This is a genomic window from Microbacterium protaetiae, assembly GCF_004135285.1.
Lineage (GTDB): Bacteria > Actinomycetota > Actinomycetes > Actinomycetales > Microbacteriaceae > Microbacterium > Microbacterium protaetiae.
This window is the reverse complement of the sequence record NZ_CP035494.1, coordinates 3083251-3312628: the sequence shown is the minus strand read 5'-3', so window position 1 is coordinate 3312628 and position 229378 is coordinate 3083251. Positions and strand designations below refer to the sequence as shown.

The following is a 229378-nucleotide window of genomic DNA, read 5'->3' as shown; positions in this document are numbered from 1 at the left end:
TCGATGCACCGTGTACGGGCCTGGGAGCCCTGCGTCGTCGGCCCGAGGCGCGCTGGCGCAAATCGCCGTCCGATGTGCCGGAGCTGACCGCGCTCCAGGTCGAACTTCTCACTGCGGCGCTGGGCGCGCTGCGACCGGCTGGCATCGTCGCCTACGTCACCTGTTCGCCACATCTGGCCGAGACCACCGGCGTGCTCGCCGAGATCGAGCGCACCCACGGTGAGCGCATCGAGCAGTTGGATGCTCGGGCGGTGCTGCAGGGGCTCAGCCGTGCACCACTGGATCTGCCGGCCCCCGGCGACGGATCAGGGCGCGCGCAACTGTGGCCGCACCGGCACGGCACCGACGCGATGTTCATCAGCCTGCTGCGCCGACGCAACTGATCGGGCCGACATAATGGGGGGCGTGGCCTTCGACGCGCGTATCAACCCCAGCATCCTCGCCGCCGACTTCGTGAACATGCAGGCAGAGCTCGCCCGCATCGCGGCGGCCGACTTCGTGCATGTCGATGTCATGGACAACCACTTCGTGCCCAACCTCACGTTCGGGCCGCAGATGGTCGAGCGCATCCAGGCGACCAGCCCCGTGCCGCTGGACGTGCATCTGATGATCGACGACCCTGACCGGTGGGCACCCGGGTACGCCGAACTGGGGGCGGCGTCGGTCACCTTCCACCTTGAGGCCGCTGCCGAACCGGTGGCGCTGGCGCGCCGGCTGCGCGCGATCGGGGCACGCGCCGGCGTCGCGGTCAAGCCCGCCACTGCCGTCGAGGGGCTCTTCGACATGCTCGACGACTTCGACCAAATCCTCATCATGACGGTCGAGCCCGGGTTCGGCGGCCAGTCGTTCATGCCCGAGACCATGCCCAAGCTGCGGCGGTTGCGCGACGAGGCCCAGCGCCGCGGCGCGCAGGTGTGGCTGCAGGTCGACGGTGGAATCGCACCGTCGACCATTGCCCAGGCGGCCGAGGCGGGTGCCGACACCTTCGTCGCCGGCTCTGCGGTGTTCGGGGCCGACGACCCGGAACAGGCTATCCGCGCGCTGCGATCGACGGTGGCCTCACACCACCACTGACGGTCACGCGGTCCGCGGCGGGCGCGCGGACCGGTACCCTGGCATGGTGAAGACGTTCGACTCCCTGTTCGCGGAACTGACCGCGAAGGCGACCGCCCGACCCACGGGCTCCGGCACCGTCGCAGAGCTCGACGCCGGAGTGCATGCCATCGGAAAGAAGATCGTCGAAGAAGCGGCCGAGGTCTGGATGGCCGCCGAGTACGAGACGACGGATGCCGCAGCCGAAGAGATCTCGCAGCTGCTCTACCACCTTCAGGTGATGATGATCGCCAAGGGGCTGACGCTTGAGGACGTGTACCGACATCTGTGATGTCACCTCACACCCTTACACCTCCCTGACCGAAAGACCCCCATGCTGCGAATAGCTGTTCCCAACAAGGGCTCGCTGGCGGACACGGCCGCCGAGATGCTCGCCGAGGCTGGCTACGCCGGTCGCCGCGACAGCAAGGAACTGCACCTGATCGACCCCGAGAACGAGGTCGAGTTCTTCTATCTGCGTCCGAAAGACATCGCCACCTACGTGGGCTCGGGAGCGCTGCACGTCGGCATCACCGGGCGCGACCTGCTGCGCGATGCGCGGATGCCCGGCGCGCGCGAGATTGCGGCGCTCGGCTTTGCGCACTCGACGTTCCGCTTCGCCGCGCCCCCCGGTCGGTTCGCCGACGTCGCCGATCTCGACGGTGTTCGTGTGGCGACCTCGTATCCGGGGCTGGTCGATGCGTTCCTCGACGAACGCGATATCGCCGTCGATCTCGTTCCGCTGGACGGGGCGGTGGAGTCGGCCGTCGAACTCGGCGTGGCCGACGCGATCGCCGACGTGGTCGAGACCGGCACCACGCTTCGGCAGGCGGGTCTCGAGGTGTTCGGTCCCGAGATCCTGACTTCCGAGGCGGTTCTCGTGGCCGGCCCGAACGATGTCGACGGTACCGAGACGCTGCTGCGTCGCCTGCGGGGCGTCATGGTCGCCCGGCGCTACGTGCTCATCGATTATGACCTGCCCGCGAACCTGGTCGACCAGGCCGTCGCGCTGGCGCCGGGCATCGAGTCGCCGACGATCTCGCCCCTGCGCGATCCGGAATGGGTGGCCGTGCGCGTGATGAGCCCGCGTCGCAGCGTCAACCGCGTGATGGATGCGCTGTACGGACTCGGGGCACGCGCGATCCTGGTGACCCCGATCCACGCCGCGAGGCTGTGATGACCCTGGCCACGCGGGTCATCCCGTGTCTCGACGTTGCCGCCGGCCGGGTCGTCAAGGGCGTCAACTTCCGGAATCTGCGCGACATGGGCGACCCTGTCGAACTGGCCCGGCTGTACTTCGACCAGGGCGCCGACGAACTCACCTTCCTCGACGTGACGGCCACCGTCGACGAACGCGCCACGACCTACGAGGTCGTACGGCGCACGGCCGAGCAGGTCTTCATCCCGCTGACGGTCGGCGGAGGGGTGCGCTCGGCCGACGACGTCGCGCGCCTGCTGTCGGTGGGGGCCGACAAGGTGGGGGTCAACTCCGCAGCGATCGCCCGCCCGGCCCTGATCGATGAGATCGCCGACCGGTTCGGCGCGCAGGTGCTGGTGCTCTCGTTGGATGTGAAGCGGTCGGATGCCGCGCCCTCAGGATTCGTCGTGACCACGCACGGTGGCCGGGTGGCCACAGAGCTCGACGCACTCGCGTGGGCGCGTGAGACCATCGACCGCGGCGCCGGTGAGCTGCTTGTCAACTCGATCGATGCCGACGGTACCAAGAAGGGATTCGACCTCGAGCTGATCGGCCTCATGCGTGAGTTGTCTTCGGTGCCGGTGATAGCCTCCGGCGGGGCCGGGGTCGCCGCCGACTTTCCGCCCGCTGTGCACGCGGGCGCCGATGCTCTGCTGGCGGCATCCGTCTTCCATTCCCGGCAGCTGTCGATCGCCGATGTCAAGGCGGCGCTTGAGGCCGATGGCATCCCGACCCGCAGAACGGGGGAGAGCGCATGACCGACACCATCGAGGACCGCATCGCCCGCGTGGCGTTCAACGAGCAGGGTCTGGTGCCCGCGATCATCCAGGAGTGGGACACCCGCGAGGTGCTCATGCTCGGATGGATGGACGCCGAGGCGCTGCGACGCACCCTCAGCGAAGGCCGGGTCACGTTCTGGTCTCGCTCGCGCCAAGAGTACTGGCGTAAGGGCGACACATCGGGCCACATTCAGCTTGTGCGCGGGGCGCGGCTGGACTGCGACGGCGACACCGTGCTGGTCTCGGTGCAGCAGATCGGGGCGGCGTGCCATACCGGTGACCGCACCTGTTTCGACGCCGACGACCTCGACCCGGCCGTCGGCGGCCGCCCATGATGGCGCGCGCTCGAACGATCGCCGTCGTCGTGATCATGCTGTGCGGCGCCGGGGGCGTGCTCTCTTCGACCCAGACCTGGCTGCACGTGAGCCTGACCGGTGCCGCGTCCGACGCCCTGACGGTCACCGGGGCCGCGGCCGTGCCGGTCTTGGCGCCGCTGAGCCTCGCCGTGCTGGCCCTGGGACTGGCGCTGTCGATCGTCGGGCGTGTGCTGCGCTACATCTTCGGAGCCATCGCCGTGGCCGCCGCCGTCATCCTCGGCATCGTCACGGTCAGAGTCGCCTTCGGGCTTCCCATCTCGGCAGTGGCACGCACTGTCACAGACGCGACCGGCATCACCGGCGACGAACCCGTGTCGCACCTGGTCTCGGGCATCACCGCCACGGCGTGGCCGATGATCACGGTGATCTTGTGGGTGGTGCTGCTGGCGGTGGGTGTGTTCGTCATCGCCACTGCGCACCGCTGGTCGACCAGCGGCCGCAAGTACCGCACCGACAACGCCGCGCACGCACCCGCAGCCGGCACTCTCGACGCCGTCGACTCGTGGGACGACCTGTCACGGGGCGCGGATCCCACTGCCGGCGAAGACCGCCGCTAGACTTGACACCGCGCGGATCGCCGCCGCGCCCGCTGACGAAGGAGACCCATGAGCAACCCCATCGCCGATCCCGGCCACGGACACTCGCCGGCCGCCTGGACGGCCGTGATCATCATGCTGGTCGGGATCGCGGTCGGAACCACGGCGTTCTTCCTCAACGTGCCGTGGCTCGTGTGGTCCTGTGTCGTGGTGGTCGTGATCGGACTGATCGTCGGCTTCGTGCTCGCCAAGGTCGGGTACGGCGTCAACGGTCCCAAGTACACCGCCAAAGAGCATTGAGTATGCTCGCCGACCTCACGGCCGGCGCCGTTGAGGATGCCCGCGCGCGCGAAGCGCAGCACCCGCTGGCTGAGATCGAGCGACGAGCGGCCGACCAGTCACCCGCGCGCGATGGGTTGCGTGCGCTCGCTCCGGCGGGGCAGGTCAAGGTGATCGCCGAGGTCAAACGTGCCAGCCCCTCGCGGGGCGACCTGGCAGCCATCCCCGATCCAGCGCTGCAGGCACGCTCGTACGAGCAGGGTGGCGCGAGCACCATCTCGGTGCTCACCGAGGGCCGACGCTTCAAAGGAAGCCTGGCCGATCTCGAGGCGGTGAAGGCGGCGGTGTCGCTGCCGGTGCTGCGCAAGGACTTCATCGCCACCCCGTACCAGGTGTTCGAGGCGCGCGCGGCGGGCGCCGACATCGTTCTGCTGATCGTGGCAGCGCTCGACCAGGCGAGGTTGCGCACCCTGCATGACCTGGTTCGACAGCTGGGCATGACGCCCTTGGTCGAGGCCCACAGCGCCGACGAAGTGGCCCGGGCGGTCGAGATCGGAGCCCGGCTGATCGGTGTCAATGCCCGGGATCTGACGACCTTCGAGCTGGATCGCGACCTGTTCGGCCGGCTGGCCGGCGGCATCCCGGCCGGTGTCATCAAGGTGGCCGAATCGGCCGTGAAGACGCCCGACGATGTCGCCCACTACCGCGCCGCCGGGGCGGATGTGGTGCTGATCGGCGAGGCGCTGGTCACCGGCGATCCGGTGGCGACGCTGCGCTCTTTCCTGACCGAGACGGAGGTGGGCGCATGAGTCTGCGCGATGCACACGGACCCTTCTTCGGCGACTTCGGCGGGCGCTATATGCCCGAGTCGCTCATCGCTGCGATCGACGAGCTGACGGCGGTGTACGAAGCCGCGATCGTCGATCCGGGGTTCCAGGCCGAGTACCACCGGCTGCTCCAGTCGTACGCCGGCCGCCCCTCGCCGGTCACCGAGGTGGCGCGGTTCGCCGAGCACGCCGGCGGAGCGCGGATCTTCCTCAAGCGCGAAGACCTGAACCACACCGGCTCGCACAAGATCAACAACGTCATCGGGCAAGCACTGCTGACCCAGCGGCTGGGAAAGACCAGAGTCATCGCCGAGACCGGCGCCGGGCAGCACGGCGTGGCCACCGCGACAGCTGCCGCCCTGTTCGGGTTCGACTGCACGATCTACATGGGTGAGGTCGACACGCAGCGCCAGGCCTTGAACGTCGCACGCATGCGATTGTTGGGCGCCGAGGTGGTGCCGGTCGCCAACGGCTCGCGCACCCTCAAAGACGCCATCAACGAGGCCTACCGCGACTGGGTGGCAAGCGTCGAGACGACCAACTACATCTTTGGCACAGCCGCAGGCCCGCACCCGTTCCCGGCCATGGTCCGTGATTTCCAGAAGATCATCGGCGATGAGGCGCGCGCTCAGCTGCTCGATGAGGTGGGGCGGTTGCCCGACGCCGTCATCGCATGTGTGGGCGGCGGCTCGAACGCCATCGGGATGTTCGACGCCTTCCTGGATGACGCTGACGTGAAGCTCTACGGCGTGGAGGCAGCCGGTGCCGGCGTCGACACCGATGAGCATGCGGCATCCATCGAGCGGGGCCGTCCGGGCATCCTGCACGGGGCGAAGACCTTCGTGCTGCAGGACGATGATGGTCAGACCATCGAGTCACACTCGATCTCGGCCGGCCTGGACTACCCGGGCGTCGGCCCCGAGCACGCCTGGCTGTCTGAGATCGGCCGCGCCCAGTACATTCCGGCAACCGACGACGAGGCCATGCACGCGCTGCGCCTGCTGAGCGAGACCGAAGGCATCATCCCGGCCATCGAGTCGGCGCACGCGCTGGCCGGCGCTCTGCGGATCGGGCGCGAGCTGGGACCCGACGGCCTGATAGCGGTGAGTCTGTCGGGTCGCGGCGACAAAGACATGGACACCGCGGCCCGGTACTTCGGGCTCTACGACGAAGAGGGCAGCGCATGAGCTCGCCGCTTGCCGATGCCATCGATGCTGCCCGTGCCACCCGACGGGGCGCCTTCATCGGCTACCTGCCGCTGGGCTATCCCGATCTGCGCACGAGCATCGAGGCGGCCGTGACCCTCGCGCAGAGCGGCGCCGACATCATCGAACTCGGCCCACCGTACTCCGACCCGGTGATGGACGGCCCGGTCATCCAAGAGGCCACTCAGGCGGCTCTGGCAGCAGGCTTCACGCTGCGCGATCTCTTTCCGGCGGTGCGTGAGATAAGTGAGCGCGGCGGGGTTCCGGTCGCGGTGATGACGTATTGGAACCCGGTCGTGCAGTACGGCATCGACAGGTTCGCCGACGACCTGCTCGCGGCGGGGGGAGCGGGGCTGATCACCCCCGACATCACCCCGGATGCAGCCGGCGAGTGGATCGCGGCCAGCGAGCGAACCGGTCTGGACCGTGTGTTCCTGGCCGCTCCCACCTCCACCGACGAGCGGCTTGATCTCATCGTCGGCAACACGACCGGATTCGTGTACACGGTCTCGACGATGGGGATCACCGGCGAGCGGGCGGAGCTGGATGCTGCGGCCCGGTCGCTGGTCGCGCGGTTGCGCGAGCACGGCGCGGCGCGCAGCTGCGTCGGCATCGGGATCTCGACGCCCGAGCAGATCGCCCAGACCCTCGACTACGCCGACGGTGCGATCGTCGGCACAGCGCTCGTACGCGCCCTGCGTGACGGGGGACTGGACGGGCTGGCACAGACCGCGCGTGCCCTGGCCGCGGGCACCGCGCACGGGGCACGTGCCGCAAACGCTTAGACTCGTACCCATGACGTTTGCCCCCGCCAGCGCGATCAACGGCGTGCTCGCCAGCATCCCGAGCCCCTCTGTCAGCTACTTCGACATCGGGCCGCTGCGCATCCACTTCTACGCGCTGTGCATCATCGCGGGCATCATCGTGGCCACCCTGATGACGAACCACCGCCTCAGCAAGCGCGGCGCCGAACCCTGGGTGGTCATCGACATCGCCCTGATCGCGGTGCCGCTGGCCATCATCTGCGCACGCATCTACCACGTGCTCACGCACTTCTCGTTCTACTTCGGAGCGGGCCGCAACCCCTGGTCGGCGCTGTTCATCTGGGAGGGCGGCATCGCCATCTACGGCGCCCTCATCGGTGGCGCGATCGGCGCCTGGCTCGGCTGCCGGTGGACGGGAATCCGCTTCTGGTCGTTCGCCGATGCGCTGGCTCCGGGCCTGATCGTCGCGCAGGCGATGGGCCGCCTGGGCAACTACTTCAATCACGAGCTCTTCGGCCTCCCCACCTCACTGCCGTGGGGTCTGGAAATCGAAGCGACCAACCCGGCGTTCCCGGCAGGGTTGGCCCCCGGAACCCTGTTCCACCCGACGTTTCTCTACGAGATGATCTGGAACCTGCTCGGCGCGGCCGTGCTGCTGTGGGCCGGACACCGACTGCGTCTGCAGTGGGGCCGTCTGTTCGGTCTGTACTTGATCTGGTACAGCGCCGGTCGCATCGTGTGGGAGTCGATCCGGATCGACCCCAGTGACGTCTTCCTCGGCCTGCGTACGAACGTGTGGGCGGCCATCATCGGCGTCATCCTCGGTCTTGTCATCATGATCGCGCAGAAGAAGCGTCACCTCGGGCTCGAACCCTCGCCATATCGTCCCGGCCGCGAATGGAGCGGTCCGGGGGCTGTACAATCGGGAGTCACCCCCGAATTCGTCGACGTGAGTGATCCTGTCGATGATCTCGATCCCGCGGCTGCCGTCACGAGCGAAGCAGTCGCAGGCAGCGCCCGAGACTGACACCTCAGCCCGGGCAGCCAGCACCGCTTCCAGTCCCTGGGCCGACGTCGTCCCATCCCGAGTTCAGTGAGGACGGCAGCTCAATGACAGCGACCCCTCGTGCGTCCCGGTCCACCGGTTCGTTCCCGCCCCGGCAGGGCCTGTACAACCCCGCTTTCGAGAAGGATGCCTGTGGCCTGGCCATGGTCGCCACCCTGCGCGGCAAGCCCGGTCACGACATCATCGAGTTGGCCCTGACGGCATTGCGCAACCTCGAGCATCGAGGTGCCATCGGCTCCGACGCCGGAACCGGCGACGGCGCGGGCATCCTCACTCAGATGCCCGACGCATTCCTGCGCGCGGTCACCGACTTCGCGCTCCCACCGGTGGGCGAATACGCCGCCGGCATGGTCTTCCTGCCCACCGACGACGCCGAGCGTCAGGCGCAGAAGGACGGCATCGAGCAGCTCGCGCAGAGCGAGAACCTCGTCGTGCTCGGCTGGCGCTCGGTGCCCACCGACGACGCGCACCTGGGCAAGCTCGCCTACGACGCGCGCCCGGTGTTCGAGCAGCTGTTCCTGTCCCGCCCCGCCATCGGCGGTGCGCCGGCGATGTCCGGGCTCGAACTCGACCGTCGGGTCTATCGTCTGCGCAAGCGCGCCCAGCATGAACTGGGCGCGTATTTTGTTTCCCTGTCGGCGCGCACGCTCGGCTACAAGGGGATGGTCACGACCCTGCAGCTCGAGCCGTTCTATCCCGATCTGCAGGACGAACGCTTCGCGTCCGAGCTGGCGGTCGTGCACTCGCGCTATTCGACCAACACCTTCCCGTCCTGGCCGCTCGCGCAGCCGCTGCGCATGCTCGCGCACAACGGCGAGATCAACACCGTCGGCGGCAACCGCAACTGGATGCGCGCCCGGCAGTCGCAACTGGCCTCCGACCTCGTCGGCGACATCACGCCGCTGCTGCCGATCTGCACGCCGGGTGCCAGCGACTCGGCATCGTTCGACGAGGTGCTCGAGCTGCTGACGCTCACCGGACGCAGCCTGCCGCACGCGATGCTGATGATGGTTCCCGAAGCGTACGAGGGACGCACCGATCTGGCCCCCGATCTGCGGGCGTTCTACGAGTACCACGCTCTGCAGATGGAGCCGTGGGACGGCCCCGCGGCGATGATCTTCACCGACGGAACGCTGGTGGGTGCCACTCTCGACCGCAACGGTCTGCGTCCCGGCCGTTGGACGCAGACCACCGACGGGCTCGTCGTGATCGGCAGCGAGACGGGCGTGTTGGAGTTCGAACCGGAGCGCATCGCGCGCCGTGGCCGTCTGCAGCCGGGTCGCATGTTCCTTGTCGACACCGCGCAGCACCGCATCGTCGACGATGAGGAAATCAAGGCGGACCTGGCCGCGCTGCACCCGTGGGACCTCTGGCTGCGCCAGAAGCTCGCTCTGAGCGAGTTGCCCGAGCGCGAGCACGTCGTGCACCCGATCGCCTCGATCACCCGTCGACAGCGCACCTTCGGCTACACCGAGGAAGAAGTGCGGATTCTGCTGACCCCGATGGGGCAGAACGCTGCCGAGCCGATCGGCGCGATGGGCACCGACACGCCGGTGGCCGTGCTCAGCGAGCGACCGCGACTGCTGTTCGACTACTTCACCCAGCAGTTCGCCCAGGTGACCAACCCGCCCCTGGACTCGATTCGCGAGGCGGTGGTCACGAGCCTGCGCACCGGCATCGGGCCCGAACGGAACCTGTTGGAGTGGGGACCGGACCACGCTCGCCAAATCACCATCGACTTTCCGGTCATCGACAACGATGAACTGGCGAAGATCCAGAACATCGAGCGCACCATGCCGGGGCGCCGCGCGGTCACGATCCGCGGCTTGTACCACTTCGACGCCGGCCCCGGCACAATGCGCAAGCGCCTCGCCGAGATCTGTGCTGAAGCGGATGCCGCCATTGCAGATGGCGCGGAGTTCCTGATCCTCTCCGACCGTGACTCCGACAAAGACCTCGTGCCGATCCCGTCGCTGCTGCTGGTCTCGACAGTGCATCACCACCTGATCCGGCAGCAGGATCGCATGAAGGTCGCGCTGGTCGTTGAGGCCGGCGACGTGCGCGAGGTGCACCACGTGGCGACCTTGCTCGGGTACGGCGCCTCAGCGGTGAACCCGTACTTGGCGATGGAGACGGTCGAATATCTGGTCCGCTCCGGCGAGATCACCGGGCTCACCCCCGAGAAGGCCGTCGCCAACGTGATCTATGCGCTGGGCAAGGGCGTGCTGAAGATCATGTCGAAGATGGGCATCTCCACGGTCTCGTCGTACACCGGCGCACAGGTGTTCGAGGCGGTCGGACTCGGCCGAGAGCTCATCGATGACTTCTTCACCGGAACCGAATCGAAGATCGGCGGGATCTGTCTCGAGGACATCGAGGCTGAGAACCAGGTGCGGCACGACTTCGCGTACCCGAAAGACGACGCCGCGCGCGCCCACGAACGCCTGTGGACCGGCGGTGAGTACGAGTGGCGCCGCGACGGCCCCCCGCACTTGTTCAACCCCGAGACGATCTTCCGGCTGCAGCATTCGACCCGCACTCGCCGTTTCGACATCTTCCGCGAGTACACCAAGCTGGTCGACGACCAGTCGGCCGAGCTGAAGACGCTGCGCGGCATGTTCCGGCTGCGCACCGGCCAGCGTCCTGCCGTGCCGCTGGAAGAGGTCGAGCCGGTCTCGGCGATCGTCAAGCGGTTCTCCACCGGTGCGATGAGTTACGGATCGATCTCTCGCGAAGCGCACGAGACGCTCGCCATCGCCATGAACTCGATCGGCGGCAAGTCGAACACCGGTGAGGGCGGCGAAGACGTCGACCGGCTGCTCGACCCTCGGCGGCGCAGCGCCATCAAGCAGGTCGCATCCGGACGCTTCGGCGTCACGAGTCTCTACCTGACCTCGGCCGATGACATCCAGATAAAGCTTGCCCAGGGCGCCAAGCCCGGCGAGGGCGGGCAACTGCCGCCGGCGAAGGTGTACCCGTGGATCGCGCGGACGCGTCACGCGACCGCCGGCGTGGGGCTGATTTCGCCGCCGCCGCACCATGACATCTACTCGATCGAAGACCTCAAGCAGCTCATCTTCGATCTCAAGCGTGCGAACCCGCGCGCCCGCGTCCAGGTGAAACTGGTCAGCCAGTCGGGAATCGGCGCCGTGGCCGCCGGAACAGCCAAGGCGCTGGCCGATGTCATCCTGGTCTCCGGACACGATGGCGGCACCGGTGCGAGCCCGTTGAACTCCCTCAAGCACGCGGGCACGCCGTGGGAACTCGGGCTGGCCGAGACCCAGCAGACCCTGATGCTCAACGGAATGCGCGATCGGGTCGTGGTGCAGGCCGATGGACAGCTCAAGACCGGCCGCGATGTGATCATCGCGGCACTCCTGGGCGCTGAGGAGTTCGGGTTTGCGACCACCGCGCTGGTGGTGGCCGGTTGCATCATGATGCGCAAGTGTCATCTCGACACGTGTCCGGTCGGTGTGGCCACCCAGAACCCGCTGTTGCGCGACCGGTTCACCGGGCAGGCAGAGCACGTCGTGAACTTCATGGAGTTCATCGCAGAAGAGGTGCGCGAGCATCTGGCCGCTCTGGGTTTCCGCTCCATCGACGAGGCCGTGGGCCACGCCGAACTCATCGACATCGACGACGCGGTGCGGCACTTCAAGACCGAGGGACTGGACCTCAGCCCGATCCTGCACGGGGCCACCTTCGCGCCCGACGAGCCGCGCCGGCACCTGCGTGACCAGGAGCACCACATCGACGAGCACTTCGATGTGGCCGTCATCGAGCAGGCCAAGGACGTCATCGCCGGCGGCGGTCACATCAGCCTGGATCTGCCGGTGCGCAACACCGATCGTGCCATCGGCACCATGCTGGGCCACCACGTCACCAAGGCGCATGGCGAACACGGTCTGACGACCGACTCGATCGAGCTGAATCTCACCGGCTCCGCGGGACAGTCCTTCGGTGCTTTCCTTCCCGCCGGCATCACCCTGCGGCTGGAGGGCGACTCGAACGACTACGTCGGAAAGGGCCTGTCGGGCGGTCAGATAGTGATCAGACCTCCGCGTGCCGCCCGCTTCGAGGCATCCGAGAATGTCATCGCCGGCAACGTGATCGGCTACGGCGCCACCAGCGGCAGCATGTTCCTGCGGGGCGTGGTGGGGGAGCGGTTCTTCGTGCGCAACTCCGGCGCGACAGCGGTCGTCGAAGGTGTCGGCGACCATGCACTGGAGTACATGACGGGTGGTCTTGCCGTCATCATCGGGCGCACCGGCCGCAACCTGGGTGCCGGGATGTCGGGGGGCACGGCCTACGTCCGTCGCCTCGAGGAATCGAACGTGAACGCCGAGGCCCTGGCCAGCGGCGAGCTTCAGCTCACACCGCTGGGCAGTGCCGACGCGGCCATCGTCCGCGATCTGCTGGAGCGCCACGTGGCAGAGACCGGATCGACCCATGCCGCTGCGATCCTCGACGACTTCGACGCCGAGATCGCGGCCTTCGTCCGCGTGCTGCCGCGCGATTACGCCGCGGTTCTGCAGACCCGACAGAACGCACTCGACGAGGGGCTGGACCCCGACGGCGATGTCGTCTGGAACAGGATTCTGGAGGTGACCCATGGCTGACCCGAAGGGCTTCCTCAAGGTGACCGAGCGGGAACTTCCGCCGCGTCGCCCGGTCCCGGTGCGCATCATGGACTGGAAAGAGGTCTACGAACCCACCGACCTGACCATGGTGCAACGGCAGGCGAGTCGTTGCATGGACTGCGGTGTGCCGTTCTGCCATCGGGGCTGCCCGCTGGGCAACCTGATTCCGGAGTGGAACGACCTCACCCGCCGTGATGACATGCACGAGGCGAGCGAGCGTCTGCACGCGACCAACAACTTCCCCGAGCTGACCGGACGGCTGTGCCCCGCGCCGTGCGAGAGCGCATGTGTGCTGGGAATCAACCAGCCGCCCGTGACCATCAAGCGCATCGAGCAGACGATCGCCGACGAGGCGTTCGCGCGGGGCTGGGTCGAGCCCGAGCCTCCCGCGCGCCTCACCGGCAAGACCGTCGCCGTGGTCGGCTCCGGACCGGCGGGGCTCGCCGCCGCTCAGCAGCTCACCCGCGCCGGACACACCGTGGCCGTCTTCGAGCGAGACGACCGCATCGGCGGGCTGCTGCGGTACGGCATCCCCGACTTCAAGCTCGAGAAGGCGGTCGTCGATGCGCGCCTTGCCCAGCTCGAGGCGGAGGGGACGAAGTTCCGTCCGGGCGTGGAGATCGGCCGCGACATCACGTGGGACCAGCTGCGGGCCCGCTACGACGCCGTGGTGATCGCGACCGGTGCGACTGTGCCGCGCGATCTTCCGATCCCCGGTCGCGATGCCACCGGCATCCACTACGCCATGGATTATCTGGTGCAGGCCAACCATGTCGCCGCCGGCGATGTGGTCGGTGACCAGATCAGCGCCGACGGCAAGCACGTCGTCGTGATCGGCGGCGGCGACACCGGTTCGGACTGCATCGGCACCGCGCACCGGCAGGGCGCGCTGAGCGTGACCAACCTCGCGATCGGCCGACAGCCGTCGGCGGATCGTCCCGAGCACCAGCCCTGGCCGATGTTCCCGACCGTGTTCGAAGTGCAGTCCTCACATGAAGAGGGTGGGGATCGCTCATACCTCGCCTCGACAGTCGAGTTCCTCTCTGACGAGAACGGGGCCGTCACCGCGCTGCGCGTCGCCGAGACCGAGTACGTGGACGGCGGGCGCGTGCCCAAGGCCGGCACCGAGCGCGAGATCCCCGCCGATCTCGTGCTCATCGCCATGGGCTTTCGCGGCCCGGAGCGCGAGGCCATCGACGCGCAGCTCGACCTCCCCTTCACCAGGCTCGGCAGCCTCAAGCGCACCCCGCGGTTCGAGACCGACCTTCCCGGTGTCTTCGTGGCCGGGGATGCCGGCCGTGGCCAGTCGCTGATCGTCTGGGCGATCGCCGAAGGCCGGGCGGCTGCCGCAGCCGCCGACCGATACCTCGTGGGCGAGACCGCGCTGCCGACCCCGGTCGCCGCGAACGATGTCGCGATCGGCGTACAGCCCGCGTAGGCTGGGCGCAACCCCTTTCCCTGCGAAAAATTCGCAAAAGATAACAGAAACCCGGAGTACTCCTCGGTATGAGACGCGCGAAGATCGTCGCCACCCTGGGCCCCGCCACATCGTCGTATGAGATGGTTCGTGCCATCATCGACGCCGGTGTGGACGTCGCCCGCTTCAACCTCAGTCATGGTGACTACACCGTGCACGACAACAACTTCGCCAACGTGCGCAAGGCGGCCGAAGACGCCCAGCGTCCCGTCGCGGTGCTTGTTGACCTGCAGGGCCCGAAGATCCGGCTGGGCAAGTTCGCCGACGGCCCGCACGACCTCGCCGAGGGCGACACTTTCAAGATCACGGTCGACGACGTCCCGGGCACCAAGGAGCTCGTCTCCACGACCTTCAAGGGACTGCCGCAAGACGTCAAGCCCGGTGACTTCCTGCTGATCGACGATGGCAAGGTCCGGGTGCAGGTCGTCGAGACCGACGGAACCGTGGTGACCACGAAGGTCATCGTCGGGGGCCCGGTCTCCAATAACAAGGGCATCAACCTGCCCGGTGTGGCCGTCAACGTTCCTGCGCTCAGCGACAAGGACGAAGCCGACCTGCGCTGGGGCCTGCGCACCGGCGCCGACATCATCGCTCTGTCGTTCGTGCGCGACGCGGCCGACGTCGAGCGCGTGCACGAGATCATGGCCGAAGAGGGCCGCCGTGTTCCCGTGATCGCCAAGATCGAGAAGCCGCAGGCGGTCGATCACCTCGAAGAGATCATCGACGCGTTCGACGGCATCATGGTCGCTCGCGGCGACCTCGGCGTCGAGCTGCCCCTCGAGGCCGTGCCGATCGTGCAGAAGCGCGCGGTCGAGCTGTGCCGGCGCATGGCCAAGCCGGTGATCGTGGCCACGCAGATGCTCGAGACGATGATCAACAACCCGGTGCCCACCCGCGCCGAGACCAGCGACGTCGCCAACGCGGTGCTCGACGGTGCCGATGCTGTCATGCTCTCGGGCGAGACCAGCGTGGGGGACTACCCCGTGATCGTGGTGCAGACCATGGCGCGCATCATCGCCTCCACCGAAGACCACGGCCTGGAACGCATCCTGCCGCTGGGCACCACGCCCCGCACACAGGGCGGCGCCATCACGGCCGCCGCACTCGAGGTCGCCGAGTTCGTCGAGGCGAAGTACCTGTGCATCTTCACCGAGTCGGGCGATACGGCTCGGCGCATGTCACGGCTGCGGCCCCGCATCCCGATGCTGGCCTTCACGCCCGACCCGGCGATTCGCCGTCGCATGGCCATCACCTGGGGCATCCAGTCGTCCCTCGTGGAGCACGTTCCCCACACCGACCGTATGTTCATCCAGGTCGACGAGTACCTGCTCGGCAACAAGCTGTGCGAGGTGGGTGACAAGGTCGTCGTGATCTCCGGATCCCCTCCCGGAATCATCGGCTCGACCAACGACATCCGCATCCACAAGGTGGGCGACGCCGTGCACGGCAACGCACCCATCTACCGCGACCACCAGGCGTAGTCGCACGGAATGCGAACGAGCGGGATGCCTCACCACGAGGCATCCCGCTCGCGTCGTCCCTAGGCTGGGCGCGTGAGCGCACAGAAGCATCCGCCGGCGGGGCGCCGCGTGCATTGGCTTGAGCTGCTTTTCGACTTGGCGATGGTCGCCTACATCGGCCAGATCGCGCACACCATGCACGGCGACCCCACCCTGGTCGACGGCGTCGTGTTCGCGGTGCTACTGGCCGCTGCATGGTGGGCGTGGATCAACGCGAGCGTGACGATGAACCTCTTCGGCGCGCGGGTCACCCCCGTCATCTGGATATCGGTGATCATCGCCCTGATGGCGATCGGCTTCATGGCCGCCGCCGTTCCCGAAGCCCTCACCGCGCGCAACGCCGCGTTCGCGCTCGGCAACGCTGTGATCCGCGTGGTGTGGATGCTGCCCTGGCTGATGAAGCGGCGATCGATCGGCGTGGTCTGGTGGCGCCCATGGCTGTACTGTCTGGTGCCGGCCGCGCTGTGGACGGCGTCGATCTGGGCTGGCGGCGCCTGGCGCTACTTGCTGTGGGCGCTCGCCCTGGTGATCGAGATCACCCTGCTGACACGGTTGGGCAGTGGCGCTTCCTGGCTGCGGCGCACCCTCGATGTCGACCATCTCGTCGAGCGGGTCAGCCTGCTCGTGGTCATCGTGTTCGGCGAATCGGTGCTCTCGATCATCACCGAGCTTGACGAGCACTGGGCACCGGCGACCTGGCTCGCAGCGCTGCTCGGATTCGTTGCCGTCGCCATCTTGGCATGGGTGTTCTTCAGCTTTGCCACAGGCGCGGTTGAACTCGGATTGCATCGGCTGCAAGGACGGGGAAGCGTCGAGGGTCTGCGTGACACGGTGATGTATCTGCCGTTCCTGCTGATCGCAGGTGTGGTGCTGTTCGCTTCCGGAGTCGGCACGGCTGTCGCGGATGCCGCGGGCAGACTGCCGTTCGCAGCGGCGGTGTGCCTCGCTGGCGGTGTCAGCCTGTATTTCCTCTCCAGCACCGCCGAGTCGCTGCGCTACGGCGCGCCCTGGCGTGACGTCGTGATGTGGGGGCCTGCCGGCATCGTCGTGCCATGGCTGCTGGTACCCGCCGCCGCGGCGTGGAATGCCACAGGAGTGCTCGCCGCGGCAGTAGGGGTGGTCGCCGTGCTGGGAGCGCTGAACGCGGTCAACGCCCGTCGTGTCTCCCGCGCAGGCGCGGCTGTCGCGTGAGGGCGCGCGGCTGTTGCGTGAGGGCGCGCGGCTGTTGCGTGAGGGCGTGCGGCTGTAGCGTGAGGGCGCGCGGCTGTTGCGTGAGGGCGTGCGGCTCGAGAGCCAGGGCTCGGGTCCGACTGGGTCTCTTCGGCGCCTCGCTTCCCATTCGCCGTCCCGAATAGCCGCTTCCCCAGATCGAAGCGACAACATCGGACGGCGTTATCGGGCGCCTCCCATTCGCCGTCCCGAACAGCCGCTTCACCAGACCGAAGCGACAACATCGGACGGCGTTGCCCGACGCCCCGCGGTCGCCGTCCCGAATGGTCGCTTCACCGCATCGAAGCGACCACATCGGCCGGCGCTATCGGAGGCCCCGCGGTCGCCGTCCCGAACAGCCGCTTCCCCAGATCGAAGCGACCACATCGGACGGCGTTATCGGGCGCCTCCCATTCGCCGTCCCGAGCAGCCGCTTCCCCAGATCGAAGCGACCACATCGGACGGCGCTATCGGGCGCCCCCGCGGTCGCCGCCCCGAACAGCCGCGTCACCAGATCGAAGCGACCACATCGGACGGCGTTGCTCGGACGCCTCCCGTTCGCCGTCCCGAGTAGCCGCTTCCCCAGGTCGAAGCGACCACATCGGCCGGCGCTATCGGGCGCCGCCGCGGTCGCCGCCCCGAATGGCCGCTTCACCAGACCGAAGCGACCACATCGGACGGCGTTCAGCAAAGACGTCACCCAACGCGGGAACGGGTGGGATGGCTCGCGATCCAGCGCTTTCGAGGGAGCGGAGAGTTTCAAAATATGTGCCGATGGTGGGAGTCGAACCCACACGCCCTTGCGGGCAACCGAGTTTGAGTCGGTCGCGTCTGCCATTCCGCCACATCGGCGCACACGTGCACGTTGCACGCCGAACTACGACGATACCGTAGGATCTTAGGGTGACTGAGCAGGAACAGAACTCCGGGTCCGCATCCGCACCGCGTCGCGTCGTGGTGGCAGAGGATGAATCGCTGATCCGTCTGGACATCGTTGAAATCCTGCGTGACAACGGCTTCGACGTCGTCGGTGAGGCCGGCGACGGCGAGACGGCGGTGCAGCTGGCAACCGAGCTGCGCCCCGATCTGGTGATCATGGACGTGAAGATGCCGCAGCTTGACGGCATCTCGGCCGCCGAGAAGCTGAGCAAGGGCAACATCGCCCCGGTTGTGCTGCTGACGGCGTTCAGCCAAAAGGAGCTCGTCGAGCGCGCGAGTGAGGCCGGTGCGTTGGCGTATGTCGTCAAGCCGTTCACTCCGAACGACCTGCTGCCCGCGATCGAGATCGCCCTGGCCCGTCACGAGCAGATCATCACGCTCGAGGCCGAGGTCGCCGACATGGTCGAGCGCTTCGAGACCCGCAAGCTCGTCGATCGCGCAAAGGGTCTGCTCAACGAGAAGATGGGCCTTTCCGAGCCCGAGGCGTTCCGTTGGATTCAGAAGGCGTCGATGGATCGCCGACTGACGATGCAGGATGTCGCCAAGGCGATCATCGAGCAGCTGGCGCCGAAGAAGAAGTAGCGCTTCTCTCTACGCGAGGTCGAACTCAGTTATCCACAGATCGCCTTGGGCCTCTCGCATCGCCCCGTGCGCGAGTATGGTCGTGGCATGCCGATGACCTCCGCCGCCATGGAGCACAAGATAAGTCAGCTCGACAACGACGTGCAGGCCATCTACGACCTGCTCACCTCGGTCGACGGCAGATTGAACCGTCAAGACAACCGGTTCAAGGAGATCAGTGCACAGCTGAGTGCGCACGACGTCCGGTTTCAGGAGATCTCGACCCGTCTCGACTCGATGGACACGCGGCTCGACTCGATGGACACCCGTCTCGACTCGATGGACACCCGTCTCGACTCGATGGACACCCGTCTCGATTCCATGGACACCCGTCTCGATTCCATGGACACCGGTCTCGCCTCTGTGGACACCAAACTCGACCGCGTGCTCGACGCGCTGTCGAACGGCTGAGGGCGATCAGCGCCGCGGCAGGTCCTTGACCATGTTGGTGATGCGCACGGTGGAGCACCGCCGCCCCTGATCATCGCTGAGCACTATCTCGTGCACCATGACAGTGCGACCCAGGTGAATGGGCGTGCACACGCCGGTGATGAGTCCAGACGTCGCCGACCGTGTGTGGGTCGCGTTGATGTCGACTCCGACGGCGAGACGGCCTGGACCGGCATGCCAGTTCGCATGCATCGAGCCGAGCGACTCACCCAGCACGACGTACGCGCCGCCGTGGAACAGCCCCACAGGTTGCGTGTTCCCCTCCACCGGCATGGTGGCCACGCATTTCTCTGCCGTGAACTCCCGCCACTGAAAACCCATCTTCTCGGCCAGAGCACCCAACCCGCGCGACTTCGCCCACACCAGCGGGTCGACCGAGCGGTCATCCCACGTCGCTGCGGGCACGGCGGGCGGGTCGACGGACATGGTTCTCCTCTGACGACGTGGGCGGACGTCTGCACCCCTGACTAGGCTTGCAGGGTGACGGACTCCGCAAAGCCTACCCTCCTGATCGTCGACGGCCATTCGCTCGCATATCGCGCGTTCTACGCTCTGCCCATCGAGAACTTCTCGACGAAAGACGGGCAGCACACCAACGGCATCTACGGGTTCCTGTCCATGCTAATCAACCTGATCAAGGCAGAAAAGCCGACGCACATGGCTGTGGCGTTCGACACCTCGCGGGTATCGTTTCGCACTCGGGAATATGCCGAGTACAAGGCCACCCGCTCCGAGACTCCGGCCGAGTTCCGCGGTCAAATCCCGCTGCTGCAGGAGTGTCTGGCAGCAATGAGCATCCCGGTTCTGACCGCCGAAGACGTCGAGGCCGACGACATCCTGGCCACCCTGGCCACGCAGGGCGCTGCCGAGGGCTACAACGTGCTCGTCTGCTCGGGAGATCGCGACAGCATCCAGCTGGTGACCGACGACGTGACGCTGCTCTACCCGAGCGTGCAGGGCGTCTCCCAGCTCAAGCGCTACGACCCGACCACCGTCCGCGAACGCTACGGCGTGCCGCCCGAGCAGTACCCCGACGTCGCCGCCCTGGTCGGCGAGACCAGCGACAACCTGCCCGGAGTGCCCAAGGTGGGCGAGAAGACGGCGGTCAAGTGGCTGAACCAGTTCGGCTCTCTCGATGCGGTTCTCGACGGCGCCGATCAGATCAAGGGGGTTGTCGGCGGAAACCTCCGCGAGCACCTCGACGACGTGCGCCGCAACCGGCGGTTGAACCGGCTCGTGCGCGATGTGCCCCTTCCGCTGACCCCCGCCGAGCTCGTGGTCAAGCCCATCGACACGCAGGCTGTGCGTGACATCTTCTCTCGTCTCGAGTTCCGCACCCTCACCAGCCGGCTGTATGAGGCCACCGGCACCGTCGAAGATGAGGCCGATCTGCCCGTCGCCGCGACAGCTCCCGAGCCCGCTCAGCTTTCGGCCGGCGACGTTGCAGCCTGGCTCAGTGCGGCCGAGGGTGACATCGGCGTCACGGTGACCACCGAGGGAGGTCTTCCGCATCGAGTGGGGTTGGCGACGGCGGATGCCGCAGCCGAGACCTCGTGGTCACCCGAGGTTGCGGCATCCCTCACCCCATGGCTTGCCTCCGACGCCCCGAAGGTGCTCAGCGACGCCAAACCTCAGCTGAAGGCCCTGCGCCGGGCCGGCGCCGATCTGGGCGGAATCACTTTCGACGTGATGATCGCCGGCTGGCTGGCGCGACCGAGCTTTCCCGACAAGACGCTCGGGAATCTCGTTGAACGCTACCTCGATGAGAAGCTGCCCGAGGCCGACCCGAGTCAGCTGGTCCCCGAGCATGAGGGCGCCACGCCGGGGCAGTTGTCTTGGTACACGCTGCGCGTCGCCGCCGCTCAGCGCGCGTCGCTGCCCCCACGGGTCACCGATGTGCTCACCGACATCGAGATGCCGACACTGGTCGCCCTGGCCGACATGGAGCTCGCCGGTGTGGCCGTCTCGCACGACAAGCTCAGTTCGTTCTCGAGCGAACTCGGCGCGCGCGCCGACGGCATCGCGCAAGGAGCATATGCGGCCATCGGCCGAGAGGTGAACCTCGGTTCGCCAAAGCAGCTGCAAGAGGTGCTCTTCGACGAGTTGGGGCTGCCGAAAACACGCAAGACCAAGACCGGATACTCCACGGATGCCGGCGCCTTGGTGGCCCTGCAAGAGACCAGCCCGCATCCGTTCCTCGACCTGCTGTTGCAGCACCGCGAGGCCACGAAACTGCGCCAGATCATCGAATCGCTCGACGTCGCGATCGGGGCCGATCATCGTGTCCACACCACCTATCTGCAGACCGGCAGCCAGACCGGACGTCTTTCGAGCACCGACCCGAACCTGCAGAACATCCCGATCCGCACCGATGAGAGCCATCGCATCCGGGCAGCGTTCGAGGTCGGCGAGGGCTACGAGACGCTGCTGACCGCCGACTATTCGCAGATCGAGATGCGCATCATGGCCCACCTGTCCGAAGATCCGGGGCTGATCGAGGCGTTCCGCAGTGGTGAAGACCTGCATCGATACGTCGGCGCGCGCGTCTTCGGTGTCGAGCCGGCCGAGGTCACCCCCTTCATGCGCACGAAGGTCAAGGCGATGTCCTACGGCTTGGTGTATGGGCTGAGCGCATTCGGGCTGTCCAAGCAGCTGCGCATCGAGCAGTCCGAGGCCAAGCAGCTGATGACCGAGTACTTCGCCCGCTTCGGAGCTGTGCGAGATTATCTGCGCGCATCGGTCGAGAAGGCGCGGATCGACGGGTATACCGAGACTATTTTCGGTCGCAGGCGGCCCTTTCCCGATCTGTCCAGCCCCAACCGGGTGCTGCGTGAGAACGCCGAGCGCGCGGCGCTGAACGCCCCCATCCAGGGGAGCGCCGCCGACATCATGAAAATCGCCCTGCTGCGCATCCATCGCCGGCTGCGCGACGAGCATCTCTCATCGCGCGTGCTGCTGCAGATCCACGACGAACTCGTCGTCGAAGTCGCGCCGGGGGAGTGGGATGCCGCTGAGCGCATCGTGCGCGAGGGAATGGGGGATGCCGCGGAATTGACGGTTCCGCTCGATGTGCAGATCGGGCGCGGGCCGAACTGGGACGAAGCAGGGCACTGACCATCGCAGCTCAAACAGCACAGAGGGCCCTTACCCGGGCCGCACAGGGAGGATGACACCAATGACGGAATCCGAACGCACCCCGACGCCGGTCGACAAGATCGCCGAGGCCTGGGTCGATGACGTCGCCGAGCTGTTCCCGACGATAGCGACCTACATCGGGCGCGACGAGTACAACGACCGTTACGGTGACCTGTCGCCCGCGGGCGCCGACGCGGCGGCCGCCCGCGCGCGGGCGCGTCTCGACGAGTTGCGTGCTGCGACGCCCGTCGATGCCATTGACGAGGTCACCAAGCTCGATCTTGCCGGCCAGCTCGAGCTCGAGCTGGAGACCTACGAGGCGGGCGCGCACCTGCGCGATCTGAATGTCATAGCCTCGCCCGCGCAAGATGTGCGCAGTGCCTTTGATCTGATGCCGACCGCGACCTCCGATGACTGGGAGGTCATTGCGAAGCGTCTTGCTGCGCTGCCCGGTGCGCTCGACGGCTACATTCAGACGCTGCGCGCGGGCATCGCATCGGGCGTCGTGCCGGCCCGCCGGCAAGTGACCGAGGTCATCACGCAGATCGCCCGCTACAGTGCCGATGACGGTTTCTTCGCCACCTTCGTCGGAGAATCATCACCCGCCGAGGGTCAGCTGCCGGCATCCCTCGCCGGTCACCTGTCAGACGCGGCCGACGGTGCGCGCACCGCCTATGACAAGCTCGCCGAGTTTCTGCGCAGCGAGCTTGCACCTGTTGCGTCAGAGCACGACGGCGTCGGACGCGAGCTGTACAGCCTTTTCTCGCGGCAGTTCCTCGGCGCCACGATCGACCTCGACGAGACCTACGAATGGGGTCTGGAAGAACTCGACCGCATGATCGCCGAGCAGCAGGCCGTCGCGAACGAGATCAAGCCCGGCGCCTCGGTGGAAGAGGCGATAGCGTTCCTCGAGGCCGATCCCGCACGCCGACTGCACGGCACGGCAGCGCTGCAGGAGTGGATGCAGTCCACCGCCGATCGCGCGATCGCCGACTTGGGGGCGACCCACTTCGACATTCCGGAGCCGGTGCGTCGCATCGAGTGCATGATCGCTCCCACCCAGGAAGGCGGCATCTACTACACCGGCCCGACCGACGATTTCTCCCGGCCCGGCCGCATGTGGTGGTCGGTGCCCGAGGGCGTCGAAGACTTCGACACCTGGCGTGAGCTGACCACCGTCTACCACGAGGGCGTGCCCGGGCATCACCTGCAGATCGCGCAGGCGGTGTACAACCGCGGCGAGCTCAACGCGTGGCGCCGTCTGCTGGCCGGCACGTCGGGCCACGCCGAAGGCTGGGCACTGTACGCGGAGCGGCTCATGGAGCAGCTCGGCTATCTCGACGACCCGGCGGACCGACTCGGGATGCTGGACGGCCAGCGCATGCGCGCGGCGCGCGTTGTGCTCGACATCGGTGTGCACCTGGGAAAGCCGCGTCCGGCCGGGTGGGCGCACCTGGGCGACGGCGGCGAGAAGTGGGACGCCGACTTCGCGCTCGAGTTCATGCGTCACAACGTCAACATGTCCGACGCCTTCGTTCAGTTCGAGGTCAACCGGTACCTCGGCTGGCCCGGGCAGGCTCCGTCGTACAAGGTGGGTCAGCGCATCTGGGAACAGCTACGTGATGACTACAAGGCTGCACAGGGCGACACTTTCGACATCAAGCAGTTCCACAAGCGCGCCCTCGACTTGGGCGGTGTGGGTCTGGACACCTTGCGGATGGCGTTGCTTCCCACCGGCGGTCGCTGAGCAGACGAACCGTCCCCGCAGCCGTTCAGGAGCCGGTCGTGCCGAGAAGTCGTGCGATGTCGTCGTCCGTGGTCTGGGTGAAGTCGTCGTAGGAGGCGCCCACCGCCCAGAGCTGGTCGACGGGGTGGGCGCAGATGTATTGGTCGACAGCCGCAGTCTCGTCCGGATGCCAGTCTGCGGGCGCAACGGGAACGGCGAGGATGACGGTGGCCGGCTTGCTCACTCGTATGCCTCGCGCAGCGGCGCGGGCAGTCGCGCCTGTGGCGATACCGTCGTCGATGAGCAGCACCGAACGTCCCTGCAGCGCGGGAGTAGCAGCCGGGATCAGCGCCTGGCGGCGGGCGAGAACGGCTCGCTCGCGTTTCTCGATCTGGGCCAGTTCTGCGTTGTCGACGCCCGCGCGTCGCAGAATCCTCTCGTCGACGATCCGTACGCCTTCGGCGATAGCTCCGAGCGCGACCTCTTCATGGCCCGGCATGCCGAGCTTGCGCACCGCCACCGCGGTCAGGGGCAGCTCCAACTCCGCCGCCACTGCCGCCGCGACGATCACACCGCCTCGAGCGATTCCCACGACCACGGCATCGGTGTCGCGCCAGCCGTCCAGATGGACTGCCAGATCGCGACCCGCGTCGGCGCGGTCGGCGAACAGTGCCATAGGCTCACCCTACGTCGGTCAAACGCAAGGCATACCAGGACGGGCGGTTGCATCCGCTCGGCCAGTACGTCGAGGCCGAAGATGCCGAGCAAACGGTGGCCCATCAACTGCCCGTCGACACCTGATCGAGTGCTCGGTGCCAGCGACATCCCCTCTCTGAGCCGGGTCACGCCTGCCGGCGCACACGCCTCCGCCACGCCCGCACACCTGACACGGAGAGCACCACGGCGGCGAGTACGAGACCGAAGAGTCCGGGAACCGTGTCCGGCGGCACGTCATCCCAGTTCGTTCGCACGATGATGAGGACGATCGCCACGATCGTGAATCCGCCGACGATGATTGTGATGGCGGGACCGCCGATGTAGCGGCTGGGCACCCACCAGCACGAGATCAGCATGATCAGCGCGCCGATCGGTGTCAGGATGCCGGCCCAGGGCGCGGCGAGGTCGACGTCCATGATGAACGCGTCACCGGTCCGGGAGGGGAACGTCAGCGCGGCACCGCCGATGGTGATGATCAGGCCCACAATGATCCCCACGATCTGCAGTTTGCTGGGCGCACGATCGACCGTCTTCGCCGGCCGTTTCGACGTCGCGGCTTGCCGCCGGGGTCGTGGGTTGCGGTGGCGGGATCTGTCTCTTCTCCGCGCCACGCTCTTAGTCGCCTCTGCCGATCTGCCGCAGCTCTTCAGGGGTGAAGATCAGCCCAGACCCGACGTACGTGCCGACGGGGAGCCCGATCTTGTCCTGGTAGCGGCTCAGCGTGAGGATCACGAGCTCGTCGGAACCTTCAGGGTCGGGTGCGGTCACTTCGACGCTGTAGGCGCTGTAGTCGCCGGGGGAGTCTGCGACCGCGCGCACCGAGCCGCCGACCACATCTCCAAGCGATTCATACCCTGCATCGTCGACGGTGACGGACACCAGCACGCCGTGGTCGCCGGGTGTGCCAGTGTTGTACGAGCCGATGTCCGCAGCGTCGACCCCGGGAAGGCCCTCGATCGCCGCAATGACCGAATCGCGATCCATCTTGGGAGCAGATGTTTCTGTAGACGGCGACGTGCACGCTGTCAGAAGCAGAGCGGAGGCCAGGGCGAGTGCAACGCTCGCGGCCACCAGATGTCGGTGCACTGTACGTATCATCGGTGCACTGTACGTGTCATCGGTGCACATCCTCGATCTGCGGCGCGGAGCCGGTCGTCACCGACGTCGACGGTGCGACGGCGACGTTGGAGCGTCGGGAGCGAGGGTTGGTCATCCCTCGAGCATATGCGAGACATCCGAGCTTGCACGGCGCCCCCGGCACCGCGCCACCCGAGTGTCATAGTCCGCTCTCGCTGTGCGCGCACGCCCGGCTCCACGCCAGCGGATCCCTGCTCGTCCTCAGTCGCACTCTCCCGAAATGCCCTCGCTAGGCTGAGCAGGTGTCAGACGTGCGTTTCGTAGCCATTGGGGACTCATTCACCGAAGGAGTGGGCGACGAACTGCCCGACGGCCTCGTGCGCGGCTGGGCCGACCTCGTCGCGCAGGGCTGGGCGAACGCGGTGGGCAAGCCCGTCGAATACGCCAATCTTGCGATCCGCGGCAAGCTCATCGAACCCATCGTCGAGCAGCAGCTCGAACCCGCGCTGGCGCTGCATCCCACACATCTTTCGTTCAACGGCGGTGGTAACGACATGCTCCGCCCTCGCACGTCGATCGAGCATGTCGCCGACCTCTTCATGCACGTCCTGCGGCGATGCGACGAAGAGGGTGTGAAGCTCATCGCACTCTCGGGCGCGAACCCTTCTGCCCAGCTTCCCCTACGCCGGCTCATCCAACGTCGCGGAGACGTGCTGTCTGCCGCGGTGGCCGAGCGTCTCGCGGATCGCCCCGACGTGATCACCGCGTGGAACTGGCCCGATCGCGAGTTGAGCACTCCGGGCTATTGGTCAGCAGATCGGCTGCACATGAACCCACGAGGTCATCATCGTGTTGCCGCTCGGGTGCTCACGTCTGTGGGGCAGAAGCCTCCGACTGACTGGTGGTCGCTGCCAGAGCTCGAGGACGCCGGACTCCGGGGCGCCGCCTACTACCGCGCGCATGTACTGCCGTGGGTACAGCGCCGGCTGAAGGGCACCTCGTCGGGCGACGGCCGCGCTGCCAAATACGCCGACTGGGTCGAGGTCACTCCGCAGCGGGTGTGACGCGCGCGTACTGCGAACCAGACGGGGTGCGCTCGACGAGGTCGTGGTCGACGAGGTAGCGCCGCAGAACTGCGACGTCAGCCGTGAACTGCGCGAGCCGCTCGTTGAGCGCCCGCTCGTCGAGCACCTCGCCAGGTTGCAGCGTGTGCTCCACGATCCAGACGAGCAGCGCACGCCGCTCGGACATGCGCATGGGGTAGCGATCGATGCGGCCGTCGGAATCGAGGAAGCGCTCCGGCCCCGTCGGGCGAGGAGGGGTGTTCTCGGCGAGCATCGCCGTCAACGCGGCATCCGAGAACGTCGCCTGGCCGGTCTCGTCGACCTCGACCAGCCCCAGCTCGGCCAGGCGCCGCAACGCGCGCGTCCGTCGAGCGTCGGTCAGCTGTACACCCGCGCTCAACTCGCCGAGCGCAGCACGCAGATCTGGATTCAGCAGCGCCGCCACAACGCCGCGCCACTTCTCACTCATCGAGATCAGGCTACCGGCTTGGTCGCCTCGAGGATGCCGGTGGCCATCCACGGACCGCTCCACCACATCCGCCATCCCGCGGCGCGCTTGGCGACATCGGCCGCCCCGTGTGCGCGCAGGCGCCGCTCGTACTCGCGGACCTTGGAGATGTCGGCGATGACCAGTCGACCGCCCGGCGCGAGCACCCTCCAGGCCTCGTCGATGGCCTGACCACGACCGGCGGAGCGTGAAATGTTGTGGATCGACAGGCTCGCCGTCACGAGGTCGAACGCATCGTCGGGCGCCGGGAGCGCCGTCATGTCGGCGGTCAGGAAGACGATCCTGTCGTCGACCCCGTTGCGAGCGGCATTGGATGCTGCGGCGTCGGGTCCGTTGCCAGACTGATCGATCGACCGCCAGAGGTCGACGCCCGTGATCTGCGCGTCGGGAAACCGCTGCGCCGTCATGATCGCCACGGCCCCGCGACCACACCCCATGTCGAGGACGTGTTGCGCGGACGGCACCTTGTTGAGCACTTCCCGCCAGACTGCGAACTTTCCGCGCAGGCTCGCGTGCCAGAACAGTCCCGCGGATACGAGCACAAGGAGCCCGATCACTCCGACGACGATGCCCGTCGGCGCGGCATCCCACAGCCACACAGCGCACCCCGCGAGCACCAGGTAGACGACGCCGATGCCGGCGATCAGCCAGGGAACCCAGGGAGCGTCGATGCCATAGTCGCCGAGCGGCCGCGCGCGGTACATGGCGCCAGACTATCCCCGCCGGCCGCTCGCGCGGCGCGGCTCGTCCATGCCCAGCAGAATGCGGGTGCGCTTGCGCTCGTACACGATGAAGAACGCACCGAGCAGCCACAACGGCACCTGCGTGAGGAACGCGATGCGGAAGGCGTCGAGGCTGTAGGTCGCCGGTGTCCCCGCACCCTGTAGGTCCAGGGCCACGCCGATGAGGAAGATCGCGACGAGCCCTGCGACGAAGCCGCCGGTGTTGGTGATGCCGGTCGCGGTACTGAGCCGGTGGCTGGGGTTGTGGGTACGCGCGTGGTCGAACGCGATCATGGATGCCGGCCCACCGGTGCCCATCGCGACGGCGAGCACAAGCAGCAGCCACAACGGAGCAGGGCCGGGCCATGCGATCACCGCAAGCCACGCGATCATCTGAAAAGCGACGGTGGGCAGCACGAGCGCACGCGAGCGGTGATTGGGCAGGCGCCCCGACAGTGCACCCATGAGCGGTCCGAGCACCATCCCCACCACGATGTAGACCGTCGTGATAGCTGCGGCCTCGGCGGTCGTGCGCCCCTCACCGGCGGTGAGGAAGGGAATGCCCCACAGCATGATGAACGCCGTGCCGGCGAACGGTGTGGTGAAATGCGACCAGAACGCCAGCCGGGTGCCGGGATGAGCCAACGCCGCGCGCACACCGACCCGGGTGTCGGCGGCAGAGGTCACCACCCTAATCGCACCGGTGTCGGTGTTGACCGTGACGTCGGATGACACCGTGGGCGGATGGTTGCGCACGATGAGCTGCAGCAGGATGGCGAACAGCACGCACAGCCCGGCGATCGACGCGAAGGTGATCTCCCACGAGGTGGCGTGCAAGAGGGACGCCAGCGGAGCGATCGACAGAAGCTGTCCGGTCAGGCCCACGATGCCGGTCAACTGCACCATGAGCGAACCACGCTGCGCGGGGAACCAGGTGGCGACCACGCGCAACACGCTGGGGAAGACCGCTGCGTCGCCGGCGCCGATGATCATCCGCGCGCCGATGGCGATGCCGACGTTGGGTGAGAAGGCCATCACCAACTGGCCGACGGCCATCAGCGCCATGCCGAGCACGATGATCGGGCGTGTGCCCCAGCGATCGAGCAGAAGTCCGATCGGCAGTTGCATCGCACCATAGACCGCAAGCTGCACCACCGCGAACATCGACAGGGTCGAGGCATCCGCGTGAAACCGGTGCGCCGCGTCGACGCCCACCGCTCCCAGCGACGTGCGGTTCATGACCGAGAGAACATAGGCGGCCACGGCAACGCCCCAGATGATCCACGCCCGCCACATCGGGGCGGGGTGCAGGGGAGTGGTCACAGACATTCCGATCGAACGAGCGAGCTTTTCCAGAGTAGCCGTCGGCCGGCACAATTCCTCTCAGTGGTGAATGAGCACTTTCAGCACTATCAGCACGGCACCGAACGCGCCGCTGATAGCAGCCCCCAGAAGACGTACCCAGAACGAGGATGTCCGAGCAGCGGCCATGAGCCAGCCATCGACGATCAGCAGCACAGCGGTGATGATCAGAGCCAGCCACACCGCGGCATCCGGTGTGATGACCCCTGAGGCACCGACGACGAGCACCGCCAGCGGGGGAACCGCTACCACGAGCAGGCCGATCGAGTGACGCACCGCTCCACCCAGCGCTGTCGGAATCGAGGAGCCCTTGCCACCGGCCATGCGGGAGAGTGTTCCGGCATACACGTGGGCGGCGAAGAAGACGAGCACTGTGACGAGGACCGTGACCATGGTCTCCCACGCCTCATCTGCCCGTTCCGATCCGATGAGCACCATTCCCGCAACGAGGATGAGGCCATAGACGGCCTCTTCTGAGACGAGGAGGCCGCCCAGGCGGGTCTGTGGGCGCACCACGTTATCGGGCATGTCCCCAGCATGGCACCCGTGGGTTCTGCCGACGGGGTGCCGTCAGCGACTGTCGCGAATATCGCGGGCGAAGTTCGCCACGTTCTCGCGCAGCGCGACAATCCGTCGCTCGCGTGCTGCCTCGCGGTCGTATCCCGGATACGCCAGCGGCGGGAGTTTGCGCACGTTGCGCGGGCATTCGAAGTGCGCGCACACAAGCGTGCCGACGGTGTCGCCGTTGCGACCGGCGCGCCCACTGCGCTTGGCGCTGAAGAAGACCACGTCGTTGGGGAGCGTGACGTCTTCGCACCATGAGCATTGCGGGCGGGTGCGCGATCGCTGGTCTGATTCGCGCATCAGGATGCCGACGGGCTGGCCATCCACCGGCACGACGATGTATCCCTGCAGCGCGAATTTGGCGTCGCGCCAGCCGAGAAAGTCGATCGTGGCCCAGTCGGTCTCGTCGAAGTCGTGGGGGAGGGTCAGTGAATTCCGTTCACGCTGCGAAGCGTTCACGAAGGACGCGCGGAGGTCCTTCTCGGTGAGGGCGTGCATGATGACGTGCTTTCTGTCGTAGATCTGTTCGAGGGATACACCGGACAGCGCTCGCCCGACGAACCGGGAGAGCGCTGTGGGGCGCGGTCATCTCGTGCCGGCGCTGGGCGCGCCGACGACCTCCCGACGTCCCAAGGGACGGTGAACGAAAAGATGCACGTGGGGGAGTCTACGCGCCAGGCATTCCGTGCCGCGCAGAGCTGTGCTGCGGGTCGTCGACTCTGCGGATGCCATTCGTCCGGTCATCGTTCGCAGCGACAGGAGAGTATCGCGACGTGAGCCGTCACGCTTCGTCCGCTGCCGGGCTCGGCGTGATCGCCGCGGCGGCTTCGGCAGCAGCCAGGAGGATGCACGTAGCAACACCATCCATGGCGGCGCGCACCTCGTCCAGCGGCGGCATCGACGGTGCGAGACGGATGTTCCGGTCCTGCGGATCGCGGTGGTAGGGGAACGTGGATCCCGCCGGCGTCAGCGCGATTCCGGCATCCTTCGCCAGCTGCACCACACGCGACGCGGTGCCCGGCACCACGTCGACGGAGACGAAATATCCACCGAGCGGCTCGGTCCAGCTCGCTACGCCCGCCTCTGAAAGCCGCCGCGTGAGGATCTCGCCGACCGCGGAGAACTTCGGCGCGAGGATCTCACGGTGGCGCCGCATGTGTGCGCGCACCCCATCGGCATTGCGAAAGAACATCGCATGCCGCAACTGGTTGACCTTGTCGGGACCGATCGAGCGGATGCCGAGGTGCGCCTGGTACCAGTCGATATTGGCGGGGGATGCTGCGAAGAAGGCGACTCCCGCTCCGGCGAAGGTGATCTTCGAGGTCGAGGCGTAGAGGAACACACGGTCGGGGTTGCCGGCGTCGGAGGCCAGGGCGACGGCGTTGACCGACGGGGTCTCGACGTCGGTGAGGTGGTGCACGACGTATGCGTTGTCCCAGAAGATGCGGAAGTCGGGCGCGGCCGTGGGCATCGACACGAGTCGTCGGGCGACGGTTTCGGAGACGACTGCGCCATCGGGATTGGCATACGTCGGAACCACCCACAACCCCCTGATGCTCGCGTCCTCGGCGACGAGAGCCGCCACGGCCTCGGCATCCGGCCCGTCCGGCGTCATCGGCACGGTGACCATTCGGATGCCGAGTTCCTCGCAGATCGCGAAGTGGCGGTCGTATCCGGGAACGGGGCAGAGGAACGTCACCTGCTCTTCGCGCGACCACGGACGGTCGGAGCCGGGCACGCCGAACAGCAGAGCCTGCACGATCGTGTCGTACATCAGCGTGAGTGAGGCGTTGCCCTGCGCCAACAGCTGTCCGACGGGCACATCCAGCAGCTCGGCGAAGATGCGCCGCAGCTCGAGCAGACCCGACAATCCGCCGTAGTTGCGGGTATCGGTGCCGTCTTCGGCCGTGTGCTGGCCCTCGCCGGGCAGCGCCAGCAGCGGCTCAGAGAGATCAAGCTGCTCGGCGGACGGCTTGCCGCGCGTCAGATCGAGCGTCAGCCCGCGGGCCTTGAGATCGTCATACTCGCGGCGGAGGTCGTCGAGGCGTGCGGCGAGGGCGAAATCGGTGCTCACATCGGCGACCTCATGGTGGCCGCGGTCTTCTTCAGTCACCCTGCAAGTCTAGAGACAACCGCGCAGGAATGTAGATCACTGTAGATCATCGTGTCATCATAGGACCATGAAGAGTGTGTCTGTGCGGGAACTGCGCCAGAACCCCGCGGGAATGCTGCGCGATGTCGAGGCGGGGGAGACCTACGCGATCACGTCGCGGAATCGGCAGATCGCGCGCATTGAGCCCATCGTCGCTTCCACTCAGGTGATCCCTGCGAAGCGCGAGGGGAGGCCACAACTGGCCGAGCGGTCACCGCACACCGTGCGGACCGCCGCGTCCGTGGATGAGCTGCTCGATGACCTGAAAGGCGATTGGTGACCACTTTCTACGTGGACACCTCCGTTCTCGGGCGGGTCCTGCTGCGCCACTCTCCGCCGGCTCTGTCGTGGTTTGAGGATGCCGCGGAGCAGGGCGCACTCGTCTCCTCGCGCTTGCTGAGAACCGAGATGACCCGACTGGTTCGCCGCGAAGGTTTGCGGATGCGCGACCGGGACGAGATCTTGGACTACGTCGCGACCATCCCGCTGGATCATCCCGTTTTGATGGAGGCTGAGGCTATCGTTCCGCACGTACGGACTCTGGATGCGATCCATCTGGCATCCGCGTTGCGCGCAGGAATCGAGGACCTGGTCGTGGCGACGCACGACGCGAGGATGCTCGACGTCGCCGAGATCATGGGCTTCCGCGTCGTCGATCCCTGCGTCGCACCATGAAGCCGGGGGTTGAGTCCTTTTACCGCTACTCCCGTCGTCGCTTTCTCGCCAGTCAAATCCTCGGGCCCTGAACTCCGCCACTCATTCCTCCGGCGGTAGGTACCTCAGAACGTTCGTTTCTCGACGCCGAAATCCTGCCGACTCGTAGAGTCTCAAAGCCGACTCACGCGACGGCCGAGAGGTGAGTTCCAGCGTGCGAAGATGCCGACGGGTTGATTCGTCAGTGATTGCATCAAGGAGTAAGCGAGCGATGCCTCGCCCGCGCGCACTGCGGTTGACAACGACATCTTCCACGATCCCGCGCCAGCCGGTCACCAGCGGGAAGGTCACAAGAGTCGCCATTCCGACGATGTGTCCCGCGTTCCGCGCGACGAAGAGATCTACGCCTGACGCGGCGATCAACGCGTGCACGCGGTCGGGGTCGAAGGATGCGGTAGATGACAGCTGGGAAAGTAGAACACTCACCTGTCGAAGATCGTCGTCCGTCAGTGTCTCAACGATCGCGATGTCGATGTCCTCGGTCATGTTCGCGAGCCTATGCCAGGTCGGGGGCCAGGCTGGAGCCTCCGATTGGATACCGGCTTATCGCTTTGAAGACGGACTATTCGCTCTTAGTCGCCAGCCGTGGTGGCTGCTCAAGACAGAGGTCCTGCAGGATCGACGACACCAGGTCCTCTGTCGAGATGTCGCTACCGATGCGTGTCTCGTCGTGCCAGGGGAGTGGTTGCCACCCGTCGTACCAGTCGCGAATCTTGTCCGCACCGAACTCCTTCGACAGTGGCCGTCCTGCGTGGCGTCGGATCGTCTCGTCGAGTCCGATGTCGAACTGGTAGATCCGGGTCTGTCCGCGGTGGTCGTTATGCAGACGCTCGAACAGCGCCGAGTAGTCGCGGAGGTTGAAGATTCCGTCCAAGATGACGTCGTATCCGAGGTTCAGAGCGTCGCGCGCAGCGCTGACGATCAGGATGCTTGCGTCGCGGGATCGTTGTGGCCTGTCATCGTTGCTCAAGATCTCGCGGCGGAAGTAGTCCTGATGGATGAGGGCAACCTTCGGGCCGAGTTTTGCGCGTAGCGCCAACGCCGTCGTCGTCTTTCCCGAGGCGGAATCTCCTCGAAGGATCACAAGATGAGTGGACTCGCTGCCGACGGAAGTCACACCTACATCCTGTCAGCCAGCAGATCATGCCAATCGTGATCTTACGACTGGTGGCCCGTGAACGTCGGGGAGGGTTGTTGGCAGATCACGCTGATCAGTCCCACGTGATGGGTAATCCCGTTACCCGTTTCTTCACTATTCGGGGCAGTTGCGCCGCCTTCGGCGGCTCCGCCGAATACCTACCACACGCGTTTCGGCGCGTTTCGGTTTCGGCAGGGGGTTTCGGCCGGTCGCGCTTCGGCGTGTCGCGCACCTGGTCGTCGACGTCGAAAGGGCTGCGGGAAACGATCGATTCCGGCGTGCCCCCAGCCGTCGTGGAAGATCTCAGGATGCGCTAAAGCCACGGCTCCCACAGGCGGTTGATCTATTGTCGTTCCATGTCGGAACATGAGACGCGAAGCGAAGGCTTGAACGTCGGGAGGATCTCGGCGCCGAGCGATCCCATCGCATACCCTCATCGACCATCCACCTTTGAAGGCGGCCACGACACGTCCTGTGCGATAGCAGCGACCGCACACTGGTCGGAGCCTGAACCTGCCACTCGAACGGAGCGTATCTTCGCGATTGCGACGACGATGACGGTCGCCCTGCTCACACTGTGCGCGATCGGGCATCTCTTCCTTCTCGGCAGCGGTTTAGTCCCCTTCAATGCGGGCGAGTGGGGATTTCCGGACTATAGCTATCTGATGTTGATGGGGTTGATGTCGGTCGCGCTGATCGCGCGTTCGGCGCTGTCCGAGGACGCACTGAGACCGCGCACGATCATCGTCCTATCCAGCACGATCGGAGGCATCGGAACGCTCTTGGCATTAGCCAAGGGCTGGCTGATGCTCTTCGGTGCCGCCTTCGCCGAGGAGGACTGGGTCACCTATTCCGTCTTAGGCGCCACCGCCGTCAGCATCCTCCCCTTCGCACTCCCGCTCGCGGCCGGAATCATCCTGCTACGCAACGACTTCGAACCTAGGCAATGGCGTGTGCGCGCCGTCGCGCTAGCCATCACCGTCGCCGCGACAGTGATGCTCATCGCCGCTTTGGTGCCCCGCTGGGTCGGATTTGCCTAGTTGCTCACTCCGGCAATTCGCGATAGGGCGTCTGTTTTCATCTGCGGGGCTATCAGATCGAGGTTGCTGCGAACGTTTGCGGTCGGCATAACGGCGTCGGCGCCCGATCGCGCCAGAAACGATCGTTTTCGGCTGGCCGATCACACGTCTTTGAATGGAAACTGCCGACCGATGGACAATCTCCGGAGCTGCGGACATGAACTAGGTAAAGACTGTCCTGCAACGAAGAGAGCTCATGATGAATGACACGGACTTCGAGCGCGTGCTCCGCGAGTCATCCCCGCAGGTGGGGACTTCAACGAATCTCGCTCCACACCAGGATCGGATTCTGCGCGAGGCACGTGTTCGCCACGGTCGGCGGCTGCGGGTGTGGGCAGCAAGTCTGGGTGTGTCAGCACTCCTGGTCGGCGGTGGTTCTGCGGCGATGGCCGGTGCTGGAATGGAGACCCCCTGGGGGTGGGTCGCGGACAATGTCTTCTCTTTCTCCAACGGCGCGGACATGTGCTTCGCCGGTATGCAGGTGCATTTTGAGGGCGTTAGCGCAGACTCCGACATCGTTCTGGACGCCCGAGACTTCGTGAGTTCACTCGACCTAGAATCGCTCGACACTAGCCTGGCCGAGGCCGAGTTGCGAGATGGAAACGGCGCCGCCCTCGACGAAGATGGGAACCCGTCACCGGTCACGATGAGCGAGGCGATGATCAAGCAACAGGCTCTCTCGCAGACGGTCTCGAGAATGATGTGGGAATACCTTGAGGCGAAGGGATACCCCACCGACCCGAGCCCGGTCAGCTTCTACACGCGTTCCGCGGGTTGCAACGAATGACGGCCAGGGATGACCGGGCCAGCTCGTTCGACGACGCGGTTACCACTAACCGGGATGCGTTGTTGGCGTACTTTCAACGGCGGTTGTCGAACCCGGCTGACGCCGCCGAAGCGTTTGGTGAACTGCTTCTTACGGCTTGGAGGGCACGACGACGGATGCCGGAGGGTGAGACCGAAACGCGCATGTGGCTCTACGGAATCGCCCGTAACGTGCTTCGGAACGCACACCGCACACTCGCGCGTCGCTCAGCTGCCGTGGAAAAGCTCAAAGAAGACTTCACCGCCGCCGCTTACGAAGTAGAACCGCCCCATGGAGAAGTATGGGAAGCCATCGCGACACTGCCAGCCGAAGATGCAGAGCTGTTGCGCCTCGTCTACTGGGACGGGCTGAACTCGCACGAAGCGGCACAGATTGTTGGCATCAACGCCTCAACCGCTCGCTCGCGCCTGTCGAAGGCGAGAGCCACGATCCGCACGGTCCTCGAGCAAGCCAACGCACCGGCAGGAGAACGCCATGTATGAACCGCGACCCGACGACGTCATACTCCCTCCCACACAACCGATCGACCTTTCCTGGCTCATCGCGCACAACGCTGAGTCCGTCGAGGACAAGTGATCGCCGCCGACTGAGTGCCACTACGAAGTACGTTCGAGGGATGAGGACACGGCCAGGCGTGACACGCAGAACCGAAGAGGAGCCGATGAGCTTCTCGCGCTCTGAGTTTCTTAAAGGTGCTCTCGCCGCGTGGCTATGGTTCCTTGTGATCCACCAGGCGCTCTTGCTCGTGCCCACGGGTGGCTACGGATTCGTCGCGTTGTACCTCACTCTTCCGTGGTCATTCGGCGCGCTCGTGATCGGTTCGCCGCTAGCGTTCTCACTCGGTCAGGCGTTGCGGCGTCAACGCCGATCATGGGTGCACATCGTCGCGTTCGCATTCTTCGGGCTCATCATCGGCGTACTCACCACAGCTCTCGCTACGTGGCTGTCAGGTGAAAGCACGCAGTATGGGTGGTTTCTGTTCGCCTCGCTAACAGCGGTCTCCGCCTGCCCTGCCGTTGTACTCGGCTGGTGGCACGCCGCACGGCACGCCCGCAAATCGGATTCCGAGAAGGCGACGAAAGCCGCAGACATCGACGCGGAATACGAAGATTCGCTCTGAGGTAGTTCGACGTCGACTCTCTGCTGCGCAGCAATTACGACAGGCGTTTGTGACGCCGACCTCTTGTCCGCGCCGTAAACGATCGTTACCGGCGGGCTGGTGCAGCGAGACTGCTGAGCCGGCCGCAAACGCCAGCCAAGCGAGCCGGACGAGACGAACCTGCGGACACCGCCCCGCAAGCCCGTACCCTGGAGCACATGCCAATCTCGCCCTACCTCACGTCGCTGCGCGAGCGTGTCGGTAACGACTTACTTCTTCTCCCCGCGGTGTCGGCGGTGATCCGCAATGACGTCGGGGAGGTCCTTCTCGCACGATCGCACGGTAACGATGAGTGGGCTCTCATCGGAGGAGGCTTGGAGCCCGGCGAAGAGCCAGCCTCTGCAATCCTCCGAGAGATCCGCGAAGAGCTGGGCGTCGAGGCGCGAGTCTTGCGAATCGTCGGGGCGTACGGAGGCGAAAGCATGTTCATCACCTACCCGAACGGAGATCGCTGTGCGTATGTCACGACCGCGTACGCATGTCGGCTCGTGTCTGAGGCGTTCACTATTGAAGAGGATGAGCTGCGTGAAGTCGCCTGGTTCACGCCCGAAGATCTATCACAACTCGAGACACAGCCATACGTGGCCCGGATTCTGGCGGACGCAGGCATGGCGATCTGAGCCCTGCCGAAATCGATCGTTTCCGGCGCGGCGGGGACCACGCTGGAAGATGGAGACATGTCAGTTGATCGTTCCTACATTCGCGTCAAGGCCATGCTGGTTATCCCTAACGCCGATGGCTCTCGTCATCTCGTTAGCGTCAACGCCCCGACCGTTGAGAATCCGGCTGGATATCACCGGCTGGTCGGAGGGAGTGTCGAGCTAGGACGTGTTGCTAATCAGGTGACCGCTGCGTATGCGTCTGCCATCGCTCTGGGATGATGGGCTGATGATGTCTTCGCGAGGGGAACCCACCGTGCCTGCTCTGTGTATTCGGCCGTCAACCGGGGCTGCGGAGTACCCGGCGCTCGTTGAGATCTGGCGCAGCGCGGTGGATGCGACGCACGACTTCCTCGCGGATGCTCATCGCGACGAGATCGAAAGCCGCCTGCAGTCTGACTACTTCCCGGCCGTGACCCTCTCGGTCGCAGAGCTTGATGGTGAGCCGGTGGGATTCTCCGGTGTTCTCGACAGTAATCTGGAGATGCTGTTCGTTGACGCGACGCGACGCGGAGCTGGAATCGGCACGGCGCTTCTCAACCATGCAATCACGGAGCGCGGCGTCGCCAAGGTGGATGTCAACGAACAGAATGTGTCGGCTGCAGACTTCTACGCTCACCGAGGATTCGAGGTCGTTGGTCGCAGCGAGACGGACGAGGCTGGTCGGCCGTACCCGTTGCTCCACATGAAGCTCAACGAGCCGTCCTGACCCGCGTATCCGCCACCCCGTAAGAGGCTCTCCTGGCCGAACTACAGCCATTGGAGCGTCGCAGCGAGGCACACTCCCGCGTGATAGTTGCGAGCCGTCTTGTCTGAGCGCATCGCGATCCCGCGCCACTGCTTGAGCTTGTTGAAGCACCGCTCGACGACGTTGCGGACTCGGTACCGGGCCCGCTGGTCCTGACCGAAGTCGATCGGTCGTCCTCGGCGCTTGCGACGGTGGGCGATCTGGTCGTCACGCTCGGGGATCGTCGCAGCGATCCCGCGCTCTCGCAGCCAGGCTCGGTTCGCCTTCGACGGGTAGCCCTTGTCCGCGAGCACCCTGTCCGGCCTTGACCGTGGCCTGCCTCTCGCGCCCTGGACGCGGATCTCACTCAACGTCGCGATCAGCATGCTGGTGTCCCCTGCCTGCCCGGGCGTGAGGATAAACGCGAGGGCGCGGCCCTTCCCGTCGCAGACCAGGTGGTTCTTCGTCGTCAACCCGCCACGGGAGCGGCCGATCGCGTGATCAGACGGTTCCTTCCCGAACTTCTTGTAGTTCGACAGAGCCCCCTGTGGCGCGCGGAAGAGTCGCGCCGTGCTGATGCACGCGCACGATCGTGGAGTCGATGGAGGCGACCCAGTCCAAGTCCCCAGCCTGCTGCGCGAGGGACTGCACCTGCTCCAGCAGTCGCGCCCAGACGCCCTGCTCGGCCCACCGGTTGAAGTTCTTGTAGATCGTGTTCCAGTTCCCGAACCGCTCCGGCATGTCCCGCCACGGAGCACCCGTCCGGAACCGCCACGCCGTCGCCTCCACCACCGTGCGACGATCCACCGGTGGCCGGCCCGTCGACTTCACCTTCGGGAACAACGGGCCGATCGCAGCCCAGGCCTCATCCGAGATCACATCACGCGACACGCGTTCAAGACTCGCCGAACAGCCGGTCAGAAGGGTTTAGCAACACGCCCTAGGCGAGACGCATCGGGAGGCGATAGTCCGCGAAGTGAACGAGGAGCTTGGAGCGCGCATTGTTGGTCTCAAGCACCTCGGCATGGTCGAGAACATCTTTCGCTTCAACGGCGAGGTCGGCCACGAAATCGTCGCTTTGTACTCCGGCACGCTCGATCCGGTGCCTGCCGAAGAGGGAGGGACGCTCACCGAGTCAGACGGTTCAGTAGTGCCTGTGGTGTGGCGCCCATTCGACGACGCGGGCCTCACGGTGCCTCTATATCCCGCCGGGGCCAACGATTGGGTTCGCTCTTCGCTCGACACCTAGGGGGCGCACCCGCACGACCCAAGGTGTTGCGGTCTGCGTTATCGGCGGCCGAGCGTCGCTATCTGCTCAAGCTGCCGCAAACGATCGTTATCGGCAAGGACTTACGCAGAGAATTTAACGAAGACGGAGGGCTGTTACGTTCCTAACTGAAGTCACTTGGTGGTCGCAGGGGACTTCCAGCCCGGACGGAGGCCGCTTCGGCGCTTCACGATGAAGCGCACCGTTTCCGGGCGAGTGTCGAGCCAGACGCTGATCAAATCGCGCGCCTGACTGGGTACTTCTTGCAACGTCAGCGCCTGCGAGACCGTGTCGAGTTCTGGAACCCTGATGTGCCACCATCGTCCGTCCGGGTGGACGGTGACAAGGTACGGACGGGCTCGATTCGCGCGTGGCATAAGAGAGACACTTTACGCCAGCTCACGATAGGCGCGTTGCTGCTCCGCGCGGTGTGGGGGTCTTGAGGTCGACATAGTCTGACATGGGGGCGCCAGCATGCGCTGCGTATCGGGCGATGACGGGCTTGCTATAGCCGAGCAGATCGATCAGCGTTCGGGCGTCGACATCGTGCGCGAGGTCCCGCAGCGTCGCGTTTCGGGCGCGTTGCGCATCTATCCCGAGCACCTTGAGCCTTTCGGTGAGCGTTCCGGGATGCAGATGATGCCCGGCGCGGGTGCCGGGGAATAGCCACGGTGTGCCGGTATTGACGGTCTGCGGATTGCCTGGCGAGTCGAGGTGTCCACAGAACAAGTCGACGACGGCCTCCGGGACAGCGGTGGGCCGAACGCCAAGTTGCAGAGTCATTCCGTCGACACCGAACACAGCATGCTCCCGGCGAAGCATGACGATCTTGTTGAGCGGTTGTGCCCACAGCAGCAAGATAAGGCCCGCGATGCGAGTGGAGAGGGTGACTTGATGCCATTCGAGACAGTTCCGAACCAGCTCAATGCGTTCGCTCTGTCTCAGCATGGGCTCAGATCGTGCGGTACGAAAGGGTGCGTCGATCCGATCCGCCTTGCGGTGCCGGCCTTCGTCTCGATTGATCCATCGAGCGAAGTTGCGTATGTGTTTTCGGGTGCTCGTCCCACTCGCAAGATACTCATCGACATGGTGCTGGCGGAGGTCCTCGGTGCCGATATGGTGTTCGGCACGTAGCCAGAGAAGAAACTTGCCGGCTTCGGTGATCTCCTGCTTCGCAGCATGCGTGACTGTTTCGAGGTTCGCTCTTTCCTCGACAGCACGGTCGCGGACGCGTCTGAGATGGTGCCAAGTGGCGAAGCGTTCGATGCGATCACGTGTCCCATCGTCGGGGAGCGTTGCGAGGCGTGCCTTGATCCACTGCTCGAAGCGGTGCAATCGTTCATCCGTGCCACGCTCGGGGAGCATGTGATGGTGCACGAGGAGGGCACGTAGGTGCTCGACTGCGTGCCCGGGCTCCAGGCCGTCGAACGCTTCTTGAGTGAGTGGGAGTTCCCGGGTGCCGATCGCGGCGAGCAGTGCGTGCGCTCGTTTTCCGCGCATGTACGAGTAAATGCTCTCGGGTCGCGCAACATCAGCAAGCAGGTCGACGAGGCGGCGCAGACGCAAATCGGCGCCGGGGGAGACCAGGTCGTTGAGGTCCGTGCGGACGACGCATCGGATGCACACCCCGCCGCGAAATCGCTCGGCCTCCCGGCCGCATGCGTCGCATTCGAGGTTGGTTTCGATCCCGGCGCAGGTGCGACAGATCGCCCATGCCATCTCGTCGCGCCCGGGGAGCATGCGGTCTTCCTCGCCGCATCCGCGGCAGGTGCCGTACGTGTGGGTAGCGTCGGTGAAGCAGATCCCACAGATGTTCCCTTCGGGCCACCGCACACGGATCTTCGCCACGTCGGTGCGTTTGCAGCGCGCGCAGGTGAGAGTGCCGATTGAACGTGGACGGCCACGACGCGCGGGTGGGACCAGTCCACGCAGCGAGGGTGGGCGTGTGGTTCCGTTTCCTCCGGTTGCAGGCCGGCCCGGCTGTGATTCAGTCATCGTCTTCGTCGATGATGCGAGCGCGCACGGGGCGGTAGTCGCGCAGATCTGCGACGCCGCTGTCGCCGGATGCTTTGCGATGCCGAACGGTCTTCACATCAGTGGCGGTGAATGTGATCAGGTCGTTCATCTCCACATCGAGGGCGTCGCACAGCGCAACGAGCATCTTGAGCGAGATCCGTTCGGGCTCACCAGATACGATCCGCCAGATCCCATTGGGGGTCAGCGTGATGCCGCGTTCGTGCAGCAGGGGAGCGAGTTCCTTGGCTGTGAAGATGCGGCGGCGAGCCATGATCTCCCGCACGCGCCACGTGTAAGTCAGTTCACGTCGGCTCATGGAGTCCTCCTGTTATCGGGGCGCGGTGCGCGAGCCGCGTCGAGCGTGTTTGAGTGAGCGCGTTCCAGCGCGCGCCGTTGATAGTCGGGGGAGGGGAGCGTGTAAATCGAAGTCGTCGCTGCATGCTCATGCCCGAGCTGAAGCTGCACGAAGGTGACATCGAAGCCCTCACCGGTAATGAGCTGGGTTGCGTAGGTGCGGCGAAACGAGTGCAGGTCGAGCCCTGGCGGGAAACCGAGTTCGTCGACCAGCCCGCGAAGCTTATCCAGCAGGTGCGACTCGCCCACGAGCCCGCCTGTGCTGGTGGGGAACAAGTCGTTGACCGGTTCGCCGTAGCGGGGGAGGCCGAACTCAATCCAGTCCTCGATCACGTCTGCAGCCCATTGCCACACAGTGAGTACCGAGCGGACTTTCTTCGCGGAGCCGCGGTGCGGCTTTCCCCACCGAACCCGGGCGACCCCGAAGTCGCCCATATAGGGGGCGCGGCCATTGCGAGAGAAGTCGACAGTCTGGAGGTGACGCATCTCGTTCGTGCGCAGTCCCCAGCCGTATGCCGTCTTGAATGCCACAGAATCGCGCCAGGCGGCCAACGCGCCACGGCGACCCGAATCGAGGATACGGTGCACCTCCAAATCGGCGAGGTCAAACAACTCCTGCAACTCACGTTGGGTAAATGCGCGCTTCTCGGGGCGAGCCGTATTCGTCTGAGAATGGGTGACTCGGTTGAGCTCCGTAACGACCTGAACGAACACCTGGCCAAACATCTTCGCCGCCTGGTCATTCCAGTCGTAGCGTGGGTCGCACACGTAATCGCAGAACAGTTTGATCGCGCTCTGATAAGAGCGCACGGTGGCGTGAGATAGGTTGCGCACCGCACGGGCGTGCGAGAAGAATTCGTCAGAGTCTCCCATCGTCCATTGCCATGGATAGTGCCCGGTGAAGTCAATGAACGCCATCACGAGCTTTCGGCGGGTGCGAATCGTCGCGGGGGAGAAGTCCTTCGAACGCTGCTGCTTCTCCCACCCCGTCAACACTGCTGTGATGAACGCTTCAGGATCAGGGGTACGGGCACCGAACGGCGCAAAAAGCACGTTGTCGTCGTCCGTCATACGCGCTCCCAGCCCGATACGTCGACGCGGAGTGTTCGCTTCCCACCGCGCGCCAGCTCATTGCAAGGTTCGCACACAGATTGCGAGTAACGCAATCACATTTATGAAATCCCTGGTCAGACGCGATCGCACATGCCGCCGCCGTGCGACTCGCACCACCCAAGCACTAATCGGCTCACCAGATTGACCGTCCGTTAACTCCAGGTCACATCTGATTTTCCTACCAACGGGAGAGTGTTACCCGCTTCTTCACGATTGCGAGAACCGCACATAGAGTGGTTTCGTACTGACATAATGCGCATTATCGGACACCCCCTGTTTGCGGTCCGTCGCTCCATCGCAGAGCGGATGTCTGTCTGACCGAAGCCGTCGCCCTTGTAGAGCAGCGCAGTATCGAGCTCGTGGGCCAACGCGTATGAGAAGCAATCACCCATGTTGAGGCGGGCCGCATGATGTCCCTTACTGAATCGTTGCCAGGCTGCGATCGCGCCCCGCGTCATGACAGCGTCCACGGGCATCCACGAGACATCAAGATCGTCCAGCAGCGATGCAAGTCTTGCGAGGCCTTGGGCACCGTGCTTCGCCTCGACCACCACTGACAATTCGAACCGGGTCACTTCGGAGAGCAGCAGGTTGCCGGCATGAAGATTCAGCGCGTCGGCGAAGACGTCGGCGTCGTTCTCACCGAGGATGACGGCCGCAATCGCTGACGTATCCGCGACCACCGGCGTTTCGCTCACGTCGGAAGGCCCGAATCGTCATAGCTGAGAATCTCTTCCGATGTCCTCTCATCGAGAACCGGCTGGCGCCGCGCATCTTCGATGATCTGCTGCATCCGCGCTCGTCGTGCCGGCGAAGACGGCGCTGCCGATCCGCACCCGTATATACAACGGTCACGCCCCGACGGCGACGTACGCCGCGAGGTGCTCACCGGTCAGCGTCGACCGATCAGCGACAAGGTCTGCCGGCGTCCCCTCGAAGACAATGCGACCGCCATCATGGCCGGCACCCGGTCCGAGGTCGATGATCCAGTCGGCATGGGCCATCACCGCCTGGTGATGTTCGATCACGATGACGCTCTTGCCCGAATCGACGAGGCGATCGAGCAGACCGAGGAGGTTCTCGACATCGGCCAGGTGCAGGCCGCTGGTCGGCTCGTCGAGCACGTAAATCGCTCCCCCGTCGGCCATCTGGGTGGCGAGTTTGATGCGCTGTCGCTCTCCGCCCGACAGGGTCGACAGCGGCTGGCCGAGCGTCAGGTACCCCAGCCCGACATCCGCGAGTCGGTCGAGGATCTTCGCCACGGCGGGGATCGTCGCCTCTCCCCCGGCGAAGAACGCTCGCGCCTCGACCACCGGCATCCCGAGCACCTCCGTGATGTCTTTGCCGGCGAGCGTGTACTCCAGCACAGCGGGCTGAAAGCGTTTGCCGCCGCAGTCTTCGCAGGGGGTCTCCACGGTGTCCATAAAGCCGAGCTGTGTGATGATCACACCCGAGCCCTTGCATGTGGGGCAGGCACCCTCAGAGTTCGCGCTGAACAGCGCCGGTTTGACGCCGTTGGCTTTCGCGAACGCCTTGCGAATCGGCTCGAGCATGCCCGTGTAGGTCGCCGGGTTGCTGCGGCGCGATCCCTTGATCGCCCCCTGATCGACAGCGACGACGCCGTCGCGCCCCACGACCGACCCCTGGATCAGCGAACTCTTGCCCGAACCGGCCACCCCCGTCACGACGGCGAGCACGCCGAGCGGAATGTCGACGTCGACATCCTGCAGATTGTGGCTGGTCGCACCTCGCACCTGAAGGGCGCCGGATGCCGCGCGCACGGTGTCTTTCACACGCGCACGGTCATCAAGGTGGCGGCCGGTGAGCGTGTCGCTGACCCGCAGGTCATCGTCGGTGCCCTCGAAGCAGATCTCGCCGCCCGCCGTGCCCGCGCCAGGGCCCAGGTCGACGACCCGATCGGCGATGGCGATCATCTCGGGTTTGTGCTCGACGACGAGCACGGTGTTGCCCTTGTCACGCAGACGCAGCAGCAGTTCGTTCATGCGCTGGATGTCGTGCGGGTGCAGACCGATTGTGGGTTCGTCGAAGACATAGGTGACATCGGTCAGCGATGAGCCGAGATGGCGCAGCATCTTGATCCGCTGCGCCTCTCCCCCGCTCAGTGTGCCCGACGGACGGTCAAGGCTCAGATACCCGAGCCCCAGTGTGACGAACGCATCGAGGTTCGCACTCAACCCGGCCAGCAGCGGGCCCGCCTCGGCACGGTGCAGCTCGCGCAGCCACTGAGCCAGATCGGTCACCTGCATGGCGCAGGCATCCGCGATGCTGATGCCGTCGATCTTCGACGAGCGCGCCCCTGCGGTCAGCCGGGTCCCGCCACACTCCGGGCACACCGCGAACGTCGCCACCCGCTCGACGAATCGCCGAATGTGCGGCTGCAGGGCGTCGAGATCCTTCGAGAGAATCGACTTCGTGATCTTGGGGATCAGTCCCTCGTAGGTCACGTTGATGTTCTGGATCTTGACCTTCGTCGGCTCGCTGTACAGGAATGCGTGGCGTTGCTTCTCGGTGAACGTGGAGATGGGCGTATCTGCCGGATAGAAGCCCGATTCGGCGAATCCGCGCACCATCCAACCGTCCGCCGTGTATCCGGGAACCAGGATGGCGCCCTCCTGCAGCGATCGTGATTCGTCGATCACCTGGGAGAGATCGATGTCGGAAACCTGACCGCGTCCCTCACACCGGGGGCACATCCCGCCCAGATACACCTCGTTGCGGACGATCTTCTTCTCGCCCTTCGCCGAGGTCATGATGCCGCTGGCCTTCTGCGTCGGGATGTTGAATGAGAAGGCGGTCGGACCGCCGATATACGGCTCACCCAGCTTCGAGAAGAGGATGCGGAGCATGGCGTTGGCGTCGGTGACAGTACCCACCGTCGACCGCGGGTTCGAGCCGAGTCGCTCCTGGTCGACGACGATCGCCGTGGTCAGCCCCTCCAGCACGTCGACGTCTGGTCGGGCCAGCGCCGGCATGAATCCTTGCACGAACGCGCTGTACGTCTCGTTGATCATCCGCTGCGATTCTGCGGCGATCGTGCCGAAAACGAGAGAGCTCTTGCCCGACCCGGACACGCCCGTGAAGGCGGTGAGGCGGCGCTTGGGAATGTCGAGGTCGATGTTCTTCAGGTTGTGCTCGCGGGCGCCCCGTACCCGGATGACATCGTGTGCGTCGGCGGCATGCATGGGCCATAGGTTACGGCAGCGTGTCGAGAGTGGGCCACCGCCCGACGGGTCTAATGTGGGCAACGAAGGGCCTCACAGGTAAATCTCAGAAAGGCACTCCCCCATGTCCACAGATACCTCGCCGGCCGCCAGGTCAGCGGTCAACGGCATCCGCACTTTTCTCGGGCTCTCGGGCCTTGTCGCACTGATCGTCGGCATTCTGATCCTGGTCTGGCCGGGAAAGACGGCGGTGGTCGTCACGGCGATCATCGCCATCTACGCGATCGTCGGCGGGCTCGTCTACCTCGGCCTCGGGATCTTCTCCAAGACGATGGGAGTCTGGGCGCGCGTCGGTCACATCGTGCTCGGCCTCATCTACGTCATCGCGGGCATCATCGCATTCACGAACCTCGCACACACCGCTGTCTGGCTCGCAGTGTTCCTGGGCATCCTGGTCGGCATCATGTGGATCGTCGAGGGTGTCGTGGCGCTGACGACCGTCGGCGCTGCCCGCTCGAAGGGGCTCACCGTCATCTTCGCCATCCTCAGCATCATCGCGGGCATCGTGCTGCTCTTCTCGCCGCTGTGGGGCGCGCTCGTGCTGTGGTGGCTGCTGGGCATCTCCCTTGTCGTGCTCGGCATCATCCAGATCGTCCGCGCGTTCACATTCCGCGCGACCTCGATCTGAGCTCCTCACGACGAAGGGCCCCGGGAGCGTTCCCGGGGCCCTTCGCTCTGCCGCTCACTCGGCGTGGAACGAACTGATGTCACCGACCAGGCGGATGTTGTCGGCGGGAACCGGGTCGATGACCGCCTGCGCCACCTCCGCGGCGAACTCCGCCACGTTGTACAGCTTGCCGGCGTCTTCACGGCGCGACGCTATGGCACCGGGGTTGGCGCGCTCGAGCAGCGTCGCCGTGATGGTTCCCTCGATCATGTCGCCCGAGACCACCACGAAATCGATGCCCCGCTCAGCAAGTGCCGGGATTCGCTCGCGCAGCGCGTCCTCTCCCGCACGCTTCGACAACGCCACAGCCTCGTACTCGGGCATCGTCGCCGTCGTGCGGATGAAGTGCGCCTGGTGGCTCGTCACGAACACGACTCGCGAACCGGCCGACATGAGCGGAACCGCCGCCTCGAGCACACGCACCTGCGCGTCGCGGTTCAGCTGCAGTGCATAGTCTTCGGCCATGCCCGACTCCATGCCACCCGAGGCATTGAGAACCAGCACGTCGAGCGAACCGAATGCCTCCCGCACCTGGGCGAACATGCCCTCGACCGAGGTCTGGTCGGTCAGATCGGCCGCAACGGTGAGCACCTCGACGCCCAGCTCGCGCAACTGCGCGGCCAGCCGCTCGGCACGCGGTGCCTTGTTGCGATAGTTGATGACGACGTTCGCACCGGCCTCGGCGAGGTATCGCACGGTGTCGGCACCGATGCCGCGCGATGAGCCGGTCACCAGAGCGGTCTTTCCCTTGAGCGCGTCGGGCGGAAGAATCTGGGTCACGAGAACTCCTGGGGTATGAGGGATGCCGCGGCCGTGCAAATCACGCGACGACAGGGCCATTCGACCTTACCAATGCCACCATCGCGGCTCCGGCCCATGCTAGGTTCGGAGCACGAAGGGGAGGCTGCGTGGACATCATCACCGGGATCGAGCAGTTCGCGTGGATCATCTGGATCGCGCTGATCGCGATCTTTCTCGTCATCGAGATGCTGTCCCTCGACTTCACGTTCCTCATGCTCGGCATCGGCGGCCTCGCCGGCCTCATCGCCGACCTGTTCGGCGCTCCCCTTTGGCTTCAGCTCGTCATCGCGGCGCTCGTTGCTCTTCTGCTGATCTTCGTGCTTCGACCGCCTCTGCTGCATCGACTGCGGCGCGGTGAAGACCCCACCCCGTCGAACGTGGCTGCGCTCATCGGCATGCCGGCCGTGGTCCTGTCGACCGTGACTCGACTGGGCGGGCTCGTCAAGCTCGACAACGGCGAGACCTGGACCGCCCGTCCTGTCGATGATGAGGCATCGTTCGCACCCGACCTGCACGTGCGGGTCGCCCGCATCGAGGGCGCGACCGCGTTCATCCGTTCCGACCCTGAGACCTCTGAGGAGGGCCCGGCATGACGCCCGATCAGTACATTCCGACGGTGATCGGCTGGATCGTCGCGATCGCGATCATCATCTTCGTCTTGGTGGCGATAGTCCGTGCGATCCGCATCATTCCGCAGGCCACCGCCGGCGTGGTCGAACGGCTCGGGCGCTATCACAAGACCTTGCTCCCGGGACTGAACCTTCTGGTTCCCTTCATCGACCGGTTGCGGCCCCTGATCGACCTGCGTGAGCAGGTGGTCTCGTTCCCGCCGCAGCCGGTGATCACCGAAGACAACCTCGTCGTCTCGATCGACACCGTCGTCTACTTCCAGGTCACCGATGCGCGCGCCGCCACATACGAGATCGCCAATTACCTCGGTGCGGTCGAGCAGCTGACCACCACCACGTTGCGCAACGTGGTCGGCGGTCTGAATCTCGAGCAGGCCCTCACCAGTCGCGATGAGATCAACAGCAAGCTGCGGGTCGTGCTCGACGAAGCCACCGGTAAATGGGGCATCCGGGTCTCCCGCGTCGAGCTCAAGGCCATCGACCCGCCCCTGTCGATCCAGGACTCGATGGAGAAGCAGATGCGCGCCGAGCGTGACCGCCGCGCGGTCATCCTGACTGCCGAGGGCTCGAAACAGTCGCAGATCCTCGAGGCCGAGGGCCGCCGACAGGCGCAGATCCTTGAGGCGGAGGGCGACAAGCAGGCGCAGGTGCTGCGCGCCGAAGGTGAGGCGCAGGCCATCCAGAAGGTCTTCGACTCCATCCACGAGGGAAATCCCGACGACAAGCTGCTGGCGTATCAGTATCTGCTGACGCTGCCGAAGATCGCCGACAGCGCCTCGAGCAAGCTGTGGATCATCCCGAGCGAGTTCACCGACGCGCTGAAGGGCCTCACCGGGGCCTTCGGCGGAAAGGTCGCCGATGCGGCCGCGGCCGCACGCAGCGCGCAGAGCGCTGCGCACGAGACGCCGCTCACTCCCCCGACCCCGTGACCCATCCCTGGTTCGCCGCCGGAACGACGCCGCGCATCCTCGCGCACCGAGGACTCGTGACGCCGGAATCGGCGGCCGACGGGATGGTGGAGAACTCGTTCGCCGCCGTGGCGGCCGCGCACGCCGCCGGTGCCGTGTATGTGGAATCGGACTGCCATCTCACCGCCGACGGCACGGTGGTCCTCTTCCACGACAGCGATCTGTCACGGGTGACCGGCGACCCGCGTCCGCTCTCGGCGGTCACCGAGAGTGAGCTCGAAGATCTCATGGGCGACCGCGGCGGGCTCATCACGCTCGCCCAGGCGCTCGACGCGTTTCCCACGCTGCGCTTCAACATCGATGTGAAGGCGGATGCCGCAGCCCGGCCGGCCGGCGAGATCATCGGCCCCTACGCCGATCGGGTGCTGCTCACGAGCTTCTCAGACGCGCGTCGTCGGACTGCGCTGTCGGCATCGGCACGCAGCGGCGGAGTGCCGGCGACCTCGCCCGGGCGCGGCACCATGATCAGGGCGCTCGCGGCGGTGGCGGCGGGAGCCGCACCGCTGGTGCGCCGAGTCTTCTCAGGGGTGGATGCTCTGCAGATCCCCGAGCGTCAGGGGGCGGTGCCGGTGCTCACCCGCCGCCTCGTCGAAGCCGCACACCGCAACGGCGTCGAGGTGCACGTGTGGACGGTCAACGACCCCGTCGACATGCGCCGTCTTCTCGATCTGGGAGTCGACGGCCTGGTGACCGACCGTGCCGATGTGGGGCTCGACATTGCTGGTCGCTGACGCGCTGAGCATCGCCTGTGAAAGCCTGCGCAACCGCCTGCGTTCGGATGATGCGCACAGGTCGCCACGTTATACCTGAGTAGCGACGAGAGGACCACACAATGGCAGACCGCAGCTTGCGCGGCATCCGACTCGGCGCCCAGAGCTTACAGAGCGAAGAGGGCGTCGTGTTCCATGAACGCGTACAGAAGACCTATGTTTGCACGGCGTGCGAGCGCGAGACGACGCTGACGTTCGCGGCCGATGCCGAATTCCCCGACACGTGGGAGTGCCGCACCTGTGGCGAAGAGGCCGTGTTGCGCGTGGGCGAGAGCACGGTCACCGTGGACCACAGCGCCGACAAGGTCGCGCGCACCCACTGGGACATGCTGCTGGAGCGCCGCACCATTCCCGAACTCGAAGAACTTCTCGAAGAGCGCCTCGCATTCGTGCGCGCCCGTCGCGGCGGCGACACCTCCAAGCTCAGCGCCTGATCACTTTTCTGTGCGGATGCCGGTCCCCTCGGGGCCGGCATTCGCCGTTCTCCGGCCGGCCCGCAGCCGAGGCAGGCACCCGACGAGGGCGAGGGCGAGCGGGCTTCCCCAGCCGAGCAGAAGAGCCAGTGCCGGTCCGATGAGCGTGGCCGGCGTCAGCCCCGTGCGCAGGGGGACGTCTTCGAGCATGGCACCGGCGGTGTCCACATCCAGCCCTGCGATCTCCGATCCGTCGGGGGCGATCATCTGGCTGGTACCGACGGTGGAGATGTTCACCACCGAGCGTCCGGTCTCGATCGCGCGCATGCGCGCGAACGCGAGTTGCTGAAGATTCTCGTCGGTTCCCCGGAAGTCGGCGTTATTGGTCTGGAACATGAAAACCTCGGCGCCTCCGCGTGCGCCATCGGTGATGACGTCGTCATAGATCACGTCGAAGCAGATCGCCAGTCCTACCTTCACGTGACCCAGATCGAAGATGGGCGCGGCCGTCCCAGGCGTGTACTCGCGCTGGATGAGATCGATGAGGTCGGGCGCGAAGAAGTGATACAGCCAGCGGTCGGGGACGTATTCGCCGAAGGGCACGGGATGCCGCTTGTCATACGTCTGGACCGGGTTGTCGGCACCCGCCTTCCACAGCAGTGACGAGTTGAAGTAGTCGTCGCCGCGCCCCGTGACCGCGGCGACGATCAGCGGCGCGTCGAACCGTTCACTCAGACCGTCGAGAACGGCCGCCGTGGCGGCATCCTGTGTCGGATCGGTGTCCATGCCGCCCTCAGGCCACAGCAGCACGTCGAGGTGTTCGCCGAACAGCGGCGCCGTGGCGTCGAGCTGCGTCTGCAGAACATCATTCGGACCGCGGTGGTCGAAATAGCCGGTCGGGCCGTTGCCCTGTACCGCACCCACCCGCAACGTTCCGGCGTCGGCGGTCGGGAACTGCGGTATCAACACCACCACCAGCGCGACGAGGGCAGACGGCAGGAGCAGTCGCAGATCGCGAAGCCGCCGCACCCGCACGTATTCGACGACCGCCGCGCACACGAACACGATCAAGAACGTCAGGCCGTTGATCCCGACCCACGATGCTGCCGGCGCCAACGGGGAGTTCACCTGCGTGACACCGAGCCGCCCCCACGGGAACCCGCCGTACGGGAAAGTCCCCAGGATCAACTCACGCGTGGTCCACAGGCCCGCCACGAGCCCCGGCAGAAGCGTGACGCGTGCCCACCGCGCCGGCAGCAGCCGCGGCATCCATCGATAGGCGAGGCTGATCGGCACCGCGGCAGCGGCGGTGAGCACGGCCTCGAACAACGAGAGTGCCAGCCACGGCACCGGACCCAGGTATCGACTGGTGAACGACACGTTGATGAGGAAGAACGCGGCGCCGAAGACGAAGCCCACCAGCACCGCTCCCCAGAGCCGGCGGCCGATCAGGGTGAGCAGCGTGAGCGGAACCGCGGCGAAGACCACGGGCCACCAGCTCAGTGCGGGGAACGCGGTCGTCAGCAGCGCTCCGGCGACCGCCGCAAGGAATGTCGCGACGCCGAGCGGCAGCACAGGGCGCGGCAAGGCGCGACGATCGGGCACCCTTCCAGGGTAGGTCACCTCTCAGACCGACGAGTACGCGACGATCCCCCGTCGCACGGCGTCGAGCGCCGTGCGGGCAACAGCGGCCACGCGGCGATCTGCGACAAGAGTGAGCTGGTCAAGCAGATCGATCGTCTGCTTCGCCCATCGCACAAAGTCGCCGGCCGCCATGTCGGCATCTGAAAGCACCCGGTCCAGCGCCGCACCGCGGGCCCAGGCATGCATCGCCTGCGCAAGCCCCGTGGCGACCTCTGCGGTTCCCGTGAGGTGATGGTCGTGCTCGACCTCGTCGAGCTCTGCCCAGAGCCGCTGCGTGGCCGTCAACGCGGTACGGAACGTTCCCCGCGGCAGGGCGTGTTCGCCTGCGGTGGCCTCATCGCGGCGCGGCTCGTAGACCAGGCAACAGACCAGCGCGGCCATGCCCGCGGCATCCAGTTCCCGCCAGATTCCGGTGCGCAGCGCTTCGGCGACAAGAAGATCGCGCTCGCCATAGATCCGACGCATCGTGTGACCTGCCTCGGTCAGGCTTGTGGCCCCCTCGTCATCGACGGCGACGTAGTCGAGCGTGGCGAGAACGTCGACGACGCGATCGAACTGGCGTGCAATGCTGCCGGTGCGGGTCGTGATCTGTCGCCGGATCTTGTCGGTCGCGCGCTTGAGCTTCCAGTACCGCTCGGCCCAGCGCGCGTGACTCTCGCGGTCGGGACAGGAGTGGCAGGGATGCCGCTGCATCCGCCGCCGCAGGGCCTGAATCTCGTGCTGGCGCTGCTGGCGCGCCGCATGGGAGGCCGAGCCGTCTTTGCGGTTCTGCCGTTCCAGGTCGCTCAGCTCGCGTCGAATGCCGGAGTACGCGACGAAGTCGCCCCGGTCGCAGGTCATCGCCGTGGCATAGCCGGCCAGGGATTCCTCGTGCTCGCGCACCTGGCGGGCAAGCCCGACCACGGCGCGGTCGGCCTGGAACTGGGCGAACGAACTCTCCAGGATTTCGCGCGCGCGCTGTCGCCCGAACTGGTCGATGAGGTTGACCGCCATGTTGTAGGTGGGGCGAAAGCTGGAGTTGAGCGGATAGGTGCGGCGCGAGGCAAGCGAGGCGACCGACTGCGGATCCATCGCCTCGGTCCATTGGATGACGGCGTGGCCCTCGACATCGATGCCACGGCGCCCGGCACGCCCGGTCAGCTGCGTGTACTCCCCCGACGTGATGGCCACCCGCGCCTCGCCGTTGAACTTCTCCAGCTTCTCCAACACCACGGTGCGCGCCGGCATGTTGATGCCGAGCGCCAGCGTCTCGGTGGCGAAGACGACCTTGACCAGTTTGCGCTGGAAGAGATCCTCGACGACCTCTTTGAACACCGGCAACAGGCCGGCGTGGTGTGCGGCGACCCCGCGTTCGAGGTTGTCTTTCCACTCCCAGAACCCGAGCACGCCCAGGTCTTCGTCGGCGAGCGTGCGGGTGCGCTCGTCGACGATCCGACGAATCTCATCGCGCTCCTCGTGCGAGGTGAGGCGAACCCCCGCGCGACGCACCTGCGTCACCGCGGCTTCGCAGCCGACCCGGCTGAAGATGAAGAAGATCGCCGGCAGCAATCTGTCGCGGTCGAGCAGTCGCACGACATCGGGCCGGTCCATGCGTTCGATCCGGCGCACGTTGGCGCTGCGCACCGGGCGGCGCGAGCCGCGCGACGGTCGCCGGTGGGCGGCTTCGTATCCTCCCGCGCTGCGGAACTGCTGCGCGCGCCGGTTGCTCTCGAAACTCGCGCCCTTGAACGAGCGGATGCGCATGAGCTCTTGGTTCACTCGCGCCGTCGCCGCGCCGGCTCGGTCATCGAACAGCGGCAGCAGGTCGCCGCGCACCAACACGTGCTGCTCGAGCGGCACGGGGCGGGTCTCAGAGACGATCACCTCGGTGTCGCCTCGAACAGTGTCGAGCCAATCGCCGAACTCCTCGGCGTTGGAGACCGTCGCCGACAGGCACACCAGCTTGACCGTGCGCGGCAGGTGGATGATCACCTCTTCCCATACCGGTCCGCGGAACCGATCGGCGAGGTAGTGCACCTCGTCCATTACGACGAAGCGCAGGCCGCGCAGCGCACCCGAGTCGGCGTACAGCATGTTGCGCAGCACCTCGGTGGTCATCACGACGATGCGCGCATCGCCGTTGATGCTCACATCGCCGGTGAGCAGACCGACCTCGTCGGGTCCGTACACGTCGACGAGCTCACGGAACTTCTGGTTCGACAGCGCCTTGATCGGCGTCGTGTAGAACGCCTTCTCGCCCGGCTCACGCATCGCCAGGTGCACGGCGAACTCGCCGACGAGCGTCTTTCCCGCCCCGGTCGGCGCGGCAACGAGCACCCCGCTCCCCTCTTCGAGGGCGTGGCAGGCGGCGACCTGGAACGCGTCGAGCTCGAATCGCTGGCCGTCGGCGAAGTGGGAGGTGAGGGGATGCCGCCGGTCGGCGCGTGCGCGTGCGAAGCGCTCTGCGGGGCCGGGTTCGCTCACGCGGCCGGCCCCACGGGAGCCCGCTTCGCCTTGCGACGGTCGAAAACAAGCGACAGCAGCGCGGCGGCGAAGTACAGCACGCACAGAATGCCCGCCAGCAGAAGCATGGAGGTGACGTCGGCTGCCGGGGTGGCCGCAGCCGCGAACACGACGATCACGATGATGGCGACCCGCCACCCTCTCAAGATCGTGCGTCCCGACATCACACCTGCGAGATTCAGAGCGACCAGGAAGACGGGGGTGATGAACGACACGCCCACGACCAAGAGGAGCTTGAAGACGAAGTCGTAGTACGTCGAGTAGTCGTAGAAGCGTGCGACGCCCTCATTGTTCGGAACGAACATCGCCATGATCTCGACCATGTGCGGCATGATCAGCCAGCCGACATAGAGGCCACCGGCGAACAAGGGAATCGCCGCGGCCATGAAGCCGATCGTGTAGCGGATCTCTTTGCGGGTCAGTCCCGGCATGACGAACGCCCACAGCTGCCACAGCCAGACCGGAGCCGAAATGATCAGGCCGATCGAGAACGCTATGCGCATGCGCATGTCGAACCCGCTGGTCACGGTGTTGAAATTGAGCGCCGTGTAGGTGTCGCCGTTCGCAGCGGCGATCCGTGCGATCGGCTGCGAAAGCAGGTCGATGACCGGACCGCTGATGATGAATGCGATGACCATGCCGACGATGAGCCCGGCGGCGGCGATGAACAGTCGCTTGCGAAGTTCGCGCAGATGCTGCGCGAACGACATCCGCTTGTCACGGGGCGGGGTCGCGGGGTCCTCCAGCTGCGACGAACCGGTCTGCGTCACGTCCGGCTACGGCTTGGTATCACCCGGAGAGTGCGATGCGGGAGCGTCGGCCGGGGCATCCGCCTTCGGCTCGCTCGCAGACGTCGACGTGCTGTCGTCGTCCTTCATCGCCTTCATCTCGCCCTTGAACACGCGAGCCGACTGTCCGAGACTCTTCGCCAGCGCCGGCAGCTTCGCAGCGCCGAACAGCAGCAGGATCACCGCGAGGATGATCAGCAGGTGCGGCCACCCGAATGCGCCCATGGTTTCTCCTTGTCGTGCGCCGTCGAACCAGTCTAACCCGCCCGCACCCGCGCGTCGCCGGGGACGCGCCCGGTCAGCTCGCCTCGGTGTACTGCTCGAGGCCTGCCCGAGCCCACTCGGCAGCGGCCCGGCGCGCCGCTTCCGGCGCGACGATCTCAACATCTCCGCCCCGGCCGGTGGCAAGCCGCTTGAGGCTGTGCACGTCTGCCACGCGCAGCGTCGCATCGGCCTGATCGCCGGCCGTCGTGACCTCCTGCGCACGATCGAGGTACCCCCGTATCAGCGGTGCCACCGCCGACGGAAAGCGGATGTGGGCCACCATGTCGCCGCCGCCGATGTCGAACAATGCCGGCGTCTGCTCCTCGCCGTGTGTGATGGCGATGTCGGTGAGCCTCAGGTCAGAGACCCGGTCGAGATGAAAGGTTCGCATGGCCTCGCGCAGGTGACACCAGCCGCGCAGATACCACTGGCCATCGGCGATGTGCACCTTCACCGGGTCGACGGTGCGCGTCGTGACCGCGGCATCCGGAGCCTTATAGGAGAACGAGACGGCGACTCCGCGTCGCAGCGCATCGTCGACCGTCTCACGCACATCGTCGACCGGCTCGGGCGCAACGATGACGTCGGCGGGCACCGAAGACGCGCCCCGAGCCAGCTTGGCCAACAGGCCCGCGATCACGCCGCTCTTCTCCACACCCGGCAGGGAACGCGCGAGCTGCAGCCCGGCCAGCAGGGCGGCGGCCTCACGAGCGGTCAGTCGCGGCGCGTGCTCAAGACCCACCGCGTTTGTCAGCGAGATGCGGTCCTGTTCATCGAGAAGGTCCCAGTCGATGTCGAACAGATCGTTGGCCATCTGCCAGTAGCCCCCATCACCGGGGCGGCCGATGACCGTCAGCTTCTCGACCATCTCGCGCATCTGCGCTGGTGACACGTCGAAATCGGCGGCGGCCTCCTGCACCGACACCTCGCCCTTGTTCATCAGGTAGGGCACGAGTTGCAGCATGAGGGCGGCGCGCTCCGTGGCCAACGCAGGCCGCGACGACGGGCTCATCGATCGGCTCCGTTCACATCGAGCGCGGCTCGCAGGCGCCGCAGCACTTGTTCTCGGAGGGCTGCCGGCTCGACCACACGTACCTCAGGTCCGTATGAGGCCAGCTCGTCGGCGAAGATGTGCACGTCGACAAAGGGGACGCGAATGCCCTGCACCTCAGGCGTTCCCCGGCGATGCAACCGCAGCGCCGCCTCGGTTCCCGGATGCACCTCCAGCAGTGCGCTCTGCCGCCGGGCAAGCTCCTCCAGTCCGCCCAGTGCTTTGCCACCGGCACCCTGACGTTGGCCAGGATCGAATCGCTCCCGCGTGATCTTGACGTCGCCGACAATCCGCGACAGCAGGAATGTGCGCTCTGCCGCGGCATCCACGTCGATACCGTAGACGTGCCAGCGCCCCTCGTACTCGACAAGCGCAAGCGGCCGCAGCCGACGGGTGCGCGGGTGCTCCTCCCCCGGTTTCAGATAGGGAAAAGTCACCACGCGAGACTGCTCGATGGCGCGCTGCAAGGGGGCGAACGACGCCTCGTGCAGACTGATGCGCGGCGCGTAGCCGATGATCGGCTCATCGACGTTGATGCCCAGCGAGCGGATCTTCCGCAGACCGCTGCGCGCGTGCGCCGACAGCGACTCCTGCCCCCACACACTTCCGGCCAGATTGAGGACCGCGATCTCGGCCGGCGTGAAGGTGATCTCGTCGGGGAGCGCGTATTCGGCTGTGGGAACCCGGTAGCGCGCCTGGCGCAGGTCGTCGGGCTCGAGCCGATCGCCGATGGTCTCGATCGGAACACCGAGACCCCGCAGGTTCTCTTTGTCACGCTCGAACATCTTCTCGAGGGCGTCTTTGGACGCGCCGGTTTCCAGTTGCTCTCGATATCCCGACACCGAGCCGAGGATCGTGTCTTTCGTCAGCCCCTGGTCGGTCGCCATCAGTGCGACCACGAGGTTGAGCAGGCGCTCCTCGGGCGCGTTGCGCTCGGTGGAGCTCACGGAGACGTCATCGGCGGGCACCCACCCATCCTAGGGGCGGACAGCCGCCGACGACGGCGGTGCGGCCTACTGCGTGGTGGTCGCGGCATCGGGACCGACGCCGAGGATGTCGATGACGGCGATCTGCGTGTCGGTGGCACCAGACACGCCGTCGGCGGGCGGAATCACGGCCAGCACCTGGGAGCCCACCCTCTGCCCTTCGACCGCTTTCTGGAAGCCCTTGGACTTCGTCGAGAGCGTGACGAACTCGGCCTGCGAGTCCCAGGTCGTTTCAACGACAGACTTGTCCGTCCAGTTGACGATCGTGTAGTGAAGCAGCACCGGATGATCGGCGCTCACCTTTGCGCCGTCGCCGCGCTTGAGTACCTGAGCCTTGAACGTCTTGGGCGCCACACTGTCGGGCACGATGACGCCGGGCCGCCCGTCGGGTGCCCGCACCACCGCCGGCATTCCGAAGCCGTCGTTGTAGACGGGTGAGCCGTCTGCGGCGGCCAGGAACACCTTGCGCACGTCAAGCACCGCCACCAGCGAGTCGCCGGCGCTCATGCCGAGGCTCGACAGCGACGCCTCAGGTACGCCACCGGGAGCGATGGCGACGGCAACACGTGTGCCCGCGGTCGCACAGTGCAGAGCATCGTCGAAACCGGGGAAGGACTGCACCCACTGCGACACCGGATACACCCGGCTTTCGTCGCCGTCGTACGGAGTGGTCACCAGAGTCTTGCCCGTGCTGGCGCTGACCAGAGCGACGTCGAGCACGATCATCTGAGCGTCGCTGGTGATCGGGACCTCGCCATCCCCACGGATCACGTCACTGAACTGCGTCGTCGTGGCATGCAGCGGCGTGTTCACCTCGACCTTCGGCGCCGACGTGGCAGAGCCGGTGACCGAGATGAGATCCATGGTCGACGAGCCGGTGTCGGTGGTCCGGGAGCAGGATGCAGCGGGACCGTCACCCGACGCGCACCCGACGAGGGCGACGGCTGTCAGGCTCAGAAGGGCGAGGGCAGCGGGGATCTTGCGCACCGGAACAGTCTAGGCGCTCTCGCCGGACGTGCCGTTCGCCTCGCGCCGCGCATCGGCCGCTTGCCGGGCGCCATCGGCTGCTCGCTGGGCATCACGCAGACGCTTGCGCAGGTTCTTGTCAGTGATCTGCCGGTCGCCGACCGCACCCGGCGTCCACACTTCGACATCGTCGTCACCGTACGCCGTCTTGCGTACCGTACGTCTGCGCACATCCGGGGGCACCGCGCCGGGAGCGAGGCGACGGGCAGTGAGCAGAAAACCGGTATGGGCCACCATGCGGTGGTCCGGACGCACCGCCAGTCCATCGACATGCCATCCGCGGATCATCGTCTCGCTCGACTCGGGCTCGGTGTACAGGCCGGTGCCGCGGATGAACTCCGCCACACGGCTGAGCTGGGTCACCGTGGCGACGTAGCACAGCACGACTCCCCCGGGCACCAGCGCGTCGGCGACGGCGTCGATGCACTCCCACGGCGCGAGCATGTCGAGCACGACACGATCGACCGAACCAGGCCGGAATGTGTCGGGGAGCGCCTGTGTGAGGTCACCGAGCACGATCTGCCAATTCGCCGGAGGGGCGCCGAGATAGGTCGCGGCGTTTGCTCGCGCGACCTCGGCGAACTCTTCGCGGCGCTCGAAAGACACCAGGCGTCCCTGCGGCCCGATGGCGCGCAGCAGCCACAGCGACAGCGCACCCGAGCCGACTCCGGCCTCGACCACGACCGCTCCGGGGAAGATGTCTGCCTGCGCGACGATCTGCGCGGCATCCTTCGGATAGACGATCGCGGCTCCGCGTGGCATCGACATCACGAAGTCGCGCAGCAGCGGCCGCAGCGCAAGATATTCGGTGTCGGAACTGTTGCGCACCACCGACCCGTCGGGAAGCCCGACCAGGGCGTCGTGTCGAAGCACACCGCGGTGGGTGTGCAGTTCGCCGCCCTCGCGCAGTGTGATCGTGTGCAGCTTGCCCTTCGGGCCGGTGAGCTGCACGCGGTCTCCGAACCCGAACGGGCCACTGGGTCGGGGGGTGGCGGTCATGCGGCTCCCTCGGGACGGTGCGCGGTGTAGAGGTCTGCGATGTCGGTTGTCGTTCGGTCCTGAAGCGTCGGCCACAGCGCGTGGGCTCCGGTGCCGGTGAGCGAGACCATCAATGGCACCCCCAGCGACACCGCTCCCGAAGCGACCGCGGAGCGCAGGCCATTCGGCGAGTCCTCGATCGCGACGGTCGAGCGCGCGTCGACGCCCAGTGCCGCACAGGCCTGCAGGTACGGGTCGGGGTAGGGCTTGGGGCGGGTCACGTCGTCGCCGGCGACCACGACGTCGAACGCATCGAAGTCGATGAGGTCGACGACCGTCTCGGCCATCCGGCGCATCGACATGGTCACCAGAGCCGTCTTGACCCCGGCATCCTTCAGTCCGTGCAGCAACTCCCTGGCCCCCGGACGGAAGGGCACGCCCTCACGCGCCAGTGAGCCGAGCACCTCGTCGGTGAGATGGGCGACGATGGCGCCGACCCCGAGGCGCACTCCCTGGGCCTGCAGAATGCGTGCGGCGTCTTCCAGACCGAGCCCCACCATCTGCAGTGCCTGTTCGTGCGACCACGTGCCGCCGAACGATTCCACCAGCGGCGTCTCGGCCGCCATCCAGTACGGCTCGGTGTCGACGAGGGTCCCGTCCATGTCCCACAGGACGGCGGTGGGAAGGCGAGGGGTCATCGTCCCATGCTACCGAGGCGCCTATCCTGGAAGGAGCGCAGCAGGAGGGGGACCGAGTGGACGGATTGGGCCGACGCGTACTCGTCGTCGCCTTCGACGGCTGGAACGATGCCGGCGAGGCGGCGACTTCGGCCACGGCGCTGCTGAAAGAGACCGGTGCGTACGAGCCGGTGTTCACAGTGGACCCTGAGCTGTACTTCGACTATCAGTACACGCGCCCAGAGATGCGAGCAGATCCCGATGGGGGCCGCACGCTGCACTGGCCCGATGCCACGGTGTATCGGCCGGCGGGCCGCCCGCGCGGCACTCAGCTGTGGCTGCTCACGGGCGTCGAGCCGGCCCGCGCATGGCAGGCGTTCGCGGGCGAACTCGTCGACGTCATGCTGCGCGAAGACATCACCGGACTCGTCGCGCTCGGCTCGATGATGTCTGATGTGCCGCACACCCGTCCCATCTCGGTGTTCGCCGGCAGTGACAACGAACAGCTGCGCCAGACCCTCGACCTGGAGAAGCCCACCTACGAGGGTCCCGTGGGCATTCTCAGCTCACTCGCCATGGCGGCAGAGGATGCCGGAATCCCGACCATCGGCTTGTGGGCGAGCGTGCCGCACTACGTCGCCGGGCACACCCCGTCGCCGAAGGCGACGCTGGCCCTGCTGGAGAAGCTTGAAGAGATCACCGGGACATCGGTGCCGCACGGAGACCTGGCCGGGCAGGCGGTGACCTGGGAGGCGACCATCGATGCCGCCGCGGCCCAGGACGACGAGATGAGCGACTACATCCACCAGCTCGAGGCCGCCCGCGACACCTGGGACTCCCCGGAGGCATCCGGAGACGCCATCGCGCGCGAGTTCGAGCGCTACCTGCGCCGCGGTGGAGACGGCAAGCCGGGCCGCGACGACCCGCGCCGCTGAGACTCGTTCAGAGCTGGATGATTCAGGGTTGGATCACACCCGTGCTCAGCAACACGATGAGAGTCGCCCCGATCGCAACGCGGTAGACCACGAACGGCAAGAAGCTGTGCTTGGAGATCCACTTCATGAAGAAGGCGATCACAGCCAGACCCACGATGAACGCGACGAGGGTTGCTGCGGCGGTCTCGCCTATGCCGAAGACCTCGTGGGCGGGCTCTTTCACGGTCTTGTACAACTCGTAAAGCCCGCTGCCGAACACCGCGGGAATGGCGAGCAGGAATGCATAGCGGGCCGCGGCAGCGCGCGTGTACCCGAGCAGCAGTCCGGCCGTGATGGTGCCGCCCGATCGTGACACGCCGGGGATCAGGGCCAGCGACTGGGCGAGCCCGTAGATGATGCCGTGTCCAACCGTCAGATCGGCCAGCGTGCGGCGCTGCGTGGCCAGCATGTCGGCGATGCCGAGAATGACGCCGAACACGATGAGCGTCGCGGCGACGATCCACAGTGATCGGAGAGTGGTCTCGATGGCGTCTTGAAAGAGAAGACCGAGCACGACGATGGGGATCGTGCCCACGATGATCAACCAGCCCATCTTCGCGTCAGGATCGTTGCGCGGCAGCTTGCCGAACAGCGAGCGGAACCAGTGGCCGATGATGCGCACGATGTCACGCCAGAAGAACACCACCACGGCCGACTCAGTGCCGATCTGGGTGATCGCGGTGAAAGCGGCGCCGGGATCACCCGCATCGGGCAGGAACGCCCCGACGATGCGCAGATGCGCGCTGGATGAGATCGGCAGGAATTCCGTGAGTCCTTGGACGAAGCCCAAGAAGATCGCCTCGATCAGGTGCATGGGCGCCTTTCGCTAAAACGGGGTGACGGGGCAGGCGGGTTCTCAGCAGGTGCGCAGCAGATCGGCCAGCACGGCACGACCGAAGTCGAGCGCGTTCAGCGGCACGCGCTCGTCGACGCCGTGGAACATGCCGGTGAAGTCGAATCCGTCGGGCAGCCGCAGCGGCGCGAAGCCGTATCCGGCGATCCCCAAACGCGACAGCGCTTTATTGTCAGTGCCCCCGCCCATCAGATACGGGATGATCGGCGCCTGGGGGTCATGACAGTGCAGTGCCGCCACCATCGCGTCGACCAGGGGGCCTTCGTACGGCGTCTCCAACCCGATGTCACGGGTCACGAGCTCGATCTCGATGTCGTCGCCGACGATGCGGCGGATGTCGGCGAGCACATCGTCTTCGGTGCCGGGAAGCACCCGCACGTCGATGGTGGCCGTGGCGTTGTCGGGGATCACGTTGTGCTTGTAGCCGGCGGTTGCGCCGGTGGGGTTCGACGTGGTTCGCAGCGTCGATCGCAGGAAGCCCGCCGCAGGGCCGGTCAGGTCGGCGAGGGCGTCGGGATCTTCCGTCGACGCACCCGACAGTGCAGCCAGCTGTTGGACCAGGGCGCGCGTGGTCTGTGTCAGGCGGATCGGCCACTGGGTGCGCCCGAGGGCGGCCACGGCCTCGGCAAGACGCGTCACGGCGTTGTCGGGATGGAATCCGCTGCCGTGGCCGGCGCGACCCCGTGCACGCAGCCGCAGCCAGAGAAGCCCCTTCTCCCCCACCTGCAGGAGATAGGCGCGCTTTCCGGCGACGGAGATCGAGTACCCGCCGACTTCACTGATGGCTTCACTGGCACCCGCGAACCACTCCGGGCGATCGCGCACGACGAGCGCGGAACCGCGTACCCCGCCGTCCTCCTCGTCGGCGAAGAAGGTCAACACGATGTCTCGCGCCGGCTGCTGTCCTGCCCGAAGGACGTCGGCGAGAGCGGTGAGCATCATCGCGTCCATGTTCTTCATGTCCACCGCACCGCGACCCCACAGCAAGCCGTCTCGGACCTCGCCGGCGAACGGGTCGATGCTCCAGTCGTCGGCGATGGCGGGGACGACGTCGAGGTGCCCGTGCAGCACGAGAGCGGGGCGGTCACGATCGACTCCCGGAATGCGCACCATCAGGTTCGTGCGCCGCTCGATCGGCTCGTAGAACTCAGGCTCCAGACCGAGTGTCTCGAGGTACGCGCCGACGTACTCGGCCGCTTCGCGCTCGCCGACCGCACGCCCGCCACCGTGATTGGTCGTGTCGATGCGGATGAGGTCCCGTGCGATGCGGGCGACTTCATTCAACTGCGGCGCATCGGAGGTCTCGGGCATGACGACCAGGCTACCGGGTAGGACGCGGGTGGCGGCGCGCCCGGGGGCCCGCAGGGTTCGATCGGCGACACAGAACGTGATAATGTCGTTCCTCGGTTGCGAAACCGAAATCCACCTGCGCGGGTGGCGGAATAGGTAGACGCGCTAGCTTGAGGTGCTAGTGCCCGTATTAGGGCGTGGGGGTTCAAGTCCCCCCTCGCGCACAGAGTGAAAAGGGTCCCGACAGGGGCCCTTTTCTCGTGTATGAGGGCATCCCCTGCGGCTACGACGTCACGAGGTACTCGTCGATCGACCGCAGCGACTGCGCCCGGGACGCGCCTCATCCCAGACCGCCCAGCTTCCGACGTCGCCCCACACGCGTCGTATGGCGTCGAACCGTTCCTGCGTCACACCCACCGTTTCTCCTCATCGTCGGTGACGCCACGGTATCGCGCGCGATAGGTTCAAGGCGTGGCATCCCGCACTCGTACCAAGCCCGCACCAGCGTGGCGCAGCCTGTCGTCGATACCGGTGCGTGCCCTCGCACCTTGGCCGCACGATTGCGGCACGGCAAGCGGTCGCATCCCTCTGGTCGATCCCGCTCCCGCACTGCCGGGATCGGGGATGCTGCGCCCCAAGGCGTTCTCGGGTGAGGTCGTGCCCTTCCGGGTGACGGCATTCCGTGAGGGGCACGACAGCATCGGCGTGCAGCTGCGGCTCTTCTCACCTTCCGGTGACCCGTCATTGCATCGGCTGCACCCCCTACTGGACGGTTTCGACCACTGGCTCACCGAGGTGGCACTGACCGCGGAAGGCGACTGGACGTTTCGTTTCGAGGCGTACGCCGACGACTTTGCGACCTGGCGACACGCCGCCGAGGTCAAGATCGAGGCGGACGTGGATGTCGCAGTCATGGCCCTGCAGGGAGCCGAACTGTGCGCGCGTGCCGCCGCCGAGCCCGACCGGCCAGCACGTCAGCGCACGGCGCTGCGCAGTTGGTCCACCGCGCTGCGCACCGCAACCGACGATGCGCAGGCCGCGCTGCGCATCGTGCACGACGATGAGCTCGCGTCGGTCTTTCGAGAACGCCCTCTGATGTCGCTGGCCACGGCGGGAGAAGAGCTGGCGTTGCGGGTCGAGCGCGAGCGTGCCGGTGTCGGCGCGTGGTACGAGTTCTTCCCGCGTTCCGAGGGCGCACGTCGCAGCGCCGACGGCTCGGTGCGCAGCGGCACGTTCCGTACCGCCTCTCGAAGGTTGCCGGCGGTGGCCGACATGGGGTTTCAGGTCGTCTATCTGCCGCCCATCCACCCGATCGGCCTGACCAACCGGAAGGGGCCGAACAACACTCTCACAGCCTCGCCCGGCGACCCGGGATCGCCGTGGGCCATCGGCGGTGCGGCCGGCGGTCACGACGCCATCCACCCCGACCTCGGCTCACCGGCCGACTTTCGCGCCTTCGTGAAGACCGCACGCCAGAACGGGCTGGAGATCGCCCTCGACCTCGCGCTGCAGGCTTCGCCCGACCATCCGTGGGTCACCGCCCATCCCGAGTGGTTCACGACACTCCCCGACGGCAGCATCGCCTTCGCTGAGAACCCGCCGAAGAAGTACCAGGACATCTACCCGATCAACTTCGACAATGATCCCGAGGGCCTGTGCGCCGAGGTGCTGCGCATCGTGCGCCACTGGATAGCACAGGGCGTGCGCATCTTCCGCGTCGACAATCCGCACACCAAGCCGCTGTGGTTCTGGGAGTGGCTCATCCGCACCGTCACCGTCGACGATCCCGACGTCGTCTTCCTCGCCGAGGCCTTCACGCGTCCCGCTCCCCTGCAAGCGCTCGCGCGCGCCGGGTTCCAGCAGAGCTACTCCTATTTCACCTGGCGCAACACGAAAGCCGAGCTCGAGGAGTTCTTCACGTCGATCGCGCACGAGACCGCCGATTTCCTGCGACCGAACCTGTTCGTGAACACTCCCGACATCCTCACCGAGTATCTGCAATTCGGTGGGCGCGCCGCTTACCGCATCCGCGCCGCGCTGGCGGCAACGGCCGCGCCGCTGTATGGCGTCTATGCCGGCTACGAGTTGTATGAGAATGTCGCACGATCCGGGTCGGAAGAGAACATCGACAACGAGAAGTACGAGTACAAGTTCCGCGATTGGGCCGCCGCTGAGGCATCCGGCGACTCGCTGGCCCCGTATCTGCGCAGACTGAACGAGATCCGCGCCGCCCATCCCGCCCTGCGGCAGCTGCGCAATCTCACCGTGCAGCACAGCGACGACGACGCCGTGCTCGTGTACGTCAAACACCTTCCGGCGGCGCTTTCTTCGTCGGGGGCGTCCGACACCATCGTCGTGGTCGCCAACGTCGACCCGCATTCCGTGCGACAGACCACGATCCACCTCGACACCTCGCTGTTCGGCGTTCCGCCGGGCGACGAATACCCTGTGCAAGATCTGATCACCGGCGCCGAGTGGACCTGGGCCGACCACAACTATGTGCGGCTGGACGCATTCACAGAGCCGGTGCACATCGTGCACGTGAAGGGACGGTCATGATCTCCGACGAGGTGCTCGACCGGGTCGCGCACGGCGCGTACCACGCGCCGCACGATGTGCTCGGTCTGCATGAGGAACGGGATGCCGCGGACCGGACGTTCTGGGCGGTGCGGGCGCGGCGTCCTCTGGCCGAGACCGTGACCGCCGTCTTCACCGACGGTGATCGGGTGCCCCTCACGCACGTGCGTTCCGGCGTGTGGGAAGGGCGCCGCGACGGGCGACCGGGGCCCTATGTCCTGCAGACCACGTACCCCGACGGGCCGGGCTTCGCCTCTGACGACCCTTACCGCCACCTGCCCACGCTCGGCGAGCTCGACCTGCACCTGATCGGCGAAGGCCGGCACGAACGGCTCTGGGATGTTCTGGGCGCCCACGTGCGAGAACACGGGGGAACGGACGGCACCTCGTTCGCGGTGTGGGCCCCCGACGCCCAGGCGGTGCGCGTGGTCGGTGACTTCAATTCGTGGGACGGGGCAGGGCACGCCATGCGCTCACTGGGTTCCAGTGGGGTGTGGGAGCTGTTCATCCCCGACATCGGCGTGGGGACCGTGTACAAGTACGAGATCCTCACGCCCGAGAGCAGATGGATTCTCAAGGCCGATCCGATGGCACGCCGGGCCGAGACTCCCCCGGCGACCGGCTCAGTGGTCACCGCATCGGCGTACCGCTGGAACGATGACGACTGGATGGCCGCCCGCGCGAGCGCCCCACCGGTTTCGCGGCCGATGTCGGCCTACGAGCTCCATGTCGGGTCGTGGCGGCCGGGTCTCGGATACCGCGATCTCGTCGACCCGCTCATCGCACATGTGCGCGAGCTGGGATTCACACACGTCGAGTTCCTTCCGCTGTCCGAGCACCCCTTCGGCGGGTCCTGGGGGTACCAGGTCAGCGGTTATTACGCCCCGACCAGTCGCTTCGGCTCCCCCGACGACCTGCGGTACCTCATCGACCGGCTGCACCAGGCCGGTATCGGCGTGATCATGGACTGGGTGCCCGGGCACTTTCCGAAAGACGACTTCGCCCTGGGGCGCTTCGACGGGCGGCCGCTCTACGAGCACCCCGACCCTCGCCGCGGCGAACACAAGGACTGGGGCACCTTCATCTTCGACTACGGTCGCAACGAGGTGCGCAACTTCCTCGTGGCCAACGCCCTGTACTGGCTCGATGAGTTCCACGTCGATGGTCTGCGGGTGGATGCGGTCGCCTCGATGCTCTACCTCGACTACTCGCGCAACGACGGCGAGTGGGAGCCCAATATCCACGGCGGGCGCGAGAACCTGGAAGCCATCCGGTTTCTGCAGGAGACGAACGCCACCGCGTACCGGCTGCATCCGGGCATCGCGATGATCGCCGAGGAGTCGACCAGCTATCCGGGCGTGACCGCGCCGACCTCTGCGGGGGGACTCGGCTTCGGCTTCAAATGGAACATGGGCTGGATGAACGACTCACTCGTCTACATCGAGCGCGATCCGCTGTACCGCTCACACCACGCCGGCGACCTTTCGTTCTCGTTCGTGTACGCGTTCAGCGAGAACTTCATCCTGCCCATCAGCCACGACGAAGTAGTGCACGGCAAAGGAAGCCTGTTGGCGAAGATGCCCGGCGATCACTGGCAGAAGCTCGCGAACATGCGGGCGTTCCTGGCGTACATGTGGGCGCACCCCGGAAAGCAGCTGCTGTTCATGGGGCAGGAATTCGGCCAGCTCTCCGAGTGGTCCGAAGACCGCAGCCTGGACTGGTGGCTGCTGGATCAGCCCAGTCATCGGCAGCTGCAGCAATTCGTCGCAGCACTGAATGCCCGCTACCTCGAGCACCCCCCGCTGTGGGCGCGGGATCACGATGCTGCGGCCTTCACCCGACTGGGCGCCCCCGTGTGGGATCCGAATGTCCTGGCGTTCTCGCGCGAAGACGGCGACGGCGGGATGCTGGTGGCGGTGTGCAACTTCGCCGGTACGGTGCTCGACGGCGTGGAACTCGACTTTCCGCGCCCCGGTCTGTGGCATGAGGTGCTGAACTCAGACGCCTCCGCCTACGGCGGCTCCGGCGTGGGCAACCTCGGCGCAGTCACGGCCGATGCGAACGGGCGTGCCCGCCTCGTGCTGCCCCCGCTCGGGGTGCTCTGGCTGGTCCCCGACTAGCCGCGGCGCCTCAGAACAACAACGACGTCAGCCGACGGCGGGCCGTACCCACGCGGGGGTCGGCGTCTCCGACGAGCTCGAACAGATCGAGCAGGCGCTCGCGCACGGGTGTGCGGGCATCTGAGGGCAGCTGTGCGAAGAGGTCGAGGAGTCGCGCGAACGCGTCGTCGACGTGTCCACCGGCGATGTCGAGATCGGCGACAGCGAACTGCGCCTCGACGTCGATCGGGTTCGCGGCCGCCGCTTGGCGCACGGCGGTCGCATCGATGGAGCGCACACGCTGCAGCAGACGCACCTGCGCAAGTCCCGCCTTCGCCTCGGCATCTGCGGGGTTCTCTGCCAGCGCCTGCTCATACGCGGTCACCGCGCGCGCGTAATCGCCCGCCTCGATGGCGTCGAAGGCTTCGGCGTGCAGCGGCGGCACTGCGGGCTCTGCGGGCGTCTCGGCGGCAGCATCCTCCCCCATCGGCACCGTACCGGTGATGCCGTTCTGCGCCGCCACCTGCAGCAGCTGTGCGAGCACCTCCCGCACCTGCTCTTCGGGAACAGCGCCGGTGAACAGCGGCATCGCCTGCCCGGCAAGAACCGCGACCACCATCGGAATCGACTGCGCGCGAAAGGCCTGCGCGAGCTGCGGGTTGGCGTCGACGTCGACCTTGGCGAGCACGACACGGCCGCCGAGTTCGGTGACCACCTTCTCGAGGATCGGGCTGAGCTGCTTGCACGGTCCACACCATTCGGCCCAGAGGTCGAAGACCACGGGCACGGTTCGCGACAGCTCCGCAGCCTGCGGGAAGGTCGCGTCGGTGACATCGATGATGACACCCGGGGCGGATGCCGGCGCGGCGCCGTCTGCGGGGGCCACCGCAGGTGCCGCGCTCGTTGCCGGCCGGTTGCGCAACGACGACAGATCGACGGCACCACGCAGCACGGTGCCCGGATCGGACTGGCTCACTTGCTGACCACCTTCACTCCGAGGATGTTGGATGAATAACCGAGCAGGCGGATCTGCGCGTCGGTGGATCCGACGCCCGGCACGTAGAAGAAGAGTTGATCACTGTAGGTCGTGGTGAAACCCGTCTGCGACTCTTTGACTCCGGTGAGTGCTTCTGCCCGCGGGTTGTTGTCGAGCTTGATGACCGCATCGTCGTTTGTGGGCTTGGCCGTCTCGGTCTCGTGCACCGACACCGCGACGATGGCACCGCTTTCCAGCGTCGCCAGCGCCAGAGGCGGCTCAGAGCCGGCCGCGGCGGCGAACTTCAGGCTGCCGGTCTTCTTCTTGGCGGTCTTGTTGAACTCGGCCAGCTGTTCTTTGCGCTTGGTCGCGACGCCCTTCAAGAACGGATCTTCGTCGGTGTCGAACTGTGCCGCCGACGCACTCTTGTCGCCCTTGTCGATCACGTCGGCGTACGCGGCGGCGATGTCGGCGGGCGGCATGACCAGAAATGAAGAGTCCGGCTGCACGGCGGTGGCACCGAGATAGGCAGGGGCCACGTCGGGCAGCGACGATGCCTCGAGCCGACCGGTGTACGTGAGCTTGTAGGGCGACCACGGATCGGCCTGCGAGATCATCATCAGCGTCGATTCGACGGTGTCGTCGTCTTTCTTCTCGTCAGCGACCATCAGCACCGTGCGCGGCCAGCCCTCATATGCCTGCGGCAGGACGACCTTCAGACCGCTCGCCGGAAGGGCGCTCAGCGCGGCCTCTTTCGAGATCTCCTTGCGCAGGGTGTAGTTGGTCTTGCGCTCGGCCAGGGGCGCCCCGGCAAGGCGGGTCGCCGCCAGTTTCGCATCCTTCTTCTCGTCGGCCTGAGCGACCGTCTTCGAGATACGGGCGAGAATCCGGTCGGCTTGCGACGTGGTGACGGCGGGTGGCTGCGTGTCGCCGGTGTCGACGACGGTCTCGGTCGGCGTCGGTGTCGGCGACCCTCCGAACTGCGGCCACGCGTCGGCGGTGCAGCCGCTGAAGGCCAATGTGCCCACCAGAACGACGGGGATCGCCACGAAGGCGCGACGTCGTCGTCGCGCGGGGGCCTTGGCGGGCTCCCCCGCGCTGATCACGCCCTTGTCTGCCTGCTCGACCGACAAGTCTGCGGTCTGGTCTTCGGTCTGAGCATCGGGCAGCGGCGGCAGGGCCTTTCGGCGGGGCCCGCGCGACCTGCGCATCCTGCGGATTCCGAGGATGTACAGGAAGACGCCCACGAGCATGAGGATGCTGCCGCCGACGATGAGCGGCCCCGCCCAGGGGGTCGACCGGTGCACCGGCCAGGTCACTGACAGGTCGGCCGGAGCCGGGTCGGTTCCGTTCGTGGCGACCAGCACGCTCATCGTGTCGGGCAGCTGGAGCGGTTCGATGAGGATGTCGTCCTGCTGAAACTCGTCGAGCCACAGATCGGCACCCGCTGGGTCACGGTGCTGCGGGTCGTCGCCCTCGGCGGCATCTGCGGGACCGACGAGCTCGGTCTGCACCTGCGAGTCCTTGTCCAGCGTGACGGCGTTGTACTCGGTGTCACTGAGCCAGGCCTTCAGATCGGCGGTGCGTCCATAAGCGGCGAAGACCGTGCCGTCGGCGGCAGCGCGCAGCGTCTGCGCGCCCGGCAACCGGTTGAGCACGGCGCCGTCGATCAGGGTGTACGACGCGGAGCCGGCCGACTCGATCGCGGTGGTCTCGATCTTCGGCCCCTGGAAAAGGGTCCGTTGGGCCACCCCACTCGCGATCATCACAGCGGCGAGCACGAAGGCGGCCACAGCCCACACGAAACGCACGAATAGATCCTCCCCGGCCCGACGACACGCAGAGCCGATGACTCGACGTTCCAGACTAGCGAACGAGACCTGTGTGCGTCCCGGGAGGGTCGCTGGCGGGATGCCGCGGCCGGGGAAAGTATCCTGGCAGACACCGCATCCGAGAGGAGCACCGTGAAGATCCAGAATCCCTTCCGCGTGGCGTTCATCGCCACGCTCGGCGTCGGTCTCGGACTCTTGCTGATCGGCAGCATCCAGACCCTCTCCACGATTCTGCTGTACATCGGCACGGCGCTGTTCCTCGCCCTCGGCTTGGAGCCTGTCGTCGCTTTCCTCGTGCGGAGGCGGCTCCCCCGCTGGGCGGCGGTTCTGCTCACGATTCTGGCCGTGCTGGCGCTGTTCGCCGGGGTCGTGCTTCTGGTGGTGCCGACCATCGTCGACCAGATCTCACAGCTGGTGGCCACCATCACCCAGCTCGTTCAGGATCCGAACACCCTGGGGAATTTCACCACCTGGGTGGAGAACACTTTTCCGGGCCTCCGCGTCGACGATGTCTTCGAAACCGTGCAGGACTGGGTACTGAAGAACCTGGGGGCGATCAGCGGATCGATCGGGCAGGGCGTGCTCAAGGTGGGCATCGCCTTTCTGACCGGGCTGACCGGCGCCTTCATCGTGCTGATCCTGACGATCTACTTCACAGCATCCATCCCATCCCTCAAATCAGCCGTCTACCAACTGGTTCCGGCGTCTCGCCGGCCACGGTTCATCGACCTGTCTGAGCAGATCGGTGACTCCGTCGGGCACTACGTGATGGGGCAGGTCACTCTCGGCGTGATCAACGGAATCCTCAGTTCGATCTTCCTCGCCATCATCCACGCGCCGTTCCCGGCGGTGCTGGCGGTGGTCGCCTTCTTCTTCTCGCTGATTCCTCTGGTGGGCACGCTGACCGGTTCGGTGGTCATCGTTCTGACCTGTCTGATCCCCGGCATCGGGTCTCCGACGACGGCACTGATCGCCGCCATCTACTACCTCATCTACATGCAGCTCGAGGCTTATGTCGTCTCGCCGCGCATCATGAGCCGCGCGGTCGCGGTGCCCGGTGCCGTGGTCGTCGTGGCGGCGCTGGCCGGTGGATCGCTGCTCGGTCTGCTCGGCGCTCTCATCGCGATCCCGGTGGCCGCCAGCATCCTCATCATCTACCGGCAGGTGGTCATCCCCCGGCAGAACGCGAGATGACGTTCAGCGCTCGAGGGCGCCGTCCCACTGAATCGGAAGGGGCAGCGCCGACGGGTTGACGGCGGCGACGATCTCAGAGAGCACCCGACGCGTCTGGTTCTCGCCGACCCAGAGGTGACGACCGCCATCGACGGCGATCACCTTCACGTGCGGCACCGGCGCGAACCGCTGCGCGGCTTCAGCCGGCCGCAGGTAGTCGTCCAGCTCGGGCACCACCGCCACGATCGGGCGCGCGTCACCCGCCCATGCCGCCAATTCGGCGTCACTGGTGCGGTGCAATGGCGGCGAGAGCAGGATGAGCCCGTCCACCGGCAGCTCGCGACCATGCTTGAGCGCCACTTCGGTGCCGAACGACCACCCCACCAACCAGGGGTGCGGCAGACCCCGCTCGCTCACGAAATCGAGCGCTGCGGCCACGTCGTGTCGTTCGGCATCTCCCTCGCCGAACGCACCCTCGCTCGTGCCCCGCGGCGAGGTCGTGCCCCGCGTGTTGAAGCGCAGCACGGCGAGATCGGCCAGCGCCGGCAGCCGTCCCGCGGCCTTGCGCAGAATGTGCGAGTCCATGAATCCGCCCGCCGTGGGCAGCGGATGCAGCGTCACGAGGGTTGCCACCGGCTCGCGCTCGAGCGGCTGGGCGAGCTCGCCGACGAGAGTGAGCCCATCGGAGGTGTACAACTGAATGTCCTCACGCCGTGCGGGCAGAAGGACGGAGCCGCGAATCTCCACTCAGAACACCTTCCAGCAGTGCGTGTGCCAGTGTCGGCGCGCCGCCAGGTCGGCCGCGTCGCCGAGCACTCCGTCGGCCCGCCACACCACAACGTGTGCGGCACCCGGCTCGATGCTGCCGCCGCAGCCGGGACACGAATACGTCTTCACCGAACGTGAGGGCGCGACAGGCTGTACAGTCCACTCCGACCCGCGCCGCACCTCGGTGCGCGCGAAACCGGACAAGAACCGCTCGAACGAGTCGTCGTGACGTGGATCGGGGCGGCGTCGTGAAGACCGCGGCATCCGCTCAATACCAGCCGGTGGACTGCGAATGGCTCCATGCGCCGCAGGGAGTGCCATATCGCGACGAGACGTAGCCCAGACCCCAGGTGATCTGCGTGGCGGGATTCGTCGCCCAGTCTGCGCCCGCAGAGGCCATCTTGCTGCCGGGGAGAGCCTGCGGAATGCCGTAGGCGCCGCTCGGGTTCGAGGCGTTCACCCGCCAGCCGGATTCGCGCTTCCAGAGCGCGACGAGGCACGCGAACTGGCTGTCGTCCCACCCTCGCGCGGTGACCATGTCGTAGGCGATCGCCTGGGCGGTGCCCGGGTCGGGGGCGACGAAGGGGGCGCTGAACGACGCAGCCTTGACGGTGACCTGCCGCGTCGGGGTCGGCTTGGGCTTCGGCTTGACCGCGGCGGCGTAACTGTCCCGCTCGAGCGAGGCTGCCTCGGTCGTGGTCTCTGACGCGACCTCGACCGACTGGGCATCGCCCATCGCACTCGCGTACAGCGTGACGGGGGCCACATCGGCCGCATTCGCCGCGGGTGCCAGCGCCGCGCCCAACGGGCTCAGGCATGCCACGGCAAGACCCAGCACCGCAAACCCCGCCAGGCTCCCCTTGACGAACCCGCCCGCTCTCACGCGTCGTCGCGGGTGGCGTGGGGCCCGCGTCCCCACCGCCGTGTGCTTCAGATCGCGTCGGAGCAGTGCACGGGATGTGAGTGCGGGGGATGTCTCGGGGGTCATCTCGGAGCCGGAAGTCACAGTGCGCTCGAGTCTACAGACCGATCCGCCGAAATGCCACGGCGACATTCCGCCATGCTCAGCCCACCGCAAGCATGACATCGACGACGGCATCGAGGAGGGCATCGACCTGCTCTTCGCGATAGCCGCGGCGCTGCATCCGGAATGCCACGGTGCGTACCTGCTCGACGGTGACGGTGCGACCCTCGGAGAGGTAGGCCGCGATCTTGTCGGCGACAAGATCGACTTCGTCGATGCGATACCCGTACCCGAGACCGCGCGCCCGCGCGAAGCGTCGCCGCTTCTCGCGGGTGAGACGGTCGAGGATCTCCTGCGCCTGTGCACGCGTCTGGTCGATCCAGGCCCCGGCGCCGGCGGTCGACACGGCGCGCTCCCGCTCACGTACGGCGAAGGCGTCTTCCACCCGCGACAGCGCGGCATCCACGGCGTCGGGCTGATAGCCGTGTCGGACGAGGGGGAAGGCGACAGACCGCACGTCGACGGCGCGAACCGTCACGGCGGATTGCGTCTCGAACGCAGCGCGCGCCTTTTCCAGGAACGCGTCGACCTTCGCGGGGTCGTATCCCTTCGCACGGCCGGTCGCGCGCGGGAACGACGCTTTCGCGCTCGCACGGGCATCGGCGGATGATGTCGTCATTGTGTCACCAGGGGGGTCAGCAAGTAATACAGTGCCAGGGCAGCCCCGGCGGACGGAAGGATCGAGTCGAGTCGGTCGAGCACGCCACCGTGGCCGGGCAGCCACGAACTCATGTCTTTGATGCCCAGATCGCGCTTGATCATCGACTCGCCCAGGTCGCCCAGCGTCGCCGTCACCAGAATGACCAGCCCGATGACGATTCCGGTCGCCCAGGGCAGTTCGAGCAGGAACCAGGCGAGCAGGATGCCGGCGACCACGGCACCCACGACGGCACCGGCAAAACCCTCCCAGGTCTTCTTGGGGCTGATGCGCGGTGCCATCGGATGCTTGCCGAAGCTCAGCCCCGACGCGTAAGCGGCCGTGTCGGCCACGACGGCGATGACGATGAAGGAGAGCACCCACCATTCACCGCGCTCTTGGCGCAGCAGCACGATGGCCAGGCTCGCGGTGAACGAGACGTACAGCGGCACGAGCGACCCGGCCAGCAGATCGTCGCCGAGCTCACGGCGGGTGCGAGTTGCGGGTGAGACCAGATGTCCGACCAGTCGCCAGACGATCACGAGCGCGACCGCGGCGCACACCACGATCCAGTGCTGCCACGGGGCCAGGAGCCACGCCGATGCCAGCATCGCGACAAGTCCCACCAGCTGTGGGATCAGGTCGACACGGCGCCCGCCGCCCTGCAGGGCGCGGGCGATCTCGAACACGCCCGTCCCGCCGGCAGCCAGGACGAAGATCAAGAAGACCGGCTTCCAGATGATCAGCGACAACAGAAACGCGGCCCCCAGGACGAGGCCGATGAGAATGGCCCCGAGCAGGTCGCGGCCGGTGCGCTGTTTGATGCGCTCGTTGGCCTGGTCGAAGTCGGCCCGGGCGCGCTCACGGCGCGCTCGGCGGCGACCCGCGCCGTCGGGCGGCTGTGAGGACGCGTCGGTCATGCGAAACCTCAGACTTCGAGCAGTTCAGCCTCTTTGCGCTTGAGAGCCTCGTCGATGGCGTCCACATGCGCACGGGTGATGGCGTCGAGCTCTTTCTCGGCACGAGACAGCTCGTCTTCGCCGACATCGCTCTTCAGCGCGTCGAGGTCGTCTTTCGCCTTACGACGGATGCCACGCACGTGCACCTTCGCATCCTCACCCTTGGAGCGCACGAGCTTCACGTACTCCTTGCGGCGCTCTTCGGTCAGCTCGGGCATGGTGATCCGCACGATGTTGCCGTCGTTGGTGGGATTGACCCCGAGGTTCGGGATGTCGCGGATGGCCTGTTCGATGGCCTTCAGCGCCGACTTGTCGTAGGGGGTGACGATAAGGGAGCGCGCCTCGGGGGCGTTCAGCGACGCGAGCTGCGCCAGCGGGGTGGGTGTGCCGTAGTAGTCGACCAGCACCTTCTGGAACAACTGCGGGTTGGCGCGCCCGGTCCGCACGCTGGCGAAGTCGTCCTTCGCCGTCTCGACGGCCTTGTCCATCCGGGTTCCGGTATCGGTCAACACGTCCGCGATCACGGTCTCTCCATTCGGTCAGGCGTTCCCGCCCAGTCTAGTCGTGGCGCGCCGCGCAACCGCGGCGCAACGGTCATGCTGTGACCAGCGTGCCGATCTGATCGCCCAGCAGCGCCCTGGTGACGTTGCCGGTCGGTTCCATGCCGAACACACGCATGTCCATGCGGTTGTCCATGCACAGGCTGAAAGCAGTCGAGTCAACCACCTTCAGTCCCTTCTGCAGGGCCTCCAGGTACGTGATGCGGTCGATTCGCGTGGCTGAGGCATCCCGCTTCGGATCGGCGGTGTACACACCGTCGACGCCGTTCTTGGCGACCAACACTTCATCGGCGCGGATCTCCAGCGCCCGCTGCGCGGCCACGGTATCGGTGGAGAAGTACGGCAGACCGGCGCCGGCGCCGAAGATCACGACGCGGCCCTTCTGCATGTGGCGCTCGGCGCGCAGCGGAATGTAGGGCTCGGCGACCTGGGTCATCTGGATGGCCGACTGGACGCGGGTAGCCGCACCCGCCTGCTCGAGAAAGTCCTGCAGGGCCAGAGCGTTCATGACTGTCCCGAGCATGCCCATGTAGTCCGCGCGCCCGCGGTCCATGCCCCGCTGGCTGAGTTCGGCGCCGCGGAAGAAGTTTCCTCCGCCGACGACGATGGCGATCTCGACACTGTCGACTGTAGCGGCGATCTCGCGCGCGATCTGGCTGACGACGTCGGGATTCACGCCGAGCGAACCGCCACCGAACGCCTCCCCCGAAAGCTTCAACAGAACGCGGCGGCGCGTGGTGGCCTCATTGATCACGGGTGTTCCTTTCGTCGCGATCACACTGTAGCGAACGGGCATGGCAAGGGCCCGCATCGGTGTGCGATGCGGGCCCTTGTGGCGTCTTACGCGCCGACCTTGAACCGAGCGAAGTCGGTGACGGTGATGCCGGCGTCCTTCGCGACCTGCGCGACCGAGAGCTTGTTGTCCTTCGCGTAGTCCTGCTCGAGCAGGGCGACCTGCTTGAAGAACGCGTTCACGCGGCCCTCGACGATCTTGGGCAGCGCGGCCTCGGGCTTGCCCTCGTTGCGGGAGATCTCGGTGACGATCTCGCGCTCCTTGGCGACCTCGGCCTCGGGAACGTCCTCGCGCGCGAGGTAGCTCGGGTTGGCGAACGAGATGTGCTGGGCGATGCTGCGCGCGGTCGCGGCGTCGTCACCGGTGTAGGCGACCACCACGCCGATCTGCGGGGGCAGGTCCTTGCTGGTCTTGTGCAGGTAGACCTCGAACGCATCGCCCGAGACGGTGCGCACGCGGCGCAGCACGATCTTCTCACCGATGACCGCAGCCTCGTCAGAGATTAGCTGCTCGACGGTCTGGCCGCCGGCGGGGGCGGCCAGGGCTGCCTCGACCGAGTCGGCGGCGACAGCGGCCGCAGCATCGGCGACCTTGTCGGCCAGGGTGATGAACTTGTCGTTCTTCGCGACGAAGTCGGTCTCGCAGGCCAGCTCGACGAGGGTGACCTTGCCCTCGCCCTCGCGGGCGACGACCAGGCCCTCGCTCGTGGAGCGATCGGCGCGTTTGGCGTTGCCCTTCGCGCCCTTCAGGCGCAGGATCTCAACGGCCTTCTCACGGTCGCCGTCGGCCTCTTCGAGTGCCTTCTTCGTGTCGACCATGCCCGTGCCCAGCTGCTCGCGCAGCGCCTTGATGTCGGCGATGGTGAAGTTTGCCATGGGTGGCGGCTCCTTGCTTGGTGAGTTCTTGTGGATGCCTCGGCCGGCCCGTCGCTGACGGACCGGCCGAGGCGCAAAATGACTACTCGGCCGCAGCGACCGGGGTCTCGCCCTCGGCGGCCTTCTCCTCGGCAGCTTCGGGTGCGGCCTCAGCCTCGACCTCGGGCTCGGCGGCCTCTGGTGCAGTCTCAACCTCGGCGGCAACCTCAGCCTCGGGCTCGGCGGCAGCGGCGTCGGAGGCGACCTCGGCGTCGGCGACCTTCTCGGTCTGCGCAGACGACTGTTCCGGCGTGCCCTGCTCGAGCAGCTCGCGCTCCCACTCGGCCAGCGGCTCGGCCGGCTCGGTGGTGTCGGCGGGCTGGTGACGCTGGATGAGGCCCTCAGCAGCGGCGTCGGCGATGATGCGGGTGAGCAGCGACACCGAGCGGATGGCGTCGTCGTTGCCCGGGATCGGGTACTGGATCTCGTCGGGGTCGGCGTTGGTGTCGAGAATGCCGATCACCGGAATGCCGAGCTTGCGGGCCTCGTCGATGGCGAGGTGCTCGCGCTTGGCGTCGACGACCCACAGTGCCGACGGGGTCTTCTGCAGGTTTCTGATGCCGCCCAGCGACTTGTGCAGCTTGTCGAGCTCGCGCTTCTTCAGCAGCAGCTCCTTCTTGGTGAAGCCGCTCTCTGAGGGGTTCTCGTAGTCGAGCTCCTCAAGCTCCTTCATGCGCTGCAGTCGCTTGCTGACGGTGCTGAAGTTGGTCAGCAGCCCACCGAGCCAACGCTGGTTGACGAAGGGCTGGCCCACGCGGGTCGCCTGCTCGGCGAGCACTTCCTGCGCCTGCTTCTTCGTGCCGACGAAGAGGATGGTGCCGCCGTGCGCGACGGTCTCCTTGACGAATTCGTACGCCCGGTCGATGTAGGCCAGCGACTGCTGCAGGTCGATGATGTGGATGCCGCTGCGCTCGGTGAGGATGAATCGCTTCACCTTCGGGTTCCACCGACGGGTCTGGTGTCCGAAGTGGACACCGGCGTCGAGCAGCTGGCGGATGGTGACGACGGCCACGGCCGTTCTCCTGTTCTCGGCGCTGTGCGCGCCGCTTTCGGTTTCTCACAGTCGGGCGGATGCCCGATGATCCTGGTGCCCGGCACACGTCCCGCCCCGTTGTTTCGGGGACCGATGGGAGTGGATGCCGCCCGCGATGGCTCGAAGGCTCTGGGCACGCGTAGTCACCCCGCGATGCGGGATGCACGTCCAGTGTACCAGGACGCGACTCCTCCCCAGGTGTCGCCGGCGCACCGGTTCGGGACAGTTGTCCACAGGCGCCCCCGTCCCGCCACGTCAGGATGCGATGACGAGAAGGATGAACGACATGTCAACTCGCGCAGCGCAGTTCCCGGTCGCACTTCGCCGGATCACGATCGTCGCCTCGGCGGTGATCCTGCTCGCTCTCGCTGTGGTGCTGGGCGGGGCCCCGGCCGCGGCCCACGCCCATGCCGCCGACACGGCACTCCCGCAGCTCGTCCGAAGCGCCTGGGAATGGCCCCTGCAGGGGTTCCGCATCGCCGCGCCCTACCGTGCCCCGGCGCACGAATACGGGCCTGGGCATCGTGGTATCGATCTCGAGCCGACCGGTGCGGGCGAGGTGCACGCACCGCGTGCGGGCGTCATCGCGTTCGCAGGGCGCATCGCCGACCGCGGCATCCTCACCATCGATCACCAGGACGGATACGTCACGACCCTCGAGCCCATCGATTCTGCGTTCACCGCCGGTGATCGCGTGGAGCAGGGTGAGGTCATAGGCACGATCGCGCACGGTGGTCATGCGGCGCCCGGCACCGTGCACTTCGGTGTGCGGCTGAACGGCGAATACATCAATCCGATGCTGTTGTTCGGCGATGTGCCGCGGGCGGTGCTTCTGCCCTGTTGCAGTTAGCGCACTCCCCCGGCGGGGTCTTCGCTCCGACAGGTAGCGGCCGCGGTCAGCGCTCGGCGCGAGGATGCGCCAGCTTGTAGGTGGCAAGCAGACGCTCACTGGAGACATGCGTATAGATCTGGGTGGTTCCCAGACTCGCGTGGCCGAGCATCTCCTGAACCGTGCGCAGGTCGGCTCCGCCGTCGAGAAGGTGGGTGGCGGCGGAATGTCGCAGGGCGTGGGGGCCCACCGACTCGCTGCCCATGGCGGGGCCCAGGGTGCGCGAGACGAGGCGGTGCACGGTACGGGGGCCGAGCGGCCCTCCGCGGGCGCCGAGGAACAGAAAGGCACCGGGCTGCGCGCCCCGCGCCGCCAGGGCGGGCCGGCCGCGCACCAGATATGCGTCGAGAGCCTGTGCAGCAGGCAGCCCATAGGGCACCACGCGTTCTTTGGCTCCCTTCCCCAGCACGCGCACGGTGCGGCGCTCGGGCTCGAGGTCATCGATGGCCAACCCGCACAGCTCAGAGACCCGCAACGCCGCGGCGTAGAGCAGCTCGAGGATCGCGTGGTCGCGCAGCGCGATGGCATCTCCCGATGCTGCCGCCGCAGCAGTGTCGTCGAGGACATGTGACAGCGCGTCGGCGGCGGCGACCTTGGGAAGGCTTCGCCCCTTCTTCGGAGCGACCAGGCGCAGGCTCGGGTCGAGCGGAACGATGCCGGCTTCGCAGGCCCAGGCGAAGAAACCCCGCGTCGAGGCTGTACGTCGCGACAGCGTCGCGCGCGAATTTCCTCGCTGCGTCGCAGCCCACAGCCACTCGCGCAGGTGCTCAAGTTCCACCTCGCCCATCTGCGGATCGCCGAGGGTCTCAGCCAGGTCGGACAAATCTGAGCGATACGCGCGGACTGTGGCGGGCGAGAGCCGCCGCACATCCGCCACGTGGCGGACGTACGCATCGACGGCGGCGGAGACTCTCACCCTCCCAGAATGCCGGTCACCGTTCACCACGCGACGCGACGCGCCGCCAGCTTGCTCCCCGGGACTCCGCCCCGCCCTCCAGCGCGAGAAGGCCCAACTGCGACCGCACATCGGCCGGCGCCATCCCGCTGCGGCGGGCGACATCATCGACGGCGCGCCACGACCGACTGCTCAGCGCGTCGACGACGCGTGTGCGATCATCGGTGCGGTCGTCAAACGAAGCGGTGGTGAGCTGCGTGGTCATTCCCAGCAACTCGCACACCTCGTCTGCGGTGGTCACGCAACGGGAATCGAACTCGCGCAGAATCCGATGACATCCCGCGGAGGAGCCGCTGGTGACCGAGCCCGGGACCGCCCCGAGCGGGCGGCCGAGATCGGCCGCGTGCGAGGCCGTGTTGAGCGACCCGCTCCGAATGCCGGCTTCGACCACGATCGTGGCCCCGCCGAGGGCAGCGATGAGCCGGTTTCGCTGAAGAAAGCGCCATTTGGAGGGAACCGTGCCACACGGCACCTCGCTGACCACGCATCCTGCCGCGGCGATGCGCCGCAGCAGATCGGTGTGTCCGGCGGGGTAGGGGCGGTCCAGCCCACCGGCGACGAGCGCGACCGTCAGCCCGCCGGCGGCGAGGGCACCGCGATGCGCCGCGCCATCTATGCCGTATGCCGCTCCCGAAACCACGGCGATGCCGCGTCCCGCCAACTCGGCCGCGAACTCCGCGGCGATGTGCTCTCCATACCCCGTGGCCGCCCGCGCCCCGACGATGGCGACGGCGGGGTCGAGCCGGGACAGGTGAGATGGATCACCCCGCACCCATAGGCAGAGCGGAGCGTGCGGACCCAAGTCGTACAGTGCCGCGGGCCAGCCCTCGTCGTCGGGTGTCATCAGCCGCACGCCGAGAGTGGCCGCCTGCCGGATCGCGAACGCTATCGCGTCGGCATCCAGCCTCGGCCGCCACCGTGAGACCGCCTCGCGCAGCTGTGCTGTCGTCAGCCCCGCCGCATCCGCCGCCGCAGACCCGCGCACTCCGCTGAGTAGTTCGCGCAGGGCGACGTCGGGCCCCAGCGCACCGACGAACGCACCCGCGATGCCGTCACCCGGCTCGACCAGACAGCTCCACACCGCGGCGGCGTACGCCCGCGACAGCAGATCGGGATCGCCTGCGTGCGACGGTGTCAGAGGTGCCGCGGTGCGGATGGCGTCGTCGGACCATCGATAAGCGGTCATGAACGGATTCCCTTCTTCAGAAACAGCGCACGGCCGATGTCATCGGCGTTGAGCCGGTCGCGCGCAGTCAGGTCGCACAGGGTCCAGGCGACCCGAAGGATGCGGTCGTATCCCCGCAAGGTCAGCGATCCGCGGTTGAGCGCGGCATCCAGCGCGCGCCGGATGATGGGCGGCGGCGCCAGTGGGCCCTGCCGCAGCCACTCGCCCGAGGCCTGGGAGTTCACCTGCCACGGGGTGTCGCGCAGCCGGAAGGCAGCCCGCTCGCGGGCGGCAGCAACCCGCTCCTTTGCCACGGCGGTCGTCATGCCCACCGCGTTCCGGGTGCGCTCGGCGACCAGCACCCGCGCCAGCTGCAACTCGATGTCGATCCGGTCCAGCAGCGGGCCGGACAACCGGGCCATGTACCGGCGGATGGCCGCCGGCGGGCAGGTGCACGACGCACCACGCACGCCGTAGTTGCCGCACGGACACGGGTTCGTGGCCAGCACGAGTTGGAAGCGCGCCGGAAACGACGCGGTGAAGCCCGCACGGTGAATCTCTATCCGCCCGGTCTCCAGCGGCTGCCGCAGCGCGTCGAGCACACCCGACGAATGTTCTCCGGCTTCATCGAGGAAAAGCACACCCTCGCTCGCACGTGCTATCGCACCCGGCCGCACGCTGCGCGACCCGCCCCCGACGAGCGCGGCGATGCTCGCGCTGTGGTGGGGCGCCTCGAACGGCGGCGTGCGCTCGAGAGTCGTCACGGCAGCGCCGGACAGGGAGCGGATGGATGCCGCGATCAGCGCGGCTTCATCGTCGAGTTCGGGCAGGATCCCGGGCAGACGGCGTGCCAGCATGGTCTTGCCGGCCCCGGGCGGCCCCACCATGAGAACGTGATGCCCTCCGGCGGCGGCGACCACCAGCGCCTCCACCGCTTCGTCTTGTCCGATCACATCGGCCAGATCTGCCGGCGGGGGCGCGGTCGACACCTCGTCGGCTGCGCGCACGGGTTCGACTTCGGGCGTTGCGCAGACATCGGCTCCGTGCAACCGCGCCACCTCGGCGAGGGTCACCGCCCCGATCACTTCCACCCCACCCACCAGCGCCGCCTCCGCACGATTCGCCCACGGCACCACCACGCGCGCGACGCCCGCACGCGCGGCCGCGCGGACGGCGGGCAGCACACCCGGCACCGGGCGCAGCCGGCCGTCGAGTCCCAGTTCACCGATGTGTGCCGTGCGCTCAATGGCTGCGGCATCCATCCATCCGTCGGTGGCCAGCGCTGCTACGGCGATGGCCAGGTCGAACCCCGACCCCTGCTTGGGCAGGCTTGCGGGCGAGAGGTTCACGGTGAGCCGTCGCCTCGGCAAGGGCAGACCGCTGTTCTCGCTGGCGTTGCGCACCCGCTGCACCGCTTCGCCGAGGGCTTTGTCGGCCAGGCCGATGATACGGAATTCGGGAATCTGGTTGCTCTGGTCTGCCTCGACTTCGACGAGCGTGCCTTCGAGCCCCGAGAGGGCGACGGCCCACGTGCGCGTCACACCCATGGCACGTCTTCCATGTGCTCAAGCCGAGCCGTCGCCGGATCGGAACCGGTGATGCCGATGACGTCGAGGCGGCAGCGACGACCACGCGCGTCGGCGGGGTGTGCTGCGCACCACATATGTGCGAGGCCCCAGATGCGTGCACGTTTGCGCGCGTCGACCGCTGCCAGAGGATCACCGAACAGGTCGGTGCGGCGGGTCTTGACCTCGACGAAGACGAGATTCCCGCCCGTACATGCGACGACATCGACCTCACCGCTGGGCGCGCGCCAATTGCGATCGAGAATGTCGAAGCCCCGCGCCGTCAGATAGGCGACGGCTCGCTTCTCTCCCGCGCGCCCGAGTTCGTCTTTCGCTGCCATAAAGGCATGCTCCCGCGATCCCCCTTCGCTGCGAGGGCCGCCCGGGTCATCTGTGGATCAGGCCACGAAAGACGGCGAAATCGCCGTCTTGGGGAGGAAACGGTGATTCAGGAATCCAGCGAAAGCTCTTCGGGCAGGTGCAGGTCTCGGCGTTGAAGTTCCTCGACGTTGACGTCTTTGAAAGTGAGCACGCGCACCGACTTCACGAACCGGTCGGCGCGGTAGATGTCCCAGACCCAGACGTCGTTCATCGTGATCTCGAAATAGAAGTCGTGCTCGGTGTCGCGGCGCACGACGTTGACCTCGTTGGCCAGGTAGAACCGGCGCTCGGTCTCGATGACATAGGCGAACTGCGACACGACATCCCGGTACTCCTTGTACAGGGCAAGTTCGAGCTCGCGGTCGTAGTCGTCGAAGTCGTCATCCATGATGTCTCCATCCTAGGCATGGCGGCCGGTCACGCCGCCACCCGTCAGAAGAGGGTCGGGGCATCCGCGATCGCCCACGATGACCGGTGATACGGGCTCAGCCCTCTCTCGCGGATCGCCGCTCGATGCGTGGGGCTCGCGTATCCCTTGTTGTGCATCCACTCGTAGGCTGGGTGCTCGTCGTGCAGCACCACCATGTGCGCGTCGCGGGCGACCTTCGCGATGACGGATGCCGCAGCCGCGCTCGCACAGTCGCGGTCGGCCTTCACCTGCACCCGCACATCAAGCCCGGCACCGGCGACGGGGGCGATGTAGTCGTAGTTGCCGTCCAACAGCACTATCGCCTCATCGACGGCGACCCCATCGTCGCGTAGCGCCGCGATCGCCCGGGCAGCAGCGGTGCCCAGCGCGCGCATGATGCCGTGCGCGTCGATCTCGGCGGCGCTTGCCCAGCCCACGGCGTGGGCGCTCACCCAGCTCGACGCCCGAGCGGCGACATCCGCCCGCCGCGGTTCTGGGACGAGCTTGGAATCGCGAAGTCCGACCGGGATGCGGCGACGTGCCACCGGTGCGTCGATGGCGACGGCGCCCACCGCCACCGGACCGGCGAGGGCGCCACGGCCCACTTCGTCGCACGCGATGAGCACGGTGCGCTCGCGCAGCAGCCGCCGCTCGAGAGTGAGGCGGGGTTCGACGACGGTCACGGCGAGGCCCCGGCCGCCGTCGGAGTCGGAACACCGGCGAAAACGGCATGGTGGGTGTCGATCAACCCGAACCGGTCGAACGGCCAGGTGATCACGAACGCGCGTCCGACGACGTTGTCGATCGGAACGAAACCCCTGCCCGGCTGTTCCTGGTTGTACCGCGAATCGCGGGATCTGTCGCGATTGTCGCCGAGCACCCACAGCGAGTCGGCGGGCACCGTCACATCGAACGGAACCACCTCGGGCTCGCTTTCCCCGGCCGCCAGCTTCAGGTACGAGGTCTCGTCGACGGGCTGGCCGTTGACGGTGATCTGACCGATGGCGTTGCAGCAGGCCACGTGATCGCCGGGCAGACCGATCACACGCTTGATGAGATGGTCGTCGCTGTCGGGCGCCGACAGCCCGACCAGGGAGAGCACCCAGTCGAAAGCCTCGACGATCCACGGCCGCGGGGCGCTGGCCGCCTCGGGCGTGAGCCACCCGCCCGGGTCGCGGAACACCACGACGTCGCCGCGCTGGTAGCCCGAGAAGCGCGGAGTGATCTCGTCGACGAGGATCCGGTCATTTATCTGCAGCGTGTTCTCCATCGATCCGGAAGGGATGTAGAACGAGCGGATCAGAAACGTCTTGACGAGAAACGAGACGAGAAGCGCGACGATGATGATCACCACGACGTCACGGAGGAAGGTCAGCGCTCCGCGACGCTTCGAGGTGCGTCCGTCGGTCTCGGCTGTCGCGGAGTTCTCAGTCATTCGCACCCTTCGACGATCGCACACTACAGCGTCGCACATTCTCCCAGGAACAGACGACGACGCCCCGAGGCGGGAAGCCTCGGGGCGTCGTGCGCAACGTGTCAGTTGTCGCGCTTCTCCTTGATCTTGGCCTTCTTGCCACGGAGGTTGCGCAGGTAGTAGAGCTTCGCCCGGCGGACATCGCCGCGGGTGACGACCTCGATGCGGTCGAGCACCGGGGAGTGCACCGGGAAGGTGCGCTCGACGCCCACCTGGAAGCTGATCTTGCGGACGGTGAAGGTCTCGCGCACGCCGTCGCCGGAGCGGCCGATGACCACACCCTGGAAGACCTGGATACGGCTGCGGTTGCCCTCGGTGATGTTCACGTGCACCTTGACGGTGTCACCGGCGTGGAAATCAGGGATGTCGGAGCGGAGCGATGCCGCATCGACGGCGTCGAGGATCTGCATGATCGTGTCTCTCTGCGACCGCCACAGGTCGGTCGCGAAGTGGAAGGGATACGTGAGTCGGTGCACGCTGCGCAGTCAGGACGACGCGCGGACTCCCCTGAGGCAGAGTCGGTGCGCGGGCACAAGGCTCCATTCTGCCATGGATGCGGCATCCCGACCAAAACGGGTCAGTGCACGTTGCGTCCATCGCCGGGGCGTCCGACCTCGTTCACCACGATGACCTCGGCATGCTGGCGCGCCCGATCGCGCACATCGGCATCGGTGGGAGCGTCGGTCGGGAGGTCGGCCGGACCGGTTCCCGCCCACCCACGTCGAATCGACCCGCGCGCCTCGCCCCACAGCTGCCGAAGCGACGACCAGAAGATGACGAGGAAAGCCACGACCGCGGCGAGCAGAATCGCGAGGAACACCGGCTCGATGAAGCACCCGAATGCGATCACCAGGCCATGCCAGACAGTGACACCCAAGACATCCCACCACGAGACGGCCCGTTCGGCGCGCACGGTCGGACGGGCGCGGATCAGAAGAGTGATGATCAGCTCACCGACCAGCACGGCGGGAGCTGCGATCAGAAGCACGCCGAGGAACGTCCACCCGCCGGCGTTGAAGATCGCCCAACCGATCAGCATCCAGGCAGGGAGCACGATCGCCGCCGGGTAGAGCCACCGGAAGAAGCCGCGTCGCAACCACATGCGGCGATGCTACTCGCGTCGGCCGAGCGCGACCTGTGCACGCGTCCAGCGCGCGAGCCGTCGCATCCACGACAATGGATGGTGACGAGAGGAAGACGATGATCGAACTGCGCACACCGGCCGAGATCGAGCAGATGCGACCGGCGGGTCGCTTCGTGGCGGAGGTTCTGGCGACGCTGCGAGATGAGACGAAGGTCGGCACGAACCTGCTGCAGATCGATGAACGCGCGCACGCGATGATCCACAAGGCCGGTGCCCAGTCGTGCTACATCGACTACGCGCCCTCGTTCGGCTCGGGGCCGTTCGGCAAGGTCATCTGCACGTCGGTCAACGATGCGGTTCTGCATGGGATGCCGCGGGACTACGTGCTGCGCGACGGAGACCTCGTCTCGCTCGACCTCGCCGTCGCCGTCGACGGGTGGGTCGCCGACTCTGCCGTTTCGTTCGTGGTGGGAACGCCGCGAGCGCAGGATCTCGCCCTCATCGACACGACCGAGCGGGCGTTGGATGCCGCCATCGGCGCCGCCACCGTCGGCAATCGCATCGGCGACATCTCAGCGGCCATCGCCGCAGTCGCGCACGGCGACGGATACTCCATCAACACCGACTTCGGCGGCCACGGCGTCGGCCGGATCATGCATGGCGACCCGCACATTCCCAACGATGGTCGCCCCGGCCGCGGCTACCCTCTGCGCGATGGGCTGGTCATCGCGATCGAGCCGTGGTTCTTGGCCACGACCGACGAGCTGATCACCGACCCCGACGACGGCTGGACGCTGCGCAGCGCCGACGGATCTCGTGGCGCGCACTCCGAGCACACCGTGGCGATCACCGCCGACGGGCCGATAGTGCTCACCGACCGCTCCTTCCTCGGCGTCGCCTGAGTGCGCCCACCCGCTACGACGCGGGTGTTGACTGGGGAGATGGCGAAGAAGTGGATCGCGCCGCGGGCAGGCGGCATCGACGTTCTGGAATTCATCGACGACGAGGTCGCCGCACCGCGTGCGGGTGAAGTGACCATACAGGTGCGGGCGGCGGGAATGAATCCCGCCGACTACAAGCATCTCGCACGGGAGCAATCGGGGTTTCCCCTGGGTATCGGCTACGAGGTGGCCGGAGTTCTCACGCGTCTCGGGCCCGACACGCACATCGCCTCGGGTGGGGGCGCCACAGGTGATGAGGTGCTCGCCTTTCGAGTCGCCGGCGGTTATGCCTCGGAGGTGACGGTTCCTGCCAGCGATGTATTCGCCAAGCCCGCCAATCTGTCCTTCCCGCAGGCGGCCAACCTCTTGCTGGCGGGAACGACCGCGGCCGAAATGCTGGAGCTGACCCGAGTGGGCGACGGCGACGTGGTCCTGCTGCACGGGGCATCGGGTGCCGTCGGAGTCAGCGCCGTGCAGCAGGCGCTCTGGCGCGGCGCCCGAGTCATCGGCACGGCGTCTGCGGCGAACCTCGACCGCGTGCGCTCCTTCGGCGCGGAAGCGGTCGCGTATGGTCCGGGGCTCGAAGCGCGCGTGCGCGAACTCGCACCCGACGGCGTCGACGCCGTGCTGGATGCCGTCGGCACCGACGAAGCCGTGGACGTGTCCGTCGCGCTGCTGCGCGTGGCCACACGAGCAGTGACCATCGTGAAGGGACCGAAGACGGATGCCGCGGGTTTCACCGCGATCGGCGGTGCGATGCCGGCGAGCAAGGCATTCCGCGACAATGCGCGCGCTGGCCTCATCGCCCGCGCCGCCGCCGGTGATTTGGCGGTGCCCGTCGCGCTCACCTTTGAGCTGAGCGAGGCGAAGCAGGCGTTGCGGCTGCTGGCCGAGGGGCATCCCGGGGGCAAGCTCGCACTCATTCCGTGACCGGGTGCGTGCGATTCAGACCGGCAGCGCGTCGTACACGTAAACCACGGTGCGCTGGCGCAGATCGAGGGTCATCCGACCGGCCGTGGCCGGATGTTCGTCGAGTATCGCGTTGATCTCGCCGGTCATTCTGGCGTGTGTTGGCTCGTCGGCCGCGAGGAAGGTGCTGACGGTGTGCCAGCGCCGAATGTAGTCCGCGCGAGCGAGGCGCTCGATCCACTCGATGCGCTCGACCCGGCGAAGCCGGAAGCCCGGCACGTCGTCCTCGTCCTGAGTCGTCTCGTGCTCCGCGGTCTCATCCTCCACGGGGCGCGGGTGCGCGACAGCTGCGCACGCGAGATCCCAGGCACAATCCGGGTGCGAACCGTTCCAGACGAGTCCCAGGGTTCCGTCGCGACGCAACACGCGCCGGATCTCTGTGACTGCGGCATCCCTGTCGAACCAGTGGAAGGCCTGAGCGACCACCACCGTGTCGACACTGGCATCGGGCAAGGGAATCGACTCAGCCGTGCCATCCCGCGCGTCCACCGCAGGAAGCTTGTCGCGCAAGACAGCAAGCATCTGCGCTGACGGATCGACAGCGAAGACATGGTCGGCACGGTTGTGCACAAGCTCAGTGAGCTTTCCGGTGCCTGCCCCCAGGTCGAGGATGGCGCGCACATGATCCGGCACGAGCACGTCAACCGCTGCCGGCGGAAACGACGGCCGATACCGGTCGTATGCCGCTCCCGTCTGCTCGAAGCTGCGGGCCAGACGACGCGTCTCGCTCATCGTCTCAGCGTACGCGTCGGCGTCGTCAACGCCCGCCCTCATACCGAGCCGGCTCGTCGGCATTCCGCGCCAATTCGACACGTCGCCTGTGGTCGTCATCGAGCTCGTCCAGTTCGGTCGGGGCATACCAGCCCACCTCGGTGAGCTCGCCATCGACAGGATGCGGCTCACCAGAGACCCACTCGCACCGGAAAGTGAGTGTGAGGTAGTCGACGGCGTCGCCGTTCGCGTATGTCACGCGGTCCATCTGGTGCACCCAGGCGAGTCTGGTTGCGCGTGCGACAATGCCTGCTTCTTCGCGCACCTCCCGCACCGCGGCATCGGCCGGCTCCTCACCCGGCTCGACGATCCCCGACACCGGTTGACGTTCGCCGTTGTCAGCGCGTCGCCCCAAAAGCACCCGGTCGCCACGGAACACGACCGCCGTGACGCCCACGAGGGGTAACGGCGCGTGACCGATGTGCTTGCGCAGATCGAGGACGAATTCGGGAGTGGGCATATCCCGACGATACCGGCGTCCGGACCCGCGGCCCGCTCTACGGCTCGAGCAGGTCGGGCCGGCGCTCACGCGTGCGCGCAAGCTGCTGCTCATGCCGCCAGGCGTCGACGGCGCCATGGTTGCCGCTCAGCAGCACCGGCGGCACCTCACGGTCTCGCCACAGCGCGGGCTTCGTATAACTGGGGTACTCGAGCAGTCCGTCTTCGTGCGACTCCTCGATCAGACTGTCGGGATTGCCCACCACACCGGGGATGAGCCGTCCGGCAGCCTCCACCATCGCCATGACCGCCACTTCTCCCCCGTTGAGCACATAATCGCCGAGGCTGACCAGGCGCACGTCGCCGAGCGTGGCCGCATAGTCGAAGACACGCTCGTCGATGCCCTCGTAGCGCCCGCATCCGAACACCAGATGATCCCGTCCGCTGAACTCGCGCGCGGTGGCCTGCGCGAACACCTCGCCGGCCGGCGAGGGAAAGACGATGGTCGGCCGAGTCGCGGCATCTCGCACTATCGCATCCAGCGCCGCACCCCACGGCTCCGGCTTCATCACCATGCCCGCTCCCCCGCCGTACGGAGTGTCGTCGACGGTGCGATGCCGATCATGCGTCCAGTCGCGCAGGTCGTGCACCCGAATGTCCAGCAGTCCACTGCTGCGCGCCTTGCCCAACAGCGACACCTCGAGAACATCGAAGAATTCAGGAAAGATCGTCACGATGTCGATACGCACGCAACGAGCCTAGCCAGCCGGCGATCTCACACCGCGCAGCTGCCCCCTGTGACGCGGTCGTAGCGTCGAGGTAATCAGCGCCGCGACGACGTCACGAACTCGAAACACGCACCACACACCCTCGAAAACCCGCGTTCGTATCGTGAAGGCCATGAACCCGGACGATGCACTCCCCCGCCTGGTCGTCGTCGGTGCCGGAATGGTCGCGCACCGCCTGGTCGAGAGCATCGTCACCCGCGAGCCCGGCAGCTGGCAGATCACCGTTCTCGGTGACGAAGACGTCGCCGCCTACGATCGCGTGGGACTCACCGTCTGTCTGACAGGCACCGAGCCCGCCGAGATCGCCCTCGATCCCAGCGTCTTCGCCGCCGAGGGCGTCACGCTGCGCACCGGCGTACGCGCCACGCAGATCGACCGCACGGCCCGCACCGTGCACTGCGACGACGGGTCCACGCACCCGTACGACCGGTTGGTTCTCGCGACCGGCTCTTCCGCCACGCGCCCGCCCGTCGACGGCGCCGACCATGCTGCGTGTTTCGTCTACCGCACGCTCGACGACGTTCTCACTCTGCGCTCGTTCGTACAGCGGCGCACGGCCGAGCTGGATCGCCCGATGACCGGCGTCGTGATCGGCGGCGGTCTGCTCGGACTCGAAGCGGCCGGTGCCCTGCAGACGCTCGATGTCGCGGCGACCGTCGTGCAGTCGTCCGACCGGCTGATGTCCGCCCAGCTTGATCGCCCCGCGGGCGACGCGCTGAGACGCCTCATTCAGGAACGCGGGATGTCGGTGGTCACCGAAGCACGCAGCACCGCCGTCGTCACCGACCGGACGGGCATGATCTGCGGGGTCGCGTTCGGTGACGGCACGACGCTGGCAGCCGATGTCGTCGTGTTCACCGTCGGGGTGCGACCGCGTGACGAACTCGCCCGCGACGCCGACCTGGCCATCGATGAGCGCGGCGGGGTGGTCATCGACGCTCAGTGCGCGACCAGCGACCCGGCGATCCTCGCCATCGGCGAAGTCGCCAGCTTCGAGGGCCAGTGCATCGGGCTGGTCGCGCCCGGCTACGCGATGGCAGAGGTCGCCGCCACGCACCTGCTCGGCAGCGCGGCATCCTTCCCCGGCTACGACCAGTCCACCAAGCTCAAGCTCGCGGGCGTTGACGTGGCGACCTTCGGCGACGCGTTCGGCACCACCGCGGGCGCCCTCGACGTGGTCTATTCCGACCCGATTGCGGGCCTCTACAAAAAGCTCGTGCTCTCCGACGACGCACAGACCCTGCTCGGCGGCATGCTCGTCGGAGACGCGACCGCCTATGGAACGCTGCGTCCCCTCGTCGGCCGCCCGCTCGGCGGCGACCCGGTCGCCTATCTCATGCCCGCAGACACGGTCGCTGCGGCGCCGTCCGGCGACCTTCCCGACGATGCGCTGGTGTGCTCGTGCAACGGCATCACGGCCGGGCGCATCCGCCTGGCGGTTTCCGAAGAAGGCTGCACCGATGTCGCCGGCGTGAAAGCGTGCACACGGGCCGGTGCCACGTGCGGATCGTGCATCCCGATGGTCACGAAGATCGTCGGCGCCGAGCTGGCAAAGACCGGCCACGCCCTGCGCAGCGGGCTGTGCGAGCACTTCGAGATGACCCGTCCGCAGCTTTTCGACGCGATCCGGGTCACCGGTCTCGACACCTTCAGCGCCATCGTCGAGCGCTTCGGCACGGGACGCGGGTGCGATATCTGCAAGCCGGTCATCGCCAGCATCCTCGCCTCGCTCCTGCACTCCCACGTGCTCGACGGCGAGAACGCCGCCCTCCAAGACACCAACGACCACGTCATGGCGAATCTGCAGAAGGACGGCTCGTATTCGGTGGTCCCGCGAATTCCCGGCGGTGAGATCACGCCCGACGGTCTGCTCGCGATCGGTGAGGTCGCCCGCGACTTCGGCCTGTACACGAAGATCACCGGCGGCCAGCGCATCGACATGTTCGGTGCCCGGCTCGAGCAGCTTCCGGAGATCTGGGGGCGACTGGTGGATGCCGGTTTCGAGTCGGGCCACGCATACGGCAAGTCGATGCGCACGGTGAAGTCGTGCGTGGGCTCGACATGGTGCCGGTACGGCGTGCAGGACTCCGTCGGCATGGCCGTGCGGCTGGAGCTGCGCTACCGCGGCCTGCGCTCGCCGCACAAGCTGAAGTTGGGCGTCTCGGGCTGCGCTCGGGAATGTGCCGAAGCGCGCGGCAAGGACGTGGGTGTCATCGCCACCGAGGCCGGCTGGAATCTGTACGTGGGCGGCAACGGCGGCTTCACGCCCCGGCACGCGACACTGCTGGCCGAAGACCTCGACGACGAGATGCTCGTCACCGCTATCGACCGCTTCGTGATGTACTACATCCGCACCGCCGATCGCCTCCAGCGCACCGCGGCGTGGCTGGAAGACCTCGATGGAGGCATCGACGCGCTGCGGGCCGTGATCTTCAACGACAGCCTCGGAATCTGCGCCGACCTCGACGCCGCGATGGCCACCCACGTCGACGCGTACGAGGACGAGTGGAAGGCCACTCTCGACGACCCCGACAAGCTGCGCCGGTTCGCCTCATTCGTGAACGCCCCCACCCTTCCCGACCCCGCGCTGGCCTACACGATCGAGCGCGGTCAGCCCCGGCCCGCCACCGCCGACGAACGCGATAACGGACGCGTCCTCATCGCCGGCACCACCTTGGAGGTACGCTCATGACCCTGCTCGCTCCCCCCGCCGCCACCACCCACGCCGCACAATGGACCCCGGTCTGCGCGATCGACGACCTGGAGTCCGAGCGCGGGCGCGCCGCCCTCGTCGGCGACACCCAGATCGCGCTGTTCCTGCTGTACTCAGGTCGCATTCACGCGGTGTCGAACCGTGACCCTTACAGCGGCGCGCACGTGATCGCGCGGGGCATCGTCGGCAGTCGAGACGGCGCTCCCACGGTGGCCTCCCCGATGTACAAGCAGGTCTTCGACCTGCGCACCGGCCGGTGTCTCGACGCCCTGGGCAAAGAGGAGAAGTCGCTGACAACCTGGCCGGTGGCGGTGCGCGGCGGTGAGGTGCTGGTGCGCTGGGGGTCGACGCTGTGACCACCCTTCTGGGTCTCTCGCTCGCGGGGCGGACCGTGCTGTTCGTCGGCGGCGGCGCCCTCGCCGCTCGGCGCCTGCACCGGTTCCTCGCCGAAGACGCCGTCGTACGGATCATCGCACCGGTGCTGCATCCCGACGTGGCCGAACTTGCCGCACAGCACGACCTCGATTGCACACGGCGAGCTGTGCGTGCCGGCGACCTCGATGATGTGTGGCTCGTCCACACCGCCACCGGCGACCCGCGCGTGGACTCATGGGTCGCCGGTGTGTGCGAGCAGCGGCGCATCCTGTGCGTGAACGCGTCCGACGGCTCGCACGGCACGGTGCGCCTGGCCGCAGAGACCCGCGCGGGCGATTCTGTCGTGGGGGTCGTCTCAGACTCAGGGGTGGATCCTGGGCGCTCGGTGCACGTGCGCGACCAGATCGCCGATGCACTGCGCGCGGGTCGGATGTCGATGCGCCGGCACCGGCCGACGGGTGCCGGCAGAGTGAGTCTGGTGGGCGGCGGGCCCGGGGCCGCCGACCTCATGACGGTTCGCGGACGGATGCTGCTGGCCGAGGCCGATGTCGTCATCGCCGATCGCCTCGGCCCGACCGAGGTGCTCGACGAACTTCCCGCCGACGTCGAGATCGTCGACGTCGGCAAACGCCCCGGCCACCATCCTGTGCCGCAGCAGGCCATCAACGCGCTTCTCGTCGAGCACGCTCGCGCGGGGCGACATGTCGTGCGGCTGAAAGGCGGCGACCCGTTCGTCTTCGGTCGCGGCGGCGAAGAGGTGGCCGCCTGCCTCGCGGCCGGCGTCGCCGTCGATGTCGTGCCGGGAGTCTCCAGTGCCCTCGCTGTTCCCCAGGCCGCCGGCATCCCGGTGACCCATCGCGGTGTGGCCGCAGCCGTGCACATCGTCAATGGCCAGGCGGATCTGTCCGAGACGACGCTCGCTGCCCTCGCCGATGCACGCACCACGACAGTGATCCTCATGGGCGTCGCTGCCCTTCCACGCCTGATCGACGCCGCGGTGCGTGCCGGGGTTCCGATGGACCGCCCTGTCGCGATCGTCGAGCGCGGACACACCGCTCACCAGCGCATAACCCGCAGCACGGTGGGCGAAGTGGTGGCCGACGCGCGCGCGGTCGACGTGCACAACCCGGCGGTGATAGTGGTGGGAGAGGTGACACAGGCCGGCCTGCTGCTGGCCGCCGACGTCGCCGCGGTCGCGGCATGACGGCGCGCGCGAATCTGTCGGCGGCCCTCGCCGGCTGCACGATCGTCATCACCGCTGACCGCCGCAGCACCGAGTTGACCGCAGCGCTCGAACGACACGGCGCGCGCGTGCAGCACGCGCCGGCGTTGACGATCGTGCCGCACGCCGATGACACCGCCCTAGCGCTGCGCACACGAGAACTGCTCGACGCACCGCCAGATGTCGTCGTGGTCACCACGGGCGTGGGATTCCGCGGGTGGATGGAGGCCGCCGACGAGGAGGGGCTCGGCGACGATGTGCACCGCGCTCTCGCCGGCGCTCGGTTTCTCGCACGTGGTCCGAAGGCGCGCGGCGCCATTCAGCAGGCAGGGTTCGACACGGCATGGGTCGCCGAGACCGAGACGGCCGCCGAGCTCGGCGCATATCTGGTGGCCGAGGGGCTGACCGGTCGAAGAATCGCTGTACAGCACCACGGAGCGGGTGCTGACGGTCTCGACGAGTTGTGCACCGCGCATGGTGCAGAAGTGGTGAGTCTGACCGTCTACCGGTGGGGGCCGCCGCCCGACCCCGACGCGGTCCGGCGGTCGGTGCACGACGCCGCCGACGGCGGCGCAGATGCCGTTCTGTTCACGTCGGCACCCGGTGCCGCGGAATGGCTCGCCTGCGCCGTGCGGGAAGGACTGCGCGCACCGATCGCCGCACGGTCGGCATCGCGCCGGCTGCTCCTGGCGGCTGTGGGCCCGGTCACTGCCGCTCCATTGCAGGCTGCGGGCCTGACCACGACCGTCGCCGATCGTGGCCGTCTGGGAGCGCTGGTGCGCACCGTCATCGGCCACTTCGGCACGGGCGGAGCCCACGCCGTCGAGACGCCGGCCGGTCGCCTGCAGCTGCGCAGCACGGGCGCCGTCGTCGACGGGTCGTTCCTTCCGTTGTCACGCACGTGCGCTGCGGTGCTCGAGCTGCTCTTCGACGCTGACGGCGCCGTCGTCTCGCGTCGCGCTCTGCAGCGCGCGCTGCCACGCTCGGCAGAGAGCACGCACGCCGTCGACATGGCCGTGGCCCGACTGCGCGAGGCGCTCGGGGTACAGGGGCTCATTCGCACGGTGATCAAACGCGGCTATCGTCTCGAGGTGCGCGAGGGCGCGCTCACATCATGACCCCCGTGCTCATCGGCTGCTCACACGGCACGGCGTCGGCGCAGGACCGTGCGGCGATCCGCGCTCTGCTCGACCAGGCGCGCGTGCTGCTGCCCCACGTCGAGGTGCGCGAGGGGTTCGTCGACAGACAGAAGCCCTCGCTCGACCACGTGATCGCCGACGTTGCGCCCGGTGTTCCCGTGGTCGTCGCTCCGCTCCTGCTCTCAACCGACCATCACACGAAGATCGACATCGAAGATGCGGTGCGCCGCCGCCCCACCGCGATCTCGACTCCCGCGCTCGGTCCGCACGACCTTCTGGCTCTGGTGCTCGAATCGCGGCTCGACGAGCTCGGGCTGCGCGACGACGACGGCGTCGTGCTCGCCGCGGCGGACTCTCGCGATCCGGCCACGGCGCGCGCCGTGTCTTCGATGGCGGAGCGCCTGAGCATCTGCATCCGCCGCCCGGTCGGGGTCGGCTTCGCCACCGGCCGCGCCCCGCGGCTGGCAGAGGCCGTCTCCACGGCGCGCATGGCACGTGCCGGCCGCGTGGTGGCCGCCAGCTATGTCCTGGCGCCCGGGCATTTCGCCGATCTGGTGAGGGATGCCGGAGCCGATGCCGTCACACAGCCGCTGGCCCCCGACCCGCGTGTGGCCGCGATCATCGCCGAACGCTTTCACGACGCCGTCGCGACCCTGGCCGCGTGATCTCACGCGACCGTCCCGATCGTCGTGAGCGAGGATTGACGTCGGGGCAATAGGCCGGGTCAGTGGCGGGAAACACGCGTCTCATAGCGTCGGATCATCGACGAAGGGACGCCCTCATGACGACCGAACCCGTACTGACCTCGCTTCCGACAGCCGAACCCGGCGCAGCATCCACGCGTCCAAGACCTCACCGCGGCAGCCGCTGGATCCAGGATTGGCGGCCCGAGAACGCCGACTTCTGGCACACCACGGGCCGCGCGGTAGCGCGCCGCAACCTCTTCTGGTCGATCTTCGCCGAGTTCCTCGGCTTCGTCGTGTGGCAGCTGTGGAGCATCGTGGTGGTGATGCTGCCGGCCGCAGGGTTCACCCTGACCACGGCGCAGTCGTTCTGGCTCATCTCACTGCCGAGCCTGGTGGGGGCCACGCTGCGCTTTCCGTACACGTTCATGGTCGCGCGCTTCGGTGGCCGAAACTGGACGATCGTCTCGGCCAGTCTGCTGCTGGTGCCCACGGTGCTGCTGAGCGTTGTCGTCGCCCACCCCGAGACGCCCTTCGGCGTGCTGCTGGCCGTCGCCGGCCTCGCCGGACTCGGCGGTGGGAACTTCGCGAGTTCGATGGCCAACATCACCTACTTCTTCCCGCACCGAGAGAAGGGTTGGGCGCTCGGACTCAACGCAGCAGGCGGCAACATCGGTACAGCTGTCGCGCAGCTCCTGGTGCCAGTCGTCGTGTCGCTGACCGCTGCGACCGCAGTGGGGATCTCCATCGCAGGGTGGATATGGATCCCCCTCATCCTCGTCGCCGTCTGGGGCGCATGGCGGCACATGGACAATCTGTCGACCGCGACCTCCGACCTCCCCGCGTCGCTGGCGGCGCTGCGTGAGCCGCACCTCTGGCTGCTCGCCCTGCTGTACATCGGCACGTTCGGCTCGTTCATCGGATTCGCGGGGGTGTTCCCCAAACTCATCGCCGACGAGTTCCCCGCGTTCTCGTCGTTCCGCATCGGCCAGGCTGCGCTCTCGCTCGCCTTCTTGGGGGCCCTGGTGGGTTCGCTCGCCCGCCCGTACGGCGGGCGTCTCGCCGACCGGTTCGGCGGAGCGCGCATCACACTGATCGCGTTCGGCGTGATGGCGCTCGGCGCCCTCGCGCTCATCCTCGTGGCGCCCGCCGGCGGCTTCTGGGCTTTCCTGTGCTGTTTTCTGTTGCTGTTCGCAGCCACGGGGATCGGCAACGGATCGACTTATCGCATGATCCCCAGTGTCTTCGCCGCGCGCGTCCGTGTGCGCGGAACGGATCCTGTGCGGGATGCCGCGGCAGCACGCACCTCATCGGCTGCGCTGGGCATCATCTCGGCCATCGGCGCGTACGGCGGATTCGTGATCCCACAGCTGCTGAGCGCATCGAAGTCGGCCACCGGAGACTACACGAGCGCGTTCTGGGGTTTCGTCGCGGTGTACGCGCTGCTGATGGTGATCACCGCCATGGCCTATGCGGTTCCGCGCGCCGCGCTGGGTCGCCAGCGCATCTGATCAGCGGATCAGCCGGCGTCGTCGGTGGATGCTGCGGGCCCATCGCCCTCGTCAGCATCCGTCGGCAACTCCTCGAACAGGCCTGCGGGCGGCGTCACGACGACGCGGCCGGCGGCGACATCCACTTCGGGAACTATCGCCTTCACGAACGGCACCAGCACTTCACGCTCGTCGTGCAGCACGGCGAGCAGGTCTTGGGCGGGCAGGTGGTCGACCCGCACCACACGCCCGACGATGTCACCGCCGCGCACGACCTGAAGACCGACGAGCTGGTGGTCGTACCAGGCGTCATCCTCAACCTGTTCGGCCGCATCGGCCTCGACCCACAGGATGGCCTTGACCAGCTCTTCGGCCGCCGTGCGGTCTTCCACGCCGTCAAGGAAGACGACAGGGTGCGAGTTCATCCAGCGGAACTCGCGAATGGTGACCGACTTGCCGTGCCAGGGCGACGACTCGGGCACCTGAAGGGTGAACACGGCTCCCGGAACGAAGCGCCCGTCGGGGTCGTCGGTGTACAACTCGAGCTTGAGGGCTCCCTTGAGCCCGTGCGCCTTGAGCAGACGTGCGACGCGCAGCTGGGTTCCGGCCGGCTTCGGCGACCGCTTCTTGCCCGCAGGCTTGTCGACAGAGCGAGCTGCAACGGGTTCTGTGTCAGAGCCCATCTCAGTCGTCCGCGACGTCGACGCGCACGCGGCGTCCGTCGGCCAGCGCGGTGATGAGCGTGCGCAGGGCCTTGGCCGTGCGGCCGCCGCGCCCGATGACGCGTCCCCGATCGTCGGGGTGAACATGCACTTCGAGCACGTCGCCTCGCACAGAGGTGGACTCGTCGATGCGCACGTCGTCAGGGTGATCCACGATCCCCTTGACGACGTGCTCGAGCGCGGCTGCCAGCACGGTGACTACTCGGCGTCGGCCGCAGGGGCCTCGTCGGCGGCGGTCTCGGCGGCCGGAGTCTTCTTCTCGGCCTTGGGCTTGACGACCGACTTCTTCGAGGAGTCCACCTCGAACGCGGGCTTGGCTTCCTTGACCTTGACGGTCGAGACGGCGTTCTTGTCGCCCTTGAACTTGCCCCAGTCACCGGTCAGCTTGAGGATGGCCCGCACCTGCTCGGTCGGCTGCGCGCCGACGCCGAGCCAGTACTGCGCACGCTCAGAGTCGACCTCGATGAACGAGGGCTCCTCGGTCGGGTGGTACTTGCCGATCTCTTCGATCACACGACCGTCGCGCTTGGTGCGCGAGTCGGCGACGACGATGCGGTAGTACGGGGCACGGATCTTGCCGAGCCGCTTGAGACGGATCTTGACAGCCACGATTCTCCTGAATGTGTGTGGAAATGATGAACCAGTCGCCTGGAGCGTGGGGTGCACACCCGGCGGAAGCTCGAAGGTGGAGGCACACGCCGGATAGAGGGTCGGGCGTTGCTCCGACGGTCAATTCTGCCAGATGTCGACGGATGCCGCGAACCGGCCGACCGGCGCGCGCGTGGCAGACTGTGCGAATGGGGGTGCACTTCGCGTCATCCGACCGTTCCACCGTCGGACTCGAGTGGGAGATCATGCTCGCCGACCGCGAATCCGGCGACCTCGTCCCACGCGCCCCCGAGATCCTGCCGCTGCTGCACGACCGCAGCGCTGACGCGCGCTTCACCGTCACGGGCGAACTCCTCACCAACACCGTCGAGGTCACCAGCGGCGTCAGCGGCACCGTCGCCGAGGCCGCGCATGACGTCGCCGACGCCATCGCGGCGCTGCGCGCGATCACCGACCCTCTCGATGTCGAGCTGCTCTGCGCCGGCAGCCATCCGTTTGCGCAGTGGTACGACCAACAGGTCAGCGACAAGACCAGGTACCACACGCTGATCGAGCGCACGCAGTGGTGGGGCCGCAACATGATGATCTGGGGCATCCATGTGCACATCGGCGTCGAAGACGCCGACAAGGTGTTCCCACTCATCGGAGCGCTCTCGGTCTACCTCCCGCACCTGCAGGCGCTTTCGGCGTCCAGCCCGTTCTGGGCCGGTGAGCGAACCGGCTACGCCTCGAATCGGTCACTCGTGTTCCAACAGTTGCCTACCGCCGGGCTTCCCTGGCCACTGCGCGACTGGGCACAGTTCGAGTCGTACCTCCACGACATGGTCGACACCGGCGTCATGGCCGACGCCAGCGAAGTGCGGTGGGACATCCGCCCCGCTCCTCGGTGGGGCACGATCGAAGTGCGGGCATGCGACGGCATGTCGACGCTGCCCGAACTCGCCGCGGTCGCCGCGCTCGTGCAGGTGCTCGTCGAGCATTTCTCACGAGAACTCGACGCCGGGCGGCCTCTCCCCCGCTTGCAGCCGTGGTTCCTACGAGAGAACAAGTGGCGCGCGGCGCGGTACGGGCTCGACGCGCGCATCATCGTCGATCGTGCCGGCACCCAGCGCCCGGTCGCCGGTCATGTCGCCGAACTCGTCGACCAGCTCGCTCCGGTCGCCGAGGAACTGGGGTGTGTCCGCGAGCTTGCCGGCGTGCGATCACTCATCGACAACGGCAACAGCTCGACCCGACAGGTGCGCGTCGCCGATGCCGCCGATGGTGATCTGCGCACCGTCGTCCAGCACCTCATCCACGAGTTCCGCACCGGGCCCACCCTGCGCGAGCATCTCGCACGCCTCGACGGCTGACGCGGTCTCAGCCGTTGCCGAGCATCTTCTGCAGCTCGGCGATATCGGTTTCGGTGGGCACCTTCTTGCCGCTCAGGCCGAACCCCGATCCCGTCGACGGGGCGGTCTGCGCGCCCAGCCCGGCGTTCTCGGCTGCGCGCTTGGCCGGGTTCCCGGAACGCGAGCCCTTCTTCTTCTTCTGCTGCTTTCCGCGCTTGCTCGAGGCCCCCGGCTTGCCCATCGCGCCCATGCCGGGAATGTTCGGCACGCCACCGCGTGCGACGGTCTTCATCATCTTGGCGGCCTGCTCGAAACGCTGCACCAGCTGGTTCACGTCGGTGACGGTCATGCCGGCACCGCGGGCGATGCGCAGCCGCCGCGAGCCGTTCAGCAGCTTCGTGTTGCGACGCTCGGCCGGCGTCATCGAGCGGATGATCGCCTCGGTGCGGTCGACCTCACGCTCGTCGAAGTCGTCGAGCTGCTGCTTCATCTGGCCCATGCCCGGGAGCATCCCGAGCATCTTCTTCATCGAGCCCATCTTGCGCATCTGCTGCATCTGCTCGAGGAAGTCCTCGAGCGTGAACTGCTCGGTCGCCAGCTTCTCGGCGACCTTGCGCGCCTCTTCTTCGTCGAACGCTTCCTGTGCCTGTTCGATCAGCGTCAGGATGTCGCCGAGATCCAGGATGCGGCTGGCCATGCGGTCGGGGTGGAAGGGCTCGAGATCATCGAGCCCTTCGCCGGTGGACGCGAAGATGATGGGGCGACCGGTGACCGAGGCCACCGACAGGGCGGCACCGCCGCGCGCGTCGCCGTCGAGCTTGGAGAGGACGACACCGGTGAAGTCCACGCCCTCTTGGAAGGCCTTGGCCGTGTTGACCGCGTCCTGTCCGATCATCGCGTCGATGACGAACAGCACCTCGTCGGGCTGGGTGGCCGCACGGATGTCGGCGGCCTGCTTCATCAACTCGGCATCCACACCCAAGCGGCCCGCGGTGTCGATGATCACGATGTCGTGGAGGGCACGCCGGGCGTGCTCGACGCCGTCGCGGGCCACCCGCACCGGGTCGCCCACGCCGTTGCCCGGTTCGGGCGCATAGATCGCGGCACCGGCCTGCTCGGCGACCACCTGCAGCTGGTTCACGGCATTCGGGCGCTGCAGGTCGGCGGCGATCAGCAGCGGCGTGTGCCCGTCCTTCTCCAGCTGTTTGGCGAGCTTTCCCGCGAAGGTCGTCTTACCCGACCCCTGGAGCCCAGCGAGCATGATGATCGTCGGCGGGTTCTTCGCGAACTGCAGCCGACGCTGCTCGCCACCGAGAATCGCGATGAGTTCTTCGTTGACGATCTGCACGACCTGCTGCGCCGGGTTCAGCGCACGATTGACCTCGTCAGAAAGGGCACGCTCGCGGACCTTCGCCGTGAAGTCCTTGACGACCGTGAGAGCGACGTCGGCATCGAGCAGCGCACGCCGGATCTCGCGGACGGTGCCGTCGACATCAGCGGGCGTGAGCTTGCCCTTGGTGCGCAGATTGCGAAAGGTCTCGGTGAGCCGATCGGAGAGGGTGCCGAATGTAGCCATGATCCCCCGATTCTACGGGAGCAGATCCGGCACCAGTGCGAGAGCCCGCTCAAGCGTCGGCTGCAGGGGCGCGCGTCCGGCGCCATCATGCGCCCAGGCGCGCACGGCCGCCCAGACGGCACCGGCGAAGGCCGCCCCCATGACCGCGGCGCGCAGCGACTCGAGGCCGGCCTGTTCCAAGCGATGGGCGGCGGCATCGGCGATCCGCGCGCGGCGCACCGCGGCCTCGCGGTCCAGTTCGTCTGCGATGCCCATCGCCTCGGCGTTCACGAGCGCCAGTGCCAGTGCGTCGGGAGCGAAGTCGCCGGCGATCTGTGCCAGGGCGGGACGCACCTCGTCACCGGCCGAGAGCCGCCGCAGCGCGGCATCCATTCGTTCATCGAACACCGCCCACAGAATGTCGCTCTTCGACCCGAAGTAGTTGAAGAAGCTCGAGCGGCTCACCCCGGCACGTCGGGTGATGTCGACGATCGCGGTCGCGGCGAAGCCCTGTTCGAGGAACAACTCGCAGGCGGCCTCGGCCAATGTCGCGCGCGACGATACCTTCGGCCGGCCGGGGCGCGAGACAGCAGGATCGGACACGCCCCCAGAGTACGGGTTCCCGACGCGGCGGGCGTATTGTTGGACCGCATCCAATATCACCCACGAGGAGATTCCGTGCTGGAGATCCACAATGCCGGGCTGGGTCCCGACTACGTCCCTTACCGCGACGGATGGACGCTGCAGCGCAGCATCCACGCCGACGTCGTCGCCGGCACCCGCGCCGACACCCTGATCGTGCTGGAGCACGAGGCGGTGTACACGGCGGGCAAACGCACTGAGCCGCAGGAACGCCCCCAGGACGGCACCGAGGTCATCGACGTCGACCGCGGAGGCAAGATCACCTGGCATGGCCCCGGCCAGCTGGTGGGCTACCCGATCGTGCAGCTCGTGGAGCCCATCGATGTCGTCGCGCATGTGCGGCGCATCGAACGTCTGCTCATCGCGGCGCTGGCCGAGCACGGCGTCGAGGGTTACCAGGTGCCCGGCCGCAGCGGCGTGTGGGTGCGCCGGCCGCTCTCCGAAGACAAGATCGCCGCGATCGGAGTGCGTGTCGAAAAGGGCGTGACAATGCACGGCTTCGCTGTCAACTGCGACAATTCGCTCTCCGGGTTCCGCAACATCATCCCGTGCGGCATCACGGATGCCGGGGTCACGACGGTCAGCGAGGTGGTGGGGCGGGATGTCTCCCCCGCCGACATCCTCGAGACGGTGACACGCATCTTCCAGACCGAATTCGCGGCGGTGCCGGCATGACCGCCGCCCCGGATGGGCGCCGCCTGCTGCGCCTGGAGATCCGCAACGCCGAGACGCCGATCGAGCGCAAGCCGGAATGGATCCGCACCAAGGCCAAGATGGGCCCGCAGTACACCGAGCTGCAACACCTGGTGCGCGATGAGGGCCTGCACACCGTGTGTCAGGAGGCGGGGTGCCCCAACATCTACGAGTGCTGGGAAGACCGCGAGGCGACGTTCCTGATCGGCGGGTCGCAGTGCACCCGGCGATGCGATTTCTGCCAGATCGACACCGGCAAGCCCGCCGCGTATGACACCGATGAGCCCCGCCGGGTCGCGGAGAGCGTGCAGCGGATGGGGCTGCGCTATGCGACCGTGACCAGTGTCGCCCGCGACGACCTGCCCGACACCGGTGCGTGGCTGAACGCCGAGACGGTCCGGCAGATCCACGAGAAGAACCCCGGTACCGGGGTCGAGCTGCTGGCCAACGAGCACAACGGCGACCCCGCACTGCTGGGCCAGATCTTCGACGCCCGCCCCGAGGTGTTCGCTCACAATCTTGAGACCGTGCCGCGTATCTTCAAGCGCATCCGCCCGGCCTTCCGCTACGAACGCTCGCTCAATGTGCTCACGCAGGCCCGCGATGCGGGTCTCATCACCAAATCGAACCTGATCCTGGGAATGGGCGAGGAGGACCACGAAGTGGTTCAGGCGCTGCACGACTTGCACGATGCGGGATGCGACATCATCACCATCACGCAGTATCTGCGCCCCTCCCCGCGGCACCTGCCGGTCGCGCGCTGGGTCAAGCCCGACCAGTTCATCGCGTTCAAAGAAGAGGCCGAGCGCATCGGCTTCCTCGGTGTGCTGGCAGGGCCCCTGGTGCGCTCGTCGTATCGTGCCGGACGTCTGTGGGCGCAGTCGATGATCTCGAAGCGGCGCGAGATCCCGGCGCATCTGCAGCACATCGCCGCCGACGTGCATCCCGAGCTCGGATTCGCCCAGGCGGTCTGAGTCAGTCGGCGCTGGTCACCGACTGCACATCGCCGTCGGTGTTCAGATTCACCAGCAGCACGTCGTCGGTCGCATCCGGATCCAGCGCGTATTCGAGCACCGCGAAGGGGTCGGTGCCGCCATGCTCGTCGGCCAAGATCGTCATGCTCATCAGCCGTAGCGAGCGGATGATGTCGACGTGCGTGTCGCCGGAGATGTCCACCAGCAGGTCTTCGAGATCATCGCCCAGCTCCTCTTGCTGCTGCAGGATGTACTCGATCACCTCGCTGGTACGGTCGTCGAGCTCGGAGAGCATGGCACTGCGTGCCGAGCGATCGACCGACTCCAGTGACGTGATCATCGCGGCCGCGACATCCAGTGCCGCCGGCGCGACGTCGTCTTCATCGGGGGCCGTCAGATCCACCGACACCGCTTGGTCGCCCAGCTCGATCGTCTCAGACCAGAAGATCGAACCGTCCGGGCCGGATTCGAGAAGTCCGAAGTAGTCGTGTTCGATCGCCATGTCCTTATGAAACCAGCCTCTCGCCTCTTGCGGTAGCCCGTGGGGTCATTCCACGAGGGATGCCGCGAACACGTGCGGCGTGAAGCCGGTCAGGTCGCCGATCCCCTCGCCCTGCCCGAGGAGCTTCACGGGAATGCCGGTGCGCTCTTGTACCGCCAGCACGAAACCGCCCTTGGCAGAGCCGTCGAGCTTGGTCAGCACGAGCCCGGTGACACCGGCGTGCTCCAGGAAGGCCTCTGCCTGCATCACCCCGTTCTGCCCGGTCGTGGCATCCAGCACCAACAGCACTTCACTGATGGGGGCCTGCTTCTCGATGACCCGGCGGATCTTGGTCAGCTCATCCATCAGACCGCCCTTGGTGTGCAGCCTGCCGGCGGTGTCGACGATCACGATCTCGGTGCCGCTGCGTTTCGCGTACTCGATCGTCTGGAACGCCACGGATGCCGGGTCCTGGCCCTCCTGCTGGGGCCGCACGATGGCTGCGCCGGCTCGTTCGGCCCACGTCGCGAGCTGATCGACCGCGGCGGCACGGAAAGTGTCGGCCGCGCCGACCACAACCGATCGGTTGTAACGCTGCAGGAACTTCGCGAACTTGCCGATCGTCGTCGTCTTGCCGACGCCGTTCACGCCGACCACCAGCACCACTGCGGGCCGCTCGGTCAGCTTCAGCGTCGTGTCGAATTTCGCAAAATGCTCCTCGAGCGTCTCTTTGAGCATCCGCTGCAGATCCTGCGGATCGGTGGTGTGGAACCGCTCGACCTTCTCGCGCAGCTCGTCGACGATGCGCTCGGTGATGTCGGGGCCGAAGTCTGCCGTCAGCAACGCCGTTTCGAGGTCTTCCCACGTCGTCTCGTCGATCGTCGGCCTGACGAACATGCCGCGCAGCGCGCGCCCCAGTGACCACTTCTCCGCCATGACTCCAGCCTACGGGGGTCGCTCCCCTGTTCCTCGCGCGCTCAGGTGGCACGCCGGCGGGGCGCCGCGCCCGCGCCGTCCCGAAGCGTCGCTTCCGCACCCGCGAACCGACCAAACCGGACGGCATCCCCCGGGCGCGCCCCACACGCCGTCCCAACGTGTCGCTTCAGCGCGGCGAAGCGACAAAACCGGACGGGGCCCGAGCGCGCGCCACGACGCCGTCCCAAATTGCCGCTTCCACACGCAGGAACCGACCAAACCGGACGGCAACACCCGGGCGCGCGCCACAACGCCGTCCCGACGTGTCGCTCGAGCGCGGCGAAGCGACAAAACCGGACGGGACCCGACCGCGCGCCACAACGCCGTCCCAAATTGCCGCCTCCAGACGCAGGAACCAACCAACCCGGACGGCAACCCCCGGGCGCGCGCCACGACGCCGTCCCAAATTGCCGCTTCCACACGCAGGAACCGGCCAAACCGGACGGCAACCCCTCCGCCGCACCGCGGCGCCGTCCCGACGTGTCGCTTGAGCGCGGCGAAGCGCCAAACCCGGACGGGGCCGACCGCGGCGCTGGTAGCGTCTGCGTCCATGAGACACGTGTACGTTCACGGCAGCGGGCGCACCGGGGCGCAGGCCTGGCCGACGATCGATCCCTCGTCGGGAACTTTTGTCGCGTTCGACAAGGATGCCGCTGTCCCCGAGCGGGTGGCGGTTCTGGAGGCCGAGCATGCGGGCTCTCCCCTCACCGTCTTCGCCCATTCGCTCGGCGGTGTCCCTGCCGCTCTCGCCGCGCACCGCGGCGTCCTCGATGTGCGTGCGCTGGTGCTCGTCGAGCCGGCGCTGTACGACGTCGCCCGCGGCCATTCGGCGATCGAGCGGCACATCGCGATCGTCACCGAGGCTCGGGCGCAGGCCGCCGCGGGCGACCTTCGCGCCTTCTGGGCGCTCATGCGCCCGCTCATGTTCGGCGGTCCGCTCGAGGTCGATCGCTGGTCCGACGAGCGCGCCGCGGCCGAGCATTGGGCGCGCGTGACGGTGCCGTGGGGTCACGGCGTGCGCCCGGGGATGCTGCGCGGCATCCCGACTCTCGTCGTCACGGGCGGGTGGAATGCCGAATACGAGGCCATCGCCTCGGTGCTCGTCGACAACGGCGGGAGCCACCAGGTCGTGGCCGGCGCGCAGCATCGGCCGCAGGACCTGCCGGGATTCGGGTCTGTCGTCGCCGCGTTCCTTCGCACAGTGGCCGAAGATCTGCGCTGCTAGCGCCGTTCTTATCGATCCGCGTCCACGTCGAGCGGAACACGCGGGTCTGGTGGTCGCAGATTCACGCGCACCACGCGACAGTCACGAGGTCGCGCCCACTCCGCGCGCGTCTCCGGCGCGCGCGACGCCGTACCCGTTCACACCCGGACGGGCTCGGAGGACCGTTCGTCGCGCGTCTTGCGGTCGCCCACGCGCTGCCCGACAACGGCCGAGACCCCGTCCTGGCGCATCGAGACGCCGTACAGCGCGTCGGCGATCTCCATCGTGCGCTTCTGGTGCGTGATAACGATGAGCTGGCTCGAGGCCCGCAGCTGTTCGAACACGCCGAGAAGCCGGCCCAGGTTCGCGTCATCGAGCGCCGCCTCAACCTCATCGAGAATGTAGAAGGGGCTCGGCCGCGCCTTGAAGATCGCCGTCAGCAGCGCCACCGCGGCCAGTGACCGTTCCCCGCCCGAGAGGAGTGAGAGCCGTTCGATCTTCTTTCCGACCGGCCGTACCGCGACCTCGATGCCGGCCGAGAGCGGCTCGTCGGGGTTCGTCAGCGAGATGCTGCCGGTTCCGCCCGGGAACAGAATCGGGAACACTTCGGTGAACGCCTGCTTCGTGTCGTCGAAGGCTGCCTGGAAGATCGATTGCATGCGCTCGTCGAGCTCGTCGATGATCGTCAGCAGATCCTTGCGGGTCTGGGTGAGATCGGCGAGCTGCTCGGTGAGGAACTTGTGCCGCTGCTCGAGGGCATCGAACTCTTCGAGGGCGAGGGGGTTCACCCGCCCCAACTGGGCGAGCTTGCGTTCGGCGTCCTGCAAGCGCTTCGCTTGGGCGCGTCGATCGAACGGCGACGCCTCGCCGTCTTCGGATTCAGCAGGAACGTCCTGATCCGGACCATATTCCGAAATGAGAATATCTTCCTCGAGCCCAAGTTCTGACTGCACGCGCTCGAGAAGACTGGTCACATGCAGTCGCTTCTCGTGGATCTGCAGCTCGAGTCCATGTACGTTCTCGGTCAGTCCCGCGAGGCGCTCGCGCACCGACGTCTCATCTGCGCGCAGCTGCGTCAATTCGGCCGTCAGCGCGGTGCGCGCAGACTCGGCGGTGGCCAGCTCGACGCGTGCCTGGCTCACCGAGCGGTCGACCGAGTCGAGCAGGGGCGGCAGCCGGTCGGCGACCCCGGCCGCCACATCGCGCTGCGCACGCCGCAGAACCGCACGGCGTGCGGCCTCGGCCGCGGCGGTCTTCTCCCGTTCCCGCTGGTGTTCCAGGCTCGTCGCCCGCGCCTCTTCGGCACGGATGCGCTCCTTGAGGGTCTCGACCTCAAGGCGCGCGCGCATCTCGGTGTCACGCGCCGTCTCCAGCTCGGCGAGCATTCCTTCCCGCGACGAGGCGTCGAGAATCGGCCGGGGCGCTTCCAGCGCCGCGTCGAGCTGTTCCTGGGCCGAGCGCGCAGAGTCCTTCGCCTGGACGACGGATGCCTCTGCCTGACGCAGACTCGCTTCGAGTCGTTCACACTCGGCCACCGCGGCCTCGTGGCGAACGGTGGCGCGGTTCGCTTTCTCGGCGTGGGCGGCCAGTTCGGCGTCGTGCTGCCGCAGCGCCTGCAGTGCGGCCTTCGCCTGGCGGCGCGCGTCGTCCAGTGCCGCCTGCTGCTCGGACAGCGCCTCGCGCAGAGAGTCCACGACGACGGCCACCTCGGCGAGCCGCTCCGCGGCGGCATCCCTTTCGGCGGCAAGCTCCAGGCGAGAGCGCCCCTGACCCGACCCGGCACGCAGCCGGAACGGCGTGACGAGCTCACCCGCCCGCGTCACGACCGTGATGGTCTGCGGCGCGGCCGACACCGCGGCGCGGGCCGCGTCGATGTCTTCGGCGAGGTACACGCCGGCAAGAAGCCCGCGCACACCGCCCGGTGCTGTCACGGCATCGACAGCCGCCGTCAGCCCGGCGGGGGCATCCTCATGCGAACCTGAAGTCGCGACCTCAGCGATGGCGATGTCGACCACGCCGAGATCCGAGTCACGGATGCTGCGTGCCACCGCCACGGCACTGTCGGCGTCGTCCACCAGCACGCCTTCGGCGAGCGGTCCGAGCACGGCCGCGAGAGCTGCCTCCCATCCGGGTGTGACCTGCACGGCGTCGGAGACCAGCCCCCGGACGCCCGCGTCACCCCGCGCGATGATCTCCGACGCGCCGCCGCGCACATCGAGGGCCCGGGACAGCGCCTTCGTCTGCGCCGTCAGCGACTCCTTCTCGCGTTCAGCGGCGTGCAGGCGCTCACGCAGCCCGCCCACTTCGGTCTCTGCCTCGGTGGCCTCCCGCTGGGTGCGCTCATACGCGCTCGCGTGCTCGGCCGACGCGGCATCGGTGACTTCTTCGGGGTCGATCTCATCGAGCGCCTGCTGCGCCTGCGCGCGTCGCGACCGGGCAGCATCCAAGGCCGTCTGCTGCCGCGCCACGGCCTGCTCGACGGCCGCGAGGGCGGATGCCGCGGCCTCTGCCGTTCCCCGCAGCGCCGTGATCTTCATATCGTGCTCCGAGACCAGCGCGCTCTGCGCGGCGATGTCGGCGTCGAGGGCATCGAGCTCGCCGCGCGCTCGCACCACCTCGCGGGCAGCCGCAGCGGCGGCATCCTGCGCCGAACCAAGACCTGCCACGATCTCGTCGATGCCCGCGCGCACCTCGTCGATGGATGCCTGGCTCACCGTCTGCGTGGGTGCCAGCGCCTCGTCGTCGTCGGCCAGCAACGAGAGCCGCTGGCCGGCCAGCGAGTACAGACCGCGCAGCCGCTCCTGCACCTGCTCGAGCGCGAACACGACGGCGCGCGCGCGATCCACGGCCTCAGAGCGTTGGTCGGCCTCGAGCTGCTCGACACGAGCCCGCAGCATCTCGGCACGATCCTGCAGAACCATCCGCTCCGCGTGCCGCTCCTGCTCGCTGGCCGCGGCCGCGGCCAGCTCCGTGCGCAACCCGACGAGCTCGTCGGCGAACAGTCGGGCCTTGGCATCGCGCACCACGGCGGCGATGGTCGCCGCCTCACGGGCGATCTCTGCCTGGCGCCCGAGCGGTTTGAGTTGGCGGCGCAGCTCGCCGGCCAGGTCGTTCAGGCGCGTGAGATTCGCCTCCATCGCCTGCAGCTTGCGCACGGTCTTCTCTTTGCGCCGCCGGTGCTTGAGGATGCCGGCGGCCTCTTCGATGAAACCACGCCGCTCTTCGGGGCTCGCCTGCAGAACGGTGTCGAGGCGTCCTTGGCCGACGATCACATGCATCTCGCGGCCGAGCCCCGAGTCGCTGAGCAGCTCTTGCACATCGAGCAGACGGCAGCTCTGCCCGTTGATCGCGTATTCGCTCGCGCCGTTGCGGAACAACGTGCGGCTGATTGTGACCTCGGCGTAGTCGATCGGAAGCGCGCCGTCACCGTTGTCGATGGTCAACTGCACCTCGGCGCGACCCAGCGGCCCGCGAGTCGAGGTGCCTGCAAAGATGACATCTTCCATCTTGCCGCCGCGCAGGGTCTTCGCGCCCTGCTCTCCCATCACCCACGCCAGCGCGTCGACGATGTTCGACTTGCCCGATCCGTTCGGCCCGACAATGGCGGTCACACCGGGTTCAAGAAGGAACGTGGTGGGCTGGGCGAACGACTTGAACCCCTTGAGCGTCACGCTCTTCAGGTGCATGTCCCGGCCCCTCTGCCCCGTTCGATCACCGCAACACGCTATCGGATGCCGCGCCTCACCTTGGTGCGACGAGCCGCCGTCGCCCGCATTCACGCCTGCGACACGCCCGTCGGCGCGCGAATCCGACAAAGTGCTTGACGCCGTCCCGAGGGCCGCGCTAGTGTCGCTATTCGCGTTCGATTCTGAAAGGAGACCGCCGATGATCATCACCATGCCATATGCAACCGGTGCTGCGTCCGCTTGCGTACGCCCGGCCGGAGTCTCCTTCGTCGCGCCTGTTGGCACTGCCTGCTAGCACCGTCAGGAGAGTTCCGCCTCCGCCGCCTGTCGCCGCCCTTCCCGGGTGGCCACCGCCCTCTCCGGGCGACTCGCGCCGACCAGCTGTCGGCACTCCCCGCCGCTTCCAGCGGCCACTCCGGCACAGCGTGCCGGAATCGACTGACGACTCTGAAAGAGCCCTCATGAACACCGTGCTGTCTCAGACGCGTCGCGACGACCGCGACCGTCTCGACGATCTGACCCAACTCACCCGCGACACCCGCGTCTCGTTGTTCGACCGTGCATCGCTGCGCGTCGGCCTGTGGCTGCTGCTGCGTGCCGAACGTCGCGCTCGGGCCCTGCCCCAGCGTGACGATCGTGCCCGCCGCGAGCTTGCCGTCCAGACGCGGGCCCGCGCTGAGCGGGAAGCCGCTCTGGTGCGCGCCGCAATCACCCAGCAGTACCGCTGACGCGCGTTCCGCCGAAGGAAGAAGGACCATAATGCCAGACACGACCGACATCACTGCACCGTACGCGTCAGAGCTCCCCGACGGAGTCGAGCTGCGTCGGCTGGTCATCCCGCAATCGCTGGATGCCGCCGACGCGGCCGACTTCGTCGCCATGGTCCGGGCGCGCAATGAGATCTACCGCGAGATCAACGGCAACGACGACGAGAGCAATACCCCCGCAGAGATCCTGCCGCGCTATCAGGACGAGATCTACGAGCGCAATCTCCTGTGGATCGTCCTGCGCGAGGGTGAGGTCGTCGGGCGCGCGATCCTGACCCTCCCCCGCGAAGACGGGTCACGCGTGGCGTTCCTGAACGTCGAGCTTGTGCGCAGCGCGTGGGGCCGCGGCATCGGGACCGCCGCCGCAGAGCTTCTCGAGAAGACGGCGCGCGACGAGGGCCGCACCGTGCTGCAGGCCTGGGCGGTGCACGACGAAGACGCCACCGCTGAGCGGTTGGGCGCTCCGACCGGCTTCGGAACTATCGCGCTCGACCACACCGCCCGATTCTTGCGGGCACACGGGTACTCCCTCGAACAGATCGAGCGCAAGAGCGCCCTTCCTCTCACCGATGCGAGCTACGCGCGGGTCGATGAGCTCATCGCTGAGGCGCGCCGGGCATCCGAGGGTTACCGCATCGTGCAATGGACCGTGCCGACGCCGGCTGACGTCATTGACGCGTATGCCTGGATGAAGTCCCGCATGGTGACCGACGCCCCTGCGGCGGGCATCGAGTTCGACGAGGAGGTGTGGGATGCCGCGCGGGTGGCCGACCACGAGCGCCCCTACCTGGAGTCGGAGCGCACCCTGCATGTCACCGCCGCGCGGCACATCGCGTCTGGCGAGCTGGTGGCCTTCAATGAGCTCGTGATCGGCGCGGACCGCACAGAGCCCACCCATCAGGAAGACACCCTGGTGCTCGCCGAGCACCGCGGCCACCGGCTCGGGATGCTGGTCAAGTGCGCCGCACTGCACGACTGGCGCACGTTCGCCCCGCAGTCACCCCGCGTGATCACCTACAACGCCGAGGAGAACCGCCCCATGCTCGACATCAACGAAGCCATCGGCTTCGTTCCGGTTGCCTACAACGGTGCGTGGAAGAAGACCGTACGCTGAACTCGTGGCGCATCGACGAGCAGATTCCACCGAACTGGACCTTCGTCGCCACCTGCCGCGGTGGGCGGCTCGCATGCTGGGAATCCCCGGCTCGAATTCGTTGGGTCAGGTTCGCCTCGATGAACCTCTGCTGGCCCAGGTCGTCGACGCTGTGCAACGAGGCCTGGGCTACGCGCCCTTCGACGAGCAGCTCCGTGCAGCATCCGCTCTGCACAGCGGGTACGCCGTGGAGATGGATACCGGTGAGGGCAAGACCCTCGCGGGTGCGATGGCTGCCGCAATGCTCGCTCTCGAAGGCCGACACGTGCACGTTCTCTCGGCCAACGACTACCTGGCGCGGCGCGACGCCGAGTGGATGTCCGCGATGTTCGATCGGCTCGGCCAACGGGTCTCCTGGATCCAACAGTCGACCAGCCCCGAAGAGCGGCGCAGCGCCTATCGTGCCGATGTCGTGTACGTCTCGTTCTCGGAACTCGGCTATGACTTCCTTCGTGATCAACACGTTGAGGAGATGACCGACCGTGTCGGTCCGCGGTTCGACGTCGGCATCGTCGATGAGGCGGATGCCGTGATGATCGACGAGGGCATGACACCGCTGGTATTAGCCGGTTCCGACGAAGCCGCAGTCGAGTCGCTGGTCGACGCGACCGCACTCATCGCCCCGCTGCAACAGGATGTCCACTTCGAGGTCGACGCCGACCGTGCCACAGTGTCACTCACCGACGCGGGTATCGACCTCATCGAGAACCGCGCCGGTGGAGTGAATCTCTTTGACGCCGAGCACATCGGGCTGCTGACCCGGGTCAATCTCGCCCTGCACGCTCGGGAGCTCGTGCAGCGCGATGTCGACTACCTCGTCGCCGATGACGGAATCCGCTTGATCAACCCTGCACGTGGGCGCGTCGCGCAGTTGCAACGCTGGCCCGACGGATTGCAGGCCGCTGTCGAAGCGAAGGAAGCTCTTGCGGTGACGCCGCCCGGGATCATCCTCGATCAGATCACCGTTCAGGATCTTCTGCGGCGTTATCAGCTTCTCGCAGGGATGAGCGGGACGATCCTTGCGGTCGCCGACGAACTGCAGGAGTTCTACAACCTCCCCTCCGGACGCATCGGCCGGCACCGGCCGAATCGCCGCCTCGATCTGCCCCGCCGCGTGTACGCGACCGGGCCGGACAAGCACGCAGCGATCACGGACGAGATCGCGCGTCGACATGCTGCGGGTCAGCCCGTGCTCATCGGAACTCAGAGCGTTTCGGAGTCCGAGGCGCTCGCCGCACAGTTGCCCGCCGCGCTGGGCGTACGCGTGCTCAATGCACGCAATGACGCCGAAGAGGCCATGATCATCGCGCGGGCGGGCGAGTACGGGGCTGTGACCATCTCGACCCAAATGTCCGGACGCGGCACCGATATCCGACTCGGCGGGGCGGATGAACACGATCGCGAACGCGTCGTCGCGTGTGGTGGCCTGGCGGTCATCGGCACCACGCCGTATCCGTCGACCCGCCTGGATCTGCAGCTGCGCGGCCGCGCCGGCAGGCAGGGCGACCCCGGGACGACTCTGTCGTTCGCAGCGTTCGACGATGAACTCGTGCAGACGAACGCGACCGAAGGGATGCGCCGCCGCATGGCACGCGGGCGCGTCGAAGAGAAAGCCCGGGAGCGTCTTGTACGGCAGGCTCAGACCATCGCGGAGTCTGTCCGGCTGGATCGGCACCGCAGCACCTGGCAATACACCCGCGCATTGAGCAGACAGCGCGCGAAGGTGCTGCGCGTGCGCGACGAGGCTCTGGCCGAGCCGAACCGCACGCGACGACTCGTGACTCTCTTCTGTCTCGATGAACAGTGGCAGGGACATCTCGCGCGGCTCGCCGAGATTCGCGACGGCATCCACCTTCGCAGACTCGCAGGCCAGAACCCGGTCGACGAATTCCACCGCATAGCGCTGCGCGAGTTCGCTTCGTTCTTCACGTCGGTGGATACCGCCGTGCGCGAGCGCCTGCAGCGTGTGGGCGATGGTTCAGATCCGCTCGCCGAACTCGGACTGCGACGGCCCTCGGCCACCTGGACGTACATGCTTCGAGACGATCCGCTCGGGGATGCCGCAGGCCGAGCTGCCGCCGAGATCCATCGTCGCATCCGCGGCGTATGGGATCGGGCCTGAGCGAAACCCCGCGCGGTGCCCGCCCGACGCCACCCAGATCTCCCTCACGCACCACCACTCAGGAGGAACCATGTCACTTGTCCGAGTCCACAACTTCTCTGTCTCGCTCGACGGCTTCGGCGTCGGCGACGGCCAGCGACTGGAGGCGCCGTTCGGCCATGCCGGGCAACGGCTCGTCGGCTGGGCTGTGCCGACCCGCACCTTCACCGCGATGGGCCTGCACGGCGCTCATGAGGGATCCACCGGCATCGATGACGTCTTCGCGAGCCGATGGAACACCGGTATCGGGGTCGAGATCATGGGGCGTAACAAGTTCGCACCCCAGCCTGGACCGTGGCCCGATGAGCAGTGGCAGGGTTGGTGGGGCCAGAACCCGCCGTTCCACACTCCCGTGGTCGTGCTCACGCACCACCCTCGGCCACCGCTGGAGCTGGAGGGCGGCACGACGTTCCACTTCCTTGACGCTGCACCCGCCGATGCGCTCGCGCGCGCTCGGGAACTGGCCGGCGATCTCGATGTCCGCATCGGTGGCGGCACCACGACCATCCGCGAGTTCCTGCAGGCGGATCTCATCGATCTGATGCACATCGCGGTGGTTCCGATCCTGCTTGGACGGGGCGAACGGCTCTGGGACGGAGTGGAGGGACTCGAGCAACGATTCGGCATCGAAGCCGTGACGTCACCGAGCGGTGTCATCCACCTGACCTTCTCGCGCCGCCGATAGCAGGCTGACCGCACGGGTCGATCGGGCGCACACACGCGCGCCGTGGTCAGCGCCTGCGCTGGCAGACGCGACAGAAGTGCGATGAGCGGTTCATGAATGCAGTGCGCTGCACGGGCGCTCCGCACCGCGGGCACGGCTGTCCTTCACGCCCATAGACATTGAGCGAATGTGCGAAGTACCCCGCCTGCCCGTTGACGTTGACGTATTGCGCGTCGAAGCTCGTTCCGCCTTCGGCGAGGGCCCGCTCGAGCACGAGGCGAACCTGTGCGAGCAAACGGTTCACGGCGCGGGTCGGCAACGAGCTCGCTGACGTTTCAGGGTGGATGCGGGCGGCCCACAGTGCTTCGTCGGCATAGATGTTGCCGATGCCACTGGCGACGGTCTGATCCAGCAGCACACGCTTGATCGCCGAGTCCTTCCGTGCCAGCAGAGCACGGAACGCACGGTCGTCGAAGGCCGGATCGAGAACGTCGCGGGCGATGTGCGCGACCTGCGTCGGAACGACGGGGGCGTTGTCGCCACACCCTCCGGCAGCACCGTCGGGGGTGGGCACCAGCGTGTCGAGGGCGAGGGAGCCGAACGTCCGCTGATCGGCGAAGACCATCGCCAGCTCACCATGCACCCGATGTGCAAGGTCGATCCGGATGCGCTCGAATCGCTCCCGCGGCGCACCCGATTCGCGCAGCAGAATCTGACCGCTCATGCCGAGATGCCCGACCACCGCCTGCGATGACCCGACCAGCGGCATCCACAAGAACTTGCCACGACGCACGGCGCCCCGCAGGTCGGCGCCAGTGAGGCGTTCTTCGAAATCGGGCCCTCCCCCGGCGTGCCGGGTGAGCGATCGCTCATCGTGCACCGTGACAGCTACAACGTGCGCACCGGAGACCGCCGGTGCCAGCCCGCGGCGTACGACCTCCACCTCGGGAAGTTCGGGCACCTCAGCGCCGCTCAGAGAGGGTGTGCCACAGCTGCAGTGCCGCGGCCATCTCAGAGTGCTTCTTGCTGGTACCGGTACCGGTGGCCGAGCTCTCTCCGACCGTGACGGTGGCGGTGAAAAGCCGGTCATGGTCGGGCCCGGTGGCGTGCACGGTGTACACGGGCGGGGTCATCCCGAGCCGAGCGGCAAGCTCCTGCAGACTCGTCTTCGGGTCGACAGCGGCGCCGTAGCGGTCGGGATCGGCCAGCAACGGCTCGACGAGCCGGCGCACCAGGTCAGCCGCGGCATCCTGCCCCGCCGACAAGTACGTCGCCCCGATGACAGCCTCCATCGTGTCGGCCAGGATGGAGTCTTTGTCGCGGCCACCGGTCTGGTCTTCACCCCGCCCGAGGCGCAGATGATCGCCCAGGCCGATGCCCCGCGCCACTTCGGCGAGGGCCACGGTGGACACGACGCTGGCACGCCGCTTGGCGAGCGCGCCCTCGTCGAGTTCGGGATGCCGCGTGAACAGCAGCACCGTCACGGCTTGACCGAGCACCGAGTCGCCGAGGAACTCGAGGCGCTCGTTGTGCGGCAGATGCCCGTTCTCGTACGCGTAGGAGCGGTGAGTGAGCGCGAGCGACAGAAGCTCGGGGTCGATCTCGACCCCGAGCTTGTCGGTCAGCTGGGACGTGGTGCCCGCCGCTTGCGTCATCGGACGCGAATCAGATGTCAGCGACCTTGCGGCCCTTGTACTCGAGGAACAGCTCAGTGCCCTGCGAGTCGGTCACGACCTTGGCCTGGTGCGGACGGCTGTAGACGACCTTGCCGTTCTCAACGGTCTTGACGAGCGCGGGAGCCTCGGCCTTCCACTGCGCCCGACGCGAACGGGTGTTGGAGCGGGAGACCTTCCGCTTCGGGGGGTTACCTGCCATGAGTGTTCTTCCTTTGCTTCCTACGTCTGTGATCCGGGCGCGTCTTCGGCGCCCTCTGCCGGTTCGGACGTGAACTGTGCCAGAGCGTCCCACCGTGGGTCGGTGCTCTGTTGAGGTTCTCCGTTCGGCACGTCGGCCAGACGCTCGCCCGTAACGGGGTCGAGCCCCGGGCAGTCCGGCCGGCACACCGGCTGAAATGGAAGCGAGAGGACAAGGGCGTCCCTGACCAGATTTTCAAGATCCACGTGGTCGTCTTGAACTTCGAAGTCGTTCGCTTCGTCTCCAGGATACGCGAAAAGCTCCTGGAACTCGACTTCGACGGGCGCTTCGATCGCCGTGAGGCACCGACCGCACTCGCCGGTGTAGCGCGCCTCGGCGATCCCCGATGCCAGGATGCCCTCGTGCACCGACTCCAGACGCACCTCGAGGTGCACGTTCTCGCCGGCGGCGAATGACACCAGACCCTCGCCCCAGCTCTCGGAAATGGGGATGTCGCGCTCCGTTTCGCGCATCTCGCCGGGGCGGCGCACGATGTCGCGGACGAGGACGCTGAAGGCGCCCGGACGACGGTTTCTCACCTGACGATCCTACCGGCTCAGATGCCGCGTGCGCCGGTGTCGAGGAACCGCGCGACGGGCCCCGGGACATACGGGGACACATCGCCGCCGAGACTGGCGACCTGGCGCACCAGCGAGCTGGACACGAGCGCGTGCGCGGGGTCGGGGAGAAGAAAGACCGTCTCGATGTCGGCAAGGTGACGGTTCACTATCGCCATCGGCGTCTCGTAGGCGACATCGACCTGCGACCGGATGCCCTTGACGAGCACGCCCGCGTTCACATCGGTCGCGTAGTCGACCAGCAGTCCCATGCTCCACGACGCGACGACGATCTCGCCACCGATCCCCGCTTCGGCGATGGACTGCTCCAGCAGCGAAAGGCGCTGGGCTATCGGAAGCATCGCTTGCTTGTCGGGATTGTGCACGACCAGCACGTGGATGGTGTCATAGAGCCCGGCCGCTCGCTTGATGACATCCAAATGACCGAGGGTGGGAGGGTCGAACGACCCCGGGACGACGGCGATCCGGTTGCTCACCCCCTCAGCCTATCGGCGATTCCCTGGCCTTTCTGTGTGACCGATCAGTTCTTCGCCAGCGCTGCCCGCTCTGCGCTGTCCAGTCGCCGCTCGATCGCCGCAGCGAGGCCCGGATGACGGATCAGCGCGGGATCGTCATCGAGGATCGCCTCGCCCTCTTGCCGGGCGAGCGCAATCACGTCGGCGTCTTTGACCACCCGCAGCAGCCGCAGCGAGCTGCGCACCCCGGACTGCGCATCGCCGAGCACATCGCCTTCGCCGCGCAGGCGCAGGTCTTCTTCGGCGAGCTCGAACCCATCGGCGGTGGCCGCAACGGCGTCGACCCGTTCCCGGGCCGGCGAGGCGGGTTCGGCCTCGGTGACCAACAGGCACACGCCGGCTGCACTCCCCCGTCCGACCCGGCCACGCAGCTGGTGCAGCTGCGAGACGCCGAACCGGTCGGCTTCCAGAATGACCATCGCCGTCGCGTTGGGAACGTCTACGCCCACCTCGATGACCGTCGTAGCCACGAGCACGTCGAGCTCACCGTCGGCGAACGCCCGCATGATCGCGTCTTTCTCGTCTCCCGGCATCCGGCCGTGCAGCGTCGCCACCCGGATCGACGTGAACGAGGGATGCTCCTGCAGAAGGTGCGCCGCCTGCACGACCCCCCAGCGCATCCGTGACGAGGACTCGTCGTCGATGAGGGCGGTCGGATCGTCGATGCCTTTGGCTGCGCTCGCTTCGGCATCGATCGCCGGGCACACCACGAACGCCTGATGACCGGCCGCAACTTCTTCGGCCACGCGCTCCCAGACCCGGGCGAACCAGCCCGGCCTTTCGGCAACGGGCGCCACGAACGTCTGCACCCCGGCGCGCCCGGCCGGCATCGTGCGGATGGTGGACACGTCAAGGTCGCCGAACACCGTCATGGCGACGGTGCGCGGAATCGGCGTGGCCGTCAGCACCAGCGCGTGCGGGCTCGACCCCTTCGCCCGCAGCGCTTCGCGCTGATCGACGCCGAAGCGGTGCTGCTCGTCGACGACCACCAGCCCCAGGTCGGCGAAGGTCGTGCTGTCGCTGAGCAGCGCATGCGTGCCCACGACGATCAGCGCCTGCCCCGATGCCACCCGGAGCGCAGCGCGACGCCGCTCGGCCGCAGTCAGCTGCCCGGTCAGCAGCGTCGGCATCAGCTGCGGAGCCAGCCGAGGCCCCAGCATCCGCGTGATCGATCGCAGGTGCTGACCGGCGAGCACCTCAGTGGGCGCGATGAGCGCCGACTGGCCGCCCGACTGTGCCACTTGCAACATGGCCCGCAGCGCCACGAGGGTCTTGCCCGAGCCCACTTCGCCCTGCACCAGGCGGTTCATCGGCCAGTCACCGACCAGGTCGGCCGCGATGCGGTCGCCGACGGAGATCTGGTCGGGAGTACGAGCGAACGGCAGCGCGGCGTCGAACTGCTCGAGCAGCTCACCGGCCGGGCGGGACGTCGCCGACAGCGCCCGCACGAACTGGCGCTGCTGCAGCAGCGCTGTCTGTAGCACCAGGGCTTCATGCATGCGCAGCGTGCGCACCGCTGCGGGTACCTGGTCTTCGAAGTCGGGGCGATGGATGCGCGTGAGCGCCTCTCGCGCCCCCAGCAGCCCGTGGCGCTGCCGCAGGTCGTCGGGAAGCGGGTCGTCGATGTCGCCGAGTCCGGCCAGCGCGTACGCCACCGACTTCTGGATCGTCCAGCTGGACAGCGTCGAGGTGGCCCGGTAGATCGGGATGGGCTCGTTGGCGTGGGCCTCGGCACTCATCCGCGCGACCTCAACGTCGTCGAAAAGCTCATAGTCGGGGTGGGCGAGCTGCTTTCCGTGCTTGTATTCGCCCACCTTGCCCGAGAAGATGCCCTGAGCGCCGCGCCGCAGCTTTTCGGCGCGCCACTTCTGGTTGAAGAACGTCAGGCTCATCTCGCCGCGCCCGTCGGTGATGACCACCTCGAGGATGTTGCCGCGTCGCTGGCGCATCGGCCGCTCGATCGCCCGCACCACCTCGGCGACGATGGTCACCTGCTCGCCGACGACGAGCGAGTCGATGGGTGTGAGCTCACCGCGGCGTGCGTAGCGACGGGGGTAGTGCGAGAGCAGGTCGCCCACCGTGCGCATGCCGAAGGCACGCTCGAACACGCCGGCCGTGCGCCCGCCCAGCGCCGCGTCGAGCCGCGACCTCAGCGTGAACTCCGACATGCATCCGAGTCTAGGCATCGGCGCCGACACCGGTTTGTAGGCTGAGGGGGTGACACGCATCATCGCGGGCTCTGCCCGTGGCATCCGACTCGACGTGCCTGCCGCCGGGACCCGCCCCACCAGCGATCGGGTGCGCGAGTCGCTGTTCGGCGCGCTTGAGGCCGCCGGCGTCATCGACGGGGCCCGGGTGCTCGATCTCTACGCCGGCTCGGGGGCTCTGGGCCTCGAGGCGCTGAGCCGCGGCGCCGCATCGACACATCTGGTCGAAAAGGCCGCAGCGGCCGCGCAGACGGCGCGAGCGAACGCCGCACGGGTCGTGCAGGCAGCCGGCCTGCCGGCATCGGCCGCCGCGGTGCACCGGTCCGATGTGGCGACATTCCTCGCCCGCACGACCCGCAGCTTCGATGTGGTCTTCGCCGACCCTCCGTATGAGGTGACGGATGCCGCAACCGGCCACGTGCTGGCCGCACTCGTGCCGCACCTGGCCCGGGACGCGATAGTGATCCTCGAGCGCGCAGCGCGTTCCCCCGAGCCCCCGCTGCCCGAGGGTCTGGTCACCGATCGCCACAAACGGTATGGCGACACCGCCCTCTGGTGGCTGGTGCCCGCGCCTGTCTTGCCCGGGCGCTGACCAGGGTATCGATCAGCCCTGCGCGGCGTCCCAGCCGCGGTAGGGATCCCACCCCGCGCCGTCGTCGTACGGTCGGCCGTCGACGAGCACGCCTGCCCCGGCGGCAGCGCGCACCGCACCGATGCGGCGAAATCCGACGGGCAGCGCGGTGGCGGGCCTGAACGTGGCCAGCAGGGCGTGATCCTCGCCGCCGGCGAGAGCCGCGACGGGGTCGGCTCCCAGCGCGCTCGCGTCGAAATCGACCGCAACACCCGAGGCGGCCGCCAGGCGCGAGGCATCCAGGGCCAGGCCGTCAGAGACATCCATCATCGCGGTGGCCCCGGCACGCGCGGCAGCCGGGCCGAGCACGATCGGCGGCGCGGGCCGCAGCTGCGCGGCTACGGCGTGAGCCTCAACCTCTGACAGCGCCGTGGCCTCGACCGGGATCGGAGTGCCCGCGGCATCCCGGAACCTGCCGAAAAGCAGCGTGAGACCGGCCGCAGCTCGCCCCACATCGCCCGCCAGAGCCACGATGTCACCCGGCCGGGCTCCGCTGCGCCGCACCGGTTCGACGCCGTCCAGCACCCCGAGCGCCGTCACCGCGATCGTGAGCGTCGGTGACACCGCAAGATCCCCACCCTGGACCGCACACCCCGGCGCCAGCGCCGCACACGCGTCACGCAAACCGTCGGCCATCGCGGTCACCAGCGACAGCGGAGTCTCGTCGGGCAGGGTCAGCGCCACCAGCAGCGCGGTGGGCCGCGCGCCCATCGCGGCGATGTCGGCAAGATTCACCGCCGCCGACTTCCACCCCAGGTCGTAGCCGCTGCTCCAGGCGAGGCGGAAGTCGGGACCGTGCACCAGCGTGTCGACGGTGGCGACGATGCGGCCGGATGCGGCATCCAGCACCGCCGCATCGTCGCCGGGCCCCACGATCGCCGTTGAGGAGCCGATCCGGTCCAAGATCGCGGCGAGAACCCGCGCCTCACCCAGTTCGCCGACGGTCTGCACCTGGTTCGCCATCCCTCCACGCTACCGGCGGGATAGCCTGGAACAGTGACCCGAACCCGCCGTGCTCTCGCCGTGATCGTCGTCGCATGGGGGCTCACGCTCACCGGGTGTGCCACCACGATCCCCCTGGAACCGCCGCAGGATGCGAACAACCCGAAGTGCGCCGACATCATGGTGCGTCTGCCGAAGGATCTCGGTGAACAGCAACGCGTGTGGACCGATGCGCAATCGACCGCGGCATGGGGATCGCCCACCCGCGTGATCATGGCGTGCGGGGTGACCCCGCCCGGGCCTAGCACCCTGAAATGCGTCTCGCTGGGCGGCGTCGACTGGCTGGTCGATGAGTCGGAACAGCCCAATTTCCGCATCACGAGCTATGGCCGCACGCCCGCGGTACAGGTGTACATCGACGGTGGTGACACCAGCGTCGACCCCAACACGGTCCTGACGACGCTGGGGCGCCTTGTCTCGGCCCACACGCAGAAGTCTGCGCAGTGCTCCGACCCCGACCAGATCGGAGAGTGAGTCAGCGCCGCGCGAGCGCGGTGTCGATCAGCTCAGAGACCAGCTCGGCGTAGCTCATTCCGCTGGCGATCCAGCACTTCGGGAACATCGAGATCGGGGTGAACCCCGGCATCGTGTTGACCTCATTCACGAAGAACTCGGTGCCCGTGAAGAAGAAGTCCACGCGCGACAGGCCCTGTCCCCCCACCGCCTCGAACGCGCGCGCCGCGATGCGCTGCATCTCGGCGAGCTCACCGTCACGCAGATCGGCGGGGCAGACCAGCTCGATGCCCGGCGCACCGAGATACTTCGCCGCGAAATCATAGAACTCCCGGCCAGAGAGCACCACCTCACCGGCCACGCTGACCCGCGGCAGCGCACCGTCACGGCTTTCGAGCACGCCGCACTCCAGCTCGCGGCCGTGTACCGCCTCTTCGACGAGCACCGTGGCGTCTTCGGCGAAGGCTGTCTGCAACGCGGCATCCAGCTCATCCCAGGCGTTGACCCGCGAGACCCCGACGCTCGAGCCGGCGCGCGCCGGCTTGACGAACACCGGCAGCCCCAGGGCGTGGATGCGCTGCTCCCACATCCGCCGGTCGCGCTTCAGGCCTTCGCGGGTCACTGTCACCCAGGGCACGACAGGCACGCCGGCCGAACGCAGCACGTTCTTGGTCACGTGCTTGTCCATGCCGATGGCCGACATGAGCAGGCCGGCACCGGCATACGGAATGTCCAGCAGCTCGAGAAAGCCCTGGATGGTGCCGTCTTCGCCGAACCGGCCGTGCAGGATCGGCAGCACGACATCGACATCGCCGAGCGAGCGCGTGCCCGCGGCATCCGTCACTCGCATCTCACGACACACCGCCGAATCGGGCCACAGCACCCGGGTGCCGTTGTCGACGACCTCGGGCAGGTGGTCGGGGTCGAGCGTGAACTTGTCGGGGTCGTCGTCTTCGAGTACGAAGGCGCCCTCGCGCGTGATGCCGACCGGTATCACCCGGAACCGGTCGCGGTCAATGGCCCGAAGCACTCCCCCGGCCGTGGCGGAGCTGATCGAATGCTCGCTGGACCGTCCGCCGAAGAGCACCACCACTGCGAGCTTGTCCATGCTGTGTCCTCTCACCCTTCGGGGCGTCGTCGTCGGTGGTCAGGTGCGGGGCTATCCGGCGCGGGTCCATGGTGCCGTCGAGCACGCGTTTGACCTGCTCGACGATCGGCATCTCCACGTGCGCCGCGCGCGCGAGCTGCAGCACGGGGGTCACCGAGGCCAATCCCTCGGCGGTCTGCTCCATCTGCTTGACCACGTCTTGGAAGCTGTACCCCTGGCCGAGCAGTCGCCCGGCCGTGTTGTTGCGGCTCAGCGGCGACTGGCACGTCGCGATGAGGTCGCCGAGCCCGGCAAGGCCTTGCAGTGTCTCGAACTGCGCCCCGTGTGCGACGGCGAAATCGGTCATCTCGACCAGGCCGCGGGTGATGATCGAGGCCTTCGTGTTCTCGCCGTAGCCCACGCCGTCGACGATGCCGATGGCGACCGCGATCAGGTTCTTGAGCACTCCACCGAACTCGGTGCCGATCACATCGGTGTTCACGAACGTACGAAAGTAGCTGTTCCTCGCGCGCCGCGCGACCGCATCGGCGGTCTCTAGGCTGCTGGATGCCACGACCGCCGCCGTCGGCTGCTCGCGGGCGATCTCCAACGCGAGGTTCGGGCCCGACGCGACCGCTATGCGTGCCGGATCGCACTCGAGCACCTGCTCGAGAACCTGGCTCATGCGCAGACCGCTCTTGCGCTCGATGCCCTTCATCAAAGAGACGATCGGGACCGCCGTGCGGGCCACGAGTGGGCGAACAGCCTTGAGATTGTCGCGCGCCGACTGACTCGGCACACACACGTAGAGTTGCTCGGCACCATCGACCGCCTCTGCCAGGTCGGTGGTGGCCGTCATGCTGCGCGGCAGATTCACGCCCGGCAGGTACTGGCTGTTGCGCTTGGCCTCGCTGATCTCATGCGCCAGTTCAGGTCGCCGGGCCCACATCGTCACCTGCGCGCCGCCATCGGCGAGGATCTTGCCGAACGTGGTGCCCCAGCTGCCTGCGCCCAGCACCGTGACGCGGGTGGCCGGCTCGTGTCTAGGAGTCAAGACGGCCCGTCTCCTTCTGTCCATGGTCGGCGGGGTTCCAGCGCGTCTTGGGCGCCGGCAGACCGCGGATCTCGCCGAGCAGCTCGGCGATGCGATCCATCACCCGCGTGGTGGCCGCGTTCAGTTCGGCGGGGGTGACGTGCTCGTGCCGCGCATCGTCGATGTCGACCGGGTCACCGATCACGACGCTCATGCGCCGGCGCGGCGGCCACAGCCGCAGCTTTCCGTAGCGCGGCATGATCTGTTGCGCGCCCCACTGCGCCATCGGGATGACCGGGATGCCCCCGGCGGCCGCCAGGCGCACCGCACCGGATTTGCCCCGCATGGGCCACAGTTCGGGATCGCGGGTGAGAGTGCCCTCGGGGTAGACGATCACACCACGCCCATGCTGTACGAGATCGCGCGAGGTCTCCAGCGTCGCGCGCGCGCCGCTGGATGAGGCCGTGCGGGCAACCGGCACCATGCCGGTGCGTTTGAGTGCCCAGCCCAGCACCGGCACGTGGAACAAGCTCTCTTTCGCCATGAACCGCGGTGCGCGGCCGAGCCGCCATACGGCCACCGCCACGACGAGCGGGTCGATCTCGCTGTGATGATTCGCGGCCAGCACGAACGCACCTTCGCGAGGCAGTTTCTCGGCACCGGTGATCTCTATCTTGGCGAGAGCACCGAAGATCGGCACGATGATCGCTCCCAGCAACCAGAAAACGCTGGGCCGCGTCTTCTCCTTCGAGGCACGCGGACGACTCTCGCTCACCGACTCACCCCAGGATGTCGAAGTCGGCGCCGAGCGCGGTGAGCTTGTCGAACAGCTTCTCGTAGCCGCGGCTGATGATGCCCACGTTGCGCACCGTCGACTCGCCGGTCGCCGTCAGGGCCGCGATGACGTGACTGTAGCCGCCACGCAGGTCGGGCACGGTGATGTCGGCGCCGCGCAACGGCGTCGGACCGTGGATCACGGCCGCCTGCTCGAGGTTGCGCCGGGGCACGCGCCGCGGCCCCTCCTGCAGTCCGTGCGGGTGCACGACGATGTCGGCGCCCATCTTGACCAGAGCCTGGGTGAACCCGAAGCGGTTCTCGTACACCGTCTCGTGCACGATAGAGGTGCCCTGCGCCTGCGTGAGGGCGATGATCAACGGCTGCTGCCAGTCGGTCATGAACCCCGGGTGCACGTCGGTCTCCACCGTCACGGCGCGCAGGTCGCCCCCGCGACGGAAGAGGATGCCGTCTTCGCGAATGTCGAAGTCACCACCGACCTTGCGCACGACGTTCAGGAAGGTGAGCATCTCGGGCTGGCGGGCCCCGCCGACGAAGATCTCGCCGTCGGTGGCCAACGCAGCACTCGCCCAGCTGGCGGCCTCGTTGCGGTCGAAGATCGCGCGGTGGTCATAGCCCGAGAGTCGGTCCACCCCCTCGATGAGGATGACCCGGTTCGGCTCGTACGAGATGATCGCGCCCATCTTCTGCAGCACCGCGATGAGGTCCATGATCTCGGGCTCGATCGCCGCGTTGCGCAGCTCTGTCACGCCCGCTGCGCGCACAGCCGTCAGCAGCACCTGCTCGGTCGCGCCCACGCTCGGGTACGGCAGATGGATGCTCGCCCCGTGCAGCCCGCTCGGCGCCGACAGTCGGATGCCGCTGGGCAGCTTCTCGACGACGGCGCCGAACTTGCGCAGCGCGTCAAGGTGGAAGTCGATCGGACGATCACCGATGCGGCACCCGCCCAGATCGGGGATGAACGCCTGCCCGAGTTGGTGCAGCAACGGGCCGCAGAAAAGGATCGGGATGCGGCTGGCGCCGGCGTGCGCGTCGATCTCTTCCATGTGCGCCGAGGCGACATCGGCGGGATCGAGCACGAAGGTGCCTTCTTCGTCGCCGCGGGTCACGCGTACGCCGTGCACCTCGAGCAGTGAGCGCACCACTGCCACGTCGCTGATATCGGGCACGTCGCGCAGCACACTGGGCGATTCGCCCAGAAGCGCTGCGACCATCGCCTTGGTGACCAGGTTCTTCGCGCCCTTGACGTCGACGCGGCCGCGCAGCGGATGACCACCGCGGATGGCAAGCGTCTCACCCGACCCTCCCGTGCGACCGTCGGTGGATGCCAAGCCGTTCAGGAGTGTCATGCAGTGTGCCTCACAGTGTCGGAATCAGGGAGTCGTCTGGGACGGCACCGGAAGAGTGCGTGGTTTCCAGCGTGCTCGACGCGCCTCGTAAGCGGCGATTCTGTCTTGGTTGCGAAGGGTGAGCCCGATGTCGTCGAGGCCCTCCAGAAGCCGCCACCTAGTGTAATCATCGATCTCGAACGTGACCTGGATATCGTCAAGAGTCGCCGTGCGCTCCTGCAGGTCGACGGTCATCTGCACGCCGGGGTGATCGGTGATCGCCGCCCAGAGGCGTTCCCCGTCTGCTTCGGAAATCACACCGGTGACCAGGCCTTGCTTGCCGGCGTTGCCGCGGAAGATGTCGGCGAACTTCGGGCTCAGAACGACCTTGAACCCGTAGTCCCGCAGCGCCCACACGGCGTGTTCGCGGCTGGACCCGGTGCCGAAGTCGGGGCCGGCGACGAGGATCGACGCGTTCCGGTACGGCTCCTGGTTGAGGACGAACGCGGGATCCTGGCGCCAGCTGGCGAACAGCGCGTCTTCGAAACCGGTCTTGGTGACCCGCTTCAGGTACACCGCCGGAATGATCTGGTCGGTGTCGACGGCGGAACGCTGCAGAGGCGCGGCCACACCGGTGTGCGTGGTGAACTTGTCCATGTCAGGCCTCCGCCCCATCGGTCGCCGCGTGGGCGAAGGAAACAGCCTCGACCTCATCGAGATCGCTCGGACTCGACAGCGTTCCGCGGATCGCGGTGGCCGCTGCCACGAGGGGCGAGACCAGGTGCGTGCGCCCGCCCTTGCCCTGGCGGCCTTCGAAGTTGCGGTTGCTCGTTGAGGCACAGCGCTCTCCCGGCGCCAGCTGGTCGGGGTTCATCCCGAGGCACATCGAGCAGCCGGCGAACCGCCATTCGGCACCGAAGTCCTCGAACACCTTGTTCAGGCCCTCGGCTTCGGCCTCCAGTCGCACCCGGGCCGAACCCGGCACGACCATGACCCGCACCCCTTCGGCCTTCTTGCGTCCCTTGACGATCGATGCGAACTGGCGCAGGTCTTCGATGCGACTGTTGGTGCACGAGCCCATGAACACGGCATCGACGGGGATGTCCTTCATGCGTGTGCCCGGAGCCAGGTCCATGTACGCGAGTGCCCGCTCGGCAGCGGCCTTCGCGTTGGGATCATCGAAATCGTCGGGCGAGGGGACGGCCGCCGACAGCGACACGCCCTGGCCGGGGTTGGTGCCCCACGTGACGAACGGCTCGAGCTCGGCGGCATCGAGGAACACCTCGGCGTCGTACACCGCCCCCTCATCAGAGGGCAGTGTGCGCCAATAGGCGACGGCGTCCTCCCAATCCTGCCCCTGCGGAGCGTGCGGGCGGCCCTTCAGATACGCGAAGGTGGTCTCATCGGGCGCGACCATGCCCGCGCGGGCACCGGCCTCGATCGACATGTTGCACATCGTCATCCGGCCTTCCATCGACAGCGACCGAATGGCGCTGCCGCGGTACTCCAGAACGTAGCCCTGGCCGCCGTTCGTGCCGATCTTCGCGATGACGGCGAGGATGATGTCTTTCGCGGTGACGCCCGGCTTGAGCTCACCTTCGACGGTGATCGCCATCGTCTTGAAGGGTTTCAGCGGCAGTGTCTGGGTGGCCAGCACGTGCTCGACCTCGCTGGTGCCGATCCCGAACGCCATGGCCCCGAAGGCGCCGTGCGTCGAGGTGTGGCTGTCGCCGCACACGACGGTGATCCCCGGCATGGTCAGGCCCAACTGCGGGCCGACCACATGCACGATGCCCTGCTCCTTGTCGCCGAGGGAGTGCAGCCGCACGCCGAATTCCGCGGCGTTGCGGCGCAGCGTCTCAATCTGAGTGCGACTGGTCAGGTCGGCGATCGGCTTGTCGATATCGAGCGTCGGGGTGTTGTGGTCTTCGGTCGCGATCGTCAGGTCGAGGCGTCGCACCGGGCGCCCCTCGGCGCGCAGCCCGTCGAAGGCCTGCGGGCTGGTGACCTCGTGCACGAGGTGCAGGTCGATGTAGATGAGGTCGGGCTGGCCGTCCTCACCCTTGACGACCAGGTGGTCGTCCCAGACCTTCTCGGCGAGGGTGCGTGGCTGATCAGGGATCGCAGACGCAGGTGTGCTCATGACTGTTCGTTCTCCAGGGTTTCAGAGTTGGGCCCACGACGAACTCCGCGACGAGTCTGGGCTGAGATCAGAACCCGTCGCGGCACGTAAGGAGGAGCCGCGCGATCTGCACGTGGCCAGATTACCACTGCTGACCGTGCGACTCTTCCGCGCGACGCTTACGACTTATCGTCGTCGGGAGCCGCCTCGACAGCAGCCCGGTCTCGCCGAGCCGCTATGACGCTGGCCCCAGCGGCGACCACCATCGCGACGATGATCACGCCGAGCGACACCCACGTCGAGATGTCGGGCGCCCACGAGACCGGGTGCCCGCCGTTGATGAAGGGAAGCTCGTTGACGGCCAGCGCGTGGAAGAAGAGCTTGACGCCGATGAAGGCGAGGATGAAGGCGATGCCGTAGTGCAGGTACCGCAACCGGTCCAGCAGCCCGCCCAACAGGAAGTACAGCTGCCGCAGGCCCATGAGGGCGAACACGTTCGTCGAGAACACGATGAAGGCGTTCTGAGTGATGCCGAAGATGGCCGGGATCGAGTCGATGGCGAAGATCAGGTCGGTGAACCCGATCGCCACGAAGACCAGCAGCATCGGGGTCAAGACCTTCTTGCCGTTCACCACGGTGCGGATCTTGCGTCCGTCGTACTGGTCGCTGATGTCGATGAAGCGTCGCAGGATGCGCACGATCCAGGTCTCGGTGTGAGCGTCGTCATCTTCTTTGCCGGGGAACGCCTGTCGCCAGGCGGTGAAGACGAGAAAGGCGCCGAAGATGTAGAAGATCCAGCTGAAGTTCTCGATGAGCGCCGCACCCAGCAGGATGAACAGACCGCGCAGCACGAGGGCGATGATGATGCCCACCATCAGCACTTCCTGCTGGTAGCGTCGCGGCACCGAGAACTGCGTCATCAGCAGCACGAACACGAAGAGGTTGTCGATCGACAGGCTGTATTCGGTCAGCCATCCGGCGATGAATTCGCCGGCGGCATCCGAACTGCCTGTCGCCCACAGCAACAGCACGGCGAAGATCAGCGCCAGACACACGTAGAAGACGACCCACAGGGTGGCTTCCTTCATCGACGGGATGTGCGGCCTCTTGAGAATGAGGAGGAGGTCGGCGGCCAGGATAAGGACGAGGACGACCATCGCGGTGATCTCGAACCATGCGGGGATCACGAAATCCATGGGGGCCTTTCAGAGGGATCGACGAACCGTCGAAAGTCTCTCCCCCGCTTCAGCGGAGCGCGCCCGGGGCCCCTCCGACGGAACCCGTGATGACGAACGCGCAGTGGTGGGATACTCCCCCTCGCCGGGTCAGTCTATCTCCTGCATCGCGCGCACGAGAGCGCGGATGCCGCGTGTCAGCGCGCGCAGGTCGTCCAGCCCCAGACGGTTCAGCGGCGCCCGCCGGAACTCGGGTCGTGCGGTGAGCAATCGCTGCACGGTCTCTCGACCCTCGGCCGTGGCGACAACGCGTCGCACCCGTTGATCATGGGGGTCAAGTATCCGCTGGATCATGGCTTGCGACTCGAGTCGATCGACGATGCCCGACATCGTCGCAAGTGAGACGCCCACCGTCTTCGCCAGTGCCTGGATCGTGCTGCCGTCGGGCACTGTCATGAGGATGGTGAGCACCTTGAGCTGCTGCATCGTCAGCCGCAGCGACAGCACGGGTTCGATGAGCTCGGGCACGAAAGAGGTCTCGATATCGGTCTGCAGGGCGAGCAGTTCGCCCAGCAACGCGTCGCGCTCTTCGTGTTCAGCGGCATCCACCCCTTGAGAGTATCGCCCGCTCACAGTGCATGCGCAGATTCGGATACATCGCGTTGTACTAAGCTTCGTCCGATGCGAACCATTCGTTCGCCTTCTCCCCTTCCTCTCTTCTCGGTGGTGTCCTCGTGTTCCGACTCGCACGCTTCAGCCTTGGCAACCGCACGCTGGTAGCGCTCATCACGCTTCTCATCGCCGGCTTCGGCGTGTTCTCGATGACGCAGCTGCGTCAGGAGCTGATCCCGTCGATCGAATTGCCGCAGACGACAGTGGTCACGGTGGTGCCGGGCGCGAGCCCGCAAGTGGTCGACGAGCAGGTGAGTGTGCCGGTGACGCAGGCGGTCGCTGATCTCGACGGCGTCGAGCAGGTCGTGGCGACCTCGTCGTCGGGGATGTCGATGGTCTCGATCGCCTACGCGTACGGCACCGATGCCGACGACTTCCGTGCCACGGTCGAGCAAGCACTCAGCGGCATCCAGTCGAAGCTGCCCGGTGACGCCGAGCCCAACCTCGTCGCCGGCAGCACGTCGGACATCCCGGTCATCTTCATGACGGCGTCGTCGGCTGACGACGACGTCGCCGCACTGTCTGCCAAGCTCTCCGACACGGTCGTGCCCAAGCTCGAGGGCATCGACGGGGTGCGGGCAGCGGCGGTGTCGGGCGGCGCCGTGCAGCGCGTCGTGATCACCCCCGACGATGCGAAGCTCGCGAAGAACGGCATCACCTCCCAAGCGCTCACGCAGGTACTGCAGGCGAACGGCATCACCCTTCCGGTGGGCAGCGTCACCGAAGACGGGCAACTCCTCCCCGTACAGGGCGGAACAGCGGTCACCTCGGTCGACGACATAAAGAAGCTTCCTGTGGCGAGCCAGACCCAACCGGGCACTGTGCTCACGGTGGGCGCCGTCGCCGACGTGTCGCTTGTCACCGAAGCTCCCACCTCGATCACCCGCATGAACGGTGAGCAGGCACTGTCGATCTCGATCACCGCAAGCGACGGCGGCGATGTCGTGGCGATCTCGCATGCCGTCAACGACGCGATCAGCGAGCTGGCCGACGATCTTCCGAGCGTGGACCTCACGGTCGTCTTCGACCAGGCCCCCTTCATCGAGGAGTCCATCCTCCATTTGGCCACCGAGGGTCTGCTCGGCCTGTTGTTCGCGATCGTCGTGATCTTGATCTTCCTGCTGTCGCTGCGCTCGACGATCGTGACGGCAATCTCGATTCCGCTCTCGGTGCTCGTGACCTTCATCGGGCTCAATCTCGGTGGCTACTCGCTGAACATGCTGACGCTGGGCGCGCTCACCATCGCGATCGGGCGCGTCGTCGACGACTCGATCGTCGTCATCGAGAACATCAAGCGGCACCTGTCGTACGGTGAGGCCAAGGTGCAGGCCATCCTCACCGCAGTACGCGAGGTCGCCGGGGCGATCACGTCATCCACTCTGACGACCGTGGCCGTCTTCCTGCCGATCGCCTTCGTCGGCGGCACCGTCGGCGAGTTGTTCAACCCGTTCGCGCTCACTGTCACCATCGCCATGCTCTCCTCGCTGCTGGTGGCCCTCACGATCGCGCCCGTGCTCTCGTACTGGTTCCTGCGCGCACCCAAGGCGGGCGGCGACGTCGAGGCGATTCGCGCCGCCGCCGAAGAAAAGGAGCACCGCAGCTGGCTGCAGCGTGGATATCGCCCCATCCTGCGGGGTACGCAGAGGCACCCCGTCATCACTCTTGTCTCGTCGGCGTTGCTGCTGGTGATCACCGTGTCGCTGATCCCCCTCATGAAGGTCGACTTCCTGGGCAACACCGGTCAGAACATGGTCATGGTCACGCAGACTTTCCCGTCGGGGTCGGATCTGGACACCATCTCCGACGGCGCGCGCGACGTCGAAGACACTCTGCTCGATGTCGACGGCGTCGAAGACGTCATGCTGATGGCGGGCACGAGCGGCGGCTCCGGTGACTTCTCTGCACTGCTGGGCGGAGGCGGCGGTACCGCCACCTTCATCGTGAACACCGATCCGAAGGCAGACCAGGCGGCGTTGCAGACCGACGTGCGCGCGCAGCTGGCCAAGATCGACGGCCCTGGTGAGGTCAGCCTCTCCGACGCCGCCAGCGCCGGAGGCTTCGGCGGGACCGTCGACGTCGAGGTGCATGCGGCGAATGAGGCCGATCTCGCGGATGCTGCCGACGGCGTCTTCGCCGCGCTGAAGGACACGCCGGATGCCGCAGATGTCAGCAGTGATCTGGCGCCCGCGCAACCCAGCGTTCAGATCACGGTGGATCGCAAGACGGCGCTCGAGCACGGATTCACCGAGATCCAGCTGGTGAGCATGGTCGGCGGCGTCCTTTCGCCGCAGAGCATCGGAACCGTGCGTATCGACGGCGAGGATTACCGCGTGTTCGTCGACGCCGCCGATATCCCCACCACGGTCGATCAGCTCAGCGACTTGAAGATTCCGACCGCGGCAGGCCTGGTGCCGCTCACGGATGTGGCCGATGTCAAGACGGTTACCGGACCCACCTCGCTCACCCGCCAGGACGGCGACCTGGTCGCGACCATCTCGATCACGCCGGCCGAGGGTGAGCTCGGTGCTGTCACGACCGCGGTGCAGGAGCGCCTCGACGACCTCGATCTGCCCGACGGCGTCTCTGCCGACATCGGCGGCCTCGCCCAGACCCAGCAGGAGTCGTTCGCGCAGCTGGGCATCGCCATGCTCGTGGCCATCGCGATCGTGTTCCTGCTGCTGGTGGCGACGTTCCGCTCGCTGGCACAGCCGCTGATACTGCTGGTGTCGATCCCGTTCGCCGCGACCGGTGCTATCGCCATGCTGCTGGTGACCGGACACCCGTTGGGCATCTCGGCGCTCATCGGCATGCTGATGCTCATCGGCATCGTCGTGACGAACGCGATAGTGCTCATCGACCTGGTGAATCAGTATCGGCGGCAGGGTCAGAGTGTGCGCGATGCCGTGTTCAACGGAGCACGCCAGCGCATGCGCCCGATCTTGATGACCGCCCTGGCCACGATCTTCGCTCTGCTGCCGATGGCGCTCGGCGTCACCGGCTCTAGCGGCTTCATCAGCCAGGACCTCGCGATCGTCGTCATCGGCGGGCTCATCTCGTCGACGGCGCTGACCCTCATCCTCGTTCCCGTGCTCTACCAGCTCTTCGAGCGTGGCCGTGAGAAGCGGGCCGAGAAGAAGGATGCCACGGCGCGGCCATCAGCCGCCGATGATACGGACGCCACCGAGGCACCAGCCACCCGCCGACAGGCGCGGGCGTAGAACCCGGGTCATCGCAGCGGTAGCGTCTGTTCCTGAAGCGTTCCTCGCCGTCAGCGCGGGCCCCGTCAGCGTTGACGTTCCCGTCATACCCGATCAATCGGACCGAAATGAGTCGCCGGTAGGCTGAGCGCATGCGCGACGCGGCGGTTCCGGAACACGCCAGCGCCGCAGGTCGTCCTCGTGAAGTGCTCCGGCTCCCCTCCTTCGCCTTCTTCTGGAGCGCCACGACGATCCGAGCATTCGGAAGCGCGGTGTCCGGCGTCGCCTTTCAGGTTCTGATCGTCACGGTGCTCCACGCAACGCCCGTTGAAATCAGCATCTTCAGCGCTCTCGGCGTCGCCCCCTACGTGTTCCTCGGGCTGATCGTCGGCGCTCTCATGGATCGCTGGCGCCGGCAGCTCACACTGGTGGTCACCAGCGTCGGACGGGCCCTCGCCCTGGCATCGATCACGATCTTGCTGCTCGTGAATGCACTCAACTTTTGGTCGTTGGCGATTGTCACCGTGGTCCTCGGGGTCTTGGTGCTGTTCGCGGACTCGGCCTCGCAGCCGCTTCTGCCACGCATTGTTCCTCGGGATTCACTCGTGATGGCCAACGCGCGACTCGGCCAGAGCAGCACGGTGGCCGGCACCGCAGGTCCTGCCCTGGGCGGAGCACTCCTCAACCTGCTGGGTGCACCCATCCTGTTCTTGTCCGACGCCGTCATCACCGGCTTCTCGGCGGTGCTCCAATCTCGAATCCGAATCAAGGAGCCGAAGCCAGCACCGCGCACGGATGGTCGTCACATCGGCCATGACATCGCCGAAGGAATGCGCTACACCTACCGGCATCGGATGCTCCGTCCTCTTGCGCTCTCGGTTCACACCTGGTTCCTGGCCAACAGCATCGTGTCGACGATCTATGCCGTCTTCGTCCTCCGTGAGCTTGGCCTGCCGGCATGGGCCTACGGCGTCACACTCGCGTTCGGGGCGGTCGGTGGCTTTCTCGGCGCCCTCATCGCGCCACGCATCGGCGCCCGACTCGGCGCCGGATGGGGGATCTTCGTCGGCCGAGCCTTGATTGTCGTGCCGTGGCTCAGCCTCGCCATCGTGCCGATCGACGCGGCCAGCGGGATCGTCGTTCTGCTGACCCTGGTATCGGCTGCGCAATTCGTCTACGGCCTGTCCATGGGCATCGAAGATGCCAACGACACCGGATATCGGCAGGCGATAGCGCCCGACGCCCTGCAGGGAAGGATGAACTCGACAATCCGGACAGTCAACCGCGTCATCTTCTTGCTCGGAGCCCTCCTGGCGGGACTCCTGGCGACATGCTTGGGCTATCGCCTCACCATCGGAATCGGAGCCGTCATCTTCGCGGCGGCTGCCCTCATCGTGATCGTCTCACCGCTGCGCACAGCCCGGCACTCCGATACATCGGAATCCGCTGCCTGAAACCCGCATGCAAAAAGCCCGGCTCCCCTGATGGTTCAAGGGAGCCGGGCTGATGTGACCCCAGCGGGATTCGAACCCGCGTTACCGCCGTGAGAGGGCGGAACACACCATACTTTCCGGGACATGGAACCGCGGAACTACGGGCCAATTCGGCCCCACAAGATGAACCGCGTGCCTCACGTTTCCGGATGAGTGTTGCAAACTGTTGCCGCGGAGCCTATGCCTTCCCTGGCTCGACACAGGTCGAGCGTGATTCTCCGAAAGACCACGTCAGTTGAGAAGACCGAGATACTGCTGGCGACATTTCATGGCGTGAATCAGCTCCTCCGTCCCGTCATCCCAAACGAGGACGACAAATTCCAAGAGACGACCCCGGGTGTCGAATCCGAGCCGGAGGAAGCGCCGCGGGTCGTCGTCGTCCAGCGGAACAGAAACCAACGGCCATGTTGCAGCTTCGACCCCGTCGTTGGAGCTGATGCCGTGTTTACGCGCCGAAGGCCGGACGATCACGCCACGTTCGCCCAGACAGCTAGGGCGGCGCGGATAGCCTCTGACCGGTTCAGATGTTCGCGCTCAGCCCGCGCCATGACAGCGTCGAGCTCCTCGACCGTGAGCCGGACCGGAATCACCTGCGATGCTTCGGCGCCGCGAACGGGGCGCCCTCTCCGCGACTTCAACTCCTCGACGTCATAACCAGCTTCAGCCTCGACGACCCACTCATCGATCTGCGCCTCCGATACCTCGCGCCCGTGAATCTTCCGCTCCATGAACACAATTGTATTACGAATATATGCACTCCGCTGGAGACACTTCAGGCCACTACTCCTCGGCGGTACGGCTGTTGCCAAACTGGTGCCACAGACCGAAAAGAGCCAACTGAAACCCGCATGCAAAAAGCCCGGCTCCCCTGATGATTCAAGGGAGCCGGGCTGATGTGACCCCAGCGGGATTCGAACCCGCGTTACCGCCGTGAGAGGGCGGCGTACTAGGCCGCTATACGATGGGGCCGTCTTCTCCGGTGCTCCGGAGGCAACCGTACAAGTATGCCATGGCCGATCGGGTGCCGCAAAATCACCCGGCGCGCCCCGGCTTGCCCACCGAGCGCCCGCGGAGTTGACTTCTGCCATGCGAGTCACCAAGCACGAACACGCCGCTCTCGTCGTCGAATCCGGCGGCAGCACCCTCGTCATCGACCCGGGCGGGTACACCGAGCCTCTCACCGATCTGCATGATGTCGTCAGCGTTGTCATCACGCATGAACACGCCGATCATTGGACACCCGAGCACCTCGACCGCATCCTGGGGGCGGCCGGCCCGGTGCCGATCTTCGGGCCGGCGGGTGTCGCAGCCGCGGCATCCGGCTATGACATCACCGTCGTCGCCCCGGGCGACCGCGTGGTCGTCGCCCCGTTCACCCTCGAGTTCTTCGGTGGGCGGCACGCCGTCATCCATGAGTCGATCCCGGTGATCGACAATGTGGGCGTTCTCGTGGATGACGTCTTCTACTATCCGGGCGACTCGTATGCCGTGCCCGAAGGCAAGAGCATCGCCCTGCTCGCCGCGCCAGCCGGAGCGCCCTGGCTGAAGATCGGCGAGGCCATGGACTTCGTGCTCGCCGTCGCCCCGCGTCGCGTATTCGGCACCCACGACATGACGATCTCGGATCTCGGCCGGCGCAGCGCCCGCGACCGACTGGCCTGGGCGGTCGAGCAGCACGGCGGCGAGTTCTTCGAGCTCGACCCCGGCGACGCTATCGAACTCTGATCAACTGCCGGTCGCTTCCGGAACCGTGATCCACACCAGGGCCGTATCGCCGTGCACGCTGAAGCGCAGCCACGCCCCCGCGACATTCGCTTCGTCAGGAAGAGACAGGTCGGTGCCGAGATTGTTCTGCATGTCGAACACGGGATCCTGACCCGCCGGCGCGCACCCGCCACCCAGCACCGACATCACGCTGTAGTCGGGCGAGCCATCGTATGACGTGGCCCACGTCAGGACTGCGCACCTGCCTCCGCCGGCGAACGGGGCTGTCCACACGGCGACGTTGCCGAATCTCTCCGACACCCGCAGGTGAGAAACGTCGCCTCCCCACTGCTCGAGGACCCTCGTCGCGTTCGCTTTCTCGTCGGCCGTCGCGGGGGCATCCGCAGTCAGCTGCAACCTCGCAACCGGATCGCTCGGTGCCTGCGCGGTCGACCGTCCGACCACGAATGCGCCCGTCAGCAGCGTTGCGCCAGCCACCACAATGGCTACTGCCGCACTGAGCGTACGCAGGCGGAAGCGACGCCGCGCAGAGACAGAGGGGGTTGCAGCTCGCGCCGCGCGGGCGGCGGCAGCCGCCTGCGGCTCTTCGTCCGGGCGCCGCGGAAGAACCGCCACCACCGGCTCTCGAAGATGGTCGCCGCGCAGCATCCTCTCGAGCTCCGCCAGGCGTGTCGCAGCGCTCGGATCACCGGACAAGCCCGTGCCCGGCCCGTAGGCGCGCGCCCGCAGTGCGAGGAGTTCCGCGGTGAGGTCGTCAGGGAGCGTGGCGTCGAGCATGACACCATCTTGCCGGACACAGTGCACTCATAGCCCGCGCCGAGCCCGCGCTGTTCCGCCGCGCCTAGCGTGTGCGTCATGACGATCGCCGCCCCCGTGGTTCCGACTACCGTCGCGGCCACACCACGACTGACGCGAGGGATGCCGCGGCGCTGGACGCTGTGGCACTCCACGCTGGTCGCGCTCGGCATCGGCTCTGCGGCACTCACGGTGTGGGGATCATGGGCCGGTTCCCGCTCCGACTACTATGCGGCGATCGCCTTGTCGATGAGTCGCAGCTGGTCGAACTTCTTCTTCGGGGCGATGGATCCGGCCGGCACTGTCACGCTCGACAAGATCCCCGGGTCATACTGGGTGCCTGCGCTGTTCGTGAAGCTGTTCGGCTTCTCGACCTTCGCCGTGGTGCTGCCCAACGCTCTCGCCGCGGTCGCGGCGGTGCTCTTGGTCGCCGTCACCGCGCGACGGCTGGCGGGCCCGGTGGCCGGCGGCATCGCCGGGGCCCTCGTCGCGACGACACCGATTCTGGTCGCCGTGGCCCGCTCGAACCAGCCCGAGACCTTCTTCGTGCTGGGGCTCGCTCTCACCGCCTGGGCGGCACTCAGAGCCGTGCAACAGGCGAGTTTCGGCTGGCTGATGCTGGCCGGTGCCTTCATCGCCCTCGCCTTTCAGTCGTACATGCTCGAGGCGTGGGCGGTGTGGCCCGCCTTGGCCGCTGCCTACCTTTTCACGCGGCAATCGCTCGGGCGCCGCATCCGGCATCTGCTGATCGCGGGACTTACGAGCGCTGCGCTGTCGGTCGCCTGGATAGCGATCGTCTCGTTGGTTCCGCCAGGCTCACGCCCGTACATCGGCAGCACCCTGCACAACAGCCCGTGGGAGATGGTGTTCGGCTACAACGGTCTGGGCCGTTTCGGGCAGGCGACAGCCGATGGCACCGCATACAACTCTTTCACTCCCCCGTATTCAGGTCAGGCCGGCGTGCTGCGCCTGTTCAACACGCAACTTGCGGGCCAGATCGGATGGCTGATTCCGGCAGGGCTGCTGGCAGTGGCGATCCTCATCGTGCTGCACGTGCCCGCGCGCGTCTGGGTGTTCCTGGGAACCTGGCTGGTGACCTTCATCGCCATGTTCTCGCTCGTGGCCGGAATGCACCAGTTCTATACGGCGGCGCTGTCGGTGCCCGTCGCACTTCTGATCGGAACCGCCTTCAGCCGGGCGGTACGGCGAGGGATGCTGTGGCCGCCCATTGCGCTGCTGGTCACGGCATCGCTCACCGCCCTGGGCATCGCCGCGATCTATGGCGGATACTCGGTGGCCGTCGCTCTCGTGCAGGCTGCACTGGCGCTCGTGGCCATCACCGGCCTCGCCGTCGGGCGGGCCTGGCCGCACGCGGCGCGCATCGTCGTGACGGTCGTGGCATTGGCCGGCTTGACGCTCACCCCCGCGGTGTGGTCGGTGGTCACCATCGCTCACCCCAGCAGCTCCAACCCCGTCGCCGGTGGAGTCAGCGACAGCTCCGGCGGGCTCGGCCTGCGACGCCTCGGGCCGGCAACGGGCGGCCCACAACAGCCGCTGGTCGCGGCCCGCGCGCCCGCGGGACCCGGATTCGGGATGCCCGACGACGGCGCAGCCGGGGCGACGCACGACAGCGCCGGCGCTCAGGCCCGCGATGGTCGGAGCGGGGCGTCCCGGTCAGGCACGCGCTCGTTCACCGGCTCCTCTGACGGCTCGTATGCCGCGCTGCTGCAGTATGTCGAAAAGGGCAGCACCGGCGCCCGGTACGAGCTTGCTGTGTTCACCGCTCAGACGGCGGCGGGGCTGATCATCGCGTCGAACGGCGCGTCGATTCTGCCGATCGGCGGGTTCAGCGGCGGCGATCCGGTACCCACTCTCGACGCGTTCACGGCGATGGTGCAGGCCGGTGACATCCCCTATGTCCTCGCCGCGGGGAACACTCGCGGCGGTTTCTTCTCGTCGACCTCGACGACCTCGACTCAGATCAGCGAGTGGGTCACCACGAACTGCGTCCAGGTGCCCAGCAGTCAGTCAGGAGTGCAGGGCCTGTACCGCTGCGCCCCACGGTGACCGGCGACTGTCTCGCACCGTCAGCCGGCACGCACGCTCAGCCCTCACGCACGCTCAACAGCTGCCACCCCTCGGGAACTTTCGCCCGCAACGCGACCAGGTCGTCGGCCTCGATCTCTTGCGCCCCATCGCGGCGCGCCATCCTCGCGTTCAGGGTGATCATGGTCGACGCCTTCGGCATGGTGGCCGCGGCATCCGTCAGCACCCAGCCATCGGGCACCTGCGCCTCCACCTGTGTATGCGCCTCGTCGATCGTGGGGGCTTGCACGGTGAGTTCCCGGGATTCGAGGGGACGGATGCGGCCGAACAGCATGTAGCCAGCGTAGCCCGATCACCGCGCCGTGCTCACAGGTGGGCCTGGTAGCGTCGGATCACCGGCGTTCGCCGATATCAGGGAAGACTTCTTGTCGACCGTTGCGCCTCACGGCCCGGCCACAGACCGTCGCCTCCTCTGAGCTACTCAGAGGAAGTGCCATGCACGCGTCCGTTTCCGTACCCGACCTGTCCACCGCCGCTCTCTCGGCGCCGACCCTTCCCGACGGCTTCAGCGCCATCGTCTATTGCGAGGGACAATTCGGCGAGCAAGACGGCAAGACCGCGAACGGCCTGGCACGCTCGTCGGAGAAGTACGACATCTTGAGCGTCGTCGACAGCACCCATGCCGGGGCCGACGCCGGCATGTTGCTGGACGGCGTGCGCGACGGCATCCCGGTGCTGGCCACCCTGGCCGAGGCGATCACCCACGCCGGCCGAGTGCCGGACTACCTGATCTGGGGCATGGCGCCCGCCGACGGGTTGCTGTCGGCCTCACAGCGTGCGGTCGTCTTGGACGGCATCGCCCGGGGCATGCATGTGATCAACGGGCTGCACGAGTTTCTCAACGACGATGCCGAGTTCGTCGCAGCGAGCCTGCTGGCGGGCGTGACGATCACCGACGTGCGGCGTCCTCGCGAGCCGAAGGACCTACATCTGTTCTCGGGGCGCATCTTCGATGTCACCTGCCCGCGGATAGCGATTCTGGGCACCGACGGTGCTATCGGCAAACGCACGACCACCACGGTGCTCGTACAGGCGTTGAAGGCCCGCGGCATCAACGCCGTCATGGTCGGCACCGGCCAGACGAGCCTGATCCAGGGCGGCAAGTACGGCGTCGCCATCGACGCCCTGGTGCCGCAGTTCTGCTCGGGTGAGCTGGAGAACCAGGTGGTGGCCGCGTTCGAGGCCGAGAACCCCGACATCATCATCGTGGAGGGCCAAGGAGCCCTCAGCCACCCTGCCTACCTCACGTCGGCCCATATTCTGCGCGGCAGCCGCCCGCAGGCCGTGATCGTGCAGCACGCGCCCCGGCGCACCGTTCTCGGCGACTTTCCGATGGTGGCGATGCCGACCGTGGCCAGTGAGATCGCGCTGATCGAGGCGTTCGCCGACACCAGAGTCATCGGCGTCACCCTCAACCACGAGCACATGAGCGACGCCGATATCAGCCGGGCCATCGATGACTACGAGATCGAGCTCGGCCTGCCGGTCACCGACCCGCTCACCCGCCCGATCGATCGTCTGGTGGCAACCGTGCTGGATGCATTCCCGGAACTCGTGAACGCGGCCGGGCTCCGCGCGGCCTGAGCGCGAGAGCGCTCGCCGCGGGCTCAAGGCTCGAAAGACCACAGGACCAAAAGACAAAACCCCCGGCTAGCCGGGGGTTTTCGTCTTGCTGGGGTACCTGGACTCGAACCAAGAATGGCGGTACCAGAAACCGCTGTGTTGCCAATTACACCATACCCCAAGGCGTTACGACCGAAGTCGCAACAGTGATCAAGTCTAGACGACGCGAACCGAACCGGCAAAACGGGCCGCGCCCGCGCGTGTCAGGCCGACAGGTACGACACCAATGCTCCGAGCCGCCGGGTCGACTCGGACTTGCCCAACAGCTCCATCGACTCGAACAGCGGCGGCGAGACGCGGCGGCCGGTCACTGCCACGCGCAACGGACCATAGGCCACACGGGGCTTGAGCCCCAGCCCCTCGACCAGCGCGTCTTTGAGAGCCTCCTGTAGGGATGCCGCAGTGAACTCGGTCTCGGGAACGACCTCGAGCGCACCCACCGAGGCCACCAGAACCTCACCGGCGTTCTCCGGCAGGCTCTTCAGCCCGTCTTCGGCGTACACGACATCGTCGGTGAACAAGAAGCCCAGCATCCCCGGGACCTCCCCCAGCAGCTGCACCCGCTCCTGCACCAGCGGGGCGGCGCGGAATGCGAGCACTATCTGCTCGTGTGTGGGCTCACCGTTGCCGAAGACTCCCGCCGCCGCGAGGTACGGCATCATCCGCTCAGCGAAGTCCTTGCCATCCAGGATCCGGATGTGATCACCGTTGATCGCCTCGGCCTTCTTCTGGTCGAAGCGGGCCGGGTTGGGGTTCACGTCGGCGATGTCGAAGGCGGCGGTGAACTCCTCGAGCGAGAACACGTCGCGATCTGGGCCGATCGACCAGCCCAGCAGAGCGAGGTAGTTCAGCAGCCCCTCGTGGATGAAGCCCTTCTCGCGCTGCAGGAACAGGTCGGCCTTCGGGTCGCGCTTGGACAGCTTCTTGTTGCCCGTCTCGCCCAGCACCAGCGGCATATGCCCGAACCGGGGCATGAACGTGGTCACACCGGCCCTGATGAGCGCGTCGTAGAGCACGAGCTGACGCGCCGTGGAGGGCATCAGGTCTTCACCGCGAATGACGTGGGTGATGCCCATGAGCGCGTCGTCGACGGGGTTCGTGAACGGGTACAGCGCCTTGCCCCCGGCACGCACGAGCACGAAGTCGGGGAACGAACCGGCGGGGAAGGTCACCTCGCCGCGGATCAGATCGACGTAGGTGAGGTCTTCATCGGGAACCCGCAGTCGCCACGCCGGCTCACGGCCCTCGGCACGGAAAGCGGCCCTCTGCTGGTCGGTCAGCTCACGGTCGTGATTGTCATAGCCCAGCTGCTTCGCCCGGCCGTTGGCCGCGTTGCGCGCATCCACCTCTTCGGCGGTCGAGTAGCTCTCGTACACCAGCCCCGCATCGATGAGCTTGGCAAGTACCTCGGCGTAGATCTCGGTGCGCTGCGACTGCCGGTACGGCCCGTGGGGGCCACCCTTCTCGACACCCTCATCCCAGTCGATCTTCAGCCAGGTCAAGGCGTCGACGAGCTGCTGATAACTCTCTTCGCTGTCGCGAGCCGCATCGGTGTCTTCGATGCGGAAGACGAGCTTGCCGCCCGTGTGCCGTGCGTACGCCCAGTTGTACAGCGCCGTGCGCACCATGCCCACATGCGGCAATCCGGTGGGCGACGGGCAGAAGCGGACGCGCACATCGGCGCCGGAAGCGGTCGTGGTCTGGGGATGAACTCTAGCCATAGCCCTTCGATTCTAGAGTGGCGGCGGCATCCCACCCGCCCTTCACTCGGCGGCGGTCGGCACCCGGTCGTGTGCGACGCGGCCCAGCGGCGACAGAAAAACGACGACCGCGACGATCGACAGCGCGCACAGTGCGAGGCCGCCGTATCCGATCCAGGCGAGCACGAGGCCGGCCACGATCGCACCGACGGCACCGACGAGACTCATGAGGAAGTCATTGCGCCCCTGCCTGCGGGTGCGACGGTCTTCGGCGGATGCCTCAGTCAGTAGCGTCGCGCCGGAGACGGTCGTCGCGCTCCAGCCCAGCCCCAGCAGGATCAGCGCCACCGTCACCGCCGGCGTCGAGGTCTGCCCGAGAGCCGCCGTGATCAGGGAGGCCACCAGCAGAGCCTGTCCCGTCAGAATGGTCGGAACACGACCGATCCGGTCGGCGAGGATGCCGAAGACCGGCGAGAGCGCGTACATCCCGGCGATATGCAGGCTGATCGTCAGACCGATGATCTCCAGCGTCGCGCCGGCGTGGATGAGGTGGACGGGGGTCATCGCCATGACCGACACCATCACACCGTGCGCCCCGGCAACGGCGAGCATGGCATAGCGGGCGGGTACAGGATGGTCTGCATGCGCGACGCGGCGGCCGGCGGCCGTGTGATGCGCGGTGATGCGCATCGCCAGTCGCAGCGGATCCGGCCGCAGCGCAGTCAGGTACAGCACGATCCCGATACCCTGCGTGACGATCGTGAACAGGTACGGTCCGGTCAGCGCCGGCATCCCCAGCGCATCGCCGAGGGCCTCCCCCGGTCCCACGAGGTTGGGGCCCAGCACCGCGCCGATCGTGGTCGCCCACACGACGATCGACAGATCGCGTCCACGCGATGCGTCGGTGGCCAGATCGGCTGCGGCGAACCGCGACTGCAGGTTGGCTGCCTGTCCTGCTCCCACGAGCACGAAGCCCGTGATCAGGAACGGGAAGTTGCCCAGGCCGGTGGCGATGATGACGATCGCGACGCCGATGATGGCCACGAGCATTCCGGTCGCCAGCGACGGGCGCCTTCCGCCCCGGCGTGCGAGGGCTGCCAGCGGCACGGCGGTCACCGCGGTTCCGAGCGTCACAGATGCGGCCGCCCAGCCCGAGAACGCCTCGTCACCGGAGATGTCTGCCGCCAGGACCGCCCCGAGCGAGACCGTCGCGCCGAATGCCAGGCCGCCCAGGATCTGCCCGAGCGAAAGCACCCAGACGGTGCGCCGCTGGATCCCGCGCAGCTGAGCCGGGTCGGGCAGTGCAGCGGCGGTCGCGCTCACGCGGCCCGCACGGGATTGCGCAGCACGCCCAGTCCCGAGACCTCGACCTCGACCGTTTGGCCCGCCGTGATCGGGCCGACGCCGGCGGGCGTGCCGGTCAGAATCACGTCACCGGGCAGCAGCGTGAACGCCGCCGATGCGTACGCGATGATCTCTGCCACCGAGTGCACCATGTCGGAGATCGGCCCCTGCTGGCGGACCTCGCCGTCTACGCGGGTCGTGATCACCGCATCGCCGGTCGGATCGAACTCGGTCTCGATGGCCGGGCCCAGCGGACAGAACGTGTCGAAGCCCTTGGCGCGCGACCACTGCCCATCGCTGCGCTGCAGGTCGCGGGCGGTCACGTCGTTCGCGATCGTGTATCCGAACACGTACTGCAGCGCGCGTTCGGCCGGCACGTTCTTCGCGATGGTGCCGATCACGGCCGCCAGCTCGCCCTCATGGTCGACGCGCTGAGACTGTGGGGGGAGCACGATCGAATCGCCCGGGCCGATTACCGACGTGTTCGGCTTGAGGAACAGCATCGGCTCGGCCGAGACCTCATTGCCGAGTTCGCTCGCGTGGTCGCGGTAGTTGCGGGCGATGGCCACGACCTTCGAACGCGGGATGACGGGGGCCAGCAGCGCCGCATCGGCCAGGGGCACGCGATCACCGGTGGTGTCGAACCCGGCGAACAGCGGATCGCCGGCGAGCACGACCAGGTCGGTCTCGTCGACGATGCCGTAGCGGATGGCGTCCTGATGGCTGAAGCGTGCGATCCTCACCGCATCAGCCTAGCGACCGGCCCTTCGTCTCGCTGCGCGCACTGCCTGTGGTGTCAGGCGTCGAGCCGTACGAGCCAACCGTGCCGGTCCTCACGACGCCCGTACTGGACGTCGGTGAGCTCTTCACGCAGCGAGAGCGCGAGCTCGCCGAGCGGCTGGACGTCGACGAAGTCGTGACCCTTGAGCGTTCCGATCGGGGCGACCACCGCGGCTGTGCCGCACGCGAAGGCCTCGACGATGTCGCCGGATGCCACGCCCTGCCGCCATTCGTCGATCGACACGGGGCGCTCCTGGACCGCGTGACCGCGATCGCGCGCGAGCTCGAGAAGCGAGCTGCGGGTGATGCCCGCGAGGATCGAATCGGATGCCGGCGTGACGAGGGTTCCGTCTTTGCGGACGAACACGATGTTCATGCCGCCGAGCTCTTCGACGTTGTGGTTCTCGTCGAGGAAGACGACCTGGTCGCAGCCCTGCTCGTAGGCCTCGGCCTGCGGCAGCAGACTGGCTGCGTAATTGCCGCCGGTCTTGGCTGCCCCGGTGCCGCCCTTGCCCGCACGGGCATAGTCCTGGCTGAGCCAGATCGAGACCGGCTTGGCACCGCCCTTGAAGTACGCGCCGACCGGACTCGCTATCACCAGATACGAAACCTCGTGTGCGGGGCGTACGCCCAGGAACGGCTCGGACGCGAACATGAACGGACGCAGATACAGACTCTGGTCGTCTCCTCCGGGGACCCAGGCGCCGTCGATCGCGATGAGCTCGCGCAACGACTGCACGAAAGCGTCGACAGGCAGCTCAGGCAGGGCGAGCCGGTGCGCGCTGCGCTGCAGGCGCCGGGCGTTCTGGTCGGGTCGGAAGGTATGGATCGAGCCGTCGGCGTGCCGATACGCTTTGATGCCCTCGAAGATCTCCTGGCCGTAGTGCAGCACGGCTGCCGCCGGGTCGAGTGACAGCGCGGCGTACGGCTGTACTGTCGCGTCGTGCCATCCCTGCGCCTCGGTCCAGGTGATCTGCACCATGTGGTCGGTGAAGACCGTGCCGAACACGGGATCGGCCAACAGCGCATCGCGCTCCTGGTCGGTCTTGGCCGAAGCATTGCGGGTCACGGCGAACTCGAGCGGAGCGAGTGCGGTCTGAGAGGTCATGTCTTTTCCAGTCTTCGTTGCGCAGCGACGCTGCCGCCTTCAGGTTACGCCTGGACGCGGGCGACGATGGCGTCGCCGACCTGCGCTGTGGTGCGGGATGACGTGCCCCGTGCGGCGATGTCTGCCTCGACGGCGCGGGTCACGCGCGCGGCCTCGTCGGTCAGCCCGAGGTGGTCGAGCATGAGCGCGATGGACAGGATCGCGGCAGTGGGATCGGCCTTCTGCTGCCCGGCGATGTCAGGCGCCGAGCCGTGTACCGGCTCGAACATCGACGGGAAGTCGCCGTCGGGATTGATGTTGCCCGAGGCTGCCAGCCCGATGCCACCGGTGACGGCGCCGGCCAGGTCTGTGAGGATGTCGCCGAAGAGGTTGTCGGTGACGATGACATCGAAGCGACCGGGGTTCGTGACCAGAAAGATGGTCGCTGCATCGACGTGCAGATAGTCTACGGCAACGTCAGGGTGCTCCCCCGAGACCTCATCGACGATCCGCTTCCACAGCGATCCGGCATTGACCAGCACATTCGTCTTGTGCACGAGGGTGACCCGTTTGTCTCTGCGCTCGGCAAGATCGAACGCGTAGCGCACCACTCGCTCCACGCCGAACGCGGTGTTCACACTCGTCTCGTTGGCGACCTCGTGTGGCGTGCCGCGGCGGATCGATCCGCCGTTTCCGACATACGGCCCTTCGGTGCCCTCGCGCACCACGACGAAGTCGACCTCACCCGGATGGGCGAGCGGTCCGGGAGCACCGGCGTAGAGCTTCGAGGGGCGAAGGTTCACGTAGTGGTCCAACTCGAAGCGCAGCTTCAGCAGCAGTCCCCGCTCGATGTTGGCGTCTCTCAACCGCTCGTCACCGGGTTTTCCGCCCACCGCCCCCAGAAGGACCGCCTCCTGCGCCTTGATGGCGGCCAGGTCGTCGTCGGTGAGGGTGTCGCCGGTCTCGAGATAGCGCGCGGCGCCCAACGAGAAACGGGTCTTCTCGAATCGGACGTCGCTGCCGGCTGTGGCAGCGGCGAGCACCTTCTCAGCTTCGGCGACGACCTCAGGACCGATGCCGTCACCAGGGATGACAGCGAGTTTCACGACACGCGACATGGCTCTCCTCAAACAGGGCGCCGCGCCGCCGGGCAGCGACCGTGCGCCTCTTCCAGCCTACCGACGTGCCGGCATCGGCCTCACCGCGTGACGGCCACGCGAGGGTGTGAGCATGATCGCAGCGAGCACCGCCGCGATCGCCATCAGACCCGCCCCGATGAAGGCGGTCACCCCGACACCCGCGTCGAAGGCGGCCGCCGCGGCATCCCGCAGCGCGGTACCGACCTCTCCACCGAGTTCGTCGGCCACCGCGATGGCACCGGCGAGCGTCTCGCGCGCGGGAGCCACCCACGCGTCGGGAACGCCACTGGGGACGACGATGGCGCCGCGATACACGGCCGTGAGCAGCCCGCCGATGATCGAGGTGCCCAGGACCGTGCCGACCTCGTAAGCGGTCTCTGAGACAGCGCTGGCTGCGCCCGCCTTCTCGACCGGGGCCGCGGTGAGGATCAGCTCGTTCGAGACGGTCTCGGCGGCGCCGATGCCGATGCCCAGGCTCACGGCGGCCACGACGATGGGCAGCAGCACGTCGGGACCTGTGGTCAGCGCGACCGCGACGTAGCCACCGGCAGAGAACGCAAGGGCCACGGGGATCACGACGCGGGGGGAGATCCGCGACGAGATCGGCACGACCAGCAGACCCGCAGTGATCATCGCCACGAGCGAGGGGACGAGGGCCAGGCCCGCCTGCAGCGGCGAAAGCCCCAGGATCAACTGCAGATGCTGCGAGACGAAGAACAGAAACCCGACCAGCGCCAGCACGCTCAAGAGGTTCACCAGCAGCGCACCGGTGAACATGCGGCTGCGGAACAGCGCCATATCGAGCATCGGCGTCTGTGCGCGCTGCTGGCGGCGCACGAACAGCACCCCGCACGCACCGCCGGCCAGCAACAGCCCGACCACCGGGCCGCTGAAGCCGTACACTGCCAGCTCTTTGACGGCGTAGACGACCGGCACCATGGCACCCACCGACAGCAGAATGCTGATCGGATCGACGCGCCCGGGCCGCGGGTCACGGCTCTCGGGCACCAGCAGCGGCGCACACAACAGCAGCGGGATCAGCACCGGCACGGCCATGAGGAACACCGCTCCCCACGCGAAACGCTCCAGCAGCAGACCCCCGACGACGGGCCCGAGTGCCGCCCCGGCAGAGAACATCGCCGCCCAGATGGCGATGGCCACGCGGCGCTGCGCTCGGTAGACGAAGATACTGCGGATCAGCGACAGCGTGGCGGGCATCAGCATCGCGCCGAACACGGCCATCGTTGCTCGCCCCGCGATCAGCCATCCCGCGCTCGGGGCGAAGGCCGACGCCGCAGAGACCAGCGCGAAGCCGGTCGCACCGATCAGCAGCATCCGTCGTCTGCCGAAACGGTCGCCGAGTGTGCCCATCGTGACAAGCAGCGCGGCGAGCACCAGCGAGTACACGTCGATGATCCAGAGCTGCTGCGCGCTGGTCGGCTGCAGATCGAGCGCTATCTCGGGCAACGCGAAACTGAGCACGGTGTTGTCGACCGAGACCAGCAGCACCGGAAGCATCAACACGGCCAGCGCCGCCCAGGCGCGACGACCGGCCCGCAGATGCGGACGGTACGGGGTGGTGGTGGCTGTCTGCGTCGTCATGAGGCTCCCAGCCGGGCGAACGATACTATACCGGCCAGTTGGTACAGTATCACGAGCTGACCCCACTCGTCGATACGATCAAGACCATGAGTCGACCGCCCCGCGCACGCGAAAGCGTCCTCGACGCGTTCGAGCAGATCCTGATCACCCGGGGTGAGAAGGCGGCGACGATGGATGCCACGGCCCGCGCGGCCGCCGTGTCGAAGGGTGGGCTGCTCTATCACTTCGGCTCGAAAGAGGCGCTGGAGGCAGGCTTGATCGAGCGCCTGGTCGCACTCGTCGACGCCGATGTGGCAGAGATCATCGCCGCGGGCGACGCCGCCATCGCGCACTTCATCCGAACGTCGGTGATGACCGGGGCGCCCCTGGACCGCGCGATGCTCGCCGTGTCGAGGCTCGCTCAGGGCGGCAGCGCGCCGGCCAGTGCGGCGCTGCATGAGGCCCGCCGCCGCTGGGCCGATGCTGTGCGCCCGCACGTGCGCGACGAGACCGCACTCGATCTCGTCCTGCTCGCGTCAGACGGTCTCTACTTCAACAATCTGCTCGATCCGGCCGCATCCGGCCCGGTGTTGCGCGACGCAGCGATGAACCGGCTCGTCTCCCTGCTCGAGCAGCTCGCCGCGCGCTGACCGCTGCTGCGGCGCAGCCCGCGAGCGGTCAGGCCTCGGCGATCTCGATCTGACGCAGCAGGTCGGCGTCGATAGCGTCGCGGATCTGCTCGACGAGCTCGTCGGGTACCGGCGAATCGACGGTGAGAATCGACAGCGCCCGACCACTGCTGTCGGGGTGCGCCACCTGGAGTCCCTCGATGTTGATGCCGGCGTCGCCGAGCAGCTGCCCGTAGATGGCGACGATGCCGGGCTTGTCGGCGTAACGCATGACCAGGTGGTACCGCTCGAAGGGCACTTCGATCTCGTAGTCGTTGATGCCCACGACCTTGGGCACCATGCGCGTGCCGGCCAGGGTGCCGGCCACCGACAGCACCGTGCCGTCGGAGAGCGAGCCGCGCAGGATCGTGATGTTGCGGTACAGCGGGCTGTCGGCCTCGACGATCAGGCGTGTCTCGATGCCGCGCTGTTCCGCGAACAACGGCGCATTCACATACGACACGTTCTCGCTGACGATGTTGGTGAAGATGCCCTTGAGCGCGGCCAGGCGGTACACGCTCACGTCGTAGGCGGCCAGCTCACCGCGCACCTCGATGTCGAGACTGGTCAGCGCGCCCTCGGTCAGCCCGGTGAAGAACTGGCCGAGCATCTCGACGAGGGCGATACCGGGACGCACGAACGGGTCGATGACTCCCCCGGCGACGTTGACGGCATCGGGCACGAGATCGCCCTCGAGGGCGAGCTTGACCGACCGTGCCACCGATACGCCGGCCTTCTCCTGCGCCTCGCCGGTGGAGGCACCCAGGTGGGGGGTGACCACGATGTTCGGCAGTCCGAGCAGACGCTGGGCCGAACCGCCCTGGGCGGGGGGCTCGCTCGTGAACACGTCGATGGCCGCACCGGCGATCACGTTGTTCGTCAGCGCCTCGAAAAGCGCGTCTTCATCGATGAGACCACCGCGCGCAACGTTGACGACATACGCGGTCGGCTTCATCAGCGCAAGCTGGGCGGTGCTGATCATGCCCGTCGTCTCGGGCGTCTTCGGCATGTGCACAGTGACGAAGTCGCTCTGGCGCAGCACATCGTCCAGGGGCAGCAGCTCGACCTGCAGCTGCTGGGCCCGGGCGGGGGTGACATACGGGTCGTAGCCGATCACACGCACGCCGAACGCGCGCAGACGCTCGGTGATGAGAGTGCCGATTCGCCCCAGCCCGACGATGCCGACGGTCTTGTCGAACAGCTCGATGCCGGTGTACGCGCTGCGCTTCCACTCCCCGCGGGCCAGCGAGGCATCGGCGGAGGGAATGTGGCGGGCCAGCCCCAGAATGTGGGCGATGGTCAGCTCGGCGGCCGAGATGATGTTGGAGGTGGGGGCGTTGACGACCATGACACCCGCCGCAGTCGCCGCCTTGATGTCGACGTTGTCCAGCCCCACACCGGCGCGGGCGATGACCTTGAGCCGGCTCCCGGCGGCGATCGCCTCGGCGTCCATCTTCGTCGCCGACCTGATCAGCACGGCATCGGCATCGGCCAGTGCCGACAGCAGAGCCGAACGATCGGTTCCGTCGACCTCTCGGATCTCGAAGTCCGGACCGAGGGCATCAACGGTCGCGGGAGAGAGCTGCTCGGCGAGAAGGACGACAGGCTTGGTCATACGAGACCCTTCGGGACGGCGCATCGCGCACGGCGCGCGACGGCGATGATGACGGAGATGCCGCGCCGCACGCCTTCGGGGCGAGACGCTGAACAGCCTACCGTGCTCGCATGCGCGCTCCCGACAGTGTGACGCGTCCCGCCCCCACGAGGCCGGCCCCACCCACGAGCGAGTAGGCGATCACATTCAGCCAGAACACCGCCACGAGTCCGAGTCCGCACAGCATCACCAGCGCCAGCGCGAGCGGAGTGCGCCGCAGCCCGAGCGCCAACGCCGCCGCGAACACGACGATCGGGAACACGGCGGCGAACAGCAGCAGCGCCCACCCTGCGCCGTTGAGCCCCAGCGGCCCGGTGGCCTGCGCGATGAGGAATGCGACGGCGTTCCATACGGCGTACGCGTAGAACAAGCCGAAGCCGCCCGCGATGACGGCCACGACCCATGTCGGCATCTGCCTCGTGCTCACCGCTCCCCCGCTCATTGGCCCATCCCGCCCAGCAGTGCGAACGGCCACGGCACCAGAAGCACCGCCCCGACGATCAGCCACGTGAAGCGCAGCCAGGTTCGGGTGCGGCGTGTCAACCACAGCGTCGTGCCGAACCAGATGACCGGAGCCAACGCCGCCAGCCAGACCGCTGGAACGGATGCCGCAGGGCTGACCAGGTAGGTCGCCACACCCTGCAGCCGCAGACCGCCGATGATCCATCCGATCGTGAACAGCAGATACACACCGCCCAGAACTCCCAGTCCGATGAGAGCGGCGTTGCCCAGTGCAGCGGACCCCGCCTCGTCGACAGCGTCAACGGCGTCATCGACAGGGGCGATACCCGCCGCAGATGAGGCGTCGGATGCGGCATCCTGTGTCTGATCGTCCGTCGAGGTCACCCGTTCCGCGCCCTTGCCCTTGGCGACCCAGCCGGCCGGCAGCACCGTCTGCGGCTCGTCGTCGCCGTCCCAGCGCAGGGCGTCGTCGTCGTCGGGCGTGTGGGGGTCGGGTGCCATGCGGCAAAGTCTAAGACACCCACCGCATCGCGAAGGGCCGGAGGATCGCTCCCCCGGCCCTTCTCTCACGTGGACTCAGCGTGCGGCCGAGCCGTCGGTGTAGTCCTCGTCCTGCTGCTTCCAGGCGAACAGCGCCCGCAGTTCGCGGCCGACGGCCTCGATGGGGTGCTGCTCCTCCTTGGCACGCAGCTGCGTGAACTCGGGAGCACCGGCATCCTGATCGTCGATGAACCGCTGCGCGAAGGCACCCGACTGGATGTCGGAGAGCACGGCCTTCATGTTCTCCTTCACGTGCGGGTCGATCACGCGCGGGCCCGAGACGTAGTCGCCGTACTCGGCGGTGTCGGAGATCGACCAGCGCTGCTTGGCGATGCCGCCCTCCCACATCAGGTCGACGATGAGCTTGAGCTCGTGCAGAACCTCGAAGTAGGCGATCTGCGGCTGGTAGCCGGCTTCGACCAGCGTCTCGAAGCCGTACTGCACGAGGTGCGACATACCGCCGCACAGCACAGCCTGCTCACCGAACAGATCGGTCTCGGTCTCTTCGGTGAACGTGGTCTTGATGCCGCCGGCGCGCAGGCCGCCGATCGCCTTGGCGTACGACCACGCGGTGTCCCACGCGGTGCCGGATGCATCGACCTCGACAGCGGCGATGATCGGCACGCCGCGGCCTGCCTCGTACTCGCGGCGCACGGTGTGTCCGGGCCCCTTGGGCGCGACCATGATGACGTCGACGCCCTCGGGCGCCTGGATGTAGCCGAATCGGATGTTGAACCCGTGCGCGAACAGCAGTGTCTTGCCGGCCGTCAGGTGGTCCTTGATCGAGTCGGCGTAGATGCCGCGCTGGTGCTGGTCGGGCGCGAGGATCACGATGACGTCGGCCCAGTCGGCCGCCTCGGCGACCGTCTTGACCTCGAAACCGGCATCCTGCGCCTTCTGGATCGACTTCGAGCCGTCCTTGAGCGCGATGACGACCTCGACGCCCGAGTCGCGCAGGTTCAGCGCGTGTGCGTGGCCCTGGGAGCCGTAGCCGACGATCGCGACCTTCTTGCCCTGAATGATGGACAGGTCGGCGTCGGCGTCGTGGAAGATCTCAGTTGTCACTTCGTCTTTCTCCTTCTTTGTGGTCTGTGAGTGGGAATCAGCCGCGCAAGACGCGTTCGGTGATGCTCTTGCCGCCCCGGCCGATGGCGACCAGGCCCGACTGGGCGAGCTCTTTCACACCGAACGGCTCGACCGCGCGCAGGAAGGCGTCGACCTTGCCCTGGTCGCCGGTGATCTCGATCACCACAGCGTCGGGGGCGTAATCCACGACCGAGGCGCGGAAGAGACTCACCACCTCGAGCACGTTCGAGCGGATGGCGTTGTCGGCGCGCACCTTGACGAGCATGTGCTCGCGCTGCACCGAAGCGGCATAGTCGAGCTCGACGATCTTGATGACGTTCACGAGCTTGTTCAGCTGCTTTGTCACCTGTTCGAGCGGCTGCTCATCGACGTCGACCACCACCGTGATCCGGGACAGGCCGGGAACCTCGGTGACGCCCACGGCGAGTGAGGCGATGTTGAAGCCGCGACGGGCGAACAGCCCCGCGACACGGGTCAGCAGACCGGGCTTGTCCTCGACGAGGAGGCTCAGCACGTGGTTGGGCATGTCGGTTCCTCCTCAGTCTTCCGACTCGAACGCGGGGGCGTGATCGCGGGCGTACTGCACATAGCTGTTGCTCACGCCCTGCGGCACCATGGGCCACACCATCGCATCGGCGCTGACGACGAAGTCGATGACCACGGGGCGGTCATTGGTCTCCAGTGCCTGTGTGATGGCGGCATCCACGTCTTCTTCCTTCTCCACGCGCAGGGCCAGACACCCGTATGCCTCGGCCAGCTTGACGAAGTCGGGAACATGGATGGAGCCGTGCCCGGTGTTCAGGTCGGTGTGCGAATGACGCCCGTCGTAGAACAGCGTCTGCCACTGGCGCACCATCCCCAGCGACGAGTTGTTGATGATCGCGACCTTGATCGGAATGTTGTTGATGACACAGGTCGCAAGCTCCTGATTGGTCATCTGGAAGCATCCGTCACCGTCGATCGACCACACGACGCGATCGGGCTGGCCCACCTTTGCACCCATCGCCGCGGGCACCGAGTAGCCCATCGTGCCCGCTCCCCCGGAGTTCAGCCAGGCGTTCGGGCGCTCGTACTTGATGAACTGGGCGGCCCACATCTGGTGTTGGCCCACGCCGGCGACATACACCGCTTCGGGACCGGTGAGCTCGCCGATGCGCTGGATCACATGCTGCGGCGAGAGCAGTCCGTCGCTGGTCGGGGCGAACCCGAGCGGGAACTGATCGCGCAGACCGTCAAGGTAGGACCACCACTCCTCGATGTCGGGCTGTGCGCCGGCGATGCGCCCGCGGAAGGCGACGTCGAGGTCGACGAGCACGTCCTTCAGGTCGCCCACGATCGGCACATCGGCGGTGCGGATCTTCGAAATCTCGGCCGGGTCGATGTCGACGTGCACGACCTTCGCGTTCGGTGCGAACAGCGCGGCCTTTCCGGTGACGCGGTCGTCGAACCGGGCCCCCAGCGCCACGACGAGGTCGGACTCCTGCAGAGCGAGCACTGCCGGCACGGTTCCGTGCATTCCGGGCATGCCCAGGTGCTGTGTGTGCGAGTCGGGGAAGGCGCCGCGGGCCATCAGCGTGGTCACCACGGGCGCGCCGGTGGACTCGGCCAGGGTGAGCAGTTCGTGGGCTGCTCCCGCCCGCACGACACCGCCCCCCACGTACAGTACCGGCTTGCTCGACTCGGCCAGCAGCCGGGCTGCGGCCTGGATCTGCTTGCCGTGCGCCTTGGTCACCGGGCGGTAGCCGGGCAGGTCGACCTTGGGCGGCCAGACGAACGGCGCCTCGGCCTGCTGGGCGTCCTTGGTGATGTCCACCAGCACCGGGCCGGGGCGTCCGGTCGAGGCGATCTCGTATGCCGCCGCTATCGCGCCGGGGATGTCTTCGGCCCGCTTGACCAGAAAAGAGTGCTTCGTGATCGGCATCGTGATGCCGACGATGTCTGCCTCCTGGAAGGCATCGGTTCCCATCAGCGTGCTGAACACCTGTCCGGTGATGGCCAGCATCGGCACCGAGTCCATGTAGGCATCGGCGATCGCCGTGACCAGGTTCGTCGCCCCGGGACCCGAGGTCGCGATGGCGACCCCCACCTTGCCCGATGCCGACGCGTAGCCTTCGGCCGCGTGACCGGCGCCCTGCTCGTGGCGCACCAGGATGTGCCGGATCTCGGACGTGTCCATGAGCGGGTCGTAGACCGGAAGGATAGCGCCGCCGGGAAGGCCGAAGACGTCGGTGACGCCAAGCATCTCAAGGGAACGGACGACCGCCTGTGCGCCCGTGAGCACGGGCGCCGAGGCGGTGCGGGCGGGTGGCCGGGGAACGGCCGCAGCGGTGTCTGTGGGCATGGTGGATCTTCCTTGCATCGGATGGAGTGGAATGACGACAGCGGCCTAGCTCGTCACCGCGCCTTGCGCGGCGGAATGCACGAGCTTCGAGTACTTGGCCAGAACGCCTCGGGTGTAGCGCGGGGGAAGCGGCTCCCAGCCAGACCGGCGGGAACTCAGCTCGGTCTCGTCGACGAGTAGGTCGAGAGTGCGAGCCGCGATATCGACCCGTATCAGATCACCATCGCGCACGAAGGCGATCGGACCTGCGTCCACCGCCTCGGGTGCTATATGGCCGATGCACAGGCCGGTTGTGCCGCCGGAGAATCGACCGTCTGTCAAGAGTAATACATCCTTGCCGAGCCCCGCGCCCTTGATGGCCGCGGTGATGGCCAGCATCTCGCGCATGCCCGGTCCGCCCTTGGGGCCCTCATAGCGGATCACCACGACGTCGCCGGCGCTGATCTGCCCCGCCTCCAGCGCGTCCATGGCGGCGCGCTCACGCTCGAACACGCGGGCCGGTCCCTCGAAGACCGCCGCATCGAACCCCGCCGTCTTCACGACGGCCCCTTCCGGGGCGAACGAGCCGTGCAGAATCGTCAGTCCGCCGGTCGCGTGGATCGGGTCGTCGAAGGTGTGGATCACGGTGCCGTCGACCGGGTCCGGTGACAGCGCCTCGAGGTTCTCGGCCAGCGTCTTTCCGGTCACCGTCAAGGCGTCGCCGTGCAGCAGACCCTCATCGAGCATGGCCTTCATGATGACCGGGATGCCGCCGTGCTTGTCGACGTCGTTCATCACGAACTGCCCGTAAGGCTTCATGTCGGCGACGTGCGGGACCTTGTCGCCGATGCGGTTGAAGTCGTGCAGGGTCAGATCGACATCGGCCTCATGCGCGATGGCCAGCAGGTGCAGCACCACGTTCGTCGACCCGCCGAGTGCCATCGCCAGGGCGACCGCATTCTCGAACGCTTCGATGGTGAGGATGTCGCGGGTCGTGATGCCCTGTCGCAGAAGTTCGACAACCGCCTCACCGGAGCGGTGCGCGAACTGGTCACGTCGCCGGTCCGCCGACGGCGGCGCCGCCGAGCCGGGAAGGCTCAGCCCCAGCGCCTCGGCGACGGAGGCCATGGTGTTGGCGGTGTACATGCCTCCGCACGCGCCCTCGCCGGGCGCGAAAGAGCACTCGATGCGCTTGAGGTCCGCCTCGCTCATCCGACCCGCCATGCACGCGCCCACGCCCTCGAAGGAGTCGATGATCGTGATCTCCTTCTCGGTGCCGTCGGAGAGTTTGACCCAACCGGGGGCGATGGATCCGGCGTAGAGGAACACGCTGGACAGATCAAGTCGCGCCGAGGCCATCAGCATGCCCGGAATCGACTTGTCGCATCCGGCCAGCAGCACGGTGCCGTCCAGCCGCTCGGCCATGACCACCGTCTCGACGGAGTCGGCGATGACCTCGCGACTCACCAGCGAGAAGTGCATGCCCTCGTGTCCCATCGAGATGCCGTCCGAGACTGAGATGGTGCCGAACTGCAGGGGGTATCCTCCGCCGGCGTGCACGCCTTCTTTGGCTCCCTGCGCAAGCCGGTCCAGGCTCAGGTTGCACGGGGTGATCTCGTTCCAGCTGGACGCGATGCCGATCTGGGGCTTGTCCCAATCGTCATCGCCCATGCCGACCCCACGCAGCATTCCCCGCGACGTCGTCGCTTCGATGCCGTCGGTGACGGCACGGCTGCGAGGCTTGATATCGATCTCTGCCTCAGACATGCTCGCAGTCTATTCCGCCCCGCTCACCCCGCCGGGCCGCCAGCTCGCTGAGCAGTGCGGCGAACTGCGGAATGTCGTCGACCACGACCGTCGCCGCCGTCGACGAGTCGGCACCGATGTGCACGCCGAGGTCATCGTCGGCCAGGCTGCGCAGCGCATCTTCGTCGGTCACATCATCGCCGGCGAACAGCACCGCGTCGGCGTGCGTGAGCTCGCGCAGATGTGCGACGGCGCTGTCTTTGCCCTCATCGCGGAATGCATACTCGACGATGTTGTGGCCGGTGCGCCGACGCCAGTGCGGCGCACCGATGCGCACGAGAGCGTCGACGGCATCGTTGGCCATCTGGCCGTCGGTCTGCGCCGCCTTGCGGGTGTGCACGCCGAAGCCGAAGGTCTTCGGTTCGATCCAGACCCCGGGGAGCGCTCGCACGGCCTGCTCGGCCTCGGCGCGCAGATGATCACGCAGCACGATGTCGGCCGGATCCTCGTCGGGCTCAGCGGCGCCGCCGTCGGGCGTCCAGTACTCCGCCCCGTGTGAGCCGGCCAGCAGAATCGGCGAGTCGTCGCGGTGCTCGGCGATCACGCGCAGGTCGGCCAGGCTGCGCCCCGACACCAGCGCCACCCACGTGCAGGGCAGGGCGCTCAAGGTGTCGAGGGCATACCGTGCGGCCGGCAGCATCCGTGCGTCCATCGGCTCGTCTTCGAGGGGAGACAGGGTCCCGTCGAAATCGAGAGCGAGCAGCAGCCGTCGTGCCGCGGCCAGCCGCGTGAGGGCGTGCTCGGTGTTCGCCGTCACGATGCCGCGGCCTTTCCGGCGTGTGCCAGCGCATCGAGGAAGTCTCTGGACCACGCCTGCACGTCGTGCTCCTGCACCTTTTTGCGCATGGCGCGCATGCGCCGGCTCTGCTCGGCCGAGGGCATGTCGACGGCGCGCATGATCGCGTCTTTGAGGCCTTCGATGTCGTGCGGATTCACCCGGATCGCCGTGCCGAGCTCGTCGGCCGCGCCGGTGAATTCGCTCAACAGCAGCACGCCACGGTTGTCGGTGCGACAGGCCACGTACTCCTTCGCGACGAGGTTCATCCCGTCGCGCAGGGCCGTGACCAGCATCACATCGGCGGCCAGGTACAGCGCCACCATCTCTTCACGGGGAAACGCCTGGTGCAGGTAGCGGATGGCCGTGTGCTCCATCGTGTCGTACGTGCCGTTGACCCGGCCCACCATCAGCTCGATCTCGTCACGCAGCTGCACATATGCCGCCACGCGCTCTCGGCTCGGACTGGCCACCTGCACGAGCGTTGCCCGCTCGACGTCGAGACGATCTTCGCTGAGCAGTTCACCGAACGCCTTCATGCGGTGCCGAATGCCCTTGGTGTAATCGAGCCGGTCCACGCCCAGAAGGATCTTCTCCGGGTTGCCGAGCTCTTCACGGATCTCGCGGGCGCGGGCCTTGATGTCTTCGCGCTGCGCCAACTCGACATACGAGGCCGCATCGATCGAGATGGGGAACGCCTTGGCCAGAGCGACCCGGCTGGATCCTTCCGCACGTGGAACACGGATGCCGCTGGCCCGGGTCTCATAGCGCAGCTGGCGCCGCACGGCACGGGCGAAGTTGCCGGCGTCGGCCGTGCGCTGAAACCCGATGACGTCGGCTCCGAGAAGCCCTTCGAGAACCTGGCGCCGCCACGGGAGTTGTGAGAACAGCCCGTATGCCGGAAACGGAATGTGATGGAAATAGCCGATCGTGAGATCGGGTCGTCGCTCGCGGATAAGTTGCGGCACCAGCTGCAGCTGGTAGTCCTGCACCCACACTGTCGCATTCTTGGCGGCGACCGCCACCGCGGCATCCGCAAACCGCTTGTTCACCTGCACATACGAGTTCCACCACTCTCGGCGGTAGCGCGGCGCGGCGATGACGTCGTGGTAGAGCGGCCAGATGGTGTCGTTGGAGAAGCCTTCGTAATACTCGGCGACGTCTTGCGCGCTGAGGGTGACCGGAACCAGGCGGACCCCGTCGAAGTCGAACGGCTCGACCTCCATGTCGGCCCGCCCCGGCCAGCCCACCCACGCGCCATCGGCGCGGCGCATCACCGGCTCGAGGGCCGCGACCAGCCCTCCGGGCGAAGGACGCCATCCGCCGTCGTCGTCTCGATCGACGGGGAGACGGTTGGCGACGACGACCAGTTCGGCTCGAGTCATGTCAGGGCCTGCCTTCCATTGCTCCGGTGAGTCTCAGGCTACAGCGGGCGGGATGCCACGCACGGCAGGATGGCCGACGGCGCGCTACCGTGGAACAATGCGCAAGTACCTCTTCGGCACGGGCCTGATCGGCGCCATCACAAGCGGTCTGTCGATGCTCAAGGCCCTTCGCACCGGCGAGCCCTTCACCTGGCGCGCCGCCCTCGCGTGGCTGAGCTGGGGCATCACCGCGGCTCTCGCGATCGGCGCCGTGGTGGACATCCGCCGCGCGAGCACCGGGCATCTCGCCCCCGAGGACTCACCCGTGGCCGGTCATGAGAAGAAGTATCTGAAGCAACGACTCGAGCGCTGAGACGCGTCACCGCGTGAGGATGAGCGCGTCGCCCTGTCCCCCGCCTCCGCACAGAGCCACCGCCGCCGTGCCGCTGCCTCGCCGGATCAGCTCGTGCACCATGTGCACGACCAGGCGGTTTCCGCTGGCGCCGATCGGGTGACCGATCGCGATGCCGCCGCCGTGGATGTTCACGATGTCGTCACTGAGCCCCAGCTCGCGTTGCGAGCGGGCCACGACCGCCCCGAACGCCTCGTTGATCTCGACGACGTCGAGATCGGCGACCGTGATGCCCTGCTTGTCGAGGGCCTTCGCGATGGCGCGCGCCGGCTGCTCGTGCAGCGAGTTGTCGGGGCCGGCGACCTGCCCGTTCGCCCCGACCACCGCCAGCACGTCCCATCCCTGCGCATCGGCATGAGAGCGGGTGGTGAGGACGACGGCGGATGCCCCGTCGGAGATCTGCGACGAATTGCCTGCCGTGATGGACCCACCCTCGACAAAGGCCGGTCGCAGCGTGGCCAGCGACGCGATGGTGGTCTCAGGACGAATCCCCTCGTCGCGGTCGGCGAGGATCGGCTCGCCCCGGCGCTGTGGAATGGAAACCGGCACGATCTCAGCGTCGAACACTCCTGCATCCCACGCAGCCGCAGCGCGCTGATGTGAGCGGGCGGCCACGGCATCCTGGTCCTCGCGGGTCACCGCGAACGTCGCGTTCAACCGGTCGGTCGAAGCCCCCATGCTCTCGTGGTCGTAAGCGTCGGTCAGACCGTCGTACGCCATGTGGTCGAGCACTTCCACCGTGCCGTACGACCAGCCGTCGCGTGAGCCCATCAGAAGGTGCGGGGAGCGGGTCATCGATTCCATGCCCGCCGCCACCACGACCGTCGCGTCGCCCAGCCGCAGCATCCGCGCCCCGTCGATGATCGCGGTCAGCCCCGAAAGGCAGACCTTGTTCACCGAGCCCGCGTGCACGGTCCACGGAATACCGGCGCCCACCGCCGCCTGCCGGGCCGGATTCTGGCCGGCTCCCGCGGGCAGCACCTGCCCGACGAGTACCGCGTCGACGGCGTCGGCGGGTATTGCGCCCTTCTCGAGCGCGCCGGCGATCGCGGCACTGCCCAGCTGCACGGCCGTCAGCGGTGCCAGCTGGCCCTTCAGCCGCCCCTGGGGTGTGCGTGCTGCCGCGACGATCACGACATCATCGGTGTTCATGGTTTCTCCTCGCCTGCTTCTGAGAGTGCTGCCGAGATTTTCAGGGGAGGCTCGGTGGCCGCCACCACCTCGTCCACGGTCACCCCCGGGGCGAGCTCAACGAGCTCCAGTCCCTGCTCGGTCACGTCGATGACGGCCAGGTCGGTGATGATCCGGTCGACGACGCCCCGGCCGGTCAGCGGCAGCGAGCATTCGTCGACGATCTTCGGCGAACCGTCTTTGGCGACATGCTCCATGAGGATGATCAGCCGCCCGGCACCGTGGACGAGATCCATTGCACCGCCGGGGCCCTTGACCATCTTGCCGGGGATCATCCAGTTGGCCAGGTCGCCGCCTTTCGAGACCTGCATCGCCCCGAGAATGGCGGCGTCGATCTTGCCGCCGCGGATCATTCCGAAGCTGGTGGCCGAGTCGAAGAACGACGCACCGGGCAAGAGCGTCACGGTCTCTTTGCCCGCGTTGATCAGGTCGGGGTCGACGTTCTCCTCGGTCGGGTACGGTCCCACCCCGAGAATGCCGTTCTCGGACTGCAGCACGAGAGTGACACCCTCGGGCACATAGTTGGGCACGAGTGTGGGCAGTCCGATGCCCAGGTTCACGTACGCGCCGTCGGGCAGTTCACGCGCCGCGCGCGCGGCCATCTGCTGTCGTGTCAGGCCCATCTCATGCTCCTTCCGCGGGCGCCGCCACGGTGCGGCGCTCGATGCGCTTCTCGATCCCGGTGCCCACTTCCACGATGCGGTGCACGTAGATGCCTGGCAGGTGCACAGCATCGGGGTCGATCTCGCCCGGTTCGACGAGCTCTTCAACCTGGGCGACGCACACGCGACCGCTCATCGCGGCGAGCGGATTGAAGTTGCGGGCGGCCTTGTTGAACACGAGGTTGCCGTGTCGGTCGCCTCGCCGCGCGTGTACCAGTGCGTAGTCGGCCACGATGCCCTCCTCGAGCACGTATTCGCGTTCGCGACCGCCGATCGTGAAGGTGCGGGTCTCTTTGACAGGAGATGCCACGGCGATGCCGCCGTGGCCGTCGTAGCGGCGCGGCAGCCCACCCTCGGCAACCTGGGTGCCCACCCCGGTCGGGGTGAAGAAGGCGGCGATGCCCGCTCCCCCGGCGCGCAGTTTTTCGGCGAGCGTGCCCTGCGGGGTCAGTTCGAGCTCGAGGTCCCCCTCGAGAAACTGGCGCTCGAACTCCTTGTTCTCGCCGACGTATGACGAGGTCATCTTGCGGATGCGGCGCTCGTTCAGCAGAAGTCCGAGCCCCCAGTCATCAACGCCGCAGTTGTTCGAGATCACCGACAGATCGGTCGTCCCCTGTGCCAGCAGCGCTTCGATCAGCGCCATCGGGTTGCCGCTGAGGCCGAACCCGCCGACGGCGATCGACGCGCCGTCGGGGATGTCTGCGACGGCGTGTGCCGCGCTTGCCACCTGCTTGTCGATCAACACGGACCTCCTCGTCGTGATGCGCGTGCCGCGCACCTCCATCGTCTCGCTGTGCGGCATCCAGCGCACTACCGGGTCTTGCGATATGGATCACCGTGCGTCTAACGTCCATATCATGGACACACACGCGGTCGTACCCGGCGCCCAGGCGGTCTCCCGCGCGGCCGCACTGTTGCGGCTGGTCACTGCCGCCGGCGACGCGGGCGTAGGCACCGCCGCGCTTGCGCGCCAGTCTGATCTCACGCGTCCGACCACACACCGCCTGCTGGCCGCTCTGCGGCACGAAGGCCTGGTCGACCAAGACGAACACAGCGGTGCGTGGATGCCGGGGCCCGAGCTGTTCCTGATGGGCAATGTGGCCGCTGCCCGCTATGACATCACCGAGATCGCGCGCGACATCGTGCGTTCGCTGTCGGTGCGCACCGAAGAGAGCGCCTTCCTCTCGGTCCGGCGGGGAGATGAGACCGTGTGCCTGGTCAACGAGGAAGGCAGCTTTCCCATCCGCTCGTTCGTGCTGCACGAAGGATCGCGCTTTCCCCTGGGCGTCGCCTCCGCCGGCCTGGCGATCCTCGCGTTCCAAGAGCCCCACGATGTGGACGCCTACTTCGAGAGACATCCCGATCTCGCGCAGCGCTTCGGACCGGCGCATGATGAAGCCCGCCTGCGCACGCGTCTGCGTGAGACGACCGAGCGCGGCTACTCACTCAATCCCGGCCTGATCGTCGAGGGCAGCTATGGCATCGGCGCAGCGGTGTTCACTCGTGACGGGCATCCGCAATGGGCGCTGAGCCTGAACGGCGTAGAGTTCAGGTTCGGACCCGACCGCCTGCCCGAGCTGGGGCGCACGCTGCTCGCGCACGCCCACCAGCTCACGACCCGGATCGCGGCGGCGCGGCGCTGACGGCCGCGGCGATCTCGGGCGCGATGGCCTGCGCCCCGTCGGGCGACATCACTATCGTGTAGTGATTGAAGCCCTCGATACGACGATGCGCCAGAGCCGGGTTGTCGGCGAGAAGCCGATCGAGGTACGCCGGTGCATACAGCCCGGGCGGCTCGTCTTGCAGGCCGCGCGGCACGGTGAACAGACGGGCGGGATGCCGCATCCGCGCGAGCGCGTCGGGAACCGCCGTCCCCGTGTTCATGTCGACAGTGTCGTCGACCACGGTGGCGTACGCGGTCGCGGGGCGCAGTGCCCCCTGGCCATCGTCGACAAGATCGTAGGCCAGGTACGCCTCGAGCTGGCTCGTCCAGGCGGTGCGGAACGCCGGATGGGCGCGCCAGAAGTCGAGGTATTCATCGGTCGAGGCGAACCTCATTCCGAGGCGCTCGGCGGTGGGCCCGAGCACAAGACGGATCGCCGTGTCGGGGTCGAGTCCCGGCGGCACGTCCAGCGGGAGTCCCCCGTCCACAAGCACGAGCGAGGCCACACGGTCGGGGTACCGGTCGGCCAGCACGACCGAGACGAACGCGCCCATCGAGTGTCCGACGACGACCACGCGGTCGATATCCAGCGCATCCAGGACCGCGACCATGTCGGCGGCGTGCGCCACCATGCCGGCCGGGCCGGCCAGTGTGTTGCTGCGACCGCGCCCGCGCAGGTCGGGGGCCACGAGCCGCAGGTGCGGCAGTCGGTCAGCGACGAACGGCCACGCGAGATGCGAAGAGGTGACGCCGTGGATGAGGAGGGCTGTCGGAGCATCGGGCGTGTCTGCCTCCGAGACGCCGACATGCAGCATCCCGCCGTCGACGGGCACGTCGAGCTCATGATGTGCGCGGCTCATCGTGCGGTCCAGCCGCCGTCGATGGTGTACGACGCGCCCGTGGTCATCCCCGAGTGCGGGCCGACGAGCCAGCCTGCGAGCGATGCCACCTCTTCGGGCTCGACCAGGCGCTTGACGGCCGTCTCGGTGAGCATGATCTTCTCCACCACCTCGGATTCGGGAATGCCGTGCACCGCGGCCTGGTCGACGATCTGCTTCTGCACCAGCGGCGTGCGGACATAGGCGGGATTTATGCAGTTGCTCGTGACACCGTGCTCGGCGCCCTCCAGCGCGGTGACCTTCGACAGCCCCTCGAGCGCATGCTTGGCGGTCACGTACGCCACTTTGAACGCGCTGGCGCGCAGCCCGTGCGCGCTGGAGATGTTCACGACGCGCCCCCAGCCGCGCTCGTACATGCCCGGCAGCGCGGCGCGGATCAGCAGAAAGGGAGCTTCCACCATGAGCCGCTGGATGAGCCGGAACGCCTCGGGGTCGAACTCGGTGATGGGGGCCACTCGCTGAATGCCGGCGTTGTTCACCAGGATGTCGGCGTCCAGCGACAGATCGTCCAGCGCGCGGGTGTCAGAGAGGTCGACCTCCCACGCTTCACCGTCGATGGTGGATGCCACGTCCCGCGCCGCGTCGGCGTCGCGATCTGCGATCACCACGTGGGCGCCCCGCCCGGCCAGTTCGCGCGCGCAGGCCAGGCCGATGCCGCTGGCCCCTCCGGTGACGACGGCACGTTTGCCGTCGAGATCTTGATCTGTCATCGACATCCCTCACCTGCGCCTTCGTCCCGGTTCGTCTCGTCCGGATCGTACGGAGGGTCACACCCTGCCGTCAACGATCAGGTCATATCCCCGCCGAGTGTGATGAGCGGTCCGCGCCTCACCCGTAGCCCCTCGCCACGGTTCTCCTCCACCTTGAGTGACGCCCCGCCGGGTGCTACGGTAAACCGACATTCCAAGTTCCAACCCACGATGTGGTGAGAAGGTACTGATGGCTTCGACGGGATCACCCACCCCTGCCCACGCGCCCGGCGATGAGTTCGCCGTCGAACTCGACGGCGTCACCGCCGAGTTCACGACCCCGGGCGGCGGCAGCTACTGCGCTGTCCGTGATGTCACGCTGAGGGTGAGGCCGGGAAAGTTCGTCGCCGTGGTCGGCCCCACCGGATCGGGCAAGTCGACGATCCTCAACATGGCGGCGGGGTTGCTCTCACCCACCTCAGGAACGGCGAAGAGCTTCGGAAGCCCGGTCACCGGCGTCAACCGACGCGCCGCCTACATGTTCCAGCAAGACGCACTGCTGCCATGGAAGAGCGTCATCGACAATGTCGGGCTCGGACTGACGATGGCCGGCGTCGGCAAACGCGAAGCCCGCGCACAGTCGCAGGGGTGGCTGGCCAAGGTGGGGCTGAAGGATTTCGCCGACCACTACCCGCATCAGCTCTCCGGCGGCATGCGCAAGCGGACGGCGATCGCGCAGGCGTGGATCGGCAACCCCGACATCCTGCTCATGGACGAGCCGTTCTCGGCGTTGGACGTGCAAACGCGCCAGATCATGGAAAACGAGCTTCTCGCGATCTGGCAGGAGTCATCCAAAGCCGTCATCTTCATCACCCACGACCTTGATGAGGCGATCGCTCTGGCCGACGAGGTCGTGATCCTGGGAGCGGGACCGGCCAGCACGATCATCGGATCATACGAGATCTCACTCCCCCGTCCCCGCGATCTTCTGGCTATTCGGGATAACCCGCAGTTCGTCGAGATCCACCAGGAGATCTGGAGCAGGCTGCGGGTCGAAGTGTCCAAGACCTATCAGAACCAGGCTGTTCCGGACGGAGTGAGCTCGTGACGAGCACCCAGAGCAACATCGTCGCCGCGCAGGCAGACCGACTCACCGGCATCCCCCGCCTGCGGCGGCGCGGCTCGAACGCGCTGATGATGCGGCTTGCACAGCTCGGAATGGTGGTCGTCGTACTCGGCGTGTGGGAACTTCTCGTGCGACTGGGGGTGATCGACGAGTTCTTCTTCCCCGCGCCCTCGAACATCCTTCAGACGATCTGGGTCTGGGTCTCAACGGGCTATGTCTTCCCTCACCTGTGGGTGACCCTGATCGAAGCGTTCCTCTCCTTCATCGTCGGTGGCGCGGCAGGGCTCGCCTTCGGATTCGTGCTCGCGCGCGTCGGCATTCTGGAACGCCTGTTCGCCCCGTTCCTGCAGATGTTCAACGCCCTCCCGCGCGTGGTGCTGGCCCCGATCTTCCTTCTGTGGTTCGGGCTCGGCATCTGGTCGAAAGTCGCCTTCGGATTCACTCTCGTGTTCTTCATCGTCTTCTTCAACACCCTCGAGGGCGTCAAGAGCGTCGACCGGGTGCTGGTGAACAACGCTCGGATGCTGGGGGCATCGGAGCGACAGCTGCTGCGGCACGTGTTCATCCCCAGCGCATTGACCTGGATCTTCTCCAGCCTGCACATCAGCGTCGGCTTCGCGATCACGGGCGCGGTGGTCGGCGAGTACCTGGGCGCGTCATCGGGTGTCGGCTACGCCATCGCGCAAGCGCAGGGCGTGTTCGACACCGAGGGCGTGTTCGCCGGCATGTTCATCCTGATGTTCGTCGTGCTCCTGGTCGATCTCGGCGTCAACCGCATCGAGCGCTACCTGCTGCGCTGGCGACCGGCTTCGACATCCTGACCCGTGTCACTCATCCCCCGCACAACTCGAAAGGACCTCGATATGTCCCCCTCGAAAAAGCACACCGCCGGCCGTGTGCCGCCGCACCGCATGGGCGGCATGAGCCGGCTCGGCTCCGTTCTCGGCGTGGCAGCGCTGGCGTTCGCGCTCGCCTCGTGCGGAACGCCGGCGGCGGCCCCACCCGGACAGGGCGGCGGATCGGACTCGAACGGCGGTGACGCCGCCGCGACCAAAGTGACCATCGGTGTCGGCGGGCAGACGCTGCTGACCTACCTGCCCACGACCTTGGCCGATCAGCTTGGGTACTTCACGGATGAAGGGCTCGATGTCGATCTGCAGGATCTGCAGGGCGGGTCCAAGGCCCTCACCGCGATGCTCGGCGGAAGCACCGATGTCACCTCGGGGTACTACGAGCACACCATCCAGATGCAGATCAAGCACCAGCCGATCGAGGCCTTCGTCGACATCGGGCTGTCTTCGGGCCTTGCCCTTGTGGTATCGCCGAAGAACGAAGATTCCATCAAGACCGTCGGCGACCTCAAGGGCAAGAACGTCGGCGTCACGGCTCCGGGTTCGTCCACTGACATGTTCCTTAAGTACCTGCTGGTCAAAAAACGAGACAAGACGAGTGACGCGTCGGTCTCGGCGATCGGTGCCGGCTCCAGCGCCGTCGCCGCCGTCGAGAACAACCAGGTCGACGCTGCCGTCATGCTCGAGCCCGACATCTCGGTGCTGGCCAAGCGGCTGGGAAAGGATCCCGCGATCATCGAGGACGTCCGCAGCACAGACGGCCTCCAGAGCGTGTTCGGCACCGACGCGTGGCCTTCGGCCTGCCTCTACGCGCAGACGGACTGGCTCAAGAAGAATCCTGAGACGGCGAAGAAGCTCGCACACGCCGTGGCCAAGGCACTCGCTTATGCGAACACCCACACCGGGGCCGAGATCGCCGCGAAGATGCCGGAGAAGTTCTCTGCCGGCGACAAGGCGCTTTATGCGGCGGCCATCGACAACGTGAAAGTCACATACAGCAAGGACGGCGTGTTCCCCGAGGACGGACTGAAGGCGGTGCTCGACACGCAGCGGGTCGCCAATCCCGAGGTCGGTGACAAGAAGATCGATCTGAGCACGACGTACACCAATGAGTTCGTCAAGGGCTGATGCGGCGGAAGGAGCGGGTGAACCCCGTCTTCCGCTGACAGGCGTTCGAGTACTCGAGCTGGGCAACTACATCGCTGCTCCCACAGCAGGCCGACTGCTCGCCGACTTCGGTGCCGAGGTGATCAAAGTCGAACGGCCTGGCACCGGAGACGAGTTGCGCAACTGGCGGCTGTACGAAGGCACGACCTCGATGCTCTTCCACACCATCAACCGGAACAAGAAGTCGATGGCGTTGGATCTGCGCAGCGAAGCCGGGCGGCGGCTGGTACTGGAACTTGTCGAGCACTGCGACATCCTTCTCGAGAACTTCCGGCCCGGAACGCTGGAGAAGTGGGGGCTGGGGCCCGACGAGCTGCGCGAAGCCAACCCGGATCTCATCCTCACGCGGGTGTCTGCGTACGGTCAGACCGGCCCGATGGCCACACAGCCCGGGTTCGCGGCCGTCGCAGAGGCGATGGGCGGGTTTCGGGCGCTCGTGGGAGATCCCGATCGACCACCGGTGCGAGCCGGCGTGTCGATCGGCGACTCGATCGCCGGACTCTACGCGGCGTTCGGTGCGGTGATGCATCTTTTTGCACGCGAGAGGGACTCCGCGGCATCCATTCCTTCGACGCGCCGGCTGGTGGATGTGGCGCTCACCGAGGCCGTCTTCTCGATGATGGAGTCATTGCTGCCCGATATGGAGGCGTACGGCGTCGAGCGCACGCGCACCGGCGGCCGGCTGCCCGGCATCGCACCGAGCAACGCCTTCTTGTGTCGCGACGGAAGCATCGTCATCGCCGGCAACGGCGACTCGATCTTCCAGCGGCTGATGGAGATCATCGGCCGCTCGGACCTGGCAGCCGATCCCACCCTGGCCACCAATCAGGGCAGAGTCGATCGACAGGATGAGATCGAGGCCGCGATCAACGCATGGACGAGCAATCAGACCAGTGCAGACGCGCTGCGTGTGCTGGGTGAGGCGGGAGTCCCCTCGGGCCCGATCTACACCGCGGCAGACATCGGCCGTGATCCGCAGTACGCACAGCGGGGGATGGTGCAGCGTCGAGCGGTGTGGACCGGGGAACGCACGATCGAGAACGTAGGGTTTCCCGGGGTCGTTCCCCTGCTGGGCGAGAAATCCCTGCCGCTGCGGTCACTGGGCCCACGTCTGGGAGAGCACACCGAACAGGTGTGCCACGACCTCCTCGGGTGGACCGACAGCGAGATCCGTTCCCTGCTCGAGGGCGATGCCGCCGCCTGAGCGCAGGCGACGAGAGAGGAGCGGACCGTGGATGTCGAACACGAGGGAAACGGGACGTTCAGCCCCGCAGCACGCCTGCGCGACGTGACCCTGCGGGACGGCCTGCAGCTGACCGGCAAGATGCTCTCCACTGCGCGGAAGGTGGAGATCGTGCGACGCCTTCTCGCCATCGGTGTTCCCGCGCTGGAGATCGGGTCGCTGGCCCGCGCCGACCTCGTGCCGACGATGGCGAACACTCTCGAGGTGGTGCGCGCACTGACGGCGCAAGAGTTGGAGGCCTGTTGGCTGTGGGTGGCCACACCCCGCCATGTGGAACAGGCGCTGGATGCGGGAGCCCGCAATCTGCAGTACTGCTTCTCGGCATCGGACAGCCACAACCTCGCCAACATCGGTCGGAGCACCGATGCGAGCCTGGCAGCGATGCCTGCGGCGATCGAGCTGGCGCAGGCGGCCGGCGCCACCATCGAGCTGTGCATCGCCACCTCGTTCACCTGTCCCTTCGAGGGGCCGGTCGATCCGGAACGGGTTCTGCAGATCGTGACCGACCCGCGAGCGGCCGGGTCCGAAGGCGTGGTCATCTGCGACACCCTCGGCCAGGCAGTCCCTGCCCAGGTTTCGGATCTGGTGTCCCGCGTGCACCAGGTCAGTCCGGGGCGCGAGCTCGTCTTCCACGGGCATGACACGTGGGGAATAGGCGTGGCCAATACGCTCGCCGCGATCACTTCCGGGGCGACGATGGTCGACGGTGCGTTGGGAGGCTTGGGCGGTTGCCCGTTTGCTCCCGGCGCCAGCGGCAACACTTCCAGTGAAGACATCCTGTTCGCGACACGTCCACCATGGCTGACCCCGGATGCCCTCGGAGATCTCGTGCGTCTGGGTGAGTCACTGCTGGGCGAACTCGACGAGCCGAACCGCTCACGCACAGCGCAGGGGGCACGGTCGACGGCCCACGCCTTCGAATGGGTGCTGCCGGAGGAGTAACGGCACGGACACCGAGCGGTTCGACGGCGGCAGCCGCGCATCATTCACGGTGATCAGTCGCGCCTACCTCCTTAAACACAACCGGTGACGCCCAGTCCACGCCTGCTCATGGGAGGCTTCGCCTGCGCGGGTGGGCAACGTATCGGAGAAGAGATAGAATAAAGATATGGACACCCGCGTTGTTGCCGCGCCGGAAGTCGCCCGCGCGCTGGGCGTCTCGCTCCCCACCGCGCACAAGGCCTTGGACCGGGCAGGCGTGCCACGGGTTGGGCGCGGGCACACTCGTGTGGCACCGGAGGGTGTGGTCAAGACACTTGTCGCTGAGCGCGGTTCCACACCGCCGTCCGATCGCGACCCGGCCGATCTCCGCGTCCTGGCTGTCCTTTCGCACTCGCCGCTAGGTCAGGCCAGCGCACGATCAGTGGCATCCCGCGCCGGGCTCAGCCCGACAACAACTTCCCGCGCTTTGCAGCGGCTTGCCGTCGATCGCCTCGTCGAGCAGCGTGACCTTGTCGTGCCCAGTGGCCGCGCCCGCCACGAAAAGCGATGGTTCGTGAACACGCCGGCCTGGCTGCAGCCGCTCGTGGATCAGGTGCGAAGCACCCGCCTTCCTCGCCGCAAGGTGCAGCCCTCTCCCCTGCCGGTCGCTCTGCATCACCTGTTCTGGAACGCTGACGTCACCACCCTCGACCCCGCCGTAGATGGCAGCTACATGGCGGGCAGGCTTCTGGAGGCGCCAGACATCCGGGCGTGGACGTGGGCGCTGGCGAACATCTCCCGCGTCGACATCAAGACGGCGTTGGGTCGCCGCGGCGTCAAGCCGGCAACCCGTGCGCTCGTGGAGAACTGGTGGGCAGATGAACACTGAGCAACCCCGCGAACTAGACGGGAAGTTCGCCCCACAGGTGCGCTCCGGCCCCGAGGCCTCACTAGATGGGAGCGACGGGTTGTCCACACTCGAAGGATTCCTCCCCGACGACACAGTGGCGGCCTGGGAGACGATCGCCCCGCTCGTCCCCGACACTGCGTACCTGTCCGGAGGGACGGGACTGACCGCGCACCTGCGTCACAGGGTCAGCCGCGACCTCGACTTCTTCACCGAGCGCCCCTTCGACGTCGACGCACTGGCCGATGCACTCGCGCAGGCCGGCACCTTTGCCGTAACGACAGCCGATTCAGGAACACTCAACGGCATCTTCGAGAACACGAAGGTCCAGTTCTTGGAGGCATCCAGCCAACGGCTCCTGCGGCCCACCACAACCTTCGGTGGCGTACGGCTCGCCTCACTGGAAGACATCACTGCCACAAAGCTCAAAGTCATCCAGGATCGCGGAGCCCTCCGGGATTACTTCGATCTCATGCAGATCGACCCTCACATCCCCATGGAGGACGGACTGACACTGTTGATCGAGAAATACCAACCGCGCGGCCCTGGTGACCTCATCGCCAACATCGTGCGGGGCCTCGGGTACCTCGACGACGTCGAAGACGACCCTGGCCTCCCGTTGCCCCGTGCGGAGATCGAAAGGTTCTGGGCGCGACGCCAGCCACGCATCGTGGCGAACCTCGAACTCTGACGCTCGCGGCTATTCGCCGGCCATACTGACGACTCGCCCTGGACGGCGTTGCCCTCGCAGCCTCACACGCATAGGACTGCATGATCCGCTTGATGCTGCCTGATCCCGTGGTCGCTGTCGTCCGCCAGTTGTAGATGGTCTGTTGGGCACCCCGAGGTACTCCGACAGCTCGTCGATGGTCAGAAGCGGCTCAAGGCCGGGGATTGCAACGCTCATGGACCGTCTATGCGCGGCGCGCGCGAGCGACTGCATGCGGCCGGTAGTCAGTGGGAAACGGCGGAAGCGACCTCCCCCGAAACCCCTCGATTTGGGGTTTAGGTGTCGGAAAAGGTGTCGCTGGACAATTTGACTCAAGAGGAAACCCCCGGACTTCGTTGAAGTTCCGGGGGTTTGTGGTGCACCCCCTGGGATTCGAACCCAGAACCCATTGATTAAGAGTCAATTGCTCTGCCGTTGAGCTAGAGGTGCTCGGCTCACCGCAGCGCCGAACCGAGAGTCAACATTAGCATCCCGATCCGGTCACGACGAAATCCGGCAGGGGCGTCCCGGTTATCCTGGGCAGGTGACCTCCCCCACCTCCTCATCAGCCGTGCACCCCGAGTTCGAAGACGATCTCGCCCTCGCGCTGCGCATCGCCGATGCCGCCGATGATGTCTCGATGGCGCATTTCGACGATCCGCGTCTCGGGGTATTGCTCAAGGCCGATTCCACCCACGTGACCGACGCGGATCTGGCCACCGAGCGCGCTATCCGCGACATCCTGGCCACACAGCGACCGGAAGACGGGATCTTCGGCGAGGAGTATGGCGCCACCGGCACCACGACCCGCCAGTGGATCATCGACCCCATCGATGGAACAGCCAACTACATGAAGGGCATTCCCATGTGGGCCACCCTCATCGCGCTTGCCGTCGACGGCGTGCCGCAGGTGGGAGTGGTCAGCCAGCCGGCGCTCGGGCGGCGGTGGTGGGGCGCGACCGGCCAGGGTGCCTGGACCAATGGCACCGACGACGGTCCCCGCCGGCTGCGGGTGTCGACGGTCGATGCGCTCGACGAATCCAGTGTCAGCTTTCAGAGCATTGCGCAGTGGGATGAGGCAGGCCACCTCGACACGCTCGTGCGGCTCAGCCGCACAGTCTGGCGCGACCGCGGCTATGGCGACGCCTGGCCGTACATGCTTCTGGCCGAAGGACGCCTGGAGATGGTCGCCGAGTTCGACGTCAAGGAATACGACATCGCCGCGCATGTGCCCATCGTGCGCGAAGCCGGTGGCCGGTTCACCGACTTCGACGGGCAGGATGCCGTGGGCACGCGCTCGTCATTGGCCAGCAACGGCATTCTGCACGACGAGTATCTCGAGCTGCTGCACTGGTCGGACGCTCAGTGATCCGTCTCGGTCCGACCGCACGGCACGCTCTGGCTGCCACGGCTGTCTTGGCAGGCGCACTGGCACTGACCGCCTGCGCCGACGGGGACTCCGGCACCGTCGCTCCGGCAACTCCCGAACCCGGGGCATCCGCCCCCATCAGTGGCTCGCAGGTGACCAGCGCTCCCAGTCAGAACGCCGAGCCGACCTGCGACACCATTCTTCCCTCCGACACCGTCGAGGATTTCGTCGATGCCGGATGGGCGGCGCGTCAGGACCCGTTCTATGTCGGAAACATCGAACTGTCCGACGGCATCCAGTGCACCTGGGGCGACCCGAAGGTGGCCAGCGACCAGGTGCAGGTGTACGGCTGGGCACCGCTGAGCGCACAGCAGTCCGACGAGATCACGACGGAGCTCATCGACTCGGGCTGGGAGAAGATCGACGGCGACGGTGTGGTGTATCTGACCGCCCCCGAAGAGATGATCATGAGCCGCGACGAAGACGGCTACGGCATGACCTACCGGCTCAGCGACCACGACATCGCCGTATCCGACACGAAGCAAGGGCTGCTGCTGGTGGAGTGGCCGCCCTCGTGACCCATCCTCGGCGGGCAAAAAGAGACCCCCGATTTCCGCGTGAATCCGCGGGAATCGGGGGTCTGTTCACGACAGCGGTTCGTGGAGATGGGGGGAATCGAACCCCCGTCCATCGCTGAATCTCCACGCCTTCTCCGGGCGCAGTCTGTGCAGACGTTCTGCTCGGCTCCGACCTTTGTCACAGACACCTAAGTCGACGAGCCCAGCCTGGGAGAAGTCCCGTGCGACGTCCAGGCGCCGCCGCACAGCAAGATTCCTAGATGACGCCAGGATCCGTACCGGAATCACATACGGTCTGACGGACTATCGGGCTCGCTTACGCAGCGAGGGCGAAGTCAGTGCGCTTTGCATTGGCACTTGTTTTTTGCAGGGAGCGTTCACGAGATAACCCTGCATCCTCGGCCCGCTTCTCGTGAATAGACAGGCGATGTCGAAACCGATCATCCCCGTGTGTGCTCCGAGTGGAGCGGCCGCTGTCGCGCTGTGGAATTGTCAACCGGATGCTGCAACACCCGAGCATCACAGCTTACAACGAGATCGCCCGGTACGGAATTCCCATGCGCCGCTCGCGGGCCGTAGGCTCTGCTCTATGCCCGAGGTCACCATCACCGTCCGTGCCGAGCACCGCGCTCGCCGCGCTCCCGAAGAGGCCGTCGCGCGCATCACGGTGCGCGCGGAAGGCCCCGACCGCGGCGAGGTCGTCGAACGCATCGCCACGCTGGCCGCACCGATCCGCGATGACCTGGCCGAGCGTGCCGACTCTGGCTCCCTCGCCGAGTGGTCGAGTCAGCGCGTCGCGGTCTGGTCGGACCGCCCCTGGGCCGAGGGCAAGCAGCTCGCCGTCGTGCACCATGCGGCCGTCGACGTCACGGCGACGTTCACCGACTTCGCGGCGCTGAGCTGGTGGCTCACCCAGGTGGCGCAGCGCGACGGCGTGCAGGTCGGCGACATCGAGTGGCGGCTCACCGCTGCCACACGCGACGCGGTTGAGAAAGAAGTGGCAACACGCGCGGTGCAGGTGGCCGTCGAGCGTGCGACCGCGTACGCCGGCGCGCTGGGACTGAGTGAAGTCAGCCCGACGCAGATCGCCGATCTCGGGCTGCTCGCCCCGGGAGACACTCCCCCGGCGCTGCGCATGGCCAAGGCTGCTTTCGGTACCGCGGGCGCACCGGCGGTCGACTTTCAGCCCGCCGATATCGAGGTCGCGGCATCCGTGGAAGCACGGTTCGTCGCGCGATGACCGAGATCACACCCCGGCCGGGCCTGGCAGAGCGACTGTCGGCCATGATCCGGCTGCCCACGGTGTCGGCCGAGCTCGCCGAACGCGGGATGGCGCCGTTCGATGAATTCATCACGCTGATGAGCACTCTCTACCCGCTCACCCACGAACGCCTCGAACTGACGCGACACACCGACCTCGGTCTGCTGTTCCGCTGGAAGGGGCGGCGCAGTGGCGCCCCACTCGTGCTCATGGCGCACTTCGACGTCGTGCCGGTCGATGAGACCGACCCCTGGACGCATCCTCCCTTCGCCGGACACATCGCCGACGGCATCGTCTACGGTCGCGGCACCCTCGACGACAAGGGGCCGCTGCTGGTGGTCCTGGAGGCGGTGGAGAATCTGCTGGAGGCAGGATTCACGCCCGCCCGCGATGTCTGCCTCTCGTTCGGGGGTAACGAGGAGACGTACGGAGACGCGGCGCGGGCAATAGCCGATGCGTTCCGCGATCGTGGCGAGATCCCCTGGCTCGTGCTCGATGAGGGCGGCGCGGTCGTGGATGCCCCGCTGCCGTTCGTGACCGGACAGGCGGCCATGATCGGGCTGGCCGAGAAGGGGGTGCTCACTCTCACCGTGTCTGCGCGAGGGGAGGGCGGGCATGCCTCCGCTCCCCCGGCCATGACAGCGGTGCGGCGCGTCGCGCGCGCTATCGACCGGCTGGGCGCCTCCACTTTCCGCCCCCACACGCCCACGGCCATCCGGCGAATGCTCGGCATGTTCGCGGGCCGCGCACGGGGGTTCGGGCGGGTGCTGTATCGGATGCTGGCGGCCTGGCCGTGGCTTGCGGCCCGGGTCTTCGCGCGGTTGGGCGGCGAGACCGCGGCGCTCGTGCGCACCACCGTGGCTGCGACGATGGCATCGGGGGGCACGGCGGCCAACGTGCTGCCCTCGCAGGCGGCGGCGACCGTCAACCTGCGCATCGCCGTGGGTGAGACGGTGGAAGGCACCGTGGCCCGCGTGCGCCGCCGGATCGCCGACCCGAAGGTCGAGGTGACCGTCGTCGAGGGTGACGACCCCTCGCCGGAATCCCCCGCCGACGGGCCTGAGTTCGCTGCGCTCGCCGCGGCGCTGGCCGCTTCATATCCCGGGGCCGACGCGGTGCCGTACATCATGATGCAGGCCAGCGATGCGCGACACTTCCACCGGTTCAGCCCGGCGGTGTACCGCTTCGCGCCCCTCACGATGTCGGCGGCACAGCGGGCGAGTATCCACGGGGTCGACGAACACGTCACGATCGACGCCCTCGAGCGCGGTGAACGATTCCACCGCGCGCTCATTCAGCAGCTAGAGTGATCGCACCCGAATCTCTGCCTGCGAAGGAGCATGCATGACGCGTTCTGCCGCGCCCGCGCGCGTGACCCTGGGTGCTCTGGCCGGCGTCGTCGGCTTCCTCGCCTTCGTCGAATTCACCAGCGGCGTTCTGCAGGGCTATTACACGCCTATGCTCACCGACATCGCCCGGCACCTGGGCATCCACGACGCCGATGTGAACTGGCTCGAAGGCACCCAGCTGATGCTGTCGGCACTCGTGGTGCCGGCGTTTGCGAAGCTCGGCGACATGATCGGGCACAAGCGGATGCTGCTGATCTCGACGGCTGTCACGGCTGCGGCATCCCTCGTCCTTCCCTTCACCGACTCGTTCGCGATATTCCTCGCCGGCTGGGCTCTGATGGGGTTCTACGTCGTATGGCTGCCGCTGGAGATCGCGTTGATCTTCTCCCGCGCCCGGCGCATGAGCGGACGCTCGACGATCACCGCGCGTGCGTCGGGGATGCTGGTGGCCGCTCTCGAGTCGGGTGCGATCATCGGCGCGTTGGCCGGTGGCGCACTCATCGACGCGCTCCCCCTGTGGATGGTGCTGCTGGTGCCGAGCGTCATGATCATCGTCTGCTTCTTCGTGGTGCTGTTCGGGGTGAACGAGTCGCCCGAGCCTACCGGCGGCACCTTCGACACCGTGGGCGTGATCCTGGTCTCGCTGGCGCTGATCGCCTTCACCGGCGGGCTGAGCCTGTTGCGTCTGAACGGCCCGTCCGACCCGCTGTCGTGGCTGGTGACGCTGCTCGGCATCGCGCTGCTGGTGCCGTTCGTCGTGTGGGAGCTGCGCTGTGCTGACCCGCTCATCGACGTGCGCATGTTCCGCTCGCCGGCCCTGGGCCCGGTGTTCTTGACGGCCGGCCTGTTCGGCGTGAGCGTGCTGGGTGCGCAGGCTCCCTTGTCGACGTTCGCCCGCACCGACCCGGGTGTGTACGGCTATGGACTGGGCACGACAGGGTTCGCGACCTCACTGATCATCGGTGTCTACCTGATCGCGATGATCACCGGCGCACTGGCGTATCCACAGCTCGCGCGCCGCATCACGCCGCGCCTGACGCTGGTGATCGCCGCGGTGCTGGTCGGCGTCGGCTTTCTTCTGTTCCTGCCGCTGCATGCCAGCTACGCGCAGGTTCTCGGGAACATGGTCATCGTCGGCATCGGTTCGGGGGCCCTGGTGGCCGCTCTTCCCGCCGCCGCGGCATCAGCCGCGCCGGCCACTCAGACCGGGGTGGCCACCGGACTGACGAACTCGGTCAAGACGGTAGGCGGCGCCATAGCATCGTGCGTGTTCGGCATCGCACTGCTCAGCCACGCCGCCGACGCCGGGGCCACCGCCGGGTCGTTCGCCGGATACGTCACGGTGTGGGTGGTGTGCGGGGTGACCGCCCTGGTCTCGGCGGCGCTTCTGTTGCTGTTCGTGCCGAAGCAGGCCTTCAGCGACCCGCAGCCGGCCGCCGCAGTCGAGCCGGTCGCCTGACTACTCGCCCATCCGGTTGCGCGTGCGCATGGCGCGCTCGGCCTCGCGGCGGTCCTGCCGTTCACGCAGCGTCTGGCGCTTGTCGAACTCTCGCTTGCCCTTGGCCACAGCGATCTCGACCTTGGCACGCCCGTCAGAGAAGTACAGGCGCATCGGCACGAGCGTGTAGCCGCCGGCCGACACCGCGTGCGAAAGACGCACGATCTCTTCCTTGTGCAGCAGCAGCTTGCGCACCCGTTTGGCGGCGTGGTTCGTCCAGTTGCCCTGCAGGTACTGCGGGATGTTGACCGCGTCGAGAAACGCCTCGCCGTCTTTGATGTAGGCGTACCCGTCGGAGAGGTTGGCGCGGCCCTCGCGCAGCGACTTCACCTCGGTGCCGGTGAGCACCAGACCCGCCTCATATGTCTTCTCGATGAGGTAGTCGTGGCGTGCGCGACGGTTGGTCGCGACGATCTTCTCGCCGCGTTCCTTCGGCATGGTTCTCTCCCGGTCCGGATGCTGGTGGATGCCGTGGGCACGTGCCGCGGCAGCCCATCAGTGTATCGCAGCTACGCGCGCAGCCAGCGCCGGATGGCGAACCCGGCCGAGACGGCGGCCAGCACCACGCCGATGCCGATGAGGATCGGCACGACGTAGGCCACATCGCCCATCCCCACCCAGGTGGTGATGAAGTCGACCCGGGTGCGCAGATAGCCGTTCACACCGAAGCGCACGCCCGCCCAGATGGCCAGACCCGATAGGACCGACCCGATCAGCGCCGACAGCACACCTTCGAGGATGAACGGCGTCTGGATGAAGCCGTTGGACGCCCCGACCAGCCGCATGATCCGCAGCTCTTTGCGTCTCGCATAAGCCGAGAGACGGATAGTGGTCGCTATCAGCAGAACGGCGGCGATCAACATGAGCACGGCGATGCCCACCGCGACATAGGTGGAGACCGTCAGGGCGGTGAACAGCGGCTGCAGCAGCTGCATCTGATCTTGCACCGCCTGAACGCCCTTCTTGCCGGCGAACGCCTCGGTGATGACGGCGGAGTTCTGCGGGTCGACGAGGTTGATGTAGAAGCTCGCGCCGAACTGGCTCGGGGTCAGGATGTCTTTGTAATCGTCGCCGAGCAGTTCCAGCGCGTTCTGGTAGGCCTGCTTGGGCGTCTCGTAGCGGTACTTGGCGATGAGCGGCTTCAGACCCGCGCCGTCGAGCTGATCCTTCACCGCCTGGATCTGCTCGTCGGTGGCGGCACCGGCGTCGCAGGTGGCCTCGCGCGCACCGTCGACGCACATCGACACCTGCACCTGAGCACGCCCGGTCCAGAAGTCGCGCATGGTGCCGATCTGGGCCTGCATGAGAATCGCCGCGCCCACGAATGTGAGCGAGACGAACGTGACCAGCACGATCGAGATGATCATGGAGGCGTTGCGTCGCAGGCCGTTCAGTGCCTCGCGCACGACGAGTCCGGCCCTCATCGCGTCGGCCCCACTTCGTCGTCGTCTTCGCCCAGGCCCAGGCGCTCTGCCGCGCCCAACGCCTCAGACAGCCCGCCGGGCAGCTCGTCCGCGCCGGGTTCGGGCGCTGAATCGGATGCTGGGGACGGGGATGTCGCGGACTCGGATGCCGCGGCGCGGTCGATCACCGGCTCGGCGGCCGGCGCGGCCGCGGCATCCTCCCGCTCTGCATCGGGGGCGCCCGATACCGTCTCGCGGTGCACCTCGAGCACGGCCGTGAGCGCGGCCACAGCCGCCGCTCCGCGTTCGGGACCCGGCGCCAGACTCGGCAGCCCCGAGGTGTCACCGTAGCCGCCGTGCCGCTCATCGCGCAGCATCTCGCCCTCCTGCAGTTCGATGACACGGCGCTGCATCTGGTCGACGAAACCCGCCTCGTGCGTGGCCATGAGCACCGTGGTGCCGGTGCTGTTGATCCGGGCGAGAAGTTGCATGATGCCCACCGAGGTGGCGGGGTCGAGGTTTCCGGTGGGCTCGTCAGCCAGCAGCACCTGGGGGCGGTTCACGAGAGCGCGGGCAATCGCCACGCGCTGCTGCTCGCCGCCGGACAGCTCGTGCGGCAGCCGCTTGCCCTTGCCCTCCAGGCCCACCAGTGCAAGCACCTCGGGAACCGACTGGCGGATGAATGCGCGCGATGCGCCGATGACTTCGAGGGCGAAAGCGACGTTCTGCGACACGGTCTTCGTCGGCAGCAGGCGAAAGTCCTGGAACACCGCGCCGATGTGGCGGCGGAAGTATGGAGCCTTGCGGTTCGACACCGTGCGCAGGTCGCGGCCGAGCACGACGACCCGGCCTTCACTGGGGGTCTCCTCGCGCAAGACCATGCGCAGACAGGTCGACTTTCCCGACCCCGACGGGCCGACGAGAAAGACGAATTCTCCGCGTTGCACCTCGAAGTCCACGTTCGACAGAGCGGGTTTGGAGGTGCCGCGATACCGCTTGGTGACGTTCTCGAACCGGATCATGGCTCAACGAGCCTAAGTGGCCCGCGCACGATCGTTGGGAGCGACACCGCCGCCGCGCCGATCAGTCGTCGTTCTTGCGCTTACGCCACCGGATGCCCGACGAGATGAAGCCGTCGAGGTCACCGTCGAACACCGCCTGCGGATTGTTCACCTCATGCTCGGTGCGCAGATCTTTCACCATCTGGTACGGCGCGAGCACATATGAGCGCATCTGGTCGCCCCAACTGGCGGTGATGGTGCCCGCAAGCTCCTTCTTGGTGGCCGCTTCCTGCTCCTTCTGCAGCAGCAACAGGCGCGACTGCAGCACGCGCAGGGCGGCGGCACGGTTCTGGATCTGCGACTTCTCGTTCTGCATCGAGACCACGATGCCGGTCGGCAGGTGGGTGATGCGCACCGCCGAGTCGGTCGTGTTCACCGACTGGCCACCCGGACCCGACGAGCGGAACACGTCGACGCGGATGTCAGATTCGGGGATCTCGACCTCGGTCGCCTCTTCCATCAGCGGAATGACCTCGACAGCCGCGAACGAGGTCTGCCGCTTGCCGGCCGAGTTGAACGGGCTCATCCGCACCAGGCGGTGCGTGCCGGCCTCCACGCTCAGGGTGCCGAAAGCGTACGGCGCGTCGACCTCGAACGTGGCCGATTTGATACCCGCCTCTTCGGCGTAAGAGGTGTCCATCACCGTCACGGGGTACTTGTGCTGCTCGGCCCAGCGCAGATACATGCGCAGCAGCATCTCGGCGAAGTCCGCGGCATCCACCCCGCCGGCACCGGCGCGAATGGTGACCACCGCCGGCCGCTCGTCATACTCGCCGTCCAGCAACGTCTGCACCTCAAGCTGACCGACGACGTCTTCGAGGGACTTGACCTCGGCGCGGGCTTCTTCGGCCGACGCCTCGTCTTCCATCTCGTTGGCCAGTTCGACCAGCACCTCAACGTCGTCGAGCCGCCGCTCTATCTCGGTGATGCGGGCAAGCTCGGACTGGCGATGGCTCAGCGAACTCGTCACCTTCTGCGCCTTCTCGGGGTCATCCCAGAGGTCGGGGACACCGGCCTCATCGCTGAGCCGGGCGATGTCGGCCCGCAGCGCGGGTACGTCGACCACCGCCTGGATGTCGGAGAAGGTGGAGCGCAGCGCCTGGATGTCGGCGGACAAATCGAGTTCGAGCATGACACTCCAGACTAACGTGGATGCGGTGACCACCGTTCCCCCTCCCTTGAGCGTGGGGAACGTGCTGTGGCGCTTCGGCCCGATGATCTATGGCCCGACGCTGCTGTTCTCCCTCGGCGAGGGCGCGGTCATTCCGCTCATCCCGGTGATTGCGGCCCAGCTCGGCGCCGGCGTGGCATTGGCCGCACTGGTGTCGTCGGCCCTGGTCGTCGGGCAGCTGTGCGGCAATCTTCCAGCCGGCTGGGCGGTGGCCCGTGTCGGCGAGCGGGTCACGATGGCTGTCGGCGGAAGCGCCGCCATCGCCGCGGCGATCGGCCTGATCGCGGCGCCGAACCTCGCCACCCTGACGATCGCCGTGTTCGTGCTGGGCTTCTGCGCCGCGGTGTTCGGCCTGGCCCGCCACTCGTTCATGACCACCCGTATTCCCCTGTCATTCCGCGCGCGGGCGTTGTCGCTGCTGGGCGGCTCGTTCCGCCTGGGCGTGTTCATCGGCCCGTTCGTGGCGGCAGCCCTGCTGGCGATCTTCGGCGACGCACACGCCGCCATCTGGTTCGCCTTGGTGTGCCTGATCGGCGTGGTGCTGCTGGTGGTGCTCGGCCCCGATCCCGAACACGATGCCGCCGCTGCCCTCGCCCGCACGCAGCCCTCCCCCGAACTCGACGAAGACACCGGCGAGGCCGTCACCGGGCCGGTGCGCGTGAACGAGGCGCGGATCGGTGTGTTCCGCACGATGTGGCGACACCGGCAGGTGCTCGCACGTCTGGGCGTCGCCGCCGCTCTGCTGTCGTCGGTGCGATCGGCTCGCCAGGTCGTGCTGCCTTTGTGGGGCGTGTCGATCGGGCTCGACGCACAGACGATAGCGCTCGTGGTCGGCATCTCGGGCGCCCTCGATTTCGCACTGTTCTATGCGTCGGGGCAGGTGATGGACCGCTTCGGCAGGCTCTGGGCCGCCCTGCCCGCGATGCTGCTGATGGGGGCGGGGTTCCTGGCACTGGCCTTCACACACGACCATGCCGAGGCCGCCATGTGGTTCGCGCTGTTCGCGGCGGTGCTGGGGGTGGGCAACGGCATGTCCAGCGGCATTCTGATGACCCTGGGCGCCGATCTTGCGCCGCAGGCAGACCCGGCCGCGTTCCTCGGCTCCTGGCGCACCCTCACCGATGCCGGCGGGGCTGCTGCTCCGCTGCTGGTCTCGGCGATCACGGCGCTGGTATCGCTGTCGCTGGCCACCGGCGTCATGGGTCTGGTCGGCGTGGTCGGAGCCTTCGCGTTTCTGCGCTGGATCCCCCGATACATCCCGCGACGGTGACCGCTCATCGCAGGGCGGTGCGACTGGTGGCCTGTGCTTCGAGGGTGAAGCCATCGGGGACGAACAGGGTGATCACCGGTGGATGCCACTGCCCGGCCACCCGCACCCGTGCCGAGAGGCCGTCGGGTGTGTCGGCGTCGACCAGCACCGCTCCCGCGCCGACATCGGCGACCAGCGTCTCGGCCTGCCGGCGCACGCTCGCGGAGACCAGCCGTGCTGTCGCGCCGGCGTCATCGGCGGTCAGCGCGAATCCGTCGGCGCCGGCCAGGGCCGCGGCATCCGCGAGCGCATCCAGGCGCTTCTGCGCCAGATACAGCGACGTCGCATCAGCGCACACCAGCACCAGGACGAGTGCGATCATCGCATAGCCGATGGTCAGCGGCAGGATGCTGCCCTCGTCATCGCCGCGGCGTGCGCGCAGCCAGCGTCTCATCCTTGGCCCCACAACCGCGAGACCTTCGCCGCCGATGAGGCGGACAGCGGCACGCTGGCCAGGCGGTCCAGCTGCAGCACGGGCGGTACCAGAGGAAGTGCCGCGCGAGTGGTCACCGTGACCACCAGCGTCGCCCCGGCCCGGGGGCACTCGCCCGCGGGTCGACAGGAGATCGCCACGTCGAGCTCGTCGCGGTCGATCCCGTACTCGTCGACGATCGAGTCGGCGACGGCATCAGCGCGATCGCGGGCCGATGCCGCATCGGGGGCAGTGGCGATGGCCCGGGCGAGGTGGCGCGCCCCGGATTCGACGCCGAGCGACTGCTCCTGGATCAGCCCGAGCGAGACGATGAGATACACGATCGGCACGAGCAGCAGCATCCCCGCCAGGATGAACTCCAACGGTGCGGTGCCCTCATCGTCACTGAAGATTCTCCACCGGCGCATCGGCGGACACCTCCCACATCCCTGGGGAACCGAGCAGCCCGACGAGGGGCATCGGCGTGCGCACCGTCACGCGCACGATATCTTCTGACCCGTGCGAGATGTTCGATGCGGCCACCTCGGTGGCGTAGGCGGCGCCGATGGCGCGGGTGATGAGTTCGCGGGTGCGCACCTCACCGTCGGCCAGGGTTTCGTCAGCCAGCGCCGCCTGGTACGCGCCCTCGACCGCCGCGTCATGCACGACATTGCGCACGTAGACGCACAGGGCGAGCTGGAGCACGCCAAGAGTCAGCAAGGTCAGCAGAGTGCCCACGAGCACGAACTCCACGGGCGCCGAGCCGCTGTCATCGCCCGACCGCCGCATGCAGCGCACGATCTACAGGCCGGAGACCTTGGCGATGGCCTGCTCGAACAGGTCAGAGAGCGCAGGTCCGGCCAGGGCCCAAATCGCCACGACAAGGCCCGCCGTCATCAACGTCACGAGCACCCATCCCGGCACATCACCCTGGTCGTCATCCCAGGCGAGTGCCTTGCGCATCCTCGTACGCGCCGCATTCCACATCACCCGCATTGTTCTCTCTCCTTCGTTTCATCCGATCCCGAGACGCAGCATGAAAACGCCCGGAAAAATCGCGAACAGCACTGAAATGGGCAGGATTAGGAAGACCAGGGGCAGCATCATACGAATCTCGTTGCGCCCGGCCCGTTCGATGAGTCCCCGCTTCGCGTCTTCGCGGGCATCGGTGGCCTGTGCCTGCAGCACTTGCGCGAGCGGGGCCCCGCGCTCAAGCGCGGCCACGATGTGGTCGACCGAGCGCGTGAGCGCCGCCACCTGCAGCCCCCGCGCCGACGCCGTCAAGGCATCGGCGAGCGACGATCCGGTTCCCACGGCGAGCACGACTGCACGCAACTCGGTGGTGAGCTCTCCTGCCCCGACCCGACCGATACGCCGCAGCGAGTCAACGATCCCCTCGCCCGCGGCCAGACACAGCGCGAGAAACTCCAGAACCGTCGGCAGCTCTTCTTCAATGCGGGCGGCGCGCGAGCGAGCCGCGCGGGTGAGCACGACGTCGCACAGCGCCGCCCCGGCGACCCCGGTGAGCAGCGGCAGCACGGCCGCAGCGGCGGTGAACCGGCCGCTCAGAGCCACGATCACGGCGACCACCGCGCCGCACAGCAGCCCGGTCAGGCCCCAGGCAAGCTGGCGAGAGCGGAAGCCGGCCACCCCCTCGCGGTCGGCCCGGCGGCCGGCCTGCCGCAGTCGCCGGGCGACGGCATCCGAACCCGACACCATGCGCTCCCACCGTGCCCGCACGCCTGCCCACGGCGCGCGTAGCGGCGTGAGCGGTGTGAGCCCCGCTGGGTCGGCGATGTCGCGGATGTACGGCGCAATGCGGCGCTCAAGACTCGGAGCGCCCCACCGCGGTGTGCACACGACCAGCAGCCAGACGCCCACGCCCAGCGCCGTGCCGGCAACGATCGCGATGGCTGCATCGGTGAGCTCGGTCATCCGAACCACCTCCGCGGTTCGGGCAGCCGCCCCAGGCGCATCATCAGCCGATAGGCCACGAACGAGATGCCCGCACCCGCCAGCACGAGTGCTATCCCCTGCGGGCTGCTGTACGCCGCGGCGCCCTCGGGGCGCGCCGCCAAGAGTGCGAGCACCACCCACGGCGCCACCACGCCGAGCACTGCGGCGCCCCGCAACCACGACTGCCGGGCCTCGACTTCGGCGCGCAGGGCAGCGTCGGCGCGCACCGATGCCGCCAGCGACCGCAGCACGGGCACGAGCTCGGTTCCGCCCACCTGCCGGGCCATCCGCAGCGTCTCGATGATCCGGTCGGCGATCGGATCGGACAGCGTGGTCTTCAGTCGCGCGGCGGCCGAATCGAAGTGACCGGATGCCGCGACATCGCGTGCGAACACCGCGAAGGCGGGCCGCAGCTCGGCCGGTGCCGAGCTCTGCAGCGACGAGACGGCGTCGGGAAGCGACATCCCCGCCCGTACTGAGGCGATGAGCAGCTCACAGACATCAGGCCACAGCCCGCGCCGGGAGTGCAGCAGACGCACCTGCCGGGCGCGCAGCCAGAGGAAGGGGGCGGCGGCTCCGGCGACGGCCGCCAGAACCGCGACCACCGGCACTGCCAGCACGAGCCAGGCGACCGAGGCCGACGCGGCGGCAAGCAGTGCCGCGATTGCCACCGGCACCCTCGTGGGCACATGCGCGTAGCCCGCGGCATCCATCAGCCGCCCCAGCGCACCGGTGTCGCGCGTCGGGTTTCGCGTGCTGGCGGGCCAGAGCCAGGGAGAGAGGGTCAGCAGAATGCCGGCGGCCAACGCAGCACCCAAGACGAGGGTCATCCGCCGTCCCCATACACGGTGCGCGCCTCGATGGTGCCCTCGACGACCCGGCTGGTGGTCTCGACGATCTCACCGACCCGGCGCCGTCCGTCGGGGTCGCGCACGCAATGAACGACCAGGTCGATGCCGGCGGCCACCGCGGGCACGATGAACCCCGCGTCGATGTTGCGGCCCGCCAGCAGAGGCAACGCCGCGAGTTTCGCCAGGGCCTCGCGCGCCGAGTTCGCGTGGATCGTTGCGGCCGCCGGCACGCCGGTGTTCAAAGCCAGAACGAGATCGAGCGCCTCGGCGTCGCGCACCTCGCCCACCACCAGACGGTCGGGGCGCATCCGCAGTGCCTCTTTCACCAGGCGCCGCAGGGTCACCTCGCCGGTTCCCTCCAGACTCGGCTGTCGCCCCTGCATCGCCACCAGGTCGGGGGCGTCCACGGCGAGCTCGAAGGTCTCCTCCACGGTGATGATGCGCTGCTCGGTCGCACAGGCGGCGATCAGGGCGCCCAGCAGCGTCGTCTTGCCGGCGTGGGTGGCGCCGGAGACGAGGATGCTGCGTCCCTGCCGCATCGCGGTGCGCAGCAGGTGAGCGGCATCGGCGCCCAGCGATCCTCCGGCGACGAGTCGCTCGAGCGTGCGGTGCGCCGGCAGGAACTTGCGCACGTTCACCGACCAGTGGCGCCGGGTGATATCGGGGATCACCACGTGCAGCCGACTGCCATCGGGCAGCGAAGCATCCACGAACGGTTGGCTCAGATCGACGCGGCGACCCGTGGACTGCAGCATCCGTTCCACGAGGTCGCGCACGGCGACGTCGGTCAGCGCCAGGGGAATCCGCTCCGACACGCCCCCGCGGGCCACGTATATGCGATCGGGGGCGTTCAGATACAGCTCTTCGACCGTGGGATCGTCGAGGTAGGCCTGCAGCGGCCCGTACCCGGTGACCGAGGCCAGCACCTCGCGCACGCACCCCGGCTCATCGTCGATGGGCTCCAGGCCCCGGGCCAGAGCGTAGTCGTTGTAGCGGCGCACCTCGCTCCAGGCCAGCTGCGTCGCCCGGTCGGGGTCGCGCAGCGGGTCGGCCTGCTCGCTCCGAAGGCTCTCGCGCACACGCTCGGCGACCAACCGGGCGGCAGCGGGGTCGCCGGCGGCGTACGCGAGACTCATTCCGCCATCGTGGCAGGAATCGCAATCTCGCCGCAGAAGTTATCCACAGGCCGCTGACCGGAGGGACAGAACGGGGGTTATCCCCACAGCATCCGCACAGCCCGCTCAGTAGACTTGGACCACTCGCGGGAGTGGTGAAATCGGCAGACACGCAGGATTTAGGTTCCTGTGCCTTCGGGCGTGTGGGTTCAAGTCCCACCTTCCGCACGGGCGCCGGTTCTCGGCATCCCCCCTTCTTCCTTCGACGTGACGGGACATACGTGCTTTCTGCAGGTCTCATCCCCTGGCTCAGCCCGGAGAACATCCTTGAGTCCGCAGGCCCGTGGGCTCTGCTGGTGGTGTGTTTCATCGTGTTCGCCGAGACCGGGCTTCTGGTCGGGTTCATCCTGCCCGGTGACACGCTTCTGGTCATCTCGGGCCTGCTGACCAACACCACCGACGTCTTCGGGTTGAACATCTGGGTTGTTGCGCTGCTGATCGCGCTGTCTGCCTTCGTGGGCGGCGAAGTGGGCTATCTGATCGGCGGCAAGGGCGGCCCGGCGGTGTTCGAACGCAAGGAGTCGGGGCTGTTCAGCCGCCGTAACGTGGAGCGCACGAATGCCTTCTTCGAGCGCTATGGGAGTATGACGGTGATCCTGGCCCGCTTCGTGCCGGTCGTGCGCACCTTCGCCCCGGTTGCCGCCGGTGTCGGGCATATGCCCTGGCGTCGCTACTCGCTGTACAACCTCATCGGCGCGGTGCTGTGGGGCTTCGGCCTCACCATGCTCGGGTACGGGATCGGCTTCATTCCCAGGGTTGCGCACCTGGTCACCGAGTACATCGAGCTCATTCTCATCGCCGTCGTCGTGCTGACTTTCGCGGTCACGGCCTGGCACTACTTCCGCGAGCGCGCCAAGGCGCGACGCGAGGCAGACGACACCGCGTCACACAAGGAGTGAGTCACTCCCCCGACGCGCGCTTGCCCTTCGGCTTCGCGCCGCGGTTCTTGCGGGTGCGTTCGACGCTGGCACGCAGGGCCTCCATGAGGTCGATGACCTCGCCGCCCGCCTCTTCTTCACGTTCCCCGAACGTCTCGGCGGTGTCGAGAGCTTCGCCCTTCTCGATCTTCGCGTCGATCAGGGTGCGCAGCTCTTTCTGATATTCGTCGGTGAAGGCATCGGGGTCGAAGTCCGAGGCGAATCCTTCGACCAGCGCCGCCGAGAGCTTGAGCTCTTTCTCAGAGACCTTCACCTCTTGATCGAGCACCGGGAACGTCGCTTCGCGGATTTCGTCGGCCCACCTCATCGTCTGCAGCGTCAGCACATCGCCGCGCACGCGCAGCGCCGCCAGGCTCGTCTTCTGCCGCAGCGAGAACTGCACGATGGCGGTGCGCTCGGTGCGCTCCAGCGTCTCGCGCAGTAGCGCATACGCCTTCGGCGACGACGAGTCGGGCTCGAGAAAGTACGACCGCTCGAACAAGAGCGGGTCGATCTGATCGCTGGGCACGAACTCGACCACCTCGATCTCGCGGCTGCGCTCGGCCGGCAGCGCGGCGAAGTCGTCTTTGGTCAGCACCACGGTGTGCTCGCCGTCGTCATAGGCACGATCGATCTCGGCGTAGGGCACCGTCTCGCCGTCGAGTTCGCAGACGCGCTGATAGCGGATGCGCCCACCGTCTTTCGCATGCACCTGATGCAGCGAGACATCATGGTCTTCGGTCGCGGCGTACACCTTCACCGGAACGTTGACCAGACCGAAGGTCAGCGCGCCCTTCCAGATCGCCCTCATGAGATCAGTACACACTGCCGCGCGCATCAAGGCAACGACCTGTCACCGCAGGCGAGGGCCGGTCTCACAGTGCGGCAGACAGCGCAATGGGGATGCGGCAACTCGCGTGCCCGGGCAGGATGAGGCACATGGGCGAGGAACGGCTGGTGCAGATCGGGGGCAGACGTCTGCGTCTGAGCCGCCTCGAGAAGGTGCTCTACCCCGCCACCGGCACCACCAAGGGCGAGGTCATCGATTACTACACCCGCATCGCCCCGCTGCTGCTGCCGCACATCACCGGCCGTCCGGTGACGCGCAAGCGGTGGCCCGAGGGCGTCGATCACCCGCCGTTCTTCGCGAAGAATCTCGAGTCGGGCGCACCGGAGTGGGTGCACCGACTGCCGATCGAGCATTCCACCGGGGCCAAGGACTACCCCCTCGTGGACGACGTGCCCACTCTCGTCTATCTCGCGCAGGTGGCCAGCCTCGAGCTGCACGTGCCGCAGTGGCGGTTCACGCCCGAGGGCGAGCGAGCCCGCCCCGACCGGCTCGTGCTCGACCTCGACCCCGGTCCGGGCGTCGGGTTGCCCGAGTGCGCGCGCGTTGCCCTCTGGGTACGCGAGATCCTGTCTGGGATGGGTCTGGAGACGTTCCCGGTCACCAGTGGCAGCAAGGGCATCCACCTCTACGCGGGGCTGGACGGATCGCAGACGAGCGAGCAGGCCTCCGCGCTGGCCAAAGAGCTCGCCCGCCTGTTGGAGGCCGACCACCCCGACCTCGTGGTCAGTCGCATGGCCAAGAACCTGCGGGCCGACAAGGTGCTGCTGGATTGGAGCCAGAACAACGGCAGCAAGACGACGATAGCGCCGTACTCACTGCGCGGCCGCGAACTGCCCACCGTCGCCGCACCCCGCACCTGGGACGAACTGGCCGACCCCGCCCTGACACAGCTGAGCTTCGACGAGGTGCTCGAACGGGCCGAACGCATCGGCGACCCGATGGCGAGCCTGGGATTTCGCGCCGGCGGGCGGGCTGCGGCATCCGGCCCACTGTCGGCCTACATCGCCAAGCGCGACGCGGCGCGCACGCCCGAGCCGGTGCCCGACAATCCGCTCGCCGCCGCGACGCCCGTCGGCCAGCCGCCGCGATTCGTGATCCAGGAACACCATGCGCGTCGGCTGCACTGGGATCTGCGTCTGGAGCACGACGGGGTCTTCGTCAGCTGGGCTGTGCCCCGCGGAGTACCGCCCACCGCCGGCCGGAACAGCCTGGCCGTGATGACCGAGGATCACCCCCTGGAGTACGGCTCGTTCGAAGGCACGATTCCACACGGCGAGTACGGCGGCGGCACCGTCACGATCTGGGACGACGGCCGGTACGACCCCGAGAAATGGCGCGACGACGAGGTCATCTTCACAGCGCACGGGCGTCCGGGCGGCCCGCTGGGCACCGTTCGTCTGGCCCTCATCCGCACCCAGGGGTCGGGCGAGCGCTCGAGTTGGCTGCTGCATCGCACCAAGACCGACGCCGAAGGCCGCGTGCAGCCCGACGGGCAACCCGTGATGCCGACCGAACAGGCCGACGAGCCGTCGGCGGGCGGTGCGTCCCGGCACCGGCAGACGCGGGATGCCGCAGCCGCGACGGCCCCGCCGGCAACCGTGCCCGCCCCAATCGGACCGGCAGCCGTCGCGCCGATGCTCTCCACGCTCGCACGACCGGCCGCCGCCAGAACAGCCGCCGGGCGGTGGGGCGCGTGGGCGGAGATGAAGTGGGATGGCATCCGGGCCGTGGGTGTGTGGGATGGCGCCTCACTGCGGTTGTTCGCACGCCGTGGCACCGACATCACGGCGCGCTACCCCGAGCTGACGGCCGTCGATGCCGGGCTCTCGGACGAACCCGCCGTCGTCGACGGCGAGATCATCGCACTCGACGCGTCGGGCCGGCCGAGCTTCCCGCTGCTGCAGCGACGCATGCACTTGACCGCGGCCCGCCAGATCGAGGGAGAACGTCGCCGCACCCCGGTGCGTTATCACCTCTTCGACGTGCTGGCTGTCTCGGGCACGGACCTCGCCGGCCGTGCGCTGCGTGAGCGGCGCGAGGTGCTCGAGAGCATCGCCGCACACACCATCGACGAGATCGTCGTGCCACCCGTGTTCGACGACGTCGATGAAGCATTGGCCACCGCGGCGCGCCTGCAGCTGGAGGGCATCGTCGTGAAAGACCCCGCCTCGCCCTATCGTCGCGGCGTGCGCTCCGACCAGTGGCTGAAGGTCAAGCTCACCCGCACCCAGGAGGTCGTGATCGGCGGCATCCGTCCCGGGCGCGGGGGCCGCACCGGCAGCATCGGGTCGCTGCTGCTGGGCATCCCCGACGAGAACGGCCTGCACTATGCCGGGCGCGTGGGCAGCGGCTTCAGCGAATCGACGCTGTCTCGCCTGATGAGCGTGCTGGAGCCGCTTCGCTGCGACAGCGACCCGTTCGTCGGTGTTCCCGCCGCCGACGCCCGCGACGCCGAATGGGTGCGTCCCGAGCTGGTCGGAGAAGTCGAGTTCGCCGAGTTCACTCCCGGCGGCATCCTGCGCCAAGCGCGCTGGCGGGGGCTGCGGCCCGACAAGACGCCGGCGGAGGTGCGCCGCGAGTCCTAATCGTGCGCGTCGGGCTCGGTGTGGCCGGCGGGTTCGAGCTGGAACGTCGAATGCGCGACGTCGAAGTGGTCCGAGAGGCACGTCTGCAGGCGAGTGAGGATGTCGCCGGCCGACACGTCGTCGTCGGTGACGACATGCGCGCTGAACACCGGCGCCCCACGGGTGAGCTGCCAGACGTGCACGTCGTGCACCTCTCGCACCCCGGGGGTCGCGAGGATGTGCGCGCGGATCGCCTCGACGTGCATGCCGCGCGGCACCGACTCGGTCAGCACCGAGACGACCTCGCGCAACAGCCCGAATGCGCGGGGCACGATCATCGCGGCGATCAGCAACGACGCGAGCGCGTCGGCCGGCGTCCACCCGGTGATGAGGATGACGAGGGCGGCCACGATCACGGCCAGCGATCCCAGCAGATCGCCCATCACCTCGAGGTACGCACCGCGTACGTTGATGCTGTGCCGTTGCGCGGCAGACAGCAGCCACATCGACACCGCGTTCGCGCACAGTCCCACGACCGCGACGATGAGCATCGGCGCGCCGGCGACCTCGACACGCCCGTTGCCCAGCCGCAGCACGCCCTCCACGGCGACGACGACGGCCAGCACGATGAGGATGACCGCGTTCACGAGAGCCCCGAACACCTCGGCACGCTGGTATCCGAAGGTGCGCCGATCGTCGGCGGGCCGCAGCGCCACAGACCCAGCCACCAGCGCTATCACCAGGGCCGCGGCATCCGCGAACATGTGCGCGGCATCGGCCAGCAGCGCCAGCGATCCGGCCAGCACACCACCGATGATCTGCACGACCATGATCACCCCGGTCAGGGCGAGCGAGATCGCCAGCAGGCGCCGGTTGCCGGCGCCGCGGATCCCGGGCGCATGATCGTGCATGCCCCCAGGCTAGGCGGCTCGACACCGGGTGACGGCCGGTTTCACCTAGTCGGGAATGATGCCGATTCTCATCATCAGATAAGGCTTAGCAGCGGCTGCAGCGCCTCGAACGCCCGGGCTCGGTGCGAGCGGGCGGTCTTCTCCTCATCGCTCCACTCGCCCACCGTCCGCTCGGCATCGGTGGGCTGCTCATCGGGGATGAACACCGGGTCGTAGCCGAACCCGCCGTCGCCGCGCACGGCTGCGGCGATCCGTCCGGGCCACACGCCCTCGACCACGTGCTCGTCACCACCGGGCAGCGCCAGGGCGATCACCGACACATAGTGCGCGGTGCGGTGCGGGTCGGCGATGTCGCTGATCTGGTCGAGCAGCAGCGCGCGGTTGGCGCGGTCGTCTTTGCGGTGCCCGGCCCAGTACGCCGAGAAGACCCCGGGTGCACCACCGAGAACGTCCACGCACACGCCCGAGTCGTCGGCGAACGCCGCCAGCCCGGTGTGCGCTGCGGCCGCTCGTGCCTTGATGAGGGCGTTCTGGGCGAAGGTCACACCGTCTTCGACCGGCTCGGGGCCGTCGTACCCGATCAGCTCGAGGTCGGGACGGGTGGCGGCGACGATGCGGGCGAACTCGACGACCTTGTGCGGATTGTGCGTGGCCAGAACCGCGCGGGTCACTTCTCCTCCTCGAGCACTCCCTGCTGGATGTCGCGCAGCTGCGCGCACCCGTTCACCCCCAGCTCGAGCAGGGCATCCAGCTCGCGCTTGTCGAAGGGTGCACCCTCGGCAGTGCCCTGCACCTCGACGAAAAGTCCGCGCCCGGTCACCACGATGTTCATGTCTGTCTCGGCGCGCACGTCCTCGACGTAGGCCAGGTCGAGCATCGGCTCGCCGTCGATGATGCCCACCGACACCGCCGAGACCGAGTCGAAAAGCACGGTGGCCTTCTGAGAGATGAACTTCTTCTCACGCCCCCACGCGATGGCATCGGCCAGGGCGACATACGCGCCGGTGATGGCCGCGGTGCGGGTGCCGCCGTCGGCCTGCAGCACGTCGCAGTCGATGACGATGGTGTTCTCACCCAGCGCCTTCGTGTCGACCACGGCACGCAGCGCGCGCCCGATCAGCCGCGAGATCTCGTGGGTGCGGCCACCGATGCGCCCCTTCACCGACTCGCGATCGTTGCGCGAGTTCGTGGCACGGGGCAGCATGGCGTACTCGGCGGTGACCCAGCCCTTGCCCTTGCCGGTCAACCACCGCGGCACGCCGTTGGTGAACGATGCGGTGCACAGCACCTTTGTGCCGCCGAAGCTCACCAGCGCCGATCCCTCGGCCTGCGCGCTCCAGCCGCGCTCGATCGTCACCGGACGCAGCGCATCCACGGCGCGCCCATCGGCACGTACTGTCTCGCTCATATCTCTCCTCGGTGGGATGCCGCTGCCTTCGGCAGGTCGATGACGCCGGTCTGCACCAGCTTGACGGTGCGCACCTCACGGCCCATGAGCCGGTGCGCCAGGTTCAGGAACTCGTGCTCCGAGTCGCCGGTGGCCTCGTATTCGTGGTGTGGCACGGCATCGGGCCCGGCCAGCAGGTCACGCGAGACGAGCTGCCGGTAGACGTCCTTCGCGGTCTCGGTGTCGCTGGAGACCAGCGACACATCGGCACCCATCACGTAGCTGATGGCGCCTTCCAGAAACGGGTAGTGCGTGCATCCGAGCACGAGGGTGTCCACGCCTGCGTGCCGCAGCGGCGCGAGATACTCCTCGGCCACGGCGAGCACCTGTGCGGTATCGGTGATGCCTGCCTCGACGAACTCCACGAACCGCGGGCAGGGCTGGGCGAAAACGGTGAGATCGGCGTTGACGCCGAGCAGGTCTTGGTAGACGCCCGATCCGATCGTGCCGGCGGTGCCGATGACCCCGATGCGCTTGTTGCGGGTCGTCGACATCGCCGTGCGCGCGGCAGGCCCGATCACCTCGACCACCGGCACGTCGTAGCGCTCGCGCGCGTCGCGCAGCATCGCGGCCGAGGCGGTGTTGCAGGCGATGACCAGCATCTTCACGCCCTCGTCGACCAGCGTGTCGAGCACTTCGAGAGCGTACCGGCGCACGTCGGCGATGGGCTTGGGCCCATACGGCGAGTGCGCGGTGTCGCCGATGTAGCGCAGCGACTCGCGCGGCAGCAGCGCAGAGATCGCCCGGGCGACGGTGAGACCGCCGACGCCGGAGTCGAAGATTCCGATCGGCGCATCATTCACGATCCTCAAGCCTACCCGGCAGCACCGATATGCTGACCGGCATGAGCACGGCACTGTTCACCGACCGCTACGAGCTGACCATGCTGGATGCCGCATTGCGCGACGGCACTGCAGCGCGGCACTGCGTCTTCGAACTTTTCACGCGACGCCTGTCGGGCGGCCGCCGGTTCGGCGTGGTCGCCGGCACCGGACGGCTGCTGAGCCTGATCCGCGACTTCCGCTTCGACGAGGCCGAGCTGCGCTACCTGCGCGATGAGAAGGTGGTGGATGCCGCCACCGTGGCCTTCCTCGAAGACTACCGATTCACCGGCTCGGTGTCGGGCTACCGTGAGGGCGAGCTGTACTTTCCCGGCTCGCCGCTGCTGACGATCGAGGGCTCGTTCGCCGAGGCCGTCGTGTTGGAGACGATAGCGCTCAGCGTGCTCAACTACGACTCGGCCGTGGCCACCGCAGCCGCGCGCATGTCGATAGCCGCCGGCGACCGCCCTCTGGCCGAGATGGGTTCGCGTCGCGCCGGCGAGCACTCCGCGGTCGCTGCCGCCCGTGCTGCGTACATCGCCGGGTTCGATGCCACCAGCAATCTCGAGGCCGGCCAGGCCTGGGGCATCCCGACCATGGGAACCGCCGCGCATTCGTTCACCCTGCTGCACGACAGCGAGGAAGACGCCTTCCGCTCGCAGATCGACGCGCTCGGCGTGAAGACCACTCTGCTCGTGGACACCTACGACATCCGCACCGGAGTCGAGACGGCGATCCGGGTGGCGGGAACGGACCTGGGCGGTGTGCGCCTCGACTCCGGGGACCTGCCGATCGTGGCCGCTGAAGTGCGTGCGCAGCTCGACGAGCTGGGCGCCACGAACACCAAGATCACTGTCACGAGTGATCTCGACGAGTATGCGATAGCGACGCTGGCCGCGGCCCCGGTCGACGCATATGGGGTGGGCACAGCGCTGGTGACCGGTTCTGGCACGCCCACTGCGGGAATGGTCTACAAGCTCGTTGCACGCCAGGCCGGCGACGGCTCGTGGGTGTCAGTGGCCAAGGCATCGACCGACAAGGCGTCCAAGGGTGGCCGCAAGGCGGCATTCCGCACGCTCGATGCCGGAACGGCCACGCAGGAGTTGATCACTGTCTCCGACGGTTTCGAGAACGTCCCATCCGCCGGGGAGTTCCCCGATGCCCGCCCGTTGCAGGCGGTGTTCGTCACCGGCGGCGAGATCGACACCGCGTACGAGGGTGCCGCCGGCGTCGCCGCCGCACGTACCCACCATGCGCGGGTGCGTGAAGAGCTTCCGGTCCGCGCGCTCGCGCTCAGCCGCGCCGACCCGGCGATTCCCACCGTCTACGTCGACGTGGACTGACCCGACCCGCGGGCGCGGCGCTCAGGCCCGCAGACCCTCGTAGATCTCCTTGCACGTCGGGCAGACCGGAAACTTCTCGGGGTCGCGCCCGGGCGTCCACTTCTTGCCGCACAGCGCCCGCACCGGCTTGCCGGTGAGAGCCGATTCGAGGATCTTCTCCTTCTGCACATAGTGCGAGAAGCGCTCGTGGTCGCCCGGCTCGATCGCCTCTTCGCGGATGAGCTCTTCGAGCTCGCGGTCAAGGGTGGCGATACCGCCCTGGTCGGGGCTTTCCATCGGCGTGCTCATGAACGCCAAGTCTAGTCGCGCTGGTGGCGCGCAGGGCGCTCAGAACGACTCGGCGAGCTCGAGCAGTCGCGTGCCCCGGCGCTCGAAGACGAGCGATCCGACCGTCAATCCCAGCGCCAGCACCACCAGCCCGATGCCGAGACCTCCCCACAGCGCCACACCGACGTATCGCTCATCGTCGATCGAGAGCCAGGTCCACCACACGGCGGGCACCGAGAGCGCGAGCGATGCGAGCAGCACAGACCCCTGAGCCACCGCGCCTGCGGCACCGGTGCGTTCGGGTTGCCGGAACGGGCTTTCGCCCGGCGGCGTGACGGCAGACGGCGTGGCCGCCGACGCGATGCTGGACAGCCCCAGCCCGCTCAGGAACAGGCTGGCGCACACCCCGATCATCGGCGGCGCCATCGCCGCGTCGCCGTGCAGGCTCGCTGTCACCGGGACGGCGATCGCGAGCGCCGCGATGCCGATCACCAGCACCGGGACCAGGCGGCCTGCCCGGTCGGAGATACCCCGCACACCGGTGGCCAGGTGCAGCCATACGGCCGTGGAGTCATAGGCGAGGTCGTTGTGCGGGAGCCATCCCAGGAACAGCGCCATCAGCGGTGCGGGAACAAGAATCACCCAGTGGAACGGCACGCCCACCACCAGCAGCGGCACCATCGCGGCCGCGGCAGCGAACGGGATCACGACGAGGTTGACCAGGTAGCGGCGATCGGCGAGCCAGTAAGCCAGGCTGCGGGCGGCCACCGCCCCGCCCGGCGTTGCCGGTGTGATGGCGAACCAGCCCAGTCCTCCACTGCCTTGCGCGGCGACCGGACGCTCGCTGGTGCGCATCACACGGTCGACGAGGGCCCACCAGAGTCCGGCGAGCACGATGACGGTGGCCGCCGCGACGGCCAGGGATGCCGCATCCTGCCGCCATGCCAGCGCCCACCCCGCTCCCAGTGGCGTGCGGGCGAGGATCTCTACGGCGCGCAGCAGGGGTGCGGGAATGTGCTGATCCCAGTGCAGCGATGCGAAGAACGTGCCCGCGGGAACGACCACGACCAGTACCGCCACCAGGAACAGCCCGGTCAGCTCACGCGACCGCCGCGGTGCGAGCACCGCTGTGGCCACGGCGCCGAACACCCTCGCCGACAACGCGCAGGTGACCACGCCCAGCACAGCACCGGTGACGGCGAAACCGGTGGGCGCACCTCGCTGCGTCCACAGCACTGCAACGCACACGGCAAGGGCGATCAGGGCCAGGAGCGGTACGCTGACCAGCCCGACGAGCGCCAACGTCGCCGAAAGCGGTCCCGAGCCCATCGCGAACGCACGGAACGCCCGTGGGTCGAGCGGATCGGACCCACCGACGATCAACGGTGCTGCCATGAAGCCGAGGGTGAGGGCGCTGCCGCCCAGCACCGTGACCACCGCGGCCGCGTCCACGCCTGCGCTGTGCAGAGTGAGCAGCCCCCAGCATCCCACCGCCACGGCGGCCGCGAGCAGCACGACGCCCGCACCCGCGCGCACGGCCCGGCCGCCCGCACGAAGCGGCGCCAGCAGGAGCGCGAGTCTCAGCTGGAGAATCCGCGCAGCCACTCCAGGCCCTCCACCTCGCTGAGACCGCCGGCCAACTGCAGAAAGCGCTGTTCGAGGGTGAGCTCGCCGCGCACCTCGTCGAGGGTGCCTTCGGCCAGCACCTGACCTGCGACGATGACAGCCACACGCGAGCAGACGCGTTCGATGAGTTCCATGCCATGACTGGACAGCACCACCGTGCCGCCGTGCTCGACATACGCCCGCAGAATGTCGAGGATGACCTCCGACGAGACCGGGTCGACCGCCTCGAACGGCTCGTCGAGCACGAGCAGTCGCGGGGAGTGCAACAGTGCGCCGGCGAGCATGACCTTCTTGGTCATCCCGGCGGAGTAGTCCGACACCGGGCGGCCCAGGGCGGCGGTGAGGTCGAAGGCCGTGGCGAGGTCGTCGATGCGGGCGTTGACGATGCCGGCGGCCAGTCCGCGCAGCATGCCTGTGTAGTACAGCAGCTGACGGCCGGTCAGCCGGTCGAAGGTGCGCAGGCGGTCGGGCAGCACGCCGATCATGCGTTTGACATCGCGGGGATGCCGCGCCGCATCGATGCCGTCTATCTCGACGACGCCCCGATCGGGACGGATGAGGCCCGAGATCATCGACAGGGTCGTCGTCTTGCCGGCCCCGTTCGGCCCCACCAGACCGTAGAAAGTGCCAGCGGGCACCGTGAGATCGATACCGTCGACCGCGCGAGTCGCGCCGAAGGTCTTGACGAGTCCGCGCAGGTGCACCGCGGGAACGAGGGATGCCGCAGCTGCCGCGGGCTCCGCCTCGACGGTCGTTTCCGACGCGGGCTCCGCCGCGACGGTCGTTTCCGACGCGGGGTCCGCCTCGACGGCCGTTTCCGACGCGGGGTCCGCCTCGACGGCCACCTCAGTCGCGGTCTCGGACTCAACCTCGACATCGACCTCACCCTCGGCCTCGACGTCGACCTCGGCCGGCGCGGAGGTCTGCACGGTCACCGACACCGACACCGGCACCGGCAACGGCGGCTTCGGCGGCACGGCGATGTCATCGAGCCGGCCGTCCGGCAGCGAGGCCTCCGACTCGGGCGATGCCGCCGCAGGCAGTGGCAGAGGCGGTTTGGGTGGAATGACGATGCCGTCGATCGAGACGATCCCGGCCTTGTTGGCAGGCGACACGCCGACGGCCGCTGCCTTCTTCCGCGGCGCCCGCGGCTTGCGAGCCGGTTTCTTCGCGGCCTGCTCCGTCGCGCGCGAAGCCTCCGCGTCAGACGGCGCGTGCGCCGCGTCCGAACGGGGTTCGCGTGGCACCGGAAGGGAGGCTGTCACTGGTCCAAGGTATCAACCGACTGGCTGTGAGACACCCTGGGAGACGGCCGTGTCCTTTGTCACGGAAACACAACGTCGCCTGTGATTCCCGGGTTCTTTCCATTCGTTTCGGTAGCATGGGCTGAGCACGACGGGGTGTCTCGCCGGCTTGGCCGGGATCCCAGACACAGACTCCAGGAGCTGATAGTGACTCTTCAGACCGTCATTCTTGCGGCCGGTATGGGCTCGCGACTCGGTCGCAGCCTTCCCAAGTCGCTGACCAGACTGAACGATGGCCGCTCGATCATGGGCCAGCAGCACGATAATCTGCACGCGGCGTTCGGCCGCGAGGTGCGCATCACCACGGTGGTCGGATACCGCGCCGAAACGATCGTCGAGGCGTTCCCGCACGCCGACTACGTCTACAACGACCGCTACGACCAGACCAACACCTCGAAGAGCCTGCTGCGCGCACTCTCTGCCTCGGGGCGCGGCGGTGTTCTCTGGATGAACGGCGATGTCGTCTTCGACCCGCGCATCCTGGGTCGGGCCGTTCCGCTCATCGAGGCCGACCGCTCTTTCGTCGCGGTGAACACGTCCAAGGTCAGTGACGAAGAAGTCAAATACACCGTGGCACCCGACGGCGCGATCAAGGAGCTGTCCAAGACCGTGGTCGGCGGCATCGGCGAAGCCATCGGCATCAACTACATCTCCAGCGGCGAGAAGCGCGCGCTGATCCGCCAGCTGCACCGGGTCGACGATCAGGACTACTTCGAGCGTGGACTTGAGCTGGCGATCTCTGAAGACGGCATCAAGTTGACACCGCTGGACATCTCTGACCTGTACGCGGTCGAGGTGGACTTCGCCGAAGACCTCGAGCGTGCCAATCTCTTCGTCTGAGTGATGCCCCGCAAGGTCCACCGCATCGATTCGCTTCCCGACGATGCGCCCTGGGTCTCGGGGCTTCCGCCCGTCGGCTCCGCTGATCATCCGGCGATCATCCGCGCCCTTGATCGGGTGCTGGCCATCCAACGGCCGGCGGTGCTCGCACATCTGCGCAGCGTGCGGCTGCGGCATCCCGACGCCACGCCCGCACAGATCGTGCGCATTCTCGAGAACCGCTATCTGGCGACCGTGGCCACCACGGGAGCGGCTGTGGGAGCCACCGCCGTCATCCCGCTGGTCACCACCGGTGTGACCCTCGCCCTGAGCGGTGTCGAGACGGTCGGCTTCGTCGAGGCCACCGCGTTGTTCGCACAATCCCTCGCCGAGGTGCACGGGATCCCCGTCGACAATCCTGATCGCGCCCGCGCACTCGTGCTGACGTTGATGCTGGGGTCAGAGGGCGTCGACCTGCTCACCCAGCTCGCGCGGCAGGCGACGGGCAAGGGCCCCTCACGCGGCACGTACTGGGGTGAGCTGGTCACCAAGACGCTCCCCCGCACCGCGATCGGCCCCATCGTCGACCGTCTGAAGTCGACTTTCGTTCGCCGGTTCGCCGTCGCGGGCGGCACGTCGTGGGTGGGCAAGGCTCTGCCTTTCGGGGTCGGAGCGGTGGTCGGCGGGGCCGGCAACGGCATTCTCGGCCGCCGCATCGTGGTGGGCGCCCGTCGCGCGTTCGGGATGCCGCCGGCACATCTGCCTGCCCAGCTCGAACCCCGACCCGGTGCCACCCGCGTGGAAGCCGTGCTCGGTCGTAGCGTGCGCCGGGCGGGGCAATCGGTGGGCGGGGCCACGGTGCGAGCGACAAAAGTCGTGGGCAGTGCGGCCGCCCGCATCCATCTGCCCTTCGGCCACCACTCGGCGTCATCAGACCCGCCGGACCACCGGTAGCGCGGCGGCGACCGTCCTTACCTGTCGCGCCGGCGTGCAGCACGCGTATGACGCCGGATGACGAAATATCTCCTCCGACGAAACGTCACGGGCCCGCACCGGCGATCTCTCCTAGCGTTCTGGACAGTCCCCGGTTCACGCCGGCTGCAGGGCGCGTACGAAGAGAAGAGGACGACGCATGGCCAAGATCAGAGTGGGCGCGGCTCTCGCCGTGCTCGGAGCACTCGCACTGACAGGCTGCTCCGGCGCCGCCGATGCCAGCGCCACACACGGTGTCGCCATCGTCGGGTACTCGGTGCTGGAAGAGGCCAACCAGGGTGTCGAGAAGGCCTTCGCGCAGACCGCCGAGGGTCAGGGCGTCTCGTTCTCTGAGTCGTACGGCGCATCGGGCGACCAGTCCCGCTCGGTGCAGGCAGGACAGAAGGCCGACGAAGTGCATCTCTCACTCGAACCGGATGTCACGCGACTGGTCGAGGCCGGCCTCGTGTCGGCCGACTGGAAGGACAACGCGACCGACGGCGTGTGCACCGACTCGGTCGTCGTCTTCGTCGTGCGCCCGGGCAACCCGAAGCACATCACGACCTGGGCGGACCTGACCGCACCCGGCGTTCAGATCGTCACGCCGGATCCCGCGTCATCGGGCTCGGCGAAGTGGAACCTGTTGGCCGCCTACGGCTCGGTGCTCGCGGCCGGTTCCGACGATGCCGCCGCGCAGGCGTACATCACGAGCTTCTTCGACAATGTCGTGGCGCTTCCGGCCAGCGGGCGCCAGGCCACCAGCACCTTCACCAGCGGCAAAGGTGACGTGCTGATCTCGTATGAGAACGAGGCGATCCTCGCCCGTCAGTCCGGCAGCGACTTCGACTATGTGGTGCCCGACAGCTCACTGCTCATCGAGAACAGCTGCGCCCTCGTGAAGGGACACTCCGCAGTCGCCGAGAAGTGGCTCGCCTTTCAGAAGAGCGCCGCCGGGCAGAAGCTCTATGCCGCCACCGGGTATCGCCCGCTGGCAAGTGTGGCAGACCAGACCGGCGAGGTCACCGTCGAGGGCGCGATGGATCCCGCCCACCCCTTCCCGGCCGTTCCGACGTTGTTGACCATCGACGGCGACTTCGGCGGGTGGGATGCCGCGAACGCGAAGTACTTCGACGCCGAGGGCGGCATCCTCACGAAGCTGCAGAGCGCCGCCGGGTTCTGATATGGCCCTGCTGGCTTCCGCTAACCCTGCCTCGACCCGCACCGGTCGCCGGCGGACGGCCGGCTCTGCCCGTCGGCTGACCCGAACGACCGGTCTGGGGCTGGGCATGGCGATGCTGTGGTTCAGCCTTCTCGTGCTCATTCCCCTGGCAGCCGTCATCGTCGCGGCGGCCGGCGGTGGATGGTCGACGTTCCGCGACGTGCTCACCGACCCCGGCACCGTTGCCACCCTGCGATTCACCCTGACCACTGCGGTGCTCGTAACCCTGCTGAACGCCGTCATGGGCACTCTCATCGCTTGGCTGCTCGTGCGCGACCGCTTCCCGGGCAAGGCACTGCTCGACCTGGTCATCGACATCCCGTTCGCGATGCCCACGATCGTGGCCGGCCTCGTCCTGCTCGCCTTGTACGGCCATGGCGGGCCTCTCGGCGTCGATGTCTCAGGTACCAAGCTCGGAGTGGTGCTGGCGATAGCCTTCGTCACGCTCCCGTTTGTGGTGCGGGCCGTCCAGCCCGTGTTGCAAGCCCTCGAAGCCGATGTCGAAGACGCCGCGGCATCCCTCGGTGCCTCCCGAGCGACCATCATGCGCCGCATCATCCTGCCCTCCCTGGTGCCGGCCATCACCGCGGGCGCATCACTCTCGTTCGCGCGTGCCATCAGCGAGTACGGATCGGTCGTGCTGATCAGCATGAACGCCCGCGGCGTCGATGTGATGTCGACCGAGACCTACCGGTACATCGAGGGTGGTGACACCGCAGCAGCGGCGGCAGTGGCCGTCATTCTGCTCGTGATAGCCCTGGCCAGCACCGTTGTGCTCGACGTGCTGCAGCGAACGGCGGCGCGACGTGACTGACACGACATCGCGACGACGTGCGCCCGCGTCGCCGGCCGTCTGGGTTGTGCGTGCCATCGTGGGCGCCTACCTGTTTCTGTTGGTCGGATGGCCCACGGCGTTTCTGCTGCGCCACACCTTCGCCGATGGGCTGCACGCGCTCACCGTCGCGCTGTCGGATCCCGACGTCGTGCACGCGCTCACGCTGACCTTGCAGACGGCGACGATGGCGGTGGCGATAAACCTGGTGTTCGGAGTCGGCATGTCGCTGCTGCTGGCCCGCTACGACTTCGTGGGCAAGCGGCTGCTGTCGTGGCTGATCGATCTGCCCCTCGCCGCCTCGCCCGTGGTCGTCGGTCTCGCGCTGCTGCTGGTCTACAGTCCGGTCTACGGGTGGTTCGGGCCCGCCTTGCGCACAGCGGGCATCGAGGTGGCCTTCGCGACGCCGGGGATCGTGATGGCCACCTGCTTCGTCGCGCTGCCTCTGATCATCCGTGAGGTGGTACCGGTGCTCACCGAGCTCGGCGACGACCAAGAGCAGGCGGCACGCAGCCTCGGCGCCGGCGCCTGGCAGACGTTCTGCCGTATCACCCTTCCCGGCATCCGCTGGGCCCTAGCCTACGGCGTGGTGCTCAGCCTCGCCCGCTCGCTCGGCGAGTTCGGCGCGGTGAAGGTGGTCTCCGGCCACGTCATCGGGCAGACCGCCACCGCCACCATTGCGGTGGAAAGCGCGTACCAGAACAACCACACCGATCAGGCCTACGCGATCGCCTTCGTGCTGGTGTTCGCCGCCGTGCTCTGCCTGATCGCCGTCGCGCTCTTGCATCGGCAGGATGCGCGCGAGAAGGGATGACCAGCAATGGGTATCGATGTGAGCGGGATCTCCAAGCGCTTCGGTGACTTCACCGCCCTCGACGATGTGAGCGTCTCGTTGCCGACCGGGCGGCTGACCGCGCTGCTCGGTCCTTCCGGCGGGGGCAAATCGACGCTGCTGCGCATCATCGCGGGCTTGGAGAGCGCAGACGAAGGCACCGTGCGCATCGAAGGCGAAGACGCGACGCACCTGCCTGCGCGCCGGCGCAACGTCGGCTTCGTCTTTCAGCACTACGCCGTCTTTCGGCACATGACCGTCGCGCAGAACGTCGCCTTCGGGCTGGATGTGCGCCGGCGGCGCGCGCTGCCGTGGTCGACGGCATCTCGCGCCGACAAGGCCCGGATAGCTGCGCGCGTCGACGAGTTGCTGCGTCTCGTGCACCTCGAACCGTTCGCGCATCGACTGCCGGCGCAACTGTCCGGAGGGCAGCGGCAGCGGATGGCGTTGGCGCGCGCGCTCGCCATCGAGCCGGCCGTGCTCTTGCTCGACGAGCCGTTCGGTGCACTGGATGCCCAGGTGCGCAAAGAGCTGCGCGAGTGGCTGCGGCGCCTGCATGACGAGGTGCCGGTCACCACGGTGTTCGTGACCCATGACCAGGAAGAGGCGCTTGAGGTCGCCGACGAGGTCGTGGTGATAAATCATGGCCGCATCGAGCAGATCGGTTCTCCCGAGCAGCTCTACGATCGTCCCGCGAACGATTTCGTGATGGGCTTCCTGGGAGACGCGACCCGGCTGCACGGTCGTCTCGTGCGGCCCCATGACATCGAGATCACCCGGGATCGATCGCGCGTCGACGCCGTGCGTGGAACCGTGTCGCGGCTGCTGCGTGTGGGTTATCAGGTGCGCGTCACAGTGCACACCGAGCACGGCGAGGTGGTCAGTGTCGAGTCGACGCGCCCGGAAGTGGCCGGTCTCGCCCTCGCCGAGGGCGAAACGGTGTTTCTGAGCACCGGCCTCGCAGCGGCCCCGGCCAGTCCGGACCAGGCGGTGCTGCAGAGCGCATAGCGGCATCCGCCGCCCCAGCACGCTCACCCTCCCATGACGGTGGCGAATTCCTCTGGAGATTCGCCATGTGGATCCCCGACCCACCATCACGGGTGACAATGAGGGCATGGGTCTTTTCGCATCGCGTCCAGAAGAGCCGTTCGAATGGGCCGGACTGCCCTCCGAGCCGCTCGTGCCACCCAGTGACGCGGAACTGCTCGAGACACCGCCGGTGGATCCCTTCGCGATATCAGCGAACTCGGACGGCACCTCGATCATGATCCGCATCGCCGACGACGCCGCAGCCTCCTCCTCTCCTGCCGAGGATCAGTAGCCGACCGCACCGTCTCCTCCCCAGGCACGAGTTATCCACCGATCGCCTCTCCCCCGCTGTGCCGGTCCTCGCCGACGGTCAGCATGGGGAGATGCACAACGACGAACTGACGATCCTGCGCTCTTCGACGGGCGCCGACTTCCTCGCAACGCTGCCGGCTCTGATCGGCCATACCGTGACCGACAGTCTTCTGGTCATTCCCTTTGCCGGAAAGCGCGCGCATGGCGTGATGCGCATCGACCTTCCCCCGGCCAGCGTCCACGCCACGGTGCATGACCGCATAGCCTCGCTCGCCCTGGGCGCGATGAGCCGCATTCACTGGTGCGACGGCGTCATGTTCGCTGTCTACACTGAAGAGACCTTCCCCGCCGGCTTCGCCGGACATGAGCGGCTCATCGCGCGTCTGGACGAGCGCTTCGAAGAGGCCGGGTTCCAGGTCAAAGACGCGTACTGCGTCGCCGCCGACGGGTGGTGCAGCTGGTACCAGGACGACCCGCCATTCGACGGCCATCCGCTTCAAGAGATCACCGCCAGCCCGTTGGCCGCCCAGGCCGCACGCGCCCGAGCCGGCGACGAGCTGCCCCGTCACGACGCACAGACCACGCTGCCGGCGCCCGATCCCGACACCGCCCTCGCGCTGACCCTCGCCGTCGAAGATCTGCTCGCCGGCGTCGAACGCGATGCCTTCGGGGTGCCGGTGGCTGCCGCCCTGCCCGATTCGATCGACTTCGTCGAAAGGTTGCTGCAACGCGACGCGGCCGAGACTCCCGTGGCACGCCTCGCGCAACTGACAGCCTTGAGCCTGCAGCGCTCCCACCGCGACGAGATGATGCTGCAGATGGCGTTCGGGCGCAAAATGGGGCGGCGCGCCCGGCGAGAAAACGAGCGGATGCTGGCGAAGCAGGCCGCCAGCGGGCTGTCGATGGACGACACCGTGCGCGCCGAACTCGACACGCACGGCGCCGCCGCGTTCGACATGGCCGAGTTGATCATCGGTGAGGGCGCCACCCAACCACGGCCTGCACGCATCTCCCGGGCAGTCGGCATCCTCCGCCACACCATCACCCATCTGCCCATCGAGCTGCGACCCGATTTGCTGTGCATGCTCGCCTGGCTGAACTGGGCACTCGGATCCAGCACGGTGGCCGGTGCACACCTCGACGCCGCACTGGCCATCGATCCCGAACACGGGATGGCCACGATCCTCCAGAGCCTGGTCACCGCCGGAAAGATCCCGCAATGGATCTTCACCCGCTACAACAATGCCGGCGCGGCACTGCGTCACAGTCAGAGCGGCAGGATCACACGGGAGCCGGCAGCGGCGACCCGCCGGTGACAGCGCTGCGCTGCGGCGTGGGATGATCAATGGGTGCAGGAGGACGCCACCGGAGAACGCGACGCCCCGGTGCCCCCTGTCGGTTCCGGCGTCTCGTTCGTGATGCCCGTGCTCAACGAGGCCGACTACCTTGAGGCGGCCGTGCACACGATCCTTTCTCAGGAGGTCGACGGCCCCGCCGAGATCGTCCTGGCGCTGGGGCCCTCCACCGACGGCACCACGGCCATCGCCCACCGGCTTGCGGCATCCGATCGACGAATTCTGCTCGTCGACAACCCGGGTGCCGACATCCCGATGGGGCTCAACCTCGCGATACGGGCCAGCCACCATCCGACCATCGTGCGGGTCGACGCGCATTCCGAGCTGTCCCCCGGCTATGTCACGGCCGCCCTTGCCACTCTCTCGCGCACACGGGCGGCCAACGTCGGCGGGGTCATGCGCGCAGACGGCCGCACCCCGTTCCAGCGGGCGGTCGCACGCGCCTACAACTCACCCATCGGGTTGGGCGGCGGCGCGTACCACGGCGGCGCGCAGGCGGGCGAGGCGGAATCGGCGTACCTCGGCGTCATGCGCCGCTCGGTGCTCGAAGAGGTCGGGCTCTTCGACGAGACGGTCCGACGCGGCGAAGACTGGGAGCTCAACCTGCGCATCCGCCGGGCGGGCTACCGGGTCTGGTTCGATCCTGCGCTGTCGGTGACCTATTGGCCCCGCGAGAGCTGGACGCGGCTCGCCCGACAGTTCCGAGCCACCGGCGCGTGGCGCGGGGAGCTGGTGCGGCGGTACGGGCGACGGAACTCGCTGCGATTCTTCGCCCCACCGGCCCTGGTGGTCGCCGTGCTCCTCGCGATCGTGGTGGGCGTCTTGCAGGCTGCACGGGTGCTGGGCGGCTGGGTGTCGGTGCTGGCGGGTCTCGTCTATCTTCCGGTTCTGGCCTACCTCGTCCTTCTCGGGGTCGTGTCGGCTGGGAGCGGCGGCGGGACGGGATGGCGCGACAGGCTGTGGACGCTCGCGGTGCTGCCGACCATGCACCTGGCGTGGGGGGTCGGGTTTCTGTCCGGCCTGGTCGCCGGTGCCGGTGGCACCGTGGACACCTCGCGCCTGGGCTCGCGCAACACCCCGCTGCCGTGACCCGGCTCAACGCGTGACGAATCCCTGATCCAGGATTCGCGCCACCACCCGCTCGGCGGCATGACCGTCATCGCGCGCATTGAACACCGCGCGCCACTGCTCGTAACGCTCGGCCCACGCCGTGGGGTCGTGCCGGGCTATCGCTCGGGTCAGCTCCTTCTGCGTGCTCACCAGCGGACCGGGCGCGCGGTCGGCCAGGTCGAAGTAGAAGTCACGCAATCGACCCTGATAGTGGGCGATATCGGGGGTGAAGAAGAACATCGGCCGTCGCGTCACCGAGAAGTCGAACATGATCGAGGAATAGTCGGTGATCAGCGCGTCGGATGCCGCCATGAGGTGGGCCGTGTCGGCGAAGGCGGTGACGTCGATCACGCGTGATCCGGCGGTGTCTTTTCCAGGCAGCAGGGTGCGGGAGTGGCCGCGCACCAGCACGACGGCCCCACTGTCACGCGCGAGCTTCTCGGCATCGAGGAAATCGACGATCTCTTCGCGATCATCGCGCCAGGTGGGCGCGTACAGCAGCACCCGCTCGTCGTCGGCGATGCCGAGCGTGCGCCGCGTAGCCCCACCGTCACCGGTCACGAGGACGTCGTTACGCGGATACCCCTCGACCCACACCGGCCGGCGCGTGAAGGCGTAGGCCGCGCGAAGGATGCGGGCCGAGTAGGGATTCTGCGCCAGCAGCACATCCCAGCGGCGTGACTCGCGCAGCACCGCGATGATGCGGCGCGGGTCGAATCCGCGGTGCAGCGCCAATCGCTTCAGCGGTGTGCCATGCCAGGTCTGCAGCACACGCTGCCCGCCGCGTCGTTCGAACCGGCGTCGCAGCCAGTCGTTGACCACCAGCAGCCGGGCAGCCCCTCGTGCGCGCCACCACTCCGGACTGCCCTCGACGACAGCAACCGAGCCGTCGGGCACCGCTACCGAGAGGTCCACCACGCTCCAGTACCGTGTGACGCCGGGCGCACGACGTACCAGTTCGGCGTCGATGGCACGGGGGTTGTCGCTGACGTTGCGCCCGTAGAAGCTCTCGAAGAAGACGGCGTTCTCCAGCTGCGCATTCGGACGGGTCGCATACCGTCGTTCCAAGGCCGCCTGCCCCTCCCACGAGTCGTACGCCGGGTCCAGCGGCGCACCGACACTCACCCGGCCGTCGTCGAGACTCGCTCGCAGCGTGCCGAGCATGGTGATCGGCACGGATGCCGCGGGCAGCTCGCCTCCGTCGACGCGCAGTTCGTAGTCGCCGCTGGGCAGCGGCAGGATCGGGCCGCCCCAGCGCGCAGCCTGCAGCGGCACCTTCGCGCGCCACGTCTTGCCGCGCCCAGTGATGCGGGCCACCGTGCGCGCCCGCGCACCGATCAACTCGACTGCCCGTGGCCGCGCTCCGGTTCCGGTCAGCACCAGTGCGGGCGCCTCGCCCGCCTCGAAGCGCACCTCGGTCATCGTGCCCCCTTCCGCACGCGACGCGTGCGTGCGATGATCGCCGCGTGCACCCGGGCAGCACTGCCGCCGTCGGCGAAGGCGTGCAGTGCCTCGCCGAGCGCACGCGCCCGAGCGATGCGTTCGGCACGCACCCGCTCGTCGCCGAGCACGGCGTCGATCTGCGCGACCGCTGCCGCCCAGTCTTGGGCCCAGTCCGGGCCGGCCACATCGGCGTAGGTCCCGTACATACCGCGTCGGGCGAGATAGTCATCGAGATCGGGCGCGAAAAAGACAGCGGGAAGCGGGACCAGTGCCGCGTCGAACACGAGCGATGAATAATCGGTGATCATCACGTCCATGCCCGGCAGCAGAGGTGCGACGTCGGCGACAAGGTCGCTGCCCAGCATCCGCACGCACTGCGTGGGCTGCGGCGGCACGTACCGGCCGACCCCGAGGGGATGCGAGCGCACGAGTAACACCGCGTCATGCTTCTCGAGCATCGCAATGATCTGCTCCCACGCGGCCGGATCGGGGATCGCCGCATCGGCGGCGCCGTCGCGCCAGGTGGGCGCGTACAGCACGAGGGGGCGATCACCGATCTCACCCACCGCCTGGGCGATCAGTGCCCGCGCCGCGCTGCGCCGACCCGCGGCATCCCCCCGCGACAATACGTCCACCCGCGGTTCCCCGGTCACCGGCACGTGGGCGTCGGAAAGCGAGAACGCCGATTCGAGCCGCCCGCGCACGATGTGCGACGCGGCCGGGATGAGATCGATCTGCCGCGTCGTGCGCCGATACAGCAGACGCAGCAGGGCCCGTAGCACGGCGGCGGCCGGCAGGCGCCGCACCACCGCGGGTAGTTGCACCGTCTCGGGTGAGTCCAGTCCGATTCGCTTGAGGGGAATCCCGTGCCACAGCTGCACGATGAAGGCCCCGGCTATCGCATAGCGGTTCACGTCGCCGAACCCGTGCGTGACCACCGCGACACGCGCCCGCGCGGTACGCCAGAATCCGCGCACCGAGTGTCGGCGAACGGTGCGGATCCCCCGGGCGGCGGCGTCGCGTTCTTCGCGCTCGGATCCGACGAGCCAGACTGAGGGATGCTGCGCCGCGGCCTCGTTCCACAGTGCCAGGGCGCCGTCGCCGATACCGGCGCCGCACCCGAACACCCATTCATCGGCGGATCGCGGAATGAACACGGTCGCGAGACGGCCGGCCGCATACAGGGGTATCCGCAGAAGCTTGGCCGCGTTTCCCGCGCCGAACGAGAAGGACGCCACCCCGCGAGCCTATCGCGAGGTGGCGTGCCTTCTCTGAGCGATCACTCGGCGAGCGTGCCCAGGGTGACCTCGGTGGTCTTGGTCTGTCCGTCGCGCACGAAGGTGACATCGGCCTTGCTGCCGGTGGCCAGCGCCCGCACCTGCGCGGTGAGGTCGACGGCCCCGGTGACGGGCACGTCGTTGAACTTCGTCACGATGTCGCCGGCGCGCAGTCCGGCCGCCGCGGCGCCGCCGCCATCGGTCACGTCGACGATGTAGGCGCCGGTGATCGTCGAGCCCTCGACGCTGGACGCATCACGCACACTCGCCCCCAGCAGACCATGCGTTGTCTTGCCGTCCTTCATCAGATCGTTGGCCACCCGGTGGGCGATGTCGGAGGGGATCGAGAAGCCGACCCCGATCGACCCGCTCTGTTCCGATGTCGATGTGCTGCCGGCCGATGCGATGGCGACGTTGATGCCGACCAGCTCGCCCTTGTTGTTGACCAGTGCGCCCCCCGAGTTGCCGGGGTTGATCGGTGCATCGGTCTGGATCACCGCGATCTTGATGGTGTCGGTGGTCTGCTGCGACTGACCCTGCCCCTGGCCGAAATCGAAGAAGAAGGGGTTGTCGCCCTGCTCGCCGTCGTTGTCACCATCACTCTGGCCGCTGTCGGGGGCGGCAGACGACGCGATCTCGATTGATCGGTTCAGTGCACTCACGATGCCGGTGGTCACGGTGTTCGACAGCCCCAGCGGGGCGCCGATGGCCACCGTCTGGTCGCCGACATTCAGGTTCGAGGAGTCACCCCAGGTGATCGGGGTGAGATCGGTGGCGCCTTCCAGCTTGATGACGGCAAGGTCGTAGACCGGGTCGGTGCCGACGATCTTGGCCTGGTAGATGTGGCCGTCCGAGGTGGTGACCGAGATCGTCGCGCTGCCGCTCTCACCGTCGAGCGTGACCACGTGCGTGTTCGTCAACACGTAACCGTCTTTGCTCAGCACGACACCTGACCCGGTGCCGCCGCTCTGCCCGGCCGTGACGTTGATGGTCACGACGCTGGGCACGACCTTGGTGGCGATGGCCGCTGTGGCATTGACGCTGTCGGTGTTGTTCACCGTCACGACCTGGGGACCCGCCGCCGTCGACGAGGCGCCCGTGGGTCCCCAGAGGTTGGGAGCAGCCCACGAGGTGCCCACGCCTGCCGCGCCCCCGACCAGCGCGGCCGCGACCAGAAGGCCGACCACCTTGCCCGCGCCCGACTTCTTCTTCTCGGGGGCAGGCGGGGTCACGCCCGACTGCGCGGTCAGCGGAATGCCGAAGCCCTGACCGGGGTAGGGCAGAGTCGGCGAGCTCGTGTCGGCCGGCGCCGGGTGCGACGGGAAGGCAGGCGCTGCCTGCGGACGAACGCCACCGGTCGGCGCGGCAGCCGGGGTGCTCGGTGCGCCAGCCGGGGTGCTCGGCGCGGCAGCCGGGGTGGCTGGTGGCACGGAGGATGCCGCACCCGGCGCTGCAGACGATGCGGCCGTCGACGGCAACGGCGGCACCGGCGGGATCGACGATGCGGAGTTCTCCTCGGGACGGATGTCCTGGTTCTCACTCATGGGGTGCTCCTTCTTGCTGACAGGTGCCAGCATGACGCCCGTTTCTGTGTGTTCGGTATGGCGGCGCCCCGATGACTCTATGCGGGTAGCGTGTGTCCTGTGCGAGAGATAGCGGGCGCGTGGCGCCGCGTTGCGGCCGGCGCGGGACTGCTCGGCACCGATGGCCGCAGTGCCCCGACGATCTTTGCCGAGATGACAGCGCTGGCAGTACAGACCGGGGCCATCAACCTCGGTCAGGGATTCCCCGACGAAGACGGGCCCCGCGTCGTGCTCGACACCGCCCGAGACGCCATCGCGAATGGCGCGAACCAGTATCCGCCGGGGCGCGGCATCCCGCAATTGCGCGAGGCGATAGCAGAGCACCAGCAGCGCTTCTACGGCCTGCACCTGGATCCCGACCGCGATGTGGTGGTCACCGCCGGTGCGACCGAGGCGATTGCCGCGGCGCTGCTCGCGCTCGTGGACGGCAGCGACGACGAGGTGGTCGTCTTCGAGCCCTATTACGACTCGTATGCTGCGTGCGTGGCCCTGGCCGGGGCCCGGCTGGTGACCGTCCCCCTGCGCTGGCCCGACTTCTCCCCCGATCTCGACGCGTTGCGGGCCGCGGTCTCAGATCGCACCCGAGTCATCCTCGTGAACGACCCGCACAACCCCACCGGCACCGTGTTCAGCGCCCACGTGCGCGACGAGATCGTCCGCCTCGCAGATCGTCATGACGCGATCATCGTCACCGACGAGGTCTACGAGCATTTGGCCTTCGATGCTGCGCACGTGCCGATCGCCACGCTGCCGGGCGCCGCCGAGCGCACCTTGTCGATCTCGTCGGGGGGTAAGACGTTCTCGGTCACGGGATGGAAGATCGGGTGGATCTCGGGACCGGCTGAACTGGTGGATGCGGTGCTGGCGGTCAAGCAGTTCCTCACCTACGTCAACGGCGCGCCATTTCAACCCGCGATCGCCGCCGGACTGGGTCTGCCCGGCGCCTTCTTCACCGGCATCGCCTCGGCTCTGCGCGAGAAGCGGGACCTCCTCGGCGAGGGTCTGGCAGCGGCGGGCTTCGCCGTCTCACAACCGCAGGGGTCGTATTTCACGGTGGCGGATGCCGCGCCGCTGGGTGCGCACGACGCGGGTGAGTTCTGCCGCGAACTGCCACGGCGGGCCGGTGTCGTGGCCATTCCGCTGACCGCTTTCGTCACCACCGAGCATCGCGCCGACTACGCCACGCTCGTGCGCTTCGCCGCATGCAAGCGGGTCGAGGTCATCGAGGAGGCCGCCGGGCGCCTGCGCACCGCGGTGTGAGCCTCACGCGCGCGGAACGACCTCGAACCGCCTCTGGCGCAGCACCGGATTGGTTCGGCGCACCGCCTGCAGTACAGCCGGATCCAGGTGGGCAACGGCGACATCCGTGGTCGTCCCCACTGCGGCTGTCACCAGCCCCTGCGGGTCGACGACGGCCGAATTGCCGACGCCCAGCGGCGGCGGATGATCAGCACCGGCGACATACACCGTATTCTCGATGGCGCGTGCCTGCAGCAGAGTACGCCAGTGGTGCTCTTTGAGCGGGCCACGCACCCACTCGGCCGGCACCAGCACGGCGTCGGCGCCGGCATCGACGATTCGTCGTGTGACCTCAGGAAAGCGCAGGTCGTAGCAGGTCTGCAGCCCGAATCGCACTCCCGAGACCGTGAAGGTCTCAGGGTCACAGATTCCGCCGGCTTCAACCCAGTCGGATTCTCGCTGCCCGAACGCGTCGTACAGATGCAGCTTGCGGTAGCTGGCCACCACCCCCGCTGCCCCGACAGCTGCCACGGTGTTGCGCACCTTTCGGCCGTCGGCACCGCGTTCGAGCAGCCCTGCCACCAGGTGCAGGTCAAGGCGTGCGGCCAGCTGCGTCAGCGCCGCGGTGAAAGGTCCGTGCAGATCCTGTGCGAGCGCGGCCAGCGACTCGTCGAACGGCTCGACGAAGGCACTGGAGTACTCCGGGAAGACCACCACCCGCGCGCCGCGGTTCACAGCGACCACGGCCAGGCGCTCGATCTCCCGCAGATTCGCGGCGGCGTCACCGGTCGGGGCGAACTGCGCGACCGCGACGGCGACCGTGTCGGTGGAGGGCATGGTCCCATCCTCACCCTGTGTCGCATCGGCGGCAAGCCGGGCACCGGCGGGCATAGCCTGGTGGCGGCATCCGCTCTGGAAGGGACCACATGACCGACTTCGCAGCTGAGCCGATGGATGACGAGGCCGCGCCGGCCCACATCCTCGCCGAGCGCCCGACGCGGGCCGACGAAGATGCCTACAAGCAGCTGGCGACGCTCGCCGCCAAGAGCGTCGCGGTCGTCTCGGCCGTGCAAGGACGGTGGGATGTCGCGGTGACGGTCACCGACTTCCTGTCGGTGTCGTACGACCCGCCCACCATGCTCGTGAGCCTGTTCTCGCTGTCACGCATCGCCGAGGCGGTGGTCGCGTCGGGACGGTTCGCGCTGAGCGTGCTCGCCCACGATCAGCGCGCTATCGCGGACCGACTCGGCGAGCCCGGCGCACCCCTGGTGGGACTTCTCGACCAGGTGCCGCACCGTCGCCGCGAGCCGGGCGGGCCCGCACTGGTCGACGGGGCCATCGTGTGGTTCGACCTGCACGTCGCGGCCGTGCACACGGCCGCCACCCACCTTCTGGTGATCGGCGAGGTCGTCGCCACCAGCGCCACGGCGCGGTGGAGCGCCCGACCCCTGGTGCGCTGGCGCTCGGACTACCAGTAGAAGGCGATGCCGAACTCGGCTCAGGCCGCCTCTTCGGAGGCGCCCTCACGCTTGACCGCCGAGATCTCAAACTCGAGCGTGATCTTCTCGGAGACCAGCAGCCCGCCGGCATCCAACGGCATGTTCCACTCAAGGCCGTACTCGCGCCGGTCCAAGCGTCGCGTTCCCTCGAACCCGCCACGCAGCGCGCCGAAGGCATCGCGGTGCACGCCGGTGAACTCGATCGGCACGGTGATCTGCTTGGTCACATCGCGGATCGTCAGCTCGCCGAACACGACGAGCGCGTTCTCGCTCACTTCCTCGATCCGGGTGCTGCGGAACACGATGTCGGGCCAGGTCTCGGCGTCGAAGAAGTCGGCGCTGCGCAGGTGCTCGTCGCGCTGCGCGCTGCGCGTGTCGACGCTGGCGACCCGCAGCACGACCTCGGCGGTCGAGTTCTCGGGCTCGTCGAGGTCGACGTGCAGTGCACCGGCCACATCGTTGAAGGCCCCGCGAACAGTGGACACCATCGCATGCTTGGCCGAGAAGCCGATGCGTGTGTGCGCAGGATCGAAGTCCCAATCGCCGCTCAGGTCGAATTCTTCTTGGGTCACGTTCTTCCCATCGGTTGTTGCACGAACTTCCCCAGTCTGTCACCTCGCGAAAACGAGGAACGCCGTGTGAGAGCCTTCTCCTCTTCGCCGCTGCTCCAGAACGGGGGCCAAAAGAAGAAGGGCCCCACGTGTGTGGGACCCTTCTTCTTCTTGTTGCGGGGGCAGGATTTGAACCTACGACCTCTGGGTTATGAGCCCAGCGAGCTACCGAACTGCTCCACCCCGCGGCACATCAATAGCCTAACATGCCGCGGGTGTCGGGGCGAATCGACTCACTGGCCCCCGGAGAGCTGCAGCAGCGTGTTCAGTGCCTGCGTCAGCCGGGTGTCGGCCTCGCCGTACTTCGTCCAATCGCCCGCCTTCATCGCCGCTTCGCGGTCGGCCAGTGCCTGCTTGGCCTCTTGCAGGGCGGCCTGGAACGCCACCGACGTGTCGGGGTTGACGCCGGTGTCCGAGCCGGTCCCCTCGGTGGCCCCGGGCGTCGGAGTCTGCGTCGGAGTGACGTTGCTGTCACCGGTGGAGGCACCGGAGTCGCCGCCGAACAGTGTGTCCAGCGCCTCGGCGAGAGTGTCTTCGAACGCCACCTTGTCGCCGAAGGCCACGAGCACCTTCTGCAGCGTCGGCAGCTTCGTCGCCCCGGCCGACTGCACGTACACCGGCTGCACGTACAACAGGCCGCCGCCGACGGGGAGGGTCAGCAGGTTGCCCTTGAGCACCTGCGAATCACCCTGCTTGAGCAGGTTGAAGTACTGCGAGACGGTCGGCTCAGCGTCGAAGCTGTTCTGCACCTGCCCGGGCCCGGGCACCGGCGTATCGGCACTGATCTCCAGCATCCGCAGTTTGCCGTAATCCGAAGCCTTCTCCCCAGCTTCGTCACCCGCGTTCGAGTCGACGGCGAGGTAGCCCATCAGCACGTTTCGCGAATCGCTGCCCGCGTTGGATGCTGGGATGAAGCTCGTGAACATCGAGTACTGCGGGTCGTCCTGGCCCGGCATCTTCATCGTCAGGTAGTACGGCGGCTGCAGTTCGTCGGGGTTCTGCGGGTCGTCGGGCGTGATCCACTTGTTGTCGCCCCGGAAGAACGACTGCGGGTCGTCGACGTGGTAGGTGCTCAAGATCGAGCGCTGCACCTTGAACAAATCGGTCGGGTAGCGCACGTGGCTCATCAGCGCACCGCTCATCTGTGAGAGCGGCTTGACCGTCGACGGGTAGATCTTCTCCCACGTCTGCAGCACCGGGTCGTCGGCATCCCATGCGTACAACGTCACCTTGCCGTCGTACGCGTCCACCGTGGCCTTCACCGAGTTGCGGATGTAGTTCACGTCGTCCATGGCGATGGTCGGCCTCGGATTCGACGAATCGGCGATCGCCTGCGAGAAGCTCGTCGTGTGCGAATAGGGGTAGCTCGCGCTGGTCGTGTAACCATCGACGATCCACACGATCCGGCCGTCCACCACGCTCGGATACGGGTCGCTGTCCAGCGTCAGGTACGGCGCCGCCTTCTGCACCCGGGTGGCCGGGTCACGATCGTAGAGAATCTGCGAGTCGGCGTTGATGCTGTCTGAGAACAGCACCTGCTCGGACTGGAACTTCAGTGCATAGACCAGGCGGTTGAACCAGTTGCCGATGTTGGGTCCGCCGTCACCGGTGAAGGTGGTCTTGACCTCGTTGGCACCGGTGTCGCTGCCGGAGAGATAGTCAAGCTCGATCGGCGGTGACCCCGCAGGCGAGCCCACGATCGAATACGTCGGCGAGTTCTCGCCGAAGTACACCCGAGGTTCGTAGTCTTCATCGGAGAGGAAGCCGGCGGCGGGGATGCCGCGCTCGAGGAAGACCGGCTTGCCGTCGCTGGTGCGCGCGTTGCCCTTGGCCACGACGATGCCGTAGCCGTGCGTGTAGATCTGCGTCGTGTTCTGCCACGAGGCGTTGGCGCCCAGGGCGTTGAGATTGAGCTCGCGCACCGACACGACAGCATCCTGGCTGGTTCCGTCGATGTCGTAGCGGTCCACGTCCATCGGATTCTGGAACTGGTAGTACGACCGGTACTGCTCGAGCTGCTGCACCGTGGGCGGAATGATCGCCGGGTCCATGATGCGAATCTGCGCGGTCGTCTCGGCGTCGGAGCGCAGCTGGCCCTTGGTCGCATCCGTCTTCGCGGCGAAGTCGGTCGATTCCATGCCCTCGACGTTGTAGGCGGCCTTGGTGGCGTCCATGTTGTTCTGGATGTACGGCTTTTCCAGCGTCAGCGCGTTGGGCCGCACCTGCACCAGGTTGACCGCCCATGGGTAGGCCATGCCCAGCACAATCGCCGAGACCACCAGCAGAGCGGTCGCGATCAGCGGATACCGCCAGTGGCCGATCACGGCGGTGACGAAGAACAGCAGCGCCACCAACGCCGCGATGATGGCGAGGATCATCTGACCGGGGATCGTCGCGTGCACCTCGGTGTAGCCGGGGCCGGTGATGGTCCCGTTGTCTGAGACCAGGGTCTTGTAGCGGTCCAGCCACAGGCTCGCCGCCTGCAACAGCAGATACACCCCCGCCAGCACCGCGAACTGGATGCGTGCCGCACGTGAGATGCGCAGTTCGCGGTTGGCGATGCGCACCGAGCCGTAGAGGTAGGCGACCACGGCCGACACCAGCAGGCAGATGAGCACCACTGCCGAGGTGAATCCGAGCAGCGCGCTGTAGAACGGCATCGCGAACATGTAGAAGCCGGTGTCCAGCCCGAACTGCGGGTCGGTGACCGAGGTGCTCGTGCCGTTGACCCACATGGCCACGGTCTCCCACTGGGTGGATGCCGCGAACCCGGCGAAGAAGCCGAAGAAGATCGGGATGCCCCACATCCCCAGCCGTCGCAGCGGTTCGACGACCTCTTGGTAGCGGTCGAGCTGCGCGCTCAGCCGCGCGTAGACCGGACGCAGTCGGTAGGCGAGCTGAATGCACAGCCACACCGGAATGGCCATGCCCAAAAATCCGACCGCGAACATGCCGATCCGGGCCAGCCACTGCGTGGTCAGCACTCCCGCGAACCCGAGCTGGTCGTACCACAGCCAGTCGGTGTACAGATTCGCGAAGATGAAGAACGCCACCACTATCGCGGCGATCACCACCAGAGAGATGGCGAGGACGCGTCGCGAGCGACGGGGCGTGGCCGGAGCGGGGGCGGGTGTCGAGGTCACCACCTCATCCTAAGAGGGGGTCTGTGTGGATCGGGTGAGAACGCTCAGGATGAGCTGCATGTGGGAAGCTTGTCGAGGTCGCCGCCGCCGCGGATGGTCTCCAGCACCTGCAGCGACTGATCCAGGGTGCTCACCGAGAACACGCGCAGCCCCGAAGGCACATGCCCGACGACCTCGTCGCAGTTGGAGGCGGGCGCGAGGAAGTAGGTGGCTCCGGCTCCCTTCGCGCCGTACAGCTTCTGCCGGATGCCGCCGATCGCGCCGACATCGCCCTGCGCGTCGATGGTGCCGGTCCCGGCGACGTTCGCCCCTCCGTTGAGGCTGCCCGGCGTGAGAGTGTCGATGATGCCGAGGGCGAACATCATGCCTGCAGAGGGGCCCCCGACGTTGTTCAGCTGGATGGTCACGTCGATCGGGAAGTCGAAGTCGGTGAGCAGCGTGACGCCGATCAGCCACATCTTCTCGCCGTTCACCGTCGCCTGGTTCGGCGTGACGGTGACCGTCGAGGTTGTGCCGGCGCGATCGATCGTCAGCGTCACGGGGTCGCCGGCCCCCCGTGCTATCACGTCGCGCAGCGTCTCGGCGTCGGTGATGGCTGTGCCGTTCGCGCGGGTGATCACGTCGTCTTTGCGCAGCACGCCTTGCGCGGCCGAATCGTCGGTGAGCGAATACACCGTCACTTTCGGATGCACGTCGTAGCCGAGATGGGTGAGGGCAGCGGCGGTGGCCTCCTTCTGCGAATCGGTCATCATCTCGGCCGACTCCTGCTGGCGCTCTTCGGTGGTCATCCCCTGCGGGAAGACCGCATCGATGGGCAGCACGGCCTTGGACGGGTCGAACCACGCAGCGGCCAGCTGCAGCCACGACGGCGTGCGCTCGCGGTTTCCCACCGCCTGCACCGTGAGCAGGTCGAGGGTGCCGGCGGTCGGGTACGTCGTGGCGCCGTCGACGGAGATCAGGGGCACCTTCTCGCCGGTGGAATCGGCGACGGTGCCGAGGGTGTTGAAGACCGGACCGGGACGCTGGATCACATACCCCGTGGGCAGGAATGTGAGCACGAGCAGCACGACCAGCGAAACGGTCAACGCCCAGGCCCCCACCACGACACCGCGTGGGCGGCGCCGTCGAGGAGCGGGCACCACAGAGAGGTTCTCGTCGAACAGCGTCACCGGCACCTCTTGAGCAATCGTTCGCGGCCGGCGTACTGACATCGCGTGCAGTGCCGGGGATCGGAGTGATCCGTGCGACTAGCGTAGAACCACACCCCCAGACCGTGCTGAAAGGCGGCTGAAGTGGCAGACGACGACCGCGATCCGGAAGAGGACTTCCAGGAGATGCTGCGCAGGCTGTTCGGCGGACAGGACGGCAACTTCGATGCGGATCAGCTCGAGCAGTTGCGCGCCATGGGCGTCGATCCCGCCATGATGGAAGGCGTCATGCGCCAGCTGCAGGCTGCGTTCAGCAGCGCACCGGCCGGTGGCATTTCGTGGGATGTCGCTCAGCGTCAAGCCCTGCACATCGCCAACCAGAGCGATCTGGGAGTCACCAGCGGGCAGCGCGGCGAGTTCGACCAGGCATTCGCCCTGGCCGCCCTCTGGCTGGGTGAGGTGACCACGATCTCAGAGCTGGCCGAGCCGGCGCGCGCTCTCACCCGTGGCGGGTGGGTGGAGGCGACCATGCCGGTGTGGCAGGAACTGGCCGAACCGGTGGCCACCAGCATCGCCGATGCTCTCACCGAGGCGATGCGCAGCCAGGCCCCCGACGACATGCAGCAGGCGATCGCCGGTGCGGGAAAGGTGATGCGCACGATCGGCGGGAGCCTGTTCGCCAGTCAGCTCGGCCAGGTGATCGGTCGGCTGTCGCTGGAAGTGGTCTCCGGCGGCGATGTCGGCATCCCGGTGATGCCCGACGGCCGGGCGGCGATCCTCCCGCAGAACTTCGACGATTTCGGTCGCGACCTCGAAGTGCCCGAGGACCAGCTCGCGTTGTATCTGGCCACCCGTGAACTCGCCCACGCGCGGCTGTTCCGGCACGCGAAATGGCTGCGACTGCACGTGATCAGTCAGATCACCGAGTTCGCGCGCGGTGTGCACGTCGACATGGACGCTCTGGAAGATCTCGCCTCGCGCTTCGACCCGCAGCATCCCGATGAACTGCGGCAGGCGCTGGAAAGCGGTGCGCTGCTCCCCCAGCGCTCCGACGCGCAGACGGCGGCGCTGACCCGGCTCGAGAACCTGCTGGCGCTCATCGAGGGGTGGGTCGAGGTGGTCACCGCCGACGCCACCGGCAGGCTGCCGCACGCGGTGCGCATCGCCGAGGCCGTACGCCGCCGGCGTGCGGTGGGCGGACCGGCTGAGAAGGCCCTGGGGTCGCTTGTCGGACTCGAACTGCGACCGCGTCGCATGCGCGAGGCTGCCGCCATGTGGCGTGCGGTGACGGATGCTGTGGGCCCGGCCGGTCGCGATGCGCTGTGGGACTATCCCGACCTCATGCCGACCTCCGACGACATCGACGACCCGAGTGCTCTCATCGCGCGGGTGCAGGCGCACGCCCGCGGCGAGCAGCCGGTGCGCGACGAGATGGACGAGGCACTCGATGCCCTGCTGCGCGGGGATGTGCCGCCGGCATCCGCGGACGACGAGACCGGCGACGATCCGCCCGAGGAACAGCGCCCCGTCTGACACACCGTTTCCTCCCCAGGCGGGGTGGATCGGGGTCTTTTCGGGTTCGCCTGTGGAAAACCGCACGGCTGGTCGTCGACGGGCGCACAATCGGGGAATGCCGAACCTCGACCCCGCCCATCCGCCGCTGTGGCGGTCGCCCGACTGCCTGCAGTTCGGCCCCGACGCCGTCGCCGTGCTCGAGCATCCCGATCGCTGGCAGCAGCGCATGATCAGCGAGCTCGAACGTGGTTTTCCGGACTCGGCGCTCGACCCCGTCGCCATCGCTCTTGGGGGGACCGCATCGCGAGCGCGCTCGCTGCTTGCGCAGCTCGCCCCCGCATTGCGGCCACCTCCGCGATCGGGTCCGCCCGCGGTGACTCTGCGGGCGCTGGGCACCGATGTCGTTCTGGCCGCGCACGAGGTGGCTCGCGGATTGCGCGAAGCCGGGGTCGAACTGGTCGACGACACGGTCCCGACGGCCACGGCGCTGCTGGTCGCGGCCCATGTCGTCGATCCCGCCGCCATCCGACCGCTGATGCGCGCCGACATCCCTCATCTGGCCGTCGTGCTGCACGGCGACAGCCTGACGATCGGGCCGCTGGTACGACCCGGGGTGACCGCCTGCCTGCAGTGTGTCGAAGCAGCCCGGAACGACGTCGATCCGGCATGGCCCGCGCTGGCGGCACAGCTGCTCACCGCTGCGGCCCCGCCCTCGCCGCGAGGGCTCAACGTGGAGGCGGGCCTGGTTGCCGCGCGACTGCTCAGCGAGTCTGCCGCGCCGGACGGCTCCGCCGGCTCGGTGACTGTGTTCGCGGGCTCGATGCGCCGGCGTTGGCGGATGCATCGACCGCACGCAGACTGTGGTTGCCGATTTCCTGCAGAAAGCGCGAGGGCGATCTCTGCGCCCGTGACGCGTTCCCCCGAGACCAAGACATCGACAGCGATCGCGCAGCCCGCGTGATGCCGACATATGCCAGTCGTCGCTCTTCGTCCACCTGCTCGAAGGTCGTGGCGTACGAGATCGGCAGCAGCCCCTCGCTGACGCCCACCAGGTGCACGTGATCCCACTCCAGTCCCTTCGCCGCGTGCAGGGTGGCCAGGGTCACCGTGCGCATCGCAGGTTCGTGCTGGTCTTTGGCGCGCGCCAACAGCTCGTCGGTGAACACACGCAGGCTCGTACCCTCGGGAGCCTCTTCGGCCAGTCGCAGCAGCGCACGGCGCGCCTCCCAGGCGTCGCGCAGGGCCCCGCCTGCCGGCGGGGGTTCTTCGGTGAGTCCGAGGGAACGCAACACGTCGCGCACCGCGGTGAGAAACCCCCCTGACAGGGGAGCCACTGATGCTCCCCGCAGCGCCAGCACAGCCTGGCGCACCTCGGGCATGTCGAAGAAGCGTCGACCACCCAGCACGGTCGTGGGCACCTGTTCATCGGCGAGGGCACGAATCAGCTCGGCCGACTGCGCGTGCGCGCGGTACAGCACCGCGATGCGCCGCGGATCGGTGCCCTCGCGCACCTGGGCGGCCACGGATGCCGCCACCCCGCGGGCCTCGGCGACATCGTCGTCGTATGCGGCCGCGACGGGCACCGGACCGGGTGCGGCATCCGTCGCCGCCTGCAGACGCAGCGCCCCGGGACGGCCCCGCATGAGCTCGTTGGCCACCCCGAGGATCGCCGCATCACTGCGGTAGCTCGTCTCCAGGCGCACCACCCGCGCATCGGGATACCGGGAGCCGAAATCGAGCAGATACGATGCATCGGCACCGGCGAACGAATAGATGGTCTGGCTCGCGTCGCCCACCACGCACAGGTCACGCCGATCGCCCACCCACAGCTGCAACAGGTGGTGCTGCAGCGGCGAAACGTCCTGGAACTCGTCGACGGTGAAGTGCCGGTACTGCTCGCGCACCTCGGCGGCCACGCGCGGCTCTGCCTCGAGCATTCCGGCGCAGGCCAGCAGCACGTCTTCGAAGTCGAGCTGGCGCCGTTCGTCTTTGAGCTTCTCATAGGCGCCTTGCAGGTCGACCACGCGATCGACGCTGAGCCGGCCCACACCCTGCGGGCGCGCCTTCGCGTATGCGTCGATGGAGCGCATCGTCACCTTGCGCCACTCGATCTCGCTCGCGACATCCCGCAGCGTCGGCGTGTCCAGACGAAGGCCGATGCCGTCGGCGGCATGTGCGAGCAGCCGCACTTTGTTGTCGGCGATGGCCGGAGCGGTATCGCCGGCGACGGTGGGCCAGAAGTAGTTCAGCTGCGAGAGCGCCGCCGCATGGAAGGTGCGCGCCGCGACGCCGGCGACGCCGAGGGCACGCAGACGTCCCCGCATCTCGCCGGCGGCCTTGGAGGTGAACGTCACCGCCATGACCCGGTTCGGCGAGTACGCGCCGGTGTCGACGCCATGCGCGATGCGGTGGATGATGACGCGGGTCTTTCCGGTTCCGGCCCCCGCCAGCACGCACACCGGCCCGCGCAGAGCCGTCGCCGCCTCTCGCTGCCGCTCGTCGAGACCTTCCAGCGCGCGCTCGCTCATGCGCTCTCCGCATACCACTCGGCGATGAGGCTGTGCGCAATCGAGGCCCGCCCGGGCAGCAGCAGCCGATCGTCGGCGGGGGCGGCCTCCCGACGCCCCAGGGCTTCACCGATCTCGGTGCGGGTGAACCAGCGCAGCGCGGCGATCTCCTCACCGTCTGCGTGCGCCTGCGCGTCGTCGACGGCTCGTGCGCGAAAACCCAGCATGAGGGAGCGCGGGTACGGCCACGGTTGCGACCGCCGGTACTGCACGTCGTGCACACGCACCCCCGCCTCTTCGAACAGCTCGCGCTCCACAGCGGCCTCGGCCGATTCGCCGGCCTCGACGAAGCCTGCGAAGCACGAGAACCGGTTGGCGCCCCACAGCGTGTTCGACCCCAACAACAGCCGGTGGGGCGACGCAGCGCTGGTGACCGCGACGATGACGGCCGGGTCGGTGCGCGGAAAATGCTCGGTGCTGCAGTTCGCGCACTGTCGCGACCACCCTGCGCTGCGCACCTGGGTGGCCGCACCGCAGCGAGGGCAGTATACGGAGTCGCCCAACCAACGGCCCAGGGCTATAGCCATCGCCAGTATGTCGGCGTCAACGGGTGAGAGCGCACCGCCCACCGTTCGCAGCGACGCCCAGGTGCCTTCGGAGCCTTCGTGCGCCTCGACCCGGGCCAGCAGCAGTGCCGCGCCGTCGTCGGCGCGGCCGAGGAACGCCCAGGCGGCATCGACGGGCGCTTGGTCGGCACGCGACCACCGCAGCCGCAAGGCGGAGTCGCCGCTCACCTCGACGCGATCACCGCGTACCACCAGCACGCGGGTGGTCGGGTCCGAACGCAGCCGCGGGATCAGAGCGTCATCAGCGCGTTCGGCCGCGCTGCGATCAACAAGGGCGCGACCCGTGACGCGCGCGTGCGTGTCTGCATGTGCCGTCATCGATACCTCCGTGCCGGGCGTGGCGACGCACCCGGTCGCCCGGCCCGACCTACCCTGGGGGCATGGCACGTTCACCCCTCACTCTAGCGGCGACAGTGACCTCAGCCTGGCCCGGAGCGAACGTCGTCGACGTGCGTGCGCTCAGCGAAAACGCGGCCGGTAGGTTCGATTCGGCCGTCGCCTCACTCGCCGATGGCTCACGTGTGGTGGTGCGGGTGGCCACCGATGCCGACGCCTCGGCCGAGCTCGACGCCGAGGCCCGCGCCCTGACCGCGCTCACCAGCGGCGTGCGCGCACTGCTGCCGTTCCGCGCGCCGGTTCTGCACGGTCGTGCCACACAGGACGGGCACACCGCGGTAGTCGTCGACTTCCTCGACGGCTACCGCGTGGATGCCGCGCACGTACCCTCCGGCCGCGGGGTGGCCACCTCGCTGGGCTCGGCCATCGCCGCCGTTCATGCTCTTCCCGAATCCGTCGCGCGGGCCGAAGACCTGCCTCAGCGCACTGCCGCGCAAGCCCGCGACGACGTATCGCGGCTGCTGGATCGCGTGGCGGCGAGCCACCGCGTGCCGGTCTCGCTGCTGTCTCGGTGGTCGCGGGCACTGGCCTCGGATCGGCTGTGGCGATTCGAACCGGTGCTCACGCTCGGGGGAACAACGGCGGATGCTTTCGTGTTCGAGAACCGCCTCGGCATCCCGACCGTCACAGGTCTGCTGAGCTGGCAGGGGTTGAGCGTGGGCGACCCGGCGCTCGATGTGCGCTGGCTCTCTTCAGCACCCGAGGGCGCCGAGGATGTGCTCAACGCGTACCTGGCCGGAAGCGTGCGCACCCCCGACGCGGCCCTGCGCATCCGTGCGCGCCTGTACGCCGAACTCGAGTTCGCGAAGTGGCTCGTGCACGGGCACGAGATCGGCGACGACGGGATCGTCGACGACGCCGAGGGCCTTCTCACGTCGCTCGCCGACACCGTCGTCGATGACGATCTGCTCGCCGAGGACGACCTCGACGTCGACGAGGCGATCGCGCTGATCGGCCGGTTGGCCGCCCCCTCCGCCTCCGACGTCGACACCTCGATGCAGACCGATGCATACGACGCGAGCGACACTTCGTTCTTCGCCGACGACGGCATCGTCGGCGACGACAGCGCTGACGCATCGGATCAGGAGGCGACAGCCCCCCTGCAGTTCTCTGCGTGGGTCGCCGACGGCGCCGACGATGACGACACCGCGCAGCGCGACCCTGACGCTGCCGAGGCCGGCCGCGCCGCAGAAGCCGCACTGCGCCGCTGGGCGTCATCCTGACTCATCCGCGCACGATCAGGTCGTGCGCGAGGTAGAACAGCGTGACATCGATCCGGTCCAACGGCACACCGTGCTTGGCGTGGTAGGCCCGACGGTAGAGCTGCAGCTGCAGCAGCCGCGCTTCACGCTCCGCATCGTCGCGCGGCGCGGCTCCCGTCTTCCAGTCGACGATCTCAATGCGCTCGCCCCGCCGGTAGACGGCGTCGAGCTTGCAGATGGCCAGGTGCGGGGTGCCGTCGAGATCGGTGAAGGGAAAGTCGATCTCTGTCTCCACCTCCAGTGGCGCCAGTTCGGCCCACTCCGAGCGCTCGAACGCCTCCTGCAGGCTGCGCAGCGCCGCGGCATCCGCATCGGCCGTCGCTTCGTCCGCCGACTCCCACAGGGCATCGTCGAGCGACCCCGCGGCGCCGACGAGCCCCGAGCGATGCTCGACCCAGGCGTGGAAGAGCGTGCCCAACCGCGTCTGCCGGTAGGGGCGCTCGGGCATCGGCCGGGCGATCGCGGCCACCGTGCCCGCGTAGTCGGCGACGAAGTCCTTATACCGCGAGGCGGGGATGCGCACCGGAGCAGTCGCAGCGGCCGGACGGCCGCGCGCGGCCCGCTCGGCCAGCAGAAGGGTGAGGTCATCGTCGGCGGCAACCGGGTCAGCCCGCTGTGCGACCCGCACGGCGGCGGCCGCGTTCTCGACCCGCTCCCGCCGGGTTCCCAGGGGATCCAGCGGCCAACTCAGCAGGCGGCGGCGTCCGTCGAACGGGTTCTCGCCAGGCGCACGGTCGGGCAGAGCGATGTCGAGGGCCTCGGCGATCTCGACCAGGAACGGACTGTGCCCGCGCGGCTTGACGGTGCCCGCCCATGGTGAGGCCGTCAGCAGCAGGTGATCGCGGGCGCGGGTGACGGCCACGTAGGCGAGCCGGCGGTCTTCGTCGACCTGACGGCGGCGGTTCTGCTCTTCGAACCGCTCGATGGCCTGCTTCAGCTCTTGCTGGGTCTGTGCCGTCTGCCACCCCAGCACCGGCAGCCACTGGGCATCGCCGCGGAACTCGTACGGAAGGATCCCGAAGCCCAGCCAGCCCGCCTTGTCTTTGGGCGCGGTCGGAAGTTCGGATTCGACCATCCGAACGACGGCGACGGCATCCCACTCCAGCCCCTTCGAGCCGTGGATGGTCAGCAACTGGACCACGTCGTCTTCGGGCGGCTCGGTGCGCGGCGCGAACTCGTCGAGCTGCTCGGCATGATCCAGCCACGCCAGCAGAGAGGGCAACGACCCGGTCTCGTCGGCTGCCAGAAACGCATGCACCTCGTCAAGGAACGCGCGCAGCTGGGCCGAGGCGATGCGTGCCGGCCCCCGCGCCTCGTTCGCGGCCAGTTCGACATCGAGGCGAAGCTCGAGTTCGATCATCCGCACAAGTTCGGCGATCGGCTGCGACGCCGACTGCCGCAGCCCGGCGAACACCGCGGCGGCTTCGCGCAGCCGCTCTCGTGCTGACGCGGTGAATCCGGCGAGCCATCCGTGGTCATCGGGCACGCGCAGAACGAAATCGAGTGCGTCGATCAGCGACCCTTGCTCGTCGCCCGACGACGTGCGGATCCGCTCAGACACCTCGGGGGTCAGCCGCTGCAGCGCCGCATCGTGCTCGCTGATCCGCCGGGCCAGCTGCGCCAGCACCCGCAGATCGGCGAGCCCTATCCGCCAGCGGGGACCCACCAGCAGCCGGATGAGGGCTGAGCCCGCGCGCGGGTCGCAGATCACGCGCAGCGCGCTGACGACGTCGACGACCTCGGGCGTGGACAGCAGTCCCCCGAGCCCCAGGATGCGATGCGGGATGCCGCGCACGGCCAACGCGTCCGCGAAGCGCACCATGTGCTTCTTGCTGCGGAACAGAACGGCGCCGGTCGTGGAGCGACCTTCGACGGCACGACGGGCACGCACGTTCTCGAACCACTCGGCGACCCGTTGCGCCTCGGTCTCGACGTCGTCTTCCACGGCGATCTCGACCGCCCCGCGCGGCGCCTGAGGCCGGGCCACGAGCTCACCCACGGGAATCGGACTCGAG

Annotated in this window: 223 protein-coding genes, 8 tRNA genes, 1 other RNA gene and 3 pseudogenes (2 of these 235 running past the window's edge); 98 read left to right on the top strand and 137 right to left on the bottom strand. The window is 67.5% G+C overall.

The window, feature by feature from the left end:
- The 16 genes from ET475_RS15425 to ET475_RS15350 form a co-directional block, all read left to right on the top strand.
- Positions 1–383, top strand: the 3' portion of a protein-coding gene (locus ET475_RS15425; protein ID WP_129392274.1) for an RsmB/NOP family class I SAM-dependent RNA methyltransferase. 985 nt of this gene lie to the left of the window's left edge; 383 of the gene's 1368 nt are visible here — the last part of the coding sequence; its start codon lies off the left edge, out of view; the stop codon is at positions 381–383.
- Between the two features lie 13 nt (positions 384–396).
- Positions 397–1074: a ribulose-phosphate 3-epimerase gene (gene rpe / locus ET475_RS15420; protein ID WP_129392272.1), complete on the top strand. Its 678-nt coding sequence runs from the start codon at positions 397–399 to the stop codon at positions 1072–1074.
- Positions 1075–1120: 46 nt separating this feature from the next.
- The gene (locus ET475_RS15415; protein WP_129394053.1) at positions 1121–1384 is read left to right on the top strand and encodes a phosphoribosyl-ATP diphosphatase; all 264 of its coding nucleotides are present in this window, start codon (positions 1121–1123) and stop codon (positions 1382–1384) included.
- Between the two features lie 42 nt (positions 1385–1426).
- Positions 1427–2269: an ATP phosphoribosyltransferase gene (gene hisG, locus ET475_RS15410; RefSeq protein WP_129392270.1), complete on the top strand. Its 843-nt coding sequence runs from the start codon at positions 1427–1429 to the stop codon at positions 2267–2269.
- Positions 2269–3048: an imidazole glycerol phosphate synthase subunit HisF gene (gene hisF / locus ET475_RS15405; RefSeq protein ID WP_129392267.1), complete on the top strand. Its 780-nt coding sequence runs from the start codon at positions 2269–2271 to the stop codon at positions 3046–3048. The genes hisG and hisF overlap by 1 nt, the downstream gene beginning before the upstream one ends.
- Positions 3045–3404, top strand: a complete 360-nt coding sequence (gene hisI, locus ET475_RS15400) for a phosphoribosyl-AMP cyclohydrolase (RefSeq protein WP_129392264.1) — start codon at positions 3045–3047, stop codon at positions 3402–3404. The genes hisF and hisI overlap by 4 nt, the downstream gene beginning before the upstream one ends.
- Positions 3401–4003 (top strand): Trp biosynthesis-associated membrane protein, encoded by a 603-nt coding sequence (locus ET475_RS15395; RefSeq protein WP_129392262.1) that lies wholly within the window; start codon positions 3401–3403, stop codon positions 4001–4003. Before hisI ends, ET475_RS15395 begins: the two co-directional genes overlap by 4 nt.
- A gap of 48 nt (positions 4004–4051) precedes the next feature.
- Positions 4052–4282 (top strand): DUF6704 family protein, encoded by a 231-nt coding sequence (locus ET475_RS15390; RefSeq protein WP_129392260.1) that lies wholly within the window; start codon positions 4052–4054, stop codon positions 4280–4282.
- 2 nt (positions 4283–4284) lie between these two features.
- A complete protein-coding gene (gene trpC, locus ET475_RS15385; RefSeq protein ID WP_129392257.1) occupies positions 4285–5070 on the top strand; it encodes an indole-3-glycerol phosphate synthase TrpC in 786 nt (261 codons plus the stop codon).
- Entirely contained in the window at positions 5067–6275 is a 1209-nt protein-coding gene (gene trpB / locus ET475_RS15380) for a tryptophan synthase subunit beta (protein ID WP_129392254.1), read from the top strand. The genes trpC and trpB overlap by 4 nt, the downstream gene beginning before the upstream one ends.
- Positions 6272–7078 carry a tryptophan synthase subunit alpha gene (gene trpA / locus ET475_RS15375; RefSeq protein WP_129392251.1) on the top strand — a complete coding sequence of 269 codons (807 nt, stop codon included), beginning with the start codon at positions 6272–6274 and terminating at the stop codon, positions 7076–7078. The genes trpB and trpA overlap by 4 nt, the downstream gene beginning before the upstream one ends.
- 10 nt (positions 7079–7088) lie before the next feature.
- A complete protein-coding gene (lgt, locus tag ET475_RS15370; protein ID WP_129392248.1) occupies positions 7089–8084 on the top strand; it encodes a prolipoprotein diacylglyceryl transferase in 996 nt (331 codons plus the stop codon).
- Between the two features lie 83 nt (positions 8085–8167).
- A complete protein-coding gene (gene gltB, locus ET475_RS15365; protein ID WP_129392245.1) occupies positions 8168–12742 on the top strand; it encodes a glutamate synthase large subunit in 4575 nt (1524 codons plus the stop codon).
- Positions 12735–14201: a glutamate synthase subunit beta gene (locus ET475_RS15360; protein ID WP_129392241.1), complete on the top strand. Its 1467-nt coding sequence runs from the start codon at positions 12735–12737 to the stop codon at positions 14199–14201. Before gltB ends, ET475_RS15360 begins: the two co-directional genes overlap by 8 nt.
- A 68-nt stretch (positions 14202–14269) precedes the next feature.
- A complete protein-coding gene (pyk, locus tag ET475_RS15355; RefSeq protein WP_129392237.1) occupies positions 14270–15721 on the top strand; it encodes a pyruvate kinase in 1452 nt (483 codons plus the stop codon).
- 72 nt (positions 15722–15793) lie between these two features.
- Positions 15794–16951 carry a low temperature requirement protein A gene (locus ET475_RS15350; RefSeq protein WP_129392234.1) on the top strand — a complete coding sequence of 386 codons (1158 nt, stop codon included), beginning with the start codon at positions 15794–15796 and terminating at the stop codon, positions 16949–16951.
- Positions 16952–17738: 787 nt separating this feature from the next.
- Here ET475_RS15350 and ET475_RS15345 read toward each other — a convergent pair.
- A tRNA-Leu gene (locus ET475_RS15345) sits at positions 17739–17821 on the bottom strand.
- 51 nt (positions 17822–17872) lie between these two features.
- Here ET475_RS15345 and ET475_RS15340 point away from each other — a divergent pair.
- Together ET475_RS15340 and ET475_RS15335 are read left to right on the top strand one after the other, a co-directional pair.
- A complete protein-coding gene (locus ET475_RS15340) occupies positions 17873–18490 on the top strand; it encodes an ANTAR domain-containing response regulator (RefSeq protein ID WP_129392231.1) in 618 nt (205 codons plus the stop codon).
- Positions 18491–18577: 87 nt separating this feature from the next.
- Positions 18578–18940 (top strand): hypothetical protein, encoded by a 363-nt coding sequence (locus tag ET475_RS15335; RefSeq protein WP_129392228.1) that lies wholly within the window; start codon positions 18578–18580, stop codon positions 18938–18940.
- A gap of 6 nt (positions 18941–18946) precedes the next feature.
- Here ET475_RS15335 and ET475_RS15330 read toward each other — a convergent pair whose 3' ends face one another.
- Positions 18947–19405, bottom strand: a complete 459-nt coding sequence (locus tag ET475_RS15330; RefSeq protein WP_129392225.1) for a hotdog fold thioesterase — start codon at positions 19403–19405, stop codon at positions 18947–18949.
- Between the two features lie 54 nt (positions 19406–19459).
- Between ET475_RS15330 and polA the strand changes: the two genes are divergently transcribed.
- Positions 19460–22093: a DNA polymerase I gene (gene polA, locus ET475_RS15325; protein ID WP_129392221.1), complete on the top strand. Its 2634-nt coding sequence runs from the start codon at positions 19460–19462 to the stop codon at positions 22091–22093.
- Positions 22094–22154: 61 nt separating this feature from the next.
- The gene (locus ET475_RS15320) at positions 22155–23861 is read left to right on the top strand and encodes a DUF885 domain-containing protein (protein ID WP_129392218.1); all 1707 of its coding nucleotides are present in this window, start codon (positions 22155–22157) and stop codon (positions 23859–23861) included.
- Between the two features lie 25 nt (positions 23862–23886).
- On the opposite strand, the gene ET475_RS15315 is transcribed toward ET475_RS15320, so the two are convergent.
- From ET475_RS15315 to ET475_RS15305, 3 genes are all read right to left on the bottom strand, one after another.
- Complete coding sequence (locus ET475_RS15315; protein WP_129392215.1) at positions 23887–24516, bottom strand: phosphoribosyltransferase family protein; 630 nt, start codon at positions 24514–24516, stop codon at positions 23887–23889.
- A 166-nt stretch (positions 24517–24682) separates the two neighbouring features.
- Entirely contained in the window at positions 24683–25054 is a 372-nt protein-coding gene (locus tag ET475_RS15310) for a hypothetical protein (protein ID WP_129392212.1), read from the bottom strand.
- A gap of 118 nt (positions 25055–25172) precedes the next feature.
- Positions 25173–25541, bottom strand: coding sequence for a hypothetical protein (locus ET475_RS15305; RefSeq protein WP_129392209.1), 369 nt, complete (start codon positions 25539–25541; stop codon positions 25173–25175).
- 395 nt (positions 25542–25936) lie between these two features.
- Here ET475_RS15305 and ET475_RS15300 point away from each other — a divergent pair, with 395 nt between their 5' ends.
- The gene (locus ET475_RS15300; RefSeq protein WP_207205368.1) at positions 25937–26698 is read left to right on the top strand and encodes an SGNH/GDSL hydrolase family protein; all 762 of its coding nucleotides are present in this window, start codon (positions 25937–25939) and stop codon (positions 26696–26698) included.
- On the opposite strand, the gene ET475_RS15295 is transcribed toward ET475_RS15300, so the two are convergent.
- The 6 genes from ET475_RS15295 to ET475_RS15270 all read right to left on the bottom strand — a co-directional run bounded on the left by ET475_RS15295 (position 26679) and on the right by ET475_RS15270 (position 31967).
- Complete coding sequence (locus ET475_RS15295) at positions 26679–27167, bottom strand: DUF2087 domain-containing protein (RefSeq protein WP_129392207.1); 489 nt, start codon at positions 27165–27167, stop codon at positions 26679–26681. The two genes, ET475_RS15300 and ET475_RS15295, sit on opposite strands and share 20 nt — an antisense overlap.
- Before the next feature lie 5 nt (positions 27168–27172).
- The gene (locus ET475_RS15290; RefSeq protein WP_129392205.1) at positions 27173–27910 is read right to left on the bottom strand and encodes a class I SAM-dependent methyltransferase; all 738 of its coding nucleotides are present in this window, start codon (positions 27908–27910) and stop codon (positions 27173–27175) included.
- Between the two features lie 9 nt (positions 27911–27919).
- Positions 27920–29224 (bottom strand): MFS transporter, encoded by a 1305-nt coding sequence (locus ET475_RS15285; protein ID WP_242497864.1) that lies wholly within the window; start codon positions 29222–29224, stop codon positions 27920–27922.
- Between the two features lie 87 nt (positions 29225–29311).
- Positions 29312–29818: a hypothetical protein gene (locus tag ET475_RS15280; RefSeq protein ID WP_129392201.1), complete on the bottom strand. Its 507-nt coding sequence runs from the start codon at positions 29816–29818 to the stop codon at positions 29312–29314.
- 42 nt (positions 29819–29860) lie between these two features.
- Positions 29861–30352 (bottom strand): FBP domain-containing protein, encoded by a 492-nt coding sequence (locus tag ET475_RS15275; RefSeq protein WP_129392196.1) that lies wholly within the window; start codon positions 30350–30352, stop codon positions 29861–29863.
- A 283-nt stretch (positions 30353–30635) separates the two neighbouring features.
- On the bottom strand, positions 30636–31967 hold the full coding sequence (locus ET475_RS15270; protein ID WP_242497666.1) for an aspartate aminotransferase type Ic: 1332 nt from the start codon (positions 31965–31967) through the stop codon (positions 30636–30638).
- Positions 31968–32034: 67 nt separating this feature from the next.
- Between ET475_RS15270 and ET475_RS15265 the strand changes: the two genes are divergently transcribed.
- Both ET475_RS15265 and ET475_RS15260 read left to right on the top strand, forming a co-directional pair.
- On the top strand, positions 32035–32286 hold the full coding sequence (locus ET475_RS15265) for a type II toxin-antitoxin system Phd/YefM family antitoxin (RefSeq protein WP_129392194.1): 252 nt from the start codon (positions 32035–32037) through the stop codon (positions 32284–32286).
- Positions 32283–32681, top strand: coding sequence for a type II toxin-antitoxin system VapC family toxin (locus ET475_RS15260; protein ID WP_129392192.1), 399 nt, complete (start codon positions 32283–32285; stop codon positions 32679–32681). Before ET475_RS15265 ends, ET475_RS15260 begins: the two co-directional genes overlap by 4 nt.
- Before the next feature lie 81 nt (positions 32682–32762).
- On the opposite strand, the gene ET475_RS15255 is transcribed toward ET475_RS15260, so the two are convergent.
- Entirely contained in the window at positions 32763–33206 is a 444-nt protein-coding gene (locus ET475_RS15255; protein WP_129392190.1) for a GNAT family N-acetyltransferase, read from the bottom strand.
- Positions 33207–33282: 76 nt separating this feature from the next.
- Complete coding sequence (locus tag ET475_RS15250) at positions 33283–33837, bottom strand: AAA family ATPase (RefSeq protein ID WP_129392186.1); 555 nt, start codon at positions 33835–33837, stop codon at positions 33283–33285.
- A gap of 26 nt (positions 33838–33863) precedes the next feature.
- Here ET475_RS15250 and ET475_RS15245 point away from each other — a divergent pair, with 26 nt between their 5' ends.
- The 7 genes from ET475_RS15245 to ET475_RS15215 all read left to right on the top strand — a co-directional run bounded on the left by ET475_RS15245 (position 33864) and on the right by ET475_RS15215 (position 38290).
- Positions 33864–34175: a hypothetical protein gene (locus tag ET475_RS15245; RefSeq protein WP_129392183.1), complete on the top strand. Its 312-nt coding sequence runs from the start codon at positions 33864–33866 to the stop codon at positions 34173–34175.
- Between the two features lie 39 nt (positions 34176–34214).
- A complete protein-coding gene (locus ET475_RS15240) occupies positions 34215–34898 on the top strand; it encodes a hypothetical protein (RefSeq protein ID WP_129392180.1) in 684 nt (227 codons plus the stop codon).
- Positions 34899–35133: 235 nt separating this feature from the next.
- On the top strand, positions 35134–35724 hold the full coding sequence (locus ET475_RS15235; RefSeq protein ID WP_129392177.1) for a hypothetical protein: 591 nt from the start codon (positions 35134–35136) through the stop codon (positions 35722–35724).
- The gene (locus tag ET475_RS15230) at positions 35721–36245 is read left to right on the top strand and encodes an RNA polymerase sigma factor (protein ID WP_129392174.1); all 525 of its coding nucleotides are present in this window, start codon (positions 35721–35723) and stop codon (positions 36243–36245) included. The genes ET475_RS15235 and ET475_RS15230 overlap by 4 nt, the downstream gene beginning before the upstream one ends.
- 152 nt (positions 36246–36397) lie before the next feature.
- Positions 36398–36883, top strand: a complete 486-nt coding sequence (locus ET475_RS15225) for a hypothetical protein (RefSeq protein WP_129392171.1) — start codon at positions 36398–36400, stop codon at positions 36881–36883.
- A 197-nt stretch (positions 36884–37080) separates the two neighbouring features.
- The gene (locus ET475_RS15220) at positions 37081–37542 is read left to right on the top strand and encodes an NUDIX domain-containing protein (protein ID WP_129392168.1); all 462 of its coding nucleotides are present in this window, start codon (positions 37081–37083) and stop codon (positions 37540–37542) included.
- Positions 37543–37777: 235 nt separating this feature from the next.
- Positions 37778–38290 (top strand): acetyltransferase, encoded by a 513-nt coding sequence (locus ET475_RS15215; protein WP_422879920.1) that lies wholly within the window; start codon positions 37778–37780, stop codon positions 38288–38290.
- Between the two features lie 41 nt (positions 38291–38331).
- On the opposite strand, the pseudogene ET475_RS15210 reads toward ET475_RS15215, so the two are convergent.
- Positions 38332–39199, bottom strand: a pseudogene (locus tag ET475_RS15210) (IS5 family transposase).
- A gap of 64 nt (positions 39200–39263) precedes the next feature.
- Between ET475_RS15210 and ET475_RS15205 the strand changes: the two are divergent.
- A pseudogene (locus ET475_RS15205) lies at positions 39264–39557 on the top strand (NUDIX hydrolase); the annotation flags it as partial.
- A 417-nt stretch (positions 39558–39974) separates the two neighbouring features.
- Here the strand turns inward: ET475_RS15205 and ET475_RS15200 are convergent.
- The 6 genes from ET475_RS15200 to ET475_RS15175 all read right to left on the bottom strand — a co-directional run bounded on the left by ET475_RS15200 (position 39975) and on the right by ET475_RS15175 (position 46261).
- A complete protein-coding gene (locus tag ET475_RS15200; RefSeq protein WP_129392159.1) occupies positions 39975–41423 on the bottom strand; it encodes a hypothetical protein in 1449 nt (482 codons plus the stop codon).
- Between the two features lie 139 nt (positions 41424–41562).
- Positions 41563–41907, bottom strand: a complete 345-nt coding sequence (locus tag ET475_RS15195; protein ID WP_129392156.1) for a helix-turn-helix domain-containing protein — start codon at positions 41905–41907, stop codon at positions 41563–41565.
- Positions 41904–43016, bottom strand: coding sequence for a tyrosine-type recombinase/integrase (locus tag ET475_RS15190; protein ID WP_129392153.1), 1113 nt, complete (start codon positions 43014–43016; stop codon positions 41904–41906). The genes ET475_RS15195 and ET475_RS15190 overlap by 4 nt, the downstream gene beginning before the upstream one ends.
- A 194-nt stretch (positions 43017–43210) precedes the next feature.
- On the bottom strand, positions 43211–43756 hold the full coding sequence (locus tag ET475_RS15185) for a type II toxin-antitoxin system VapC family toxin (protein WP_129392150.1): 546 nt from the start codon (positions 43754–43756) through the stop codon (positions 43211–43213).
- On the bottom strand, positions 43753–43851 hold the full coding sequence (locus ET475_RS18185) for a type II toxin-antitoxin system VapB family antitoxin (RefSeq protein ID WP_242497664.1): 99 nt from the start codon (positions 43849–43851) through the stop codon (positions 43753–43755). Before ET475_RS18185 ends, ET475_RS15185 begins: the two co-directional genes overlap by 4 nt.
- Before the next feature lie 58 nt (positions 43852–43909).
- Positions 43910–46261, bottom strand: a complete 2352-nt coding sequence (locus ET475_RS15175) for an ATP-binding cassette domain-containing protein (RefSeq protein WP_129392147.1) — start codon at positions 46259–46261, stop codon at positions 43910–43912.
- Positions 46262–46364: 103 nt separating this feature from the next.
- Here ET475_RS15175 and ET475_RS15170 point away from each other — a divergent pair, with 103 nt between their 5' ends.
- A complete protein-coding gene (locus ET475_RS15170) occupies positions 46365–46928 on the top strand; it encodes an HdeD family acid-resistance protein (RefSeq protein ID WP_129392144.1) in 564 nt (187 codons plus the stop codon).
- 54 nt (positions 46929–46982) lie between these two features.
- Here ET475_RS15170 and ET475_RS15165 read toward each other — a convergent pair whose 3' ends face one another.
- Entirely contained in the window at positions 46983–47747 is a 765-nt protein-coding gene (locus ET475_RS15165; RefSeq protein WP_129392141.1) for an SDR family oxidoreductase, read from the bottom strand.
- Between the two features lie 128 nt (positions 47748–47875).
- Here ET475_RS15165 and ET475_RS15160 point away from each other — a divergent pair, with 128 nt between their 5' ends.
- The 4 genes from ET475_RS15160 (at position 47876) to ET475_RS15145 (ending at position 50569) form a co-directional block, all read left to right on the top strand.
- The gene (locus ET475_RS15160; RefSeq protein WP_129392138.1) at positions 47876–48361 is read left to right on the top strand and encodes an NfeD family protein; all 486 of its coding nucleotides are present in this window, start codon (positions 47876–47878) and stop codon (positions 48359–48361) included.
- Complete coding sequence (locus tag ET475_RS15155) at positions 48358–49326, top strand: SPFH domain-containing protein (RefSeq protein ID WP_129392135.1); 969 nt, start codon at positions 48358–48360, stop codon at positions 49324–49326. Before ET475_RS15160 ends, ET475_RS15155 begins: the two co-directional genes overlap by 4 nt.
- Positions 49323–50096 carry a glycerophosphodiester phosphodiesterase family protein gene (locus ET475_RS15150; protein ID WP_129392132.1) on the top strand — a complete coding sequence of 258 codons (774 nt, stop codon included), beginning with the start codon at positions 49323–49325 and terminating at the stop codon, positions 50094–50096. Before ET475_RS15155 ends, ET475_RS15150 begins: the two co-directional genes overlap by 4 nt.
- Before the next feature lie 101 nt (positions 50097–50197).
- Complete coding sequence (locus tag ET475_RS15145) at positions 50198–50569, top strand: RNA polymerase-binding protein RbpA (RefSeq protein ID WP_129392129.1); 372 nt, start codon at positions 50198–50200, stop codon at positions 50567–50569.
- On the opposite strand, the gene lnt is transcribed toward ET475_RS15145, so the two are convergent.
- From lnt to ET475_RS15100, 9 genes are all read right to left on the bottom strand, one after another.
- Positions 50570–52153, bottom strand: a complete 1584-nt coding sequence (gene lnt / locus ET475_RS15140; RefSeq protein ID WP_242497663.1) for an apolipoprotein N-acyltransferase — start codon at positions 52151–52153, stop codon at positions 50570–50572.
- 21 nt (positions 52154–52174) lie between these two features.
- Positions 52175–54655, bottom strand: a complete 2481-nt coding sequence (locus ET475_RS15135; RefSeq protein ID WP_129392126.1) for a DEAD/DEAH box helicase — start codon at positions 54653–54655, stop codon at positions 52175–52177.
- Positions 54652–55404 carry a twin-arginine translocase subunit TatC gene (tatC, locus tag ET475_RS15130; RefSeq protein WP_129394044.1) on the bottom strand — a complete coding sequence of 251 codons (753 nt, stop codon included), beginning with the start codon at positions 55402–55404 and terminating at the stop codon, positions 54652–54654. Before tatC ends, ET475_RS15135 begins: the two co-directional genes overlap by 4 nt.
- Positions 55405–55470: 66 nt before the next feature.
- On the bottom strand, positions 55471–55707 hold the full coding sequence (gene tatA / locus ET475_RS15125) for a Sec-independent protein translocase subunit TatA (RefSeq protein WP_129392124.1): 237 nt from the start codon (positions 55705–55707) through the stop codon (positions 55471–55473).
- Between the two features lie 73 nt (positions 55708–55780).
- Positions 55781–56758, bottom strand: a complete 978-nt coding sequence (locus ET475_RS15120; RefSeq protein ID WP_129392121.1) for a helix-turn-helix transcriptional regulator — start codon at positions 56756–56758, stop codon at positions 55781–55783.
- Positions 56755–57684, bottom strand: a complete 930-nt coding sequence (locus ET475_RS15115) for a helix-turn-helix transcriptional regulator (protein WP_129394042.1) — start codon at positions 57682–57684, stop codon at positions 56755–56757. The genes ET475_RS15120 and ET475_RS15115 overlap by 4 nt, the downstream gene beginning before the upstream one ends.
- A gap of 126 nt (positions 57685–57810) precedes the next feature.
- Positions 57811–58770: an FKBP-type peptidyl-prolyl cis-trans isomerase gene (locus ET475_RS15110; protein WP_129392118.1), complete on the bottom strand. Its 960-nt coding sequence runs from the start codon at positions 58768–58770 to the stop codon at positions 57811–57813.
- A 9-nt stretch (positions 58771–58779) separates the two neighbouring features.
- Positions 58780–59808, bottom strand: coding sequence for a tRNA (adenine-N1)-methyltransferase (locus ET475_RS15105; protein WP_129392115.1), 1029 nt, complete (start codon positions 59806–59808; stop codon positions 58780–58782).
- The gene (locus tag ET475_RS15100) at positions 59805–60485 is read right to left on the bottom strand and encodes an HAD family hydrolase (RefSeq protein ID WP_129392112.1); all 681 of its coding nucleotides are present in this window, start codon (positions 60483–60485) and stop codon (positions 59805–59807) included. The genes ET475_RS15105 and ET475_RS15100 overlap by 4 nt, the downstream gene beginning before the upstream one ends.
- A gap of 56 nt (positions 60486–60541) precedes the next feature.
- Here ET475_RS15100 and ET475_RS15095 point away from each other — a divergent pair, with 56 nt between their 5' ends.
- Positions 60542–61399 (top strand): proteasome assembly chaperone family protein, encoded by an 858-nt coding sequence (locus tag ET475_RS15095; RefSeq protein ID WP_129392109.1) that lies wholly within the window; start codon positions 60542–60544, stop codon positions 61397–61399.
- A gap of 22 nt (positions 61400–61421) precedes the next feature.
- On the opposite strand, the gene ET475_RS15090 is transcribed toward ET475_RS15095, so the two are convergent.
- Both ET475_RS15090 and ET475_RS15085 read right to left on the bottom strand, forming a co-directional pair.
- Positions 61422–62252 (bottom strand): undecaprenyl-diphosphate phosphatase, encoded by an 831-nt coding sequence (locus ET475_RS15090; protein ID WP_129392106.1) that lies wholly within the window; start codon positions 62250–62252, stop codon positions 61422–61424.
- 42 nt (positions 62253–62294) lie between these two features.
- Positions 62295–63602: a M20/M25/M40 family metallo-hydrolase gene (locus ET475_RS15085; RefSeq protein WP_129392103.1), complete on the bottom strand. Its 1308-nt coding sequence runs from the start codon at positions 63600–63602 to the stop codon at positions 62295–62297.
- A gap of 117 nt (positions 63603–63719) precedes the next feature.
- On the opposite strand from ET475_RS15085, the gene ET475_RS15080 reads away from it, so the two are divergent.
- The 3 genes from ET475_RS15080 to glgB all read left to right on the top strand — a co-directional run bounded on the left by ET475_RS15080 (position 63720) and on the right by glgB (position 68278).
- Positions 63720–63805 (top strand) — tRNA-Leu (locus ET475_RS15080).
- A 400-nt stretch (positions 63806–64205) separates the two neighbouring features.
- Complete coding sequence (locus ET475_RS15075; RefSeq protein WP_242497862.1) at positions 64206–66140, top strand: maltotransferase domain-containing protein; 1935 nt, start codon at positions 64206–64208, stop codon at positions 66138–66140.
- Positions 66137–68278 (top strand): 1,4-alpha-glucan branching protein GlgB, encoded by a 2142-nt coding sequence (glgB, locus tag ET475_RS15070; protein WP_129392100.1) that lies wholly within the window; start codon positions 66137–66139, stop codon positions 68276–68278. Before ET475_RS15075 ends, glgB begins: the two co-directional genes overlap by 4 nt.
- Before the next feature lie 10 nt (positions 68279–68288).
- Here glgB and ET475_RS15065 read toward each other — a convergent pair whose 3' ends face one another.
- On the bottom strand, positions 68289–69233 hold the full coding sequence (locus tag ET475_RS15065) for a tetratricopeptide repeat protein (RefSeq protein WP_129392097.1): 945 nt from the start codon (positions 69231–69233) through the stop codon (positions 68289–68291).
- A complete protein-coding gene (locus ET475_RS15060; RefSeq protein ID WP_207205367.1) occupies positions 69230–71044 on the bottom strand; it encodes a DUF8094 domain-containing protein in 1815 nt (604 codons plus the stop codon). The genes ET475_RS15065 and ET475_RS15060 overlap by 4 nt, the downstream gene beginning before the upstream one ends.
- 153 nt (positions 71045–71197) lie before the next feature.
- On the opposite strand from ET475_RS15060, the gene ET475_RS15055 reads away from it, so the two are divergent.
- Positions 71198–72259 carry an AI-2E family transporter gene (locus ET475_RS15055; protein ID WP_129392090.1) on the top strand — a complete coding sequence of 354 codons (1062 nt, stop codon included), beginning with the start codon at positions 71198–71200 and terminating at the stop codon, positions 72257–72259.
- Between the two features lie 3 nt (positions 72260–72262).
- Here ET475_RS15055 and ET475_RS15050 read toward each other — a convergent pair whose 3' ends face one another.
- The 9 genes from ET475_RS15050 to rpsB form a co-directional block, all read right to left on the bottom strand.
- Complete coding sequence (locus tag ET475_RS15050; RefSeq protein WP_129392087.1) at positions 72263–72985, bottom strand: alpha/beta hydrolase; 723 nt, start codon at positions 72983–72985, stop codon at positions 72263–72265.
- Positions 72986–73270 carry a hypothetical protein gene (locus ET475_RS15045; RefSeq protein WP_129392083.1) on the bottom strand — a complete coding sequence of 95 codons (285 nt, stop codon included), beginning with the start codon at positions 73268–73270 and terminating at the stop codon, positions 72986–72988.
- A 4-nt stretch (positions 73271–73274) separates the two neighbouring features.
- Positions 73275–74012, bottom strand: a complete 738-nt coding sequence (locus tag ET475_RS15040; RefSeq protein WP_242497662.1) for an aggregation-promoting factor C-terminal-like domain-containing protein — start codon at positions 74010–74012, stop codon at positions 73275–73277.
- Between the two features lie 58 nt (positions 74013–74070).
- On the bottom strand, positions 74071–74649 hold the full coding sequence (locus ET475_RS15035) for a DivIVA domain-containing protein (RefSeq protein ID WP_129392080.1): 579 nt from the start codon (positions 74647–74649) through the stop codon (positions 74071–74073).
- A complete protein-coding gene (locus tag ET475_RS15030) occupies positions 74646–75587 on the bottom strand; it encodes a phosphatidate cytidylyltransferase (protein WP_129392077.1) in 942 nt (313 codons plus the stop codon). The genes ET475_RS15035 and ET475_RS15030 overlap by 4 nt, the downstream gene beginning before the upstream one ends.
- A gap of 8 nt (positions 75588–75595) precedes the next feature.
- Positions 75596–76150: a ribosome recycling factor gene (gene frr / locus ET475_RS15025; protein ID WP_129392074.1), complete on the bottom strand. Its 555-nt coding sequence runs from the start codon at positions 76148–76150 to the stop codon at positions 75596–75598.
- Between the two features lie 70 nt (positions 76151–76220).
- Positions 76221–76982 (bottom strand): UMP kinase, encoded by a 762-nt coding sequence (pyrH, locus tag ET475_RS15020; RefSeq protein ID WP_422879919.1) that lies wholly within the window; start codon positions 76980–76982, stop codon positions 76221–76223.
- 44 nt (positions 76983–77026) lie between these two features.
- A complete protein-coding gene (gene tsf / locus ET475_RS15015; RefSeq protein WP_129392067.1) occupies positions 77027–77854 on the bottom strand; it encodes a translation elongation factor Ts in 828 nt (275 codons plus the stop codon).
- 82 nt (positions 77855–77936) lie between these two features.
- Entirely contained in the window at positions 77937–78905 is a 969-nt protein-coding gene (rpsB, locus tag ET475_RS15010) for a 30S ribosomal protein S2 (RefSeq protein ID WP_129392064.1), read from the bottom strand.
- 307 nt (positions 78906–79212) lie between these two features.
- On the opposite strand from rpsB, the gene ET475_RS15005 reads away from it, so the two are divergent.
- A complete protein-coding gene (locus tag ET475_RS15005) occupies positions 79213–79776 on the top strand; it encodes a murein hydrolase activator EnvC family protein (protein WP_129392061.1) in 564 nt (187 codons plus the stop codon).
- A 46-nt stretch (positions 79777–79822) separates the two neighbouring features.
- Here the strand turns inward: ET475_RS15005 and ET475_RS15000 are convergent, their stop codons facing one another.
- The 9 genes from ET475_RS15000 to ET475_RS14960 form a co-directional block, all read right to left on the bottom strand.
- Complete coding sequence (locus tag ET475_RS15000; RefSeq protein ID WP_242497661.1) at positions 79823–80731, bottom strand: tyrosine recombinase XerC; 909 nt, start codon at positions 80729–80731, stop codon at positions 79823–79825.
- A gap of 16 nt (positions 80732–80747) precedes the next feature.
- Complete coding sequence (dprA, locus tag ET475_RS14995) at positions 80748–81956, bottom strand: DNA-processing protein DprA (protein WP_129392054.1); 1209 nt, start codon at positions 81954–81956, stop codon at positions 80748–80750.
- A complete protein-coding gene (locus tag ET475_RS14990) occupies positions 81953–83482 on the bottom strand; it encodes a YifB family Mg chelatase-like AAA ATPase (protein ID WP_129392051.1) in 1530 nt (509 codons plus the stop codon). Before ET475_RS14990 ends, dprA begins: the two co-directional genes overlap by 4 nt.
- Positions 83473–83841, bottom strand: a complete 369-nt coding sequence (locus tag ET475_RS14985) for a YraN family protein (RefSeq protein ID WP_129392048.1) — start codon at positions 83839–83841, stop codon at positions 83473–83475. Before ET475_RS14985 ends, ET475_RS14990 begins: the two co-directional genes overlap by 10 nt.
- Before the next feature lie 107 nt (positions 83842–83948).
- Positions 83949–84269, bottom strand: coding sequence for a DUF2469 family protein (locus ET475_RS14980; protein WP_129392045.1), 321 nt, complete (start codon positions 84267–84269; stop codon positions 83949–83951).
- Positions 84270–84313: 44 nt separating this feature from the next.
- Complete coding sequence (locus ET475_RS14975) at positions 84314–84973, bottom strand: ribonuclease HII (protein WP_129392042.1); 660 nt, start codon at positions 84971–84973, stop codon at positions 84314–84316.
- On the bottom strand, positions 84970–85725 hold the full coding sequence (lepB, locus tag ET475_RS14970; protein WP_129392039.1) for a signal peptidase I: 756 nt from the start codon (positions 85723–85725) through the stop codon (positions 84970–84972). The genes ET475_RS14975 and lepB overlap by 4 nt, the downstream gene beginning before the upstream one ends.
- A gap of 101 nt (positions 85726–85826) precedes the next feature.
- Complete coding sequence (gene rplS / locus ET475_RS14965) at positions 85827–86174, bottom strand: 50S ribosomal protein L19 (RefSeq protein WP_129394036.1); 348 nt, start codon at positions 86172–86174, stop codon at positions 85827–85829.
- A 167-nt stretch (positions 86175–86341) separates the two neighbouring features.
- Positions 86342–86866 (bottom strand): MFS transporter permease, encoded by a 525-nt coding sequence (locus tag ET475_RS14960; protein ID WP_129392036.1) that lies wholly within the window; start codon positions 86864–86866, stop codon positions 86342–86344.
- Between the two features lie 98 nt (positions 86867–86964).
- On the opposite strand from ET475_RS14960, the gene map reads away from it, so the two are divergent.
- Together map and ET475_RS14950 are read left to right on the top strand one after the other, a co-directional pair.
- On the top strand, positions 86965–87750 hold the full coding sequence (gene map, locus ET475_RS14955; protein WP_129392033.1) for a type I methionyl aminopeptidase: 786 nt from the start codon (positions 86965–86967) through the stop codon (positions 87748–87750).
- A gap of 39 nt (positions 87751–87789) precedes the next feature.
- Positions 87790–88719, top strand: a complete 930-nt coding sequence (locus ET475_RS14950; protein WP_129392029.1) for an NADP-dependent oxidoreductase — start codon at positions 87790–87792, stop codon at positions 88717–88719.
- A gap of 15 nt (positions 88720–88734) precedes the next feature.
- On the opposite strand, the gene ET475_RS14945 is transcribed toward ET475_RS14950, so the two are convergent.
- The 3 genes from ET475_RS14945 to trmD are packed head-to-tail and all read right to left on the bottom strand — an operon-like array spanning position 88735 to position 90716.
- Positions 88735–89490, bottom strand: coding sequence for a class I SAM-dependent methyltransferase (locus ET475_RS14945; protein WP_129392026.1), 756 nt, complete (start codon positions 89488–89490; stop codon positions 88735–88737).
- Between the two features lie 25 nt (positions 89491–89515).
- Complete coding sequence (locus ET475_RS14940) at positions 89516–89989, bottom strand: NUDIX hydrolase (protein ID WP_129392023.1); 474 nt, start codon at positions 89987–89989, stop codon at positions 89516–89518.
- A gap of 37 nt (positions 89990–90026) precedes the next feature.
- The gene (gene trmD, locus ET475_RS14935) at positions 90027–90716 is read right to left on the bottom strand and encodes a tRNA (guanosine(37)-N1)-methyltransferase TrmD (RefSeq protein ID WP_129392020.1); all 690 of its coding nucleotides are present in this window, start codon (positions 90714–90716) and stop codon (positions 90027–90029) included.
- Positions 90717–90867: 151 nt separating this feature from the next.
- Here trmD and nirB point away from each other — a divergent pair, with 151 nt between their 5' ends.
- The 6 genes from nirB to ET475_RS14905 all read left to right on the top strand — a co-directional run bounded on the left by nirB (position 90868) and on the right by ET475_RS14905 (position 98398).
- Positions 90868–93447, top strand: coding sequence for a nitrite reductase large subunit NirB (gene nirB / locus ET475_RS14930; protein ID WP_207205366.1), 2580 nt, complete (start codon positions 90868–90870; stop codon positions 93445–93447).
- Complete coding sequence (nirD, locus tag ET475_RS14925) at positions 93444–93824, top strand: nitrite reductase small subunit NirD (protein ID WP_129392016.1); 381 nt, start codon at positions 93444–93446, stop codon at positions 93822–93824. The genes nirB and nirD overlap by 4 nt, the downstream gene beginning before the upstream one ends.
- Entirely contained in the window at positions 93821–95047 is a 1227-nt protein-coding gene (gene cobA / locus ET475_RS14920) for a uroporphyrinogen-III C-methyltransferase (protein WP_129392013.1), read from the top strand. Before nirD ends, cobA begins: the two co-directional genes overlap by 4 nt.
- Positions 95044–96183 carry a uroporphyrinogen-III synthase gene (locus tag ET475_RS14915; protein WP_129392010.1) on the top strand — a complete coding sequence of 380 codons (1140 nt, stop codon included), beginning with the start codon at positions 95044–95046 and terminating at the stop codon, positions 96181–96183. The genes cobA and ET475_RS14915 overlap by 4 nt, the downstream gene beginning before the upstream one ends.
- Entirely contained in the window at positions 96180–96869 is a 690-nt protein-coding gene (locus ET475_RS14910; RefSeq protein ID WP_129392008.1) for a sirohydrochlorin chelatase, read from the top strand. The genes ET475_RS14915 and ET475_RS14910 overlap by 4 nt, the downstream gene beginning before the upstream one ends.
- A gap of 116 nt (positions 96870–96985) precedes the next feature.
- Positions 96986–98398: an MFS transporter gene (locus ET475_RS14905; RefSeq protein WP_129392005.1), complete on the top strand. Its 1413-nt coding sequence runs from the start codon at positions 96986–96988 to the stop codon at positions 98396–98398.
- Between the two features lie 8 nt (positions 98399–98406).
- On the opposite strand, the gene rimM is transcribed toward ET475_RS14905, so the two are convergent.
- The 3 genes from rimM to rpsP are packed head-to-tail and all read right to left on the bottom strand — an operon-like array spanning position 98407 to position 99708.
- Positions 98407–99060 (bottom strand): ribosome maturation factor RimM, encoded by a 654-nt coding sequence (gene rimM / locus ET475_RS14900; RefSeq protein ID WP_129392002.1) that lies wholly within the window; start codon positions 99058–99060, stop codon positions 98407–98409.
- 1 nt (position 99061) lies between these two features.
- Positions 99062–99292, bottom strand: a complete 231-nt coding sequence (locus ET475_RS14895) for an RNA-binding protein (protein WP_129391999.1) — start codon at positions 99290–99292, stop codon at positions 99062–99064.
- A 5-nt stretch (positions 99293–99297) separates the two neighbouring features.
- Positions 99298–99708 (bottom strand): 30S ribosomal protein S16, encoded by a 411-nt coding sequence (gene rpsP, locus ET475_RS14890; RefSeq protein ID WP_129391996.1) that lies wholly within the window; start codon positions 99706–99708, stop codon positions 99298–99300.
- 188 nt (positions 99709–99896) lie between these two features.
- Between rpsP and ET475_RS14885 the strand changes: the two genes are divergently transcribed.
- Positions 99897–101060 (top strand): glutamate--cysteine ligase, encoded by a 1164-nt coding sequence (locus ET475_RS14885; protein WP_129391993.1) that lies wholly within the window; start codon positions 99897–99899, stop codon positions 101058–101060.
- Positions 101061–101067: 7 nt separating this feature from the next.
- On the opposite strand, the gene ffh is transcribed toward ET475_RS14885, so the two are convergent.
- Both ffh and ET475_RS14875 read right to left on the bottom strand, forming a co-directional pair.
- The gene (gene ffh, locus ET475_RS14880; protein WP_129391990.1) at positions 101068–102615 is read right to left on the bottom strand and encodes a signal recognition particle protein; all 1548 of its coding nucleotides are present in this window, start codon (positions 102613–102615) and stop codon (positions 101068–101070) included.
- Positions 102616–102627: 12 nt separating this feature from the next.
- Complete coding sequence (locus ET475_RS14875) at positions 102628–103197, bottom strand: TetR/AcrR family transcriptional regulator (RefSeq protein WP_129391987.1); 570 nt, start codon at positions 103195–103197, stop codon at positions 102628–102630.
- Between the two features lie 75 nt (positions 103198–103272).
- Here ET475_RS14875 and lipB point away from each other — a divergent pair, with 75 nt between their 5' ends.
- Positions 103273–103911 (top strand): lipoyl(octanoyl) transferase LipB, encoded by a 639-nt coding sequence (lipB, locus tag ET475_RS14870; protein WP_129391984.1) that lies wholly within the window; start codon positions 103273–103275, stop codon positions 103909–103911.
- Positions 103908–104903, top strand: a complete 996-nt coding sequence (lipA, locus tag ET475_RS14865; protein WP_129391981.1) for a lipoyl synthase — start codon at positions 103908–103910, stop codon at positions 104901–104903. Before lipB ends, lipA begins: the two co-directional genes overlap by 4 nt.
- 1 nt (position 104904) lies before the next feature.
- On the opposite strand, the gene ET475_RS14860 is transcribed toward lipA, so the two are convergent.
- Together ET475_RS14860 and ftsY are read right to left on the bottom strand one after the other, a co-directional pair.
- A complete protein-coding gene (locus tag ET475_RS14860) occupies positions 104905–105405 on the bottom strand; it encodes a DUF2004 domain-containing protein (RefSeq protein WP_129391978.1) in 501 nt (166 codons plus the stop codon).
- 45 nt (positions 105406–105450) lie between these two features.
- Positions 105451–106320, bottom strand: a complete 870-nt coding sequence (gene ftsY, locus ET475_RS14855) for a signal recognition particle-docking protein FtsY (RefSeq protein ID WP_129391975.1) — start codon at positions 106318–106320, stop codon at positions 105451–105453.
- Positions 106321–106909: 589 nt separating this feature from the next.
- Here ftsY and ET475_RS14850 point away from each other — a divergent pair.
- Positions 106910–107584 carry an alpha/beta fold hydrolase domain-containing protein gene (locus tag ET475_RS14850; protein ID WP_129391972.1) on the top strand — a complete coding sequence of 225 codons (675 nt, stop codon included), beginning with the start codon at positions 106910–106912 and terminating at the stop codon, positions 107582–107584.
- 137 nt (positions 107585–107721) lie between these two features.
- Here ET475_RS14850 and smc read toward each other — a convergent pair whose 3' ends face one another.
- Entirely contained in the window at positions 107722–111249 is a 3528-nt protein-coding gene (gene smc / locus ET475_RS14845) for a chromosome segregation protein SMC (RefSeq protein ID WP_129391969.1), read from the bottom strand.
- 461 nt (positions 111250–111710) lie between these two features.
- Between smc and ET475_RS14840 the strand changes: the two genes are divergently transcribed.
- The 4 genes from ET475_RS14840 (at position 111711) to ET475_RS14825 (ending at position 116015) form a co-directional block, all read left to right on the top strand.
- Positions 111711–111977 (top strand): hypothetical protein, encoded by a 267-nt coding sequence (locus tag ET475_RS14840; protein WP_129391965.1) that lies wholly within the window; start codon positions 111711–111713, stop codon positions 111975–111977.
- Between the two features lie 31 nt (positions 111978–112008).
- A complete protein-coding gene (locus ET475_RS14835; RefSeq protein ID WP_129391962.1) occupies positions 112009–113130 on the top strand; it encodes a GNAT family N-acetyltransferase in 1122 nt (373 codons plus the stop codon).
- Between the two features lie 4 nt (positions 113131–113134).
- On the top strand, positions 113135–115291 hold the full coding sequence (locus ET475_RS14830) for a preprotein translocase subunit SecA (RefSeq protein ID WP_207205365.1): 2157 nt from the start codon (positions 113135–113137) through the stop codon (positions 115289–115291).
- 70 nt (positions 115292–115361) lie between these two features.
- Positions 115362–116015 (top strand): dihydrofolate reductase family protein, encoded by a 654-nt coding sequence (locus ET475_RS14825; RefSeq protein ID WP_129391959.1) that lies wholly within the window; start codon positions 115362–115364, stop codon positions 116013–116015.
- A gap of 46 nt (positions 116016–116061) precedes the next feature.
- On the opposite strand, the gene mutM is transcribed toward ET475_RS14825, so the two are convergent.
- From mutM to ET475_RS14795, 6 genes are all read right to left on the bottom strand, one after another.
- Positions 116062–116955, bottom strand: coding sequence for a bifunctional DNA-formamidopyrimidine glycosylase/DNA-(apurinic or apyrimidinic site) lyase (mutM, locus tag ET475_RS14820; protein ID WP_129391956.1), 894 nt, complete (start codon positions 116953–116955; stop codon positions 116062–116064).
- Position 116956: 1 nt separating this feature from the next.
- Complete coding sequence (gene rnc / locus ET475_RS14815; RefSeq protein ID WP_129391953.1) at positions 116957–117649, bottom strand: ribonuclease III; 693 nt, start codon at positions 117647–117649, stop codon at positions 116957–116959.
- A gap of 10 nt (positions 117650–117659) precedes the next feature.
- Complete coding sequence (rpmF, locus tag ET475_RS14810) at positions 117660–117869, bottom strand: 50S ribosomal protein L32 (RefSeq protein ID WP_040165203.1); 210 nt, start codon at positions 117867–117869, stop codon at positions 117660–117662.
- Between the two features lie 20 nt (positions 117870–117889).
- Positions 117890–118381, bottom strand: coding sequence for a YceD family protein (locus ET475_RS14805; RefSeq protein WP_129394028.1), 492 nt, complete (start codon positions 118379–118381; stop codon positions 117890–117892).
- A gap of 83 nt (positions 118382–118464) precedes the next feature.
- Positions 118465–118962, bottom strand: a complete 498-nt coding sequence (gene coaD, locus ET475_RS14800) for a pantetheine-phosphate adenylyltransferase (RefSeq protein WP_129391950.1) — start codon at positions 118960–118962, stop codon at positions 118465–118467.
- Between the two features lie 44 nt (positions 118963–119006).
- Complete coding sequence (locus tag ET475_RS14795) at positions 119007–121169, bottom strand: ATP-dependent DNA helicase RecG (protein ID WP_129391947.1); 2163 nt, start codon at positions 121167–121169, stop codon at positions 119007–119009.
- 49 nt (positions 121170–121218) lie between these two features.
- On the opposite strand from ET475_RS14795, the gene rsmD reads away from it, so the two are divergent.
- Positions 121219–121800: a 16S rRNA (guanine(966)-N(2))-methyltransferase RsmD gene (rsmD, locus tag ET475_RS14790; RefSeq protein ID WP_129391944.1), complete on the top strand. Its 582-nt coding sequence runs from the start codon at positions 121219–121221 to the stop codon at positions 121798–121800.
- 12 nt (positions 121801–121812) lie between these two features.
- Here rsmD and thiL read toward each other — a convergent pair whose 3' ends face one another.
- Complete coding sequence (gene thiL / locus ET475_RS14785) at positions 121813–122802, bottom strand: thiamine-phosphate kinase (RefSeq protein WP_129391941.1); 990 nt, start codon at positions 122800–122802, stop codon at positions 121813–121815.
- Between the two features lie 33 nt (positions 122803–122835).
- Here thiL and ET475_RS14780 point away from each other — a divergent pair, with 33 nt between their 5' ends.
- Positions 122836–123315, top strand: a complete 480-nt coding sequence (locus ET475_RS14780) for a DUF3515 family protein (RefSeq protein ID WP_242497660.1) — start codon at positions 122836–122838, stop codon at positions 123313–123315.
- A 1-nt stretch (position 123316) separates the two neighbouring features.
- Here ET475_RS14780 and ET475_RS14775 read toward each other — a convergent pair whose 3' ends face one another.
- The 8 genes from ET475_RS14775 to ET475_RS14740 form a co-directional block, all read right to left on the bottom strand.
- Positions 123317–124402 (bottom strand): D-alanine--D-alanine ligase family protein, encoded by a 1086-nt coding sequence (locus ET475_RS14775; RefSeq protein ID WP_129391938.1) that lies wholly within the window; start codon positions 124400–124402, stop codon positions 123317–123319.
- Entirely contained in the window at positions 124308–125459 is a 1152-nt protein-coding gene (locus ET475_RS14770; protein WP_129391935.1) for an NAD(P)H-dependent glycerol-3-phosphate dehydrogenase, read from the bottom strand. The genes ET475_RS14775 and ET475_RS14770 overlap by 95 nt, the downstream gene beginning before the upstream one ends.
- Entirely contained in the window at positions 125425–126189 is a 765-nt protein-coding gene (locus ET475_RS14765; protein ID WP_129391932.1) for a lysophospholipid acyltransferase family protein, read from the bottom strand. The genes ET475_RS14770 and ET475_RS14765 overlap by 35 nt, the downstream gene beginning before the upstream one ends.
- Before the next feature lie 4 nt (positions 126190–126193).
- Positions 126194–127558, bottom strand: a complete 1365-nt coding sequence (gene murA, locus ET475_RS14760) for a UDP-N-acetylglucosamine 1-carboxyvinyltransferase (protein WP_129391929.1) — start codon at positions 127556–127558, stop codon at positions 126194–126196.
- A 24-nt stretch (positions 127559–127582) separates the two neighbouring features.
- Entirely contained in the window at positions 127583–128194 is a 612-nt protein-coding gene (gene leuD, locus ET475_RS14755) for a 3-isopropylmalate dehydratase small subunit (protein WP_129391926.1), read from the bottom strand.
- 1 nt (position 128195) lies between these two features.
- Positions 128196–129680, bottom strand: coding sequence for a 3-isopropylmalate dehydratase large subunit (leuC, locus tag ET475_RS14750; RefSeq protein WP_129391923.1), 1485 nt, complete (start codon positions 129678–129680; stop codon positions 128196–128198).
- 158 nt (positions 129681–129838) lie between these two features.
- On the bottom strand, positions 129839–130855 hold the full coding sequence (locus tag ET475_RS14745; protein WP_129391920.1) for a TerC/Alx family metal homeostasis membrane protein: 1017 nt from the start codon (positions 130853–130855) through the stop codon (positions 129839–129841).
- 129 nt (positions 130856–130984) lie between these two features.
- Entirely contained in the window at positions 130985–131443 is a 459-nt protein-coding gene (locus tag ET475_RS14740; RefSeq protein WP_129391917.1) for a MarR family winged helix-turn-helix transcriptional regulator, read from the bottom strand.
- Between the two features lie 125 nt (positions 131444–131568).
- Between ET475_RS14740 and ET475_RS14735 the strand changes: the two genes are divergently transcribed.
- Both ET475_RS14735 and ET475_RS14730 read left to right on the top strand, forming a co-directional pair.
- On the top strand, positions 131569–134724 hold the full coding sequence (locus ET475_RS14735; RefSeq protein ID WP_129391914.1) for an efflux RND transporter permease subunit: 3156 nt from the start codon (positions 131569–131571) through the stop codon (positions 134722–134724).
- Between the two features lie 131 nt (positions 134725–134855).
- Positions 134856–136157: an MFS transporter gene (locus tag ET475_RS14730; protein ID WP_129391911.1), complete on the top strand. Its 1302-nt coding sequence runs from the start codon at positions 134856–134858 to the stop codon at positions 136155–136157.
- 55 nt (positions 136158–136212) lie between these two features.
- Here ET475_RS14730 and ET475_RS17910 read toward each other — a convergent pair.
- The 4 genes from ET475_RS17910 to ET475_RS14715 all read right to left on the bottom strand — a co-directional run bounded on the left by ET475_RS17910 (position 136213) and on the right by ET475_RS14715 (position 137165).
- Positions 136213–136303: transfer RNA gene (locus tag ET475_RS17910), tRNA-Glu, on the bottom strand.
- Positions 136304–136427: 124 nt separating this feature from the next.
- Entirely contained in the window at positions 136428–136667 is a 240-nt protein-coding gene (locus tag ET475_RS14725; protein WP_207205364.1) for a hypothetical protein, read from the bottom strand.
- Positions 136664–136924 (bottom strand): ribbon-helix-helix protein, CopG family, encoded by a 261-nt coding sequence (locus ET475_RS14720; protein WP_129391905.1) that lies wholly within the window; start codon positions 136922–136924, stop codon positions 136664–136666. The genes ET475_RS14725 and ET475_RS14720 overlap by 4 nt, the downstream gene beginning before the upstream one ends.
- A gap of 168 nt (positions 136925–137092) precedes the next feature.
- Positions 137093–137165, bottom strand: a tRNA-Glu gene (locus ET475_RS14715).
- Between the two features lie 117 nt (positions 137166–137282).
- On the opposite strand from ET475_RS14715, the gene ET475_RS14710 reads away from it, so the two are divergent.
- The gene (locus ET475_RS14710) at positions 137283–137921 is read left to right on the top strand and encodes an MBL fold metallo-hydrolase (protein ID WP_129391902.1); all 639 of its coding nucleotides are present in this window, start codon (positions 137283–137285) and stop codon (positions 137919–137921) included.
- On the opposite strand, the gene ET475_RS14705 is transcribed toward ET475_RS14710, so the two are convergent.
- Positions 137922–138698 (bottom strand): hypothetical protein, encoded by a 777-nt coding sequence (locus ET475_RS14705; protein WP_129391899.1) that lies wholly within the window; start codon positions 138696–138698, stop codon positions 137922–137924.
- Between the two features lie 78 nt (positions 138699–138776).
- Between ET475_RS14705 and ET475_RS14700 the strand changes: the two genes are divergently transcribed.
- A complete protein-coding gene (locus ET475_RS14700; RefSeq protein WP_242497658.1) occupies positions 138777–140783 on the top strand; it encodes an ArnT family glycosyltransferase in 2007 nt (668 codons plus the stop codon).
- A 37-nt stretch (positions 140784–140820) separates the two neighbouring features.
- On the opposite strand, the gene ET475_RS14695 is transcribed toward ET475_RS14700, so the two are convergent.
- On the bottom strand, positions 140821–141096 hold the full coding sequence (locus tag ET475_RS14695; protein WP_129391896.1) for a hypothetical protein: 276 nt from the start codon (positions 141094–141096) through the stop codon (positions 140821–140823).
- A gap of 161 nt (positions 141097–141257) precedes the next feature.
- Here ET475_RS14695 and ET475_RS14690 point away from each other — a divergent pair, with 161 nt between their 5' ends.
- Positions 141258–142406, top strand: coding sequence for an N-acetyltransferase DgcN family protein (locus ET475_RS14690; RefSeq protein WP_129391893.1), 1149 nt, complete (start codon positions 141258–141260; stop codon positions 142404–142406).
- An 88-nt stretch (positions 142407–142494) separates the two neighbouring features.
- Here ET475_RS14690 and ET475_RS14685 read toward each other — a convergent pair.
- From ET475_RS14685 to ET475_RS14655, 7 genes are all read right to left on the bottom strand, one after another.
- Positions 142495–142566: transfer RNA gene (locus ET475_RS14685), tRNA-Gln, on the bottom strand.
- Between the two features lie 82 nt (positions 142567–142648).
- A complete protein-coding gene (gene gltX, locus ET475_RS14680) occupies positions 142649–144166 on the bottom strand; it encodes a glutamate--tRNA ligase (RefSeq protein ID WP_129391890.1) in 1518 nt (505 codons plus the stop codon).
- 42 nt (positions 144167–144208) lie between these two features.
- On the bottom strand, positions 144209–145468 hold the full coding sequence (locus ET475_RS14675; protein WP_165310950.1) for an MFS transporter: 1260 nt from the start codon (positions 145466–145468) through the stop codon (positions 144209–144211).
- On the bottom strand, positions 145465–146232 hold the full coding sequence (locus tag ET475_RS14670) for a fumarylacetoacetate hydrolase family protein (RefSeq protein ID WP_129391887.1): 768 nt from the start codon (positions 146230–146232) through the stop codon (positions 145465–145467). Before ET475_RS14670 ends, ET475_RS14675 begins: the two co-directional genes overlap by 4 nt.
- Before the next feature lie 53 nt (positions 146233–146285).
- Entirely contained in the window at positions 146286–147377 is a 1092-nt protein-coding gene (locus ET475_RS14665) for a branched-chain amino acid aminotransferase (protein WP_129391884.1), read from the bottom strand.
- Between the two features lie 44 nt (positions 147378–147421).
- Positions 147422–148474, bottom strand: a complete 1053-nt coding sequence (locus ET475_RS14660; RefSeq protein ID WP_129391881.1) for a 3-isopropylmalate dehydrogenase — start codon at positions 148472–148474, stop codon at positions 147422–147424.
- Between the two features lie 57 nt (positions 148475–148531).
- The gene (locus ET475_RS14655) at positions 148532–150097 is read right to left on the bottom strand and encodes an MFS transporter (protein ID WP_129391878.1); all 1566 of its coding nucleotides are present in this window, start codon (positions 150095–150097) and stop codon (positions 148532–148534) included.
- An 86-nt stretch (positions 150098–150183) separates the two neighbouring features.
- Between ET475_RS14655 and ET475_RS14650 the strand changes: the two genes are divergently transcribed.
- On the top strand, positions 150184–150726 hold the full coding sequence (locus ET475_RS14650) for a TetR/AcrR family transcriptional regulator (protein WP_129391875.1): 543 nt from the start codon (positions 150184–150186) through the stop codon (positions 150724–150726).
- A 28-nt stretch (positions 150727–150754) separates the two neighbouring features.
- Here the strand turns inward: ET475_RS14650 and serA are convergent, their stop codons facing one another.
- The 9 genes and pseudogenes from serA to otsA all read right to left on the bottom strand — a co-directional run bounded on the left by serA (position 150755) and on the right by otsA (position 160772).
- On the bottom strand, positions 150755–152359 hold the full coding sequence (serA, locus tag ET475_RS14645) for a phosphoglycerate dehydrogenase (RefSeq protein ID WP_129391872.1): 1605 nt from the start codon (positions 152357–152359) through the stop codon (positions 150755–150757).
- A gap of 97 nt (positions 152360–152456) precedes the next feature.
- Positions 152457–152825: a hypothetical protein gene (locus tag ET475_RS14640; protein ID WP_242497657.1), complete on the bottom strand. Its 369-nt coding sequence runs from the start codon at positions 152823–152825 to the stop codon at positions 152457–152459.
- Between the two features lie 11 nt (positions 152826–152836).
- Positions 152837–153361, bottom strand: coding sequence for a DNA polymerase III subunit gamma/tau (locus tag ET475_RS14635; protein WP_129391869.1), 525 nt, complete (start codon positions 153359–153361; stop codon positions 152837–152839).
- Between the two features lie 75 nt (positions 153362–153436).
- A pseudogene (gene ilvC / locus ET475_RS14630) lies at positions 153437–154471 on the bottom strand (ketol-acid reductoisomerase); the annotation flags it as partial.
- 31 nt (positions 154472–154502) lie between these two features.
- Entirely contained in the window at positions 154503–155012 is a 510-nt protein-coding gene (ilvN, locus tag ET475_RS14625) for an acetolactate synthase small subunit (RefSeq protein ID WP_129391863.1), read from the bottom strand.
- A 12-nt stretch (positions 155013–155024) separates the two neighbouring features.
- The gene (locus ET475_RS14620; protein ID WP_129391860.1) at positions 155025–156827 is read right to left on the bottom strand and encodes an acetolactate synthase large subunit; all 1803 of its coding nucleotides are present in this window, start codon (positions 156825–156827) and stop codon (positions 155025–155027) included.
- A 45-nt stretch (positions 156828–156872) separates the two neighbouring features.
- Positions 156873–158573 (bottom strand): dihydroxy-acid dehydratase, encoded by a 1701-nt coding sequence (ilvD, locus tag ET475_RS14615; RefSeq protein WP_129391857.1) that lies wholly within the window; start codon positions 158571–158573, stop codon positions 156873–156875.
- Positions 158566–159369, bottom strand: coding sequence for a trehalose-phosphatase (gene otsB, locus ET475_RS14610; protein ID WP_129391854.1), 804 nt, complete (start codon positions 159367–159369; stop codon positions 158566–158568). The genes ilvD and otsB overlap by 8 nt, the downstream gene beginning before the upstream one ends.
- Entirely contained in the window at positions 159366–160772 is a 1407-nt protein-coding gene (otsA, locus tag ET475_RS14605) for an alpha,alpha-trehalose-phosphate synthase (UDP-forming) (RefSeq protein ID WP_129391851.1), read from the bottom strand. Before otsA ends, otsB begins: the two co-directional genes overlap by 4 nt.
- Before the next feature lie 97 nt (positions 160773–160869).
- Between otsA and ET475_RS14600 the strand changes: the two genes are divergently transcribed.
- Positions 160870–161124: a hypothetical protein gene (locus tag ET475_RS14600; protein ID WP_129391847.1), complete on the top strand. Its 255-nt coding sequence runs from the start codon at positions 160870–160872 to the stop codon at positions 161122–161124.
- A 6-nt stretch (positions 161125–161130) separates the two neighbouring features.
- Here ET475_RS14600 and ET475_RS14595 read toward each other — a convergent pair whose 3' ends face one another.
- From ET475_RS14595 to ET475_RS14585, 3 genes are read right to left on the bottom strand one after another with little or no spacing between them, the layout of a single operon-like run.
- Positions 161131–162315, bottom strand: a complete 1185-nt coding sequence (locus tag ET475_RS14595; RefSeq protein ID WP_129391844.1) for an acetyl-CoA C-acetyltransferase — start codon at positions 162313–162315, stop codon at positions 161131–161133.
- Positions 162312–162977, bottom strand: coding sequence for a CoA transferase subunit B (locus tag ET475_RS14590; RefSeq protein ID WP_207205362.1), 666 nt, complete (start codon positions 162975–162977; stop codon positions 162312–162314). The genes ET475_RS14595 and ET475_RS14590 overlap by 4 nt, the downstream gene beginning before the upstream one ends.
- Position 162978: 1 nt before the next feature.
- Complete coding sequence (locus ET475_RS14585; protein WP_129394019.1) at positions 162979–163758, bottom strand: CoA transferase subunit A; 780 nt, start codon at positions 163756–163758, stop codon at positions 162979–162981.
- A 115-nt stretch (positions 163759–163873) separates the two neighbouring features.
- On the opposite strand from ET475_RS14585, the gene ET475_RS14580 reads away from it, so the two are divergent.
- Positions 163874–164659, top strand: a complete 786-nt coding sequence (locus tag ET475_RS14580; protein WP_129391841.1) for an IclR family transcriptional regulator — start codon at positions 163874–163876, stop codon at positions 164657–164659.
- Here the strand turns inward: ET475_RS14580 and ET475_RS14575 are convergent.
- Positions 164628–165539 carry an alpha/beta hydrolase gene (locus ET475_RS14575; protein ID WP_129391838.1) on the bottom strand — a complete coding sequence of 304 codons (912 nt, stop codon included), beginning with the start codon at positions 165537–165539 and terminating at the stop codon, positions 164628–164630. The genes ET475_RS14580 and ET475_RS14575 overlap by 32 nt on opposite strands.
- Positions 165536–166288 (bottom strand): 3-hydroxybutyrate dehydrogenase, encoded by a 753-nt coding sequence (locus ET475_RS14570; RefSeq protein ID WP_129391835.1) that lies wholly within the window; start codon positions 166286–166288, stop codon positions 165536–165538. The genes ET475_RS14575 and ET475_RS14570 overlap by 4 nt, the downstream gene beginning before the upstream one ends.
- 229 nt (positions 166289–166517) lie before the next feature.
- Between ET475_RS14570 and ET475_RS14565 the strand changes: the two genes are divergently transcribed.
- From ET475_RS14565 to ET475_RS14535, 7 genes are all read left to right on the top strand, one after another.
- Positions 166518–167375: an ABC transporter ATP-binding protein gene (locus tag ET475_RS14565; protein WP_129391832.1), complete on the top strand. Its 858-nt coding sequence runs from the start codon at positions 166518–166520 to the stop codon at positions 167373–167375.
- Positions 167372–168214, top strand: a complete 843-nt coding sequence (locus ET475_RS14560; protein ID WP_207205361.1) for an ABC transporter permease — start codon at positions 167372–167374, stop codon at positions 168212–168214. The genes ET475_RS14565 and ET475_RS14560 overlap by 4 nt, the downstream gene beginning before the upstream one ends.
- 42 nt (positions 168215–168256) lie before the next feature.
- Positions 168257–169372: an ABC transporter substrate-binding protein gene (locus tag ET475_RS14555; RefSeq protein ID WP_129391829.1), complete on the top strand. Its 1116-nt coding sequence runs from the start codon at positions 168257–168259 to the stop codon at positions 169370–169372.
- The gene (locus ET475_RS14550; RefSeq protein ID WP_129391826.1) at positions 169353–170615 is read left to right on the top strand and encodes a CaiB/BaiF CoA transferase family protein; all 1263 of its coding nucleotides are present in this window, start codon (positions 169353–169355) and stop codon (positions 170613–170615) included. The genes ET475_RS14555 and ET475_RS14550 overlap by 20 nt, the downstream gene beginning before the upstream one ends.
- Positions 170616–170642: 27 nt before the next feature.
- The gene (locus ET475_RS14545; protein WP_207205360.1) at positions 170643–171596 is read left to right on the top strand and encodes a beta/alpha barrel domain-containing protein; all 954 of its coding nucleotides are present in this window, start codon (positions 170643–170645) and stop codon (positions 171594–171596) included.
- Between the two features lie 166 nt (positions 171597–171762).
- Entirely contained in the window at positions 171763–172464 is a 702-nt protein-coding gene (locus ET475_RS14540; RefSeq protein ID WP_129391823.1) for a MarR family transcriptional regulator, read from the top strand.
- The gene (locus ET475_RS14535) at positions 172454–173173 is read left to right on the top strand and encodes a nucleotidyl transferase AbiEii/AbiGii toxin family protein (RefSeq protein WP_165310948.1); all 720 of its coding nucleotides are present in this window, start codon (positions 172454–172456) and stop codon (positions 173171–173173) included. Before ET475_RS14540 ends, ET475_RS14535 begins: the two co-directional genes overlap by 11 nt.
- A gap of 393 nt (positions 173174–173566) precedes the next feature.
- On the opposite strand, the gene ET475_RS14530 is transcribed toward ET475_RS14535, so the two are convergent.
- Positions 173567–173641: transfer RNA gene (locus ET475_RS14530), tRNA-Lys, on the bottom strand.
- A 94-nt stretch (positions 173642–173735) separates the two neighbouring features.
- On the opposite strand from ET475_RS14530, the gene ET475_RS14525 reads away from it, so the two are divergent.
- Positions 173736–174560, top strand: a complete 825-nt coding sequence (locus ET475_RS14525) for an inositol monophosphatase family protein (protein ID WP_242497656.1) — start codon at positions 173736–173738, stop codon at positions 174558–174560.
- Positions 174557–175138 carry a hypothetical protein gene (locus tag ET475_RS14520; protein WP_129391814.1) on the top strand — a complete coding sequence of 194 codons (582 nt, stop codon included), beginning with the start codon at positions 174557–174559 and terminating at the stop codon, positions 175136–175138. Before ET475_RS14525 ends, ET475_RS14520 begins: the two co-directional genes overlap by 4 nt.
- Before the next feature lie 79 nt (positions 175139–175217).
- On the opposite strand, the gene ssrA is transcribed toward ET475_RS14520, so the two are convergent.
- Positions 175218–175586: a transfer-messenger RNA gene (gene ssrA / locus ET475_RS14515) on the bottom strand.
- A 141-nt stretch (positions 175587–175727) separates the two neighbouring features.
- Here ssrA and ET475_RS14510 point away from each other — a divergent pair.
- Genes ET475_RS14510 through ET475_RS14500 form a run of 3 tightly spaced genes read left to right on the top strand, consistent with a single transcriptional unit; the run spans position 175728 to position 179207 of the window.
- Positions 175728–176378, top strand: a complete 651-nt coding sequence (locus ET475_RS14510) for an SIMPL domain-containing protein (protein ID WP_129391811.1) — start codon at positions 175728–175730, stop codon at positions 176376–176378.
- Positions 176375–177709 (top strand): M20/M25/M40 family metallo-hydrolase, encoded by a 1335-nt coding sequence (locus ET475_RS14505; protein WP_129391808.1) that lies wholly within the window; start codon positions 176375–176377, stop codon positions 177707–177709. Before ET475_RS14510 ends, ET475_RS14505 begins: the two co-directional genes overlap by 4 nt.
- Before the next feature lie 34 nt (positions 177710–177743).
- Positions 177744–179207 carry an MFS transporter gene (locus ET475_RS14500; protein ID WP_129391805.1) on the top strand — a complete coding sequence of 488 codons (1464 nt, stop codon included), beginning with the start codon at positions 177744–177746 and terminating at the stop codon, positions 179205–179207.
- Here ET475_RS14500 and smpB read toward each other — a convergent pair whose 3' ends face one another.
- The 4 genes from smpB to prfB all read right to left on the bottom strand — a co-directional run bounded on the left by smpB (position 179208) and on the right by prfB (position 182842).
- Complete coding sequence (gene smpB / locus ET475_RS14495) at positions 179208–179684, bottom strand: SsrA-binding protein SmpB (protein ID WP_129391802.1); 477 nt, start codon at positions 179682–179684, stop codon at positions 179208–179210.
- A gap of 71 nt (positions 179685–179755) precedes the next feature.
- Positions 179756–180670: a permease-like cell division protein FtsX gene (gene ftsX / locus ET475_RS14490; protein WP_129391799.1), complete on the bottom strand. Its 915-nt coding sequence runs from the start codon at positions 180668–180670 to the stop codon at positions 179756–179758.
- Positions 180667–181671, bottom strand: a complete 1005-nt coding sequence (ftsE, locus tag ET475_RS14485) for a cell division ATP-binding protein FtsE (RefSeq protein ID WP_129391794.1) — start codon at positions 181669–181671, stop codon at positions 180667–180669. Before ftsE ends, ftsX begins: the two co-directional genes overlap by 4 nt.
- A 61-nt stretch (positions 181672–181732) precedes the next feature.
- Positions 181733–182842: a peptide chain release factor 2 gene (prfB, locus tag ET475_RS14480; RefSeq protein ID WP_129391791.1), complete on the bottom strand. Its 1110-nt coding sequence runs from the start codon at positions 182840–182842 to the stop codon at positions 181733–181735.
- On the opposite strand from prfB, the gene ET475_RS14475 reads away from it, so the two are divergent.
- On the top strand, positions 182841–184151 hold the full coding sequence (locus ET475_RS14475; protein WP_422879918.1) for an MFS transporter: 1311 nt from the start codon (positions 182841–182843) through the stop codon (positions 184149–184151). The genes prfB and ET475_RS14475 overlap by 2 nt on opposite strands.
- A 4-nt stretch (positions 184152–184155) precedes the next feature.
- Here the strand turns inward: ET475_RS14475 and ET475_RS14470 are convergent, their stop codons facing one another.
- From ET475_RS14470 to ET475_RS14440, 7 genes are read right to left on the bottom strand one after another with little or no spacing between them, the layout of a single operon-like run.
- A complete protein-coding gene (locus tag ET475_RS14470; protein ID WP_129391788.1) occupies positions 184156–184584 on the bottom strand; it encodes a pilus assembly protein TadG-related protein in 429 nt (142 codons plus the stop codon).
- Positions 184581–185030, bottom strand: coding sequence for a TadE family protein (locus tag ET475_RS14465; protein WP_129391785.1), 450 nt, complete (start codon positions 185028–185030; stop codon positions 184581–184583). The genes ET475_RS14470 and ET475_RS14465 overlap by 4 nt, the downstream gene beginning before the upstream one ends.
- On the bottom strand, positions 185005–185391 hold the full coding sequence (locus tag ET475_RS14460; RefSeq protein ID WP_129391782.1) for a TadE/TadG family type IV pilus assembly protein: 387 nt from the start codon (positions 185389–185391) through the stop codon (positions 185005–185007). The genes ET475_RS14465 and ET475_RS14460 overlap by 26 nt, the downstream gene beginning before the upstream one ends.
- A gap of 12 nt (positions 185392–185403) precedes the next feature.
- Positions 185404–185589, bottom strand: a complete 186-nt coding sequence (locus ET475_RS14455; protein WP_129394009.1) for a hypothetical protein — start codon at positions 185587–185589, stop codon at positions 185404–185406.
- 27 nt (positions 185590–185616) lie between these two features.
- On the bottom strand, positions 185617–186537 hold the full coding sequence (locus ET475_RS14450; protein WP_129391779.1) for a type II secretion system F family protein: 921 nt from the start codon (positions 186535–186537) through the stop codon (positions 185617–185619).
- The gene (locus ET475_RS14445) at positions 186534–187388 is read right to left on the bottom strand and encodes a type II secretion system F family protein (RefSeq protein ID WP_129391776.1); all 855 of its coding nucleotides are present in this window, start codon (positions 187386–187388) and stop codon (positions 186534–186536) included. The genes ET475_RS14450 and ET475_RS14445 overlap by 4 nt, the downstream gene beginning before the upstream one ends.
- Entirely contained in the window at positions 187385–188545 is a 1161-nt protein-coding gene (locus tag ET475_RS14440; protein ID WP_129391773.1) for a TadA family conjugal transfer-associated ATPase, read from the bottom strand. The genes ET475_RS14445 and ET475_RS14440 overlap by 4 nt, the downstream gene beginning before the upstream one ends.
- A gap of 125 nt (positions 188546–188670) precedes the next feature.
- Here ET475_RS14440 and ET475_RS14435 point away from each other — a divergent pair.
- Together ET475_RS14435 and ET475_RS14430 are read left to right on the top strand one after the other, a co-directional pair.
- Positions 188671–188752, top strand: a tRNA-Leu gene (locus tag ET475_RS14435).
- A 53-nt stretch (positions 188753–188805) separates the two neighbouring features.
- Entirely contained in the window at positions 188806–189483 is a 678-nt protein-coding gene (locus tag ET475_RS14430; protein ID WP_129391770.1) for a DedA family protein, read from the top strand.
- A 1-nt stretch (position 189484) separates the two neighbouring features.
- Here ET475_RS14430 and ku read toward each other — a convergent pair whose 3' ends face one another.
- On the bottom strand, positions 189485–190312 hold the full coding sequence (ku, locus tag ET475_RS14425) for a non-homologous end joining protein Ku (protein ID WP_129391767.1): 828 nt from the start codon (positions 190310–190312) through the stop codon (positions 189485–189487).
- Between the two features lie 128 nt (positions 190313–190440).
- On the opposite strand from ku, the gene ET475_RS14420 reads away from it, so the two are divergent.
- A complete protein-coding gene (locus tag ET475_RS14420; RefSeq protein ID WP_129391764.1) occupies positions 190441–192936 on the top strand; it encodes an ATP-dependent DNA ligase in 2496 nt (831 codons plus the stop codon).
- Here the strand turns inward: ET475_RS14420 and ET475_RS14415 are convergent.
- The 4 genes from ET475_RS14415 to murI all read right to left on the bottom strand — a co-directional run bounded on the left by ET475_RS14415 (position 192933) and on the right by murI (position 196076).
- Entirely contained in the window at positions 192933–193826 is an 894-nt protein-coding gene (locus ET475_RS14415) for a cation diffusion facilitator family transporter (protein ID WP_129391761.1), read from the bottom strand. The two genes, ET475_RS14420 and ET475_RS14415, sit on opposite strands and share 4 nt — an antisense overlap.
- A 74-nt stretch (positions 193827–193900) precedes the next feature.
- A complete protein-coding gene (gene rdgB / locus ET475_RS14410) occupies positions 193901–194497 on the bottom strand; it encodes an RdgB/HAM1 family non-canonical purine NTP pyrophosphatase (RefSeq protein WP_129391758.1) in 597 nt (198 codons plus the stop codon).
- Positions 194494–195234, bottom strand: a complete 741-nt coding sequence (gene rph / locus ET475_RS14405) for a ribonuclease PH (RefSeq protein ID WP_129391755.1) — start codon at positions 195232–195234, stop codon at positions 194494–194496. The genes rdgB and rph overlap by 4 nt, the downstream gene beginning before the upstream one ends.
- Positions 195231–196076 (bottom strand): glutamate racemase, encoded by an 846-nt coding sequence (gene murI, locus ET475_RS14400; protein ID WP_129391752.1) that lies wholly within the window; start codon positions 196074–196076, stop codon positions 195231–195233. The genes rph and murI overlap by 4 nt, the downstream gene beginning before the upstream one ends.
- A gap of 41 nt (positions 196077–196117) precedes the next feature.
- On the opposite strand from murI, the gene ET475_RS14395 reads away from it, so the two are divergent.
- Positions 196118–197437, top strand: a complete 1320-nt coding sequence (locus ET475_RS14395; RefSeq protein WP_242497655.1) for a nicotinate phosphoribosyltransferase — start codon at positions 196118–196120, stop codon at positions 197435–197437.
- A gap of 21 nt (positions 197438–197458) precedes the next feature.
- Here the strand turns inward: ET475_RS14395 and ET475_RS14390 are convergent, their stop codons facing one another.
- The 3 genes from ET475_RS14390 to ET475_RS14380 are packed head-to-tail and all read right to left on the bottom strand — an operon-like array spanning position 197459 to position 200445.
- Positions 197459–197725, bottom strand: a complete 267-nt coding sequence (locus ET475_RS14390; RefSeq protein WP_129391746.1) for a DUF3039 domain-containing protein — start codon at positions 197723–197725, stop codon at positions 197459–197461.
- Positions 197726–197764: 39 nt separating this feature from the next.
- Complete coding sequence (locus ET475_RS14385) at positions 197765–199309, bottom strand: hypothetical protein (RefSeq protein ID WP_129391743.1); 1545 nt, start codon at positions 199307–199309, stop codon at positions 197765–197767.
- Positions 199285–200445, bottom strand: coding sequence for an ATP-binding cassette domain-containing protein (locus ET475_RS14380; RefSeq protein ID WP_242497654.1), 1161 nt, complete (start codon positions 200443–200445; stop codon positions 199285–199287). Before ET475_RS14380 ends, ET475_RS14385 begins: the two co-directional genes overlap by 25 nt.
- Before the next feature lie 336 nt (positions 200446–200781).
- Here ET475_RS14380 and ET475_RS14375 point away from each other — a divergent pair, with 336 nt between their 5' ends.
- From ET475_RS14375 to ET475_RS14335, 9 genes are all read left to right on the top strand, one after another.
- On the top strand, positions 200782–201474 hold the full coding sequence (locus ET475_RS14375) for a phosphocholine cytidylyltransferase family protein (RefSeq protein WP_129391737.1): 693 nt from the start codon (positions 200782–200784) through the stop codon (positions 201472–201474).
- 3 nt (positions 201475–201477) lie between these two features.
- Positions 201478–202407 (top strand): hypothetical protein, encoded by a 930-nt coding sequence (locus ET475_RS14370; RefSeq protein WP_242497653.1) that lies wholly within the window; start codon positions 201478–201480, stop codon positions 202405–202407.
- 178 nt (positions 202408–202585) lie between these two features.
- Complete coding sequence (locus ET475_RS14365; protein ID WP_129391732.1) at positions 202586–203605, top strand: sulfate ABC transporter substrate-binding protein; 1020 nt, start codon at positions 202586–202588, stop codon at positions 203603–203605.
- A 1-nt stretch (position 203606) separates the two neighbouring features.
- On the top strand, positions 203607–204458 hold the full coding sequence (cysT, locus tag ET475_RS14360) for a sulfate ABC transporter permease subunit CysT (protein ID WP_129391729.1): 852 nt from the start codon (positions 203607–203609) through the stop codon (positions 204456–204458).
- Entirely contained in the window at positions 204451–205290 is an 840-nt protein-coding gene (locus ET475_RS14355; protein WP_129391726.1) for a sulfate ABC transporter permease, read from the top strand. Before cysT ends, ET475_RS14355 begins: the two co-directional genes overlap by 8 nt.
- 6 nt (positions 205291–205296) lie before the next feature.
- Positions 205297–206316, top strand: coding sequence for a sulfate/molybdate ABC transporter ATP-binding protein (locus tag ET475_RS14350; protein ID WP_129391723.1), 1020 nt, complete (start codon positions 205297–205299; stop codon positions 206314–206316).
- 106 nt (positions 206317–206422) lie between these two features.
- The gene (locus ET475_RS14345; protein ID WP_129391720.1) at positions 206423–206629 is read left to right on the top strand and encodes a hypothetical protein; all 207 of its coding nucleotides are present in this window, start codon (positions 206423–206425) and stop codon (positions 206627–206629) included.
- Positions 206630–206720: 91 nt separating this feature from the next.
- Positions 206721–207965 (top strand): DUF4192 family protein, encoded by a 1245-nt coding sequence (locus tag ET475_RS14340; RefSeq protein ID WP_129391717.1) that lies wholly within the window; start codon positions 206721–206723, stop codon positions 207963–207965.
- A 102-nt stretch (positions 207966–208067) separates the two neighbouring features.
- Positions 208068–209093 carry a glycosyltransferase gene (locus ET475_RS14335; protein WP_129394007.1) on the top strand — a complete coding sequence of 342 codons (1026 nt, stop codon included), beginning with the start codon at positions 208068–208070 and terminating at the stop codon, positions 209091–209093.
- A gap of 6 nt (positions 209094–209099) precedes the next feature.
- Here ET475_RS14335 and ET475_RS14330 read toward each other — a convergent pair whose 3' ends face one another.
- Genes ET475_RS14330 through ET475_RS14320 form a run of 3 tightly spaced genes read right to left on the bottom strand, consistent with a single transcriptional unit; the run spans position 209100 to position 213378 of the window.
- Positions 209100–210536: a CDP-glycerol glycerophosphotransferase family protein gene (locus ET475_RS14330; protein ID WP_129391714.1), complete on the bottom strand. Its 1437-nt coding sequence runs from the start codon at positions 210534–210536 to the stop codon at positions 209100–209102.
- Positions 210533–211795 carry a CDP-glycerol glycerophosphotransferase family protein gene (locus tag ET475_RS14325; RefSeq protein WP_129391711.1) on the bottom strand — a complete coding sequence of 421 codons (1263 nt, stop codon included), beginning with the start codon at positions 211793–211795 and terminating at the stop codon, positions 210533–210535. Before ET475_RS14325 ends, ET475_RS14330 begins: the two co-directional genes overlap by 4 nt.
- Before the next feature lie 41 nt (positions 211796–211836).
- A complete protein-coding gene (locus tag ET475_RS14320; RefSeq protein ID WP_129391708.1) occupies positions 211837–213378 on the bottom strand; it encodes a S1C family serine protease in 1542 nt (513 codons plus the stop codon).
- A 99-nt stretch (positions 213379–213477) separates the two neighbouring features.
- On the opposite strand from ET475_RS14320, the gene ET475_RS14315 reads away from it, so the two are divergent.
- Positions 213478–214677: an aminotransferase class I/II-fold pyridoxal phosphate-dependent enzyme gene (locus ET475_RS14315; protein ID WP_129391705.1), complete on the top strand. Its 1200-nt coding sequence runs from the start codon at positions 213478–213480 to the stop codon at positions 214675–214677.
- Between the two features lie 3 nt (positions 214678–214680).
- Here ET475_RS14315 and ET475_RS14310 read toward each other — a convergent pair whose 3' ends face one another.
- Positions 214681–215493 (bottom strand): carbon-nitrogen hydrolase family protein, encoded by an 813-nt coding sequence (locus tag ET475_RS14310; protein WP_129391702.1) that lies wholly within the window; start codon positions 215491–215493, stop codon positions 214681–214683.
- An 89-nt stretch (positions 215494–215582) separates the two neighbouring features.
- Here ET475_RS14310 and ET475_RS14305 point away from each other — a divergent pair, with 89 nt between their 5' ends.
- Complete coding sequence (locus tag ET475_RS14305) at positions 215583–216134, top strand: flavin reductase family protein (RefSeq protein WP_242497652.1); 552 nt, start codon at positions 215583–215585, stop codon at positions 216132–216134.
- Positions 216135–216154: 20 nt separating this feature from the next.
- Here ET475_RS14305 and ET475_RS14300 read toward each other — a convergent pair whose 3' ends face one another.
- The 4 genes from ET475_RS14300 to ET475_RS14285 all read right to left on the bottom strand — a co-directional run bounded on the left by ET475_RS14300 (position 216155) and on the right by ET475_RS14285 (position 221078).
- Positions 216155–216727, bottom strand: coding sequence for a YceI family protein (locus ET475_RS14300; protein ID WP_242497651.1), 573 nt, complete (start codon positions 216725–216727; stop codon positions 216155–216157).
- A gap of 153 nt (positions 216728–216880) precedes the next feature.
- Positions 216881–216954 (bottom strand) — tRNA-Met (locus ET475_RS14295).
- 45 nt (positions 216955–216999) lie between these two features.
- Positions 217000–219909 carry a UPF0182 family membrane protein gene (locus tag ET475_RS14290; RefSeq protein WP_129391699.1) on the bottom strand — a complete coding sequence of 970 codons (2910 nt, stop codon included), beginning with the start codon at positions 219907–219909 and terminating at the stop codon, positions 217000–217002.
- Positions 219910–219953: 44 nt separating this feature from the next.
- Complete coding sequence (locus ET475_RS14285) at positions 219954–221078, bottom strand: YlbL family protein (RefSeq protein WP_129391696.1); 1125 nt, start codon at positions 221076–221078, stop codon at positions 219954–219956.
- Positions 221079–221201: 123 nt separating this feature from the next.
- Between ET475_RS14285 and ET475_RS14280 the strand changes: the two genes are divergently transcribed.
- Positions 221202–222590: a zinc-dependent metalloprotease gene (locus ET475_RS14280; protein WP_207205359.1), complete on the top strand. Its 1389-nt coding sequence runs from the start codon at positions 221202–221204 to the stop codon at positions 222588–222590.
- Between the two features lie 743 nt (positions 222591–223333).
- On the opposite strand, the gene ET475_RS14275 is transcribed toward ET475_RS14280, so the two are convergent.
- Positions 223334–225100, bottom strand: a complete 1767-nt coding sequence (locus ET475_RS14275; RefSeq protein ID WP_129391693.1) for an ATP-dependent helicase — start codon at positions 225098–225100, stop codon at positions 223334–223336.
- Positions 225097–226023: an NAD(+) diphosphatase gene (nudC, locus tag ET475_RS14270; RefSeq protein ID WP_129391690.1), complete on the bottom strand. Its 927-nt coding sequence runs from the start codon at positions 226021–226023 to the stop codon at positions 225097–225099. Before nudC ends, ET475_RS14275 begins: the two co-directional genes overlap by 4 nt.
- Positions 226024–226085: 62 nt before the next feature.
- Here nudC and ET475_RS14265 point away from each other — a divergent pair, with 62 nt between their 5' ends.
- Positions 226086–227324 (top strand): phosphotransferase, encoded by a 1239-nt coding sequence (locus ET475_RS14265; protein WP_129391674.1) that lies wholly within the window; start codon positions 226086–226088, stop codon positions 227322–227324.
- 1 nt (position 227325) lies between these two features.
- Here ET475_RS14265 and ET475_RS14260 read toward each other — a convergent pair whose 3' ends face one another.
- Positions 227326–229378, bottom strand: the 3' portion of a protein-coding gene (locus tag ET475_RS14260; protein WP_129391671.1) for an ATP-dependent helicase. Its footprint extends 1226 nt past the window's final position; the window shows 2053 of its 3279 coding nt (coding positions 1227–3279); its start codon lies beyond the right edge, outside the window; its stop codon occupies positions 227326–227328.

Coding starts and splice junctions, on each gene's coding strand:
- ET475_RS14985 (WP_129392048.1), bottom strand. CDS start 83,841: ATGGCAGCGAAAGACGAACTCGGGCGCGCGGGAGAGAAGCGAGCCGTC.
- leuD (WP_129391926.1), bottom strand. CDS start 128,194: ATGGACAAGTTCACCACGCACACCGGTGTGGCCGCGCCTCTGCAGCGT.
- ET475_RS15195 (WP_129392156.1), bottom strand. CDS start 41,907: ATGAGCCGACGTGAACTGACTTACACGTGGCGCGTGCGGGAGATCATG.
- lepB (WP_129392039.1), bottom strand. CDS start 85,725: ATGACTGAGAACTCCGCGACAGCCGAGACCGACGGACGCACCTCGAAG.
- ET475_RS14745 (WP_129391920.1), bottom strand. CDS start 130,855: ATGGATTTCGTGATCCCCGCATGGTTCGAGATCACCGCGATGGTCGTC.
- ET475_RS15275 (WP_129392196.1), bottom strand. CDS start 30,352: ATGCACGCCCTCACCGAGAAGGACCTCCGCGCGTCCTTCGTGAACGCT.
- ET475_RS14980 (WP_129392045.1), bottom strand. CDS start 84,269: ATGGATGACGACTTCGACGACTACGACCGCGAGCTCGAACTTGCCCTG.
- smpB (WP_129391802.1), bottom strand. CDS start 179,684: ATGCCGAAGGAACGCGGCGAGAAGATCGTCGCGACCAACCGTCGCGCA.
- hisF (WP_129392267.1), top strand. CDS start 2,269: ATGACCCTGGCCACGCGGGTCATCCCGTGTCTCGACGTTGCCGCCGGC.
- ET475_RS15155 (WP_129392135.1), top strand. CDS start 48,358: ATGACGCCCGATCAGTACATTCCGACGGTGATCGGCTGGATCGTCGCG.
- ET475_RS14665 (WP_129391884.1), bottom strand. CDS start 147,377: ATGACCTCTCAGACCGCACTCGCTCCGCTCGAGTTCGCCGTGACCCGC.
- ET475_RS14570 (WP_129391835.1), bottom strand. CDS start 166,288: ATGACAGATCAAGATCTCGACGGCAAACGTGCCGTCGTCACCGGAGGG.
- ET475_RS14275 (WP_129391693.1), bottom strand. CDS start 225,100: ATGAGCGAGCGCGCGCTGGAAGGTCTCGACGAGCGGCAGCGAGAGGCG.
- ET475_RS14320 (WP_129391708.1), bottom strand. CDS start 213,378: ATGAGTGAGAACCAGGACATCCGTCCCGAGGAGAACTCCGCATCGTCG.
- otsA (WP_129391851.1), bottom strand. CDS start 160,772: ATGACTCGAGCCGAACTGGTCGTCGTCGCCAACCGTCTCCCCGTCGAT.
- ET475_RS14945 (WP_129392026.1), bottom strand. CDS start 89,490: ATGAGCGAGACGCGTCGTCTGGCCCGCAGCTTCGAGCAGACGGGAGCG.
- ET475_RS15175 (WP_129392147.1), bottom strand. CDS start 46,261: ATGCATGCCGCCGACGCACACGATGTCATCCGGGTACGGGGCGCCCGC.
- hisG (WP_129392270.1), top strand. CDS start 1,427: ATGCTGCGAATAGCTGTTCCCAACAAGGGCTCGCTGGCGGACACGGCC.
- ET475_RS15255 (WP_129392190.1), bottom strand. CDS start 33,206: ATGACCGAGGACATCGACATCGCGATCGTTGAGACACTGACGGACGAC.
- ftsX (WP_129391799.1), bottom strand. CDS start 180,670: ATGAGGGCCGGACTCGTCGTGCGCGAGGCACTGAACGGCCTGCGACGC.
- ET475_RS14455 (WP_129394009.1), bottom strand. CDS start 185,589: ATGTGGAATGCGGCGCGTACGAGGATGCGCAAGGCACTCGCCTGGGAT.
- ET475_RS15395 (WP_129392262.1), top strand. CDS start 3,401: ATGATGGCGCGCGCTCGAACGATCGCCGTCGTCGTGATCATGCTGTGC.
- ET475_RS14470 (WP_129391788.1), bottom strand. CDS start 184,584: ATGAGACGCTGGCTGCGCGCACGCCGCGGCGATGACGAGGGCAGCATC.
- ET475_RS15170 (WP_129392144.1), top strand. CDS start 46,365: ATGTCCACAGATACCTCGCCGGCCGCCAGGTCAGCGGTCAACGGCATC.
- ET475_RS14770 (WP_129391935.1), bottom strand. CDS start 125,459: ATGGACAGAAGGAGACGGGCCGTCTTGACTCCTAGACACGAGCCGGCC.
- ET475_RS15030 (WP_129392077.1), bottom strand. CDS start 75,587: ATGACCGACGCGTCCTCACAGCCGCCCGACGGCGCGGGTCGCCGCCGA.
- ET475_RS14595 (WP_129391844.1), bottom strand. CDS start 162,315: ATGAACACCGATGATGTCGTGATCGTCGCGGCAGCACGCACACCCCAG.
- ET475_RS14910 (WP_129392008.1), top strand. CDS start 96,180: ATGACCCCCGTGCTCATCGGCTGCTCACACGGCACGGCGTCGGCGCAG.
- ET475_RS15305 (WP_129392209.1), bottom strand. CDS start 25,541: ATGGATCGCGATTCGGTCATTGCGGCGATCGAGGGCCTTCCCGGGGTC.
- dprA (WP_129392054.1), bottom strand. CDS start 81,956: ATGACCGCTTATCGATGGTCCGACGACGCCATCCGCACCGCGGCACCT.
- ET475_RS14460 (WP_129391782.1), bottom strand. CDS start 185,391: ATGCGGCGGTCGGGCGATGACAGCGGCTCGGCGCCCGTGGAGTTCGTG.
- ET475_RS14850 (WP_129391972.1), top strand. CDS start 106,910: ATGAGACACGTGTACGTTCACGGCAGCGGGCGCACCGGGGCGCAGGCC.
- ET475_RS14710 (WP_129391902.1), top strand. CDS start 137,283: ATGCGAGTCACCAAGCACGAACACGCCGCTCTCGTCGTCGAATCCGGC.
- ET475_RS14840 (WP_129391965.1), top strand. CDS start 111,711: ATGAACACCGTGCTGTCTCAGACGCGTCGCGACGACCGCGACCGTCTC.
- ET475_RS15360 (WP_129392241.1), top strand. CDS start 12,735: ATGGCTGACCCGAAGGGCTTCCTCAAGGTGACCGAGCGGGAACTTCCG.
- ET475_RS15230 (WP_129392174.1), top strand. CDS start 35,721: ATGACGGCCAGGGATGACCGGGCCAGCTCGTTCGACGACGCGGTTACC.
- ET475_RS14565 (WP_129391832.1), top strand. CDS start 166,518: ATGGCTTCGACGGGATCACCCACCCCTGCCCACGCGCCCGGCGATGAG.
- ET475_RS14600 (WP_129391847.1), top strand. CDS start 160,870: ATGCGCAAGTACCTCTTCGGCACGGGCCTGATCGGCGCCATCACAAGC.
- lipA (WP_129391981.1), top strand. CDS start 103,908: ATGACCGCCGCCCCGGATGGGCGCCGCCTGCTGCGCCTGGAGATCCGC.
- rimM (WP_129392002.1), bottom strand. CDS start 99,060: ATGGGCTCTGACACAGAACCCGTTGCAGCTCGCTCTGTCGACAAGCCT.
- nudC (WP_129391690.1), bottom strand. CDS start 226,023: ATGACGGCACATGCAGACACGCACGCGCGCGTCACGGGTCGCGCCCTT.
- trpC (WP_129392257.1), top strand. CDS start 4,285: ATGCTCGCCGACCTCACGGCCGGCGCCGTTGAGGATGCCCGCGCGCGC.
- ET475_RS15145 (WP_129392129.1), top strand. CDS start 50,198: ATGGCAGACCGCAGCTTGCGCGGCATCCGACTCGGCGCCCAGAGCTTA.
- ET475_RS14775 (WP_129391938.1), bottom strand. CDS start 124,402: ATGGACAAGCTCGCAGTGGTGGTGCTCTTCGGCGGACGGTCCAGCGAG.
- pyrH (WP_422879919.1), bottom strand. CDS start 76,982: ATGCCCGTTCGCTACAGTGTGATCGCGACGAAAGGAACACCCGTGATC.
- ET475_RS15335 (WP_129392228.1), top strand. CDS start 18,578: ATGCCGATGACCTCCGCCGCCATGGAGCACAAGATAAGTCAGCTCGAC.
- gltB (WP_129392245.1), top strand. CDS start 8,168: ATGACAGCGACCCCTCGTGCGTCCCGGTCCACCGGTTCGTTCCCGCCC.
- ET475_RS15320 (WP_129392218.1), top strand. CDS start 22,155: ATGACGGAATCCGAACGCACCCCGACGCCGGTCGACAAGATCGCCGAG.
- ftsE (WP_129391794.1), bottom strand. CDS start 181,671: ATGATCCGGTTCGAGAACGTCACCAAGCGGTATCGCGGCACCTCCAAA.
- ET475_RS14265 (WP_129391674.1), top strand. CDS start 226,086: ATGGCACGTTCACCCCTCACTCTAGCGGCGACAGTGACCTCAGCCTGG.
- pyk (WP_129392237.1), top strand. CDS start 14,270: ATGAGACGCGCGAAGATCGTCGCCACCCTGGGCCCCGCCACATCGTCG.
- map (WP_129392033.1), top strand. CDS start 86,965: ATGATCGAACTGCGCACACCGGCCGAGATCGAGCAGATGCGACCGGCG.
- ET475_RS14540 (WP_129391823.1), top strand. CDS start 171,763: ATGGACACCCGCGTTGTTGCCGCGCCGGAAGTCGCCCGCGCGCTGGGC.
- ET475_RS18185 (WP_242497664.1), bottom strand. CDS start 43,851: ATGCAGCAGATCATCGAAGATGCGCGGCGCCAGCCGGTTCTCGATGAG.
- ET475_RS14700 (WP_242497658.1), top strand. CDS start 138,777: ATGACGATCGCCGCCCCCGTGGTTCCGACTACCGTCGCGGCCACACCA.
- ET475_RS14950 (WP_129392029.1), top strand. CDS start 87,790: ATGGCGAAGAAGTGGATCGCGCCGCGGGCAGGCGGCATCGACGTTCTG.
- ET475_RS15295 (WP_129392207.1), bottom strand. CDS start 27,167: ATGAGTGAGAAGTGGCGCGGCGTTGTGGCGGCGCTGCTGAATCCAGAT.
- ET475_RS14555 (WP_129391829.1), top strand. CDS start 168,257: ATGTCCCCCTCGAAAAAGCACACCGCCGGCCGTGTGCCGCCGCACCGC.
- ET475_RS14390 (WP_129391746.1), bottom strand. CDS start 197,725: ATGAGCACGCCGATGGAAAGCCCCGACCAGGGCGGTATCGCCACCCTT.
- ET475_RS14475 (WP_422879918.1), top strand. CDS start 182,841: ATGACACTCCAGACTAACGTGGATGCGGTGACCACCGTTCCCCCTCCC.
- gltX (WP_129391890.1), bottom strand. CDS start 144,166: ATGGCTAGAGTTCATCCCCAGACCACGACCGCTTCCGGCGCCGATGTG.
- ET475_RS14960 (WP_129392036.1), bottom strand. CDS start 86,866: ATGTGGTTGCGACGCGGCTTCTTCCGGTGGCTCTACCCGGCGGCGATC.
- ET475_RS15280 (WP_129392201.1), bottom strand. CDS start 29,818: ATGCCCGATAACGTGGTGCGCCCACAGACCCGCCTGGGCGGCCTCCTC.
- ET475_RS15190 (WP_129392153.1), bottom strand. CDS start 43,016: ATGACGGACGACGACAACGTGCTTTTTGCGCCGTTCGGTGCCCGTACC.
- ET475_RS15240 (WP_129392180.1), top strand. CDS start 34,215: ATGTCGGAACATGAGACGCGAAGCGAAGGCTTGAACGTCGGGAGGATC.
- ET475_RS14650 (WP_129391875.1), top strand. CDS start 150,184: ATGAGTCGACCGCCCCGCGCACGCGAAAGCGTCCTCGACGCGTTCGAG.
- ET475_RS14590 (WP_207205362.1), bottom strand. CDS start 162,977: ATGGGCCTGACACGACAGCAGATGGCCGCGCGCGCGGCGCGTGAACTG.
- ET475_RS15390 (WP_129392260.1), top strand. CDS start 4,052: ATGAGCAACCCCATCGCCGATCCCGGCCACGGACACTCGCCGGCCGCC.
- trpB (WP_129392254.1), top strand. CDS start 5,067: ATGAGTCTGCGCGATGCACACGGACCCTTCTTCGGCGACTTCGGCGGG.
- ET475_RS14535 (WP_165310948.1), top strand. CDS start 172,454: ATGAACACTGAGCAACCCCGCGAACTAGACGGGAAGTTCGCCCCACAG.
- ET475_RS15085 (WP_129392103.1), bottom strand. CDS start 63,602: ATGCCCGAGACCTCCGATGCGCCGCAGTTGAATGAAGTCGCCCGCATC.
- ET475_RS14695 (WP_129391896.1), bottom strand. CDS start 141,096: ATGCTGTTCGGCCGCATCCGTCCCCTCGAATCCCGGGAACTCACCGTG.
- ET475_RS14550 (WP_129391826.1), top strand. CDS start 169,353: ATGAGTTCGTCAAGGGCTGATGCGGCGGAAGGAGCGGGTGAACCCCGT.
- rpmF (WP_040165203.1), bottom strand. CDS start 117,869: ATGGCAGGTAACCCCCCGAAGCGGAAGGTCTCCCGCTCCAACACCCGT.
- ET475_RS14395 (WP_242497655.1), top strand. CDS start 196,118: ATGAGCACGGCACTGTTCACCGACCGCTACGAGCTGACCATGCTGGAT.
- leuC (WP_129391923.1), bottom strand. CDS start 129,680: ATGAGCACACCTGCGTCTGCGATCCCTGATCAGCCACGCACCCTCGCC.
- ET475_RS14465 (WP_129391785.1), bottom strand. CDS start 185,030: ATGCGCCGGTGGAGAATCTTCAGTGACGATGAGGGCACCGCACCGTTG.
- ET475_RS15235 (WP_129392177.1), top strand. CDS start 35,134: ATGATGAATGACACGGACTTCGAGCGCGTGCTCCGCGAGTCATCCCCG.
- thiL (WP_129391941.1), bottom strand. CDS start 122,802: ATGGCGAACCAGGTGCAGACCGTCGGCGAACTGGGTGAGGCGCGGGTT.
- ET475_RS14305 (WP_242497652.1), top strand. CDS start 215,583: ATGACCGACTTCGCAGCTGAGCCGATGGATGACGAGGCCGCGCCGGCC.
- rplS (WP_129394036.1), bottom strand. CDS start 86,174: ATGCAGATCCTCGACGCCGTCGATGCGGCATCGCTCCGCTCCGACATC.
- smc (WP_129391969.1), bottom strand. CDS start 111,249: ATGCACCTGAAGAGCGTGACGCTCAAGGGGTTCAAGTCGTTCGCCCAG.
- ilvN (WP_129391863.1), bottom strand. CDS start 155,012: ATGCCCAACCACGTGCTGAGCCTCCTCGTCGAGGACAAGCCCGGTCTG.
- ET475_RS14450 (WP_129391779.1), bottom strand. CDS start 186,537: ATGACCGAGCTCACCGATGCAGCCATCGCGATCGTTGCCGGCACGGCG.
- ET475_RS15105 (WP_129392115.1), bottom strand. CDS start 59,808: ATGACCGCCACCCCCCGACCCAGTGGCCCGTTCGGGTTCGGAGACCGC.
- ku (WP_129391767.1), bottom strand. CDS start 190,312: ATGAGGGCGATCTGGAAGGGCGCGCTGACCTTCGGTCTGGTCAACGTT.
- ET475_RS14720 (WP_129391905.1), bottom strand. CDS start 136,924: ATGGAGCGGAAGATTCACGGGCGCGAGGTATCGGAGGCGCAGATCGAT.
- ET475_RS14860 (WP_129391978.1), bottom strand. CDS start 105,405: ATGGCGATCGAACACGACTACTTCGGACTTCTCGAATCCGGCCCGGAC.
- nirB (WP_207205366.1), top strand. CDS start 90,868: ATGAACCCGGACGATGCACTCCCCCGCCTGGTCGTCGTCGGTGCCGGA.
- ET475_RS15005 (WP_129392061.1), top strand. CDS start 79,213: ATGTCAACTCGCGCAGCGCAGTTCCCGGTCGCACTTCGCCGGATCACG.
- ET475_RS14335 (WP_129394007.1), top strand. CDS start 208,068: ATGCCCGTGCTCAACGAGGCCGACTACCTTGAGGCGGCCGTGCACACG.
- ET475_RS15035 (WP_129392080.1), bottom strand. CDS start 74,649: ATGACGACATCATCCGCCGATGCCCGTGCGAGCGCGAAAGCGTCGTTC.
- ET475_RS14635 (WP_129391869.1), bottom strand. CDS start 153,361: ATGGCACCCGACCCCCACACGCCCGACGACGACGACGCCCTGCGCTGG.
- ET475_RS14885 (WP_129391993.1), top strand. CDS start 99,897: ATGGGGGTGCACTTCGCGTCATCCGACCGTTCCACCGTCGGACTCGAG.
- ET475_RS14835 (WP_129391962.1), top strand. CDS start 112,009: ATGCCAGACACGACCGACATCACTGCACCGTACGCGTCAGAGCTCCCC.
- ET475_RS14500 (WP_129391805.1), top strand. CDS start 177,744: ATGACGCGTTCTGCCGCGCCCGCGCGCGTGACCCTGGGTGCTCTGGCC.
- tatA (WP_129392124.1), bottom strand. CDS start 55,707: ATGGGCGCATTCGGGTGGCCGCACCTGCTGATCATCCTCGCGGTGATC.
- ftsY (WP_129391975.1), bottom strand. CDS start 106,320: ATGGCGGAGAAGTGGTCACTGGGGCGCGCGCTGCGCGGCATGTTCGTC.
- ET475_RS14915 (WP_129392010.1), top strand. CDS start 95,044: ATGACGGCGCGCGCGAATCTGTCGGCGGCCCTCGCCGGCTGCACGATC.
- ET475_RS14440 (WP_129391773.1), bottom strand. CDS start 188,545: ATGAGTCTCGCGTACGCCGCCGGCGACCCCGCTGCCGCCCGGTTGGTC.
- prfB (WP_129391791.1), bottom strand. CDS start 182,842: ATGCTCGAACTCGATTTGTCCGCCGACATCCAGGCGCTGCGCTCCACC.
- ET475_RS14505 (WP_129391808.1), top strand. CDS start 176,375: ATGACCGAGATCACACCCCGGCCGGGCCTGGCAGAGCGACTGTCGGCC.
- ET475_RS14415 (WP_129391761.1), bottom strand. CDS start 193,826: ATGCACGATCATGCGCCCGGGATCCGCGGCGCCGGCAACCGGCGCCTG.
- ffh (WP_129391990.1), bottom strand. CDS start 102,615: ATGGCTACATTCGGCACCCTCTCCGATCGGCTCACCGAGACCTTTCGC.
- ET475_RS15315 (WP_129392215.1), bottom strand. CDS start 24,516: ATGGCACTGTTCGCCGACCGCGCCGACGCGGGTCGCGATCTGGCAGTC.
- ET475_RS14825 (WP_129391959.1), top strand. CDS start 115,362: ATGTCACTTGTCCGAGTCCACAACTTCTCTGTCTCGCTCGACGGCTTC.
- ET475_RS14795 (WP_129391947.1), bottom strand. CDS start 121,169: ATGTCGGAGTTCACGCTGAGGTCGCGGCTCGACGCGGCGCTGGGCGGG.
- ilvD (WP_129391857.1), bottom strand. CDS start 158,573: ATGTCTGAGGCAGAGATCGATATCAAGCCTCGCAGCCGTGCCGTCACC.
- ET475_RS15100 (WP_129392112.1), bottom strand. CDS start 60,485: ATGACCCCTCGCCTTCCCACCGCCGTCCTGTGGGACATGGACGGGACC.
- ET475_RS14345 (WP_129391720.1), top strand. CDS start 206,423: ATGGGTCTTTTCGCATCGCGTCCAGAAGAGCCGTTCGAATGGGCCGGA.
- ET475_RS14655 (WP_129391878.1), bottom strand. CDS start 150,097: ATGACGACGCAGACAGCCACCACCACCCCGTACCGTCCGCATCTGCGG.
- ET475_RS14905 (WP_129392005.1), top strand. CDS start 96,986: ATGACGACCGAACCCGTACTGACCTCGCTTCCGACAGCCGAACCCGGC.
- ET475_RS15245 (WP_129392183.1), top strand. CDS start 33,864: ATGCCAATCGTGATCTTACGACTGGTGGCCCGTGAACGTCGGGGAGGG.
- ET475_RS14340 (WP_129391717.1), top strand. CDS start 206,721: ATGCACAACGACGAACTGACGATCCTGCGCTCTTCGACGGGCGCCGAC.
- ET475_RS14420 (WP_129391764.1), top strand. CDS start 190,441: ATGGGCGAGGAACGGCTGGTGCAGATCGGGGGCAGACGTCTGCGTCTG.
- ET475_RS14730 (WP_129391911.1), top strand. CDS start 134,856: ATGCGCGACGCGGCGGTTCCGGAACACGCCAGCGCCGCAGGTCGTCCT.
- ET475_RS14990 (WP_129392051.1), bottom strand. CDS start 83,482: ATGGGTGTGACGCGCACGTGGGCCGTCGCCCTCTCGGGGCTCGAAGGC.
- tatC (WP_129394044.1), bottom strand. CDS start 55,404: ATGTCGTTCGCGCAGCATCTGCGCGAACTTCGCAAGCGACTGTTCATC.
- ET475_RS15265 (WP_129392194.1), top strand. CDS start 32,035: ATGAAGAGTGTGTCTGTGCGGGAACTGCGCCAGAACCCCGCGGGAATG.
- ET475_RS15215 (WP_422879920.1), top strand. CDS start 37,778: ATGCGTCTGCCATCGCTCTGGGATGATGGGCTGATGATGTCTTCGCGA.
- nirD (WP_129392016.1), top strand. CDS start 93,444: ATGACCCTGCTCGCTCCCCCCGCCGCCACCACCCACGCCGCACAATGG.
- trpA (WP_129392251.1), top strand. CDS start 6,272: ATGAGCTCGCCGCTTGCCGATGCCATCGATGCTGCCCGTGCCACCCGA.
- ET475_RS14510 (WP_129391811.1), top strand. CDS start 175,728: ATGCCCGAGGTCACCATCACCGTCCGTGCCGAGCACCGCGCTCGCCGC.
- ET475_RS15115 (WP_129394042.1), bottom strand. CDS start 57,684: ATGGCGACCGACCAGGGGCTGACGAAAGACACGATCCTCGGCTCGGTG.
- ET475_RS15290 (WP_129392205.1), bottom strand. CDS start 27,910: ATGTACCGCGCGCGGCCGCTCGGCGACTATGGCATCGACGCTCCCTGG.
- ET475_RS14940 (WP_129392023.1), bottom strand. CDS start 89,989: ATGCCCACTCCCGAATTCGTCCTCGATCTGCGCAAGCACATCGGTCAC.
- hisI (WP_129392264.1), top strand. CDS start 3,045: ATGACCGACACCATCGAGGACCGCATCGCCCGCGTGGCGTTCAACGAG.
- ET475_RS15220 (WP_129392168.1), top strand. CDS start 37,081: ATGCCAATCTCGCCCTACCTCACGTCGCTGCGCGAGCGTGTCGGTAAC.
- rnc (WP_129391953.1), bottom strand. CDS start 117,649: ATGACGCAAGCGGCGGGCACCACGTCCCAGCTGACCGACAAGCTCGGG.
- serA (WP_129391872.1), bottom strand. CDS start 152,359: ATGACCAAGCCTGTCGTCCTTCTCGCCGAGCAGCTCTCTCCCGCGACC.
- tsf (WP_129392067.1), bottom strand. CDS start 77,854: ATGGCAAACTTCACCATCGCCGACATCAAGGCGCTGCGCGAGCAGCTG.
- ET475_RS15120 (WP_129392121.1), bottom strand. CDS start 56,758: ATGAGCCCGTCGTCGCGGCCTGCGTTGGCCACGGAGCGCGCCGCCCTC.
- ET475_RS14365 (WP_129391732.1), top strand. CDS start 202,586: ATGGCCAAGATCAGAGTGGGCGCGGCTCTCGCCGTGCTCGGAGCACTC.
- ET475_RS15045 (WP_129392083.1), bottom strand. CDS start 73,270: ATGCCGCGGTCTTCACGACGCCGCCCCGATCCACGTCACGACGACTCG.
- lgt (WP_129392248.1), top strand. CDS start 7,089: ATGACGTTTGCCCCCGCCAGCGCGATCAACGGCGTGCTCGCCAGCATC.
- ET475_RS15075 (WP_242497862.1), top strand. CDS start 64,206: ATGCTGCGCCCCAAGGCGTTCTCGGGTGAGGTCGTGCCCTTCCGGGTG.
- rpe (WP_129392272.1), top strand. CDS start 397: ATGGGGGGCGTGGCCTTCGACGCGCGTATCAACCCCAGCATCCTCGCC.
- rph (WP_129391755.1), bottom strand. CDS start 195,234: ATGAGCGAGACAGTACGTGCCGATGGGCGCGCCGTGGATGCGCTGCGT.
- ET475_RS14330 (WP_129391714.1), bottom strand. CDS start 210,536: ATGACCGAGGTGCGCTTCGAGGCGGGCGAGGCGCCCGCACTGGTGCTG.
- ET475_RS14370 (WP_242497653.1), top strand. CDS start 201,478: ATGCCCCGCAAGGTCCACCGCATCGATTCGCTTCCCGACGATGCGCCC.
- ET475_RS14445 (WP_129391776.1), bottom strand. CDS start 187,388: ATGACCCTCGTCTTGGGTGCTGCGTTGGCCGCCGGCATTCTGCTGACC.
- ET475_RS14690 (WP_129391893.1), top strand. CDS start 141,258: ATGCACGCGTCCGTTTCCGTACCCGACCTGTCCACCGCCGCTCTCTCG.
- ET475_RS14620 (WP_129391860.1), bottom strand. CDS start 156,827: ATGCCCACAGACACCGCTGCGGCCGTTCCCCGGCCACCCGCCCGCACC.
- ET475_RS14660 (WP_129391881.1), bottom strand. CDS start 148,474: ATGTCGCGTGTCGTGAAACTCGCTGTCATCCCTGGTGACGGCATCGGT.
- ET475_RS14310 (WP_129391702.1), bottom strand. CDS start 215,493: ATGCCCTCCACCGACACGGTCGCCGTCGCGGTCGCGCAGTTCGCCCCG.
- cysT (WP_129391729.1), top strand. CDS start 203,607: ATGGCCCTGCTGGCTTCCGCTAACCCTGCCTCGACCCGCACCGGTCGC.
- ET475_RS14350 (WP_129391723.1), top strand. CDS start 205,297: ATGGGTATCGATGTGAGCGGGATCTCCAAGCGCTTCGGTGACTTCACC.
- ET475_RS15330 (WP_129392225.1), bottom strand. CDS start 19,405: ATGTCCGTCGACCCGCCCGCCGTGCCCGCAGCGACGTGGGATGACCGC.
- ET475_RS14805 (WP_129394028.1), bottom strand. CDS start 118,381: ATGCGCGAAACGGAGCGCGACATCCCCATTTCCGAGAGCTGGGGCGAG.
- murA (WP_129391929.1), bottom strand. CDS start 127,558: ATGACACTCCTGAACGGCTTGGCATCCACCGACGGTCGCACGGGAGGG.
- ET475_RS14575 (WP_129391838.1), bottom strand. CDS start 165,539: ATGAGCCGCGCACATCATGAGCTCGACGTGCCCGTCGACGGCGGGATG.
- ET475_RS15285 (WP_242497864.1), bottom strand. CDS start 29,224: ATGTGGCGGGCGTGGATCATCTGGGGCGTTGCCGTGGCCGCCTATGTT.
- ET475_RS14580 (WP_129391841.1), top strand. CDS start 163,874: ATGGACACACACGCGGTCGTACCCGGCGCCCAGGCGGTCTCCCGCGCG.
- glgB (WP_129392100.1), top strand. CDS start 66,137: ATGATCTCCGACGAGGTGCTCGACCGGGTCGCGCACGGCGCGTACCAC.
- ET475_RS15090 (WP_129392106.1), bottom strand. CDS start 62,252: ATGCACCTGATCGAGGCGATCTTCTTGGGCTTCGTCCAAGGACTCACG.
- ET475_RS14705 (WP_129391899.1), bottom strand. CDS start 138,698: ATGCTCGACGCCACGCTCCCTGACGACCTCACCGCGGAACTCCTCGCA.